Source organism: Sedimentitalea sp., from assembly GCF_039973035.1.
Taxonomy (GTDB): Bacteria; Pseudomonadota; Alphaproteobacteria; order Rhodobacterales; family Rhodobacteraceae; genus Sedimentitalea.
The window spans coordinates 57,672-238,942 of record NZ_JBDWLR010000029.1 but is presented as its reverse complement, the minus strand read 5'-3'; the positions used below and the strand labels follow the sequence as shown (position 1 = coordinate 238,942).

Sequence of the window (181,271 nt, the reverse complement as noted above, 5' to 3'; positions counted from 1 at the left end):
TTGCCGTGCGACTTCGGAAAATAGGGCTTCAAACGCGCCATCTGCGCGTCGCTCAACCAGAAAAGATCAGACATATCACCGCTCAGTTTTCCGGCGGTGAATCATGATGCTCGCCTGAAATCAATGGGTCCAGACCCTAACGCCAAACAATCCAGGTTAACCATCTTTGCGACGTATATCGCAACGGTGACGAGCCGCTGTTTTCAGCCTTGCTTCATGAGATCCTCTTTGAGATGCTCAATAGAAATACCGCGTGTGCGCGCGCTTTGGTCTACAGCGTTTTTGACGGCGTCGCTGCGTTTAAGCAGGCGCAAGAAGCGGTATTCATCAAGAACAAGTAGCGTTGACGGCGCAATGGCGCGCACATCGGCGCGGGTCGGTCGCTTCATCAAAAGGCCCATCTGGCCAAACATGTCGCCCCGCCCCAGCCGCCATGTCTGGCCCGCGACCTCAAGTTCAACAGCGCCCGAAGCGACGAAATAGACGCTCTTATTCGCATTCTCGCGGCGCAAAATCATCTCGCCGACATCAACATATCGCGTCACCAATGACTTGGCCAATCGACCCAAGACCGCATCGTCCATCTCGGCAAACAGCGGGAACTGTCGGACCAGTTCAGTTTTCTGGATCGCAAGATCAAGACGGGCGGTGGCCTCAGCCTCGTCGCGACGACCGCCGACATCCTGAGTGAGGGCGCTGTGAACCTCCTCCCCAATCAAACCGTCCTCAAGCAGCGTGTCATATTCGCGCTCCTCAAGGCGCAGGGCGGTGCGCCGAATAATGCGGCGCTCCATCTCTTCCGCGTAGCCCGGAAATTGCAGGCGCAATCCTTCAAGGGCTTGCTCAACGGCCTCGATCCTGTTGTCGAGCATCGTGTGCAAAAGCTCTGCCACCCGTTTCCCATGGATCCGCCGGATGCGTCCCTTGATGAACGCGTGCAGGTCCCGCAAGATCAGCCGCTGTGACAACAATAATCCAAAACGTGTGGCGGTGATATTTGAGAGCGGCTTTGAGAAGCGCAACCGATTGTGCAACCGGAAGGCTAAACGCAACCAACGGCCTTGTCCCAGACTGCGCCGGGCGGACGACTTATAGCCACTGCGCCCGGCATACCGTGACGCTTCGATCAAGTTATCTGCATCCGCCAAAAGCCGCTCAGACAAGGCGGCCGAAATTGTCCGTTCCTTGAAACGCGCAAGGACTGCATCCCGCTCCGCACTCGCTAGGGCGATCAGGCCGAGTGTGACGCGGTCGCGGTCCAAAACGTCCGTATTATCGTCAGCCAATTTGACTGCCATGTCCAATCGCTCGCCAAACTGCTTGGCCTCGGTCCTGACAGTATCACGGTTCAGGTCATAGTTTTCCGTGACGCGAGCCATGTCTTCGCGGACGGTCTGAAGGGCGACTGCGATCACCTGGTTGTAAAGCGCGGTGTCGAGCGGAGATAAACTGTCGAGACCAAGCCGCTTGATTACCCATCGTAGCGTGGTGCCCTGCACCAGCAAGGTGAACAGCGTAAACCCCGTGGCCAGGATCGCGACCTGTCTTTTGATCTCTACCGGGACGGCGACGCTTTCGGTAACGGACAGCGCCAGCGACAGCGTGACCGCGCCCCGCAGACCGCCCCAAAGGATCGCCACGCGGTAGGGTCGTTCAACCACAGGAGACAGGCCAAGACGCGCCAGAATTGGCAGCAGCAGATACAGGATCAAGGCCCGCGCCACGATGGCCGCGATCACGACTACGATGATCAGCCCCAGATCCTGCCAGTTGATCGTCTCCAGCATCCGCGGGATCAGGAGGGCTGCAAGAATAAAGATCAGCGCGCCCGCCCAATGAGCCAAAAGATTCCAAACCTCGAGGAGGTTTTTCCATGTCAGCGGCGGCAGACGCCGTGGCCCAGTCAACTGCAAGGTCATTGCTGCGACGACGACCGCAATCACACCAGAGGTCCCAACACTTTGTTCGGCGAAGATATAGGCGAGATATGGCAACGCAATTGAGACGGAGATCACTGCCTGCTCATACCTGCCAAATAGCGCCATGATCCAAATCGCAATCCGCGCCGCAACCCAACCAACAGCGGCCCCGCCCAATAATAGCACGGGAAACCGTGCCAGCGCGCTTTGGACGGACGGATCGGGAACTCCTGACATGACGAATTCTAGAAACAACGCTGCCAGCGCGATTGCGGCTGCGTCATTCAGCAGGCTTTCTCCTTCGATGATCCGTGCCAGCCGTCGCGGCGCCGAAATCGAGCGGAAGATGCTGACCACCGCCGACGGGTCGGTCGTAGACACGATGGCGCCCACCAGCAGGGCCGCCGACAGTGTCAGCGTGCTGACCAGCGCCAGCGCATAGCCCACAACGAAGGTGGCAACAAAGACGGCCACTACCGCCAGCACGAGGATTGGCACCCAGTCATCTGCCAAGCGTCGCAGGTTCAGTCCAAGCGTCACTTGAAACACGAGCGTCGGCAAAAACACGTAAAGGAACACATTGGAATTGATCGGAAAAGCCAGAATGGCCTCGGCCACCGGGTTCAGCGCGTCGGTCAGCGGCGTGTAAAGAAAGAAGGTCGCCGCCACCCCGATCAGAATACCAAGACAGGCAATGATCACCGCATAGGGAAGCCGCAAATAGTTGGCCAATGGCTCGGCTGCCCCGATGAGCAAAAAAAGCGATGCGACAATTGTGGTTACGAGAATGATATCCATAAAACTTCAGATACCAGAAATTGGAGAGCAGGCCATACACACATTCCCAACCTGCAATATCGTCGCAGTTAGTTACTCAATCGTCCAGCATGGTATTTCTGGATACAAAGTCGATGGCCTTGGCGATCGGTGCGAAGTTGGCCTGCTCTACCGGCGGCGGGTTCGCCGCCGCCGGTCTTTGCTCAAACTTCTAGCTACACGATCAGATCGACGCCGAGGCTGTCGAGAGGCATGATCTCTGGTGTGAAGTCAGACGGAAGAACGTCTGGCAAGTTGGTTGTGGTTTCAGAGGCGGGGTCGAAACCTTCGCCAGTTTCGACCAAAAGATGAGCGTTGTTCGCAGTGTTAGTCGGCTTTGAATACAAGTCGTTGGCTAATAGATCTCCAATGCCAAAACCCTCAAGCTGTGTCATGACGCCGTCGGAATAGTATCCATCATCAAACATTGAGGTGAACATCGAAGAGAAGTCGGTATTCGCAGTGTCTTGGTTTGGCTGAATCGGCTGCACCGCGGTCACCTCGAGTTCTTCGTCGGGAAGGATCGGCTGCACGGCAGTGACTTCGAGAGCTTCATCAAGAGGAAAGGGCCGTACTTCCACAGCGTCACTGGTATCGTCGGACGCAAAGACTGGGCCGAGTGGCAACGGCTGCACCGCCGTTACATCGACATCTTCATTGGGAAGGATCGGTTGCACGGCGCTCGCATCAAGATCGTCGTTTGGAACGATCGGGTGCACGGCAGACGCATCGACACCTTCGTTCGGGAGAATCGGCTGAACGGAGCTCGCATCAACATCTTCGTTGGGGAGGATCGGCTGCACAGCGGTTACGTCGAGCTCTTCATCAAACGGAAAAGGCCGTACTTCCACAGCGTCACTCGTATCGTCGGACGCAAAGACCGGGCCGAGTGGCAACGGCTGCACCGCCGTTACATCGACATCTTCATTGGGAAGGATCGGCCGCACGGCGGTCACCTCGGCATTTTCCTGGTTTGCTGCGGATTTTTCATGCTGCTCAGTGCGGGGCTGAAATTTATCAAGGTTTGTCATTTTGGTTCTCCTTTCCGGAGTAGAAAATTGAATGAACTTGCAGGCTCGACACCGCGTCGGCTACAGAATTGAAATGGGGATCAATCCCAATTTTATCAAACCAATTCAGTGCTTTGAAATGTGACAAAGTTCGTCGAAAATCGACTTCCAGACATGAAATCGGATAGAGCCATTTCACACAGTTCCGGGAAATGTAGAAAACCGGCGCCGTTAACGACGCCGGTCAAAATCTTTGGTAAAGCACCCCATCAACCCTTCTGACAATACCGCCGCATCAGTTGCGCAAGTAAAGCAGATTCAGAGATACAGTTCGGGCCAAATGCCGCCTGGTCCCCATGGTCGCGATGTGAGTTGATACCGGCGAAAACAGTAAACCGCCGGTACCACTTGATTGCAGATTCGGGATCAAACGATCAGATCAATGCTCAGACTGTCACTGTTGATCGTGTCGATCGTACCATTCGGTCGACACAGATCAATGTCTACCGGCCCGTCAAACCCGTCGCCTTTCTCAAGAATTACTAGGGCTTGATCATCATCACCCGCCGTATTGTATAGCGTCCAGTCATCGTCACCTTCCACCCATTGCAGATGGGCTCTGAAATTCACGCTGGCATCCACGTAGTCCAACTTATGGATTAGGATTGTGTCGTTGCCATCGGTGAAGTCGGTGATGGTCGAGGACCCACCCGTCAGGACAAAAGTGTTGGACCCGCCCGTGCCGGTCCAGGTGTTGGCCCCGCCGGTCGAGATCAAGATATTGTCATTCTCGTCACCAATGACCACATCGTCATGATTGCTGCCAATGACGTTATCGACATTCCAAAGCCAGTCATAGTTATCGGCCTCGCCTCCAAATCCGTTATAGGCTTTGACGCCCAGTCCATAATGCTTGTTGTTTTCGTCAAGAAGCTTGGCACTCATATCAATGTCTATGGCATTGTATGACCATTCGTAGGACACGGTATCTTCACCGTCACCACCTAACACACGGTTCTTGCCGCCGCCTGGTGCATACAAGTTGTCACCGCTAAAGCCATAGAATACGTGGCCGCTAGTGGAATCTGCGGCAACAGTCTGCCCGTACAGATCAAAGCCAAACAACACGTCGTCGTGTTGCGTGCCAGTGATCGGCCCTTCACCGCCAAATACATAGTTTCCGTTCCATGCGCCGGCGAACATGTAACGTCCCGCGCCGAGATCGTCGGAAACGGAAGACAATGCATCCATGTCGTTAGACGAGATGTCGAACGTTTTCTCGGTCTCATCCGTGCTGCTGCCAACCCGAATGCCCGACTCATCCACGATCATGGAATTCGCCATGAGCGCATCCGCGAAAGCCGTCTTTTCTTCTGTTGTGAGTTCCGTATATGAATTCATCGCTTTCTCCGACCCCGGATAGAATATGTTCTCCTGTGAGGTGAAGTTGACATAGGCCAGCACTGTTTCAATGTTATCGCCGTTCACCTCTTTCAGTTCATAGATCGTCAGATCGTAGCCGGAGGTTTTACCGGTATCGAACCGAATGTTGTTCGTGTCCGACGAATTCATCGGCATCAGAAGGCGATCTGTAACCGGGTTGAAATCCATGATCTGGGTAACTTCAGGAGTCGCATATTCCGTGGTTTCTATGATGTCGTCCGGAGTGCCGCCAATCAACGCCGAAAGCACGTCTTTCGTGGCGGAAAACGCCATGCCCCAAACTGGATTGGCTGCTCCCATAAAATCAGTAAAGGCACTGACTGCATCTTTACCGACGTCCAAACCGATATCGGTGCTTAAACTTGCGCCCCAATCGCCCAAAGTCGACGTCGTCGAGGTCTCAGCGGCCGGAATGTTGCCGATAACCACGGTATCGGTGCCAGTTCCCAGAACCACGGTGTTTTTTTGGACAGTATCTTCGGCGTCTTTGATGATTTTAGTCTGATTGAGAACCACCCAATTGTCACCATCGGCCAACACGATTTCATTTACGCCTTCACCCGAAACGATGAAATCGTTTCCGGTGCCTCCAAAAATGATCGAATCGCCGCTGCCGCCGTCGATCCGGTTATCGCCACCAACGCCGTAGATCTTGTTTGAACCACCAACACCAAGGATTGTATCGTCGCTCTGACCTCCGATCAGGATATCGTTGTAGGCGCCACCGGTTATTGAGTTGCCGAAATCACCGCCCTGGAAGACGTTCCTGTATTCCATTGTGGTGCTTGTCTGGCTATACACCCCGCCGGTTTGCGAGTTCGGCATGCCGTAATCATCCCGCTGACCGTGTGAGGCGTCATACCATTTTTCCTTGCTGGCCCCGGTATATGTCACGTAGCCGCTGGCATCGACGCCGGAATAGACCTTGTAGTCGGTGTAGAGGTGTTTCCCAAGATAATGGCTCCAGCTGATACCCTCTGACATCATGTCAAATTCTGTGACATCGGAACCAAGTTTAAGAACCCCCAGCGAAGTGACCTTTGTTTCCGCGGGTCTGGCTAGGCCCGAACTCCATGCTTGGTCCGTTGAAAGCAGTTCGTCGTGCTTGGCAAGAAGATAATCTGCGGCTTCTTTCGCTTCATCCGACCACCCGTTTCCGGCGATCATTGGTCCAGTGTTCGCGTCTTTGGCGACATAGTTTCTGACTCCGAGGTCGCCTAGCAGACCCCATGTGTTCTCTGAGTAGTTGGTGAGCCCATCATCGTACATACCTTGCCAATCGTCATCGGTGAAGGCGTTTTGAATGTCGGCCTGATGCACGGTACTTGACGCAATGGCTGTGGTTAGAGTGAAATCGCTGGCTTCTGCGGAAGCGATGACCGGACCCAACGGCAGCGGTTGCACGGCAACTAGGTCGCCACCATCCTCGGACTCATCGACCGGGCCGCTTGGGAAAGGCCGGACTTCGACAGCGTCGCTGGTATCGCCGGGCTGATCGACCGGACCGAGCGGCAGAGGCTGTATTGTGACAAGGTCGGCGTTGTCATCGATCAGCGGATGAACCGCTTCGAACTCACCTGCCTCATCTGCGAGCAGGTCGAACTTTTCATACTTGGTCATTTTCTTCTCCAAATCCTGACTGGAAATTGCTTCAGTTCACTGCCCCGATCTGTCGTCGGGGATGGCATCGAACTAGGGGCTTGTGCCGGTTTCACCAACCGAAAAAGACATGCTAAACTGTTACAAAGTATGACTTTTTTCGGTGACATCTTACGGCTCCGAAAATGGCGCACGGCATCTGCCGCGTCCCCGAGGTTTCCGGTGCTGCTGTCGTTTTCTTGATCTGTCTGATGCCGGCCCCGAAAGGTTTCGGGACACACCGGATGCGGGCATAACACACCCGTGTCCGGTGCGTCCGGTAGCCGTTTAACTCTCGCGGAACGTGGTGCGCATTTGTTTTGCGAGCGGTTCCGCCAGATACTCGGCCACAGTCCGATCACTGGTGCTGATATAGACTTCGGCCGGCATCCCGGGCAGCAGCGCGAGATCCCTTTCAGCAAGCTCGGTCACTGCGCTATCACCCAAGGCGATACGAACCTCGTAAAGCGCCATGCCGGTTCTCTCGTCGGTTTTTAGGTCAGGTGAAACAAAGCTCACCATTCCGTCCAGACGCGGCACCACTTTCTGGTCGAACGCACCGATCACCAACGCAGCGTCCTGGCCGACGGACACGTGGTTGATATCCTGCGGGGCGACCATGGCTGTCACCACCAGATTGTCGGCATCCGGTACGATCTGCATCAGCATCTCGCCGGACATAACCACCCCCCAACCGTGTGAACGGCGAGTTCGTGCACGATCCCGTCGACCGGTGCCCGCACGTCGATCCGCGCGAGTTGCAGGTCGGCGGCCGAGCGGCGTTCCTTCAACTGTGAAAGTTCGGGCATCAGTGAGGAGATTTCGTTCATCACCTTCTCGCGGAATCCCTTTTCGAGCTGAAGGATCGCAAGCTTGGTTTCGCTGATCTTGCCACGGGCCACCGCCATTTGCGAAGTGTAGGATCCACCCGATCCCAGCAACGCAGACCGTTCGCGCTTGAGTGCCGTAATCCGAACCTCGGGTGTCAGACCCTTATCGAAGAGTATTTCGAGACCGGACAGTTCATGCTCGATCAAGGCTACCTGTTCATAGGTTGCGGTGCGCTGGTCCTGCAGTCCAGTAATCTGTTGCTGCAATTGCGCGACCTGTTCTTCGTAGGCCGCAACCTGACCGGCGCGGGTCAGACGGGCTGCTTCCAGCACCGCAGTTTGGGCCACCAGCGCAGCTCTTACGGCTGGTTCCGCCTCACGGTTTTGCAATTCCTGCGAAAGCACAATCTCGTCACTGCCGTCGCGTTCTGCGCTTAACCGGGCCAGGCGGGCATCAAGAGCAACAAGCTGTTCATCCACAAGCACCCGATTGGCCCGAAGAAGTTTGTCATCCAAAGACAGGACGATATCGCCCGCGCGAACACGATCACCGTTGCGGACACAAATATCGCCAACGATCCCGCCGTCTGGATGCTGGACAGCCTTGAGGGACGTTGCAACCACGACGTTGCCATGGGTGACAACCGCACCGGACAAGCTGGCGGTCACCATCCAGCCACCGACGCCACCGACAAGCGAGGCGCAGGCGAGAATGCCGGTGAGAATTGCACTGCGTGAACGGTCGACAAAACCTTGCGTCTTCTTGGAATCTATATCGGTTGACATGTTGATCTCCTGATAAAATGCATCAATAGCTATTGGTCGCCCGGGCAAGCCGGGATCGGTAACGGCAGTTCAGCCTGCCGCCGCCTGCGGGGCTGTCGGCGCGGCACCACGCATAACCCCGACACCACCGGCTGTTTGGGGTTGAGCTTCGCGGACCGTCGCCTGGTTCTCGGCACGCATGCGTTGCAAGACGTCGTCCCGCGACCCGAATGCGGCAACCTGGCCATTCTCCATCACCAGGATCTTGTCGACCGCGCCAAGCACAGTGGCACGATGGGCAATTACGACAACGATGGCACCACGACCCTTGGCGGCCACGATGGCGGCGTTAAGCGCGGCTTCGCCAGTGCTATCCAAGTTCGAGTTCGGTTCATCCAAGACAATCAGGAATGGGTCACCATAAAGCGCCCGCGCCAACGCGATCCGCTGCCGCTGGCCGCCTGATAGGGCCGCGCCCCGTTCACCGACCATAGCGCCGTACCCGCCCTCAAGGTTGGCTACCAGTTCATGCACACCAGCGGCCATCGCGGCGGCAACTATGTTCTCGTCCAAAGCATCCGGATCAAAACGGGCAATATTTTGCGCTATCGTGCCTTCGAATAATTCGACGTCCTGCGGCAGATAACCGATCTGCCGGCCCAGATCCTCAGGCCGGAACTGATCCATCGGAACGCCATCCAGACGTACTGTGCCGCGCGACGCTGACCAAGCCGATACCAAGGCCCGCGCAAGCGTCGACTTGCCGCCACCGGTGGGTCCGATGACCGCCAGCGCTTCGCCGACCGAGAGCCCAAAACCGACACCCTTCAGCGCAGCCTGTTTGGCGCCGGGTGGCACAACGATCAACCCTTCGACCGTCAGGGATGATTTGGCGTCTGGCAATTCCAGTTGCGCCGTTTCGTTTCCGCCCGCCAGAGTGCATTTCAGTTGCTGCCATGCCCGCCCCGCTCCGACGATGCCGCGCCAGCTGCCGACCAGCGTTTCGATAGGTTGCAACCCGCGGGACATAATGACCGATGCTGCAACGATTGAGCCCGGCGAAAGTTCATTGTGAATCGCGAGATACGCGGCCACCGCAAGGATCGCCGACTGCAGGCCCAAACGAAAGACCTTGGTGGCGCTCGACGACAGCCCAACGGCAAGCGCGGCGCGGGCGCTGACCTGCAGGAAGCGGTCATTCACGTTTTGCCAAGCCGACGCCAGATGTGACTGCATCCCCAAAGCACGGACGGTTTCAGCATTGCGGCGGCTGGCCTCAGTCAGTCTTGCGCGGCGACCCGCCTGTTCGGATTGCGATAGCGTTGCCCGGCGCACGATCCGGTCGGTGACGACCGCGCCGGCAAGCAAAACCACCGCCCCAAGAATGCCAACAATTCCAAGCCAGACGTGCAACGCAAAGACAAGGCCCAGATATATCGGCATCCAAGGCATGTCGAACAGCGCTGCAGCACCCTGCCCCGACAGAAAGCTGCGAATTTGCTCAACATCGCGGATCGCATTTCGGCCTTGGGCGGGCCGGCTTGTTTCGGCTATGGTACTATCGAATGCCACACGGGACAAACGCTGTTCAAACTTGTGCCCCATGGTCACCAGCAAACGGGTCCGGGCCGCATCAATCAACGCCATGAACCCATATAGACCAGCGGCCAGAACAGCCAGCGCGGCCAATGTGCTGACGCTCTGACTAGCAAGAACGCGGTCATAGACCTGTAGCATGAAGAGAGGACCGGTCAGCATCAGCAGATTCACGACGCCGCTGAACAATCCTATGGCAGTAAGGCTGCCCACCATGGCGCGCCGCGCCTCGGAGAGCTGAGGATGCACTTCTGTAGACGACTTCATGTTAATCTCCTGAATTGAATTCACGAAACTTACGTGGCAACAGGCCGCGCCAGTCACAAGTCTAAGCCCTTCAAAAGAAATGCTTTGTCACACTTTGACACAATTTCAGCCGGTGGCTTAAATTGCTGCCAGAGGCCACTGCATATGCTGTCGGAAAGGTTGACGCACGGGTTGCGCAGAGCCGTCCGCGCCGCCTTGGCGGATCAATATGATCGTCAAAATTTGCCTGACAGAAACGGCACCGTTCGAGAAATCCTGAGCCATCGATCAGCTGTGAGAGCGAAGTCCGTAATCGCAGTATTGCAATTCTGACGACGTGCCTGCCCTATCGTGCTTCGTTTTATTTCTGGGAACGCAACGTACCATCAAGCCATAGGCTCAAAGATCACAGCTCATCTAAAAGAAAGATGTTCGTGCTGATCCAGCAGTCTCGCAGTACTGCTCTGACTATTCCGGGTCTGTCGGTGTCGACGCAATTGGTCGACACCGCTCAGAGCTCAGGCGAATGGATCAAAGCCAAGACTTGCCAGCGTCTCAATCATGATACTGTCGCTTTCTAGAATAGGGTTCCATTCATCGGCTTTCAGGTTTGCAAGGGTCAGATCTTCGGCCTGGACGTCGCGCACTGTGATCTTGTTTCCCCCGTTTTTGACGACTTCAAAGATCAGATCGCCATCAACCTCCGCAACCGACAGATTATCACTGCTAAGGGAATTGAAATCAAATTGATCTTGCGATGGATCGAAACCAAGAAGCTCAAACTGGTGAGCCCAGTTCCAAGTCACGTCGACGAGGTCGACGTCGGCCCCCAATTCACGGGTCGTTCCTCCGTCGTCGCCGATCGAGGGGCCATCATCTGATTCATCTTCGGTCTGGGGGTCCGATCCATCCTCAGTTTCAGCGCTGATACCAGTCATATTGCCAGTGCTTGTCTGAAACCCGTCCGTTGTCGCCCCTGCCGGTCCAGCTGGTGTGAGAAGCATGGTACGATCTACAAGTGTCACATCCTCCTGAGCAAAGCCGAACGGAAACTCCAGATTGTCCTCGATCACCTGGTCATGATGAAATTCTATCAGGCCCGGGATGAGATCCGCCTTGCCGACACCAGAAAAGGTGATGCTTTGTCCGGTTGGCAGAGACGAAATGACCAGACCGGTATCACTATCCTCCACGCTCAGCCGTTCGCGGGTCCCGAAATACAGAAAACTGATTTTCATGCTTGTGGGGTCAAAGTCCATCACGGTTTCGCTGACGCCATATTCATGACTGCGCACATAGACCGTGTCCGCATCCCTCGGCCCGATGTTCTGTTCCCATGAAATCACGCCGCCCATGTCCTGACGGAAGTGTTCGTTTCCGACGATTCCGAAATTCGCCAGCGAAACGGCCTGATATGTGACACCCTGGACGATTTGCGCAGCATTGGACCATGGGCTGTCGATGACGATTTCTCCGGCCAGAGATTTCGTCACGATCATGCCATGCACAGAGGTGCCGCCAAAATCCAGCTGGTCGATGGCGGGATTGAAACCTGTGATATCATCGGCATTTGTGTCAGCGCGATATACTATACCAACCCCGTCACTGTCAGGTATTACATCCGTTGGGTCCGACCCGTCATTGTCATAGACAAGCTGATAGCCGCCGCTCTCGGGGGGGGGGGGGCGATGTCGGCTCCAAGCGTGGCGGCGACCTCGTTCCGCACGCCTTGGCTGTCAGCCGAGAAGTTTCCAATCTCAAGATCCCCGAGGCTGACGCCGGTCAGGATGGTCTGCGTTGTCGCGCCGTTGTGGGTGATCTCGATCCGGACGGTTGTGCCCAATGCACCTCCGGTTTCTTGAAACAAGGCAAAGTTCTCGGCTGTGACGTCTGCAGATATTTCAATGACATCGCCCTTCGCAGGCATGAACCCATCAATTGTTTGCGTGGTACTGTCCAACCCGATCATGACATGCATGTGTGTGTGTCCATCATGGCCACTGGTGCCGCCGCTGCTGTCGATGAGGGATGACAATTCTTCTCGGGCCGTCGCATCAAGCGCATTTATGCCATCCGGCCTCTTCGCGCACTTCCAGATGCTCGGCGCCGATCCACGAAACGAAAATGGTGTCCGTTGCAGGATCAAACTCCCGCACAACCGTCTGGCTTCCATAGGCCCAGGTGACAACCACGTCCGCATTGCCTGCTGTAATCGACGGGTTGTCGAGATCTGACACATCAGATGTCGACTCCGATTCCGGAACAGGGTCAGGTTCTGGATCGGGTTGCGGCTCCGGATCCGGGGCGGGTTGAAGTGACGTGCCCGTGGACACGAGATCCAATATCTCCTCGGCGGCGGACGCATCCAAAATTGTGAAGTTCGACGGCGACAGATCAGACAACGAAACACCCTGAAGCGTCAGTCTCTGCGCATTTGAGGGAATTTCGAACACGACGGATCCGTTGATTTCCGATACAGTCAGGCTTTCTGACGAAATCCAGTCCATAAAAATCGTGTCAGTGGCGGGATCAAATCCGGTTTCCAAAATGTCCGATCCGTATGACCAAGTGACGATAACGTCTGCGGTATCCGCGCTCACATCGGCCGTGCCCTGACTGCCGGGAACCGATCTGCCATCGCCCGGCCCATCAAGACCCTCATCACCTGTCAGTCGGTCCTCGAAGTAGTTTATTGCCTGATCAACGGTCGGGCCGTCATAGCCACCGAATTGATCGATATACTGCAAGATGGATGTTCCGTATTCATCCGTGGACACCGACCCGTTCTGAAGCAGGTTCAGTGTTCCATACGCGCCGCGCAAATGTGCCGCTGCCATGATCCCAGTCAGGGTCAGGACAACAGTTTGAGTGGTTCCATCAGGTGCCGAATAGGTCGATGTCGTCCCCAGAAAATCACCCAGGCTCTGCCCGGAAGTGGATAGCCCTTCTTCAATGATCGAGAGGTTAAAGCCGAATGCTTCCTGTATGGCGACGGATTGCGCCGCCTTGGTCTTGAATGCGTCCAGCGAGTTGACCCCGTTCTTGCCAGTCCATGTACCATCCCATGTATTGGAAGACGCACCCGCGCCATAGTAGACCGTATCGTCGTAGTATCCGAGGTCAATCAGCAGCGCCTCGCCGAACTGAAACCCGACAAACCCCAGAGAGTTGGTCGATTGGTAGGCCATTGTCTCCCATTCGGCGTCGTTCAGGTCATTCCAACGGGAATAGGTCGGATAGAAGTCTGTGACCGGGCCTCCGGCCCACTGTGTCAGTTGCCAGTCTTGTATTGTGCCATTTTCGTATCGCTCCCGGTCCCAACCGGATTCGAACGCAAGCAGAGCATCGAGAAAGTCGGAAAATGTTCCTGACGGCATTATACGTCTCCATTGCTTTCAATCTTAGATTGCACTCGACGTGGCCACGTCCGAGCCTTTATCCTGTCGGCGCGAACACAGTATGGGAACCAGCCGGCGAACCGTCGGCGAGACTTTGCGAAAGCGGATATTAACTATTTCAATCAGTGCCTTAGTTGGCAGAGATTAGAGTTGTTTCGGCCGTGCTAGACTTTGATACATTTCGACCCGCGTGACACGATCGACAGGCTTACAACCAAAAGGATAATCGACGTGATCAAGCACACGGCCAAGCAAGGACGCATTCTGGTCGTCGATGACGATGCTGACTTTGTCAGGGATGTCGCCACTGCGCTAGAAAGCCGTGGCTATTCGGTCCGTAGCGCCGGGTCGGTCGCCGAAGCCCGGTCGCGCCTAGCGGAATTCACCGATGAACTCGTTCTGCTTGATCTGCTGTTGCCCGGAACAAACGGGCGGGTGTTGTGCTGCGAAATCGCCGAGACCACGCAGGCCGGAATCATCGTCATAAGCGCCGTCGACGATGACGCCGAACGGATCGCCTTGCTGGATTTCGGCGCAGATGATTACATTGTCAAACCGTTCAACATGTTGGAACTGCAGGCCCGGATCAGGGCCTATTTCAGACGCTCCGGGAAACGACCGAACCGGCATTCACTCCGGTTTGGCCCATGGCGATTGCACGAACAGGAACGGCATTTGCTGCATGACGATGGGCGCTTGGTGACGCTGACATCCAGCGAGGCGCAGGTCATGCGGTTGTTCACCTCCAATCCAGAAATTGTCTTTGACCGCGAAGATCTGCTTGCCGTGTCACGCATCCGCCAGCATGTCGGTCGCAATGATCGCAGCATCGACAACCTTATCAAACGCCTACGCAAAAAGATCGAAACCGACCCAGGTCAGCCGATCCATTTGCAAACCGTTTGGGGACGCGGATACGTATTCAACCTTTAAGACCCGCAACTGCCGTAAAGTGATAGGTGTCGGATTGCGCGCGTGGACCGGCAGAATGGCAATGAGCTGGTGTCCAACTGGTGCAACGGTCAGGAGACCTCAGTTCTGTCGCAGCATGTATAGAAGGCCAGCATGGCCTATGTGAACGCGCTTATGACATAGAATGCTTGGGCGGATCAGAGCTCGCGCAAGAAAATGAACATTCGGGATATGGCGGCACTGAGCGTGCCGCCGCAGTGGCGTCTTTTCGATCTGGAATGCAATCTCATCAATGAACGAACCGACGAAGGCCGGGCATGAGCTAGAAAGGCAGCGTAAAGTTGGACGGAAGTCCATACTTTTGTCACACCAGAAAGATCAGGTCAGACCCTTGAACCTATGGGGTCGTCAAGCCTTTGAGGAGCCATGGCCCATCACGAGGCCGCGAACCGTACCTTTGGCCGGAACCGTCGACCTTTGTTGTTTTAGCGATTAGGTGCTATCCGGAATACAGCGCGGGGATTAAGGGACACGACACATGAAGGCGGAACCCGAAACCGACCAAGGGCATCGAATTCTTATCGTTGAAGACGACGAGGAATTGGCGACTCAGACGCGTAGTTTTCTTGAGGAACGCGGGTATGATGTCGAATGGGCCAACAGCGTCGGTCCTGCGCGCAAGCTGATTTCGCAGAATCCCTATGACCTCTACCTGCTGGACATCATGATGCCGGGCGTCAGCGGGAAGGTCCTGTGTCGGGAAATCGCCGAAACCTCCCGGTCGGGGATCATCATGGCAAGTTCCGTGACAGATGATGTTGAACGGATCGCTCTGCTGGAACTGGGAGCGGACGATTACATCGTTAAACCGTACATCATGCTGGAGCTTCTGGCGCGTATCCGCGCGTTTTTCCGGCGGTCGCAGGTAGGCGACACAGGCAATCAGAGACCAACCCGGTTTGGCCCGTGGCGTTTTGTCGACGATGAGAGACACCTGCAACATGACGATGGCCGACTGATCACCCTAACGTCGAGCGAGGCACAGGTGATCCGCTATTTCCTTACCAATCCCGGTTTGGTTTGTAGCCGCGAAGATTTGTTGGCGATCGCGCGCGTACGCCAGCATGGTGGCACAGGGGATCGCAGCGTGGACACCCTTATACGCCGTCTCAGAACCAAGATCGAACCAGACCCTGCGGATCCGGTTTTCATCGAAACCGTATGGGGTCAGGGCTACGCGTTCAGGTCCGGTTGACTTCGACCGGATCGAGCGGCAATCGCACCGTTGCCCGTAAACCATGTGGATGCAGGTTCGTCAGTTCGATCTCACCGCCGTGATCGACAATGATGGCTTTCACGATGGCCAGTCCAAGGCCGCTCCCCTTGCCTTGTGCGTTCAGACGTTCAAACGGTCGGAACGCGCTTTGCAACTGATCCTGCGCGATCCCTTCACCTTCGTCGTCCACCGTAACAATCGCGAATCCATCGCTGCGATCCAGTGTCGCCCGAGCGAGATTGCCGTACTTTATAGCGTTCTCTATCAGGTTTCTGAAGGTTCGCATCAGGGCGTTATGACGTCCTTTTACGGTTACATTCGCCTTGATATCCAAACTGCAGATATTCCCCAGATCCACTTGCTCATCCACCAGCGCATCAAGCAGAGAAGGCAGATCAACCCTGACCAAACCGCCATCTCGGCGCGTGGCACGCGTGAAACTTGTGACCGACCCGATAATGTCATCGACTGCGTTGATCCGCACGACAAGGTCGTCTTGTACAGCCTCTGGAGACGCCCTTTTTGCAAGCCGTCGCACCCGGTCCAGCGGCCCGCGCAGATCATGTCCGAGACTCTGGATCAGCGATGATTGATAGTCATAGGCTTGTCTGACCCGCTCGCTCATCCGGTTAAAAGCAAGAACGGTTTCGCGGACATCTCTGCTGCCTTGCGGTGTCAGAGCATCTATCTGTTCCCCCCGGCCCAACAGTTCCGCACCTTGCGACAGGGCATTCATCGGACCCAGAATGCGTCGGATCAATGCGATCATGAAAACAGTGAAGATAAGGGCGATGATTGTGTCCAGAGACGCCATGATCAGCAATGGAACCATGCTCATCGGTGCTGTGAGGATGTAGAAATCGTACCAGTTCAGCGCATCGGACAATTTCAAGGACAGGATCGACAGGGTTGCCGGCTCAGGCGGCCTGTCATCCCCAGACAAAGTTGAAAACCTCTGGCCCGCGGTAAGAAAATCTCCAAACACATTGTTGTCCGCGTCGCTCATGACAATACGTCGGTCGGCGACCATCAGAGCTTCGATCTCAAACCCATCCTTGCGAAACCGGTCTTCCAGTGCGATCGCGATTCTCGGATATCGGTGTGTCGCATCCTGAGCCGTTATGCCCGGCTGGTCACCAAGCCGAAGCGTCCGCTCAGAACTGTTGAATTGCTTCGCGACGGCACTGCGCTCCTCAGGGGGTACAGCGACGAGCACCGGCAATACTTCGCGCACGAAGGCTCCTCCCCGATTGCGAATCTCGGACCGGTGGTTTTGTCGGATCTGAACGTAATCAAGCCCGACAGATGCGGTTTCGAACGCCAGGACGACCAGAAGGATCACAAAGGTCACCTGCGCTTGCAGGCTCCAGTTCGGCCATCGAAGTCCAGTCAGGGTCATCGCATCTTTTTGATCGTGCATTATGAAGCCGTTTTATCAGACAGAGAACTCTATCGGCATCTCACCATAGAAGCGAATGCTCTCTTGGGTCGAATGAATATTACACCTGCGGGAAACAGCGCTCTTGGCAAAGCAATTAGCCGGGCAATCGTCCGGCCGCAGACGCAAACCCAATCCGCACCCTAGTCAGACGGGGTTGCCGCGGACGCCTGTTGAGGTCTGGCGGTGAGCTTCCGAATGGACGGTGTGCCCCACGTCAATCCCATAACGATAAGGCCGATAATCGCGGCGCCTGCGGAGATATAGAACGGCGCATGTATTGAGATGCTCATCAGTCCCCCACCGGCTAGCGACATGATACCGCCCGCAAGACAGAATATCGAGGTTGTGACACCCATGATCCAGCCTTGATCAGCGCCCCCTACGCTCCCTGAAAACAGGCCCAGCAGAGTCGGATAGGATATGCCGAACAAGAAATAGAACAGAAAAATCGGAATGAATGTCAAAGCCGCAACTGGAATGAGCGCAAAAGCGATAGCGCAAACCATCATGGTGCCAAGGCTGGCACCCACAATCGTGCGTTTTCCAAACCGCTTCTGAACAGGGTTCACAAGGAACGTACTGCTCGTCGCCAGCGCCGCGCCGATCACCAGCATTGCAACACTACCACCGACGACCCCATAGCCGAATGCGCTGGTCAGGTAGTTGTCGACAAATATGTAAAAGGTTACATTCGCAATCATGAACAGGCTGTAGACAGGCAGCAAGACCAACACGACCGGATACTCGGAGACCCGCCAGAAACTTTCAAAGATCTCACGCGGGCGAAAGACGTACGGAACACGTTCAACGCGAATATCGTGAAAAAAGAACAACACCAGCGCCATCGCAATCAGCACCATAACAAATGCAGCGTAAAACGGCAGCGTAAAGCTTGCGACACTTCCGATGATGTCAGGATCGGACAATAGCCCTCCGATGATCGGCCCCCCGACCAAACCAAAGCTGACCCCGGTGACGATGTAGCCCATATTGCGATCTCGGTCGGCATCGTCGGTGCTGCCGTCAATCATCGCAGCCTGCGCAATCGGTTGGTTGCCAGCAGTAAACCCGGTGATGGCGCGTCCGAGAACCAAGAGCCAAAGACTGTTGACCATGATCGCAGCGATGGTGATTGCATATCCTGCCAATGCCCCAGTAAGGCAAATCAGCAGGGCGTTCTTGCGGCCAATCGAGTCCGAGAGCTTTGAGACGTACACGACACCAAAGAACCATGAGAGAAAGAAGATCCCGACAACAAGGCCGAAATTGAAATGACGCATGCCCAGTCCGGTTGCCTCTGGCAGGAAGCCGGATTTGGGGCTCATGATCAATGAATTGATAATCGGAAACACAAGACCCTGACCGATGAGGTCGACGAAAACCACGAACATCAGGGTGATCCGGATCAGCGGCGTCATCTTGTGTCTCCTAAAAAGCGGATGTTCCCCAAGTGGAGAGCCTTCCCGAGGATGGTGCAGCCGCAATACCCTTGATGCGGGACTGTTGCATTAATTTCGATAGATCGCAAAGATGCTAGAGGATAGCTTGCGGTTGCGGGACGATTTCGAACAATCGCTGCTGTTCTTCTGACTATTAGGACTTATCGCTGCGCTTGATCGGTGTATGGTTTGTCCATGTGGATTTTCGTGACCCTCTTGATGCTTGCTGTGGCCGTAATGGGCTACCGCTACTGGTCAAAAAAACAAACACGCTCCAGGCTTCTTTCGACAGCACTTTCCGATCACCAGCGCACCGTCATCGCGACCCAGGTCCCGCTTATTTTGAGGCTTCCAACAGACTTGCGCGGTCTGCTTGAAGGCAAAGTGAGCCTGTTTTTGGATCAGGTAGAATTCATCGGGTGCGACGGGTTGGAGGTCACCGAAGAAATAGAGCTGTCTATTTCGGCGCAGGCTTGCCTGCTCATTGTAAACAGCGACTTGTGGTACGAGGCTCTTACAACAATCCTGATCTATCCCAACGCCTTCAAATCGCGACAACGCGAATACTCCGGCTATGTCGTGACAGAAAAGGAAATCGTACGCACAGGCGAAAGTTGGGCGCGCGGACCTGTTGTGCTATCCTGGGCACACAGCCTACAAGGTGCGATGAACGACAGAGACGGACACAATGTCGTTCTTCATGAATTCGCCCATCAGATCGATGACCTGTCCGGCCACACCAATGGCGTTCCCATAATGAGCGACGGACAGAGCTTTGCCGAATGGGAGCAAGTGTTCCTGACCGCCTATAACGCCCACGTTCGTTCCGTTGAAAACGGGTTGAAAACCGTGATCGACGCATATGGCGCGGAAGGGCACGAAGAGTTTTTTGCGGTTGCCGTGGAGGTGTTTTTCGAGCGACCACTGGCCCTTAAAAACGAATTGCCAAATGTTTATGATCAGCTGGCAAGACTGTTCCGCCTAGACCCGGTTACATGGCAGTAGTTGATCTTGCGGGGGGTCAGAAATACCGGCGTGTGGACGGTGTAGCGGAAACTGCTCGTTCCAATGCTCGAGAGCGCAGGACTAACGCAATCTTCGGATCTGATTTGGGCCCAACGAGATCAAGGTGGCCGGCAGCCAGTGCTACATATGTCTTTGTGCCGGCAAAAACAGGCTCAACTAGAGAGGGGCCGTCCTTGATACCCTCTGGTGCAGATCAGCATGCGAATGCTGCGTACCCTCCTAGGTCGGCAGTGAGCTCCTCGTCTCAGAATGCTATGGCCATCATCAATGACGGTAATTTGGATTTGCCTGCAGAGAGAGAAACCTCAGATTGCGGTCATTCTACGTCGATGGCAGCAGCTCTTTTCCGTCGAACGGCTTTGATCAAGAGCCAAGCGATAATCAGCGCCGCGGCAACGGCCAAAGTCGCTGATATTGGGCGGGTCAGCAATTCAGTGGCGTCGCCCCGGCTGATCAACAATGCGCGACGCACGCTTTGTTCCGCCATTGGGCCAAGGATCATACCTAGAATAACCGGGGCCAATGGGACGTTCACCTTCTCAAGAAAGTATCCCGCGGCCCCGGCCAGCAACATCACCCACAGGTCGATAGGGCGGCCGTTGATCACGTAGACGCCAACGCACATCAGGATCAGAATGGACGGCACCAGCAGCACCCCGGGAAGCCTTTGGAACCGAGCGAATACACGGGTTGCGACGGCCCCACCGAGCAGCAGGATCAAAAGCGATGTAATCAGCATCTCCATCATGAACCCGCCGACGAGGACGGGGTTCTGGTGGAACAATTGCGGTCCCGGCTGCAGCCCGTGGATCGTCAGCGCGCTGAGAACAAGGGCTGCGACCACATTTCCAGGGATCCCCAGAGCGAGCGCGGAAATCATGGAGGCGGCGTTATCCGCGTTGTTACCGCTCTCTGCGGCGGCAACGCCCTGAATGTTGCCCTTGCCAAAGCTGTCGGGGTCTTTGGAGGCGTTCTTGGCCGCATTGTAGCTGAGAAAGGCAGCGATGTTACCGCCCGCGCCGGGCAGGATACCAACGCCGATGCCAATGCCGGAAGACCGAATCCAAGTCGGGATCAGCGAGCGGGTTTCACCGGGCTTGAACGGCACGTGGTCAGTTTCAACTGGGCCGCTGACAGACCTTTGAGGTCGCACTTCTCCGCCAATTGTAGGACGGGTGGCAAAGCATAGAGCCCAACCAGCACGACAATAAGATCAAGCCCCCCCAGCAACCATGTTTGCCTGAACGTATAGCGCGCCAGGCCAGACAGGCTATCAATGCCGATCGTGCCGATGAGCAAACCCAGAACCGCGGCCATGATACCTTTGATCGGGTCCGATCCAACCATCACACCGACCGACGCCATCCCGAAAATGGCAATCCAGAAGTATTCAGCCGGGCCAAAGTAAAGTGTAACCCGTGCAAGAAGCGGGCCGACTGTCATCAGCGCGATTGCACTTGCAATGCCGACCACCGCCGAAGACCAGCAGGCGATTTTGAGCGCTTTCGCGGCCTCGCCCTTGTCGGCCATGGGAAAGCCATCGAACGTGGTGGCATTCGACGCGGGCGTGCCGGGGATGCGCAGCAGGATCGCGGGAATCGCGCCACCATACATTGAGCCATTATAAATACCCGCGACCATTGCAAGCGCCACGAGCGGGTCCATCGAGTAAGTCAAAGGCAGCAACAAGGCGATTGCCATAACCGGGTTGAGGCCGGGAAGCGCGCCAATGAACACGCCGAGCAAAGTAGCCCCGATCATCGCTAACAACGGCCAGAAGGTCAGAACATTGCCGAGGGCCTGTGTGTAGAACTCCATGTCTTAACCTCCAAACCCGAACAAGGGTGACAAGGCTTCTCGGGGAAGAGGTTTTTCCAGAAGAATCGAGAAGACGAGAAAGACGACAAGCATGCCACCCTCGCAAGATGACTTTCACATCACGAGCAATACGATATTAAAGGCGGTGTTATTGTTCAGGTCAGTTTCCTGGGAATCGATAACTCTGAGTTATGCGCAGCCCTTGCCAGACTGGACCGGACGCGTTTTGCAGGCGTTGCCGTGGTTCCTCTGGATGTCAGCGACGACGCACTTGCTGATCTAGTATGTGCGGGGGCACGGGGCGTTCGATGGAACCTCGTACGCGGCAAAGTCGTCCCGGATCTGAGATCGAAAGCCGTTCGGGCCTTCTTTCGCAAACTGGAGCGATACGGCCTTCACCTTGAAATCCATCTAGAGGGCCCACGAATTGCCCACGTCCTTGCGCCGCTGACAGACCAGGGTGTGCGGATCGTTGTCGATCACTTTGGGCTGCCTTCTGATCCAAATCCCGATCGCGACCCGATGATCCTAGCGACCAACAAACTGACAGATGCCTCTTCGCTCTATTTCAAGTTTTCCGCCCCTTACCGCTCGCCATTTGATGTGACCGCCCACGCGCATGCGCTTCTATCAAAACTGGAGGATCATCATGTCGTCTGGGGCAGCGACTGGCCGCATACACAGCATGAAGATGAGGTCGATTTTGCGGCTACCCGATCCACTTGCAACACTTGGGGGCTTAGGTCGGATACTACTGCGGCACGTGACCTCTATGGGATAGACCTTGATCGCTAGACTATCTGATATGGACAATATTGGTAGTGATTTCAGTTCACAGCGGGCAAAGTAGTCACTGGTTTAAGCACATCGAAAGGCCGTTTGAAATCGAGCTGCCTCCGCACAGGTGAACGGCTGGTCTGGCGGGCGCTATTGCACGGTGGGGCTGGACGATTGCTTTGGACAGTGAGTGATAGCGCATGAGCGCAAACACTGTCAGATGCTGCATCACAGCGACAAAAGAGGATGGCCAACCGCGACTCTGAGCTTTGGTGACAATATCGGCTCTGATGTCATCTGCTTATCCCGGCATTTGGGTTAGTTGCCCGCTTTCAATAAGTTGCTTGAAAGCCCGATGGGTATCCTGGATTCCGTCTTGCAAGCTTATCGATGGGTACTCGAGTGTATGCGCCCTCAAAGGCGCGTCATCAAGATCGGACGGGAAGGGAAACGGGTTGCCCGAGGCGCTGACCTGCGCTCCGGTCTCCAGCTCGCGCAAAATGGCCATACCATTTTCGATGGTGTCGCAGGTGCCGTTCAGGTCAAACACCGGCGCGCCAGTGCCCTCCTGACTAACGGAGGCGATAAAAGCGGCCGCAGCCTCACCCGCATAAAGCCAGCTATAATTGCCAGTATATGGGATATCGAATGGAAGACCCATCGCAGCCGCCTGAATCGCCTGCGTGTTAAGCGAACTCATACCTTGATCGCGGGCGATACCATAGACGACGTTGGGGCGAATGCCGACCGACGGGACCTGCCAGTCGGCCCAGTAAACATAGGCACTGTGTTCGTTGACGAGTTTATACGCGCCGTAAAGTGTTTCCTTATACGGCCCGCCGGGCGGCATGCCGACGGCAGCAACCGACGAGGCGTATGCTGTGCGCTTGATACCGGCCTCGCGAGCACATTGCAGGACATTGATGGTGCCCTCAACGTTGACTCTCGCGCCTAGGGCCGGGTTCGCGGCACAAAAAGGCACTTGCAGACCCGCGAGGTGGATGATCGCCTGATTGTTGTGTCCTTGGACGATGTCGCCAAGGCGGACAGCGTCTGTGACGTCACAAGTCTCCCAGATCAGATCTGCCGCCGCATCCCGCCCCATAATCAGCGCAGGTCGGGTACGGTCGTCCTGCAAATCGGCGGCGACGCAGGAAATGCCTGAGCGACTGAGGATGGCAAGCGCCCACGCCCCGATACATCCACCGGCACCGGTCACCAGCACGGGTCCGTCAAAGCGGTCGGCGGGAATGAGAAACTTGTCGGTTAGAAAATCCATATGGGCGCTCCGGCGTCAGGCCTGGGTCAGAAGGTCACGAGTTTTGTAATGCATCAAGAGCATGTTGCAATGGCGTGGGGCATGCCACCTCTCCCTCGACGGTTCGCACTTCGATGGTTGCGCCTGTTTGTTCATGGTCGAAATGGCCGGGAGATTTCGTCGGGCTGGTGACCAGGACGGGTGAACTGGAAGTTGTGGCGCAGGGCCGTAGCATTGATTTCGACCAACACTTCGCCATTCCGCGGATCCTCTAGGTTCACTCCATTATTCATTATTCCTAGAGCTGCCCGCCTCCAAAGCGACGGGTTTCTTCACTTTACATTCCTGTCCTGAAAGGGCTGCTGTGTGGTTGCGGTAAGACCTGGCAACCATTGGTCTTCGCCTATGTTGTGTACTATCAGGTATGGTGGCCGCACCGTAGGTCGGGGCGGCCACTTTGTGTTAATCACCTTGTTGAACTCAGCTCAGTGTCGAAAGCTTCATAGCGCGGCCTCAACCTCGGCGATGTAGTCGCGCTTTTCACCGGTGTGGACGAGGCCAGTGTTGTGGCCGCCGTGGGCTTCTGTGCCCTTCAAAACTGCCGTCTTGCGCGTAAAGGTGACCTTCATTTCACCACCCATGACCTTTCTGATGGTTTCGTACTGCCACTCGCTGACTTGCTTGCTGGCAGGACGCGCTGACATTCTCTCGAACCATGCTCGGGTCTTGGGGTGCTTTGCCCACACGGTATCGGGAATGATACCGCCAGCCTCATGTGAAACGAACTCATGGAACGCAGCAAGATCGCCATAGGTGATTTCGTTGCCGCAGAGGAATTCGTTGTCTTCGATCCAATAATTCTCAAGCATGTCCATCGACTCGTAGAGCAGATGTTTACCTTTGCGAACTTCGGCTGAAAAATCCTTGTCGGTGCCGTAGATCATTGGGCCGAAGATCGTCCAATGAAATGCACCGCCACCAAGCCGGAGCGTATAAGCATACCACTGCACAAACATGTTCACTCGTGTGCGCTGTTCCAGGGTGCTGCCAAACCAATGGCTGGCGCAGTCGAATTTCTCGTTTAAATATCGGCCAATCGCCACGTTTTCCCAAACTCGGACACCGTTGTCGCACAGAATTGGGACCTGCCCTGTCGGGTTGTATTCATCTCGAAAATCCTGCCGTTCGTTGATGTCTGTGGTGATATCGATGATTTCCTCTTCGTGCGGGATATTGTTCTCGATCATGAACTGAAGAGCGGTGCGGCAAGGTTGCGAAGCGGGATGGTGCAACAGACGTACTTTTTTCGACATTTTTGGGTTCCTCCCGTTGGCGGGCCGAACTCGGATTCTGAAACCATTTCAGCAATACTCGGCGACCCAATCAGCCCGGCGAAGCTTGGGCTCCTCCCCTTGCATCCGGACATTCATCGTTACCAAACGCTAACGCCGCGAAGAATAATGTGTCAAGAAAATATATCAAAATACAGGAATGACTATGTTAGCATAACTATAGGTTGCGGCGCTTGTGAGGGGATTGGGTCGGTTGTATAACGGATTGAACAGTCTTGAATCGGTGTTCAAAACCTCAATCAATATCAAGTGATTGTGGGGAAGAGTCCGGCCAGTTACCCACAGAACTTTCTGTGTGCTCGTGGCAAACTTTGAATTGATGAGGGTGAAACAATGACTTCACGGATCGACACGAATTCCGAACTTCTAAATATCAAGGAAGCCGCTTCGATTCTCAAAGTCAGCGAGGCGTCATTGCGGCGTTGGACGAATTCGGGACGGCTCGCTTGCATGCGCCTTGGGGCCAAGAAAGAGCGTCGTTTTCGGCGCGAGGACTTGATGTCGTTCTTGGAAAATCGTGAGTCGGATGAAGTCGTTGCGCCCACGGCCAATCGCCCGAGCGAGGTTGTGCTGGAAGGCGTTGCGATCGAATACGGCAGCCACATCTGCACACTTTACGAGAGCGATCTCGGACGGCTCAAATGGTCGATTCCTTTCCTGGTGGACGGACTGAGAAACGGTGACGGCTGTTTTCTGATCGCGTCAGAACCGGTTCGTGAGGAAATTCTTGGCCATGTCGGCGAGGCTTGGAGCGGCCTAAGCGATGCGATCGAGAGCGGGCAACTGATTCAGAGCAATGGAATCCCTGATGGAGAAGCCATGTGCCGGTTTGTCGAGCAGGGCATTTTTGCGGCACGGCAGGCGGGACTTCGGTCTTTTCGACTTTTGGGCGATATGACCTGGTGCCTCGACCTTGGTATGACCCATGACGAGCTGTTCGATTACGAACGACGTTTTGATCACGAAATTGGGCACCGCTATCCACTGGTTGCCGTTTGCCAGTATGATACGCGCGACTTTTCCGGCACTGCCGTGCTGAACGCACTGAAATGCCACGAAGACACTTTCCGCTATCCGCTATCCCGATTTCTGGCGTCCTGAGCGCGCAGCTTTCAGAACGTCCACGTCTCGGAGTAAGGCCGCAGTTCGATTTCGTTGCTCCATGCCGAGCGCGGCTGCAGATGCGTATGCCAATAGGACTGTGCGACATCAGACGGTTGCGCCAGTTTCTCAGGGTCATAGTTGTCGCCGTACCTTTCATGCATCACCGGAACATCAAGATCGCAGTCCAGACGCACATGGACAATGTGTACACCATCCTTTGAATAGGCACGGGTAAGTCCCTGTGTCAGCGCGCGCAGACCAAATTTGCCAATTGCATAAATCGGTAACTTCCCGGACCCCCGAAAGGCCGCAGTGGAGCTTGAGAAAAAGATACTTCCCTGATTGCGTTTGCGCATGGGGGGCAACACCGCTTTGGCCGCTGCAAATGCCCCGACAACCTCCAGTCTGAAAGCGTCCTCAAGGGCGTCGTAAGTCATGTCGAGCGGGTCAATGACGGTGAAAGCATCGCGCACGTTATAAATCAGAACATCTATATCGCCGAAGTCTTCCGCAACTTGCGCAAGAGCCTGCTCAATTGAAACGGGGTTGGTGGCATCTGCGCTGTAATACTGGACCTTTGCCGTGGGGCGCCCCTCCAATGCAGCCGCCACAGCGTCCGCGCTTCCGGATTCTGAACGGGATACCAGCGCGATATCCATTCCCTCACTGGAAAATTTGCGCGCCAAGGCTGAGCCGAGCCCCTCACCGGCACCGATGATTGCACAGACAGATGACATGTTTTTCCTCCCTAAATCTTCGTATTGGTCACATTCAAAGCCAGCGCCACAGCTTGCTGAGGTTTCAATAGAGAACGACACATCGGGTTTCGATGCTCCAGCGATCGGGGGCATCGTCAGGCACGGACGGATCGACAAAGGCGCTGTGGAAGCTGAACGTCGACGCGCCGTCGGGCCGTGCACTATCCGGTCTTTTCCCATCTGAACGGGACAATTCACCGTCGGAATCCCATTGCTTGATCAGCAATGCCTCGTCTCTGGTCATTTCCGGATAGAAGAACCACCGATGGTTTTCGGAGTGCTTTGCATAATAGTTTTCACCGATCCGATCAGCATAGTGGATTTCAAAGACCACCAAGTCGTCAGGGCTCACACGGGCAGCATCGCAAAGTGCGAGCGGGTGGGTGAGGACCGGCTCCGAGGCGATGTTCCGCCATAAATTTACGATCGCGAACCGTCCCTTTGTGATCGCCTGCTCCACTTCTGTCGGATCAAGCAAGGTTTCGCCCTCATCGAGTTTTGATCGAAACGTATCATTGCGTGTCGGAGGCTTTGCCAGATCGCGCAACCGTTGCGGGGCGCTCGTCATTGTATAGTCACCGTGAACCATGTGCAGTGGCGGTTGCACCTGCTGTCCGCCCTCGATCTGGCGCTTGCTCCGGTTGCCCACGACGGAGCGCACGTTGTGGTCAAATGCCGCAACCAATCGCGCGCCGCAAGCCTGACGAATGACGTCTTCAACCTGGGGGTAATAACTCAGGACAACGGAATCGTTCTTGAGGAAATCAACGTCTTGATCGGCCAGCGGGCGTCCAAGCAGTTCGAAGCCGTTTGCATCCAGAGTATGACGCTGCGTACCGGAATAGGTTCGGGCGTTCTGGACTTCTATTTGTCTTGTGTCCGCTGTGACGCCCACCCATTCGTCGTCAGAACCGCTTCCGTCCCGTTGTGTGTAAACCTTTCCGTTGCGGCGCAGTGACGTTTGTGTTCCGCGATCAAGATAGGTGAACCTCCCTATCCGACAAACTGGCGCATCCAGTCCCATTTTGTTTCCTCCCGTTAACTGCGGAGGGCAAAAGAGATGCTCGCCGCAACCGGCCTTTTTCGACCGCCGCCTTCGCCAAATTGATCAACTTTTTCTGAGTTTGGTTACGTGACATGTTCGCAGGCTAATAGGTTGCCAAGATATCTGTCAATCAAAGTATAGCAAAATTAATCATAGGATAATTAAGAGTTCCAGTTTAACCTGCGACACTGGTACGTGCATTTACTCACCGATCTTAAAAGGGAACGGCATTTGAAACTTGCTACCGTTCAGGCTGCACCTGTACTGCTGGATCGCTCCGCTACGACCGACAAGGCGATTACCCTACTGCGCGATGCAGCAGCGATGGGGGCCGAAATGGTCGTGTTCCCCGAGGTTTTTCTATCAGGTTATCCCGTCTGGTTGCGCGCTCCTGCCGTTTCTCACAATGACGAGTTGCTGAAGATCGGCCATGTTGCCTATTTGGAATCTGCGGTTTCGACCCAGGGACCAGAACTTGCCGCGATCACAAAAGAGGCGAGCGGTCTGGGCGTTTTCGTCTACATCGGGATTGTCGAGCGCGCAGGTTCCGGGGGGACGGTCTATGCTTCGCTGGTGGCAATCCATCCTGACGACGGCATTGTCAGCGTGCATCGCAAGTTGAAGCCGACGTTCCACGAACGTCTCGCTTGGGCGGATGGCGATGGGCACGGGTTGAAGGTTCACGATTGGAAGGGGCTGAGGGTCGGTGGCCTGAATTGCTACGAAAACTGGTAGCCGCTGGCACGTCAGGCGCTCTATGACCAAGGCGAGCAGTTGCACATCGCGGCATGGCCGGGAGATCTGGATGTCACCCAGGACATCACCCGGTTTATTGCGCTTGAAGGCCGCATTTTTTGCACGTCCGTTTCAGGACTTTTGCGTACACAGGATATTCCTGACAGTTTTCTGCTTCGAAAATATGTTGTCGAGGGCCGCAATGTCATCAACGACGGCGGCTCGATGATCGCAGATCCTTACGGCACGATCATTGCTGGGCCGGTGCTGGGGCAGGAAGCCATCCTATATGCCGACATTTCGGTCGAGAATGTGTTGGGCGCGCACATGAAACTTGATCCCGCCGGTCACTACAGCCGGCGCGACGTTCTGAGTTTGCAGCATAACAAGACAAGGCTGGGCTGATGGTTGCTTATATGCGCCTTTGCATTAGCAACCAGCGCGCTGGACCCTCGGCATTTTTGAGGACCAAAGGTTAATCGTGAACTCCCCTGCCCCAACTAGAAACCCCATTGTTTAAGAGAAAAAATTTCTTGCCACCTAGTGACTAGACGTCACCGGCTTCTACTCTTTAGGCCCATTGATTTGATTGCCGTCGAAGCATCTGGCAGTTTCAAGCCCTGACCTTCAGGAAGCGCTATGAGGGAAAGTTCGCGTCAAGATGCGGAGAACCCGGCAAACTGAAGAGTTACTATGGTGATTCATTGGATATCAGCGGACCTGGCAATCAACTTTATGGTGCCCTCTTACGAGATCGCCCAATGAACCGTACCACGGGGCAGTGTAAAGTCTTGTCCGCCCTGCAGTGTATCAGTCACAAGATGATCAACCTCATCCAACCGGCAGATACTGACACGGCTTTCGGCGCCGATCTTATCTGAGTTGCACAGCATCATACAGGTCTGCGCGCGGCGCATCATGGCGCGAGCTACCTCAGCTTCGTGCAATTCATAATCGGTTGCCCCGCGGTCTTGATGCAACCCTGTGGGCGAGATCACCGCGAAATCCGCCAAGAAGCGATCAATTTCGGACAGAGTCATTTCACCATATGTGGCGGGTACATCGCTATGTGGGCGACCACCTAACAGGAGCACATCGCAATTGTGGCCCAGATTCACTATCTGGGAAATTTCCAGCGAGTTCGTGATCACACGTATGTTTCCTCGCGCAGCCAACGAACGGGCAAAGGTCGATGTGGTTGTACCGGCGTCGATGAAACAGGTGGAATTGTGTGGGATGAGATCGCAAGCCAGTTGACCAATGGCCTGTTTTTGATCGTGAAACTGTTCCTGACGTTGTGCAAAGGTCGCTTCAGGTTCGATGATGGCGTTAATTGGCTTGGCGCCGCCATGAACGCACAGCAATACGCCCTTTTGCTCCATTTCCTTGAGGTCACGGCGCACCGTTTCCCGCGAAACACCCAAGGTGGCCGAAAGTGCCTTGGTAGAGACCTTTTGATTGCTTTCAAGAAGGTCCATTATTCTTTGCTGTCGTTCGTGCGACCACATAGATCTTTCTCGCCTCAATAATTTCGTAAATTCACACATTTCCACATATACCCACAATGCTTCTGGAAATGCAAAGAGTGCAAGCATTTCGTACCGGATTCGTCAGCGAGAATGGTAAGTCTGGCGGTATTTAGATGAAGTTTTTGGGTGAGTACTTTGTTCATAGATCGATAGACACTGGACAAAGTGCTGTAAAAGCGTGCGATTCGAACCTTAAGGACAACGAGGTTTGCAGCCACAGGTTTGGGCTACGAGCTCGGCAGAAAGGAGCAACATTGCCCTGCTGTTTGTGCTTCATCCGCAAGGTTGAGCCGATATCGAGCACAAGTTATGTGCGAATGCTTGGCAATTTGTGGTTATTTTCGATAATTTTGCCAAAAATGTTGACACAAAGCCTCATCTTGGCGCCAGATGGGGGTGCGACAACAGGAAGAGACATAATGGTAGCCAAGACGGCAGAGAGCTTTCTCGAAGAAATTCAGTTCATGGCTGAGGCCGCCGATGTTGCGCGTTCGATCGCCATGGAGTATTTTCGCAGCCCTCTTCGTGTAGAGGCCAAGGCAGACAACTCTCCCGTTACCGTCGCGGATCGTTCAATTGAGCGCTCGTTACGCAACAGCATCACCGACCGGTTTCCAGAGCACGGAATATTTGGCGAAGAAGAGGCGCCAGTCAACCTGAGCAGTCGTCACCTTTGGGTCGTGGACCCGATCGACGGCACCAAATCCTTTGTGACAGGTCACCCATTGTTCGGTGGCTTGATGGCTCTGCTTCAAGAAGGCAGGCCCTGTCTGGGTCAAATAGACATGCCTGCCCTCAACGAGCGCTGGCAGGGGTGTGTCGGGGTCGCATCAACGTTTAACGGTTCTGTCTGCGAGACCAGTGCCTGCACCCGATTGTCCGAAGCCTTTGTGTATACGACCGACCCTTTTGTGTTCTCCGGAGATATGCAGGGTGTTTTTGAAACCATTGCAGCCGAGGCCCACCTCGTTCGCTTTGGCGGAGACTGCTACAGCTACGGACTGCTCGCCTCTGGCCATTGTGATTTGGTCATTGAAACGGGTTTGCAGCCCTATGACTACCTGCCTCTGGTCCAGATCATTGAGGGCGCAGGCGGAACAATCACCGATTGGGCCGGCCAGCCACTACATCTGAGCTCAGAGGGACACGTCGTGGCAGCAGCCACGCCTGAACTTCATGCCGAGGCGCTCGCGCGCCTTGGTGGTCTTGTGGGGCAGTCCATCACTTGAACCTTATTGCATCAAGGCCGCGCAAGATGGCCGTCACAAAAAACCAAGCAAAATAAACGTTAACCTACCAACAAGGAAAGCCACAAATGATTAATCGTCGTCGTCTACTGACCTATTCTGCCGCTGCTGGCGTGCTTGCCGCCGCGCCCCGGCTGAACCCCGATTTTCTTTTTTCTCCTGCGATGGCGCAAACGACCAAGCCTATTGTTTTCCTGTCCGCAGAAAACATCACAGGCAATTGGGATTGCACCGCGCACACCACGCTGTCGCAAAGCACAATCCAGGGCTTTGTAATGGGATATCTGGCGCGTGCGCCTATGACGCCGGAGAATCCCGGCGAACTCGTCATGGAATTGGCCACCGAAATCAACGAACTTTCGGCGACCCAGCTAGAGATCAAGCTGCGCGATGACATCACCTTTCATGATGGCAAACCCTTCACTTCCGAAGACGTGAAAGCGACGTTTGAATATGGTTCCCAACCAGACCGTCCGGCACAGAATTATCCGGGCGCGACAGATACGTTCGAAGTCACCACGCCGGATGATTATACGGTAATCGTTGACACGTCGAAGGGCGGATACGGTGCATCGCTGTTCATTTTCCTTGCGGCCTACCTGCCGATCATGTCGGCGAAAGATATCGCAGAAGGTCCCGGTGGTATCCTGACACAGCGGTTGAATGGCACCGGTCCGTTCAAATTCGTGGAACAACGGGGCAACGATACCGTCATGGAAGCCTACGAAGGCTACTTCAGAGGCGCTCCGACTGTAACTGGCGTTACCTTTTCCTTCGTCGGCGATGCAACAACACGGATGCTGTCATTGATGGGTGGTCAGGCCGATATCATTGAACGGCTAGAGCCCGAGCAGGTGGAAACCCTGCAGGGAGAGGATGGTATCAAGCTGAACACCAGCGTTTCGGTCGAAAACAAATACCTCTGGTTCCGCTGCTCGAAACCTCCGTTCGACAATCCTCTGGTACGGAAAGCTGCCTGTCACGCCATTGACCGTGAGTTGATCATGGAAGTGATGGGTGTTGCGGGTCATGCTTCGAGCAATTTCGTCTCGCCGATCAAATTCGGCTATATTGATCTTGAAAACTACCCTGAATACAATCCAGAGGAATGTCAGCGCCTGCTGGCCGAGGCGGGCTATCCGAATGGCGAGGGCCTGCCGGAACTGGAATACATCACATCCAGCGGCTTTTACCCCAAAACCAAAGAATATGGTGAGGTCATCACCGCGTTGATGCAGGAACAGGGTTTCCCGGTGACTCTGAGCGTGATGGAAGTCGCGGCCTGGAATGAACGGCTTTATGATCGTCCAGGTGGTGGTCCAGGTCACATGGTCGATTGCGGTTGGTCCACGGGCTCACCCGAACCCGATCTGGTGCTGCGTACACATTTCCATTCATCGTCCAAACGGATCTGCGGGATCGACGATCCTGAAATTGACGCGGCACTCGATGCCGAGCGCAACGCAACCTCACTGGAAGCAAGGCAGGAAAGCCTGCAAACCAACCTGATGCCGATGCTGGCAGACAAGGTTCCAGCGTTGTCATTGTTCACATCCGTCATGATCCACGGCATGCGATCAAATCTGGACGGATTGTTCATCTACCCTGATGGCCTGACGGATGCGTCCAAAGCAACGATGGGTTGATCCTGACTAACGGAGCGCGGCTTGCGCCGCGTTCCCGCCTCTCATACGTCCAATCCACCCGCTCGGGGACCGCATGTTCATACTGAAATTTTTGCTACGCCGTCTGTTCCAAGGCGCGATCATTGTGTTCATCGTTTCGGCAGTGATCTTTACGCTGCTGCGCGTTGTTCCCGGGGACCCTGTCCGCCTGATGGCTGGAGGTATGGCACCTGAGGCATTGATCGAACAGATCGCCGAAGAAATGGGTCTGCGCGATCCGATACCTGTTCAATTCACCCGCTATATGGGTGGGGTTGTTCAAGGAGACTTCGGACAGTCCTTTGTGCGCCCGAAGAATGGCGCGTCGGTCGGCGGAACCAGCTTTGATGACACCACCCGTGGTGAGCGGGCGCAGGTGCTCGACCTCATCGCGGAAACCGCGCCGATGACTATTCAGCTGGCGCTGCTGTCCATGGTGTTCGCGCTGATAATCGCGATACCAATCGGCGTCGCGGGCGGGCTTGCGCCAGGCCGCTGGCCGGATCGGGTTGCCCTCTATCTGTCATCGATCTTTGTCAGTCTACCGAACTTCTGGCTCGGCATTGTGTTGGCATTACTGTTATCGGTGAAGCTGCAACTGCTTCCGGCTATCGGGTACCAGGGCTTTGCCTACACGTTGCTTCCCGCCTTCGTGCTGGCTATTGAAATGGCACCCTTCATCATTCGTACGCTGACTGTGTCAGTGGCCGGTGTGATGTCTGAGAATTTCATCGACATAGCGCGTATTCGCGGCCTGTCGCGCAACCGAATTGTCTTTCACCACGGCATGAAAAACGCGGCCGTTCCGCTCCTGAACCTCTTGGGCGTTCAGTTCTCGGTCCTTCTTGGAGGGGTTTTGGTGGTCGAGTTCATCTTCGACTATCCAGGCCTCGGCCTTCTGACGATCAACGCGGTCATGCAGCGCGACTTTCCACTGATACAGGGCATCGCGATCATAACTGCAGCAGCGTTCGTCGTTATCAACATCGTGGTTGATCTTGCAGCCACCACCATTGACCCAAGGTTGGATTACTGATGGCCGATATAGATGTTCGCGCGCTCGATGCGCCCGTTGACGTGACACACACCGTTGCATCGCGAATTTGGCGCATGGCGTTCGCCTCTATCGAGTTTCGCATCGGGCTGACCGTCTTTGTATTGTTGTTTCTCGCTGCGGCCTTCTATCCCGAGGTGAGCGGGATTGATCCGACAAAAATGAACATTCGGTCCAAGCTGATGCCGCCGGTGTTCATGGGAGAAGGCTGGTCTTGGTCACATCCACTTGGCACAGACCAGTTGGGTCGCGACATGTTGGCCCGTACACTTGTCGGGCTTCGTTACTCGCTGCTTATTGGCGTCACGACCACAGTGCTCATGTTGGTCGTAGGTACCATGGTGGGGATGTTTGCAGGTTACTATGGCAAGCGGGTGGATATGGTCTTGATGCGGATCACCGACGCCCAGCTGGCGATCCCGATGATCATTCTGGCCATTACGATACTAGGTGTATCGCGGCCAACTATTCCTGCAATTATTCTGGTGCTGGGTCTGGCCGGTTGGCCCGTCTATGCTCGCGTGATGCGGTCCACCGTTATGAGCGAGCGAAAGAAGGAATACGTTCGCGGCGCGATGGTGCTCGGCGCCTCTGACATGCGGATCATGTTCACCCTACTGCTGCCGATCGTGTTGCCCCCGATGGCATTTGTGGCGGTGCTTGATATTGCGCGGATGATGATATTCGAAAGTGTGCTGGGCTTTCTTGGCCTTGGTGTACAGCCGCCAACACCGACCTTTGGGAACATCATTTCTGACGGACGCAAATACATCATGAACGCCTGGTGGATTGCGACGATGCCAGGGGTTTTCCTGTTCCTCACGCTGACCAGCATCAACCTGATGGGTGCCGCATTGGAGCGGTCCCGAAACGTAATCTACGGAGGCTCGTGATATGGAAACGACCCGCACAGAGCATCCCGTCCTGCAAGTGTCTGGGCTGAACATCGTCGCCCAACTGCCGAACGGGGACAGGCCGATCCTGCACGACATAAGTTTCGAACTGAATTCAGGGGAAATTCTCGCCGTGATCGGCGAAAGTGGCTCCGGAAAAACAGTGCTGGCGCGCGCACTCGCAAGTTGGTTGTCGGCACCTCTGACTGTAACGCAGGGAGAGGTGCGGTTTCGCGGTACGGACTTGCTGAAAGATACTGCGATGGCCAAGCGATTGGCCGGTCGCGAAATTGCATACATCGGTGGCAACCCGGCTGGTGCGTTGGACCCTACCATGACTGTTGGTGCTCAGCTGGTGGAAAAGCTGAGGGCGGTGAGGCCTGATTTCTCGGCCGCCGCCGCTAGGGAAAAGGCGATCGAACTGTTGGAGGCGGTCCGTATCCCTGCCGCGCCACAGCGGTTCAATGAATACCCGTTTCAATATTCGGGCGGCATGATGCAGCGAGCCATGATCGTCGACGCGCTGATCTCGGATCCTGCCCTGTTGATCGCTGACAATATCACCCAGCCGCTGGACGTCACCGTTGCGGCCCAGATCTTGAAGTTGATGCGCGAACTGAACGCTGAGTTCCAGACTGCGGTGCTGTTCATTTGCTCTTCCTTGCCAGTCGCGTGTGATGCATCGGACCGGGTCATGGTTTTGAATGGCGGGCGGGTGGTAGAAATGCAGAAGCCTGCCCAACTCGTTCAGTCCCCGCGCACGGATTATACTCGTAAACTGATCGCCGAGTTGCCACGTCTGTGGGACCAATCCACTCAACCACATTCTGCCGAGCACGAAGCCGCCCGCCCGATCATGTCGGTGAGAGGCGTTGCGAAGGCCTATGAAGTAAGCCAGCGTGGGCAGTTCGGCAAATCGCTGGTGCAAGCGGTACGTAATGTCGAGTTCGACGTTTTCCAAGGCGACAATTTTGGTGTGGTCGGCGAATCCGGCTGCGGAAAATCTTCGCTGATGCGCCTGTTGACGGGCTTGGAGCGACCTGATGCTGGCGAAGTGCTGTTTGAAGGCGAAACAGTCAGCCATGCCAGCGATGCACAATTGCGGATGATGCGACGGCGCTTTCAATTGGTGCTGCAAGACCCCTATGGCTCGCTGCCGCCGCAATCGGCTATCGGTGACATTCTGGAAGAGCCTCTCAAAATTCACCGCATCGGTGATCGTGCGGAAAGACGCGATCGTGCGCGCTCCGTGATGTCTGAGGTCGGCCTCCCGCACGAACTCTACAACTCGCTGACGACAGGCCTCTCCGCCGGGCAGCGCCAACGGCTAAACGTGGCGCGCGCGATGATCCTCGAGCCAAAGCTATTGATCATGGATGAGACCTTGTCAGCTCTGGACCAGACCGAGCAGGGCAAAATGCTGGATCTGTTCGAGCGTTTACAGGCACAGCACGGCTTCACCTACATCTTTATCTCACATGATCTCGCGATGGTCCGCCGCGTCTGTTCGCGGATTTGCGTGATGTATCTGGGCGAGGCGGTTGAAGTGGCGCCAAACGAGCGTCTGTTCTTCGATCCCGGCCACCCCTACTCACGCGCGCTGCTGTCGGCGGCGCCAACGCTGGAAGAGCGCCGTTACCGTCCCGAGGACTGCCTGTTGGAAGGCGAACCTCCGAGCCCTATCGACCTGCCACCAGGCTGTGCATTTGCCAGCCGCTGCCCGAACGTTTTCGACCGTTGTCGCAGCGAGAACCCGACCCTGACTTCGCGAGGCGATCACGCGTTGTCGGCTTGCTTCCTGAATACCCAATCAACGCTTACCGCTGCGGAATAAGAAGAGAGTATCGATGCCTAATCTGACCGGCCTTGCCGCCATAGATTCTGAATACCTGGATTACCTCATGACCAAAGTGTCAGAGTTCGGTGCAACACCTGATGGTGGCGTCGATCGGCCTGCCCTGACAGATGCGCATGCCGCGGCACGGGATTGGTTCAAGGGCGAGTTGACCGATCGCGGCTACACCGTAAAGGTCGATGCCATTGGCAATCTCTACGGCCAGATCGACCTGACGGGGCCAGATGCACCGCTGATCATGCTTGGCTCACACATTGACAGCCAGCCCTTGGGGGGCCGGTTTGATGGCGCCTATGGTGTGATGTGTGCGCTGGCGTCCATCGAAAGCTACCGTGCGCAGTGCAAGGCAGAAGGTATTTCGCCGCAATGTAATTTCGTGGTCGCCGACTGGATGAACGAAGAAGGCGCTCGGTTCCAGCCCTCGCTCCTCGGCTCTTCTGTGTTTTCGGGTGAAAACACGCTGGAGTTTGCGCTGGCCCGCAAAGATCGCGAGGGCCGCACAGTGGCCGAAGAACTTGAACGCGTCGGGTATGCAGGAACCGACATAGCCCCGGAACCGACTGCCTATCTGGAAATCCACGTCGAAGGGGGGCCGGTACTGGAACGCGAGGGGCTGTCCGTCGCCCCGCAGGTTCGCCACTGGGGCGCGCTCAAGGTAAAGATCGAAGTGACCGGACATCAAGCCCACACCGGCCCCACACCAATGGAAGAACGTAAAGATGCCGTTCTGGGCGCAGCCTATGTCATTGCTGAGGTCAAACGTCTGGCCGATATTGCGACGGACACGCTCTATACCTCAGTCGCGCGACTAGATGTTTCACCCAACTCGCCCAACATCGTGCCCGAAAAGGCTATTCTGTTCTGCGAACTACGTTCACCCGAACAGGATATGCTGGATTGGTCCGAAGCCGCTCTCAAAGCCGCGCTGCCTGAACTAATGACAAAAGCTGGCGTGGTTGGGGAAATTGTTTCGATTGATCGACGACCGGCGGGGCGTTTCGATAGTCGATTGATCAGGCTGGTGGAACTTGCGGCCGATGCGCATGGGCACAAGCGTACAGAGCTTGATACAGTTGGCGGCCATGACGCGGTGACTATCAACCGACGTATCCCTGCGATTGTCTTTGTCGTTCCAAGCGTCAACGGCGTGATCCACCGCTACGATGAGTTTACCAAACCCGAAGATTTGGCCAAAGGCGGCGATGTCCTAACAGACATGGTCCGCCGCATAGACGCTGCCGGAGGAGATCTCGACAAGGCTGCGGCTGTCAACGCATGAGCGCGCAGCCAGTCCAGAAAGGGCCAATTAAATGAGCTGGAGAATGACTGCGACCGAGCTTCTGGATGGGTTTTCCAACGGCGCCCTTTCGCCAGTGGATGCGATGCAATCTGTTCTAGATCGTGCAGAGGCAGTCAATCCCAGCCTGAATGCCTTGTTTGATCAACGGTGCGAAGAAGCGTTGGCCACTGCCAAAGATTCCGAGGCTCGGTGGCAGGCAGGACAACCGCTCGGACCACTTGACGGTGTCCCCGTTCTTATCAAGGACAGCGTTGCCGAGGCTGGGCGTCCCTATTGGCGCGGCACCAAAGCCCGGATGGGCAACCCGTTTCCGACCGAGGACTCTCCCCCCGTCGCCCGGTTAAAAGAGGCTGGGGCGATCCTCTTCGCAAAGACTACGATGCCGGATTTCGGTTTGCTTGCGTCCGGAATCAGCTCTGCGCATGGCATCACCCGCAATCCGTGGAACCTTGCCATGAATACTGGAGGGTCCTCCAGTGGCGCCGGTGCAGCAATCGCATCTGGCATCGGACCCTTGGCAATAGGGACGGATCTTGGTGGATCGGTGCGCCTGCCTGCGGCCCAAAACGCGCTATTCGGTATGAAACCTGGGAGCGGTGTCGTGCCGCATCTGCCCCTCAGTGAGGCGCGCGTGGCTGGCCCGCTGACCCGCTCTGTTGCCGACGCGGCGTTAATGCTGTCAGTATTGGCCCAGCCGGATCACCGCACACCTGAACCGGGCGCGCACTTGTCCGCATCTGTAACGCCTCTTCCGTTGAAAGGGCTGAAAATTGGTTATCTGGCATCGATGGGATTTGGCCCGAAGGTGGATCCGGAAGTCCTGAGATTAACAGATGATGCCGCCCGCGCCCTTGAGAGCGAAGGTGCGATCATTGTACCGCTGGCAGAGCCATACGATACAGACATCTATGAAAGTCTCGACACCTATTTTTCAGTCAAAGCTGCCTTTGAGCGTGACGAACTTCCCAAGGGCCAACGTCATGAGACACTCAGCGTGATCACGCAGTACTGTGATCGCGGCGATGCCGTGACCGCCAAGGCCTATTTAAACGCTGTTGCCGCCATCGAGCGTGCGCGGGATCGCTATCTGGCGCTTGTCGACACATGCGATTTCGTTCTGTCGCCGGTGCTACCGATGGTAGGGTTTGCGGCTGATGTCGCTGGCCCCGATCCCGAGCAGACCTCGTCACATGTCTCCTTTACCGCAATGGCAAATCAGACGGGTCTGCCAGCGGTCAGTCTCTTCTGCGGCTTCTCTGAACAGGGCTTGCCGGTGGGCATTCAAATCGTTGCAGGTCGCGGGAAAGATGCAGCACTTCTTGGCCTGTCTGCAACCTACGAAACGATGCGACCCGAACCGGGCTTTCCAACGGCTTTCGAATGAGGATGAATCCATGACTACGACAATGCGCCTTGACGCCGCCCTCTCCAAGCTCTGGCCCGATGGGACCGAAACCTTGGCGGAAATCCCGGGGATCGCCATGCCGATGCACATGTGTCTGGATTCCCATGGAGCGGTGCTGAAGCATGGTAGCGCCACAGTGTTCGCCAAAGCATTTCACAAAGATGCGTTGGCACCATACACGTTTTCCGGAGCCGCCGAAGCCGCGCAGAGGGCTGGCGAAATCGGAATTGGCCCCAAGGTTGTTGCAGCCGATGCGGCCAATCAAGTGCTGGTGTTCGAATATCTGGATGCCGACTGGCGGATGGCGATGGTCTCTGATCTACAAGCCGGCCCGCTCCGTGAGGCCGTAGTAGCTGCCAAGCGCACCTGGCACGCGCAACCTGCCCTCAAGACAACCCTCTCGCCAATTTCCGTTGCTGACAGTTTGGCCGCGCAGCTTGAACCCAGACTTGATCAGGGAACGCTGTTATTCAAGGGCGACTTACCCTTTGCCCAGATGCGGGCGGTGATTGAATCAATAGGCGAGGCGCTTGCAGCAGCAGGCATCGACTTGTGCCCGGTTCATGGTGAAGACACTGTGTCAAACCTCATGATAAAGCCAGACAACAGCGTGAAGCTGGTTGATTTCGATCGCGCGGTTATGGCCGATCCATGGTGGGACATCGGCGCTCTATCGCTCGAGCTTTGTCGGACCGAACAGGAACGGGCAGAGTTGGTAGAAATCTATGCGGGTCACGCCGATCCGGCACTTATGGCGCGAATGAAGCTATATGCATTGATCGACGATTTCATCTGGGCCTGTTGGGCGCTTCTTGCGGATGATGGTTCTGAAACTGCAGGGCCAGAACTCTACAAATATGCGAACAATCGTCTTATCCGCTTTGGTTTTCACCATGACGTCTTCGATATTCCATCACTTCTAGGAGAAATTTGATGCAGGAGCTGATTGGCATCGACGAGGCGATTGCCCGTGTAACCCCGCTTGCGGGCCGAAATGTTCGTCCGGAACGGATCGCTTCCGGAATCACCAACATCAACTGGCGCATTATTGACGAAGATTCCGGTGAAGTCTTTTTCCTGAAGATTCATGGGGCCGGCACCGAAGGGTTTCTAGATCGCCCGGTGGCCTATGACGCGGCTCTCAAGGTTGCGGAGAGTGGGGTTGGCCCGGCGATGCTGTTCTATGACGCGGAAGCCGGCATTGAAATGCATGAATTCCTGCACGGATACCGCAGTTGCGGTGTGCGCGACACGCAGGATCCTGTAATCCGGCAGAACGTGATGACTGCGTATAAAACCGTACATACGCAGCATGTTTTGTCTGGTACGAAAACCGGATTTGACCAACTCTACCAGCATTTGACGCATATCCGTGAAATGAATGCTGCCCTACCCGACGACATGGAGGCCATGCTCGCCGAAGTCACCAAAGTTCAGCGTGCCGTAGAAGCCGCAGGCATGGATATCGTGGCTTGCTACAATGACGGTTACATCTCCAACTACATGGTCAATGACCGTTCGGATGTGAAGATGATCGATTGGGAATATGCCGCAAACAATGACCCCTATTGGGACATAGCCATGTTCTGCTTTGAATCGGCGTTTTTCAAGCCCCAGGAAATCTCAAGCGTTCTGGAAATGTACGAAGGTGTTGCCCGGCCCGAACTGGTCGCCAGAGTTGCTTTATATGTGGGTGTGGCAAGTCTCACTTGGGGATGTTGGGCCACCTACCAAAAGCACATGTCATCGATCCCGTTCGATTTTGGAAAATATGCAGATCTTCTGTTCATGCGGGCACGGCTCGCCATGACGCCGGATCGTTGGAATGCCGCATTGAGTTCGATTTAGAAGGACCGTGGCTACCGTCTCTGTGGCAGCGCATCTGTCTCTCAGCCAACTTATTGTCTCGCACGCTGACGAGATTGGAAGAAATGTCTAGGGAACATCTCGTTCCCCACCAACCAGGAGAAGTTTAATGGCGCGCGTCAGCGATGTGGAAATTGATCAGGTTCCTGAAGACGTAAGGCCGATCTACGAGAGGTACGCCAATGAGTATGGGCCGTTTCTGAATCAGGTCAAAGTGTTCGCGCATCGGCCGGTGGCGCTCAAGCATATGATGGGCATGCTGCTGGAGTTCTATGACGAGGCGCTCCTGCCAAAACGCTATCTCGAGATCGCACTGGTTACAGTTTCAAAGATCAACGAATGCAAATACTGCATCAGTCACCACGCGCCCCGCGCTATCCAACACGGGCTCTCAGAGGCGGCTGTCGAAGGCATACTTGGCGATAGTGTCGACGGGTTTGATGAACTCGATATGCTGGTGCGGGACTATGCTGTGCAGGTCACTAACAACTTTCAGTACATCCGCGAAAAGATGTTTGACGAACTCAAGCAACACTTTAGCGACGAACAGATCGTGGAGCTAACCTTGCGTATCGCCCTATGCGGGTTCTTCAACCGGTTCAACGACGCGCTGCAGATCGAGATTGAACCAGGACTTGTATCAGGCTTGTGATCCTGTAATCGACCCCACATGGGTGTTCCTGTTTGAATTTAACAATTGAGTCTGGATTGTTAGGTGACCTGCCCCCGCCGGTCCCTCGTTCATAATGCTTATCGCCTCGAACTCTTGGGGCAGTCCATGCGAGAATTGTCATCAAAATCGATGACGAAATGCCTCAAACCCGATACCTGAAACACGCTGTATCGGGCAACGCGTCACAGATGGCCGGATGTTTCAGATTACGCAGTCAAAATAGCCAGATTCTGTGAACACGTAGCATTTTGGGGCGCATTTTTACCCCTTGTTACGGTGTGTCCACAGGCAACGCACTTCAGTACTCAACATCGCTTCGGCACTTCCAGTTTGAACCGGCTCGCCCTTCATTTCATACTAGAGGAGCGGACAGAGAGCTGCTGCGCTGTGTTCGAAAGGCTCGCGGGTTATATAAATCTCCTGCCCCATTTGGCCGGTACTTCACTGCAAGCCCAATCGGGCGGCTATTGAGCACCCAACGAGATCGCGAAATTTTGGCGCCTACCGACTACAGACACCTACCGATTTGCATCAAATCCTTTGAAAATTGCTGAGGGTCGGAAGGCATTTCACCGTCGAGGATGCGAGCTTGCTCGAACAATACGCGGCAAAAGGAGGCCTGCACATCTTCTGAAAGGCTCGGTATCTTTCTCACCAGTTCATGACTGGCATTGATTTCCAAGACCTTTTTACTACCCTCAAACTCCGGGTTCTGTGTCTTTAGAATGCGCTCGAGATTGAAATCCAACCCACCTTCGCCGGCCACCAAGCGCACGGGGCTCTCAACAAGGCTTTTTGAGGTACGAACGTCTTCCACAGTATCGCCCAAGCAGCCCTTAACAATCGCGACAACGCCATCGGCTTCGATGTTATTTTCGTCAGCGCTGCTGTCCTTGACCTCATCCGCACCAATTTCTGACAGGTCGTATTTGTCACGCGATATCGACACAAAGGGTTTGTCTTTAAAGGAACCCATCTGAGCAATCCAAAAGGCATCGATTGGATCGGTCATCAGCAAGACATCAAGTCCCTTCGCCTTGAACCCTTCAAGGTGGGGGCTGGTTTTTGCCTGCTTCAACGTATCAGCTGTCAGGCAATATATGCTCTCCTGCCCTTCGACCATGTCATCAAGATAACTTTGCAACGTGATCAGCTTATCCTGTTTGAACGAGTACAGCCGAACGAGCTCGGCAATCTTGTCTCGATTTTCGAAGTCCTCGTAGAGACCCTCTTTCAAAACCTTCCCAAACTGGGCCCAGAAGGCATCATAACTGCTTTCGTCGTTCTTGAGTTTCTTCTTAAGTTCAGAAAGGACACGCTTGGTGAGCGACTTTGAAATCTTCTTGATCACCGGGCTGTTCTGAACCATTTCGCGGCTGACGTTCAGATCAAGGCTCGTCGTATCAAGAACACCTTGGACAAAGCGCAGCCAAGTCGGAATAATCCCATCGACATCCTGACTGATGAATACCCGGTTGATATACAGGCTGATTTTGGTCTTTCGCTCTGGTTCGAACAAATCGAACGGCGCCGTCTTGGGCACGAACAACAGGTTCGTGAACTCGATCGAACCCTCGGCCTTATTATGAATGGTGATATAGGGATCATCAAATGCAGCGAAGGTCTGCTTGTAAAATTCCGCATAGTCTTCCTGCGAAATCTCAGATGCAGGCCTTGTCCAAAGTGCCTGAGCGCTGTTCGCCTGCTCGCTTTCGCCTCCCGCTTCCTTTATGTGGATCGGAACCACGATGTGGTCGGAATATTTCTTGATTAGGCCACGCAACTTGGTGATGTCAGCATAGTCTTTGGCATCTTTACGCAAATGCAGCGTAATTGATGTTCCGACTTCGCCAGGCTGCTCTGCTACGTCGATGGAAAACCCACTCTTGCCGTCGCTCTCCCAAACGAAGGCCTTCTCGGTGCCGGCCTTCCTGGTTACGACCGTAACCTTATCCGCGACCATGAAAGCTGAATAGAAGCCAACGCCAAACTTCCCAATCAGGGTCTTGGCCGCATCCTTGCTATCCTCTAGTTCGCCAATATCTTTGAGAAAGCTCGAAGTCCCTGATCGTGCGATCGTCCCGAGGGTCTGCGAAAGTTCGGCTTCATCAAGGCCGATGCCGGTATCAGTGACGATTATTGTTTTCTTCTTTGCATCCACGATGACCTCAATTCGATCATCGGATGTGTTCAGCAAAGGTTGATTGGTCTGACCCAGCAGCTTTCGTTTGTGTATGGCATCAGACGCATTTGAAAGAAGTTCACGCAGAAATATGTCCCGATCAGAATACAGTGAATTAATGACAATATTCAGGATCTTGCCGGTGTCCGCTTCGAAGTTGTGCGTGTAGTCAGTCATTTGGCCCTCCATACTTGATCGCCAATTATGCGAGACATCGCGCTTTTTCAAGACACCGAGAGTGCGGATTAGGAACGGGCAAGCATAACAAGCTGGCTGAGCCCGCTACCGTCTCAGACTCTGTCGCAGAATTTAGCAAAATACAGACTCATAGCTGTCTCTGAACATAGTTATCCAGCATGTGAGCTTTGTTGCCCAAATCGAGTTCTGAGCGGCGTTGCGGGCCCATGTTTTATCAAGGTTTGATCGCGGTCAGCGGAGAGACCCCGCCTTCCACCAAGTGACACGCCACGCGGTGATTTGCCCCTGCCGAGTCCAGCGGAGGGGCATTATCACGACAGCGAGGCTCAGCGACCGGACAGCGTGAGGCAAAACGACAGCCTTGCGGCAAATCCAATGGATCGGGCGGGTCACCCGGGATCAGAATACGCCTGGATTGCTCTCGCAGGGTCGGATCGACAGATGGGACAGCAGACAACAAGGCCGCCGTGTAGGGATGCAAGGGGTTGTTGAACAGCGACAGACGGTCGGCGTGTTCGACGATCTTGCCCATATACATTACTGCAACGCTGTCACACATATGCTGCACCACGCCCAGATCATGGCTAATGAAAACATAGGTCAGCCCGAATTGCGCCTGAAGACGCCGCAGCAGGTTGAGAATCTGGGCCTGAACCGCGACATCGAGTGCCGAGACGGGTTCGTCGCAGATGATGACCTCGGGTTGGGTAGAAAGCGCGCGAGCAATTCCGATCCGTTGGCGTTGGCCCCCGGAAAACTGATGCGGAAAGAGACGCTTTTGCTCCGGATGCAGACCCACGGCCTCAAAGAGCCCATCGACGATCTCTCGCTTTTCGACGTCAGACTTGTTTGTCAGGCTGTCGAGCGGCTCCCGCACGATATCTTCGGCCCGTTTGCGCGGGTTCAACGAGGAATACGGATCCTGAAATATAACCTGTACCTTCTGGCGCATGGATTTCAGGTCTTCACGGTCCAGAGGCAGGATGTCACGGCCTTCAAGCTCAACCCTTCCGCTGGTCAAGCCGCTGACAAGGCGCGCAATTGCCAATGCGGCAGTGGTTTTCCCGGACCCTGACTCGCCTACGATGGCCAACGTTTCACCCTTGCGGACGGTGAAAGAAATGTCATCCACCGCAGTCAGGTAGGTCGGTTTGGCAAACACACCTCCCTTGCGACGGACGCCAAAGCGGACGGACAGGTTCTGAACATCAAGCAGATCAGTCATCAAAGCTCCTCCGCATGCCAGCAGGCCGAACGACGGGCATCCCCGAACGGCATTTCAGGTGGTCGGGACTGAAGACACTGATCGGTCACGCGAGGGCATCGCGACGAGAACAGGCAGAGGTCCTGCCCAAACTCTGACAGGCCGGGGACAATGCCCGGAACTTCGGTCAGCTCGTGCCGTTCCTCCGTTAGATTTGCCATGATATGCGGCACGCAACTGATCAGCCCGTGGGTATAAGGATGACGGGCGTGGGCGATCACTTGATCCACAGGGCCTTCTTCTGCCTTGCGGCCCGCATACATCACGATCATGCGCTCTGACATCTCGGCAACCGCGCCCATGTCATGCGTGATCATGATGATGGATGTGCCGGTCTGCTTTCGAAGGTCGCGCAACAGGTCAAAGATCTGCGCCTGCACGGTCACATCAAGCGCGGTCGTCGGTTCATCCGCAATCAGGATTTTGGGAGTACAGGCCAGCGCAATGGCGATCATCACCCGCTGACGCTGACCTCCAGACATCTGGAAGGGATAGGCCTCTACCCGACTCTTGGGGTTGGGAATCTGCACGGCGTCCAGCAGTTCAATCGCCTGTTTCCATGCCGCTTTCTTGCTAAGCCCCTCATGCGCGCGAAGCACTTCGGCGATCTGTTCACCAACGGTATAGACCGGGTTCAGCGAGGTCATCGGTTCCTGAAAGATCATGCTGATCTCGTTGCCGCGAATTTCGCGCAGTCGACGGTCCGACGCTGTGGTCAATTCCTCGCCGTCAAACTGGATGCTGCCAGAGGCGACGCGCCCGATGCCTTCTGGTAGCAGCCCCATGATGGCAAGCGCGGTCATGGACTTGCCGCATCCGGATTCCCCGACAAAACTGATGCTTTCACCGTGGCCGAGTTCCAGATTCATGTTGTCGATCACCGGAGCGACCCCGGCACGCGTCGCGAGTTCAATGCGCAGGTTTTCGACCTTGAGTAGAGGAGGCATCAGCGTTTCCTCAGCTTGGGATTCAGCGCATCATTCAGACCGTCACCGACCAGACTGATGGCGAGGACGGTGATGAAAATCGCGAGGCCGGGAATGGTGACGGTAAAGCTGGATTCCAGGATGTACTGCCGATTGGACCCAATGATCTGACCCCAACTGACCACATTCGGATCGGTCAGCCCGAGAAAGCTGAGACCCGCCTCAAAAAGGATCGCAGACCCGACCATGAGCGCCGATTGCACAATGATCGGCGGCAGCGCGTTGGGCAGGATCACCTCAAACATGAGCTTGGCATTGGATGCACCCGAAGCGCGGCTGGCCATGACATATTCGAGTTCGCGTACCCGTTGAAACTCAGACCGGGTGATACGCGCTACGGCGGTCCAACTTACGATCCCGATGGCAAATGTAATCATTGTCAGGCTTGCGCCGAACAGGGCCACGATAACCATCGAGAACAGCAGCGTCGGCAAGACCTGAAAAAACTCGGTAAAGCGCATCAGGACTTCTTCGACGATGCCGCCGTAGAACCCGGCAAGCGCGCCAACCGTAACCCCGATCACAACGGTGACGATTGCCGCCGAAAGACCGATGATCAAGGTGACGCGCGCGCCGTACAGAATCTGCGAAAACAGATCGCGGCCAAGATAGTCGGTGCCAAGCAAGAAGCCTTCTTCGCCCGGTGGGGAAAACGGGGCCCAGACCATATCAAACGGATCGGTTGGGTATAACATCGGGCCAAAAATAGCGCCCAGAACGATCACGACCAAAAGCGCCAGTCCGACCATGGCCGAATGGTTGTGCCGGAACATCTCCCAGGCTTCGGAGAGCGGCGAGCGGGCCTTGGCAACAGGTGGTTCCATGGTTTGATCGGTCATCATGCACGCCCTTTCAGCCTCGGATCGACGAGACGCAGCACAGAGTCAGTCAAGAGATTCCCCACGATCACCATCAACGCAGAGAAGAAGAGAATTCCCAGGATCGTGGGCGTGTCGCGGGCAAGGATCGACTGGAACGCCAATGTCCCAAGACCCGGCCAGGCAAAGACGGTTTCGACCAAAACAGCCCCCGAAATCACGGCGCTGAACTGAAGCCCGGCCAGTGTGATGACCGGCGACAGGGCATTCTTAAGCGCATGCTTGTAGACCACCTCGCGTTCGGTCAGCCCTTTGGCCTTGGCAGTGCGAACATAGTCCGAGCCCAGCGTTTCCATCATCGACGCCCGTGAAAGACGCGAATACAGAGCAAGAAAGATGGAACCCAGCGTTATCGTTGGCAGCACCATGTGGCGCATGATGTCGAGCGCCTGAACCATAAAGCCACCTTCAAGCGTGACGTCCCGCATACCGGCCACTGGAAACCACTGAATCTTTAGCGAAAACCCGATGAGCAGCAGTATTCCAGTCCAGAAGACCGGGGCGGAATAACCGAAAAGCGCAATAAACGTCACGAAATGAGAAAGAATGCCATTTGGACGACGTGCCGATATGACCCCAAGAACCACGCCGATGAACATCGCAAAGATCTGTGCCGTAAAGACCAGCAGCAGCGTCGCAGGCAGTCGCTGCAGGATCAGGGTGGTCACTGGCTGATTGTAATAAAAGGAATACCCCAGATCAAATTGCAGCACACGTCCCAGATAGCTACCGAGCTGTATCAAGAAGGGTTTGTCCAGGCCGTAATCGGCACGGATCTGGGCCATTGTGTCCTCGTCGGCACCGCCCATTGATTGCGCGATGGTGTCCGCCACGTCGCCGGGCGCAAGATGCATCATCGTGAAGTTCAACACCAGGACGGCGAGCAACAACAGGATGGCATAGAAGATCCGAGTTGTAGTGACGCGCATCGCGTTCATTGTGACCACCTTTCAGCCAAGGGCCTGCAAATCGAATGCCCGCGACCGCAAGGGCCGCGGGCAGTTAGATCAGTCTTTCAGATAGATCTTGTCCATCGGCGAACTGGACGCCCAGATGCCTTGGGGTGGGTTACCGACCCTGTCCGAATAGACCGTGTGCTGTGGCACGGCGTTGATAAAGTAGATCGGCACTTCATCGGCCACGATTTCCTGAAACTCGGAATAGAGCGCCTTGCGCTTTTCCGCGTCCAGTTCAGTCGCAGCCGCGTCTAGGATCTCATCCACACGCGCGTTCGAATAGCCTTGGGTATTTGACCAGACACCCTTGCCAATGTTCGAGCTCAGATAGGTCCGGTTCACGCCAATCACCGGATCCCCCCAGTTATAGACGCTGTCCATTGCCAGATCGAAATCCATGTTGCCCATCACCTGAGCCCAGGTCGGAAAATCTGGATGTGCCCGAACCACAACATCGATGCCAACCTTAGAGAGCGCTGCCTTGATGTATTCTGTCTGGGGTTTGTAACCGGGGAAACCGGGCAGTTCGATTTTCAACTCGAACCTCTTGCCGTCCTCAAGCGGATAGCCCGCCTCGTCCAGCAAGGCGTTTGCCTTGTCCAGATCCAGTTCATAGGCCTCGACGTCCGGGTTATAGAGCGGGCTATCGGGGTGGATACCGGTCTTCGCCTCAATCGCAGTCCCCCGCATCAGGGCCTTGAGGATAAAGTTCTTGTCAATTGCATAGGCAATGGCCTGACGGACCTTCACATCCTGTAGCGGCCCGTGCGTGGTGTTCATCGCAAGCCAGTCGATCGCACCGATGCCGCCGTAACCCTCTTGGGTCACAGTCAGATTGTCCGCTGATTTAAGGCGGTTCACGATCGTGGGTTCGGCTTCGAAGGTGGACATCTGAATTTCACCGTTCTGCAACGCGATGGCGCGGGCGGAACTGTCATTGATGATGCGAGCGACGATCCGGTCGAGATAGGGCAGACCTTCTTCCCAATAACCGTCATAGCGTTCGAGGATAACGTGTTCGCCCGGCTTGAACTCGACAAGTTTGAAAGGACCCGAACCCACAACATCCTGATTGTTGCGCGGGTGGTTCTTGGGGTCTTGCCCATCGCCATAGATATGCTTGGGAATGATCGCCATAAGCTGGCCTGACATTGCCAGCATCAGCGCCGGATGCGGATGAGCCAGATTCAGAACGGCGGTGTGTTCATCCGGTGTATCGACACTCTCGACCGGGGCGAACATCGACTTGAACGGATGGTATTCCTTGATCACGTCCACGGAAAAGGCGACATCCTCGGATGTGATCGGCTCACCATCATGGAACGTTGCGTTCTCTTGCAGGTGCAGCGTGACCTGAAGCCCGTCATCGCTGACCTCCCAGCTTTTGGCGAGATAGGGCTGGGGCGTCCAATCATCGTCATATCTGAGCGGCGAGGCAAAAAGTTGGGTGCCGGGCATGCCGGTTGCTGTCCCTGACTGAACGGCGGGGTTCAAGACCCGCGGCGTCCCGCCAGGCAAGGAAACCACCAGCGTCCCGCCAGCCTTGGGTGTGTCCTGTGCCCAGCCCGCACCTGCGGCAGTACATGCCGCAATCAGAGTGGCTGCCAACAGCTTTTTGGTACTGTGTTTCATGTCTCGGTCTCCCTGTTGATGACCATTTTCAAGTGCCGCTGTTTTGTTGCGGTCGTGCGATTTCCGTAAACCTAGCCCAAGCCTTTTCCATCAAAAAACTGAAAAAATGGGCTGCTATCCACCATAAAACCAATGAAGCCACCAACTACTCAACTATCAGATGCGCGAATGCCCCTTTATTACTTAATTCCAGACAGTTATCGATGAACGCCTTGATCGTCCTTGGTACGCCCTCGGTGTCGGCGATAGCGATCCCGAACGGGGCTGATTCTATCTCATCTGAGATCGGTACGATGCGATAACCCGATTCTGTCTCGCGATAGTCCAATGGTCGGATGTTAAGCAGTGCGACGCCAAAGCCGCCCGCGACGAGCGCCCGCAAAATCTCCGATGACCGCGTCGAGTGTGCAACGACCGGGTCAAGCCCCGCCGCATGAAACATATCCATAAAATATTTGCTGGCACCTGGCAGGTCGAGCATCACGAGCGGTTTCTCAGACAACTCCGCCAGTGTGGTCCGCCCCGCGCGAGCGATGGAATCGTCACTTGGCACGATGGCGTAAGGTGGTGCCGAAAACAAAGGATAGAAGCGGTGTTTTGAGTCCCTGAATAGATCGTATGTAAAAGCAAGATCCGCTTCACCTTCATTCACGTAATCGATAATAACGCTGAGAGAACCTTCCAGTACTGTGATCGACAATTCGGGAAAGCGTTCTGTCACGCTGCGCAATATTATTGGCAAGAATGCCGGCGCAGCCGTCGCATAGCACGCTATCCTCAGCGTTCCGCGCGCAGTACCAGCGACTGACTGGATTTCAGACTGAAAGTTCCGGGCCTGCTGCAGGAAGCGTCGCACCAGGACAAGCGACTCCGCCCCTTGCGGTGTGGGCCGAATACCCTTTGACGGTGTCCGGATGAACAAGTCATAGCCCAAACCGGTCTCAAGGACTTCGATAGCGGCGGTAATCGAACTCTGGGAAATCGACAATTCGGTCGCGGCACTCGCGATCGAACCGAGCCGTCCGGCCGCCTCTACATAGCGCAATTGTTTGAGCGTGAAGTTCTGCACCGCCCTCGTTCCACTATCCAGTTGTGGTTATCCCTTGATTATATCCATTTTTCCGACGAATGAAATCTTTCTAGGCTCTCCTCAGGCGCTTGCACGATGACAGGATGAAAAAATGAAGACCACAATCTATTCAGCCCAAAAAATCATCACGATGAATCCGAACCAACCCGAAGTCAGCCATGTCGCTGTACACGGGGGTCGGATTCTGGGCGCAGGTACACTTGAGGAACTTGCCGGTTGGGGGCCTTACGAGCTGAACGAGCGCTTTGCCGACAAGGTGCTTTTGCCGGGTTTGATAGAAGGCCATGCACACAGCATGGAGGGTGCATTGTGGAGTTTCACCTATGTCGGCTGGTTTGATCGTATGGATCCGAATGGCAAGGTTTGGGGCGGGCTAAAAACCGTTGATGATGCGGTGGCAAGGCTCAAGGAAGCTGAATCGGCCTTGGAGGATGCAGACCAACCCTTGTTGGGCTGGGGATTTGATCCAATCTACATGGACAACGTGCGCATGACCCGGGCCGATCTTGACCGGGTCTCGGATACGCGGCCCGTGGGGGTGATGCACGCATCCGGGCACATTCTGAACGTCAACACCAAGGGCTTGGAACTGGCGGGCCTCATGAAGCAGGGCAACACCCACCCAGGCATTCCGCTTGGCGATGACGGTTTCCCGACCGGCGAGCTGAAGAGCCCCGAGATCATGATGCCTGCAGGAAAGCATGTCGGCATGGATCGTGCCTTTCTGTCCGCTGATCAAGAGGGCCTGCGCAACTATGCAAGGCTCTGCGTCAGGTCTGGTGTGACGACCTCTTCAGATCTGGGCCAGCAGCTTGACGACGACCTTGTCGAGATGTTTTCCGATGTGACCGGCGCCGATGATTATCCCGTTTGCATGGTCGCGTTTCGTATCAATATGGGCCTGTCACCAAAGGATCTGGTCGATTACACCGCTTCGCTGCGAGAACGCAGCACCGACCGGCTGGAACTTGGTCGCATCAAGGTGATTGCGGACGGCTCCATTCAGGGCTTTTCAGCCCGTATGCGCTGGCCCGGCTATTACAACGGCGCAGAAAACGGCTTGTGGTACATTGCGCCTGATCAGTTGGCCGAAATCTTCGAACGCGCACTCGCCGCCGGGGTGCAGGTCCATACCCACACGAACGGAGATGAGGCAACGCAGTTGGCCATTGAAACCATGGAGGCATCTCTACGCAAGCACCCGGATCTTGACCATCGGTTTACCCTGCAACACTGCCAGCTCGCTTCGCCAGCCCAGTTCCGCAAGATGGCAAGACTTGGAATGTGCGTGAACCTGTTCGCCAACCACCATTTCTATTGGGGCGACGAACACTATTCCCTGACTGTAGGCCCCGAACGCGCCGAACGGATGAACGCCTGCCGCACGGCATTGGCCGAAGGGATCCCGATGACCATTCACTCTGATGCGCCGGTAACACCGCTTGGTCCGCTCTTCACAGCTTGGGCCGCCGTCAACAGATGCACCGCCTCGGGGCGTGTTCTGGGCAAAAACGAACGGATCTCAGTAGCAGAGGCGCTTTACGCCATCACGCTGGGGGCCGCAGTCACAATGAAAATGGACGATCTGGTCGGCTCGATCGAAGTCGGAAAGCGGGCCGATTTTGCTGTGCTCGAAGACGACCCGACCAAAGTTGCCCCAGAGGCGCTGAAAGATATCGGCGTCTGGGGGACAGTTCAGGGTGGCCGTATTTTCGAGGCCGCGACGATATGATGGATCTGCCAGTTTCAGTGATAGGTGGCTATCTCGGTGCGGGAAAAACCACGCTGATCAACCACCTGTTGCGGCATAACGAAGGCCAGCGTCTTGCGGTGCTGGTCAACGAGTTCGGCGAACTTCCAATTGATGCCGATTTGATCGAAGCCACCGGGGATGGGCTCATCTCTATCTCTGGTGGATGTGTGTGCTGCGCGTTTGGAAGCGATCTGATCGGTGCCTTGAGCGATATTCAGAACATGTCACCCCGTCCCGACCATATCTTGATCGAAGCAACCGGCGTTGCCCTGCCGGCGTCCATCGCTACAACCGTCGGAATGATCGATGGCCTGAGGGCGGACGCCACGCTGGTATTGGCGGACGCCGAACAGATCCGCAGAAACGCAAACAATACTTATTTGGCCGATACAATCGAACGCCAATTGAAACAGGCCGATATTCTTCTTCTGACCAAGGCCGACCTCGTATCCCCGCATCAACTAGAGGCCGTCCGAGATTGGTTGAACCTGAACTACCCCGGAAAACGCATTCTGCCGGTGACGTCAGGACAGATACCGATTTCTGCTGCCTTGGGCGCCCTGCCCTTTCCGGCCCGCCGATCCGCTGTCGCCGATACCGTGCATGGTCGCTTCCACAGCCAGGTTTATCGACCAGCGAGCCACATTGACGCCAAAGACCTTGGCGCGGCCTTGGCCGATGATCACGGAGTGGACAGAGCCAAGGGGTTCATACGCACGGCCACCGGCATGGCGCTGATCCATGTCGTCGGAAACCGTTACACCATCGAAACTGTCGACGATGATCACGAAACCGGCGTGGTTTTCATCGGCCTGAAAGACCAGCTTGATCTGGAGAATATTCAGCGCATCCTCGAGGGGCTTGAGGCGGGCAATCAGGAACAAGCACACGTGTGATCGTCCTTGATTGATCAGCGACCCACACGCCAACGGCGTGCGCCGCAAACTCGAACAATCTCAGCGATCCGTTTCCCTTCTTGACCCGGTTCAAACCCCGCCGGTCGCTGCCTTCTTGCGAACGCCGTTCAACACATCCTCAGCGGATGGCGTTGGCCAGTCGAAATAATCCAAGGTTCCGGCATAGCCGTTGCCTCCCATTCGACCAATGGCATCCAACCGCTCATGGTCCGAATAACAGGTCGCAGGATCGATGATATCGTTGCGCACATGGGCCATGACAATTCGGCCAAGGATGATTTCGCGGGCCGAACTGACCTCGATTCCCAGATATCGCTCACATTCAAAGGCAACGGGTGCCTCGGCGATGCGCGGGCAGGCAACCTTTTCCCCAGGCGCTGACGTAAGCCCCGCCATTTCGAGTTCATCCACCTCCCGGTCAAATCCGGCAGCCGTGACCGACATCGCTTCGACATTCGCACGATCAACGATGTTCACGGTAAAACACTCGGTCATGCGAATGTTGTAGGCGGTATCCTTGAAACTCCGGTCCGGTTTGTTTTCCACGCCAAGCGCCAGAATCGGTGGATCAGCCGACAGGCAGTTGAAAAAGGAATATGGTGCTGCATTGACCACCCCGTCGGGCGACACCGTGGTAACCCAGGCGATCGGGCGCGGTACGATAGTGCCGATCATAACCTTATAGGCCTCGCGCGGGGTGAGGTCAGAAAAGTTCAAGGCGTGATGGGTTGCGGAAAGCGTCATTGCGCCAACTCCTTGCCATAATGGGACAGGATGGACTGGATGTTATCCGGCTTGGGCGTCAGCTCCGCTCGCCCGGCAACCGCACCAAGGTGGTGGTTCATGATCTCGCTGGCGCGCGCCGCGTCTCCGGCGCGGATGGCCTCGATGATCTGGGAATGCTCGCCTACTGCGCAGTCAGAGGAATGGCTTCTTGCATACATCGACATGATGAGTGAGCAACGAAGCACAACCTCGGATACATATCGGGCCAGCACATCATTGCCGGTCAGCGCGGCAAGATGAACGTGAAATTCACCAGCGAGCCGAATTGAAACCGGGCCATCTTTGCCCTTTACGCTTTCTTCGTTGCGCACATGAGCCTCAAGCTGATCGTATCCACTTTCTGGCATGCGCTCGCATAGAATTCGGATGACCTCTTTTTCGAGGCATTGCCGAACCTCGAACACGTGCTGCGCCTCTTCCTTGGACGGTTCGGCGACAAACGCACCACGATTGCGGCGCGTGATGACAAGCCCTTCGTTCTCCAGACGCACCAAAGCATGTCGAACGATGGTCCGACTCACCCCGAACTGTTCGCCGACAGTATCCTCGGGAAGCCGCATCCCTGGCTTCAATGCTTGTTCGATTATGGCCCTGCGAAGCAGATCATGCACCGCGTTGGTCAGGGTATTTTTACTGTCACTCATCTGCGCCTGCGCCCACTATTTCCACATCCGCCATATCGTATTCGATTTATTTGGTCAATTGGATACAATTTACTTGCCATCCCGCACTTGCTGGGTCAAGACATGGAAATCGTATCCAATCTTGACGATTCTGAAATACAATCTTCACGAACAGGGACCAAATTTATGCAACTCAGACATTTTCTGCTCGCAACTGCAGCAGCCGCGGGCCTCGCAGGCGCCGCCCAGGCCGAGAACGTGCTGAAATGGGGCGCGAACCGGGATATCGGATCGCTGGACCCCTATTCCTACGGTGACAGCTTCACCATCAACGTATTGAACCATGTTTACGAAGGGCTGGTGCGCTACAACAAGGACCTCAAGATTGAACCGGCACTCGCCACCAGCTGGGAAATCCTTGATGATCAGATCACCTGGCGCTTCAAGCTGCGCGATGATGTGACCTTTCACAACGGAAACCCCTTCACCGCTGCTGATGTTGTCGCCTCTCTGACACGGGTCAGCGATGAAACCTCGCCTCTCAAGGGCAATCTGCCAGCATATGTCAGCTCTGTCGCTGTGGATGACCATACTGTCGACATCACACTGAACGGCACCTATCCGTTGTTGCTCAATGACCTGACCAACATCCACATCTTTGACGAAGAATGGATGACCGAAAACGACTCGTTGCTGCCCACCGATATCGGCGGTGGTGTCGAAGGGTTCGCGACCTATAACGCTAACGGCACCGGCCCGTTCATCGTGGAAAGCCGGCAGCCAGACGCCAAAACCATCTTTGTCGTCAATGACGCTTGGTGGGATACACCGCAACACAACATCGATCGGATTGAACTGACGCCGGTGAACTCTGCTGCGACCCGCGTGGCCGCGCTTTTGTCCGGCGAGATCAACTTCACCAACGATGCGCCGGTACAAGACCTTCCCCGACTGGCCGCCGCACCGAATGTCGAAGTTCTTGAGGGTGTCGATCTGCGCACCGTCATGATCGGCTTTCCGTTCCGGGAGAAACTGACGACAGGTGAAGACAACCCGTTCACCGATAACAGGGTGCGCGAAGCGCTGTATAAGGCGATCGACCTCGATCTCATCCACCAGAAGGTCATGCGCGGCAAATCCCGGATCGCCGGGGCCACCGTTGCCCCACCGATCCCCGGCTATACGCCTGAACTGGATGAACTGCCGGGCTTTGACCCAGAAGCAGCCAAAAGTTTGCTGAAAGAGGCCGGCCTGCCCGACGATCTGGCCTTTGAATTCAGCTGTATTTCGGATGGGTTGGTAAACGAAGAACAGTTCTGTCAGGCCATCGCATCCATGTGGGCAAGGATCGGCCTTGCACCCAAGCTGGATGTTGCGCCCCGTGCCGTGCAGTCGCCCAAGCGGACCAATGGAAAGACGGATATCTACGTCCTTGGCTGGGCAACCCTGCCCATGCTGGATGCCTATTCGCCCCTGCTCCAAATCTTCCACACCAAGGAAGGCAACTCGGGCGTGTTCAACTGGGGCGACTGGTCGTTCCCGGAACTGGACAAGCTGATCGACGCGGCCGGCAGCGAACTTGACCTCGACAAACGGCTGGCGCTGGAAACCGAAGCGCTCAAGATCGTCAAGGACGAGAACATCATGATCCCGCTGCACCAGCAGCCGATGGCCTGGGCCGTGACTGACGATGTCGCCGAGATGCCGCTCTTCCCGGACAACAAGCCCCGGCTCTGGTTCGCCCAAGTCGCTGAGTAAGCCGACCGTCCGGGCCCCCAGCAGGCCCGGACAACGCCCTTCAAAATCTGACCGCACCCAACCGGAACGGAGACAGAAATGATCGCCTTTCTCATCAAACGCACCGCCAACGCGGTCTTTGTGATGCTCGCTGTCGCGCTTCTGGCTTTTGTCATCTTCCGCTTCTTTGGTGATCCGGTCGAAATGATGGTGAATGAACAGGCGACACAATCCGACCGTGCCGAACTGCGCGAACGTCTTGGCCTGAATGACGGGCTGTTCACGCAATACACCCGCTTTGTCACCAATGCGGTGCAGGGTGATTTCGGTATTTCCTATCGCAACCAACAGGATGTGATGGTGCTGATCAAGGATCGCTTTCCTGCAACATTCGAGTTGGTGTTGGTGGCAACGATCATCTCTCTCGTGGTTGGCATCCCCCTTGGAGTGATCACAGCCGTGTATCGCGAGTCCCGATTGGCGAATATGCTGCAGTTAGGGTCGATTGTTGGCGTCTCGTTGCCCAGTTTTGTCGTGGGCATCCTGCTAATCTTGGCGTTTTCCGTGTCGCTCGGTTGGTTGCCCGCCTTCGGGAGGGGTGAGACCGTTAATATTGGTTGGTGGTCGACCGGGCTGCTGACCCCATCCGGGCGCGCGGCGCTGGTATTGCCATCAATCTCGCTCTCAACCTTTCAAATCACGCTGGTCATGCGGCTGGTCCGGGCTGAGATGCTCGAAACGCTGCGTGCCGACTACATCAAATTTGCCCGCGCCCGAGGTGTGCCGACCCGACGGGTGCAATGGCGCCATGCCCTACGCAACTGTTTAATGCCGGTCATCACGCTGACGGGAATGCAAATCGGCAACCTGATCGCATTCGCGCTGGTCACAGAGACGGTGTTTCAATGGCCGGGTATGGGCATGCTCTTCATCCAGGCCGTAACCTTTGTCGATATCCCGGTAATGGCGGCCTATCTGATGATCGTGGCGTTCATTTTCGTCGCACTCAATACGGTTGTCGACATCACCTATGCCTGGGTTGATCCACGGCTTCGCGATGATACCGCCCAAACAGGTGGCGCAAATGGCTGAACCGGAGAGCATCATGAACAACAATATGACCCCGACGGCCACCGACGTGACATTGGTGCCAATCACGCCATCCCGATTGACGCGGCTGCGGCAAAGCGATCTGTGGTATTCCTTCAGCTCGCACCCCTCGGCCATCATCGCCGCGACGCTGCTGGCCCTTGTCGCCCTGACGGCCTTCCTTGCCCCGGTGATCACACCGCAGAACCCCTACGATCTGTCTGCACTTGAATTGTGGAACGCCGAAATCCCACCGATCTGGAACTCCGAAGGTCAGATGCCCTATCTGCTTGGCACTGATACACAGGGCCGCGATATCCTGTCGGCCATTCTGTACGGCTCGCGGATCTCGCTCATCATCGGGTTTGCATCTGTCGTGCTGGCGCTCAGCGTCGGATTGTCGCTCGGATTGATCGCAGGTTACTTCGGCGGCTGGATCGACAATGTCATCATGCGCGTCGGTGACGTCTTGTTGTCGATGCCGTTCATCCTGATCGCAATCCTGATCACTGCCATTGCCAGTGCCTCGCTCCCGACTGCGCTCAAGGACGTACTGGCTGCGCCGATCCTGATTGTCGCTATCGCCGTACCATCCTGGGTGCAATACGCCCGGACAGTGCGTGCTTCGGCGATGGTCGAAGCCAAGAAGGAATACGTTCAGGCAGCCAGATTGATCCGGGTTAAGTCCTGGCGGATCATGCTGCACCACATCCTGCCGAACTGCATGACTCCGATCATGGTGGCGGCAACGCTGAACTTTGGTCTGGCGATCCTTTCGGAGGCGACCCTGTCATTTCTCGGCGTCGGCATGCCATCGGATCAACCATCGCTGGGCACCTTGATCCGCATTGGCAACCAGTATCTGTTTTCAGGCCTGTGGTGGATCGTCGTGTTCCCCTCGATCCAGCTCTGCCTGATTGTGCTGTCCGTCAACATGATCGGTGACTGGCTGCGTGACGCTCTCAACCCCAAACTCCGGTGAATTCAATGACTGCAACAACCCTGAAAAACGTCCGCCCGATGGCAAGCGCAGCCACCGACCTTCACATCGTCGACGGCCAGTTCGTCGCCGATGCCCCCGAAACGGCAGAAACCATCGACTGCGGCGGTTGCATCTTGATCCCCGGATTGGTCGAGGCACATACCCATCTGGACAAATCGCTATTGGGGCTGCCTTGGTACCGCAACGAAGTTGGCCCCCGCCTGATCGACAAGATTAACAACGAGCGAGAGGTCAAGGTCTCTCTCGGCCTTGACCCACAGGTGCAGAGCGAACGCCACGCCATCCTCGCCATGTCGCATGGCTGCACGCATATCCGCAGCCATGTTGATGTCGACACCCATCACGGGTTGGCCGGTGTCGAAGGGGTTATGGCCACCCGCGAAAAGCTGGCCGGGATGATCGACATTGAAATCGTCGCCTTTCCACAATCGGGCATGATGATCCGACCCGGCACATCGGAGTTGATGGACGAGGCACTCGCGCTCGGCGCGGATCTTGTTGGCGGGATCGACCCCTGCGGAATGGAGCACGACCCCAAGGGCCACCTCGACACGGTGTTTGCTCTGGCCGAGAAACACGGCAAACTGATCGATATCCATTTGCACGAACGCGGCGCGCTTGGCTGGTTCTCGATGGAAGAGATTATCGATCGCACCGTAGCCTTGGGAATGCAGGGCAAAGTCTCGATCAGCCATGCGTTCTGCCTTGGCGCGGTGGATCGGGGCTATGTGACCGGCCTGCATGAAAAGCTGGCGGAAAACCGCATCCATATCCTCACCACTGCACCCGCGTCTGCACCGGTGCCAGCGGTGAAAGAGCTCAAGGAGTTCGGTATCCTGACCGGAGCAGGCTGTGACGGCATCCGCGACACTTGGGGCCCATACGGCAACTCCGACATCCTGGAAAAGGCCATGCAAGTCGGCATGCGCAACAATCTGCGCCGCGACGACGAAATGGAACTGGCGCTGGATATCTGTACCTTTGGCGGTGCTGCGATCCTTGGCGTCGATGACTATGGGCTCGACATCGGCTGCAGGGCCGATTGCGTGCTTGTCGATGGCGAAACACTGGCCGAAGCCATCGTCACCCATGCCCCACGCAAACTGGCGCTCAAGGGTGGCAAGGTTATTGCACGTGACGGCGAATGCGTGCTCGAGGCTCCGTGATGCCGGAACGTACACTCCTCACCGCTCGTTGGGTCGTCGGCCATCGCGATGGCAAGCATGTGGTTTACGAAAACGGTGTGGTGGTGATTGAGGGTGATGCGATCCTGCATGTCGGGTCCCGGTTTGAGGGCGAGGTTGCGGAGCGGATAGACTACGGGCAGGCCTTGATCTCACCCGGTTTCATCGATCTCGACGCGCTTTCGGATTTGGATACGACCATACTTGGATACGACAACGGCCCGGCGTGGAAAAAGGGGCGGGTCTGGCCCGAAAGCTATGTCGCGCGCGGTCCTTACGAGATGTATTCGGACGAGGAACTCGCGTTTCAGAAACGGCATGCCTTTGCTCAATTGATCCGCAACGGGATCACAACAGCGCTGCCAATCGCCTCGCTATTCTACCGCGAATGGGGTGAAACTGTCGCAGAGTTCGAAGCGGCGGCGACCGCTGCCAATGAACTTGGTTTGCGGGCCTACCTCGGGCCGGCCTTTCGCACCGGCGGTCAGGTGACGGATGACAAGGGCAATATTCGTGCAACCTATGACGAGGCACGCGGTCTGGCGGGGCTTGAGGACGCCGCTGCCTTTGCCGCGCGTATCGATGGCAGCGCCGGGGGGCGCATCAAGGCGATGTTTGCCCCCGACCGGATCGAAACCTGCACTGACGCATTGCTCAGACGCACCGCCGCCGTCGCAGCAGAGATGAACGCGCCGGTGCGTCAGCATTGCTGTCAGTCTCCGGTCGAACTGCGGCTGGTTCGAGAGCAGCATGGCTGCACCCCGATCGAATGGCTGAAGCGGATCGGTGCACTTGGCGCCAACTGGCTGTTGCCGCATGGCACTCAGGCGAGCGAGGCCGAGTTCGGGATCATTGCCGAGGCCGGTGCCACGCTGGTGCATTGTCCGCTGGTGTCGGCCAGGCATGGCAGCATGCTCGACAGCTTTCCGAAATGTCGCGCAAAAGGGATCAATATCGGATTGGGCACCGATACGGCACCTGCCGACATGATCCTGAACATGCAGATTGGCATGATGACCGCGCGACTGGCCGATGGCATGAACGCGATCCGATCCGAGGCCATGTTTGACGCCGCCACCCTCGGCGGCGCGCGGGCGTTGAATCGCCCCGATCTTGGCCGCCTGGCGCCAAAAACCAAGGCCGATATCACGGTGATCGACTTCTCGCACCTCCTGCAAACGCCTGACCCGATACAAACGCTGATGACCACCGGTTCGGGCCGCGATGTTCGCGATGTCTGGATTGACGGGCAGCGTGTGATGACGAACGGGACCATACTCGGCGTTGACGCGGCAGCGGATTGCGCCCGCGCACAGATGCAGTTTGATGGTCTGATTGCCAAATACCCCGACCGCACGGCGAAACATCCGCCGGTCGCGCAGATCTTTACCCCCAGCTATCAGAGGGCCAGGCCATGAATGACATCGTTCTGGACGTGCGCAATCTGCGCGTCGAATTTCCCACCCGCAAAGGTATCTTGACGGCGGTTGACGACATCTCGCTGCAGATCAGGCGGGGCGAAATTCTCGGGATGGTCGGGGAATCCGGCGCGGGCAAGTCAATGACCGGCATGGCGATCCTCGGGCTGCTTGAACCACCGGGGCGGATCGCCTCGGGCACCATTCACCTGTCAGGCGATCGCATAGACAGCCTTGACGACCACGCGATGCAGACGATCCGGGGCCGCCGCATCGGTGCGATATTTCAAGACCCCCTGACGTCGCTGAACCCGCTCTTCAAGGTCGGCGACCAACTGGTTGAAACGATCCGACTGCACAGCAGTCTGGACAAGTCGCAAGCGCGAGAGCGTGCGAAGGACCTGATGCGCGAAGTCGGCATTCCTGCGGTAGAAGAGCGGATCGACAACTATCCGCACCAATTCTCTGGCGGTATGCGGCAGCGGATTGTGATCGCACTTGCGCTCTGCGCCGAACCGGAATTGATCGTGGCGGATGAACCGACCACGGCTCTGGATGTCTCGATCCAGGCCCAGATCACCGCGCTGTTGAAACGACTTTGCCGGGAACGGGGCACGGCAGTCATGCTGGTCACACATGATATGGGCGTGATCGCTGAAACCGCCGATCGGGTCGCGGTCATGTATGCAGGGCGCCTGGCCGAAGTCGGAGCAGTCGAAGATGTCGTACGCCGCGCAAGACACCCCTACACGACCGGGCTCATGGGTTCGATTCCGTCTCTGCGAAAAGATGTAGAAGAACTTCAGATGATTCCGGGTTCCATGCCCCGGTTGGGTTCCATCCCGCCCGGTTGCGCATTTAATCCACGCTGCGCTCATGCCGGGCCGAAATGCCGCCGGGACGTGCCCCGCATCGGCGAAGATACCGCGAACGGAGCGGCCTGCTGGCTCGCCACGGAAGGAGTTGTCGCATGAAAATTCGCCCCAACGCCATACTGGAAGTTGATGCGCTGGAGCGGCGCTTTGATGTCTCGGCCCCTTGGTTGAACCGCGTGATCGAGCGCAAACCGCGGCGCACGCTGCGCGCCGTGGATGGAGTGGATTTCGTTATCCAACGCGGGCAGACACTTGCCCTGGTCGGTGAATCCGGGTGCGGCAAGAGCACGATTGCCAAACTGGTCACCGGATTGCATCCCCCTTCGGGCGGAAAAATCAGCTTTCATGGTGATCGGGACCGGATGCAGATGATCTTTCAGGATCCCTTCGCCAGCCTGAACCCACGCTGGCGCGTGGGCCGCATCATTGCCGAACCCCTTCGGACCCTGCGCCCGGAAATGCCAGAGGTGCAGGTCTCGGCCCGTGTTGATGAACTGCTGCGCACGGTTGGGCTCTCACCCTCTGATGGGCTCAACTTCCCTCATGAATTTTCCGGCGGGCAACGACAACGCATCTCGATCGCCCGCGCCCTTGCGGGCGAACCTGAATTCCTGGTCTGCGACGAACCGACTTCGGCGCTGGATGTGTCGGTGCAGGCGCAGGTTTTGAACCTGATGAAGAAGCTACAAAAAGAGATGGGGCTGACCTATCTCTTTATCAGTCACGACCTGAGCGTGGTTCGCCACATGGCCGATGTGATCGCGGTGATGTATCTGGGGCGGATCGTCGAAATACAGCCGACCGCCGATCTCTTTGGCAATCCATTGCACCCCTATACACGCCTGTTGCTTGAAACCATCCCCGATCTGGAAGCGCCCAAACGCGACCGCAGCCCGATGGGCGGCGAGGTGCCCTCGCCCGTTTCCCCGCCATCCGGATGCAGCTTTCATCCGCGCTGCCCTCTGGTTTTCGATCGCTGCAAGGAAGAGCGCCCACAGCGTCGGGCTGAGGTCCACAACCGCAGCGTCGCCTGTTTTGCCGCCGAAACCGATGCAGGAGCCCAGCAGGATGTATGACGAAAGCCACCTTCGCCGTGCGATCGAGATTTCCGCACAGGCGCTTGAAACACCCGGAACTGAACCCTTTGGCGCGGTCGTCGTCAAAAACGGAGAGATCGTTGGTGAGGGGATCAATCGTTCGGTGATGAACCACGATCCGACCTCGCATGGCGAAACAGAAGCAATCCGCGATGCCTGTCGCACCCTCGGGACTATCGATCTGCGGGGATGCGAGCTCTATTCCAGCTGCGAGCCATGTGCACTTTGCGTGGCAGCGATGAACATCGCCCGGATCACCACGCTGTATTATGCCGCGGATATGGCACAAGCGGGCGCCGCCATCGGTGATCTGCCCGAAGCTGCGCGCTTTCCGGTGGACGTGGATCGCCTGACACATGAATGCGGCCACTCCGTTGGCGACCGCCTTATGCCTGCAGAACAACATCTGGATGGGCAAGCCTTTGCCGTGCTGTCCGACTGGGCACGGCGTGCCCGCGCGCGGGTCTGAAATTGCGGCTTCTTTTTATCAACCCCAATTCCACCGAAGCGATGACCGACAGTGTCGTGTCGGTTGCACGCCAGGCCGTGCCGCAGGCCGAGGTTCTGGGCTGGACCAATCACGATGGACCAGCCGCAATTCAGGGTGCGGAAGACGGGGAAATGGCGGTCGACGGGCTCTTGTCGCTGCTGCCCAAAGCCAAATCGGCACGGACCGATGCCATCGTCATCGCCTGTTTTGATGACACGGGCCTCGATCTGATCCGGGCTGCGGCGCATTGCCCGGTGATTGGCATTGGGCAGGCTGCCATGACCGTTGCCGCCCTGCACCAAGGGCCGTTCGGGATTGTCACGACCCTTGATGTTTCTGTCCCGGTTATCACGGCGAATGTCGCATCCTATGGCTATCAGGCTGTGTGTACCGGGGTGTTGGCCTCCGGAGTGCCGGTTCTTGAAGTTGAAGCCGGTGGTGCGTCGGTCGAGACGCAGCTGGTCGCAACGATTTTACGGTCCCGAGACGCCGGTGCGCACGCGATCATCCTGGGATGCGCTGGCATGTGTCGGATGAGTGCGGCCCTGACCGCGCGGACAGGGGCCGTGCTGGTTGACGGAGTGCAGACCTCGGCACATCTGGCCAGCGCATTGGCCTGATTGCAAACAGCAAGGAACTGATGCTGTAACAGCAAATGAAGCGGGTTATGATCCGATCTAGGATCGGCTTCGGGTTGGGCCGTGCGATCCTTTCAATCAATTTTCGGTGCGCGAAGTGCGGTAGCTGGCTTGTGATGGCTTGCGCCTCTTATATTTCAGACTGGCTTTGCAAAACCTTGCGGAAGCAGTGCTTCTACGCAATGCGTTTGTAGAGCGTCAGCCAGCCCCCCTTTGGGTCGCGTATCGGTGATAAGAGTTCCAATCTCTCCCACCTCTGCGACCATTGCCAGATGCCGCTTGCCGAACTTGCTTCCATCTATGAGAAAATTCGGGGCGCGGCAGCGCTCTATCATGGTGCGTTTCACCTCGGCAAAACCCGCAACGGATTCGCTGACCCCAGACTGATCCAATGCCGAAGCGCCGACAAAACAGGCGTCAACATGATATCGGCGCAGGAAAGCGCAGGTCTCGGTTCCGGTCAACGCGGCCTCTTCGTTAAGATAGTCGCCCGGCGTCATGAGCACCCGAATGACCGCAGAGGTGCCGAGGATCATCGCAACTTGCAAGCTGTTGGTGATGACCGTCGACGTTTTGCCAGATATCGCTAACGCGCGGGCGAATTCCATCGTGGTGGCACCCGCGTCCACCATCAGGCTTTGCCCATCATCTACAAGCCCTACCGCCAATTGTGCCAGCTTCTGGCGCTCATCAACACGTTCGCGCTGGCGCTCGTTCAGCACCCTGTGGGTCCCCGGAGCACGAGGCGATGCGCCTCCATGTGATTTTTGCAAATGCCCTTGAGCGCTGAGCTCGGCGATATCCCGTCGCACGGTTTCGGTCGTGACGCCAAAGGTCTTTGCGAGGTCGGAAATTCTGACGTGTGGGGCAAGTCGAAGCTCCAACAGGATCTGCGCGTGTCGTTCGGGCTTTTTCAGGTTCTGCCTGTCAGATCCGGTGTTCATAACTGCTCCACAGCGCCGCAATTTGGCAGATGCCAGATATTTTGTCGGAAAATGTTGCAAATCGAAAGGTACAATGTTCGTATCGCCAAATATTCGTCCTGCACATTCCACGTGGGACTTCTCAGGGAGGAGAAGCAAATGAACAAGGATACCATTTTTGCCACCGGTCTCTTGGCGGCCATCGCGTTGACAGGAAGTGCCGCAATTGCGCAGGAAGACTGCGCAGAACGCGGCGCGCTTGACGTGATGTTCTGTGATGCGAACGGCGACCTTGTCGCGGATGCGCCAACAGACGCCAGCAAATTGCAAGACCCCTCGACGCTGGTGTTTGCCTATACGCCCGTCGAAGACCCGGCAATCTACGAAGATATCTGGACGCCGTTCATTGACCACCTCGAAAACGTCACTGGCAAGGATGTGCAATTCTTCGCAGTGCAATCGAACTCTGCCGAGGTGGAGGCGATGCGCTCGGGCCGGTTGCACATCGCTGGTTTTTCCACGGGGCCGACGCCTTTTGCGGTGAACCTCGCCGGTGTGGAACCCTTTGCGATCATGGGCGCAGATGATGGGCAGTTCGGCTACAAGCTGCAGGTCTATACGCAAGCCGACAGCGACATCAAGGAAATGGCCGACCTCAAAGGCAAGCGCGTTGCGCATACCTCGCCCACGTCGAACTCGGGCAATCAGGCACCGCGGGCATTGTTCCCCGATTTGGGCGTGGTCCCGGACCAGGACTATGAAGTGACCTATTCCGGCAGCCATGATCAGTCGATGCTGGGCGTCGTAGCGGGTGACTATGATGCGGCCCCGGTCGCCTCCGAAGTCGTCGATCGCATGGCAGAGCGTGGCCTGTATGAGCCCGCAGATGTGCGTATCGTCTGGGAAAGCGATCCTTTCCCGACAACGTCCTACGGCGTGGCCCACGACCTTACACCGGAACTAAAGGACAAGATCAAGGAGGCCTTTTTCAGCTTCGACTTTGAAGGCACGGCACTGGGCGATGAATTTGCTGGTGTCAGCAAGTTCGTTCCCATCACCTACAAGGATCAATGGGCCGTCATACGCCAGATCCAGTCGGCCAATGGTGTCGAATACACGCCTCAGGGTCTTGCCGCCGAATGATCATTTCCGTCGGGGCCGATCCTTTGGGTTGGCCCCGCGCATAAGGTATCTGACATGCTGAAAATTACTGATCTCGTCAAACGCTATGGCGCAGGCGATCCGGTCCTCAAGAACCTTGATCTGACGATCGAAGGGGAAAGCGTGGTCTCGATCATTGGATCGTCAGGTGCCGGCAAGAGCACGCTGTTGCGTTGTATCAATCAGCTGGTCGAGCCGACATCCGGGTCGATCAAGCTGAACGGGGTTGAATTGTCGGGTCTGCGTGGCAAGAACCTGCGCGCGGCGCGGCGCAAGATCGGTATGGTGTTTCAGGGCTTTAATCTTGTCGACCGCTTGACGGTGATGGAGAATGTCCAGTCAGGTCGGCTTGGCTATATCTCGACGTGGGCTGCGGTCATGCGGCGCTATCCGAAAGAAGACATCCGGCGTGCGTTCGAGTTGATGGAACGCGTCGGCATCGCCCAATACGCCAACACACGCGCTGACCAGCTGTCTGGCGGCGAGCGGCAGCGCGTCGGCGTCGTACGCGCCCTGATGCAAGACCCCGAGATCCTTTTGGCGGATGAACCGACGGCCTCGCTTGACCCCAAGACATCGGAACAGATCATGGGCCTGCTGCGCGATCTGGCCGGAGAGTTGAAGTTGCCTGTGTTGATCAACATTCACAACGTGACCGAGGCCAAGGAATACACCGATCGTATCGTCGGGATGCGATATGGTCGCATCATTTTTGACGACAAACCCGGAATGCTGGATCAGGCCGCGATGGACGAGATCTATGCAGGCAGCCCACATGCGGACCGCAGCAATGACGCGGCGGCGACGTCATGAGCACAACACGCGACACCTGGTCAAAACCACCCTTCATTGCCAACACCGCTCTGCGGTGGGCGGTCTATCTGGGGGCCATCACCTATTTCGGCTGGGTCGGTCTGACCATGCCCATCGACTGGGGCCGGGTTGCAGAAGGCATCGGGCGCGCGGGCAAGATCTTTGGCGGGGCTTTCCCGCCTAGTTTTGAACGCAGTGGTTTGCTGATTGATGGCTTTCTCGAAAGCCTCAAGATCGCGATACTTGCGACGGCAGGCGGGGTTCTTTTATCGATCCCAATTGCGTTCATGTCGGCAAGCAACGTCGCTCCGAAACCAATCTATTATCTCGGGCGCGCCATCATCATCATCGCCCGCAGCTTTCACCCGGTGATCGTCGCAATCCTGTTCGTAAAGGCTGTTGGGTTTGGCCCTTTTGCCGGGGTCCTGACGCTGATTGTCTATTCGATAGGTTTCGTCGCCAAGATGCTGGCCGAACGGATCGAGGAAATTGACTTCGGACAGGTCGAGGCCTTGCGTGCCGCCGGTGCGCCATATTTTTCGACACTGATCTATGCCATCTTTCCGCAAATTATGCCGCGCCAAATCGGTCTGACGATTTATCAGCTGGATTCCAATCTGCGCGCTTCTGCCGTGGTCGGCATTGTCGGCGCTGGCGGGATCGGAGCAACGCTGGCCAATGCTTTCGGGCGCTATGACTATGACTTTGCTTTGGCCATTACCATCGTCATCGTCGGCGCTATCCTTGTGTCGGAGGCGGTAAGTGGCATTATCCGGAAGCGTATCCAATGACCTCCATTTCTGAGCAGTTTGGCCGCGACGAGTGGGCACGCTTCACCCTAAAACAACGGATGACGCGCTACGCCATCTTCTTGGCTTGCGGTCTGGCCATCGCCTGGGCCCTCACTTCGATCGAGGTGATCTGGGCGTGGGTCTGGGGCGCGCCAGAGCAGATCGGAGATCTCTTTCGGCGCATGTATCCGCCTGATCCCAGCAACCTCGGCACGATCCTCCGGGTGCTTTGGGATACGGTGAATATCGCGACCTTTGCGACCGCCTTTGCTGTCCTGCTGTCACTCCCAGTGGCCTATATCGCCGCGCAAAATACAACGCCAAACAGGGTGACCTTGTGGATCGGGCGACTGATCCTGGTGACATCAAGGTCGGTCAATACGATCATCTGGGCACTGCTGTTTGTCGCCATCTTCGGCCCCGGCGTTGTGGCCGGGATCGTTGCGATCATGTTCCGATCCATCGGGTTTATCGGCAAATTGTTGGGCGAGGCGATCGAAGAAATCGACAAGCGCCCGGTCGAGGCATTGGAGGCCACGGGCGCATCCCGTTTCAAGGTCATCGTCTACGCCATCGTCCCACAAGTCATGCCGACATTCTGGGCCGTCGCAATTCTGCGGTGGGATATCAACCTGCGTGAATCCACGGTGCTAGGCCTTGTCGGAGCGGGCGGTATCGGGATCATCCTGCAAGGGGCCATCGACACATTCAACTGGCCCGAGGTCGCCACGATCCTTCTAGCGATCATCGCATTGGTGGTCATTGGCGAGGTTATTTCGGCTTACCTGCGACGTCTTATCCTGTGACTGAAGTTCAGAACGTCACTCCGGCGGAGGCGTTTGCCGCCTATCTGAAAGTACGCAACCGCCTGCCAGCTGCCGCAGGACGTGGACGGGCCGTGCCCGGAGAGTTTCTCGACATTGCAGACGATTTCGATCTGATCCTGTTTGACGCTTATGGCGTACTTAACGTTGGTGAAACCGCGATTCCAGGTGCGGCTGAAACCATGGCCGCCCTGAGGGGTGCGGGCAAGACGGTGGCGGTGGTGTCCAATTCTGCCGCTTACTCCAAGGCCCACATGATGGGGCGTTATGCCCGGCTCGGCTTTAATTTTGACCCGTCCGAAGTTGTGACAAGCCGAGAGGCATTGTTTGAGCGCATCAAGTCTGAGCCGCCAAGGCGGTGGGGCGTCATGCTGAACCCGATCTCAGGATTAGCCGAACTCGAAACGCTAGATGCGCACGTCCTGACTGATACCCGAGAGGTATATGACGAGGTCGACGGATTCCTCCTCATCGGATCTGACGGTTGGACCGAGCACAGACAAGGCCTTTTGGAAGCAACCCTCGCCCGCACATCGCGGCCTGTATTTATTGGCAATCCGGATCTGGTGGCCCCTCGCGAAGCCGGACTATCGCTCGAGCCGGGGTGGTTCGCACACCGGCTCGCAGACCGGACCGGCATCGCGCCTGTATTCCTCGGCAAACCTTTTCCGGAGATATTCGAGCTGGCGCTGGCGCGCTTTGGCGGGTCTGTTCCGCCTGAACGCGTCCTGATGGTAGGCGACACGCTACATACTGACATCCTCGGCGGCGCCCAAGCGGGCTTTGCCACCGCATTGGTCACCGCACATGGTTCGCTGGCAGGACTTAGTGTGGTCGAGTCAATCACAGCATCAAAGATCGCCCCGGATTTCGTCGTGGAAACAATCTGAGCGCATCGCTAGGTCATGAGCGTTTTCGTTGATGCCGACAGACTCTGTGGGGGGCTTTGCACAGATTAGACTTAAGACGAGGCACGCGCCTACGTCACTTGGAAACTCACTTCGGATTGATTCCGTGTTCCTAGTCCAGCCCGACCATGGTTTGTTCTGCAAACCACTGCGGGATAACAGTATGTGGCGCGCCTCTGAAGAACCGTCCCATTTGGCTTCCTTCTATTCCTCAGAAAAGATCGCACCATCAAACCGTGGGATCAGACACATCCTGAACGCTCTATTGAGCCGCAGTCTTCACTTCATACTTCAGACCTTTGGCCGAACCTTTGCTAAAACCCTTCCAGTAGCTGTGGTCTTCCTTCAGGCTGCCATCGTCGTTGGCGGACCATACCCCGGCATTGCTGTCTTCAACCAGATCAAGGTGCGCCGCTTTTTCGGCATCACCCTTCAATTGAGTGTCCATCCATGCAGTTATAAAATGCTGAGCGATGTTGTTCATGCGCACTGTGTGCCAAACCGGATCTGAATAATGTTCCGAGATGTTGAAACCTTTGTCTTCGCTGAAGTAATAGCTCTCTTTCGGCGCGGGGATTGGGGCGGCAGTGTTGTGACCACCGTTTATGTAGGTCAGCAATGCGTGCGGCAGGTCCGATGCGTTTTCCCAGATGGCACGTACACCCTCTTTGTAAAGCGAGGTTTCATCTTCTGAACCCGCGATGAACAACATCGGGATTTGAATGCCCGCGAGGCCTTCGGCGTTCCAGAACCCGGTATTCATGCCCCATGGGCCGATCGCCACTGCTGTTTTGATCCGCGCATCGGGCAGCGCGTTATGCGTATCGGACCCCGCCAAATGGATACCCAACGTACCATGCGGGGCGCCCCAAGGGTAGCCGACAGAGGCTTCTGTAACGCCACCACCCACGGTGATAATCGCGCCGTAACCGCCCATCGAATAGCCGATAAGCCCGGCATTGTCCGCATCAAAAAGCCCGGCAAAGTCGCCATCGCCACCGGCCATCTGCGACAACTCTTCCAGAACGAACAGCTGGTCAAGCGAGCGGTTCACCAAGGTGGAGCCGAAGGCAGCCTGTGTCCGGTAGGTGCTGTCGGTGTGGTCGATCGAAGCTACAACATACCCTTTGGATGCCAGATTCTCGGCCAGATGCGACATCAAGAACCGGTTGCCGGGGTATCCGTGGCTGATCAGGATCAGAGGATAGCCCTCACCCGCCGGTGCCGCATCCCGTACCGCGCGCCCGGTCAGTGTCACCTCTGTCGTGCCGTCGCGCAGGAAGGCCTTCATCGACGTTTCGCCCGTCGCGCCGCTCTCTGCGGGATACCACAACTCGACCGTCAGAGGGCGATCATAGGTCGGCAGTGTTTCAGGTTTATCCACGTCAGGATCAATCGACAGGATGTCGATCTGACCAGGGTTCACCATCTCGATCTGGCGCACGCCGACGGTAAGATCTCCGTAGGCAGCCAACTCCGGTGCATTCGGCAATTGCGTGTCGATCGAATTGTCGGCCATCAATGCGCCCCCTGTTACTAGCGTCAAAAGTGCAATGGATGTGGTTGCAACGGTACGTGGCGTCATGGTTATTCCTCCCAGGATACGTCACAATCTAACGGGTGAATCCAGTCGTGCAAGGCAGTGTTGCATGGGTCGTGGCACCGAGTTGCCAACTTGACTTTCCCTAACGCGAGCATGTCCGATGCTCCAAAAATTCAATGGGGAGTATCGCAAAGTATCGTGTTTCAGTTGCCCTTCCGGGGTGACAGTCCAAGTCGCGGTCGTTCCTTGGCAATCATCAGGCAAAACGCAAACGCGAACGCCGAAATGGCCAATCTGGCGAATGGATGGGACTTAACTGAAGGTCGACTTAGCTCGAGCGAGGGATAGGAAGGATTGGCAATACCCTTGATGTCATCCTACCCGAACGACGTGATGAAACGGCAGCGACCGCATTCTTCGCCGAACTGTTAAACAGGAACGGTCTGCCGGTGTTGCATAACTGGTGTTGGTAGAGCGAGGTCCTGCAGGTGAAATGTCTCAATAACATCGTCGATTAGGGTCACCGTTTCATGAGACAGATCACTCGCACCATGCAGACCTTCAAATCATTCGATCCAGCCAAAGCCTTCGCGCTCGTCTTTTGTGACCGCAAGCGACTAGTTCATCAGCGCGCCGCGGATCTGAATATTTTGCGGCCGCAGTATTGCCATTTGTGGGGCGTACCTTGGCTAGCCCAGTTCGTTCAGGACCTGACGGACACGTAAGATATCCGGCTTCCGGGACAAGGTTGGCGCGTGTCCACAATCTCGCAACATCGTTGTCTCCGGTCTGGGACCAGACCTCCTCATTCTGTCGACCGTATCGGTGCTCACCAGATCTGATAAAGCACCATGGAACAGGTGGCAGCGCGTGGTGATCCGTGCCCAGCGATCCCATGACATGACCCTGCGATCACTTGCTAATTGGCGGATGATCGCGGGGTCATAGTGGAGCGTCAGTTGCCCATCGGCCAAGCGGCGCAACGAACAGCGCGCCATACGGTGCCAGAATGCATCCGAGGCGGGCCCAAAGGGTGCATAGGTATCGCGCAGCCAGGTTTCAGCGCTGGCAAAGCTGTCAAATTTCGGAGGATTGCCAACGTAGGACTGGATTCTGTCGATGGCTGTATCCGGCACTTCGGGACCGATATCGTTTAGCAGGAGACAGGTCAGACGATCGGCATGTGCCCCTGACGCCATCCTCATGCCGATCTGTCCACCCAGTGATGTGCCAAACCATGCAACACGGTCCAGACGATAGTGATCCATCAGGTCGGATGCGATGCCAGCATAATATTCGACCGAATATTCCACGTCGGGATTTGCCGACCAGCTGGACAGACCGCGCCCTATCATGTCCGGGCAAATGACGTGATAAGTATCCGACAGGCTAGCCGCGATTTCGTCAAAATCCCGTCCGGTGCGGGCCAACCCGTGCATCATCAAGAGAGCCGGTGTCCCGGGTGTGCCCCATTCGGTCACGTGGATTTCATGATCCATCACCGGGACGAACGCAAATCGAGGTTCGGTCATCCACGCGCGCCTTTTGTCATCAGCGTGCCGACAATGCCCTTGGGAAAGAAATACACTAGCAGAATGAAGATGATGCCAAGCCAGAACAACCAGCGATCAGGTGCCAGCAGTTCGGGCAGCAGAGGAATGCCCGACATTGCCTCGGATGCGATACCCATCAGGTCGCGCAGATAATATTGCGCCATAACCATCAGTACCGCGCCAATCACCCCACCCCACATCGTCCCCATGCCACCGATTACGACCATCAGCAGGATGTCGATCATAATCGTGAAGGATAACGTGGTTTCCGGCCCGGTATATTTCAGCCAGATCGCGTAAACGGACCCCACTAGCGATGCGACAACCGCCGACAGGCAGAAAACGAAGGTGCGATAGGCGACAACCCGGTAGCCAATGGCCTCTGCACGCGCTTCGTTCTCGCGGATCGCCTTCAGAACTGTCCCGAGCGGTGAAACGGTGACACGCAGCAGCAGGAAAAACAGGGCCGCCGACGTCAGGAACACGAAATAATAGGCAGCCAATTTTCCATTCAGCTTGACGCCGAACCAGCGCACGACCTTGCCATCTTCGTCAACCAGCAGTTTCGTGGCGGTCTTGAATATATCTGGCGCGCGGTAGGTGATGCCATCTTCGCCCCCGGTGATCTGCGAAAGCTGCGAGGCCAGCACCAGAACGACCGAGGCAGTGGCAAGGGTAATCATAGCGAAGAAGATGGCTTTGACGCGCAGGCTGATCAAACCGATGCCCGCAGCCACCACCAATGAGACGAGAACACCCGCGACTGTGCCGAGCGCCACCGCATCCCAACCCGGCCCCATCTGTTTCAGTGCGATGGCTGCTCCGTAGGCACCAAATCCAAAGAACATGGTGTGGGCAAAGCTGACAATGCCAGTGTAGCCGATCAACAGATCATAGCTGGCGACAAGCACGATAAAGATGCAGATGCGGGCTGCGACTTCCAGTGCGCGCACGTCCTGAAACAGGAACGGCGCGAACAGCAGGAGTGCTGCGATGACCAGCATGGTGATCTTGATAACGAGAGCGCTAAGTGTATCGTTCATCGGTCCCATCATTTCACCGCAGGCCGCAGGCCACTGGGGCGCCACATCAGAATTGCCATCATCAGGATCATGTTCGAGGCGAGCGCGAGTTTAGGGGCAAGATAACCGATGTAGTTGGCCGTAAGCCCGACGATGATCGCCCCAAGCAGTGTGCCTTCGATCGACCCCAAGCCACCGATGATGACAACGATGAAGACCACGATCATCATTTCCCCACCAAGCGCCGGGGTGATCAGGGTTTCGTAACCCGCCCACATTGCGCCCCCCAAGGCGGCCAATGCGGACCCCAACATGAACACACCGATGAACAGCCGGTTAATCTTGAACCCCAGGGCCTCGACCATCTCGCGGTTTTCGACGCCGGCGCGGATCAGCAATCCGATGCGGGTGCGGTTCAGCAAGACCATCAGTCCGACAAAGACTGCCAGCCCAAGGCCGAAGGCAAAGACCCGATAGATTTCGATGCTGACGTCGCCAATGATCCAGGCACCATTGAGGAATTCCGGTCGCGGGACGGTCACGGGCGTCCCCCCCCAAATGGCGAGGATAAACTGTTCTGAAACAATCAGCGCGCCCATGGTGATCAGGATCTGCCGCAAGTGGTCGCGATAAACCGGGCGGATGATGACGGTTTCAAAAAACAGGCCCGCTGCAAGGCCAAAGGCAATCGCCGCCAGCAGCGCGAGGCCAAGCGCGAGGGATGCAAGTAAGACACTGTCGCCGCCCAGCCACCCCCCCAACGCTGCCAGAACCGACGCGGCCACAAAGGCGCCGAAACTGATAAAGGCGGAGTGGCCAAAGTTCAGCACGTCCATCAGCCCGAACACCAAGCTGAGACCCGACGCCATCAGGAACACCATCATGCCCATCGAAAGCCCGGCAATCGTCAGGGTGACCCAGGAAGATGGCGCACCGATCAACACAAAGGCAATGGCGGCCAATGCGACAGGCAGCAGGTTGACACCTCCAAAGCGCGCCAATGTATCAGAGAGTTTATCCATGAATTCCCTCATGCGGACAGGCCGAGCAAACGGCCCTGTAGTTCGATGTCAGCGGCGAAATCTGCCATCGTGCCCTGATGAACGACACGGCCATCGTCGATCACCGCCATGTCGCGGCCCAGGCCGCGGGCAAAGTTGAAATTCTGTTCGACCAGCAGGATCGTCGTGCTTTCTGCGATCTCGCGAAACGTTTCGCTCATTGCGGCGATGATCGACGGTGCAAGCCCCTTTGTCGGTTCGTCGATCAAGATCAGCGCTCGGGGTTCGACAATCGCGCGGGCAATAGCGAGCATCTGTTTCTGCCCGCCAGACAGGCTCCACGCCTGTTTGGTCCAGAACTTTTCAAGCGCCGGAAACAGCTCATAAATTCGTGACAGGCGGGATTGGTCGAACTTGCCCTTTGCAGTGGCAAGGATCAAGTTTTCCTCAATCGTCAGTCCACCAAAGATACCCATGTTCTCAGGGACGTAGGCGATGTTCTTGCGTGCGATGTCGGCCGTGGCCATGCCAGAGATTTCTTTACCCTGAAACGTCACCGAGCCGGGCGACGGGTGCCATAGCCCCATGATCGAACGCAACGTTGTGGTCTTGCCAGCGCCATTACGGCCCAACAAAACAAAGACGCCACCTTCATTTACGTCAAAGCTGACACCATGCAGCACGGCGTATTGGCCGATGTCGGTTTTCATATTGCGAACAGCCAGCAGGGTCATGCGGTATCCTCTGTCGCGGTGCCAAGATAGACGTCACGCACAATCTGGCTGCTCATAACGTCTTCGGGGGCACCATCGGCCAGAAGTTCTCCGTTATGCAGAACGATGATGCGATCAGCCAAGGCGCGAACCACATCCATCTTGTGTTCGACCAACAACACAGTCTTGGTCGGATCAGACTTGATCGCTGCGATCAGGTCGAGAACATCCGGCGCATGATCCAACGACATGCCAGCGGTTGGTTCATCGAACATGTAAACGTCAGGCTCCATCGCCATCAGCAAGGCCACCTCCAGCTTGCGCTGATCACCATGCGGCAGTGCGGCAGCAGGCATATGGGCTTTGGAGCCAAGCTGCGCTGCCTCAAGAAATGTTTCTGCCTTGTCCACGAGTTCGGTTAGCGCCGCAGCCGGGCGAAACAGGCCCCAGCCGGCGCCGGCGCGGGCCTGTACGGCAAGCCGAATGTTCTCCAGGACGGACAATTGCGGAAAGAGGTTGGTCAGTTGAAAGGCTCGACCAAGCCCTAGACGCGCCCGCGCGGACGGAGAGAGCCGCGTGATGTCGGTGTCGCCCTTATGTACCGTGCCAGCGCTGGCAGCAAGCTGCCCGGAGATCAGGTTGAAAAAGGTCGTCTTGCCCGCGCCATTGGGGCCGACGATCACCGTCGTCTCGCCCGGATGAAAGGCGCAGGTGACGTGATCAACCGCTACATGACCGCCAAACCGGATGGTCAGATCGTTGGTAACGAGAGAAGGCTGGGACATGTGACTATCTTGCAGATCGGTGAGTTGTCCGACCTGCAATGGCAGGCCGGATCAATATCTCAATCGTTGTTGCGACCAATTGGGATGTCCATTTCATCGGCTTCGATGATCCGCACCCGATCGGGGATTGCCCATTCGACATCGTCTTCAACACGGATCTTGAAATGAACCATGGACTGAAGCGCCTGATGATCTTCAGGACGGAATGTCATCGTTCCCTTGGGCGTTTCCCAAGACATGCCTTCCATCGTGGCAATCAGGTCCTCGGTTTCATAGCTTTCGGCAGTTTCCAGGGCCTGAACAACCGCGAGCGCAGCAGACATGCCACCGGCAGTGAAGAAATCCGGGGGGCTGCCGAAACGCTTCTCGTGTTCCTCAACCAGCCATTGGTTCACTGGATTGTCATAGGCTTCGTAATAGTAATAGACGGCACCTTCCATACCGGGAAAGCGCTTGTAGGTTGGCAGCACTGGCAGAATGTGCCCGCCCATCGAGATTTCGATACCATAGCGGCCGGGGTCCAGGGCGTGGATCTTGCCCGGCGCATCGCCACCACCCGCAACATAGACCAGAATGACCTTACGGCCTTCTTTGTCTTTCAGGGCGTTGAACATGCGTTCCGTGGCAGCGGTGAAATCAGCAGTGCCTTGCGGAACATACTCTTCGGCGACAACAGTCGCGCCGCTGCCGTCAAGTGCTGCCTTGAATGCGGTGATCCCGTCACGACCGAATGCGTAGTCTTCGGCCAGCGTTGCTACAAAGAGGTTCTCGTCCGGCTTGAGCGCGAGCGCCTGTGCCTGCATGTCCATCGATGAATTGCGCGATGTCTTGAACACATATCGGTTGCTGTCTGGTCCAGTGAGGCTGTCCGCAACGGCAGGTTCAACGATCAGGATTTTTTCGTACTCTTCTGCAATCGGCAGCATGCCCTTGGTAACGCCCGACGAGGTCGCACCCACGGCCAGCAAGACTTCATCGTCGCCATAGGCTTCGGCCAAAACGGCACGCGCGACGTCAGGCTTGAACTGGGTGTCTTTGATGATCACCTCGATTGGGCGGCCTTTGATTTCGTTGGTGCCATCAGTTGCGAATTCCAAGCCCATTTCGAACCCGGTCTGGGCCTGTTTTGAGAAGGCCTCAAAACTGGAGCCGGACAGCCCATGCACGAGTGCGATTTTGATCGGGTCTTCTGCCCAGGCGGCACCAGCCAAGGCGACGGACGTGGCAAATGTGGCGGCGAACCGCGTCAATATTTTCATTGTTTCCTCCCTCTGGGCCAAGGGCGGCAGTTGCGCCGACTTGGTCCGTCCATTACGTGTGCAACAGCATCCGGGACTTTGAGGGCTGGGACAAGATCGTGGAAATACGTATCGACGATTGCTATGAAGACGGCCGCTTTGCCGAGCTTGCGTTTACCTATGCGCCGGTCGGACTTGTGGTTACCGAGATGCGCGTGATCCGAGATTGCAACATCGCGTTCGCCGAAATGTTTGGCTATGATCGTAAAGCGCTGCGCGATCAATTGTTCTCAATTCTGTACCCGTCAGAAGAGGAATTCGTGAACATTCGCGACCGGGGTGTAAAGCAATTGCGCGAAACCAATCAGTACTGGGACGAACGGATCATGGCGCGCAAGGATGGCACGCTGTTCTGGTGCAGGGTGCGTGGGCATTCCTTTACCTCTGCCAATCCGCTGGCCCGTGCAGTCTGGAGCTTTGCCGACTTGAGTGCTGTGCGCCCGTATTCGCCGCTCACCCGCCGCGAACGCGAGATCCTTAGCTATTTATCGGATGGGTTGACCAGCAAGGAAATCGCTTTGAGGCTGGATATCTCTCACCGCACCGTCGAGGTTTATCGTGCCAAGCTGTTGCGTAAATTCGGGGTGAATAACACCAGCGGCTTGTTCCATTCCCTAGGCGGGATCGATGGCGATCATGTCGTATCTTCATCGGGCAAAGACCCGGGCACCTGACGATTCACGGGATACCATCAAGCGTTGGCGTCCGCATGCAGGGCCTGACGCCGGTGTCACTTGGTGTTGCGCAGTTGCAGCATTCTGGCCTTCACTGGCTCGACCGTACATTGCCCGTTAGCTCCATAATAGTTTGATCGCGTTCCGCACCGCGCCGATGTCGCGGCGGAGCACGAACGCAAAGCGTATGATCGGGACCAACCCCGTCTCAACTGCGAGGCCTATCCATGGCTCCAGCGGTTCAGCGTGGGTGCCGCGTGGGATACCACCCTGCTTCATGTCCAGAGCTTCTTGACCCGCATAGCTAAACAACAGACTGGAAACAGTCGAGGCGTGGCAACGCTCGGAGAATTTCGCATGCCTCCACCTCATGTGAAAATCTGCGGACGGCCCAATTTAAGGTGACAACACCTTCTGCAGTGCTGTGTCGATCCATTTCAGTCGAGCGGATGGCACCAATCCGAGGTTGTAGAAGTTTACCCCATCAGCGTGCGACGCCGCTTGGGCAACTCGATTTACCAGATCGCTCTGATCTCGGACTGTAGGATGAAACAACTGAAACCCAGCGATCAACGTCTTGTCCGGGCCAAGCAAAGCGCGTGTTTGCGCCAAGAGCGGCGAGATCCTGGACGGCTCCGTTTCATAGACACAGTGCAGGACCCCATCCAGATGAGGGACGAGATTGGGCAGGTCGATGCCACCGGTCCATGTTCCCTCGGCATCGATCAGCAGAACTTTGGTGTCGGGATGGGTCGCCTCCCGAATTTCTGCGATCAACGATGTGACTGGTTCGCTGCGCCATGCCAGATAGGCCGAGAGAGCCGAGTGCACCGCAAAGCTCTTAAGTCCGTTCGTGGGAAAGTCGGGAAACTGTGATTCCGGCAACTCTCTGGTAAAGGTATTGTCCAGAATTGATGTGACTTGCGCCTGCGCGATGTCGGCGGGAATACCCGCAGCGGTGGCCCTAGAACGGCAATGATCACAAAAGCAGACACCTAACAGGAATGACTCGTCCGGTAACAAAGACAGCCCGTCTTTTTCATGATGGAACCCATGCGGAAACCCCATGAAATCAGGGCTTTCCAGTTCAATTCTATCAGGCCGGTAGGACTCACTGATCTCCGACACCAGACCGGTGACATAGGCGCGCGCCGCGGGGCTGGATGGGCAGAGCGCATAGGACAGCGGATCACCATATGCGGTGCGCATCACATGACCGGGGTGTTTCATGCCCAGACGGGTGTTGTGCAGGCAAACGGTCCAGCAGGACACGGCCGGGCCGCCCGCTTCGCGCTTTCGCACCAAAGCGTCCAGCATATCGCCCTCGTCATCGACGATCGCGGCTTGCTTTGGGGTGATCTCGTGATCCGACCATCTGGTCGGGTCACTTCGGAAATAGACCGTGCCATCTTCGGGGAAATAGATCCGGCGACGCGGGTTGCCGGGCTGCAAGAACAGGCCTGCGTGATACGATGTCGCCAGGCTGATTGCGTTCAGTCTGGCCTGCGATATCCGGTCAAACGCCGCGTCCAACCCAATATCATGCAGATCCCACGGATACGTCCAGATCGAATTCGTGAATGACATTATGAGGCGGCCTCGTACCAGTTGCCACCTATGACTAGTCCGCGTGCGACCAAGCGCTCAGGGTAAGAAACGATATTGTCTTGCACGTCTTCAAGTTCAATTGGCGTCGGCTCGAGCGAAAGAATACTGGCATCCCCTGCTGCACCCGGTTTTAGGGTCCCAATGTCGGGGCGTTGAATGGCATTTGCGGCATTCACAGTGGTTTTGGCAATCACGTCTGACAACGGCATGCCAAGGGCGAGAAACTTGGTCATCGTCCGCAACAGATCCCAGGCAGGGCCTTCAATGCACATGGCATGTACATCAGACGAGATGGTATCGGGCGCGAAATCTGCCGCCATCATCGCATTGGCGGTTTTCCAGGAAAACGACCCCATTCCATGCCCGACATCGAACAACACACCGCGTTCCCGCGCCCGAAGGACGGATTGGCGAACCGTGCCGTCCGCCAGCACCGGGGCGTTCGGAAACGGGCGGAAACAGTGGGTCAGCACATCGCCGGGCCGCAACATATCCACGACATCTGCGTACGTCGGCGGGGGCTCGTCGATGTGGCACATCAATGGCAGCCCCGCCTGATCCGCCGTATCCAATGCAACCCGCAACGGTGCATCACCCGAGTCGCCGCTGGCGTGGCGCCCGACGCGCACCTTGATCCCAACGATACTCTCGCGGTGAGCCTCGGCCATGACCACCGCCTCGCGAGCGGCCATCAGGCGCATATCGTGGCTTTCACCAACCATGATCGTTGGTGAAAAGGCATAGATTCCTGCAAAGGACACATGCAAATAGGCCAGAATGCGCGATTGTGCCGGGTCGATCATATGCGCTTTGAAGCCCGGAAAATTACCGGGACCGGCACTACCAGCATCGACAGTCGTCGTGACTGTGCTTTGATAGGCATATGAATCCGGATCAACACCCAGAGACGTTCCGCCCCAATAGACATGGGTATGCAGATCGATCAACCCGGGCGTGACGATCTGACCTGAGACGTCGCGCCGGTTCTGCGCCGTTAGCCCATCACCAATCTCAGAAACTTTGCCATCACAAAAGGCTACATCCGTGACCCGGTCGATGCCTTGCGACGGGTCGATCACCCGCCCGCCGGTCAGGACCAGATCATTTCCCATCAGTGTCTCCGAAACTGCTGGTGGGGGGATGTCGGTCCTTCCAAGGCATCACCTGTTCCAGAACGCTGGCCAGTGCAAGCAAACCCGCATCATCGCCGGGGCGTCCGATCAATTGGATACCAAGAGGAAGCCCGTCCGAGAACTGGCAGAGCGGCAATGACATCGCGGGTTGGCCTGAGGCGTTGAACGGAAATCCGAAAACGCTGTCGGCCCACAGTGCGTTGTATGCGTCGAGGTCAGTCATGCCCATATCGTAAAAACCCACTGGTCGCGGACGTTGCGTCAGTGTGGGCGTAATATAGACGTCAAAGGGCCACAGATCCTGAACAATGGCACGGGCGGCTTGGCGTATGGATTCCACGCGTCCGGCATGGGCCGTCGCTGGCGTCGCACGGCCGCGCTCGATAATCGCCCAGGTGACCGGTTCAACATCGTCGGGTGATACTTTCCTGTTTTCCTGGGTTTCCATGAAATCAAACATCCCGGCAGTTTCGACACAGGTCATGTCGGTATAGGTCTGCCACAGGTTTTCTGCGTCCAGCGCCATGTCCTTTTCCTCGACCTCATGGCCGAGCGCGCCAAGCTGTTTCGCGACGGCCAGTACTGCGGCCTTCACTTCGGGATCGACGGGCGCGCCGTTGGGTGCAGTAACGGTAAAGCCGATGCGCAAACCATTCGGTGGTCGACTTGCAAGCTCGCCAAAGGTGTCAGAGATAGCGGCGACCGGGTATGGATCGCCCGGCAATGCGCCCGACACCGCATCAAGATAAGCGGCTGTATCCCGCACGGTACGCGTGTTGCACAGGAAATAGGCCCCGCCGGCCCAATAGTCCGCGAAAGGCGCAAGGCTGACGCGACCGCGCGACGGCTTTAACCCGACGACACCACAGCATGATGCAGGCACACGGATTGATCCGGCCCCATCGCTGGCTTCGGCAATCGGCACCATTCCCGTTGCAACGGCTACCGCGCTGCCGCCACTTGATCCGCCCGGTGTGACTTTGGGGTTCCAAGGGTTGAGCGTTGATCCATACAGAGCCGGTTCTGTGGCAATGCTCCAGCCGTTCTCGGGGGCGTTGGTTTTGCCAAGCAGGGTCAAACCTGCGGCCTTGATTCTTTGCGTAAGATGGCTGTCTTGCGCTGCAACATTGTTCTTCAAGAACTTCGAAGAATTGGTCGCCTGCACCCCGGCCCAATTGCTGGCCAGTTCCTTAAGCAGAAACGGAATGCCTGCCAGCGGGGCCGACGTATCGGTCTTGGCCGCCGCTTCCCGCCCCAAATCATATAGCTTGCAAATAACCGAGTTCAGCTGGGGATTCAGCGCCTCGATGGTTTCGATCGCAGCCTCGGCCACTTCGAGAGAGCTGACATCCCCTGCCCGGACATGGTCAGCCAAACCCATGGCATCTGATTGCCGATAGAGGGTCTTTGCGTCAGACATGGAGACCTCCTGCAGTATCAATCAAGCCGGATTGCCCGTTCTTCGCGTATGCTTTGTTCGGCAGCGAGCACGATACGCAGCGAGTTTACTGCTGCCTCCATCGACTCCGTCAGATCGAGGTCTTCGTTGATCGCCTTCAGAAAAAACGCCTGTTCGCGGTCGCACAATTCCTGATGACCGGGTTCGTCGTCCATCGACAGAATGTCGTCCTTGCGAGTAAAGTTCTTGTCTTCGTCGACGTCCGCATAATGCACGCGGATCGCATCGGTCTTGGTGTGCTTGTCGATATCCGCGCTGTCTGACAGCTCGTCGGCATCCGTGCGCGCCTCGTCATTGGGCACCAGACTGACCGAGCCATTTGGTCCAACCACGTCTTTCACAAAAAACGCGGTTTCCGACATCATTGGTCCCCAACCCGCTTCGTACCAACCGACGGATCCATCATCGAAGGTCACGTGCAAATGGCCATAGTTCTGCTTTTCGGCATCCCCCCAAAGGGCCGCGCCAATGCCATGGACCCGCACCGGTTTCGCGCCTGTCAGTTGGCACATCACGTCAACATAATGCACTCCGCAATCGACAATCGGGATCAGACTGTCGATCAGGTTCTTGTGCCACATCCAGGCATCGCCCGAAGATTGTTGATTAAGATTGAGGCGCATCGCCAAGGGCTTGCCCATTGTCTGGCCAATCTCGATGAACTTGACCCACGATGGATGCACCCGCAGGATATATCCCAACACCAGCTTCTTGTTCAGCCGTTTCGCGGCGGCGACCACACGTTCGGCGTCTTCGTTGTTGGTTGCGATGGGTTTTTCCATGAAGACATGGGCCCCGGCCTCCATCGCCTGTATGGCGTAATCGGCGTGGGTGTTGGGCCATGTGTTGACCGAAACCGCGTCTGGCTTCAATTCAGCCAACGCCGCCGAATAGTCTTCGAACAAAGGGTATCCCTGCAATTCATCGGGGATGGTCTTGGATTTGATTGTGCGTGAACACAAGCCCACAATCTCAAATCCGGGATTGCGGTGATAGGCCGAAGCATGGGAAGCGCCCATGTTGCCAAGCCCCACCACCAGAATACGGACAGGTTGCGTCATCGAGAATACTCCACCCTCGTTGTAAGAAAAACAGGCGGAGGCGTTCCCACCTCCGCCCCTGGATCAGATGGCCTGATCGAACATTGTGGCTCGGATGGCCTCGATATCGACGGCGGCCATCTCAGGGGACAACGTTGCCGCTGCGGCGTCGGCCTTGACCTTCTCAACATCAAAATCGTTGGCACCGGGGATCAGAGCGTTGGTGCAAACCTTGCTGGCCTGAATAGGCTCCGCATCGCCGGAGATCTGGGCGATCAGATCGAAGAACAACTGCCAAGACGCCATGTCATGCCAACCCCAGCCTTCGCGCTTGTCGAAATCTCCGCGGAACACGTTCATCTGTTGCAGAATCGATGCCGTACCCAGCTCCGGGGACAGGTTTGACCCCAGCGTCGGGAATTGATCAAACACCGCTTCGACGGCTGCGCGAGGATTATGCTCGGCAAATTCGAGGCCCATCGACCAACCACGCAGGAATTTCACCAAGAACGCCTTTTTGTCCTCGTCTTCGAGGTCGGCGGCTCGGACGGCAAAGGTGTTGGCAGGCAGCGGCGAATGTTGCACGCCAAGCCAATATTCAAACTCCAGCCCGCTGGAAATCCATTCCGCACGCAACCCTTCCCAGGACAATGCCGCGTCGCCCTGCCCCGCAGCCAATGCGGTGCCCCAAGTAGGCCAACCGGCTTCGACATAGGTGATCGTCGAAACATCGACGCCTTGCGCCGCCAGCAACGGATCGACGATTGGTTGCCACGCGGCCGATCCAAGCAGAATGGTTTTGCCTTCGATATCCTTAATGTCCTTGACACCTTCGCCTTTGCGAAAGGCAAGGCTGAAGGTATCGCGTGCGCCCATGTGGTAAACGGATTCCAGCTTCATGCCGTTTTCAAGCGCAAAGGCAAAGACGCCGGGCGAGGGAAAGCCCATGTCCGCCTGTCCCACATCAACAAATTTCGCCGTTGCGGTGCCATCTGACGGCCCGGGCTGCATGTCGATGTCGAGCCCGTCGAAATACCCCATCTTCTTGCCGATCCAGAAGGGATAGTCGTCCAACACTTCAAGTGTGCCACGCGGGCTGATCCAGGTGAATGCTCCGTCATACCCTTCTGCCTGTGCAAATCGCGGGAACCCCATCGCACCAAAACTTACGGCACCGGCTGCCGACACCTGAAGCAAGCGGCGGCGGGTTAACTTATTGTTTGTTATGGTCATCCTAGTATTCCCCTGTGTGATGGTTTAGTTTTTTTGGTGGTTTGGATTCAGGTTTCCCAGCTTGCCCATTTCTTGCCGACCAAGAAAAAGAACACGTAGATCAGGATGCCCAGCATCGACAGGATCACGATCACTGCGAAAAATTCTGGCATGTTGATCATTGAGGAATAGGTGGTCAAACGGTTGCCAAGGCCAAAACCACCCCCAACCATTTCGGCGCCTACTGCCGTCAACAACCCAAAGATTGCACCGATCATCAGGCCGACCAGAATCATCGGCAGGGCCATCGGCGCACGGATCTTCCAGAATATCTGCAACGTCGTCGCGCCATAGGACCGGGCCAACGCGATCTTGTCGTTGTCGACCCGCCGAAAACCTGTCGCGGCGTTGATCATCACCATCGGTCCCGACGCCAACGCCACCGCGATAATCCGGGGCTCGAACCCGAACCCAAATCGCAGGATCAGCAATGGCACCAGCGCCAACATCGGCGTGGTCACAAGAATGAGGATGTAGGGCGCGATGATCTTCTCGGCGAAGGGAAACTGGGTAATCACCGCGGCCAGGATCAAGCCAATGCTGCCGCCTATAGCAAAACCACAAGAGAGTTCGATCAGCGTATACCCCAGATGGGGTGCAATCAGTGGAAATTCCTTGATCAGAGCCGTCCAGACAGCGGAGGGCGTCGGCAAGACATATTGCGGCACCTCAAACCAACGGAGGCTGAATTCCAGCCCGCCTATCACAAAAACCGCCGTCAGAATGATCGCGACGATTTCAGCCCAGGTTCGTGCGCCGGTGCCGCTGGCAAAGGCCGAGGCGTTTGACAATCCGACTTGGTTCATGCCGCTCTGTCCTGACTTTGATGTTCCTACGCTCATCCGTCACTCCGCTGCTTTGGCAATGGATTGCTGGCCATAGATATCGGCCTTGATCCGGTTGGTCAGGTCAAAGACCGCACGACTGCTCATGGTTTCCAGCGTTCGAGGGCGCGGCAGATCAACCGCATAATCGGACAGAACCCGGCCCGGTCCCTCCGTCAAAACAACGACGCGATCTGACAGGAATATGGCCTCTTCGATCGAGTGGGTAATGAAGACGATGGTGGTTTTGGTTTCGAGCCAGATCTCTTCCACCAACTTATTCATTTCTTCGCGGGTGAACGCATCCAGAGCGCCGAAAGGTTCATCCATCAAAAGAACTTGCGGCCGCAACGACAGCGCCCGAACAATCGAAGCGCGCTGCTGCATGCCACCAGACAATTCGCGTGGGAAACGAGCCTCAAAACCCTTCAGACCGACACGATCCAGCAGGTGATCGATCCACTCCCTGTCCGGTTCGGTATGCTTGATTTCGAAAGGAAACAGGATGTTGTCCATCAAATTGCGCCAGGGCAGCAAATTGGCATCCTGAAAAACGAGGCCAATGTCCGGGTGCGGACCAGTGATTGCGGTGCCGTCCAGCAGGATCTGGCCGTGAGTCAAGCCATGCAAGCCCGACATCGACCACAACAGCGTGGTCTTACCGCATCCCGAAGGCCCGACGATCGACACGATTGTATTTTCCGCTACATCGAAACTGCAATTCAGCAGAGCGTCAAAATCGCCATACCGCTTGCCCGCCTCTGAGATAGCCAGTTTGACCGTCACCTGTGGATGCTCCGTGCTGGGGCTGGTTGCCGATCAACCAATGCCGGACGTCAGTATTCGGGCAATCCCCGGACTGCTGCAAACAGGTTGAAACAAACTTTCTTACCTGTCAATGTTTTTGAACGCTCAGTAAATAACCTTGTAAAATAACTGGAAAAATTGAATTCAGGGCTGTAACTTTCTTACAGATACGAGATTCGGCGCGGAATAGAGTCGCGCAAACATCAAAGGATTGAGGTTGCATCATGGGGAAGTCTGACCGCCAATGACCAAGCCCCAGAACACTTCGCCTGCAGAGGAACAGCCGCATCTTGCGCGTGATATCATTGCCCAAATCAAGGACAAATATTCAGGTCTAAGTCAGGCAGAACGGCAGGTCGCTGACGCCGTGTTGTCCGATGTCAACGCAGCTGTTGCTGCATCGAATGCAGAAATCGCAAAAAGGGCTGGGGTTAGTGAACCCAGTGTCACCCGGTTCTGTCGATCTGTGGGATGTACTGGTGTGCGCGATTTCAAGTTGCGTCTGGCCCGAAGTTTAGTGGTGGGTGAATTATTTTTGACCGTGGACCAGACCCCGGTCATCGCCGACAGTGACTCTGTGCCACCTTTCTGGGGATCCGTTTTCAACGAGGCCCGCAAGGCACTGCGTGAAGTCGAAGTGCAATTGAACCCAGCCCTATTGAACGCGGCTGGGGCTGCGATCTCCAAAGCCCGGCGCGTCATCGTTTTGGGGCTTGGCGGCAGTTCATCGACCTTGGCCGAAGAAGTTCAGGTCAGGCTGTTTCGCTATGGCGTATCGGTGATTGCGTGCAAAGACCCCTATCTGGCACGCATGTCGATTTCGACCCTGCGATCCGATGACGTCTTTATTTCGATATCGGCGACCGGACGGGCGCGCGAAATTCTGGATTGCGTTGATCTTGCACATCATTATGGCGTCGCCAGCATTGGCATCACAGCACCTGACAGCGCGCTCGCGAACGCCGCTGAAATTGCCCTGACAACGCGGATTTCGGAGTATCCGGATGCCTTGACACCGTCGGCCTCGCGCTTTGCTTTCTTGATGATCATCGACCTGCTGGCAGCAGCAACCGGGTATGCCATGGGGCCGGAAGCGCGCGAAAACTTGCGACGGATCAAATTCAACCTTGTCAGTGAACGGACTGGCGTCGGGCTTGAGCCATTGGGAGAGTAGCATGACCAGAAGAGGCTTTGCATGAAAGACACAACTCAGCTTTGCGATTGGCTCGAGGTATTCGATCAGGCGCTTTCAAAACAGGACGTATCCGCCGTTCAGTCCTTGTTCGCCGACGATTGTTATTGGCGCGACTTGCTGGCCTTTACGTGGAACATAAAGACGATGGAGGGGCGCCCCGAGATCGTTGCGATGCTGAGCGAGACTTTGGCACACACCACCCCACGAGGCTGGCACGCCACCGGGCAAGCCGAGATCGCAGGCAACAACGCCTCCTCGTGGATTGCGTTTGAAACGGCGACGGGCAGGTGCAAAGGCCGGATCACCCTTGTCGATGGCAAATGCCATACCCTGATGACCGCGCTTGAGGACCTGCACGGACACGAAGAACCACGCGGGCAAACCCGCAGCAAAGGGCTGACCCATCGCGCCGACCGCCAACGGCGCACCTGGTCGGAATTGCGCAGCGAAGAAACCCGTCGCATCGGATACGAAGACCAGCCATATGTGTTGATTGTTGGCGGCGGACAAGGCGGGATCGCATTGAGCGCGCGCTTACGGCAACTGGGCGTACCGGCGCTAATCGTAGAGAAAAACGCCCGAGCGGGAGACAGCTGGCGCAATCGGTACCGCAGCCTCGTTCTGCATGATCCGGTCTGGTATGATCATCTGCCGTACCTCGAGTTTCCGCAGAACTGGCCAGTCTTCACCCCAAAGGACAAGCTGGGCGATTGGCTAGAGGCCTATGCGAAAATCTTTGAGCTGGAAATCTGGCAATCCACGAGTTGTGACAAGGCCAGCTTTGATGACCAAACTGGAACCTGGACGGTCGAAGTGACGCGCGAAGGCGAGCCTGTGACGCTGCACCCCAAGCAATTGGTATTTGCGACTGGCGCCTATGGCCCGCCACGCGAAATCGACCTTCCGGGTGTGCAGGACTTTGCCGGGACGTTGATCCATTCCAGCGCCTACCAATCCGGAGAGGCCTTTGCCGGGAAAACCTGCGCGGTCATTGGCGCCGCCAGCTCTGCACATGACGTTTGCGTTGACCTGTGGGAGGCCGGCGCGAATGTGACCATGCTACAGCGCAGCCCCAGTGTGGTCGTGAGGTCAGAGACACTGATGGAACTGGGCTTTGAAATCTATTCCGAAGACGCGGTCGCGCAAGGCATCACAGTCGATGTCGCAGATATGCTGTCGGCTTCGGTCCCCTATGCCCTGTTCCCTGATCAGCAGCGGGCGCTTTATCAGGAAATACGCGAGCGCGACGCGGCGTTTTACGACCGGTTGGGCGCTGCGGGGTTCGCTTTTGATTTTGGCGAGGATGACAGCGGGCTGATGATGAAGGCGCTGCGCACTGCATCAGGATATTACATCGATGTGGGCGCCTCTGAACTGATTGCAAACGGCGAGATCAAGGTCGTTTCAGGGGCGGACGTGGTGGCTTTGACACCAGATGGATTGCAACTCGGCGATGGGCAGACGGTACCAGCTGATGTGGTCATTGCCTGCACCGGGTATCAATCGATGAATGAGATTGTCGCTGGCATCGTGTCGCCCGAAGTTGCAACCGCGATCGGCCCGTGTTGGGGATTGGGATCCGGCGTCAAGGGCGACCCGGGTCCGTGGCAGGGTGAGTTGCGCAATATGTGGAAACCCACGGTCGCCGAAAATCTCTGGTTTCATGGTGGCAATTTGGCGCTGTCTCGCTTCTACTCTAGGTTCCTTGCCTTACAACTCAAGGCGCGGATGGAAGGCATCGAGACGCCGGTTTATGGGCGTCCCGACCCTGTTCAGAGCGGTTTATAAGCGATGACTTCGATTTCCACCGCGATATCGATCATCAGCCGGGATTCTGCGGTTGAACGCGCCGGAGGATTTGCAGGGAAATATGTGCCGTATGCTTCATTGAACGCAGCAAAGTCGTCGCGATCCCGCAGCCATACGGTGGTTTTAACCACATCTGACATGTCACAACCTGCCATTTCCAGAACCGCGCCTATGTTATCAAGAACGGCACGGGTTTCTGCGGCGACACCACCCTCGACTTTCTTGCCGTCAACCATCGGGACCTGCCCGGAAACATACACGAAATCCCCTGCCCGAACGGCGGGCGATAGTGGGACCTGGGCTGATCCGAAAAATTCCTTGATCATGCAAATTGCTCCTCTGTTGCTTTCGCAAGGACCATCGCCAATCCCGCCGAAATTTCAAGAAGGCAATTACGATGATCCGATTTGACGAGGCCCGTGTTGTCATCACCGGCGCAAGCGGCGGTGTTGGAAGCGCTCTGACCAAGGGGTTCGCCGCCGCTGGTGCGCAGGTCATCGCATGCGATATGGCTGGGACCGACCTCTCTGCTCCGCATATCGCGGAACGTCATTTCTTTGACCTGCGCGACAAGGCGACGATGACCGAGAACGCGATGGAGATATTGACCAACGGTGCCCCACATGTGGTTGTGTCAAACGCAGGCTGGACCCGTCAGGAAACCCTTGCGATGACGACCGCTGCGGGAATCGACGATGAGATGGACTGCAATTTCAACGGCGTGGCGTTACTTACACACGCTCTGCTACCGGCGATGCGTACTGCGACTGGCAATCGTGCATTCGTTTTCATCTCTTCCTGTAATGCAACAAGTCATTTTGGCAATCCGGTCTATTCGGCAGCCAAAGCTGCGACGATGGCCTGGATGCGCGCCCTCGCCGTTGAAGAGGCCCCAAACGGCATTCGATCCAACGCCGTCGCGCCCGCCTCTATTCGCACCGGAGCGTGGGAACATCGGCTCGCGGCGAACCCCACGGTTCTGGACAAGCTGCAATCTATTTATCCGTTGGGCCGTATCGTAACCCCCGAGGAAGTGACAAATGCGGTTCTGTTTCTGGCCTCGGAATTGGCGTCGGGTATCACCGGGACCACACTTGCCGTCGATGCCGGCCTGTCGGCAGGAAACTTGCCCTTTCTGGACGCAATTCGATAAAGGTCTGACATGGATATCAATGACATAGATACCCCATCCGTATTGATCGATTTGGACAAGGTTGATGCCAACCTGAGGGCGGCGCAAGACTATGGCGACGCGCATGGCTTGACCTTGCGACCACACGTCAAGACGCACAAATTGCCACGCTTTGCCCGCCTTCAGCAAGAACTTGGCGCCGTGGGGATCACCGCTCAGAAACTGGGTGAGGCCGAGGCGATGGCAGATGGGGGGATAGAAGATATTTTCCTGCCCTACAACATCCTTGGACATGCCAAGCTGGAGCGGCTTTACGCACTGCACAAACGCACGGCCTTGTCGGTGACAGCGGATAACGCACCAACCATTGCGGGCTATGCGGCGCGCTTTACAGACCCGTCGCGGCCCTTGTCTGTGTTGGTTGAATGTGACACCGGGGCGGGGCGCTGCGGGGTGCAAACTGCGTCAGAAGCCGTCGAACTGGCAAAGTCCATAGACGCCGCACCCGGTCTGACCTTTGCAGGCTTGATGAGCTATCCACCTCAGGGCAAGACACAACACGTCCAGAAGTGGCTCGTGGAAGCAATGACCGCCCTGACGGCGGCAGACCTTCGGCCAGAACGGATTTCGATCGGCGGAACACCTGACCTGATGCGCGCTGCCGAAATCCCCGCCGCAAATGAATACCGACCGGGCACCTATATTTACGGCGATCGGATGCAAGTGGCTTGGGGACATGGCGCGTTGGATCGGTGTGCGCTGACCGTTCTTGCAACAGTTGTCAGCCGCCCGACGCCGGATCGTGCAATTCTGGACAGTGGCTCCAAGGCGCTGGCCGCTGATCTTTGTGGCGCGGCAGGCCACGGACACATCGTTGCTTACCCGGAGGCCGTTGTCACCGCATTGTCCGAAGAGCACGCCATTGTTGACCTGTCAGCTTGCCCAGAGCGCCCTGAAATTGGCGAGCGATTGCAAATCATTCCCAATCATTGCTGCGTCGTCACGAACCTTTTTGATCATGTATACCTGATGCGCAAATCTGAGGTTGAAGAGAAAGCCCGAATAACATCGCGAGGCGATATCCGCTAAGAAACGAAAGAAAAACGAGGGTAGTTCCGCATAGTATAGGATTTCGGCGGCGTTGCCGGGCGTGCAGAACCAGCTCTCATTGGAACTGGCCATTTGCGGAAAACGATGGGCTTTTGGCAGGCCTGAGGGGAATGCACAAATCAACAATACAGGCCGCGCAAATGCCGGACGGACATCAACAGGTTTACGAGCCGGTCTTAGGTGCCTTGAACCTCAGGAAGTAGATGAAGAGTGCGGTCATGAGGTAAAGACCTATGCTGATCGGACTGGTGAAGAAGGTCATCACGTCGCCGTTTGATGTGATCAGAGCGCGGCGCATATAGAGTTCGAGGTAGGGACCGAGGATAATTCCCATCAACATCGGCACCAATGGATAAGCCATCAGTCGGAGGGACCAAGCGAAAATTCCGATCGCCAGCGCCATCCACATCTGGAACACAGAATAGGTCGAGGCATAGGTGCCGACCATCGCCACCATGGCGATGAAGGCATAGAGTACGCCGCGATTCATTCGCGCCAGCCAGATGTAATATGGCCCGAAAACCAGTACCGAAAGAAAGACAAATACCGCTGCGACCATCAGTGCTGCGAACATCGGCGCAATGGTGGCCATCTCGTTGGTCAGCAGGCCGGGCCCGGGGACGAGACCGTGTATGAGCAGCACGCCAAAAATGATCGCCGTGACTGAATCGCCCGGGATACCCAGTGTCAGCAAGGGCACAACGGCCCCACCACACATGGCGTTGTTGGCGGATTCTGCCGCCGCTAGCCCTTCGTGGGAGCCGCTCCCGTATTCCTCGGGTTTCTTGCTCACGCGTTTGGCCTCGGCATAGGCCACAAATGAGGCCATCGAGGCGCCGCCTCCGGGCAGCATCCCGATCAGCACGCCAATGACCGAACTTTTGAAATAGGTGAAAAACCCGATTTCTCGTATGTCATCCCAGTCGGGCCAGAAGTCCCTGTGCCGCACTTTGAATGCGGGCGTATCGGCAGCCGCGCGGATCTTTGAACCGCCCTGCAGCAACAATTCGCAGATCGCAAAGAGGCCGATCACGGCAGGCAGCAACTGCACACCCTCGATCAGGTTGGCGCTGCCAAAGTCAAAGCGACCCTGCGCCACCATGTTGTCAAACCCAACGGTTGAAATCATCAGGCCCAGCGAGACGGCCACCATGCTCTTGAAGATCGATTCCTTGGCAACAATCACCACCGTAACGACGGCCATGAAGACGAGCGCAAATTTGTCCGGTGTGCGGAACATCAGGGCGAACTCGCTCATCGGGACGGCCACAAACATCAGGACCGCCGCGCCCAGCACACCTCCGATCGAGGACGCCAGCGCGTCAAGACTCAGTGCCTTGGCGCCGTGACCGCGCTTCATGAGCGCATGACCTTCCATCGTCGTGATCGCACCCGATGCCGCACCGGGAATGTTTACCGTAATCCCGGTGACGGACCCGGCATAGATGCCCGACATGAAGATCGCCATGACCATCACCAATGCATTGGTCAGTTCCATCGCAAAGGTGAACGGCAAAAGCAGTGCAATGGCCAGAGTTGCGGTCAGTCCCGGTATCGCGCCAAAGACGAGACCCATGAGGAAGCCGCCTACGAGATACAGAAAGGTCTCGGGATTGGCGAGGGCAGCAAAGCCGCCCATCAAATCGGCGAACATCAGAAATACCCCTGGGGCAGAAAGAGATCGAAAAGAGTGACAAAGAAGAGCCAACCGACCCCAGTGATCCCTACCGAGATCAATGCCGAGGTTAGCAGGGCCTTTGCTGCCCCAAGCCGCTCCTGCTCAAAAAGCCAGGCCACACCAAAGGCGTAAGCCAGCGTCGCGTACCAGTATCCCAACGGTTCAAATGCCCAGACAAAGCCACATGTCAGCAAGATCAGCGCAATGGTGCGCAGGCTGAAATTGGCATCTTCGTCATCCTCATGCCGCGCCGTACCGCGCAGTTCCTGCACCAATACGCCAAGCGCGCCGATCCCAAGTGTGAGGACAAGAACCATCGGCATCAGCGCGGGGCCGGGTTCTCCGCTGGCGAACGGCAACGGAAGTTCAAGCGCCTGCTGAAGATAGGCCACGTCGATTGCGAGAAGGAAAAGCGCAAAAAGCGCCTGGCGGGTCATCGTCAATGGAAGAGCCTTTTTCGAAGGGTTCACCTGTCAGACGACCCGGCCGTGTCGCACGGTCGGGTCGCTGTGTTTTAAGAGCCGTCGAAAATCGGCTTATTCCAGTACGCCCTCGGACTTCAACTTGTCCAGCAGCTTCAGCGCACGTGTCTGTGTACGCTCGACATAGGCTTCGGTCTCTGCCCCATCCATCCAATAAGCATTCATCCCGGTGTCAGCCGACTTTTGCTGAAACTCGGGATTGTCATAGGCGGCCTTGAATGCGGTGGTCAGGGTTTGTTTGATCTCGTCAGGCGTCTCTGCCGGAACCGCCAGCACGCGCATGCCGCCCCAGATCACATCATACCCCAGTTCCGTAAATGTGGGCACGTCAGGCAGGCTCGGATCACGTTCCGCACCCATGACCGCCAGCACCTTTACCTGACCTGCATCAGCAGCAGACGAGACTGTGGCATAGCTCAGGCTTGCTGCATCGTTCTCACCCGAAATCAGCGCCTCACGCTGTTCTGCCGAGCCATTCGGGAAAGGAACGTGGTTCAATTCAACACCCAGTTGCTCTGCCATGTCGAGCGCGTGCAGGTGCCAGATACCACCAATGCCCGAGTCGGAAACTGTTACCTCGCCCGGTGCTGCATTTGCAGCGGCGATAAAGTCGTCCAGTGTTTCCCATCCGGTATCGGCGTTTACAGCAAGCACCGTGGGATAGAGCGTCACATTGGCAAGATAGCTCAGCGACGCAGTGTCATACCCTGGCACGAGATTCTTGTAGGGCACGGTGATCATGCTGTCCCAGGTCAGCGAACCGATGGTATAACCATCCGGGCGCGACTTCATAAGACGCAGGGTGCCAACGCCAGACTGTGCGCCAGTGACGTTCTGTGTACGGATGCCCACGCCAAGCGGCTCTTCCGCATATTGCAAGAAGGTGCGCATTACGGTGTCGGTGCCACCACCCGCGCTCCACGGCATGATGTGAGTGATGTCCTTCTTGGGGAAATCCTGTGCATCGGCGGCCAGCGTGCCGGCGACAAGAATCGCAGCGCCAGACAGAGCTGTGCGGAGACCTTTTGTGAAAGTCATGTATGAACCTCTTAGTTGTGTTGGTGCGGAGGTCCGGCGCTCCGGGTCCGCAGAGTCATGGCTTTCCCGCCAGAGCGAGACACCATTTGTATACAACACAATATACAGCTAAGAGTGCATTGCAACGGTTTTTCCAGAGACCTAATAATACAGGCTTCTATTGTCAGGAAATCGCCCATGAAAACAGCTAATCTTCCCCACGCAAACGAGGTGTCTCTCGACCATTCCGGGCATTTCGTAGCGGATCCTGACGCAGCGCGGGCTGCGCTTGAAGAGCTCGGCTTCACGGTCACTCCGTTTTCCGCACAGGTCCAGCCTGACCCGCAAACCGGCGAGTCGCGGCTTACCGGAACTGGCAATATCTGCGTCATGCTGCCTGAGGGGTATATAGAGGTCCTCGTTCATACCACCGACACGCCCATCGGACGCGAATTCCTCGCAGCGCTCGATCACCGTGCAGGTCTGCATCTGGCGGCCTTTGGCGTGGCGGATGCTGCGGCACGGCATACGGAGCTTTCGGCGGCGGGTCACAACATGCGCCCGCTGGTGCATTTCTCACGCGACGTTGAGACGGAAACCGGTGTCGAAAACGCCGCCTTTTCCGTTGCGCGGCTTGCCGCCGGTGTCATGCCCGAAGGCCGCGTGCAGATATTGACTCACCACAACGAGGCCGCCATGTGGCAGCCACGCTGGACGACACATGCAAATGGCGCACAATCACTGCAAGCGATTGTGCTTTCATCCCCAGACTCAGCCGAGACGGCCGCCCGGTTTTCCCGTTTCCTTGACCGGCCTGCAGAACCGCATGGTGCGGGCTTGCGGATACCGCTCGATCGTGGTGCGCTCGAGATCCTGCCACAGGATGACGCCTCCACCCTTGTAGGCCAGCCGGTCGATCACGGTTGCTCCTGTTTCGTCGGCTTGCGGATCGGGCTTGCGGATGTGTCTGTTCTCGAGAATCGGCCCGGAGCGTGTTGGGTGGACGGCTCTCTCGCTCTGCCTTTTGATCCCGCGCTCGGCTCCGGCGTTTGGCTTTTTGATCCAACCTGACCTTAACCGCCGGGCGCAAAACGGCGTGGTCGCAATCCCGCGTGAAACCAGGTGACCATGGAATAGATATCATACACCGGCAGCCCGGTCGCCGCTTGCACCGCCGCGCTGTAGGGCGACATATTCGTGCATTCCAAAACGATAGCTCCAACATCCGGGTTTTCGGCCACCAACCGATTTGCCGCCGCCACCACATCAGCACAGGCCAGCGCCAGATCTAGATCATCCTTCTCGGCCTTGATGATGGTGCGGTAAAACTCCAGTCCGGCTTCGGTCCCGGTAACGGGCGTGTCGAGTGGCACGCCGATCCCCTCCAGATGCGCAGGAGTCAAACCGGCGCCATTGATCGTCACGATCCCGCACCGTTTGCCCGGTGGCAGGGTCGCCTGCACCCAGGGCACCTGCATCATCGAAGACGTCGCCACCGGCACGCCCACCGTAGCCGCCAGTTCACGCTGATAGATCGACAGAAAGCCGCAATTTGTCGTGATCGCCTCGGCACCCAGGTCCACGAGATCGCGTGCGGCATCGATGAAATCATCGAGCAGCCCTCGCGCGACGTCACAAACAACCCGATTGGGGCTGGCGCCACGCACAATGCGATAGACCACCGGGAACGGCCATGTTCCGGCATGACCCATTTCTCCATAGGTACGGGCAAATCGCGCCTCAAGCATCAGGATGCCAAGCGGTGCGCCGTAAAGTGCCTTGCCGCCACGCGCAATATTCTCACCCGGGGCACCATAGGGTCGGATGGGGTCACTCATGCTCAGAACCTCGTGGCAGCAAAGGGGGTAAGATCAATCTCGGGCGGCTCGTCCGTAACCAGTTGCGCCGCCAGTTTGCCACTGCGAGCGGAGGAAACAAGGCCGACGTGACCATGACCAAAGCAATGAACGACACCTTTGATGCCGCGCGCCCGTGATATTACTGGCTTGCCGTCGGGCATACTGGGCCTTAGACCAAGCCAGACCCGCGCCTCGCTGACATCCAATTCCGGGAATACCGCCCCAAGGTGCGTGCGCATGATCTCGGCCCGACGCCAATCGGGCTCGGCATCCGGACTGGCAATCTCCACCTGCCCGGCGCAACGGATACCCGTGGCCAGCCGCGTTATCACCACCTTGCGGTCGCTGACCATGACCGAAGTGGTCGGCCCCGGCAGGTTCGCCCCGCCCTCGACCGTGACGTGATACCCGCGTTCACTCTCCAGCGGCACCCGGTCGCCTGCCTGTTTCGCAAGCGCGGCTGACCGCGCACCGCTGGCAATCACCGCAGCATCGCAGGCAATCTCGCCCTGCGTGGTCTCAACCGCCAACAACTTACCGCCTTCAGAACGAAACCCTGTCGCACGGGCCGCGATCCGGCGGGCACCCATCGTCTGTGCATAGGATACCAGCGCCGCGCAATATGCACCGGGATTCAGGCATTGCCCCGCCTCGGGAACATTGACGCCAAAGCGGTATTCCTTGGCCAGTTCCGGCTGACGCTGTGCCAGTTCTTCGGCCTCGACCTCGTCGCAGGTGATCCCCAGATCGCGCCGGATGCGCCACCCCAAGCCATCGGCCTCATACCCTGCCCGATCGCGATAGACATGCATCAGTCCACTGCAGACGTCGATCAATTCCGGCACACCGGCACGTGACGCCACCTCTTCGTGCAACCGTGGCGCGTCCTTCAGCAAAGTCCGCAATTCGCCCGCGACCTGACGCAGCTTTGCCTCGGTCGACCCGGCGGCGAGATAGCGCAGCAACCACGGCAACACCTTGGGCAGATAGCCAGGCCGCACACTCAGCGGCCCGAGCGGATCCCGCAACCATTTGGGCACCTGTTTCCAGACGCCGGGCGACGAGGGCGGCGTCACTGAATGCGATGACAACCACGCCGCATTGCCAAAGCTCGCCGCCTGCTCCCCACCCGGCGGGCCGGGATCGACGATGACGACGCTCAGCCCACGCTCTGCCAGTTGCACCGCCGTCTGGGCGCCGATGATCCCCGCCCCAATTACGGTCACGTCTGCCTTCATGTTCGCTCTCCTGCCGGCCAGAACCCGGTCTCATCTCCGATTTGGCCGCGCCCTGCACGACGCAATAACCCACTTAGCTTCGAATGATCTGCCCACTTTCGCCATCGACCGTTACCACGTCGCCATCACGCAGTTCGGACCAGAAATCTCCGTCAGGCGCCACAAGTACCGGCACCTTGGCCAGCATCGCACCTTGCATCACCGACGGGTCCGGCATCTCTCGCAGGATCAATGCGGCGGGATGGGTTTCATGGACTTTGAGTTGATAGAGGAACCGCCACGCACCCGCCGATCCGCGACTGGCTGGTAGCACCAACACACGCCCGGCAACGCAAGCTCCCAGCAGATCGCTGGAACGCCCGACCACTTGGCCTGAACGGATATCTAAGTCACCCAGAAACGAAAGCGCTGTCTGAGAGATTAGCGCCTCGCCCTCTGCCTGCCCTTTCACCACGCCGCGCGCCTGCCAGATCGCCTCAGCCATTGCGCCGCCTCCGAGGGATAAAGCGCCCGGTCACGGCCGATTCCACAGCCAATTCGCTGGAGGTAAACAGCGTCGGGCACTGAATCATATCTCGAACGTAATGGGCCTGTTTGGCGCTATCGACCAAGATCGTTCGCAGAGTCGGCGGTGTCACTCCGAGCGCGGGATCGGGCGAACAGGTGCAGGCGAAATGGCAGGAAATCGGACAGGTATCCGTCACCACCCGCGCGCCCGCCGCCAACATCGGTGCCAGCAGACCCGCATCGCGAGCCATCTGATGCACCGCCCGGCTGGTCGTGACCCAAAGCTCCACCCCCGGCGCAATACGGCGCCCCATGAGCAAAGCCGCATAATGCTTCATCTCCTCAAACGAGGCATGGGGACAGCCCAGATGCACAAAATCAAAGCCGGTCTCTTCGCCGGTGCAGAAATCATCGAAAACCTGCGCTAGGTTGGTTTCGGCCACCTCGACCTCCGGTAGACCCGTCACATCTGCCTCTTCGCCAAAGGGCGGCGTCACGCCGGGCACGATGAACATCGCCACCCCGCCCGAGGTCGCCATGCCCACCCCCATAGCGTCAAGCTCATCCAGTGAGGGCCGCGTCTGCAGGCCCCGGATCAACGGCACGCCGCTGCCCACCGCCGTTCCGATGGCATAGCCGAGGGCAGTGAAATCCGCCGTACCGCAGGGATGCGCCGTGACGGTGACACGATGTGTCGGCTGGCGATTGCGGTCCAGATGCAGGCCGAACCGCGGATAGCGCCCGGTCATTCCTGCATAGACCGCAAAGAACCCATCCCGGTTCGACCGCGCTCCAAGAACGGAATTGGCAAACACCGTCACCCCGCTCTCAATTGAGGCGATATGCATGTTCCAGGTCGGCCAGTGCCCGGCCCAATAGGGCGTGCAGGTGAAAGAGGTCGCGCTGCCCATGGCGCGATGCGCGGCCTCGGCCCGTTTCTGCAAAAGGCCCAACGAGTCTGGCGCACCAGTGCCTTGCCAGTCACCCATGTCGGCATTGGCGATGTTGGTGGAGACCGGCACCACCATCCGTGCGCCCTGCTGCGCTGTGGCCTCGATCAACTCCACATCGCCTTTGTACAGCGCCATGCCCGCGTGGACATGGGCATAGCCGATCTCGACTATATCCGCTGCATCATAGGCCTCGCCGAGTTGCACCAGCGCTTCCATTGCCTGTTGCGCCGCCTCGCCTTCGTCACCGTCGAGCAGGGCAAGGTCGCGATCGGACAGCTTCATGGTTCAGCTACCGATCCGCAGCGAGGTATTCTCGCGGCGCAACGCGGCGAGGATGCTGAGCGCCACAACCATGCTGGTACGGTTGTTCTGCGGCGAGGGATAGTTCTGCGATGTCATGTCGAGCGAGACCGAGCTGGCCTCGACATTCAGCGTATGCCGGGCACCCGGCAGCGTGCCGTCAGCGTAGATCCGCACCCGGGTTCGATCCAGCCCAATCCCGACGAGGCCCAGTGTCACAGCAACGTTAAAGTGGCGCGGAAAATGCCCCGCTGCTTCCCGCGCGCTGCCCTCGAATATTGGTACGGGACCGGTTTCGGCAGGAGCTAGGTCAATGCCGTTGTCATGGATGTAAGGCTCATGCGCGAAAGAGGCCGGTTTGATATGCGACGTAAGGGTGACAGATGTGATTTCATCCTCGGACGCCGCGCGGATGATGTCGAGCCCGGGCAAGGTGCCGCCCGCAATCTGCAACTTGGCGTCGGACTGCTCCGCGATGTCGATGAGGTCGAGGTTCACGGCGAGCGCTCCCACGCTAACCGCGATCACATGGCCGCCCGCCCGCAGGGTCGGCTCCACGACATCGCGAAACCCGTCATAGGTGGCACATTCCACGAGAATCGCATTGTATTGCGGCGCTTCGGCGGCCGAAATGATCGGGACGTCCAATCCAAAACTCGCTGCTTTTTCTGCGGCCTTTTGCTTGTCTCGCGCCGCGATGGCGACGATCTGCAACGCGCCCGTCGGGTCGACGGTCAGTTTGGCCGCGATCTGCTGTCCGACATTGCCAAAGCCGCCCAATACGATCCGCGTCACGCCTGCCATGCCCTGTCTTCCCCATGAATGTCTTGACTGATTTTTGTACTCTGTCATGTATACAGGTAAATATGCAATCTGAATTTCTCCCGTTTGCCTCCGAAGGATCCGCCATGAGCGACCGCGCCCCTGTCACCCGCACACTTGCTGCCTTTATTTCAAACTTCACTCCGGCTGACCTTCCACAAGAGGTAATGGCCTATACCCGCAAGCTGGTCTGCGACGGAATCGGAGTGCTCTGCGCAGCGACGCACCAGAGCGTGACGGCCGCACAGGGCATAGGCGATTTTGCCGAAGAGATTGCTGGCCCCGGTCCCTGCACTCTGATCGGACGCAACCGCAAGGTCGACCCGGTCAGTGCCGCCCTCGCCAACGGCACATTGGGCTATGCTGCCGACTTTGAACCGCACCACCCCGAGGCGATCCTGCATCCGATCGCAGTGATGATTCCCACCGCACTCGCCCTTTCCGAAGCACAGAACCGCACCGGAGCCGAGGCGTTGGCCGCCGTGGCGCTTGGCTGCGAAGTGACCTATCGCGTTTCGATGGCGATGAACCCGCGTGAATTGTATGATCGCGGCTTTCACCCCTCGGCCATCGCAGGAAGCTTTGGCGCCGCCGCCGCCTCCGCGTTTTTGCTTGGGCTGGACGAAGATCAGACCGTACGCGCGCTCGGATTGGCGGGGCTACAGACCTCGGGGCTGCTGGCGTGGCAGGATGATCCGCGCGAGGATGCCCGTCCTTTTCAAATGGGGCTGGCCGCACGCAATGGCGTGATGTCAGCGATGCTGGCGAAGCGAGACTTTGGCGCTCCGGACCGGATTTTTGACGGGGGTCACATGGTGCTCGACGCCTATAGCGGCGTCGCCGATCCTACGCCGCTGACCTCGGACCTTGGCCCCAAATGGGACGGGGTGATGGAACTTGCGATCAAACCCTACGCCTCGGTGTCCTTCCTTCATCCGGCACTGGACGCACTTGTCGGCCTGCTTGAGGATCACGCGCTGACCCCCGCCCAGATCGACAAGATCAGCCTGCGCTTTGCCGATGCCGGCGCCCATTGCGTTGATGACAATCCGCTCAAGGGCCATTCCGCGCAATACATCCTGCCGGTGCGCGCGGCGATGGGGCGGTTGTCGTTTCTCGACCTCTTCATCGACCGGCGCGAGACCGAACCGGAGGTCGCACGCCTTGCGGAAAGTGCTGAAGTGATCCGTGACACGGGCGCCTTCAACGACGCGTTTCCTGATTTCTACATGGGAGAAATCATTCTGAACCTGACCGATGGCCGCACGCTCTCGGCGACCTCAAAGGTGGCACGCGGTTACCCGGAACAGCCTCTTTTGCAAGCAGATCTCGACCGTAAGTTCGAAGACGTCACCGCTACCGTTTGTTCGCTGCCCCGTCGCATAGCGCTGGCAGAGGCGTGCGAAACGCTCGACAGCGCGCCTGATGTCAGCACCCTTACGGCCTTGCTGGCTGCTGCCCCGGATGCCTGAGACGGGCGGCACGTTGACGTTCAATGGCGACAGTGCATACAGTTTGGAATACATAACAATATCCGAGGCCCCGGGCGATGAGCAAAGAAAAGAATACCACGGCGAGTGTCCCCCATATGTCCTCATCCCACCGCGCCCATGCACAGCTGCGCGAACAGCTTTTGCGGTCAAAGTTTCTGCCGGGGCAAAAAATCAACGAAGTCTCGCTGGCCAGTGAATTGGCCATCAGCCGCACGCCTCTTCGCGAGGCATTGAATCGACTGGTGGCAGAGGGGTTGCTGGTGGACAGAGAGCGCGGGTTTTCGGTACCGGGGCTCGAAGCAGACGTGGTCATAGATCTCTTCGAAGCGCGGGTCGAAATCGAATGTGCAACGGTGCGGCTCGCCTGCGAACGGGCGGAGAAGGCGGAGCTCGAGGCATTGTCCGATTTCCTCACCGAAAGCATGGCGGAATCTCCAGATGCGTCGGTCGATCGGCTGATGGAACTGGATATACGCTTTCACGACACCATTGCCGAGATGGCCCGTAACAAGGTGCTGCGGCAGATGCTGTCCAATCTCAACGACCGTATTCACCTTATCCGCTGGATCGCAATGGAAGGTCGTCGCAACTACACCCAAAATGAACACCGCGAGATTCTCGACCACATCTGTGCGGGCGACACCGAAGCTGCGATCGGCGTCATGCGCGAGCATATCCTGCACCGCAACGAAGACATTCTTGTCGCGATCAAGGCCGCCTATGGGCATGTCTATACTCGTCCCACCTCCTGAGCCTATCTGCGGGCGCGGGACTTCAAAAAGGTAATCTCATGACCCGATACATCATCATTGGCGCCGGCTCCGGTATCGGCGCGGCGCTTGCCCGTCATCTGGCCGCGCCCGGCACCGACTTGTTGCTGCATACCGGCTCAAACGCCGAACGTTTGGGCCGTGTCGCCGCCTTCTGCGAGAATGAAGGTGCGAGCGTATCAACCTGCCTTGGCCTGACCGAAGACCCGGCACTGATCGACAATATCACCGCATGGCTGGATCCGCTGCCAGAAGGCGGGTTGAGTGGATTTGCCTTTGCTGCGGGATACGCCAAGCTGGGCACAGTTGACTCGACCGACCCGGCGACACTGCGTTCTGCGCTCGACGCCATGCCGATGGCGTTCCAACGCCTCTGCACATGCGTCACGCCAAAACTGGCGGACCGCCGTGGCCGCATCCTGTGTGTGAGCGCCTTTGGCGCGCACCGCTCCAAGACCCACAGCTATGCCCCCACCGCCCCAGCCAAAGCCGCGCTTGAGGCGCAGGTCCGTGTGTTTGCCGCCAATCTTGCTCCACGCGGTATCACGGTGAACGCGGTGGTGCCTGGCTTCATCACGAAAGAGCCCGGCACGCCCTCCTCTCTGACACCAGAGCAATGGGCGGAGGTCACGGCAAACATCCCCATGGCGCGACTTGGACAAGCTGCTGAAGTCGCGGCGACTGCGGCGTTTCTGTTGTCCGAACCCGCAGGCTATGTGACCGGCCAATCATTGCATGTAAATGGCGGCCTGACACTCTGATCGGCGTCATTTGGCGCATCGAACCTTGGCCATATTGCCGTCGGCAGAGGAAAGCGCATCTCAGGCATTGCGTATCGTCGACGCATCTGTATACAAATATATATACAATATTTTGACCCGACGTTGCGGCCCCGCGCGCGGACTAAGGAGAGACAGTCATGGAAAACACGCTCAACGGCGCCGAAGCCATGGTGCGGATGCTCGAAGCCCAGGGTGTGGATCACATCTTTGGCCTCTGCGGCGACACCACCCTGCCCTTCTATGACGCGATGCACCTGCTGGATCACAAGATCAATCATGTGCTGACCCGCGACGAGCGCAGTGCTGGCTACATGGCTGACGGGTATTCCCGGGTCACTGGAAAGCCGGGCATCTGCGAGGGTCCTTCGGGGGGCGGAGCGACCTATATTCTGCCCGGTCTGATCGAATCGTCGGAAAGCTCTTATGCCATGCTGGCGATCACCACCGACATCTCTGTGTCGACCTATGGCAAATATCCCCTGACCGAAGTCGACCAGGAAGCGCTGATGCGCCCGCTGACCAAGTGGAACACGGTGATCAAGCAATCCGCCCATATTCCCCGCATGGTCCGCGCCGCCTTTCGCGCGATGACCACCGGGCGGCCCGGCTCTGCCCATCTCGGCCTGCCCTATGATATCCAGTATGATAGCGTCGACCCGACCGATATCTGGGCCGATCCCAAGACGGCCACCTATCCCGCCTATGCCACCGGACCCGATACCGGCTCGATTGAGGCCGCGGTCGATGCGATCCTGTCGGCCAAGAGTCCGCTGATCGTGTGCGGAGGCGGTGTGGTCGTTGCGGGCGCAATGGACGAGCTAAACCGAATTGCAACGCGGCTCGATATTGCCGTGGCGACATCGATTTCCGGACAGGGTTCGCTGGCCGATACGCATCCGAATGCGCTCGGCGTCGTCGGCTCCAACGGCGGCACGGACGAGACGTGGGAAATGATGCAAGCCGCAGATCTCGTCGTGTTCATGGGATGCCGTGCCGGATCGACCACCACCGCCAGATGGGAGGCCCCCAGTGTCGGCACGCGGATCGTGCATTTCGACGTGGACCCGATGGTGATGGGTGCAAACCTGCCCACCGAGGTAGGCGTGGTGGGTGACCTGCGCATGTCGCTGCAAATGCTAAACGCAGAACTCGATCGCCGCGATCAAGGCCTTTCGACCTTTGGGGGCGCCGCCGCCGTGGCCGATATCAAGCGCCGCAAGTTCGAGATTTTCGACCGCATTGCAGCTGAGGAAAACCGTCCGGTCCGTCCCGAGCGCGTGATTTCAGACCTGATGAAAGTGCTTCCACCAGATGCGACCGTCGTCTCGGACCCCGGCACCTCTTGCCCTTATTTCTCCGCCTACTACCAGCAGCAGCTTGCCGGGCGCTATTTCATCACCAACCGCGCGCACGGGGCGCTCGGCTATTCGCTGGCCGCCTCTCTGGGTGCTTGGCATGGTCGGCCCTCCAGCAAGACTGTCGCATTGATGGGGGATGGTTCCTTCGGCTTCACTGTGGGCGAATTGGAAACCGTCTGCCGAGCCGGCGCGCCGATCACCTTCGTGGTGTTCTCCAACTCCAACTTCGGTTGGATCAAGGCTAGCCAGATGGCCGATAAAGGTTCGCGCTATTACAACGTCGACTTTGGCCGGGTCGATCAAGCTGCCGTTGCAGCCGCCTATGGTGTAAAGTCCTGGCGCGTCGAAGACCCCGCCGATCTTGAGCGGGTCCTGCGCGAGGCCGTGGAGCATGACGGACCCACGCTTGTCGATGTCGTCACCCAACCACTCGAAGAGGCCAACGCGCCCGTTCGTCGCTGGATGGGCTGAGGGCGCCCTACCCTTACTAGAGGCCAAGCGACCGAACTAAACTCGGGACGTCCGAGTTCGGTCATCTTGTAGAGAATGTGGGCGCTGGTTCTTTCCTGGTTCTTTCTGGTTGGAAACGCTGGATCGTGACGCAAAGTTTCCGGCAGCCCGAGAACACTTAGATGCTGAAGACCGTTATTCAGTTATCACTGCGAAGGCAGACTGCTCTGACTGGATGGAAGTGTCCGCTGGTAGAGCGGCCTGCGACGCGCCGGAACCTTTGCGACCCTGCCATTGCCACCAGAGATTTCTGTTGTGTCCGCTTGACAGCAGGTGCGAACCAATTGTTAATTGGTTCGCACACAGTGAAGCCCGGATGGCATGACGCAAACGCACAGCCCCTTGCTCGAGATCAGTAATTTCAGCCTGCAATTTCGCGGGCATTCGGCGCCTGTCGTGACCGGCGTCGATCTGCAAGTTCAGTCAGGGCAGACGTTGTGCATCGTCGGCGAGTCCGGATGTGGAAAGAGTGTCACGTCGATGGCGATCATGGGATTGCTGCCGAAAGGCGCTGCCCGTGTGCTGTCTGGACAGATGCATTTTGACGGGCATGACTACGAACTGACCAAGGAAGTCTTGCCTCCGGCCGTGCGTGGTGACCGCATGGCGATGATCTTTCAAGAGCCGATGACATCACTCAATCCTGCCTTTCGCATTGGCGAGCAGATTGCCGAAGCGGTGCTGTGCCACCAAGCCACGAGCAAGACCGAAGCAATGAACCGCGCCGAAGACATGCTCAAGCGCGTCGGCATCCCGGCCCCGGACCGACGACTGAAAGAGTATCCGCACCAGTTGTCCGGCGGAATGCGTCAGCGGGTAATGATCGCAATGGCATTGGTCAACAATCCCGCGCTCTTGATCGCGGACGAACCGACCACCGCTCTGGACGTGACAATCCAGGCGCAGATTCTCGATCTGATCCGTGATTTGCAGCAGCAGATGAAGATGGGCACCATCATGATCACCCATGATCTTGGCGTGGTTGCGGAAATCGCCACATCGGTCGCGGTTATGTATGGCGGGCAGATCGTAGAACGCGGCCCGGTAGAACAAATATTCGACGATCCTCAGCATCCCTACACGATCGGTCTCATGGCCTCGATGCCGTCGCTCACAGGCGCGCGCGGGCGTCTCGCCACCGTGGCCGGGACAGTTCCATCTATTGATGCGATGCCATCGGGCTGCCGGTTCCGGACCCGTTGCCCGTTTGCGGCCGAGATTTGCGCTCAGACGCCACCGCTGGGTGACATAGGCAGCGGCCATGGCGTGGCCTGTCATTTCGCGCCGCTTGAACAATCGCAGGCGGTCAGCGCATGACCGACAGCATTCTCAAGGCAACCCATCTGATCAAGCATTTTACCGTCAACGCCGGTATCTTGGCAAAGGGAGACACGGTCCATGCGGTAGATGGCGTGTCACTTGATATCAAACGCGGCGAGACCTTTGCCATCGTTGGTGAATCGGGCTGTGGCAAGTCCACCCTCGCCCGATTGCTGATGCGCCTACTCACTCCCACTGCGGGCAAGGTCGAATTTGATGGCGAACCGATCGCCTCGCTATCCGGAATCGCCTTGACCAAACTGCGCGGCGATTTGCAATTTATCTTTCAGGACCCATACTCGTCTTTGAACCCGCGGCTGACGGTTGGCAAGCTGATCGCAGAGCCGTTGGAGCTACACGCGCCTGATCTGTCCGCACAGGCCCGGCGCGACCGCGTGGGGACGTTGCTGTCGCAGGTCGGATTGATGCCGGAACATGCTGATCGATACCCGCATGAGTTTTCGGGTGGCCAACGCCAGCGTATCGGTATTGCCCGTGCCCTCGCCTCGGGCCCGAAACTGATCATCGGGGACGAACCTGTATCCGCGCTCGACGTTTCTGTTCAGGCGCAGGTGATCAACCTGCTTGCGGATCTCGGTCGAGATCTGGACCTGACACTGGTCATCATAGCGCACGATCTTGCCGTGATCCGCCACATGAGCGACAGGGTGGCGGTGATGTACCTGGGCCAGATCGTCGAATGCGGCCCCACTGACGCCGTGTTCGAAAATGCACGCCATCCCTATACGCAGCTCTTGCTAGCCTCGATACCGGTGGCTGAACATGCCGCCCGAACGCCCATCGCCCACGCACTTGGGGAAACACCCAGCCCGCTGAACCCTCCAGCCGGGTGTCGGTTCCATCCGCGCTGCCCGCATGCCCAGAACAGGTGCAAAACCGAGGTTCCGATACTGGAAGAGGCCAATCATGGCGCCGCCTGTCACTATTGGCGCGAGATAGGCGCGATGACACCCCGACCCGGCGCAAAAGCACGATCGCCTGCAGCGCAGGCCCGTTTCGATCTCTACCGTGCCGCCAGCGAGCGGCGCGAGACCACCAAAGAAACCAACAAGGAGAACCAGACATGACCCTTTCCAAATCGACCCTGCTGGCCGCACTGCTGGGCGCTACCGCGCTTGGGTTGGGCGCAAATGCGGCGTCTGCTGCCGATCTGCGCATTGCCTTGCAGTCGGATGCCGATGTGCTGGATCCGGACCAGTCGCGTACCTTTGTCGGGCGCATTGTTTACACTGCGCTCTGCGACAAGCTGGTGGATATCACACCGGATCTGGAATTCATTCCTCAGCTTGCAACTGAATGGGAATACTCCGAAGACGGCACGGCCCTGACGATGAAGCTGCGCGAAGGCGTTGTTTTCCATGACGGGACACCCTTCAACGCCGAGGCCGTCGCCGCCAATATCGAACGCAGCAAAACGATGGAGGAATCCCGCCGCAAATCGGAACTGAAATCGGTAGAGAGCACCGAAGTGCTTGGCGAGTATGAAATCAAATTCAACCTGACCGGGCCCGACGCCACCCTGCTGGCGCAGTTTGCGGATCGTTCGGGCATGATGGTATCGCCGACGGCCGCCGCCGAGGCAGGCGCTGATTTCGGGCTGAACCCGGTCTGCTCCGGTCCTTTCAGCTTTGGCGAGCGTGTGGCGCAGGATCGCATAGTGCTTAACAGGTTTGCGGACTATTGGAACGCCGGTGAGATCAATTTTGACAGCGTGACTTACCTGCCGATCCCTGACACCACCGTGCGTCTGGCCAACCTTCAATCCGGCGATGTCGACATGATCGAACGTCTCGCCGCGACTGATCTGGGCCAAGCAAAAGGGGATGACGGCATTCAGGTCGAAAGCGCTGTATCGTTGGGCTACCAGGGCATCACCTTCAACGTCGCCAATGGCGAAAAAGGTGATAATCCCTGGGGCAATGACAAACGTCTGCGTCAGGCATTGAACTATGCGATTGACCGTGAAGCCATCAATCAAGTGGTGTTTGACGGCGCCTTTGCCGCTGGCAACCAGCCGGTGCCGCCGAATTCGCCTTGGTACAACGCCAACCACACGGTGCCTGCTCGCGATGTCGAAAAAGCCAAGGCGCTCCTTGCCGAGGCAGGGTTCCCTGACGGAATTGACCTTGAGGTACAGGTGCCCAATACCACCGTGCCGCTGCAACTGATGCAGGTCGTGCAGGCCATGGCGGCCGAGGCCGGGATCAACATTACGATCACGTCCAAGGAATTTGCCACGCTGTTGTCAGATCAATCAGCAGGCGATTACCAGGCAAGCCAGATCGGTTGGTCCGGCCGGGTCGATCCGGACGGAAACAACCACCAGTTCGTGACCACTGGCGGTGGCATCAACGACAGCAAGTATTCCAACCCGGATGTGGATCGGCTGATGAACGAAGCCCGCGCCTCGACGGATCCTGCGGTACGCAAGGTCGCATATGACGCGGCCCGCGATATCCTGGCCGAAGACCTGCCCCGCATGGTCATCTATCACCAGACCTGGATCTGGGCGCTGGATAGCGGGATCAGTGGTTTTGTTCCCTATCCCGATGGAATGATCCGTCTGGAAGGCATGAAAAAAGACGGCTGATCCGTCCGCGGCCTGCGCCTTGTAGTGCGCGGGCCGCCTCACTTCGAAAGCCCAGTCCATGCTGTCCTTCATCCTTCGCCGCGTTGTCATCGCGATCCCGACGATCATCCTGATCTCGATGTTCGTCTTTGCCTTGCAGAAATTGCTGCCCGGTGATCCGGTGCTGGCAATGGCGGGCGAAGAGCGCGACCCCGAGGTTCTGGAATTCCTGCGCGAAAAATACCGCCTGAATGATCCGATCCCGGTGCAATATGTCACCTGGGTTGGCAACGCGCTGACCGGCGATCTAGGGATATCCCTGCGTACCAACCAGCCGGTTCTGGAATTGATCGGGCAAAAACTGCCCGTGACAATCCAACTGGCGCTGATGGCAATGGCCTTTGCGCTTCTGATTGGTATTCCGGCGGGCATTCTGTCTGCGGTCAAGAAAGGCACGATCACCGATTACATCGCCAATGTTGTGGCGCTGTCGGGCTTGTCGATCCCGAATTTCTGGCTTGGCATCATGTTGATCCTGCTGGTCTCGGTGAAGTGGCAGCTTTTGCCCGCCTCAGGCTATATGCCGTTTTCCGAAGACCCGGTGAAATCCATCACCGTAATGATCATGCCAGCCTTCGTTCTTGGAACAGCGCTGGCTGCAACGTTGATGCGGCACACCCGTTCGGCCATGCTGGAGGTGCTGCAACAAGACTATATCCGTACGGCCCGCGCCAAGGGCGTTCTGGAAAAGCGGGTGGTGTTGAAACATGCCTTCCGCAATGCGCTGACACCAATCGTTACGCTGACGGCGCTGTTGTTTGGCGAGTTGATTGCGGGTGCGGTCCTGACCGAACAGATCTTTACCATCCCCGGTTTTGGCAAGCTGGTGGTTGATGCGGTATTCAACCGCGATTACGCCGTGGTGCAGGGCATCGTTCTGGTGACGGCCATTGGTTTCATTCTAATGAATCTCTTGGCAGACGTGCTGTACGTTCTGTTGAACCCACGTCTGAGGGGGCAATAATATGGTCGCCCAAACCGATCCCATTCTTGCGATAAAATCGCAAAACCGCGTCTGGAAGAAATTCCGCAGTCATCGCAGCGCCATGTTGGGCGGTATCCTCGTTGCGTTCTTTATCCTGATCGCCATTCTGGCCCCGGTGCTGCCAATCCCCGATCCGGCTGCGACCGATTGGGGCGCTGTGCGCAAAGCTCCGACCGCGGCACACCCCTTCGGTACAGATGAAATCGGACGCGATGTGCTGTCCCGCATGATCTGGGGTGCGCAGGCGTCGTTGCTGGCCGGTGTCGTGTCCGTCGGTATCGCGGTTCTATTGGGCGTGCCTTTGGGCATAGTCGCCGGATATTTTGGCGGCTGGACGGACGCAATCATTTCACGCTGCACCGAGGCGCTGCTGGCGGCGCCATTCCTGATCCTGGCCATCGCACTTGCCGCATTTCTCGGGCCATCCCTGACCAATGCCATGATTGCCATCGGCATTTCTGCCATGCCGATCTTTGTGCGCCTGACACGCGGACAGGTCTTGACGATCAAGACGGCTGATTATGTGGAATCCGCCCGCGCCATCGGCCTGCCTGACCGGCGTATCCTGACCCGCTATATCTTTCCCAATGTGCTGCCGCCAATCCTGGTGCAGGCAACATTGACCATTGCCACCGCGATCATCGCCGAGGCGTCGCTGTCGTTTCTCGGGTTGGGTCAGCAACCGCCAGCCCCCAGTTGGGGCTCGATGCTGAACACTGCCAAGAATTTTCTCAACCAAGCCCCCTGGATGGCCATGTGGCCGGGCATCGCGATTTTCCTCGTGGTGCTGGGGTTCAATCTTTTGGGCGACGGGCTGCGCGATGCGCTGGACCCGCGCGAACACTGACCATCGGAGACCACATGTCAGACTTTACCACCCGCCCCGAAATTCGCGGCACATTCGGCGTCGTAACCTCGACACATTGGCTGGCCTCGTCGGTCGGTTTTGGCGTCCTTGAAAAGGGCGGCAATGCGTTCGATGCCGCCGTGGCGACCGCATTCGTGCTGCAAATTGTCGAACCGCACCTGAATGGTCCGGCCGGTGACATGCCAGCAATCATTCACTCTGCCGAAACTGGCGATACCAAAGTCCTCTGCGCGCAGGCCGTGGCACCCGCTGCCGCCACGATTGACCACTTTACCGACTTGGGCCTGAAACTGATCCCCGGTTCGGGACTTTTGGCCACGGTCGTGCCGGGTGCATTTGATGGCTGGCTGATGATGCTGCGCGACCATGGAACAATGAGCCTGCGCGAGGTACTACAGCCGGCGATTGATTATGCGCGGGATGGTCATCCGATGCTGCCCCGTGTCGCTGATACCATCGCTGGATTGCAGGACTTCTTTGAAGCCGAATGGCCCTCATCTGCGGCCGTTTGGGCTCCAGACGGCAATGCGCCCGCCGCAAACGCCCTTTTCAAAAACCCCGATCTTGCTGACACGTACGACCGGTTGGCAACGGTTGCCGATGAGGCAGCCGGGGATCGCGCCGCGGCCATTGACGCCGCCCGCGCAGAATGGCGAGAGGGGTTCGTAGCCACCGCGATCTTCGACTATCTTAAGGACGCCAAAGTAATGGATGTGTCCGAGGAAAAGCACAGCGCGGTGCTGGCCCCGTCCGACATGGCCGATTGGCGCGCCAGCTACGAAGAGACCCTGACTCTCGAATATCACGGCTGGACGGTGCACAAGACCCAAGCTTGGAGTCAGGGGCCGGTGTTGCTCCAGACCCTGTCGATCCTGAAAAACTTCGATCTTGGTGCGATGGACCCGAACGGGGCCGAGTTCGTGCATGTGATCGTAGAGGCGATGAAACTCGCCTATGCCGACCGCGAAGCCTATTACGGCGATCCGGATTTCAGCGAAATCCCGATGGATTACCTTCTGTCGGACGAATACGGTGCCGAGCGGGCAAAGCTGATCGACGATACAGCATCTCTGGAACAGCGACCGGGTCGGGTACCGGGGTTTGAGCATCTGGCCGACGCCTATCTCGACCGCGCGACCCGCGGTTTTGGTGTTGAAGGCGTTGCCGCGCAGGAACCCACGATGGCGCATCTGACGGAAAAGCGCGGCGACACCGTGCATCTGGATGTGATCGACCGCTGGGGCAACATGGTGGCGGCGACGCCATCGGGCGGATGGCTGCAAAGCAGCCCGGTTATTCCGGGCCTCGGCTTTCCTCTCAACTCGCGGGCGCAAATGTTCTGGTTGATCGACGGGGTGCCGACCTCTCTTGGCCCAAAACGCCGCCCCCGCACGACTCTGACACCATCCTTTGCCGAAAAAGATGGGGCGCGGCTGGTCTTTGGCACCCCCGGTGGCGACCAACAAGACCAATGGCAACTGATCTGGTTCCTGCGCCTTGTGCATCATGGGCTGGGTCTACAAGAAGGTATGGACGCGCCTCTGTTTCACACCATGCATTTCCAAGGCAGCTTCTTCCCGCGCGAGGTCAAGGCGGGCGAAATGATGCTGGAGCCTGCCTTTGGCGATGCGGTGATCGACGAATTGCGCAAACGCGGCCATCTCGTCACCGTATCCGACCCTTGGGCGGTCGGGCGACTTACGGCTGCCATGCGCGAGGCAGATGGTATGTTGCGGGCCGCTGCCACGCCGCGCCTGATGCAAGCCTACGCGGTGGGACGATGACCTTTTCCATTGTCGCCCGCGACGCGGAAACTGGCGATCTCGGTATAGCCGTTGCCAGCCGGTTCTTCGCCTGCGGTGCGGTGGTCCCCTATATTGGCCGCCGCTCTGCGATCGCCAGCCAGGCTTTTTGCAACCCGATCTGGGGCACCGAGGGGCGTATCCGTCTTGACGCGGGCGAACCGGCAGAATCGGTGCTGTCAGATTTGGTCGAGCGTGATGCCGCCGAAAGCCTGCGCCAATGCCATATGGTTGACGAGAATGGCAATTTTGCTACCCATACCGGTGCCGAATGTACCGATTGGGCCGGGCACATGACTGGTGAGGGGTTTTCAGTTGCAGGCAACATGCTGGTCGGCCCCGAGGTGATCGACGCTATGGCGCAAACTTTCCGAACCCAAGTGGACCTGCCCTTTGCCGAGCGGTTGTTGGCTGCGATGCAGGCGGGTGAAGCCGCCGGTGGAGACAAACGCGGGCGGCAGGCGGCGGCGCTCGTCATACACCGTGGCGAGGCGCATCCCTGGCTTGACCTGAGAGTCGATGATCACGAGGAACCTCTGGACGAGCTGGAACGGCTCTTTGCAGTTGCACAGGAACGCTACCTCGCCTTTGCCGACGCGATGGCAACCTCCGATGATTTTTCGGGCCTGACCGACCGCAAGATGCTGGACGACCAGATCGAAAAACAGCAAGAGCGTCTGCGAAATGAGGGCCAGCCAAGCCGCTCGCGCGCAACAGACCGCTGAAGACAGGAGACCTTGGCTCGGATGCAGACCGACACCGCCAAACAGGCCCGTGACCGAATTCTCGGCCTGCTGGACACCGGAGAATTGGGAGAGACTGGCCGCCTTCCCAGCGAGCGTGCCCTGTCCGAACAATTCCGCATCGGGCGACGACAGGTCCGGCGGGCTCTGGCTCAGCTGGAAACCGAAGGCCTGATTTGGCGCAAACGCGGAGCCGGGACCTTTGCCGGGCAGGCCACAGATCCAACCGCCGAACTGGCAGCGCGTATCGCAGGGGAAACCAACGCGATCCAGATGATGGAAGCGCGGCTGTGCATCGAACCGGAACTGGCCGCGCTGTGCGCGAGCCGGATCAGACCCGAAGAGATTGCGCAGTTGCGTGCCATCGCCGAAAGGCTGATGGTCGATTTAGGGGATGCCGACAACGAAATTTGGGACAGTGCCCTGCACCGCGTTATTGCGCAAGCGGCACGAAACAAACCGCTGTTGGTCTCATACACGATGTTGGATGAAATCCGACTGGATGCAGATTGGCTGACAATTCGCGCCCGGGCACGCAGTTCTGAAACGATCGACCGAAGCAGGCGTCAACACGCCACGATAATCGATACCATCTCCGCCGCAGACCCAGACGCGGCTCGCGCAGCGATGAAGGACCACCTGAATTCGCATTTCACTGCCTTAAGAGAGGCCGGAACGGCATCGTAGGGTTGGTGCAGGGTCTGCATTGACGTGGGGCGGAGCCGGATGAGATGTGTCGGGCTGTTGTCTATGCAACCATGTCGGTGACGCAATCGTTACAGTGATCGAAGGCGGCTGTTCCTGTCTAGCGATATGTTAAAGCGGTCAGCTTGTGGCGACAGGGACGGAGTAAGCTTGAAGTCTCGTCCTGAGTGGAGAGAATTTTCTGCACTTGACGAGCAGATTTGAACCGACCCTGTATCTTTTCTCGTTCCGGGCAGGTCTGTGTGATTCTTCGAGACGATGTTTCAATTCTCTGGAGTGTCATCACGTGGACAAGCAACTTGCCTGCAAGTTCAGTCGCGGTAACGTCTTCTTCCGATCGGCTGCGGCCAAGCCTTTGACCCAGAATTCAAGATGGTCACGGAGAACGTGTAATCGAAAAACATTTCGATGGAACTCTTCGGCTGGCGCATTGTTGTGTCATTGATGTTCACACGAACCGAAAGGATTTAGAAATGACGATGCAATCCCTTGAAGATGTGTACCATGATCAACTGCAGGACCTGTGGAGCGCCAACAAACAATCGCTCGAAATCGTCACTGAACTGGGACGCGCAGCGCAGAACGAGAGTCTGTCTAAGGCTTTGATTGCCGGAGCCAACGGTATTCAGGACGGGATGGATAAGATTGCTGAAATCTGCCAACAGCACGCTATCGATCCTAACGGCGAGCACTGTAAGGGCATGGAGGGTTTGGTGAAGGAAGCCAAGGCTCATGCACTGAATGAAACATTCGGCGACGATGATACCCGCGATGCGATGATCATCACGCAATATCAGCGCATGGTGCACTACGGCTTGGCCGGTTACGGCTGCCTTGTGGCGTTTGCCAACCGGTTGGGTCACGATGGCGATGGCGCCATTCTGCAAGAGTGTCTCGACGGCACCTACGATGGCGACCGCTCGATGACGGATATCGCGGCCGATGGTATCAACGCAGCCGCAGCATAAACTCGATTTACACAATTCGTCGAGCCGCCGCTTAGACAGCGGCGGCTCCTACACTAAGGCCCGCCCGCCCGTTCCCAATGTGTAGATAAGCGGAAACCGGGATTAAGCAGACCGCTGAGCGATCACAAGCGGATTGAAGCGATGGGGGCGATTGAGCGGTGAGACTTTCGGTCTGGTCATGCTGCCCCATCTCAAATTACCGCAGCACTTAAACTAGTTCCAGCGCCACTACCCGGTCGGTCGGCGACTCCGTCAGGCGTTTCGGCTTTGCACTTTTGTATTGATGTAGTTTCAAAAGTAACATACTTCGTTTGAGCAATGCTTCGCGGAGGACGAGAACATGCCAACGAACGTGGCCTTGACAGGACTTGCCAATGACTTGGCCAAACGAGAGGCGGATGGCCGCCCGGTACGAATTGGCCTGCTCGGAGCAGGAGAAATGGGAACCGACATCGTCACCCGCGTCGCGCACATGCGTGGGGTAGAGGTGGGCGCAATCTGCGAGCTCAACCTTCCCGCTGCGAAAACAGCCGTCGACATCGCCCACCGTGAAACCGGTCATAGCAGGATGGTCGCCAGCGCAGACGCGCTCGGCAAGGCTATGGACGATGGCAAGACAGCGATCACCGATGATGTCTCGTTCTTGCTGGAGTCCGGTCAGATTGACGTCGTCGTCGATGCGACGGGCATTCCCGCGGTGGGGGCCGAAATTGGCCTTTCGGCGATGGAACATGGCAAGCATCTCGTGATGATGAACGTCGAGGCCGATGTTACGATTGGTGCCTATCTGCGTGCCGAGGCCGAGCGTCTTGGCGTAGTCTACTCGCTAGGGGCGGGTGACGAACCTTCTTCCTGCATGGAGCTGATCGAGTTTGTCAGCGCTATGGGCCACCGCATCGTTTCGGCCGGCAAAGGCAAGAACAACCCCCTGAACATCGACGCAACGCCCGCCGAGTATGAAGCGGAGGCCGTACGGCGACACATGAACCCACGTATGCTCGTTGAGTTCGTCGATGGGTCCAAGACCATGGTCGAAATGGCCGCCATTGCAAATGCCACCGGATTAATCCCCGACAAGCCCGGCATGCATGGTCCCGCCTGCTCGCGCGAAGACCTGTCCAAGGTGCTTGTGCCAGAAAAAGATGGCGGCGTTCTCAGTTCTGGCGACGGGCGTGTGGACTTTACCGTCGGCAAGGGCGTCGCCCCCGGTGTCTTTGTCGTGGCAGAGATGGATCATCCCCGCATCCGTGAGCGGATGGAAGACTTGAAAATGGGCGAAGGCCCCTATTTTACGTTCTTCCGTCCGTTCCACCTAACGTCTTTGGAAGTGCCGCTCACCTGCGCGCGCGCAGTGCTCTATGGTAAGGCAGACATGGTGCCGATGCCAAGACCGGTCGCCGAGGTCTGTGCCGTGGCCAAAAAGGACATGCAGCCGGGGGAGCTTCTCGATCAGATCGGCGAATATAGCTATCGTGCCTGGATCATGACCACAGGCGAAGCCGATCAGTGCCGTGCCATCCCATGCGGAATGCTCGAAGGCAGTAAGGTTACTGCGCCAATTCGCAAAGGTGATCTGATTACCTACAACAACGCCGCCCTGCCCGAGGGCAGCCGGATCGCCGCATTGCGTGCCCGTCAGGACGCAATGCTGGCCAAGGCCTGAGGTTCCCCATGACAGACGCCGACAACAGGCCCTTCGCTTTACGCAAGTATGACGCAGAAGAGCTCAAGACCGCCCTCTACAAGATGCACCTCATTCGGCTGTTTGAGGAAGGTGCAGAGGTTAGCTATACCCGCGGCCTAATTCACGGCACGATGCACCTTTCGATCGGGCAAGAAGCCTCTGCCGTCGCAACGTGTATGCCCTTGAACGACAGCGATTACATCACCTCCACCCATCGGGGTCATGGCCACTGCATCGGCAAGGGCGCCGATGTAAAGCGGATGTTTGCAGAGTTCTTTGGCAAGGAAGATGGCTATTGCCACGGGCGTGGAGGCTCGATGCATATCGCCGACGTTTCCAAGGGCAACCTTGGGGCTAACGGAATCGTCGGTGGCGGCCTGCCAATTGCCACCGGAGCGGCCCTGACGGCCAAACGACTTAAGACCGGAGCTGTTGCCGTCTGCTTCTTTGGCGATGGTGCAAACAATGAGGGCGCGTTTCACGAGTCTCTCAATATGGCGTCGATCTGGAAACTCCCCGTTGTCTACGTCTGCGAAAACAACCGCTACGGCATGTCCACATCGACCGAGCGGTCGACCTCTGTGCCGAACGTCTCAGACCGTGCCGCCGCCTATTCGATGCCGGGTATCACTGTTGACGGAAACGATTTTTCTGCAGTGGCCGAGGCCATTGACACCGCTGTCCAACGTGCGCGTACCGGTGATGGGCCGAGCCTTGTTGAGAACCTCACCTACCGCTGGCGCGGTCACTCCAAGTCAGACCGAAATCGTTATCGGACCAAGGACGAGATCCAAAGCTGGATTGAAAAGGACCCGATCAAGCGCTTCCGTTCGCTGCTAACGGAACATGGGGTTATTACCGACAGCGAAGCCGACGCCATCGCAGAGGCGGCCCATCAAGAAGTTCAGGATGGGATTGCTTTTGCGCAAGCAAGCCCGGCGCCCTCCACCAGTGAGGTGACGCGGTATGTTTATGGGGAGGCAAAGGCATGAACGCGCAGACACCGGAACAAACCACCCGAGAGATGAGCTATGCCGAAGCGCTGCGAGATGCGATGGGAATTGCACTGGAACGCGACGAGCGGGTGATCCTCATGGGCGAGGATATTGGCGTTTACGGTGGTGCCTTTCAGGTGACAGGCGATCTCGTACACCGCTTTGGGGAAGATCGGGTGATGGACACGCCAATCTCGGAACTTGGCGGGGCCGGCGTTGTGGTCGGCGCTGCGTTGACCGGTTTGCGCCCGATTTTCGAGTTTCAATTCTCGGACTTCGCCATGCTGGCAATGGAACAGATCGCCAATCAGGCGGCCAAACTGCGTTACATGCTGGGCGGCGAAGCCTCAGTTCCTTTGGTTATCCGCATGCCTGCGGGTTCCGGTACCGGCGCGGCCGCCCAGCACAGCCAGAGCCTTGAGGCCTGGTTTGGGCATGTTCCTGGTCTAAAGGTCGTTCAACCAACGACGCCCGCGGATGCGAAGGGCATGTTGCTGGCTGCTGTCGAAGACCCAGACCCGGTGATCATCTTTGAACACAAGCTGCTCTACAAGATGAAGGCGCAGGTGCCCGAGGGCTACTATACGGTGCCGCTCGACAAGGCTGCTGTGCGCCGGACGGGTAAAGACGTGACCATCGTGGCCTCTGGCGGCATGGTCCATCGTTCGTTGGAAGCGGCTGAGGCGGCCGCTGCGCAAGGGTATTCTGCCGAGGTCATCGATCTTCGTTCAATCCGCCCGATCGACCGCGAGACTATCTTGTCCAGCGTGCGCAAGACCGGGCGGCTGATCTGCGTCTACGAAGGCGTGCGAACAATGGGCGTCGGCGCCGAGATTTCGGCAATGGTGGCCGAGTCCGATGCTTTTGATTTCCTTGATGCACCGATCCTCCGGCTCGGAGGAGCAGAAGCGCCGATCCCCTACAACCCAGATCTAGAGCGTGCTGCGGTTCCCCAGGCCGCCGATGTCGAGCTTGCGATCGGGCGCCTGATTCGACGCGAGGTTTAAACCGTGGCAACAGAAGTCATTATGCCAAAGGTCGACATGGATATGGAGACCGGCAAGATCTCTGCTTGGCATGTGGCCGAAGGAGAGGCAGTCGCGAAAGGCGCTGCGTTGTTTGATATCGAAACAGACAAGGCCGCGATGGAGGTGGAAGCCCCGGCGACAGGTACGTTGCGCCATGTCATTGCCAAGATTGATGATGTTATCGCAGTCGGCCGCCCCTTGGGATGGATTTACGCAGAGGGCGAAGAGGTTCCGGAAGAGCCGCCCGTCACTGTGCAAGCCAAGGCTCCTACCGCGTCCCCGCCGCAAAACCCGACCGCGCCCGCAGGCAATCCCGCGCCCCTTTCGGAGACGGTAGCGGATATCAAGACAACAGACACAATCCGCGCCACGCCAGCGGCCCGTAAACTGGCGCGCGAGCAACGTCTGGATCTCTCCACAGTTACGGGAACCGGCCCTCGTAGCCGTATCCAACGGGACGACATCGAGGGACATAATGCCACGTTAACGCAGCAACCCTCTGCAGGATGGCAGCCAGAGGCAGGTCCGCTTGCCGTGAGCCGTACAGGAACTGGAACGGATGCGCCGGTTGTACTGATCCACGGCTTTTCGGGGGACGCAATGGGATGGCGTCCGCTTGAGCAGGCGCTGCTTGGTGCCGGGCGGGAATTCATTCGCATTGAATTGCCAAGCCACGGAAAATCCCCCCGGCGGCACGTCAGCGATTTTGCGAAGCTCGCTCGCATGGTGGTTCAGGCATTCGACGACCTTGGCCATGAAAGCGCCCATGTCGTAGGTCACTCACTTGGCGGCGCGGTGGCGAGTGCGCTGACCGACATTCGCTCACGCCGGGTCGCCACGCTTGGACTTATCGCCCCGGCAGGGTTGGGCGCCGAAATCGAGGGCGATGTTCTCCTCGGGCTCGCGCGCGCCACGCGTACTGCGAGCCTTGCCCCATGGCTCAAGCGCCTTGCGGCCACTGACGACGCGATCAGCGAAGACTTTGCACGGGCCGCGATGAATGCGCGCTCAGATCCCGAACTCCGCGCCGCTCAACTCGATCTGGCGAATATACTCTTTCCAGATGGAACCCAATCTTTCGATATCCGCCCCGCCCTTTCACGGATCGAAGTACCGGTGTCTGTAATATGGGGTCGGGCAGACCGCATCTTACCCTGGCGCCAGGCGCTTCAACTGCCAGGTCACGCCGCGTTGCATCTTCTGCCGGATGTCGGGCATATTCCGCATATCGAACAACCAGAGACGGTTGCAAAACTGCTGATCCGGCTGTTCAAGCAGGCGGAGAACTGAAGGAGGCAGACGACCCCATGAGCGCTTCTCCCCGCAACGGAGCTTCTTCTCCTTCTGTCGCAGCGCCGGCCGCCGGGCGCAGTGCAAACAGCGAACGGCTGCGCGCTCGTGCTGTGTGGCTCTACTATGCTGAAGGGATGAAGCAGAATGAAATCGCCGAAGCCCTCGGGACCACGCGCGTTACGATCGTCCGACTGCTGGCAGATGCAAGGCGGCGCAACGAGGTCCGCATAACGATCTCATCCTCGATGGCCGAGCTGGCCGGGCTAGAGGTTGAGATCTCAAGACGCTACGGAATCGAAGACGTCATCATCTGTCCCTCAAGCGACGTCGTATCCGACCCGACGCAGTCCATCGCCGCATCCGCAGGTGCCTACTTGGGTGGCTTGATGCAACCCGGAATGTCTGTTGGTGTTGGTTGGGGAAAAACGCTTCACTCGATGTTGCAGTTCATTGAGAGCCAGACGCTCAGTGATCTGAGTGTAGTATCACTGCTCGGCGGGTTCTCTCATGTTCGGCATTTCAATCCAGCCGATTTTGCATGGCGGTTCGCCGAATTGTTTCAGGGCGAGGGTTATCTGGTCCCTGCCCCGGCCCTCGTCGACAGCCCCGAGACCAAACGCGCACTGATCGAGAGCTGTGGGATTGGTGAAGTTTTTGACAAAGCTCGCAATCTCGACATGGTTCTGCTGTCGGTGGGCGGGATTGCTAAGGGCTCGACCTCTTTTCAAACGGGCTATTTGTCGGATGCCGAGCGGAAGGACCTTAAAGCTGCGGGAGCCGTTGGAGACCTACTGTACAATTTTATCGACGCAGAAGGGCGATTGGTTGATCATTCGGTGAACGAACGAACCATCTCGGTCAGCCTCGAACAGCTCGCAAATGCGAAGGCACGGATCCTCGTTTCTGGCGGTCCCGAAAAGGTAGATGTTCTCCATGGTGCAATCGCTGCAATTCGTCCGTCCGCGCTCGTGACCGATGACGCGAGCGCCAAAGCCCTTCTAGCGATGTAAAGTCATCGCACCGCGCCCGTCAAAGGCGATACAAAGCTTGACCGACACTTCGATTGGGAACATTAGTATATCAGCTAAACGATTGTTCAGCGGCTTCTAGAACAGCAAGCAAGAGAGAGTTCGATGACGTCGGGAATTTTGCCTATCAAGGACCTTCTGCGTGGGCTGCGCACTGGCATGACGGCCGGGCGCGTTGCGATTGAACCTCTGAGCCGAGATTTCCCCAGTCCTTTGCGTGACGTGGTGGACGGCCTTGATGTGATTGCAACAAGGCTCGAGGCGACGACATCCCGCCTGGCACACAGCATTCTTGATGACGGGGCAACGTCGCAGAAGGGACATGGCTGGACCCTCCAGACTTTGGCAAATCATCCGCACGGGGCGACGGTTTTTGCCCAATTGGCCTATGGTGCCCTCGGTGCTGCCTACATGCGATTTGCGGACCAACCTGCGCTTGTAAGCGAAACCCTTGCAGCGCAGGCCTTTAAGTCGGCAATGGACGCAACGTCCATGGATCGAAGTGAATTGCCTGCCGAACTTCTTCTCCAACTCAAGAGCGCCGAAGTTATTCGTTCCGCGCCCTTCACGCTGCCCTCCGCCCAAAAAGACCATTCCGCCATATTGGCCTACACAGCATTTGTAATCTTGCTGTGCGCGGAACGCGATTCCGAGAGCGAAGACACTGATCTTTTGGATCTATGTTGTGACACCGCACCGCTGATCGCGCGAAAATTCTGTTTTCAACCCGACGAACGTTCTGCCTTGCGCACCGCTATCGCGGATTGCGCCCGGTTGATCTGAGAGGTTTCTGTCATGACGCTTCCTGCCCCTACACTCCTACTCACGCCAGATACGCAGGTACGACGCGCAGTCCGTCGTTTGCGCTGGTTCCGCCGCGCCTTCCTCGAACAGGTGGCTGTTGTGTCCGAGGACTGCGGCATTCCATTTGATGTGGATACCATTCGCCTCGCGGATGCCTTCCTTCAATGGAGCGCCGCATTTGAACGCAAAAAACCGACGTCGCGACATGACAAACGTCGCTATGTCGAGCATGTTTCGGGACTGATGTTGGACCAGTTGCTACGTAAGGCTCCGCTTTCAGCACGGCCTAACCACAACGCTCGACCTAGCAAAAGCCCCAGCCATTTCTGGCCTGAAGGATACGCCTGCGTCGTCTTCTGCCTGAACGTACGCGCAGCCGTTCTCGCTCAAGATTTTGGTGAGACGGTCGAAGATGCGCCTCAGATGGAAAACCTTCGCGACTGGATGAGCTTTCGCGAGAACGTGGTCGAAAAGCCAGAAAGCGCAATTAGCTTTCTTCAGCACTTTGCAGGGCTCAAGCCAGACTGGCAATTCCCCGACCTGTTTCACCCTTCACCCCGCCAATCTCCGCCACAGCTTACCTTGGTGCGCTCACCGGACCGGACGGCTCGGCAAGAGCTACCCTCTGATCTCTCGCTGATCGTTTTCGATTTAGACTCAATTACCAACAGTCGGGCACTCGTGGCTCAGGCCCTGACCCAGGTCCTCGGCCGCTACGGCTATGCGCTGTCAGACGAGTTGATCGACCAGCCGCTTGCCGCCGCAATGACCCATGTGGCTCTCCGGAGTGGAAAGCTTTGCCCAAGCGGATTCACCGAACACTTCCGCAGCACGCTCTCGGAGATTTTCGCGGCCCGGCTTCAGCTCTCACCGCCAGTTCGCGGAATCTTTGACGAGCTTTCCGCCAAAAAGATAAAGGTCAGAATTGCACTTAATGATGCCAAGACATCCGTGCCTGACCTTCTGAACGTGCTCAATCTCGAAGACCTCGCTGAGTTGTATGAGGCGGCCGACCTTGCGCAGGTTGCCACGCCCAGCGAAACATCAGTCTGGGTGAGTGCAGATGGCTCTCGGCTGCAGGCAGCGCATCGCTGTGGTTTCCAAACTCTGGGGATTGCGGACCGCACGGGGTGCGAACCTAGGCATTCAGGTCAAAACATTACATCCATGACAGAATTTCCCTCCCTGCGCGATTGATCCTCGACGCTTACCGTTTTCTTCCAGCCAGCGCATCCCGATGTTTGAACGTGCTAATCCTAGCAATTGGGCACGTTAAAATTCGCGTTGAAACACGTCATTCCGTGAGTGTTCATTTGTAATTTCTGTATTACTTATGTATATATTCGTTGAATTTACTCGGATGGCACAACGCCCTTCTTAGTTTGATGATTGACGATCCAAGCACCCGCCAAAAGCGGCGGAAAGGCGACGTATGACAAGTTCAGTATTCTTTCTGCATATGGCTGGCGCCATTGCCATGCTCTTATGGGCAACACGGCTGGTGAGAACCGGCGTCGAGCGCGCCTACGGGCGCCAGATGCGAAGCAGCTTGCGCAGGCGCGTCGGCCATCCGTTCGCCGCCATGCTGTTCGGAATTGTCATGGCGATTGGACTACAAAGCTCGACCGCTGTGACCCTTTTGATCAGTTCATTCACAGGCATGGGCCTGGTGTCAGGCACGGCCGGTGTTATCATTGTGCGTGGCGGTGAACTGGGCTCTGCAATCGTTGCGAAGATCCTGAACTATGACCTGACATTGCTGATTCCGGTATTGATATTGATCGGAACCGGGATGTACCTGAGAACTGACAGGCGCCCTTGGCATGAGTTGGGGCGCAGCCTGATCGGTATCGCGATGATCCTGATCTCCCTCGAAATGCTGAGCACCGCCGCAGGGCCTCTGCGCGAGAGCCAGTCATTGCCAGCCATACTGAATTTTCTCAGCGATGATCTCATCTCCTCTTTCTTGATTGCGGCGGTCGTCACCTACCTGCTGCACTCCAGTGTGGCGGCGATATTGCTTCTGGCCGCGCTCGCCTCTCAAGGATTGTTGCCAGGAGAGTTGGGTGCGGTCATGGTCCTTGGTGTGAACCTTGGGTCTTCACTTATCGCGCCGATACTCACTCGCAGCGCAGGCCCAGCATATCGTGCGGTCCCGCTGGCCAACCTGCTCATGAGAGGGCTCGGCTCGGTGCTCTTGCTCGCAGCGATTGGATTAATCCGGCCAGATGTCGAGTTTCTGGGAGCTTCACCAGATCAACAAATTATCAACGGACATATCGCTTTTAATTTGCTCATCTTGCTCGTTGGCCTCCCGTTCTCGGGGCTAACGTGGCGCATCTCGCGCCGTTTGGCAGACCTCAGTCCAGGACAACCACCAGCCAGCATCCCGCAAGAAATCAGTGCGCTCGATCCAGAAGCTTTGGACCGGCCTGAACAGGCGCTTGCAAATGCCACGCGCGAAGCGGTGCGTATGTGCGAAACCATCGACAGCATGCTCAGCCGCATCATGGATATCTATGAAGACCCAACGAACGAGGCCATTGACGAGCTTACTCAACAAGATGATCGCGTCGACAAACGCCAGAACGCAATTAAACTCTACCTCGCTCAGATCACCGAAAAGGCAATGACCGTAGAACAAGCACATCAATGCCAGAACCTATTGGAAGTGTGCATCAAGCTCGAACAGGCAGGCGATGTGATCGTGCGAAATCTCATTCCGCACGTGCAAAAGAAATTGGAACGACAGGTCGAGTTTACGGAAGAAGGCTGGAGCGAACTGCTCGACTTCCACAATGCCGTCATGCGCAACGCACGACTTTCTTTCAATCTTTTGATCAATGGGGACGCAGAAACCGCGCACCGTGTGATCGCAGCCAAGGATCGTCTGCGCGAACTTGAGCGGGAGACGCGCCAGCGCCATTTCAATCGTCTGCGCCAACAAACCGAAGAAAGTATCGAAACCAGTTCAATCCACCTTGATACCGTGCGTGATCTCAAACAGATCAACGGTCTGCTCGCGGCCATCGCCTATCCGGTGTTGGAAGAGGAAGGGTTGTTGCGGGGAAGCCGACTGATCAAGCCCGCCAAGAAACCAAAATCAGCCTGATATAGAAAAAGGGCTGGTCATACAGACCAGCCCACAACCAGCGTGTATATTCGCTCGCTGACGTCAGGCCAGCGCGTCAAGAAACTCTATTGGTAACGGCGACTCTCCTGCCCATTTGAGACGGTTGATCGCTGCAAACCCCTCCGCCATCAAAGCGTTCTCATCACCCGGTGTCGAAGTGTCTCGCCGACCGCGTGGCACCATAATTTCTGTCACGTCTCCGTCTTCCTTGAGCACCTCGCAGCAGACACCGACTTTGTCGCGGCCAATACGCGCTGCTCGTAGTGGTGCAGGCAATTTGGATGGCAGATTGATCGACAGCCACGTACCCTCGGCAACCCAATCGGCACGCCGCGTCCAAAGCTCTTGGATAAGCTTGGCCAGATGCTCCGCATCACTTTCGGCAACTTCCGCTTTTTTCACTCGGGAGAATCCAATGGCAGGGATGCCCCAGAAGGTCGCCTCGCGCGCTACGCCGAGGGTCCCGGAATAGGCGATATCCTCGCCCACGTTGCGCCCATCATTGACGCCCGACAGTACCAGTTCCGGGCATTTGTCATCCTTAAACAACCAGGTCATTGCCGTGAGCACACAATCGGCGGGCGTGCCCGAGCAGGAATATCGCCGCTCTGCCGTACGAACCATGGTGAGAGGGCGTGCAATGGTCAGCGAATTGCCAGCCGCGGTGCGTTTGGCTGAAGGCGCCACCACCCAGACATCATCACTCAGGCTGAGCGCCGCCTTCTCAAGAAGCGCCAGTCCGGGGGCATCGATACCGTCGTCATTTGCAATCAAGATTCTCATGGGGTGTCCTGTCAAATTTCTGTACTGTCGCCGGTCGCGGCAATTGTAACCATGGCGGGTAGAGCGTGTTGTATCTCTTCAAGTGCCTTGGCTTCACAGGAATGTCCCATCAATCGCGGTCGGCCCGCGTTTTCCCAGAGCACTCTGTTCTGCGGCAAGGTCGGATGGGTCGGCAGACGGAACCAATCAGCATTGCCCAGTTCGCGCATCCTGTGGCCCGGCGAACCTTCGGGGAGATGTCCGGAAAGAAGCACGGGATGTCCGCTCTGCTCAGCCATTTCGAGGGCCAATGCCGCAGGGCCAGCCGAACCCATCCCGTCATGAACAAGGAGAGGACAATTTGGCAATGGGTCGCCTGGTTTCCAACGGTGCGTGGTTTCGAGCCGCTCCGCGAGCCGTTCCGCGACGCCTGGCTTGAGCAGTTTGGGAACTGAAATTTGCTCTCTTAGCGGTTCGTACATCAAATCAGCGATGGCCAACGGGCCCGACAGGATCGCCAATAGTTCCAACGAGCGCCCTGAAAGAGGCGTGGGTAATACGCTACCCTTTGGCCGTTCTGCGACCCATGCGACAATCCGCTCGGCCCTCACAGAAGCAGGAGTGCGATCATCTCCATAAGAGCAATCAAGCAGCATCATGTCGCCTTCGGGCATCGGGGTCATTGGAAAGACAGCGCTTTCCGGAACCACGTCTCCGCAGTACAATGTCCGCTTGCCTCCGCTTTGCACGGCGAACCAAACGCCACCAGCAACGTGACCGGTATGGCCGGTCATGATCCTTTGACTGGCGAATGAGATCTCATCGCCGGGCTCGAACACCTCGATCGCTGCCTTTGAGACCGGGTATGTAGCTAGGTCGAAAACATGGGCATATTGATCAAGCGTCGCTGACATCTCGGACTGTGTTGTAGGCGTCATGAAAACCGGACCGGCAAACCCCTGCCCGATCAGCCAACACAGCGCACCGATGTGGTCCTCATGGGCATGGGTAATAAAGAGCGCGTCGATCTCGCTGGCCGGGTGTGCGAGCAGAGGATGATAATCCTCTGGCGGTGCGCCAACCTTGATCCCAGCATCCAACATCACGCGACTTTCGCCGTCATCGATAAGGACGCTCGTTCGGCCCTTCTCTCCAAAGCCTCCTTGTAAGTGTAGTCTTTGCATCAGACGGCACTTTGCGCAGGGATCAACCAACCACCGGTGATTTGAATTCGGGCACGGTCTCCGGTTGTGAACGGCTGAGGATCAGGTTGATCGAATTGGATAGAGGTTTCGGCCTCTGCATCCGGCACGAATTCAATCCGGGCGGCGCCGCCCTGATAGACGACCCGCTTGATGCAGCCGTCGATACCGGCGCTGTCAGGCTCGGCAATCCGGACATGCTCTGCACGACAACAAACCTTGGCCCCGTCACGCGGTCCATCCCCAGCCGAACAGCTCAACCGGATCGGCTGGCCAAGCAGCGTCGCGTCGCAGTGTCCGTCAACCTCTGCACTTGTCACGGTGACTCCCATTACCATGCCTTGGGAAATGAAGGAGGCGACCATTTCAGTTGCTGGACGATGGTAGATCGTTTCCGGCGTATCCAATTGCATCAGCTTGCCGTGATCCATAACGGCGATACGGTCAGCAAGCGCCATGGCTTCGGCCTGATCGTGCGTGATGTAGACAATCGTGGTGCCCGTGCGTTCATGGAAGGCAGCAAATTCGTCCTCCATGGAGGCACGCAAATGCACATCGAGGTTCGCGAGCGGTTCATCGAACAGAACGAGCTTAGGTTCGGCCACCAGACAGCGCGCGAGTGCAACACGCTGACGTTGCCCACCTGACAGATTGGCCGGGGCACGGTCGCCCATGCCATCCAGATTGACCAATGCCAGCGCTTCATCAACTCTGCGCTTGGCTTCTGTTGCCTCGACCTTCGCAACCCGAAGCGAATATCCGATATTCTCCGCTACGGTCATATGGGGCCAGAGCGCGTAGTTCTGGAACACGATCCCGATGCGCCGTTCATTCGGCGGAACTTCTTTACCGGACTGGGACACGATTTGACCAGCGATGTCGATTTCGCCGCCGCTTACGTGTTCAAACCCGGCAATCATCCGCAGGAGCGTGGTCTTGCCACACCCGGAGGGGCCCAGCACAGCCAGGAACTCTCCAGAGTTTACTGTAATTGACACATCTTTCAGTGCCTCGAATTGGCCAAAGGTCTTTGACAGATTTCGAATGGTTAGTCCCGCCATGGCAGCACTCCGTCTGGAAGTTTATGTGCGAAGGTGTTCACACCCAGCATGATGAGGAAGGTCACGGCAACGATCACCGCGGAGAGAGCGGAGGCATATTTTGAATCGCCGCCTTGCTCGAACGAGAAGATCACGACACCGATGGTTTCAGAGCCCGAGGACCACAGCAGCGCAGAGACGGTCAGTTCGCTCAGTGCCGTCATGAAGATCAACAACCCGCCGGCCATCGCCGCCGGTGCCACCAATGGGAAGATGATGGTGCGCAACCGCATGAAAAGGCTTGCCCCGGCGATTTCCGCCGCTTCTTCCAAGGTGCGATCGAGTTGGGCGTATCCATTCACGGTAGGGCGAATTGCCAACACAAGGAATCGCGCCAGATAGGCAAACAGGATGATCCAAACCGTGTTGTAGATTTGGATTCCCAGAACCGGGATTGGTTTCAGGAAGAGCAAGAGCGAAGCAATCGCCAACACCACGCCCGGCAAGGCATAGGGTAACTCAATTGCAAAGTTCAGCCACCTTATCCACTTTTGCTTGCCCCATGCGATCAGGTAGCCAACCGGCACGGCCACAAAGACCGCAAAAACAGCTGCTGTGACTGACAGCATGAGGCTGTTGACGAACGCCCTTCTTGCGGCGGTGTGCTCAAACAAGATGAAATGGTAGTTCTCGAGCGTCACGGTATCCGCGCTCAGGACGACACCGTAGCCGCGCACCAGTGAAGTAAGGATCAGTCCGCACATCGGCAGAACCAAGATCACGGCAATCAGCATCCACATCGCCGCTTCCATCGGAAGCCGCCAAATGCCTAGATTGTAGCGCTCGATCGGAAGCGATGTGGTGGTGATGCGGAAGTCGCGGCGACGGCTGATATAGTCCTGAAGCACGATGCCTGCCATGGCCAGCACACCAATGAGCGCCGAAAGATAGGCCACCTCTGACAGCACAGCCGGACCCCCGCCTGCGAGACGCTGGAAGATCAGTGTCGGTAGGACCAAGTAGTTGGCCGGGATACCGAGAAAAGCGGGGATACCAAAATTGCCGACACAGGACACGAACGTCAGCGCAGCCGCACCAACGATTGACGGGGTCATCAGCGGCAAAACAACAGTGCCGATGACGCGAAAGGGCCCTGCTCCGCCCGCTTGCGCAGCCTCGACCAACTCCCGCGGGAGCTTTCGCAGACCTGCGCGCAGAATGAGGAAAACCAGCGGCGCATATTGTATCCCAAGAAGCGCGATGATGCCTCCGGGGGAATACAGCGGATTGGGGGTCCCCAGTGGCGGGGCCAGCCCGAAAGCGTTGAGAAAGGCGCTGGACGGTCCGAAAAGTTGCAGCCAAGCAAGCGCGGTAACCTGCGGCGCAATCATCAATGGTGTGACGAAGAACAGGATCAACGTCTGGGTCATCCGAATATTGGTTGCCGTGACGATGATCGATACGACGCTACCCAACAAGACAGCGACAACCGTGCCGCCAATCCCGACCACAATCGTATTCCACGTCGCACGCCAGACAACCGGGTCGCCAAGACCTGAGCGGATGGCTTCAGTAGAAAACGTTCCGCCAGGCAGAATGACTTCCTGTAAGAGACGGATCATGGGTAGAAGGGAAAATAGCGCGATGATGGCAAAGATCATCGTTGTCAGGGCCATTGACTGGCCCTGACCGCCCCGTGCAGACAGCTGCATTGTTTTGCCTTATCCGCCGAACAGCGTGGAGAAACGCTTTTTGTTATCGTCGATCTTGGTGACGATTTCGCCAACATTGGCATCCATCACCTTGACCTCGACGCCTTCGGGCAACCAATCGGGGCTTCCGACGCTGGCCTTTGCAGGCAGGTAGCCCTGGCTGAGCGCGAGCATCTGGCCTTCATCGGACAGAATAAAATCCACGAACTTCTTGGCACCCTCGACATTGGACGCGGTCGACATGATGGCCACCGGTTCGGTCACGGCTGTCACGCCCTCTTCCGGAAAGACGAACTTGATCGGGGAGCCGTCCTTGATCGCGTTCATCGCGAGAAAGTCGACGAGGATGCCATAGGCGTTCTCACCAGTCGCCACTGATTTCAGTACGGAGCCATTGCCGCGAACCGCCGAGAGGCCATTAGCCTGCATGTCCTCGAAATACTCCCAGCCGAGGTCTTCGCGTTCAGCGAAGGTCGAAAGCAGGAAGGCCGCAGCACCAGAATAGAGCGGGCTCGGCATGACGACGAGGTTCTTGTAGGCTTCGCCAGTTAGATCCGACCAATGCTCGGGTTGTTCGCTTGCGCCGGTATTATAGGCAATCCCGGTAGTGATCAGCTTGCTGCCAAAATAGAACTTCTCGGGGTCAATCGCGTTGGTGTCAAAGCCTTCGGTGTTAGCTTCTGGATAAGCCATCAGGCGATCATCGACCTTGAGGCCCTCCATGCTGACCGCATCAGCAATCAAAAGCACATCAGGTTGCGGGCTGCCAGCAGCAAACTCGGCGGCCAACTTGCTGAGCAAATCGCTGGTGCCTGAGCGGAACACCTCGACTTCGGCGTCGGGGTTCTGCGCCTCGAATGCCGCCACGGTCGCTGCGGCATCGGCATCGGGTTGCGACGTATAGAGAACAAGTTTCTCAGCCAAAGCCGCACTCGAAAAGGCCATCGCGGCAATAACTGTGCTCGCAAGAAGTAGTCGCTTCGTTTTGAAGTCCTCGGTCATTCGGTATTCCTCCCACTGTCGTCGGTAGCACATTGCCACCCCTTTTTGTCCCGTTACTCGGAATGAGACAACCAACTTGAAGCACGAACATTTGATACTAGTCAATTACAAATGATCGATCTGTCCGAAAAATGGCCAAGTTCGCGATGAAGCCTGTAGACTCAGAGCCGCGTACACTAAGACCATGGGGAGGCGTGACAAAGGGGCCAATGACGATGGTATCAAAAATCAAGGACGCGCAAGGCCCTCTGACATCATCTGACATGGATGTAAAAGTTGCGTGGCTGTATCATGTCGAAGGCATGACACAAGAAGCGATCGCAAAAGAGCTGCAAGTCAGCCGTATCAAAATCGTAAGGTCGTTGGCGAGGAGCATAGAGCGGAATGTCGTCGTCACCACAATCAACGCCGCCTCATCAGAACAGATCGCCCTTGAACGACAATTGGAAGACCGCTGGGGGCTCGAAAGTGCCATCGTCGTGCCCACCCCACATGATCCCCGTCATACCGAACGCTATATCGGCCATGCCGTCGCGAATTTTCTGAATACGAATATGAACGACGGGATGACACTCGCTGTTGGTGGTGGAGCGACACTTCACTCAAGTCTCAGCTTCATGCACCGGCGCGAACTGAAAGATGCGACTGTCGTCGGGCTCGTTGGCTCTCTGCCTCATTCGCAATGGATCAACCCCTCGATTGTTGCCTCCAGCATGGCAACGCGGCTTGGTGTCAACAGCTATCAGATCACCGCACCGGTTCTGGTCGACAGCGCTGATCTTTGCCAGAGACTTTGGGATCAACCGTTACTGCATGAAGTGCGGGTACGTGCAAAAGAGGCTGATCTCGCCTTACTGACGGTTGGTGAGATTGCCGAGACCGCCACCGTGTTCAACTATGGAATCGTTCCTGCGGAAACCGCAGAAGAGCTCCGCGCGCAGCAAGCTGTCGCCAACATATTGTGCTACTTTATTGATGCCAAAGGGAAGCTCGTCGATCATGAAATCAATTCCCGGATCATGGCGCTCACCCCCACTGAAGTCGCGGCGATTCCGCGCGTCGTTCTTGCCGCCGGAGGGCGCCACAAGGTTGAAGCAATATATGCGGCGCTCCGGGCCGTAAAAACCGAAGTTCTTGTGACCGACTCCCAAACTGCAGGTGAGCTGTTACAATAGTACAGATCGAATTGGGCAGTGGCGTAAACCTTCGCATCCCTGTTGCGTCTGGTTTCAGCCTGGCCCAAAGGCGCCCCCCCCGGAAGGCAGTATCAGGACTGAACGTTGATCAGTCTTAAAGGCTTGCATTAGGTGTTTCATCCCAAGGTGTGATCCATTCCCATGAATGGAAGGAAGCCATATGGGACAAGTACGTCATAGGAGCGCTACGTGCTGTTACCCGGCAGTGGTTTGCACAGCAAACTATGGGAGGGCACGCACACTGTCAGAGCTACAATACAACGATCGCAGACCAGTGGCTCTCATGCTACCCTGCGCCATCCAAAACCATCCGCGTCGTTCGTTCGCGCACTTCGAGTGAATATTTGTGAGTTGTTTTGTTCATGATGCTCCATCCTACCCAGCAGGTGGAGTCTTCGGAAAAACCGGCGCAGTTCAGAACCACCATATTAGAAGAGATGAACGCACCGGCAAGCGTAGCAACTGACCAGCCGAATAACTTTCTGACGTCATAGCGGCGATACACCAGAGCGGTGCCTGACCCTGACGATCTGATGGAGAGCTTTGTGACACGGCCTTAACGCTGCGTAACGTGCGATTCAAAGTCAGAAACGCATTGTTGGACACCGACAAAATTGCCTAACGTGACTCACCTAAGCTTTGGGAGGAGCGCGGTGGATTTTCTACAACTCATAATCAGTGGGCTCGCGAACGGGTGTGTCTATGGTTTGATCGCTTTGGGGTTCGTGCTGATCTACAAAGCCACCGAAGCTGTGAACTTCGCCCAAGGTGATTTCATGATGCTTGGCGCATTCGTATGCATCGGCTTTACCAATCACGAATACATGGGGCTGGATTTTTGGCTGGCGGTTCCGTTGTCGATCCTTGTGATGGGAGCCTTTGGCTATCTGTTCAATTGGGGTATCCTGCGCCATATGTTTGGCCAGTCCCAGACGTCGATTGTGATCCTGACGATCGCAGTCGGGTTCATCATCCGCTTCATTGCAGGGTCTTTCTGGAGCCACGAACCAACGTCGCTTGAGACCCCGTTTGCAGGTCGAGAAATCCGTGCAGGCGGCGTGGTGCTAGGCATTGACGAGGTCATGATCGTTGCTGTGACCGCGATTTTGACGCTGCTGTTTTATCTTTTCTTTTCGCGCAGTCGGATTGGTCTGGCGATGCAGGCCGCATCGCAAAACCAGCTTGCGGCCTATTACATGGGTATCCCGGTCAAACGTATCCACAGTCTTGTCTGGGGGTTGTCTGGCATGGTTGCGGCGGTTGCGGGTATTTTGTTTGCGTCCAAGGGGGCCATTGATCCATCTACCGGGCTTTTGGGTATCAAGGCCTTTGCCGCGGCTGCTATTGGCGGCTTCGGGTCGCTTCCCGGGGCGCTTCTCGGCGGTCTGATCATCGGCCTCGTAGAGCCGCTGGCCTCACGCTATGGCCCGCCAGGGGTCAGCCAAATTGCGCCCTATGCGATCTTGTTGCTGATCCTGATCTTCCGGCCCGGTGGAATCTTCTCTCAGACGCAGCGGAAGAAGGTGTAAGATGCGCTTTGTTTTCAAGACTTCGTATGATGCAGATATTCGCCTGTTCAAACACCGCGCGCAGGCGGTCTGGTATGGACTGTTGTTGCTGCTTCTGGTTCTGGCCACGCCGCTCTATTTCGTCGCCATCGGTGATGCATACCTTCTGGGTGAGATCACCGGCGTTCTGATCCTTGCCATCGCGGGCATGGGGCTGATGCTGCTGACCGGTCACACAGGCCTGCCCAGCCTCGGCCACGCGACCTTTATGGCGCTTGGGTGTTACCTGAATATCAACTTGTTGGGTGCTGGCGTGCCTTGGGTGGTTGCCTTTCCGTTATCGGGGCTGATTGCCGGTGCCTTGGGCACGCTGATTGCATTGCCCGTCTTACGGCTGCACGGTGTTTACCTGGCGCTCGCAACGCTTGCCATGTCGATGCTGACCAGCGACTTTGTCGTGATGGCAGAGCCTTGGACAGGCGGGATTGCCGGGTCAGCGGTGCCGGATATCAATATCTTCGGGATAGAGATAAACCGCTATGCCACACCCTTCAAATTCTACTATCTGGTTTTGTTTGTCGCCATCCTTTTGGTCTGGTTCTATCGCAACCTGTTGCGTACCCCTACGGGTCGAAGCTTCACGGCTATCCGCGACAGCGAAATCTCGGCGCGTGCGATGGGCATCAACCTGACCCGTACCAAGGCAACGTCGTTCTTTCTGTCTGCCACCGCAGCAGGGCTGGCAGGCGCACTGTTTGGACATTCGGCAGGCTATGTCACGAATGAGACCTTTGATCTGGTGATGTCGATCACGCTGTTGCTGATGATCGTGATCGGCGGTTTGGGGTTCATCCACGGGGCTTTCTTTGGCGCTATCATCGTCGGGATCATCCCCGTTGCCATCGCCAACGGCCGCTCTTTCCTTGCGACAACATTTGATGTGAACATCAACGTACCCGGTCTGGAAAGCGCGCTTTTCGCATTTATCCTGATCTGTTTCATCATGTTTGAACCGATGGGCCTCTATGGTCGCTGGCTGAAGATCCGCACATATTTCGAACTGTTTCCGTTCTACCGAAAAGACATGTTCAAACGGCAGAAGTCATACCTCAAGACGGATCGTGTCCAATGAGCTTGCTTGAACTAGATAATGTCACCTTGCGCTTTGGTGGATTGACGGCGGTTGACAGCGTATCGCTTAAGGTCAACGAGGGCGAAGTTTTCGCGCTGGTTGGGCCTAATGGAGCCGGCAAGTCGACGATCTTCAACATGATCTCGCGGTTTTACACCCCGGCCGAGGGGAGCATTAAGTTTGATGGCACAGATCTGCTGACCCACACCGCCGATCAGGTGCCCAGCTTTGGGATCGCGCGGACGTTTCAGAACATCGAATTGTTCGAACAGGCGACGGTTTTGCAGAACCTGCTGGTCGGACGCCACAGGCACCGTCGAACCGGGGTGCTGTCGAATATTGTATTCTCGCCCAAAGCCCACCGCGAGGAATTGCGTCACCGCGAGGCGGTTGAGCAGGTGATCGAGTTTCTGAACCTGCAACACTACCGTGACAAGATGATCGGAGGCTTGCCCTACGGCGTGCGCAAGGTTGTCGAACTGGGTCGGGCGCTTGCGTCCGAACCCAAGCTGTTGTTGCTGGATGAACCCGCTTCTGGTCTGTCGGTAGAAGAGACACAGGACATGGCGTTCTGGATCGAAGACATCCAGACGCAAATGGGCATCTCCGTGATGATGGTAGAGCACGATATGGGGCTGGTGTCCGCCGTGTCCGGCCGCGTCATGGCGCTGTCCGATGGTAAAGAACTCGCCACTGGAACAGCCGCAGAGGTGCAATCCCATCCTGCCGTGATCGAGGCCTATCTGGGCACCGGCGAGATTTCCAAGACAGGGACATCACGCGCATGAGCACAGATGCTACAGGAAACGTTGTTCTACAGATCGACAACCTCGAGAGTTACTACGGACCGATCATGGCCATCAGAGGCGTGAGCCTGACGGTTTACGAAGGCCAAATCGTCACAGTTTTGGGGGCCAATGGCGCAGGCAAAACCACATTGCTCAAGACCATCTCTGGGGTGATGGACCCCGAGAAAGGCAATGTGAAAATGGCGGGGGCTGACATCCAATCCATGGAACCGGATGCCATCGTGCGCCGCGGCATCGTGCATGTGCCCGAAGGACGCGAGATTTTCCCGTTGATGACGGTCGCCGAGAACATCGCGATGGGTGCCTATACGCGCAAAGACCGCAGCACGATCGCCGCTGATGAGGAAATGGTCTATTCTTACTTTCCAATTCTCAAAGATCGCAGCGCGCAGCGTGCGGGTACCCTTTCGGGTGGTCAGCAACAGATGCTCGCCATTGGGCGCGGTCTGATGTCCCATCCCAAACTGATGCTGTTGGATGAGCCAAGTCTTGGTCTTTCCCCGCTTCTCACGCAGGAAATTTTCGAGATCATCGTGCGGCTCAACAAAGAGCAGAAGGTCACGATGATGCTGGTCGAGCAAAACGCCAAAGTGGCGCTGGATGCTGCAGACTATGGCTATGTGATGGAACTGGGCCGCATCGTGATGCACGACACAGCGGACGTTCTGGCGGGGTCAAAGGACATTCAGGAATTCTATCTTGGCGTCAGTCAGGATGAAAACCAACGCGGGCAACGGCGTTGGAAACAACGCAAGACTTGGCGATAGGGATTGATCATGTCAGATAAACTCCCCCCCCAGGAAAAAATGCACGGCCTTATGGTCAATGCCGATCTGTCACAGGGTCCGTTCTACATTGATGGCATGGACTCGACACCAAAACTGTTCCGCCTGCGGGCACAGACGTTGGGTTCGCGCACGGCCCATCGTGAAAAGACATTCGGCATCTGGCGATCACATTCGTGGAGCGATTATTTCACCCGTGCCCGAAACCTTGGGCTCGGGCTCGTCTCGATGGGTTTGCAGCGCGGAGAGGTCGTCTCGATCCTGTCTGAGGACAGCAAGGAGTGGATGTATACCGACATGGGCGTCCAATGTGTGGGCGCCATTTGTTCGGGCGTCTATACGACCGACTCTGCAGGGCAATTGGAATATCTTGTCAACGACTCGGACAGCCGTTTTCTGTTCGTGGAAAATGACGAACAATTGGACAAGTTCCTGCAAGTTCGTGACAGCCTGCCCGGCCTGACCAAGGTCATCGTGATAGACCGCGAAGGGCTGCACGGCTTTTCCGACCCTGACATCATCTTTCTGGATGAGTTGTATGAAATGGGTGCGGCGTATCACGCAGCCCACCCGCAGGCCTTTGATGCGGCGATTGATGCAATCAAACCCGAAGACACTGCAATTCTGGTCTATACGTCAGGCACCACGGGCAAACCCAAGGGCGCCATGATTAGCCATGGCAACCTGATGTATTCCGTATCGGCCGGGCTGCAGGATGGGCCAGTGTTCGACACGGACGATCAGCTTTGCTTTTTGCCTCTCTGCCATATTCTGGAACGGGTATTTTCAGTCAATGCGCCGATTGCTGCGGCCTCGACCATCAACTTTGCCGAAAGTCCGGAGACGATTTTCGACAACCTGCAAGAAGTCAGCCCGCAGACATTTGTCGCCGTGCCGCGCCTGTGGGAAAAAATCTATTCACAGGTCGCCATTCGCATCGGTGACGCCACGCGCATGCAGAAATGGGCTTATGCGCAGGCTGTGAAAGCTGGAGAGGCGCGGGTTAAGTACGTAGCGGGAGGCTCAGACGTGCCGTTTGGCACCAACCTCGCCTATCGCTTTTGGGATATGGCCGTGCTGCAAAATCTGCGGCGAATGATCGGTATGGATCGCTTGCGCCGTGGCGGCTCGGGGGCCGCGCCCATCTCACCGGATCTGCTAAAATGGTATCACGCGATTGGCGTGCCCGTCCTCGAAGGGTATGGCATGACCGAAAGCTCCGGCGTTATTTCCATCAACAGTGATGGCGACAACAAGATCGGCACTGTCGGTCGCGCTTTGCCCGGCGCCCAAATCCGCGTCACTCCGGAAGGCGAGGTTCAGTACAAGGCGGGCAACGTTTTCCAAGGCTATTGGAAAAACCCTGAAAAGACCGCCGAAACCTTCACCGAGGATGGGTGGCTGCGCACGGGCGATGTCGGGATGATCGACGACGATGGCTTTTTGAAAATCACCGGGCGCCTCAAGGACATCATCATCACCGCAGGCGGCAAGAACATCACGCCTGCCGAGATCGAAAACAAACTGAAATTCTCGCCCTATATTTCTGACGTGGTGGTGATCGGGGACAAACGCAAATTCCTGACCTGCCTGGTGATGATCGATCAGGAAAACGTCGAGAAATTTGCGCAGGATGAACGTGTGCCTTTCTCGAACTATGCCTCGCTTTGCGCCGCAAAAGAGGTGCAGGATTTGATCCGCGAGACCATCGAGGAGGTCAACAAGGAGTTCGCGCGCGTCGAACAGATCAAGGATTTCCGCCTGATCGACATACTGCTGAGTGCCGACGACGATGAACTGACGCCGACCATGAAACTCAAACGTAGCTTTGTGGAGACAAAACACGGAAAGCTGATCAGCCAGATGTACTGACGTCATCGGCGCAGCTTTTCACACGAAAACAAAAGGGAGAAGAGTAATGAAAACACTGACAACCAGGCTGGCAGCGGTCGCCATTGCCACCGCGATGGCCGCCGCACCCGTTTATGCCGAGCAAGGCGTCACGGATACAGAAATCCTGATCGGGTCCAATAACGATCTGTCTGGTCCTTTTGCGGCCTTTGGCGCACCTGCAACCAAAGCAGCACAGCTGGTTTTTGACGAGGTGAACGAAGGAGGCGGCATCCACGGTCGCAAGATCCGGTTCATCGTCGAGGACCACGGTTACCAGATGCCCAAGGCCATTCAGGGTATGAACAAGCTGATCAACGGCGACAAAGTATTCGCCATGTTACTATCGCTTGGCACCCCGATGAACATCGCGGCATTCAAGTTGCAAGACGCCAAAAAGGTGCCGAATGTCAATCCGTTGACGGCAGCGCGTCAAATGGCCGAGCCGTTCCACCCGCTGCACTATGCAGGCACCGCGACCTACTACGACCAAATCCGTGACGGCGTTGCCTATTTGGCCGAGATGAAGGGCGGGACCAACGTCTGTGCGATGTATCTGCCAACCGACTTTGGCAAGGACATCAAGGAAGGTGCAGAATCCATTTCCGCCGAGACTGATGGGCTCAATTTTGTCTCGGAAACGACGCACAAGCCGGATGATTCCGATTTCGTCGGTGCGCTGCAAAAACTGAATGCAGATGGCTGTGATATCGTGGCAATGGCTCTGGGCGTGCGTCAGGCGATCACCGTATCCGGCACAGCCAAGAAACTGGGTCTGACGGACATGTCCTTCATCAACTCTTCGGCTGGCTTCCACACCGTTATGGCCAAAGTACCCGGTGGCGTGACCGAAGGTATGTATGCGGCTTCTGGTTGGGCCGATCTGCTGTCGCGCATGGACAAGCCTGAAGTTCAGAAATTCTTCAAGCGCTATACCGAAGCGACAGGCGAAGAGCTTCCCGGTTCCGGCGCATTGCTGGGGCATTCTTCGGCAGAAACACTGGTGCGCGCATTGGAAGCGGCTGGTCCGGACCTGAATGCCGAAACGTTCCAGATGGGTATGGAAAGTCTCAACTACGAAGATGTGGTTTCCGGCAACACCGTGACCTACTCGGCAACCGACCACCAAGGTGCGGACGAGGTGGTTATCTCGGTCATCAAGGATGGCAACTGGATGGAAATCGCCCGCCAGTAACGCCTCGGCGTTAGTATAAAAGACACCGACAAGTCGGGGCCGATCTGAGGACAAGTTGGCCCCGACCAAAATGACCGCAAGCTCGCTGTCAGACTTGCCAGCCGCCGCCACGGCGTTCCAATACTGAGCCTAGGCAAAGTGACCCCCGAGACAGCAAAGCACTGAGGGACAATCGATGGCCAACCTAGGCAACTCACCTTTGCGGACCAAAGCCGATCTTGAGCGTTTTGAGACGGAAATGTCCCTTGCGGAGCGTTTGCCGGAACAGAGCATTCTCGATGTGTTCATCGCCAGCGCCGCCCGAGACCCGGACGCTACGGCGATGACGATGCTGATGACCGGTGCACCGGACGAACACCCGCGCCGCGTGAGCTATGGCGACACGCTTGGAATGGTGCGCCGGGCCGCCAATCTGTTCCACGATCTGGGCGGCCCTGCGCCGGGCGTGGCGTTTATGCTGCCCACTCTTATCGAGACACATGTGACCCTGTGGGGCGCAGAAACGGCAGGCTATGCCGTGCCGATCAACTTTCTATTGCAGACCGAGAGCATTGCGGAACTGCTTAAGGCGTCAGGTGCGAAAATTCTGGTCGCGTTGGGGCCGCATCCGGGAAGCGACATTTGGGAAAAGGCCTTGGACCTCCGCGCAATGATGCCAGAGCTGACCTTGGTGCGTGTCGCGCCTCCCGGCACGGCAGAGCAGCCCGATGTCGTTGATTTCGGATCGGCGCTGATGACGCAGCCAGCAGATCACCTGACCTTTGGCGCCCCGCGCGGCGGTGACGATATTGCGGCGTACTTTCACACCGGCGGAACCACCGGGGTGCCCAAACTCGTCGCCCATACACACCGCAGCCAATTGGTCGCGACATTTGGGGGCGCGGCCATGTGTGGCTATACCCCAAGTGACGTGCTGACAGCGACCTTTCCACTGTTTCATGTCGCTGGCACCATCGTAGCCGGGCTGAGTGGGTTCATGGCAGGTATCGAACTGGTCATCATGTCGCCAACCGGGCTGCGCAATCCGGCAATCACCGAAGCGTTCTGGCGGATAGTCGCAGACCACAAAGTCACTCTGGTTGCCGGTGTTCCAACAGCACTTGGCGCTGTGTTGCAAACCCCGGTGGGCGAGCACGACATCTGCGCCGTGCGCGCAGGGCTAACAGGTGCAGCTCTGTTACCGCCCGCTGTGAGCCAGCGGTTTACCGAAGTGACAGGCGCTACGCTGTTTGAAATCCTCGGCATGACCGAAGCGTCGGGACTGATCAGTATTGATCCACCGGGCGGTGAAGGGGCGTCTGGGTCGGTTGGATGGCCCCTGCCCTATACCCACGTCGATGTCCGGCGTCAGATTGCGGATGGTGAACTTGGCGCGGTTTGCGATGTCGGAGAGATTGGCGTGATCGCGATCCGCGGTGATCACCTATCGCCGGGATACCGCGATCCCAGCCACAATAGCGGTGTCTTCATCGATTGCACTCTGAACTCCGGTGATCTGGGGTACAAAGATGAGCAGGGGCGACTTTACATTGCGGGGCGGTCCAAGGATCTGATCATCCGCAGCGGCCACAACATCGACCCTACAATGATTGAAAACGCTCTGGCGAGCCATTCCGCCGTGGCACTGGCCGCAGCCGTGGGGATGCCTGACGCCTATGCCGGTGAATTACCAATGTGTATTGTGCAACTGCACGAGGGACAGCAGATTAACGAAACAGACCTGCAGGCGCACGCGGAACGCATGATCGACGAACGCCCCGCATGGCCGAAGAAGATCGAAATCATTGATGAAATCCCGCTGACGACCGTCGGCAAGATCTATAAACCCGGCTTACGGTGCATTGCCGCCAAGCTTACGATGATGCGGGTCATTCACGGAGATCTTGGCCTGCCAGAAGCTGAAATCGAGGTTGCTGATGGCGGAGTACGCGGATTACGCGTCACCGTGACGCTTGCCGCAGATCAAGAGACGGCAGCTTCCAAGGTTCGGGCGGCCCTTGCTGCCTACCTGTTCGAGACGAAGGTAGAGGTGGTCTAGAGACTCAGGTTTGAGCGCTCGCTAGACATGTTGTGCGCCATTCACCTCTATTTCAGCGCCGGAGACATACGAACTGGCGTCTGAGCAAAGAAAGTAGATTGCATTGGCAACTTCGTCAGGCTGGCCAAGGCGACGCATAGGCACGGAAGACGCGATAATTTCATCCGTCCCTTCGCTCAGGATATCTGTCTCGACTTCACCCGGGGCTACCGCGTTAACCCGAACGCCCAGAGGGCCAAAGTCATGTGCCATTTCACGGGTGAGCGCAGCCAGTGCGGCCTTGGAGGTGGCATAAGCCGCACCCGCGAACGGATGCACACGCGAGCCGGCGATGGAGGTGACATTCACCACTGCTCCCTGCCCTTCTGATAACTCCTGTTGCAACCCACGTGCCAGCACAACCGAGGCAAAAAAGTTGACATGGAATACCTCGCCCCAGGCGCGAAGGTCTGTATCAAGCGTGCTCAGGCGCTCTCCATCCGGACCCTTCGGAGAAACGCCGGCGTTGTTGACGAGCGCATGCAGCGGCTTGCCATTCAAGAGCACCTTGACCTTCCTGACGGCCTCCATCGTGTTCTCAGGATTACTCAGATCAACTTGGACGTGGTCGCTTTCGCCACCAGACCAAGGGCAATCAGGTGAGAATGCCTGTCGCGAGCAACCGATTACACGCCAACCCTCTTGCGCGAATTTTCGGGCCGTCGCATGGCCAATGCCACGGCTTACACCGGTCAACAGAAGGGTCTTCTGGGGCTGATCTTGTCCGGTCAATTCAACATTCCAATTCTGACATGATTAAACCGCCTCGGTCAGCGCGCGTTCATAGTCCTGTCCCGGAATGGCATCAAGCAGGCTGCGGGTATAGGCTGTGTCGGGGTCATGCAGAACCTTGCTTGTTGGGCCGACCTCAACGATCTGACCCTTTTGCATGACAATGATCCGGTCACAGATGCGCGCGGCGACACGCAAATCATGGGTAATGAACAGCATCGACAGGTTGAGCCGCGTCTTGAGCTCGGCCAGAAGGTCAAGAACCTGCGCTTGAATGGAGACATCCAGAGCAGACACCGCTTCGTCCGCGATGATGATCGACGGGTCCAATGCCAGCGCGCGTGCGATACCAATTCTCTGACGTTGTCCGCCGGAAAATTCGTGCGGAAACCGCGCCATTGCCGAGGCATCAAGGCCAACCATCTCCAACAACGCGCGCGCCTTGGCCATTGCGTCGAGCTTTGAAGCGCCGTGCGCAATCAACCCTTCCGTCAGAATGCGCGATACCCGCGCACGAGGATTAAGAGAAGAGAACGGGTCTTGAAAAATCATCTGAACCTTGCGCCGTTGTTCGCGCAGCCCTGAGCCGGACATATGCGCGATGTCCGCTCCTTCGACCATCACTCGACCCTCGTCGGGATCAATGAGCCGCACAAGACAGCGCCCCACTGTGGATTTTCCCGAACCGCTCTCACCAACGATCCCGATGGTCTCGCCCGCGAACAATTCAAAACTGACATTTTGAACTGCCTTGACCACACGCCGCTTGCCAAACAATGTGCCAGAGCCAGTTGTAAACGTTTTGCACAAATCCTCGACCGACATGACGGGTTCGCGCTCTGGCGAAGGGGTCTCTTCGTATTGTGTCAACCGCGGGATCGCATCGATCAGCGAGCGGGTATAGGGGTGCTGTGGTTTCAGCAATACGTCATCCGCCGATCCCGATTCTACGATTTCTCCAGTCTGCATGACGATCACACGGTCCGCGATATCCGCGACCACACCAAAATCATGTGTGATGAAAATCACCGCCATGCCGCGAGACTGCCGCAGGTTCTCGATCAGCTTTAGAATCTGCGCTTGCGTGGTCACATCGAGCGCGGTTGTCGGCTCGTCTGCGATCAGGATATCCGGCTCCATCGCCAGCGCCATCGCAATCATCACTCGCTGGCGTTGCCCGCCGGACAATTGGAACGGATAGGCCCGGATGGCGGCTTCTGGATCGGGAATCCCAACCTCATCCAACAATTTAAGCGCCCGTGCCTGGCGTTCAGGGCCGGTCAGCGCACCGTGCGCCTCAAAAACCTCGGCAATTTGCGCCCCCACTCTCAGCAACGGATTGAGGGCGCTTAGGGGTTCCTGAAAGATCATCGAAATCCGACGCCCACGAAGGGCCATCATTTGATCTTCGTTAAGACCGATTATTTCCTGCCCGTCAAAGGTGATGGTACCGTCGGCCACTTTGACACCCTGTGGCAGCAACCCCATCACTGCGTTGGCAGACATCGATTTTCCCGATCCACTCTCACCTACGATGCACAGGATTTCGCCCGGCTCGAGGTCAAAGTTGATGTCTTTGGCAGCCAATTCTCTGTCGGCCCCTTCTGGCAGGGCGATGGCAAGGTCACGGATGCTCAGGAGGCTCATTCGGATTTCCTCGTCAGGCGCGGGTTCAGTGCGTCATTCAGACCTTCGCCGATCAGATTCAGCGCCAGCACCGTCAGCAGGATTGCCATGCCCGGAATGAAGGACAACCACCATGCTGTGCGGATAACGGTGCGCGCGGCTCCGATCATATAGCCCCAAGACATGATATTTGGATCGCCAAGCCCCAGAAAGGACAGTGAGCTTTCCAAAAGAATAGCCTGCGCCACCATCAACGAGGCCAGCACGATGATCGGAGGCAATGCATTGGGCAGGACATGGCGCAGGATAATCTGTGTATTTCCCAGCCCCGAAAGTGTCGCGGCCTCGACGAATTCGCGGGTGCGCAGGCTTAGCACCTCGCCGCGGACAAGTCGCGCAACCGGCGGCCAAGACACGATCGCGATGGCGATGATCACAAAGGTCAGACTGGGCTGAAAGATCGCCAGCAGAACGATTGCCAAAGCGAAACTGGGGATCGTCTGAAAGAATTCGGTAAAACGCATCAGCGCGTCATCCGTCCGTCCAACGAAATATCCGGCCAACGCCCCCACCGGCACACCGATAGCAAGCGCCACGACCGTCGATACCAGCCCGACCAGCAGGCTGACGTAGGCCCCGTGCGCAAGCCCAGACAGCACGTTACGCCCCAATGCGTCTGTGCCCAATGGCAAACCATCTTGCGTGAACGGCGGCAAAAAGGGGCGCTGAACCATCTTCCAGGGGCTTTGCGGGAATAGAAATGGCGCGGCTATTGCTGTCGCGATCACGACGGCCAGAATGACCAGTCCAATCACCGCACCTCGGTTATAGCGGAAACGTTTCCAAAAATCCCTCATGTTGTCAGCCTTATGCGCGGATCGACGATGACGTAGACGACATCGGTAACAAGATTGAAAAGCAGCACCATCGCGCCGGATATGTAGAACACCCCAAGGATCACCGCGTAATCACGTTGGTTGATCGCCTCGAACATCAATCGTCCGATGCCGGGCCAGGCGAACACAGTTTCCGTCAGGATTGCCCCGCCAAAAATCTGACCTGCTTGAAGCCCGGCCAGCGTGATGACGGGCAACAGGGCGTTGCGCAGGATATGACGGCGCTGGATCACGCTGCGTTTAAGCCCTTTGGCCCGAGCGGTCTTTACGAAATCAAGGCGGCTGACCTCGAGCATGGAAGCGCGGGTCATGCGCATATAGATCGCCATAAAGAACAGACCCAGAGTTGTTGCCGGCAACACCAGATGTTTGGCCACATCCAGCACATGCGCAAAGCCGGTATAGTTCGCACCGATTGTCTGATAGCCAAACCCCGGCAACCAACCTAGCCATACCGAAAACACCAAAGAGGCCATCAAGGCCACCCAAAACAATGGCGTTGCATAAAACAACAGAGCCAGAGTCGAGATCACGGTATCACCCCATGATCCCTGGCGCGCCGAAGCCGCGACGCCTGCCATCACCCCAAGAACCAATGACAACACAAAGGCCACGCCAGTCAGCAAAAGGGTCGCTGGCAAACGGCTGGCGATAAGTTCGGCCACCGGCATTTGCTGGCGATATGAAAACCCGAGATCAAATTGGACGGCCCCTTTGAGATACGTCCAAAGTTGAATGTAAAGCGGCTGATCCAGCCCAAACCGCATCCGCAGGTCCGCGAGGAATTTCTCGTCCGCGGCGCCTGCCTCGCCGGCCATGACGGCTGCGGGGTCGCCGGGCGCCGCATGGATCAGCAGAAAGTTGAAGACAAGGATAGCCAGCAGGATAAACACCGCCTTGACCAACCTGCCCAGAATGAAACGTATCACGCGGCGCGCCCCGTAGTTGAGTGTTGGTTGATCCGGGCCATCACAGCAGCCCGGATCATTGAACGACTGTCTTAGTTTTGGTCGATCCAGACGTCGCGGAAGCCATCATTGACACCAAACGCGGTGTTGACCGGATTCTTGATGTTGCAACGGAAAATCGTTGGGAAGCCAAGCTCAAGCAACCAAAGGTTCGGGACGTCACCGACGATCTCGTCCTGGATCTCCTTATAGGCAGCCCTGCGATCTTCCGGGCTGGCCATCAGCGCGGCCTCTTCGAACATTTTGTCGGTCTCGGCGTTCTGGTAATTGGCGACATTGTTCCAAGGCGAACCCGGCGCAGCATTGTTACCCATATAGGTTCGCGACACACCCAAAGCCGGGTCGCCGTACTGATAGAGGTAGGTAAACGCCAGATCAAAGTCGCGGTCGCTGACCTTCTGGTTCCATCCCGCAACGTCCGAAGGGATGATTTCGACGTTCATGCCGATCTCGGTGAGGTTCTGTTTGACCGCTTCGGCCCAACGTTGCCATGTTTCACCGTAAGGCAGCCCAAGCAGACGGATGGTTTCGCCATCATAGCTAGACTCTTCGAGCAGCGCTTTCGCCTTCTCCGGGTCATAACCGATGTCTGGTGTGTCGCTGGCATGGAAGCGGGTCGACGACGACAGCGGGCCGGTCGCAACATTGCCCAATCCGTTCCACAACGCGTCTTTGGCAAACTCGCGATCGAGCGCATGCATCATCGCGTGACGCACCTTGAGATCATCCATCGGCTTGTTGTCCAGGTTGACCCAGAGCCATGACAATGGTCCGAAAAACTCCCAGCCTTTGTCCGTGATACAAGTGTTCTCCATGTCACGGATACGCGGCACGTCGAAGTTTTCGATCGAACCACCCGGCAACACGTCGATTTTGCCTGTCTCATAGGCCACTGCGCGCGAGGCGGCGTCGGGGATCACGTGATAGTAGATGTCGTCGACATGGGGCTTGCCGTCGATGTAATAATCGTCGTTCTTGACCAGGTGGATATAGCTGCCCTTCACCCACTCATCAAACTTGAACGGACCTGTGCCAATCGGGGTGTTGTTCGCAGGGTTATTGGCGAAATCCGAACCCTCATAAATATGCTTGGGGATCATCGGTGCCGTGCCGGGCTCAAAGATCCCGATGAACGGCCCGAATGGCTGCTTGAGGTTGAAGACCACGGTCAGCGGGTCTGGTGTATCGATGCTTTCGACATGCTCCATATAGGTCCGCGTCCGCGAATGAGATTCACGCAGGAACACATCCATCGAAAACTTCACATCAGCCGAGGTAAATGGCTTGCCGTCATGGAAGGTAACACCGTCCCGAAGCTTGAACGTATACGTCTTGCCATCTTCCGAGATTTCCCAGGACTCTGCCAGCTGACCTTCGGGCTGAAGATCAAAGTCATATCGCAGCAGGCTCTCGTAGATATCTCCCGCGACCATCTGGGTCGGCCCGTTCTGGATCAGGCCGATCATCAAACCCGGTGGTTCTGGCTGGATTACAACGTTGAGCGTGCCGCCCTGTTGCGGGTCTCCGTCTTGCGCGGCGAGAGGCCCCGCCAGAACGAAGGCCGCTGCAGCGGCAACAAATTTGAGATGTGTTAGCATATCGCTTTCCCTGTTGTTGATCTTGGTTCGAACGACTTCTCAGAGGCAATGCCGTCGGTGGATTCGACGACATGTCACCTCGAAGTTCTTGGTATGAAATGCACCTGTTCGCTAATCTGCGCTGAACGAGGTGATATAGGCGGCTATCCCCTTTCTTGCTCCTTCGATGTCAGCACGCATGGCCGTGCGCGCGGATGCGGCGTCACGTCGTTCGCAAGCCGAGACTATGACGTGGTGTTGCTGCACCAAATCCTCTTTTGCACCCTCGTAGTAACCGGCGATCAGCGGCCCCGTCCGCAACCACAGACGATGCAGAACATCCAACATAAGCGGCATGTCGGCCATCCCCGCCAGTGCAAAGTGAAACTTTTGGTTCAACTCCGTCGCCTTTGACCAACGTGCGGCGGCAATTGCCTCTTCATTGCGCATGATGATGTGCTTGAGGCGCGCCACATCCCTGTCTTCGGCAACTTCCGCTGCCTTTGCCGCGGCCAAACCCTCAAGCTCAGCCCGCATATAGGAGATTTCCATATATTGCCGAGCGGTCAGCACAGGCACCCGCACATCACGTACCGAGCGTTGTTCAAGCGCATTGTCCTGCAGCAGACGCTGAACTGCGTCGCGCACGGGCGTGGAGCTTGTTCCAAGCGATTCAGCAAGACCGCGAATCGTGATTTTCTGATTTGGACGCAGCTTGCCACGGACCAGATCCCGACAGATCCGTCCATATATAGTGCGGCCAAGGGAGTCTTTGTTGACTTCTTTCATCGCCCCCACCTCGTGCTGAATCATCGCGTTCTAATTGATATTTTTGATGCATGATGCATCAAAAATATTGAACCAGCAAACATAAACTGCAATGTTGCGCCAGACTCGTTCGGGCAACACCGCCTGCCGCGAGCAGAAGCAACATCTGCGAAAGGTTCGGACTTGAAAGCTTTCTTCGACACGCGCCAGTTGGGGCATGCGCCCACTTTCTATTTTCGACGCGGCGCCGCAATGCCGCATCAGGAACAGCCGCAGCGTGCGGAAATCCTTCGCGACATGCTGATCGGGGAAGGTTTCGAAATCACATCTCCCGGCGACCATGGGCTCGCCCCGATCAAGGCCGTGCACAATTCCGATTACGTCGACTTTCTGCCCGATGCATTTGCGCGTTTCGTAGAGAGCGCCGGGACCGAGGCATTGGCCATCCCCACGATGCACCCCGGCTTGCGGCGCGGCAAAGAACCCCGCGATATCCATGGTCAACTTGGCTGGTGGATGACCGATACATCAACACCACTTACACCCGGCAGCTGGGACGCCGCTTATTGGTCGGCCCAGACCGCAGTACAGACTGCCGAAGACATCATGTCAGGCGCGCGTGCCGCCTATGCGCTGTGCCGCCCGCCGGGACACCACGCAATGCGCGACTGTGCCAACGGGTTCTGTTTCTTCAACAACGCCTGCATCGCAGCGCATCATTTGACCTCGACCTTCAAGAAGGTCGCGCTGATTGATATCGATGTCCATACCGGCAATGGATCACTCGACATCCTGTACGAGCGTGGTGATATCTTCTTTTGCTCATTGCATCCCGACCCAGCGACTTACCCCACCTTCTACCTTGGTCACGCCGACGAGACTGGCGAAGGCGAAGGCGCGGGCAAGTCGCTCAATGTTCTACTTGAGCAGGGTGCAAGTCAGAATGATGTATTGGCAGCGCTCGACACCGGGATCGCCGCAATTCAGGATTTTGGCGCCGACGCGTTGGTGGTGTCTCTGGGTTTTGACATGGCCGCAGATGATCCTCTGGCTGCTGTCGCCGTGTATCCCGATGGCTTCGCTGAAATGGCGCACAGATTGGCCGCAATGAACCTTCCGACAGCGTTGGTGCAAGAAGGCGGATACCTCGGCCCATCCTTGGCCGATAACGCCAAAGCATTCCTTACCACCTTTCGCGAGGCAACACGTTGACCGATCACCCCGAGAAAATGAACGGCGCCGAGAGCGTCGTCCGCAGCCTGAACTCCGCAGGTGTTGACGTGTGTTTTGCCAATCCCGGCACCTCGGAAATGCAGTTTGTCGACGCGCTGGACCGCACCAAGCTGATGCGTTGCGTGCTCGGCCTGTCCGAAGGCGTCGTAACCGGTGCCGCTGACGGCTATGCGCGTATGGCAGAGAAACCTGCGGTGACGCTTCTGCATCTCGCGCCCGGCTTTGCCAACGCAGCGGCAAACTTGCACAACGCGCGCAAGGCCCGTGTGCCGATGGTGAATCTCGTTGGCGATCACGCATTGCGCCACCAGAAATACGACGCACCACTGTCAGCAGATGTCGCAGGCGCCTGTGCGCCCTTCTCCGACTGGGTGCATTCGGGGCGCGACGCGGGTAGTTTTGCCGCCGATGCAATGGAAGCGCTGCGTGTCGCAAAAGGCGCGCCGGGGCAGATCGCAACGTTGATCGCCCCTGCGGATATCGGATGGGATGAGGGCGGCAAGATCGCTGCTGAAACCCCGCCAGATGGTCCGGTTCCACTGGATGAGAATGCGTTGAACAACGCGCTCCGAGCACTGGAGAGTGGCGATAAAACCGTCATTATCGTCGCGAATTCCGTGCTTGAGGATGTCGCCGCTTTGGACCTCTTGCAAGGTATCGCGGATAAAACCGGCGCAGATATCCTCGCGCCGACTTCCAACCGCCGGATGGAGCGCGGTCTGGGGCGTGTCGCAATCTCAAAAATCCCTTACCCGATCGATGCAGCGCTGGACTGCCTCGCGCCCTATGGCCGCGCAATATTGGTCGAATCCGTACCGCCTGTTGCCTTCTTTGCCTATCCGGGCAAGCCTAGCCTGCTTCTGCCCGCGGACTGTGATATCGTCACGCTCGCCGGTCTGGATGGCGACGGGCCAAACGCCCTGGCGGCACTTGCTGATCGTATCGGAGCAAAACCGAGCACGGCCCGCGACACCGCCCTGCCAGAGCGACCGCAAGCTGGCCCGATCACCCTGAAGAATATCGCGGCGGCGCTCTCAAATGTCTTTCCCGAGGACGCCATCGTCGTCGATGAAGCTATTTCGTCCGGCGGCGATGCCTTTGCCGCCGGAGATTCCGCCAAGCCGAACAGCTGGCTGGCGCTCACCGGCGGATCAATCGGCATCGGTATCCCTCTGTCCACGGGTGCAGCTATCGCCTGCCCCGATCGCCCGGTGATCACCTTACAAGCAGACGGGTCTGCCATGTACACGATCCAGGGGCTGTGGACACAAGCACGCGAAGGATCAAACGTGACCACCATCATTCTTGCCAACCAGTCTTATGAGATCCTGAAAGGCGAGCTACATAATGTCGGCGCACAGCCCGGAGCTGACGCGCTGAGCATGCTGAATCTTGACCGCCCCGAACTGGACTTTGTCGCCTTGGCGCGGGGCATGGGGGTGCCGGGGCGACGGGTTGATGATGTGCGGGACCTGATGCGCGCGATCGAAGAAGCCGCCGCCGAACCGGGGCCGTTTCTAATCGAAGCAATGATTTGATTTATCATCAAAGGAAAATTCCATGAGGCTAGATCCTGAGTTGCGCGACCGCATCCTGAAATCCGTAACTGACGGGTTTCAGGATCAAATCGCATTCACCCAAAAGCTGGTCCGGATGCCGTCACTGCGCGGACGAGAACATGCTATTCAGGATTTCGTGTTCAATGAACTGCGGTCCCGTGATTACGCGATGGATCGGTTCATGATGGACCGCGCCGCGATCGAGGCGCATCCCGGTGGTTCAAAATTCTCGGAAGATCACTCCAACGCCCCAATCGTCGTCGGCATACACCGCCCCCGCGATGAAGCGGGCCGCTCGCTGATCCTCCAATCACATCTGGATGTCGTGCCGGAAGGCTTGCATGAAATGTGGAATGATCCCCCCTTCTCCGGCGAAATAGACGGCGATTGGATGTATGGACGTGGAGCGGCCGATATGAAGGCAGGGGCCGCTGCGAATATCTTTGCACTTGATGCTCTGCGTCGAATTGGCCTGCAACCTGCCGCCACCGTTTACGTGCAATCAGTGGTCGAAGAGGAATCCACCGGCAATGGCGCATTGCAGACTTTTCTGGAGGGTTATACCGCCGATGCAGTGCTGATCCCGGAACCTGAGGATGAGATGCTGGTGCGCGCCAATACCGGTGTGCTCTGGTTTCAGGTGCAGGTTCGCGGTGTCCCCGTGCATGTCCGCGAAATGGGCGAAGGTGCCAACGCCATCGATGGTGCAACGCGCATCATCGCAGCCCTGCGGCAGCTGGAAGAGGATTGGAACGCCGAAAAAGGCGCACATCCCCATTTCGAGGACGAAGCGCATCCCATCAACCTCAACATTGGCAAGATCGAGGGCGGCGATTGGGCCTCTTCCGTGCCGAGCTGGTGCAATATCGATTGCCGCGTGTCCATCTATCCCGGCCAAACCGCCAAAGACGCAGCGCGCGAAATCACGGATCGCATTGCCGCCTTTGCGCAGACGGACAGGTTTCTATCCAACAATCCGCCAAGCGTTGTCTTCAATGGGTTCTTCGCTGAAGGCTATGTACTGCCACCGGGAACGGAGGCCGAAGCGGTCTTGGGTCGGGCGCACGAAACGGTGCTGGAGCAACCGCTGAAATCCTTCATGACCGCAGGGTATCTCGATACACGGGTCTATGCGCTATACAACCAAATCCCCGCCCTGTGTTATGGCCCCATATCGCGCAATATCCACGGTATCGACGAGGCCGTCAGCCTGCCATCGGTGCACCGTATCACCCAGGCCATGGCCCTGTTCATTGCCGAGTGGTGTGGTGTCGAAGAGGTGCAACCCTGATGCCCCAACCCTGCCGCATGCCTTCGGGTAGGCTGCCCTCAGTGATCAGTAGCGCCGGACCCACCGATAGCGTTTCAACGATCGACCTTCTAAGCCACGATGCGCCGGCAATCACAATCGAACGTGCCGCCGAACTTGCCTGGGAGATCTACGGGATTCGCGGTAAGATTCGTCCGCTAACCGCCGAAAAGGACGCCAATTTCCACATAGTTCTGCCTTCAGGCGAAGAGGCGCTCCTGAAAATTACCAACGCCGCCGAGGATCGTGACGTAACGCACATGCAAACCGCTGCGCTGATCCACCTGAACAACGTCGATCCCTCGCTGCCGGTGCCGCATGTATGCCGGGCTCTGTCTGGTGAGGCATCGGATATCATCACCGAACCAACAGGTCAGTCCCATGTCGTGCGCCTGTTGACCTATCTCAGCGGGACCGTCCTGAGCGAGGTTGACGGCTATTCCAACCTGCAACCGGATATCGGTTCGCTTTTGGCCCGGTTGACGCGCGCCTTGCGTGGCTTTTTTCATCCGGCCGCCGGGCATCTCTTGCAGTGGGATATCAAACAAGCACATAGCCTACGGGCAATGCTGACAGCCGTTGATGATACGGACCTGCGGCGACAATTGGCTCATCTTCTGGATCGCTTTGACGCCGGAATCGCACCGCGTCTGCCACTCCTGCGTGCGCAGTGCGTTCACAATGACTTCAACCCCCACAACTTGCTGGTCGATTCCAATGCGCCCAAGCACATCACCGGTATCATCGACTTCGGTGATATGGTGCATACACCAATAGCCTGTGATCTGGCGGTTGCCTGCTCGTACCAGATCGCCGAAGGGCCGCATCCTCTCGACAATATCGCCAAATTGATTGGCGGCTATCATTCGGTACTGCCACTCGAAGAGGCTGAGATCGAATTGCTGCCGGACCTGATCCGCCTGCGCCATGCAACTACGCTGACCATTGGTGCCTGGCGAGCGCGCCGCTATCCACACAATGCAGCTTACATTCTTCGCAATTGCACGGCGTCGCGACGGGGATTGAATGCGCTAGACCAGTTCAGCATCTCCGACGTGATCTCTGTCTTGCATAACGCCATACGCGCCTCATAAGGAGCGATCGCCATGACGATGGTCAATGCCTACGAACCCAACCAGACAGCGCATCTTGATAGCGAAGAAGCGACGCTGATTGCCCGGCGCAGCAAGGCGCTCGGCCCAGCTTACCGTCTTTTCTACGAACAGCCTTTGCACTTGGTGCGAGGTGAAGGCGTTTGGTTATGGGACAAGAATGGAAAGGCCTATCTGGATTGCTACAACAATGTCGCCTCGGTCGGGCATTGCCATCCCAAGGTGGTCGAGGCCATCAGCGGTCAGTTGGGTATCCTGAACACCCATACCCGTTATCTGCACGACGGTGTGGTCACCTACGCCGAGCGTCTGATGGCGACGATGCCGGACGGATTGGGCCATGTCATGTTCACCTGCACTGGTTCAGAAGCCAACGATCTGGCCCTGCGCATTGCCCGGTCCCACACCCGGCGGCAGGGCGTTATTGTGACCAGCAACGCTTATCATGGGCTAACGGAAGCCGTGGCCGAACTGTCGCCATCACTTGGCGATTTTGTAGATCGCGGGCCGCGCGTACAACTGATCCCTGCCCCAGATCCTCACAATGTTTCACCCCAGGGACAAGGCCAACGACTTGCGGCGGATCTGGCGCAGGCCATCGCCGCCCTGCGCAAAAACGGGGTTGAGCCTGCGGCATTCCTTGTGGATACAGTGTTCTCCAGCGACGGGCTCTATCCGGACCCCGCAGGCTTTCTCAAACCCGCAGTCGATCTGATCCGCACCGAAGGCGGCATCTTCATCGCTGATGAAGTGCAAGCGGGGTTCGCGCGAACCGGCGACCGTTTCTGGGGCTTCCAACGCCATGATCTGACTCCCGATATGGTCACCATGGGCAAACCCATGGGCAACGGTTTTCCAGTTGCCGGAGTCGCGATGCGCCCTGAACTGGTGGAGGAGTTCGGAACAAAGGCGCGCTATTTCAATACCTTTGGCGGAAATCCCGTTGCAGCTGCCGCAGGAATGGCAGTCATGGATGTCATTGAGGACGAAGCACTTCAAGCCAATTCCCTGGAGATTGGCAGCTTCCTCATAAGTGGTCTGAACGAGATAGTCGCAGGTGAAGGTATCGATGCAGAAGTGCGAGGAGCAGGACTCTTCTTGGCGGTTGACTTCAATGAGGAGCACGAAATGAGCACTCCGGCCGGAACATTGGCTAGCTTCATTGTGAACCACCTGCGCCAGAATGGGGTGCTTATCAGTGCCACTGGTCCGCGCGGGAATATTCTCAAGATCCGGCCGCCAATCGTCATGCAAAAATCCGAGGCACAGCTTTTGCTGAACGCCATGGAAGGCGCCTTTGCAGCATCACGGCAATCAGGGCAAGCTAGGCCTACCTGAATCTAAAGACGGCCTCCATGATCTGCGCAGTCATGGTGCACAGATCGACCGCAATTGGGAAAGCGCGTTCTTCGAGAAGAAATACGGACGATGCATTTATAACCTGGACGACGAGGCCCGTTCATCCGGATATGAACGTGGATGCCAATATTGTGTTCTGATTTCCCAAAAACAAGATCCCAGGTGCCCCTAGTTTCCTAGACGGCAGAATCGCCCTGATTTTACCGGAAACCTTTAGCTTCATTTCACGCGACCATATCGAGCGCGTGGCGCTGTGCATCAAAGTTGTCTTCAGCCTCGGCTGGTGGGATGTTTCCGATGAACTCGAGCAGACGTCTGTTGTTAAACCAATCGACCCATCCGAGGGTAGCCATTTCCAGCTCCCGCATGATGCGCCACGTACCCTTGTGATGAGCCAGTTCGGTTTATTAGAGGCCGCCTATCATGCAGGGCCCGTTCAAGAGCATCGAGAACAAAGTCAGTCTTGGCGGACCGCGAGACCTCCCAGCCCACGATCCGGTCGGCAAATGTGTCGATGACGAAGGCGACATACACAAAGCCCTGTCATGTCGAGACATAGCTAAAGTCGCTGACCCCAAGCAGGTTCGGTGCAGATGCCCGGAACCAACGGTTCACCTTGTCGCGCGGACCTAAAGGCAAAGGGCGAAGGCGAGTGGCATGCCCGCGAGCATGGCGGTGCGAAAGGAAGGTTGTCGCGCAAGATCCACCCTGGCGTCGACGAAAGAACGCTAGAAATCCGTGCGATCGAGGTTGCTGGCGGCCGTAGATGCCGCCCCAGTTGCTGGACTAGGTTCCCGCCGACGTGGAGATCGGATCGATCCCCGCGGACGGTGCCTACGACACGCGGAAGTGCCAAGAGGCTATCGCCGACCGAGGCGCACACGCTCTCATTCCACCCCCAAGAACGCCAAGCCGTGGAAGCCATCAACTTCTGGTGCGATCGCCCGGAACGAAGCGACCCGCGCGTCGAAAAAACTTGGTCGCGCCATCTGGCGAAAGTGAAACTAATACTACCGCCGAAACCGCGCTGAGACGAAAATGCATCGCGTCAAGCTGCTCGGACAGAGCGTCATGGCACATTACTTGGGCCGTCAGGTGGCAGAACTCCAGGTCCGCGCTGCCGTCTTTAATGGCTACACAGCCCTCGGCATCCCAATCACAGAGCCCTTGGGATAACTCCGTCCAGGGAAAAAGGGGAGTCCGGCCTTCACCTCTTTTGCACAACAAAGCTCCTCCCATACAAACATGTGCCAAGTTTGCCAGCCACCTATTGACAGAATTGTACCCGCCAGAAACTTTAAGAGAACTGCTTTCGCAGTGGTCTAAGGGAGGAAATGCAGGTGCTTGACCGCGTCGGACCGAAGCGGGTTCATCCTTTACCGGTCAGCGAGACCGGCTATCTCAACACGGGAAGCGAAACCGGCACGCTGCTTGGGCAGAAGTACGAGGACGGAGCAAGCAAACTGCTCGCCTCCTCGGTCGGTTTGGGCTGGGGGGATATGGTCACGGCGGAGCTACGGCGCCATCGCGCTTTGCGTGGCGCGGGCTTTGTGCAGCCGGTGAACGAAATCGCTATCGCGGTGTCGGGACAGGCCCAAATTAGGCGACGGTCGGGCTTAGTGGAACAATATTTCATGTCAGATCCGGGGGTCGCCTGCGTGTGCCCGCGGGGCGTGTCGGTACGCTATCTCAACATCACCGGCGACTACCTCGATATGCTTCACCTCTATTATCCTAAAGACATGATTGGGGCGATGGGCGGGCAGAACGACAGCACCGAAGATGCCGGCCTTGTCTATACCGGCGGCATCCGTGACCCGCTGGTGCAAACGATCGGCATGACCATCGCGGAAGAGCTGCGCGCCGGGGAGCAGTGCAACCGGATGCTGGTTGAATCCCTTGGCGTGGCGCTGTCGGCGCGGATACTGCAGGGATACACCCGCCGTAACGACTGGACCCGCTCCGAGGCCTATAACGACGCCATTAAATCCACCGGGCTGGACCCACAACGTCTGCAACGGGTATCCGATTTTATCGCTGATAATATCGCCGAAGACATCTCACTCAATGATCTTTCGAATGTCTCGTGCCTCAGTCCGTTTCACTTTTCACGCGCGTTCAAGGCCTCGACTGGGGCCTCGCCGATCCAGTTCCTCAGCCAGCTTCGTATGATCCGCACAAAGGAATTGCTGGCATCCACCCGGCATTCGGTCGATGCAATTGCTCTTCAAGTCGGCTACGCCTCGGGCGCCAGCCTTTCGCGGGCGTTCAAGAAACTGACCGGCACGTCACCGGCACGCTATCGCAACCAACGCCGGAGCTGGCAACACCCCGCGCCCAACTCCAGCGAACCAGATGAATAGAGCAAGCCCTGCATGGTCTTGAGCAATTCGTGACACAGACGCGGGACAGTTTATCGCTAGCCTCTTCAGACGGAAAACGGAAATACGCTCAACATGGCTGCCGTTCGCGGCCATTTGGCGCTTTCTTTGGAGGAGGAACAAGATGCAAGACGTAAAAACGGTAGAGGTGCCCCATCTGTGCAGCTCGAAAATCGGCTATCGCTTCGGCGCGAACTATGACGCCAGCAAACCAACGCTGATCATGGTCAACTCTTTCGCTACATCCAGCCAGCTTTACCGCCCACAATACGCGGACAAAGACCTTATGGACACGGCCAACCTCTTGGCCTTCGAACTTTTTGGCCACGGTGAAACCCGCTCGAACAGCCCCCAATTTACTTATTGGGATTCGGCCATCGCCAACCTTCAGGCCATGGACAAGCTCGGCATCGACAAGGCGTTCGTTCTGGGTACATCGCAGGGTGGCTGGGTAGCGGCCCGCATGGCGCTTCTGGCGCCTGACAGGATTTTGGGCATCATCCCGCTTGGCACCTCGATGGATTACGAAAGCGCACAAAGCCAGGAACTTGGCTGCTGGGACGGGGCGGCATTCAACTCGCCGCTTGTCGACGCGCTTGCCCAGACCGTGTCCAGCGATTGGGACCCCGGCCCCGATTTTTGCGAGGCGCTGCTTGCAGCCGGGTTCGGGCCAGATGTCTCGGACGAAGAACGCGCCTTCTGGCACAAAACGCTCCGGGCTAACTACAAAGGCGATGAGGGCCGTCGCCGTTTGCGTATGTGCGCCATCAACTTACGCGACCGGGACGGCCTTTATGGTCGGTTGGATTACATTATCTGCCCGGTTCTGTGGATTCACGGCACGGCAGATCAGGTCTATTCGGTCAAGAATGCTGAAACCGGCATTGCGAAATTCGTCAATTCGAAAGACTCTAGCCTCTCGGTTGTCGAAGACGGCCAACACTTCCTCAGCGCCTCTCACCCCCAGGAGGTGAACGCACAAACCCGCGCCTTTATCAAGACGCATGGATGAGGCCATGCGCTGCCTCTGACAGCCCTTGGCGTCGCGTCTCTCTATTGCGCGGCACCAAGGCAGCTTATTTCTCTGAACGAAGAGGCATGGAGGCTCTCGCCATGATGGTCCGGGGACAGCGCTGAAATGCGCAGCCTCGCGATCTGTGCGAAACTCAAAGACCTCATCCACCGCCGTCGATGGCCGCCTTGGGGACTGTAAAGTTATTGGGTGTTGCAACATAAATTCAACGTTGGTTGCTGGTGTGTCGGCATCAGCGTAGTTGCTAAGCATTATCCGGCGTTCGATCAGATACAAACGCCATCGCTTCCCGACCGAGATCATCGCTCACGCTGTACTTCCGTTTCAATCTGAGCCTGCGTGAAATCGAGGAAATGCTGCTGGAACGCGGCATCGACGCTTCTTACGAAACAGTCCGACGCTGGACCCGCAAGTTCGGGTCACTAATCGCGCGCAACTTGCGCATCAGCGGGCCGTCCTAGCGAAGTCTGGCATCTGGACGAAGTCGTCGTGGAGATCGCTGGCCGGTCTTTCTGGTTATGACGGGCAGTCGACCAACAGGGCGTTGTTCTTGAAGAAATCCTTCAGCCTAGGCGAGACGTGCTTGCGGCAAAGCGGCTTTTGGTCAAGCTGAGGAAACGTTGGGGCTTCATGTCCAAAAGGTTCATTACGGACAAACAGCGCTCTTACGGCGCTGCGAAACGCAAGGTCGCGCCGGGACTAGATCACTGGTCGCACAAAAGTCCCAATAATCGAGCAGAAAACAGCCACCTAAAGTTTCGAAAGCGTGAGAGAACGATGCAGGGCTTCCGGTCGCCGGGTAGATTACAGCGCTTCGTCTTCATATCCCCTGAAACCCGCAATACCTTCGCCGTCTTAGCCCGCCGCCGCACCGCCCTCGCCATCCGTTACAACCAACTGGAAGCATTCAATGCATGGCAAACTGCGGCAAAAGCCGTTTAACAAAACTCCGAGCAGAAATTCGTGCTCCCAACGAATTAGCGTCACAACACCGTACCGACACATCCTAGGCAAAGTGGACTTGTATGGTCCACAGGGCGCCAAGACGGTACTCGACATCGATCACGCAAAGTATCCACAGGGAAATGCGAACCTCGGCGAACTGAGCACCGCGGCATGGGAGAAGTTCGTCATGGGAGCGCCACGACCACGCACGCCGTCAGAGCAGCAATACAGCGATCGCAAGCTACGAACGCGACAGCAAGGGCCGCCCGCTAAACCTGTTTGTGACCGCTGGACACCCCTCTCGGCGATGCAAACATCGCCTGCCGCGCAGTGGTGCAGCGATTACATCGGCGCACGAGCTCTTCTTGGCAGCTTGCCCGACGTTGATTGGCTGATGGGGGATCGCGGATATGATGCGGTTTGTTTAGAGAAGCATTGAAAGATAAAAGGATACGTGCCTGCATCCCCGACCGGAAACAGCGGAAGAAACCGGTGAAGTACGACAATTTCCGCTACAGACGCCGCAACCGCCCCTCTTGATGGGGTGGACGCCCCCTCACGGCATCTCTGTGCCAAGGTAGCGGTGTCGAAGCTTGCTACGAGGAGGAATCCCCCACGGAAAATGTTAGCATTGTGGGGCTGATCGCCCCGCAATACGTCAAACCCCATGTGTATCGGTAAAAGAACGATGCGAAAGACGCTGCGGCTATCGCTGAAGCAGCGTCCCGGCCAACCATGCGTTTTGTGGCGACCAAGACCACCGCCGATGGTACTCAAGACCCGCGACCTGTTGACCGGGTAGCGCACCCAGGCGATCAATGAGTTGCGAGGGCATCTAGCGGAACATGGGATTGTCGCTTCGCAGGGCCCTCAAAATCTGCCTCGGTTGGAAAGGGCTGTGGCTGAGAATGCAGAGCGCTTGCCGACCGATGTGACGAGCCTCTGCCAAATGTTCTTCGATTTGATTGATGGGCTGAGCGAACGCATTGATGAACTGACCCATCGGCTCCGCCAAATCGCGCGTCAGAACGATGTGGCGCGCAGGTTGATGACCATGCCAGGGATCGGCTCGGTGACGGCGGTATCAAATGCCGTGCTGACTGCACCGCCGGAGATGTTTTCCAAGGGGCGTGACCTTGCGGCCTGGGTTGGGCTGGCACCACGGCAGCATTCGACCGGAGGCAGGATGAGGCTCGGCAAAATATCGAAGATGGGGCAACGAGACCTGCAACGCTTGCTGATCAATGGTGCAAAGTCGGTCATCCAGGCAGCGCAGCGGCGTGGAGCCGCACCAGAAGGGTCGTGGCTTGCCCGCATGCTGGTGCGCAAACCCAAGATGCCGGTTGCTGTCGCATTGGCAAACAAGATGGCGCGGATGGCATGGGCGATCATGACACATGGCAGCGTCTACAATACACCTGCCAACGCCTGAGCGCGAAGGCAAACTGGGGTGCGGCGGTTCTAAACGGAGGTCATGGCAAAGCGTCGAAGAGATCAGGAATGGGAAAACCAGTAATGTCCCGAGTAGGTTGTACTACGGCCTCTCGTTTTGAACCTGTTCCTCGAACTTTCCATGAGGGCCCGCGACGTTGAAGGTCGTAACCAGAGGCCGGATACACAAAGGAACTCGACCGCAGTGCTGTTGCCAAAGCAGAACAAACCACTTGCAACCCCGGAGGCGTCCATACACGTGACATTGGCTTTGCCAATGTACTGCCGGGCAGTGGTCGAGATCAATTTTTTTGCAGGCTTAAGGATTGGCGGTGTGTGGCGGCCCGATATGATCGATGCTCCAAGCTCTTCCTCGCGGCAATCGCTCTCGCCGCAATCGTCATTTATTGGCTATGATTCCTGAGCCTTCTGTATCTCTATTTTTCTAACTTAACTTCTGTCGGCCGCCTTGGCCGAGGTTGCTGACAGTGCGGTGTATGGCGTCTGAGCCTTGTGGCGTGACCACGTTTTTGGCGAGCCAGCACTGTCTCTCTTCATCGTCTCGAACAGTTGAATGCGGCTACTTAGGACCGGGGAGCAGAAGGAAGAGAGTATGAACATGGTATCACGGGCACGGATCATCGGCATAGATGTCAGCCGCGACTGGCTCGACATTCATTGCCTGCCGGATGGCAGGCGGCTGCGGATCCCAAACACGGAGAAGGGGCATGAGTAGCTCATTTGTCTGGCTCGACCGGTCGACACGGTGGTGTGCTCCGAAGCGAACAGTGGTCAGGAATAGCGACTGTGGGCAGCCCTTGACGCTGCCGTGGTCGCGACGCGGTAATTGCCTCCCGCTCAAATCAAGGCATTTGCCGCCAGTCGAGGCACACGTGCCAAGACAGACTGGATTGTTACTGAACTCATCGCGCGTTTCATGGCTTTCCACCCGGGGGCCGGGCGAAGCCTGCCACATGAAAAGTTATGACTTCTCAGAGCATTAACCTCAAATCGTAGGCAACTTGTGGAGACGCGCAAGCGCCTCCTTGCGCAGATCAAGGCACATGATAAACTTCGTTCAACGGACGAGTTCGCGTCGATGGACGACGATCTGAAAGGTCTTTTGAACCGTCAGATTGCGGAACTGGGAGCACGGATCGAGCAATCCATCGTCTCGGTTAATGAACTGGCTTCTACCGCCGAAATCCTGCGTTCGGTTCCCGGGATCGGCCCCGTTGCCAGCACGATGCTGATCGCTGGGATGCCCGAACTGGGCTACCTCTCGGGCGAACAGGCCGCAGCGCTTACAGGACTTGCCCCTATCGTGCATGATAGTGGTGCCCTTCGAGGGAAACGGCCATTGGCGCCGGACGCAGGCTATTGCGCCACGTTCTGTTCCAGGTCACCCTTGTCGCAAGCCACCACAATCCGGCCCTCAAACACTTCGCGGATCGCCTCCGAGCAGCTGTTAAACCACACAAGGTCGTCATCACCGCAGTCGCAAGAGAGCTCGTCACAATCGCGAATGCGCTGTGCAAAGCACGTCAAAAGTGGACCCATCTGCCCGCCTCATACATACAGTTTCTAAGCAGTTTCCCAAACGCGGAATGGTTGCTCGCAGATCGGGGATATGATGCCGATTGGTTCCGTGAAGCCGCGTTAGAAAGGGGCACAAGGCCCTGCATCCCCAATCGCAAGGCACCCAAGAAGGTCGTTAGATAGGAAAAGCGCCGTTAAAATCGTCGCAATCCGCTATGATAGATGCCCCTAAGTATTCCTGTCAGGAATCGCACTCGCTGCAACTGTCATATTCTGGCTATGAGCCCTGAGCTTAGAGACCAATTGCCCTTTCAGGTGAAGCAAATACCCTTAAAAGATCAGGGGAATTATCAAGAATACGCGCTCCATCAGGCAATAGTGTTGGTTGGAAAACGCCGCCTTTCCAGAGTGGTATTCTGTCCGCCTCAATCGTCGCGTCAATGACGTTCCAACTGATTTCACCGGGCGGGACACTGCCACAGGTGTGAAAATGCAAGATCCTTGGATTGCCAAATGCAGAGCCACTCCAAGCCTCAAAAGATCGCTCAATGTTACCAGTAAAATTGCATCCTGGATGGATACCCGCATGCCAAGAATGAATTGAATCTCGGTCCAGACCATAACGTCCGGCCACAAAATCATAGTGCGCGTCGGCACGTCGCACGCCCTCGTCTGGGCCGGAAAATTTTATCAGACGCCCATGCGTGAAATGCACAAATACACCCGCCGGAAGCGCTACTGTAAATGGATCGTAATATCGTGCGCCAGTGCCGGTCAGAAAACGCGGCAATGCCACCTTGCCGGAGAACCCCCGGGCAAGAATTGGTGAAAACACCGACAGCGGAAAACGTGCGCAGGTGGTATCGGCAGGTGGTGTATTGGGCGGTGCGCGCCCTGATACGTCGGTACCATTAGCGCAGGTGATCCGAATCTCTGTTGCCATGGAAAGCGCCCGATCCGTTGCTTTGCGCAGGCCGACGAGAGCCTCGTGCTTTACCGTCCCAAAGGGACCGGCAAGAGTGGCCGCATCAAGCGCATAGCATTGAACGCTGCGCATGCCGCCCGGCAATGCGTCGAACCGGAGTTGATCTCCGAAACGAGACAGGGACACCATCACATCAGCGTTTTTGGCCCGGTCGAGGATGATTTGGGGGATTGCACGCGCCTCGGGATCAAAACCGGTCTGAACAATATCGACATTGCAGCCTAGATGGCGCGCCGCTGCGACAACACATGGCGCCAAGTCTGCGTTGTAGTATCCAAAATCGGCCGATTCGACGGCCACCAGCACCGTCTCGCCGGGCGTGACACGCGCACAATTGGTCAGAAGGTTGAGCGCGCCGGGATTAACCCCTGCCCCGATCACCGCTCAGGTCCCCTTGGTTTGAATAGCGCTGAACTGGTCAAAAGCATCCAACGCTTTGGCGCCGAACGCGACGGACGGACCCCCGCCCATATACGCCGCCATTTCCAGCAGTTCGATGATCTCTTCCCGGCTCGCCCCCAGACGCACCAGGGACCTCGCGTGAAACCCGATACAGCTTTCGCAGCGCGTTGAAATCGCAATGCCAAGCGCCACAAATTCCTTGGTCTTTTCGCTCAAGGCACCGTCGCGTTTCGCGGCTCGGCTCATAGTGCCGAAACCCTTCATCGTATCAGGAGCTTTGGTTTGAAACTGACCTATCTGGCCTTCTGTTTCACTCAGGAATTTTGGCCAATCCATTTGGGTTACTCCGCTTTGTAATAGCCGACGACATCGCCATCAGTACTGACGCCCAAGCCATTGAGAAGCCTGTTCACATAATTGAAATATCCAATGATTTGATTGGCTTCCAATATTTCACCATCATTCACGCCCGCAGCCCGCAGGACATCCACATCGGATTCTTCCATTTCGCCGGGCCGCAACGTCAGCTTCTCGGCATAAACCATCAGGGCCAATTCGCGACCCTCAAAGACAGTCTCGGGTTGGCGCGCCTCTAACGCGGCAAGGATAGCATCGGTCCGAGCGGGATCGCCGATCAAATGGGCCGCATTCGCCCAGTGGTTCGCAAACGAATAAGGACACCTGTTCAGCGTTGATACCCAAGAGCTTATCACCTCCTGCAACCACATCGGCAGGGTGTTCGCCTCATCATGCAGGGCGGCGCGATAGAGTATGACATGCCCGCGCATTGTGTTTGGACGCAGGGAATGCACACGCATCACATTGTCTACGGTACCATGCGGCGTGCAGGCCAGTTGCAGTACTTCGCGCAACTCTGGCCCGGCGTCTTCGTCCGAGATCATTTCGATCCATGCGCCCATATTTCTCGCTCCCATTTTGAAAGCTGCGCTGCTTTTCTGTGCGATATCGGGGCCGCTTACGGCCACAGGCAGCCTCATTATCTCTAACTCGTGTTAGGGGGCTTGCGCCGCGCCGGACCAGCGTAAAAGCATAATCATAGCCATTAGGGTTTCTAATATGATTCGTAATTTGCCCTTCACGACCCTGCGCAGTTTTGAAAGCGCAGCCCGCCTCGGCAGTATCAGCCGCGCCGCGGAAGAGTTGAACGTGACCCAGAGCGCGATCAGCCAACAAGTAAAAGCGTTGGAGGAATGGACCAGATGCAATCTGCTGCAACGCACCCGCACAGGCAGTAAACCCACCGCAGACGGCGCAGCCCTTGCGTTAACCATTGCGAGCGGGCTTGGCCAGATTTCGGACCTTTGCAGCGAGATGCAGAGTCGCAAACAGCGCAAGCGACCGATTGTCGTGTCGACCCTACCCGGCTTTGCGGTAAATTGGCTGTTCCCGCGACTGATCGGATTTGACCAGAAAAATCCTGATATGCCGGTGTCCATTCATACCAATACGTCGGGGGGCGATCTGGTTGCGGGCGACTGTGATTTGTCGATCCGGTATGGCCTCGGCAACTATCGCGGAATGCATGTTGAAAAACTCCTGCCGGAAACACTGACCCCGGTTTGCTCGCCGTCGCTTTTGGCGAGAGGACCGGGGATCGAGACGGTTGCGGATCTGGCGCAGCATACGTTGCTGGTCGACGATCTTTCGGACTATGGCGGCGAGCTTCCTACATGGTCGTTCTGGGCGGAAACTGCGGGCTTGTTAATGCCCAAACCGCGTGACACGCGGCGTTTCGGACAATCGAACATGGTCGTTCAGGCCGCCGTCGAAGGCTATGGTGTCGCGCTTGGTCGTTCCCCGTTGGTTCAGGACGCGTTGCAGGCTGGAAATCTGGTGGCCCCGCTCGATTACAAAGTGACGTCCCAATATTCATACTGGCTTGTCTGCGCCAAAAACGCATTGCAAGCAGACCGAACCCGACAGTTTTGGGATTGGTTGCTGCAAGAGGCTGCAGTGCTCGAAGATGTGTCCTAGAGTAACTTCTGCTAATGGCTCACATTATGCCTAGGCGATTGCGCAACCGCACCGCTGCCCCGCAAGTTGACGCTGTAAGTGAGCGGAGCAGAGCGCATGTTTCTTAGAAATTGCTGGTATGTCGCGGGCTGGAGCGCGGAATTCGCCCGCAACCTCAGCGCCCGAACCATCCTCGGCGACAACATCGTGATCTACCGCAAGGTTGACGGAAAAGCCGTGGCGCTGGAGGATGCTTGCCCGCACCGCAAACTGCCGTTGTCGGATGGCAATCTGCGAGGTGATACAGTCGAATGCGGCTATCACGGGCTGACATTTGATTGCAGCGGCAGTTGCGTCGCGGCCCCGACCCAACCAGACAGCATCCCTAAACGCGCCAAAGTGCAACACTATCCGTTGGTGGACCGCTATCGGCTGTTGTGGATCTGGATGGGCGACCCGGAAAAGGCCGATCCGGACCTGATCCTGAACATCGCGAATTTCGATAACCCCGATTGGGGGACCACCGATGGCGGGGCGATGGATATCGCCTGCAATTATCTGTGGGTTTGCGACAATCTTCTTGACCCAAGCCATGTGGCCTGGGTGCATGTCTCGTCCTTTGCCGGCGCGGGTACCGAGGACGAGCCGCTCAAAGTGGCGCGGCATGACACCGGGGTTCTGGTGCATCGCTGGATCATGAACACGGAACCAAGCCCCTATTATGCGCCGCTGGTGAAATTCGACGGCCCCTGCGATCGGTTGCAGCATTACGAAATGGTCTACCCTGGGATCGGGATCAACAAATCCATCTATACTCCTGCCGGTACAGGCGGCGACTGTGCCGCGCCAGTAGAAGGCACGTATATCAACATATCCTACAACTTCATGACGCCGGTCGATGAAAACCACACCAACTATTTCTGGTTTCAGCACCGCAACACCGATGGCGACAATCAAGAGATATCAGAGCGGATGAACGCTGGCGCCAAGATGGCGTTTGAAGAGGATCGCGCTGTCCTGGTCAAAGTGCATGAGGGCATGAAGGCAATGGAGACCCCCTCGCTTGATCTGGGTCTGGATGCTGGCGCAAAGCTCTTTCGGCGCGGGATGGACAAACTGATCGAGGCGGAAGGCAAAAATGTTGCTGCGTCCTAGTATGTTCCAGCGCTCAATGCGGTTTGTGAACGGCGGCGACGCAACTGCGCTGTATATACACCAATCTTGCGTGCATCACGGCCAACTCTGGCGGCACGAACACAAGAAAACAAGCCAGAGAAACAACAAGGAGAACACCAGATGACACAGAACAGACGGACGGTCCTTCTGAGTGCCGCAATCGGCATTCTGGGCTTTGCCACAACTCTTTCCGGCACGCCTGCCATTGCTCAGGATGCGGGGACTTCACTCCTCAACGAAATCCAAGAACGGGGCGTTCTTCGGGTCGGCACGACGGGTGATTATTACCCGATGACCTTCCGCGAAGTCGGCAAAGACGAATTTGTCGGACACCAGATCGACGCCGCCCGCGAGATGGCCAAAGACCTTGGCGTTGAAGTCGAATTTGTCACCACGGAATGGAAAACCATGATCACCGGCATTCAGGCCGGACGGTACGACATCGCGATGAGCGGCACATCTATGAGCCTGTCGCGCGCCAAGGTCGTTGGGATGAGCAACCCGTGGGGCATCAACGGTTTCGTACCGATTGTGCTGAAGCAAAACGCCGAGCGCTTCGCAACCTGGGATGATCTCAACAGCGCGGATGTCATTGCCGGTGTGACTCTTGGTACTACGATGGAAGATTATATCCGCGCTGAATTGCCCAACGCGCAGGTTCGCAGCGTAGAAAGCCCCGGAAACGGCTGGCAAGAGGTTCTTGCGGGTCGGTCCGATTACACCGTCACCACGCTGGTCGAAGCATCGGGCCTGCAAGAACGCTATGACCAGATCCAGATGATCTTTCCGGATCAGGCGCGCAGCACATTGCCGATGGCATTCCTCACCCCAATCGAGGATCAGATGTGGCTCAACTACGTCAACAGCTGGATTTTCCTCAAACAGTCCACTGGATATTTCGATCAGCTGAATGAGACATGGGGCGTCGTTCTTAAAGAGTGAAGGCCGACCAGCGTGAGGTCAGGAAAGATAAGACATGAATACCAAGATAAAAACCTACTCATCGAACCGCCCTTGGGAAATTGAGCATCGCCATTCGCGCGGTGTCAGTTACGGCGGAATTTTCGAAACTTGCCTGACCTCTCCGTCCGATCCGGATGGGACCATCATCGGTAAGGATGATCTCTATGCGCAAACGGTGCGCTGTTACGAGATCATCCTCGCCACCATGGCAGATGCCGGATACAGTGCCGATGATCTCGTGCGCTGCGATGTCTGGCTGCTGGACACACGCACATTTGAAACCGCAGCAAAGGCACACCGCGACATGGTCCCCGAAACCGTGCACCCGGTGTTGTCGTTCATCGGATGTTCGAATTTCTGGCACCCCGATATCCTCGTCGAAGTCTCGGTGAGGGCCTACAAGTGAATGCCGTAAACCCTGATCCGCAAACCAGGGACGTCATGGTAAGCCTGAAATCTGTTACCAAAAATTACGACGATTACGTCGCGCTGAGAGACATCAATCTGGATGTGCATAGCGGCGAAAAGGTGATCATCTGCGGGCCGTCTGGTTCTGGAAAATCCACGCTCATCCGTTGCACCAACCGGCTCGAAACCCACAATGGCGGGCAGATCATTGTTGACGGCGTTGAACTGAGCGATGACACCAAGAACCTCGCCACGATCCGCAGTGAGGTCGGAATGGTGTTTCAACAATTCAACCTCTTTCCGCATATGAGCATTCTGGACAATCTCGCCTTGGCACCCATGCGCGTACGCGGCATGTCCCGCACCGATGCCGAGGCCGAAGCCATGGCGCTGCTGGAGCGTGTTCGCATTCCCGAACAGGCGCACAAATACCCGGGGCAGCTTTCCGGTGGACAGCAGCAACGCGTCGCCATCGCCCGCGCGCTCTGCATGAAGCCGCGCATCCTGCTTTTCGATGAACCCACCTCCGCGCTGGATCCCGAGATGATCAGCGAGGTCCTTGATGTCATGGCCGAGTTGGCTGCTGAGGGGATGACAATGATCTGCGTCACCCACGAGATGGGGTTTGCACGCAAAGTGGCCGACACCATGGTGTTCATGGATCAAGGGCAAATCGTAGAGAAAGCTCCAGCCGAGCAGTTCTTCAAGAACCCTGAAAACGAGCGCACCAAGCTGTTCCTCGACCAAATTCTGTCCCACTGAAAAGGCATCAGATGTTCAATCGCCTACGCATCCTTCTGATCATCCCCGTTTGCCTGTTGCTAAGCGGGTGCGCACAAAGCAATTACACATGGGGCTGGCATGTCGTGTCGCCATTTGATGATCGCGGCCTGACCAATTTGAAGTTTCTGATCAACGGCGTTTTCTCAACCATCTCTGTCGCGTTGGTGTCGATTACGTTCTCGGTTATTTTGGGATTGATCTTTGCCTTGCCCGCGCTGTCGTCCAACAGGGCGCTCGCACTTCTGAGCCGCATCTATGTCGAGTTTTTCCGCGCGGTTCCGATGCTGGTCTTGATCCTATGGGTTTACTATGGGGTGCCAGTACTGACCGGCTTGCAGCTCAGCGTGTTCTTCGCTGGAGTGATTGCCCTCGCTCTCTGCGACAGCGCCTTTGAGGCAGAAATCTTCCGCGCCGGGCTGCAATCGGTCGAGGCCGGGCAGCGCGAAGCCGCCGATGCCTTAGGCCTTAGCTATGTCGACAAGCTCCGCTTTATTATCCTGCCGCAGGCCATCCGCCGCGTGCTTCCCCCATTGGGAAACCAGTTTGTTTACATGTTGAAGGCCTCTTCGCTGCTGTCCGTCATCGGCTATAGCGAGCTAACGCGACGCGCGAACGAACTTGTGGTGGTCGAGTATCGCCCGCTGGAAATCTATAGCCTTCTGGTAATGGAGTACCTGGTGCTGATCCTGATCGCATCTTGGGGCGTTAGAAAACTTGAACAGCGCCTTGCCCGGAGCGACAGAAGCGCAGCGAAGATCTGACAAGACGCCTTAGTCTGATCAAACCTTTCCTGTCTTGGTTGGCTGCAAAAGCAAAGCCCCTACCGAAGAGCAATCCGACGGAGGCGAACCAGTCGCTGCGGATCCGCCGACGTGTTCGCCTACGGTCTTTCAGGATTGCCGCGACTAGTCATTCCGCTCATGATCAAACCTTGGTGCTGAGCTATCGGCGAGGTTTGCAAAACGCTCAAACCTTGGGCATGCTTCAAAGAGCATGGAATTCCTAAATGTCACCCACAACAGCTTTCTGATCGCAATGTCTTGCGTCGTTGCCCTCGTTGCTGGGTTTACGGGGTTGTCGTTGACCCGTGATCTTTCAAAGAAACCGGTTTTTCAGAGAAAGGCATCCATCGCGCTGGCTGCGGTCGCTTTGGGGGGCGGGATCTGGGCAATGCACTTCGTGGCCATGCTTGGACTGAAGTTGCCGATCCCGTTTTATTACGACGCGGCGATCACACTCATTTCGGCGTTGTCCGCGATATTGCTGGTTGGCGCTGCGCTGCTCCTGTTGCATTTCGCCGACCGCACACCGCTTGTCATTTCGCTCGCGGGCGTGATCGTGGGCGTAGGCATATTGGTCATGCATTACATCGGGATGGCCGGGCTTGAGCTTTGCCAGGCAGTATATACAGCAACGGGCGTTGCGTTCTCATCCGTTGTCGCCATCGGTTTGTGCGTGTTGGCATTCTGGATCGCTTACGGGCGTCGCTCGAACCGCAACATCCTGATCGGGACGGTCTGCTTTGCGATTGCGGTGTGCTCGGTGCATTTTCTGGCGATCTCCGAAACCAATTTCGTGGCAGGACCCACGCGCGCCGAGTTCGGGCCCTCCATGAGCAACCAAACACTTGCGCTTGGCGTGGTCTTCTTCAGTTTCGTGATTTTCGGGGCCTGCCTGTGGGTGAGTGTGACCTATCTGGTCGCGCCAAGCGACAAGGGCACTGGCACACCGCCAGCGCCGGCGCCGGCGCCGGAGGTCAAGCCCGACTTGCACGTTCCGTGCGAGAGTGACGGCAGGAAGATCTTTGTTCCGTCGCGAGACGTCTTGTTCGTCCGCGCCGATGGGCACTACACGCAGGTCTACACCGAAAACGAGCGACTGTTCTGCGCCTGGCCAATTACTGCGGCCTCAAAGCGCCTCTTGCCCGTCGGGTTCTTGCAGACTCATCGCAGCTACCTCGTCAATCCCGGACGCGTTTCCCGGTTCGAACGGGACAAGGACAAGGGGCGCTGCCTGTTTGAAGGGATCGATTTGCCACCCGCCCCAGTGAGCCGATCCAAGCTAAAATTGATTCAGGCCGCCCTCGCATCGCAGGCCGGCGCAACTCGTGCGTGATAGCGCGCATTTCGTGCAAAATGCCTGTGTTTCATTGATTTCTTAGTGCTGCGGCAGGCCGTAGCTCGCACCTTTCTCGCCAGCCAGAACATTCGCTTTGAAGGAGGAGAAAGCCGATGATTCCAGCGGCATTTGATTACTACCGACCCAAGGATATGGATGGCGTCCTGTCCTTGCTCGAGGAGCACGGCGACGACGCCCGCGTCATGTCAGGCGGTCACAGCCTGATCCCGATGATGAAGCTTCGCATGGCCTACGTGCTTCACCTCATCGACCTGCAGGATGTCGGCGGCATGTCCGAGATAGAGATCGGCAGTGACAGCATCCGGATCGGTGCGCTGGTCACGCAGTCTGATCTGATCGACCATGCGGACCTGGCTGAGGCGGCCCCCATACTGCGCGAAGCTGCCTTGCAGATCGCTGACCCGCAAGTGCGCTATATGGGAACGGTGGGCGGCAATGTCGCCAATGGCGATCCGGGCAACGACATGCCGGGGCTGATGCAATGCTTAGATGCAAGCTTCACGGTCGTCGGACCCGAAGGTGCTCGGGAGATCCCAGCCCGTGAGTTCTATGAGGCGGCCTACATGACCGCGCGCGAAGATGACGAGGTGTTGACCTGCGTCACCATCCCACGTTCCTCCGGCGGCTACGCTTATGAGAAGCAGAAGCGCAAGATCGGCGACTATGCGACCGCTGCCGCCGCCGTGCAGATCGTCAAAGACGGTGGCACCTGCACAAGCGCCTCCATCGCGATGACCAACCTGAGCGATACCCCGGTCTATTCAGACGCAGCCAGTGCTGCGCTGGTCGGGACAGCCGTGGATGAAGCAGCTTTGAAAGCCGCCGTTTCCGCCATGCTGGGCGATATCGACCCCACCGAAGACAATCGCGGGCCCGTGGCCTTTAAGAACCACGTCGCCGGCGTGATCCTGCGCCGCACCATCGAGCGCGCATGGTCGCGGGCATAAGGAATAAGAATTCATGTCGAAGAAAATGCACATCACGCTGAACGTGAACGGCAAGGCGGAGGAGTTCCTCGCCGAACCGCGCGAGCTGCTGATTTACACGCTGCGCGAGCGACTCAATATTACCGGGCCGCATATCGGGTGTGACACCTCGCATTGCGGCGCCTGCACTGTCATCATCAACGGCAAATCGGTCAAAGCCTGCACCATGTTCGTGGCCCAAGCCGATGGCGCCGAGATCACGACGATCGAAGGCATCGGTGGCCCCGATGACCTGCACCCGCTGCAAACGGCGTTCAAGGAACATCACGGGCTTCAGTGCGGTTTTTGCACGCCGGGGATGATCACCCGCGCCACCAAGTTGCTTGAAGAAAACCCCAACCCGACCGAAGAAGAAATCCGCTTTGGCATGGCGGGCAACATCTGTCGCTGCACCGGGTACCAGAACATCGTGAAATCCATTCAGGCGGCTGCGGCCGAGATGAATGCATCCAAGGAGGCCGCAGAATGAAAGACGACGTCACTCGCGAAGAACGTGTCGACAATCTCAAGGGCCTCGGTTGCTCGCGCAAACGGGTCGAGGATGCCCGCTTTACCCAGGGCAAGGGCAATTATGTCGACGACATCAAGCTGGATGGAATGCTGTTCGGCGATTTCGTCCGCTCGCCCTATGCCCATGCGCGGATCAAAAGCATCGACGCCTCTGCCGCGCTGGAAGTGCCGGGTGTTCTGGCCGTTCTGACGGCGGACGACCTCCGCCCCCTTGGCCTGCACTGGATGCCAACCCTCGCGGGCGACAAGCAGATGGTGCTGGCCGACGGCAAGGTGCTGTTTCAAGGGCAGGAAGTGGCCTTTGTGGTGGCCGAAGACCGCTATGCGGCGGCGGACGGGATTGAACTGGTCGAAGTGGACTACGAAGAACTCCCCGTGATCGTCGATCCGTTCGAATCTTTGAAGTCGGATGTCGTTCTGCGCGAGGATCTGGTAGCCGAGGATGGCTCCATTCCTGCTGGCGCTCATGGGGCGCGCAAGCATGCCAACCATATCTTTACCTGGGAAGCGGGCGACAAGGACCCAACCGCAGAGGTCATCGCCAACGCCGATGTCGTGGCGACCGAGTCCATGTATTATCACCGCACCCACCCGTGCCCGCTTGAAACCTGCGGTTGCGTGGCGTCGATGGACAAGGTCAACGGCAAGCTTACACTCTGGGGCACCTTTCAAGCTCCGCATGCGATCCGGACTGTGGTGTCGTTGATCTCCGGCATCGAAGAGCACAACATCCGCGTGATCTCCCCCGATATCGGCGGCGGGTTCGGCAACAAGGTCGGCGCTTATCCGGGTTACGTCTGCTCGGTCGTGGCCTCTATCGTCACGGGCAAGCCGGTCAAGTGGATCGAAGACCGGATGGACAACCTCATGACCACCGCCTTCGCGCGGGACTATCACATGACGGGCAAGATCTCGGCCACGAAAGAGGGCAAGATTACCGGCTTGCAGTGCCACGTGACGGCAGATCACGGCGGTTTTGACGCCTGTGCCGACCCGACCAAGTTTCCGGCCGGGTTCATGAATATCTGCACCGGGTCTTATGACATCCCGACCGCCTATCTCGAGGTCGACGGCGTTTATACCAACAAGGCCCCCGGCGGGGTCAGCTATCGCTGTTCCTTCCGCGTGACCGAGGCCGTCTATTTCATTGAGCGCATGATCGAGGTGCTCGCGATCGAGTTGAACATGGACGCCGCCGAACTGCGCAGCATCAATTTCATCAAGAAAGAACAATTCCCTTACACTGCCGCCCTTGGCTGGGAATACGACAGCGGGGATTACCACACCGCGTGGGACAAGGCATTGAAAGCCGTGGACTACGAAGGTCTGCGCGCGGAACAAGCGCAGAGGGTCGAAGACTTCAAGGCGGGCAAGACACGCTCGCTGATGGGCATCGGACTGTCCTTCTTTACCGAGATCGTAGGAGCTGGCCCTGTCAAGAATTGCGACATCCTCGGACTCGGTATGTTCGACAGTTGCGAAATTCGCATTCACCCCACAGGGTCCGCCATTGCCCGGCTCGGAACGATCTCTCAGGGCCAGGGGCATGCGACGACCTTTGCGCAGATTCTGGCAAGTGAAATCGGCCTGCCTGCGGACAGCATCACCATCGAGGAAGGCGACACCGACACGGCACCCTACGGGCTTGGCACCTACGGCTCACGATCAACTCCGGTGGCAGGCGCGGCCACAGCGATGGCGGGGCGCAAGATCCGCGCCAAGGCGCAGATGATCGCGGCCTACTTGCTCGAGGTCCACGACAACGATGTGGAATTCGACGTGGATCGCTTTGTGGTCAAAGGCGCGCCCGAGAAGTTCAAGACCATGAAAGAGATCGCATTCGCCGCCTATAACCAGGCCATTCCGGGGCTGGAGCCGGGTCTGGAAGCGGTCAGTTACTATGATCCGCCCAACATGACCTATCCCTTTGGGGCCTATGTCTGCGTCATGGATATCGACGTGGACACCGGCGTGCCGGATATCCGCCGCTTTTATGCGTTGGACGATTGCGGGACACGTATCAACCCGATGATCATCGAAGGTCAGGTACACGGCGGTCTGACCGAAGCGCTCGCCGTTGCCCTAGGGCAAGAGATTGCCTACGACGACTTGGGCAACGTCAAGACCGGCACGTTGATGGACTTCTTCCTGCCCACGGCGTGGGAAGTGCCCAACTACGAGACGGACTACACCGTAACGCCCAGCCCGCATCATCCCATCGGGGCCAAGGGCGTCGGCGAAAGCCCCCATGTGGGCGGTGTGCCCTGCTTCTCGAATGCGGTGCAGGATGCGTTCCGACCCTTCGGCAATCGCCACACCAACATGCCGCATGACCATTGGCGGATCTGGCAGACGGCCAACAAGCTCGGCCTGCACGGCTAAGGCAACGGTGGGGCGGGCTTCACCCCGCTCCTACGGGGATACGCATGATCTGGACTGATTTAAAAACCGCGCTGGCCGGTCACGGCTATGTCGCCTCGGATGATCTGGCGGTTGCGCTTCAACTGGCCCTGTCGCTTGGTCGCCCTCTATTGCTTGAAGGCGCCGCAGGCGTTGGGAAGACAGAGATCGCCCGTACCTTGTCGGCTGCGCAGGACACGCGGTTGATCCGATTGCAGTGCTACGAAGGTCTGGACGCCGCTCAGGCGATCTACGAATGGAATTACCAGCGGCAGCTTTTGACCATCCGCGCCGCCTCTGAGGCCGGAGAAACTGGCAAAGCCGTCGAGGAACGCATCTTTTCCCGCGATTTCCTGCTGGAACGGCCTTTGCTTGCCGCGATCACCCAAGACAAGGCTCCCGTGCTGTTGATCGACGAAATCGACCGCGCCGATGAAGAATTTGAGGCCTACCTGCTGGAAATTCTATCGGATTTTCAGGTCTCCATCCCTGAACTTGGCACCATCAAGGCCGTCACCCGGCCCATCGTAATACTGACATCGAACGGCACCCGCGATCTGTCGGATGCTCTGCGACGCCGGTGTCTTTATACTTACGTCGAATATCCAGACCGGACGACCGAATTGGCCATCCTGAAGGCGCGCTGCCCCGAGGTCGAGGCGCGGCTTGCGGAGCAGATCGTGGGCTTCGTTCAGAAACTGCGAACGGAGGAACTAGAGAAAACCCCCGGCGTCGCCGAGATGCTGGATTTTGCAGCCGCCCTGATGGGCCTTGGCATCGCCGATCTGACCGAAAACCCCGCAGTGCTGCAATCGACCCTGACGACCCTGCTCAAGACCCAAAGCGATCAGGCGCAGATCACTCCGGAAGTCGCCGGACGAATAGCCGGCAAAGCCGCATGAGCCGCGTGACGAAATTCGCAAGCCGCGATCCGGGTCCCGCCGCACGGATCGCCGGTTTCATCGCCCACCTGCGCGACAACGGGCTACGCCTTGGCGTGGCCGAGGCGGATGTGGCCATGGCTGCTTTATGCGAGGTGAATGCCATCCGCCCGGAAGACAGCCGCCGCGCATTACGCGCCGTCTGCACCGGTTGCAAGGAAGAGGCAGAGCGGTTTGACGATCTCTTTGACAGCTACTGGATGGATATGGGGCGGGTGAAACAGAAGGTGATCCCGACGCCCTCAAGCCCCACCAGCGACGATGTGCATTCTTCGCGTGATGCCAAGGGCGACCATGCGACGGCGTCAGGGTCCGCCATATCGCCCGACACGGAGGGCGGCGAAGCCGAGAGCGACGGCACAGGAAAGCTGATCGCTACGAAACAACACAATCTGGCCCGGAAGGATCTGCGCGATCTGGTGCGTCCGGACGAGATTGCCGAGGCCGAGGAGGTCGCCCGCCGCATCGGCGCAGCCTTGCGCGACACACGGTCCCGCCGCAGGATGGCTGCGCGCAAGGGCGATCGGCTGCATTTCCGCAAGACCATTCGTCAAAGCCTCGCCACAGGCGGAGAACCCCTGCGCCTTCTGCGCAAGAAGCGCCCGGACCGGATGCGCAAGATCGTCGCGCTCTGCGATGTCTCCGGCTCAATGTCGGTCTATGCTCGGGTCTTCCTGGCGTTTTTGGCTGGTCTCATGCGGGCCGATCCGGCCGCCGACGCCTATCTCTTTCATACCCGTCTCGTGCGCATCACCGAAGCTCTACGCGACAAGGACGCGATGCGCGCCGTTGGGCGCATGTCGTTGATGGCCGACGGGTTCGGGGGCGGTTCGAAAATCGGCCCGTCCCTGATGCGCTTTGCGGATACCTATGCCAAGCGGTTCGTCGATGGGCGCAGCGTCGTGCTGATCCTGTCAGACGGCTATGACACGGCACCGCCGGACCTTATCGCAGACGCGTTGGCCAAACTGTGCAAGCGCGGCTGCAAGGTGATCTGGCTCAACCCGCTGAAAGGCTGGTCGGATTACGCACCCGTGGCCGAAGGCATGGCGACGGCCTTGCCTTATCTCGATGCCTTCAAGCCCGCCAACACCCTTGCCGATCTTGCCGCGCTGGAAAAGGAGTTGGCAGCGCTATGACTCCGGCCGAAATCCTCTCAGGCGATCTGGCCGAAGCCGCGCAGGCCTTGCGCGACAAGGATGAACCCTTTGCCTTTGCCACCATCGTGCGCACTGCCGGATCGACGGCGGCCAAACCGGGTGCAAAGGCACTGCTCAGCACGGATGGGACAATCTTGCAGGGCTGGCTGGGTGGCGGCTGCACCCGTGGGGCGGTTAAACGGGCCGCACTGCAGGCCTTGCGCGATGGCACCCCACAGCTTGTCTCTGTCTCCCCCGAGGACCTTCTGGCGGAAAAAGGCATCGTCGCCGGGGACGAAGTGGATGGCATCAAATTCGCCCGCAACGGCTGCCCATCGCGCGGGACGGTCGATATCTTCATCGAGCCCTGTCTGCCCTTGCCACAGCTTGTGGTAATGGGCGCGTCGCCCGTCGCACAAGCCCTCAGCGCGCTTGCACCACAGTTTCACTGGTCTGTCACGGGAACACCGCACCAGACCAAAGAGCACCAACAGTGTTTCATCGTTGTTGCGACGCAGGGGCAAGGTGACCTTGATGCCCTGAAAGCTGCACTGGCAGCCGACGCACGCTGTGTGGCGTTCGTTGGAAGTCGAAGGAAATATGCGGCACTCGCCACACAGCTTGCTGACGCCGGGCTGGATCAATCGTCAATCGACAGCGTCAAAGCACCCGCAGGTCTGAATCTGGGGGCCGTAACACCAGAGGAAATCGCCCTTTCGATCCTTGCGCTCATGGTGCAGATTCGACGCGCCGCATTGAAACAATCCGATGCGTGACATCACCGCGATCATATTGGCAGCCGGCCTGTCGCGCCGCATGGGAGACTGCAACAAGTTGCTTCTTCCTGTTGGCGGCGTGCCGATGATCCGGCACATGGTAGATGTCTACAGCGCGGCAACGACGCGGCCGGTTCTGGTGGTCACCGGTCACGACGCTGATGATGTCGCTAAGGCCCTTACAGACAGCGGGGCAAGGACAGTTTTCAACGCGGATTACGCCCAGGGGCAGCCGACCTCGGTTGCATGTGGACTGCGAGCCGTGAACGACGCCGGTGCGGTTCTCATTGGCCTCGGCGACCAACCGCTTCTGACGGCGGGTGACATCCGAGACCTTCTTGCCGCGCACACGTCGGCGGATCCGCAGCGCATATCCATCCCCGCATTGGACCAGCATCGCGGAAATCCGATCATGGTTCCAGATGCCTTGCGCAGCAGACTTCTGAAGGACCCCCGGTCACCAGGGTGCAAGACATTCACGCGTGCTTATCCGGAACATGTCCAGTTTCACGCGCTGAGCGCGCGCGGATTTTATGCGGATATCGACACGCCCGAGGCCTACGAGACGTTGATCGCGGGCAAGTTAGAGGAAACCATATGAAAATCCTTCAACGGCTCGTCGCTCGCTTGCGCCGCAGGCTGGCGCTGACTCCGGAACAGGCCGAGCACTTGGCCACCATCAAATTCCCCTGTTGCTGAAAAGGATATCCCATGGAACTGGCAGATGAGATCATCATCAACGCACCCAAAGACCAAGTCTATGCCGCGCTGAATGACCCGGAGGTTCTCAAGCAGTGCATTCCCGGTTGCGAAGAACTCAAAAAACACTCCGATACTGAACTGGAGGCAAAGGTGGTCCTGAAGGTTGGGCCGGTGAAAGCCAGATTCAATGGCGACGTGCAACTGGACACCGCCGGAGCGCCGGATGCGTTTTCATTGACGGGACAGGGCAATGGTGGGGCTGCCGGGCATGCCAAGGGTGGAGCGGATGTCACGCTGACCGCCGATGGGCCCGACAAGACGATCCTGCGCTACGAGGCAAAGGCCTCGATCGGCGGCAAGCTGGCACAACTGGGCAGCCGCCTTATTCAAAGCACCGCGAAAAAGCTGGCGGCGAAATTCTTCAAATCCTTCGCTGCGGTGGTGAGTGAGGACGAAACCGTCTGACGGTCTGATCGGTGCAGAACACGTACCGGATAGGGACTGAGGCTGTAACCGCCTTCGGTGACCTCTTTTCGTCAGGGTGGGTCATCAATGCTCCATAGAGCAGGAAGGTCATGCCGGTGGTTTTTACAGTAGAGTTCGATGTGGCAAAGAACGGGTGTTGTCACGTTGATTTTCGGGCCTTCCAAGGATGACCTGTTTCTCTTCGATCAGGCAATGTTGGCCGCGCGTGTCCATGCGGCGCGGCTTCTTGTATCTGGTAGCGATCATGAAATGGCACACGGACAACGTACTCGTCTGGCGTACCTCGAACACGCTTGGGGCTTAATTTGCGCCAAAGCCTTTCTGAGATAAGGGGCACAGCTTATTCTATTCCTACCTTTCCAAAAACCTTGAAGCGTTCGCGAATTGTGGCCACCGATGTCGAAACGGACCCGTAGTCTCGTCATCCCGCGCAGAAGGTTGCGTCGATGACATTGCGAACACGCGAATGGACAAACGGCGGCGCATACGATGGTTTCGGCATGGAGCGCATCGCGTCCCCGTCACAAGTACCGCAGTGCTTGATGGTAGGTCAAACGTTTCTGAGATGGCCCTTTGACCTCCAAGTTTTTGCTCACTCCCCTCGCCTCATATGCTATGCCTGCGTCGTCAGAAGCAGATTCAAGTGGAGTCTATTATGGCCAAACTCAAGGAAGTGATGGACTTTGTAACCACACCCTCTTCACTTCTCTTTCTTCTGGCTTGCCTAGCGCTCCTCGCGCTGCTGGTGCAGTGGCAACGTTGCGCCATCACCTGCATGGCACTAAGTGTGGTTGGCTTTTTTGCGCTCGGCTTTACCAGCCTGAGCGAATTATTGATCGCTCCGTTAGTGACCCGGTTTCCCCCAATCGATTTGGAAACAGCAGCTCCGCCTTTCGGTCTGATCGTGCTCGGCGGTGGGTTGGATGAGGCTATGGCCAACCACAACGGAACCCTGATCGAACTTGCAGACGGCGGCGAGGCGATCCCCACAGTTGCCCTTTTGGCGCAACGCTATCCAGGAGCCCGGATTATCCTGAGCGGCGGCAGCGGGACCGATTATCCGCCGCCACCCTTGCGTACAACCGACGGAATGCTCCGGATTTTACTTGAGTTTAACGTTTCGAAAGACCGCATCGTGATCGACCCTAATTCGCCGACGACCGTGACACGTGCGCGCAATACACTGGCACTGGTGGGAGATGAACGTGATCAGATCTGGTGGGTGATCACACCTGCCCACCGAATGCCGCGATTGATTGGGACTTACCGCAAAATGGGTTTTAACCCGACACCGTACCCAATAGATTTCAAATGGATTCCTCCCTTTGACCCCTTCTTCTTCTATAATTTCAGCGATGGGCTAAGCCTGACCGATGCGGGTGCCCATGAATGGCGGGGGCTGGTATTTTACTATCTCACCGGCAAGATCGACAGCCTTTTCCCCCGACCATGAGACAGTCGCCGCAGTTTTGCGACAGAGCTTATTTCTGCCCCTGATTTCATCCACCCCAAGGTGCACTCACCGGCTTGAGACCTGACAAAAGAACCAACTCGGCCGAGCTCGCATCGGAGCTTAGGTCAGCCGATCCATCAAGCGCTGCAATTCTTCAACATCCACCGCGAATCCGCCCTCGGTCTGTGTCCCCACAACAAACCCAAAGCGCAT

Annotated in this window: 158 protein-coding genes and 8 pseudogenes (1 of these 166 only partly in view); 99 read left to right on the top strand and 67 right to left on the bottom strand. The window is 57.1% G+C overall.

What is annotated here, in order from left to right; translation table 11 throughout:
- Positions 1-203 precede the first annotated feature (203 nt).
- The 9 genes from ABJO75_RS07355 to ABJO75_RS07315 all read right to left on the bottom strand — a co-directional run bounded on the left by ABJO75_RS07355 (position 204) and on the right by ABJO75_RS07315 (position 13,640).
- Entirely contained in the window at positions 204-2,717 is a 2,514-nt protein-coding gene (locus ABJO75_RS07355) for a cation:proton antiporter (RefSeq protein WP_348128911.1), read from the bottom strand.
- 194 nt (positions 2,718-2,911) lie between these two features.
- Positions 2,912-3,766, bottom strand: a complete 855-nt coding sequence (locus ABJO75_RS07350) for a hypothetical protein (RefSeq protein WP_348128908.1) — start codon at positions 3,764-3,766, stop codon at positions 2,912-2,914.
- Between the two features lie 405 nt (positions 3,767-4,171).
- On the bottom strand, positions 4,172-6,808 hold the full coding sequence (locus ABJO75_RS07345; protein ID WP_348128906.1) for a hypothetical protein: 2,637 nt from the start codon (positions 6,806-6,808) through the stop codon (positions 4,172-4,174).
- A 306-nt stretch (positions 6,809-7,114) separates the two neighbouring features.
- Positions 7,115-7,507 (bottom strand): HlyD family efflux transporter periplasmic adaptor subunit, encoded by a 393-nt coding sequence (locus tag ABJO75_RS07340; protein WP_348128903.1) that lies wholly within the window; start codon positions 7,505-7,507, stop codon positions 7,115-7,117.
- Complete coding sequence (locus ABJO75_RS07335; protein ID WP_348128901.1) at positions 7,489-8,442, bottom strand: hypothetical protein; 954 nt, start codon at positions 8,440-8,442, stop codon at positions 7,489-7,491. Before ABJO75_RS07335 ends, ABJO75_RS07340 begins: the two co-directional genes overlap by 19 nt.
- Positions 8,443-8,511: 69 nt before the next feature.
- Entirely contained in the window at positions 8,512-10,284 is a 1,773-nt protein-coding gene (locus ABJO75_RS07330; RefSeq protein ID WP_348128898.1) for a type I secretion system permease/ATPase, read from the bottom strand.
- A gap of 497 nt (positions 10,285-10,781) precedes the next feature.
- Complete coding sequence (locus tag ABJO75_RS07325; RefSeq protein WP_348432401.1) at positions 10,782-11,756, bottom strand: hypothetical protein; 975 nt, start codon at positions 11,754-11,756, stop codon at positions 10,782-10,784.
- Positions 11,757-11,878: 122 nt separating this feature from the next.
- On the bottom strand, positions 11,879-12,241 hold the full coding sequence (locus tag ABJO75_RS07320; RefSeq protein WP_348128893.1) for a hypothetical protein: 363 nt from the start codon (positions 12,239-12,241) through the stop codon (positions 11,879-11,881).
- Between the two features lie 76 nt (positions 12,242-12,317).
- Entirely contained in the window at positions 12,318-13,640 is a 1,323-nt protein-coding gene (locus tag ABJO75_RS07315; protein ID WP_348128890.1) for a hypothetical protein, read from the bottom strand.
- Between the two features lie 252 nt (positions 13,641-13,892).
- Between ABJO75_RS07315 and ABJO75_RS07310 the strand changes: the two genes are divergently transcribed.
- Together ABJO75_RS07310 and ABJO75_RS07305 are read left to right on the top strand one after the other, a co-directional pair.
- Positions 13,893-14,594, top strand: a complete 702-nt coding sequence (locus ABJO75_RS07310; protein ID WP_348128887.1) for a response regulator transcription factor — start codon at positions 13,893-13,895, stop codon at positions 14,592-14,594.
- 517 nt (positions 14,595-15,111) lie between these two features.
- Positions 15,112-15,828 (top strand): response regulator transcription factor, encoded by a 717-nt coding sequence (locus ABJO75_RS07305; protein ID WP_348128884.1) that lies wholly within the window; start codon positions 15,112-15,114, stop codon positions 15,826-15,828.
- On the opposite strand, the gene ABJO75_RS07300 is transcribed toward ABJO75_RS07305, so the two are convergent.
- Both ABJO75_RS07300 and ABJO75_RS07295 read right to left on the bottom strand, forming a co-directional pair.
- Positions 15,815-17,269, bottom strand: a complete 1,455-nt coding sequence (locus tag ABJO75_RS07300; RefSeq protein ID WP_348128881.1) for an ATP-binding protein — start codon at positions 17,267-17,269, stop codon at positions 15,815-15,817. The genes ABJO75_RS07305 and ABJO75_RS07300 overlap by 14 nt on opposite strands.
- Before the next feature lie 161 nt (positions 17,270-17,430).
- On the bottom strand, positions 17,431-18,708 hold the full coding sequence (locus ABJO75_RS07295; RefSeq protein WP_348128879.1) for an MFS transporter: 1,278 nt from the start codon (positions 18,706-18,708) through the stop codon (positions 17,431-17,433).
- Positions 18,709-18,924: 216 nt separating this feature from the next.
- Between ABJO75_RS07295 and ABJO75_RS07290 the strand changes: the two genes are divergently transcribed.
- The gene (locus tag ABJO75_RS07290; RefSeq protein ID WP_348128876.1) at positions 18,925-19,734 is read left to right on the top strand and encodes a M90 family metallopeptidase; all 810 of its coding nucleotides are present in this window, start codon (positions 18,925-18,927) and stop codon (positions 19,732-19,734) included.
- A 337-nt stretch (positions 19,735-20,071) separates the two neighbouring features.
- Here the strand turns inward: ABJO75_RS07290 and ABJO75_RS07285 are convergent, their stop codons facing one another.
- Positions 20,072-20,863, bottom strand: a complete 792-nt coding sequence (locus ABJO75_RS07285) for a tripartite tricarboxylate transporter permease (protein WP_348128873.1) — start codon at positions 20,861-20,863, stop codon at positions 20,072-20,074.
- Positions 20,830-21,573, bottom strand: coding sequence for a tripartite tricarboxylate transporter permease (locus ABJO75_RS07280; RefSeq protein ID WP_348128870.1), 744 nt, complete (start codon positions 21,571-21,573; stop codon positions 20,830-20,832). The genes ABJO75_RS07285 and ABJO75_RS07280 overlap by 34 nt, the downstream gene beginning before the upstream one ends.
- A gap of 132 nt (positions 21,574-21,705) precedes the next feature.
- On the opposite strand from ABJO75_RS07280, the pseudogene ABJO75_RS07275 reads away from it, so the two are divergent.
- Positions 21,706-22,368: pseudogene (locus tag ABJO75_RS07275) on the top strand (amidohydrolase family protein); the annotation flags it as partial.
- A 283-nt stretch (positions 22,369-22,651) separates the two neighbouring features.
- Here the strand turns inward: ABJO75_RS07275 and ABJO75_RS07270 are convergent.
- Positions 22,652-23,629 (bottom strand): SDR family oxidoreductase, encoded by a 978-nt coding sequence (locus ABJO75_RS07270; protein WP_348128868.1) that lies wholly within the window; start codon positions 23,627-23,629, stop codon positions 22,652-22,654.
- A gap of 479 nt (positions 23,630-24,108) precedes the next feature.
- Entirely contained in the window at positions 24,109-24,921 is an 813-nt protein-coding gene (locus tag ABJO75_RS07265; RefSeq protein WP_348128865.1) for a glutathione binding-like protein, read from the bottom strand.
- Positions 24,922-25,293: 372 nt separating this feature from the next.
- Here ABJO75_RS07265 and ABJO75_RS07260 point away from each other — a divergent pair, with 372 nt between their 5' ends.
- Entirely contained in the window at positions 25,294-26,061 is a 768-nt protein-coding gene (locus tag ABJO75_RS07260; protein WP_348128862.1) for an MEDS domain-containing protein, read from the top strand.
- Positions 26,062-26,072: 11 nt separating this feature from the next.
- On the opposite strand, the gene ABJO75_RS07255 is transcribed toward ABJO75_RS07260, so the two are convergent.
- Both ABJO75_RS07255 and ABJO75_RS07250 read right to left on the bottom strand, forming a co-directional pair.
- Positions 26,073-26,801 (bottom strand): SDR family NAD(P)-dependent oxidoreductase, encoded by a 729-nt coding sequence (locus tag ABJO75_RS07255; protein ID WP_348128859.1) that lies wholly within the window; start codon positions 26,799-26,801, stop codon positions 26,073-26,075.
- 64 nt (positions 26,802-26,865) lie between these two features.
- Complete coding sequence (locus ABJO75_RS07250) at positions 26,866-27,846, bottom strand: CmcJ/NvfI family oxidoreductase (RefSeq protein WP_348128857.1); 981 nt, start codon at positions 27,844-27,846, stop codon at positions 26,866-26,868.
- 216 nt (positions 27,847-28,062) lie between these two features.
- Here ABJO75_RS07250 and ABJO75_RS07245 point away from each other — a divergent pair.
- A pseudogene (locus ABJO75_RS07245) lies at positions 28,063-29,007 on the top strand (carbon-nitrogen hydrolase family protein).
- Positions 29,008-29,348: 341 nt separating this feature from the next.
- On the opposite strand, the gene ABJO75_RS07240 reads toward ABJO75_RS07245, so the two are convergent.
- Positions 29,349-30,197, bottom strand: a complete 849-nt coding sequence (locus ABJO75_RS07240; protein WP_348128854.1) for a DeoR/GlpR family DNA-binding transcription regulator — start codon at positions 30,195-30,197, stop codon at positions 29,349-29,351.
- 353 nt (positions 30,198-30,550) lie between these two features.
- Between ABJO75_RS07240 and ABJO75_RS07235 the strand changes: the two genes are divergently transcribed.
- From ABJO75_RS07235 to ABJO75_RS07190, 10 genes are all read left to right on the top strand, one after another.
- Entirely contained in the window at positions 30,551-31,360 is an 810-nt protein-coding gene (locus ABJO75_RS07235) for an inositol monophosphatase family protein (RefSeq protein ID WP_348128851.1), read from the top strand.
- Between the two features lie 86 nt (positions 31,361-31,446).
- Entirely contained in the window at positions 31,447-33,024 is a 1,578-nt protein-coding gene (locus ABJO75_RS07230) for an ABC transporter substrate-binding protein (protein ID WP_348128849.1), read from the top strand.
- 73 nt (positions 33,025-33,097) lie between these two features.
- Positions 33,098-34,078: an ABC transporter permease gene (locus ABJO75_RS07225; protein WP_348128846.1), complete on the top strand. Its 981-nt coding sequence runs from the start codon at positions 33,098-33,100 to the stop codon at positions 34,076-34,078.
- Positions 34,078-34,989 carry an ABC transporter permease gene (locus ABJO75_RS07220; protein ID WP_348128843.1) on the top strand — a complete coding sequence of 304 codons (912 nt, stop codon included), beginning with the start codon at positions 34,078-34,080 and terminating at the stop codon, positions 34,987-34,989. The genes ABJO75_RS07225 and ABJO75_RS07220 overlap by 1 nt, the downstream gene beginning before the upstream one ends.
- Position 34,990: 1 nt before the next feature.
- On the top strand, positions 34,991-36,823 hold the full coding sequence (locus ABJO75_RS07215; RefSeq protein ID WP_348128839.1) for an ABC transporter ATP-binding protein: 1,833 nt from the start codon (positions 34,991-34,993) through the stop codon (positions 36,821-36,823).
- Between the two features lie 13 nt (positions 36,824-36,836).
- On the top strand, positions 36,837-38,123 hold the full coding sequence (locus ABJO75_RS07210; RefSeq protein WP_348128836.1) for a Zn-dependent hydrolase: 1,287 nt from the start codon (positions 36,837-36,839) through the stop codon (positions 38,121-38,123).
- A 43-nt stretch (positions 38,124-38,166) separates the two neighbouring features.
- On the top strand, positions 38,167-39,528 hold the full coding sequence (locus tag ABJO75_RS07205; protein WP_348128833.1) for an amidase: 1,362 nt from the start codon (positions 38,167-38,169) through the stop codon (positions 39,526-39,528).
- Positions 39,529-39,538: 10 nt separating this feature from the next.
- Positions 39,539-40,483: a phosphotransferase gene (locus ABJO75_RS07200; protein ID WP_348128830.1), complete on the top strand. Its 945-nt coding sequence runs from the start codon at positions 39,539-39,541 to the stop codon at positions 40,481-40,483.
- Positions 40,483-41,397, top strand: a complete 915-nt coding sequence (locus ABJO75_RS07195; protein WP_348128827.1) for a choline/ethanolamine kinase family protein — start codon at positions 40,483-40,485, stop codon at positions 41,395-41,397. Before ABJO75_RS07200 ends, ABJO75_RS07195 begins: the two co-directional genes overlap by 1 nt.
- A gap of 127 nt (positions 41,398-41,524) precedes the next feature.
- Entirely contained in the window at positions 41,525-42,067 is a 543-nt protein-coding gene (locus ABJO75_RS07190; RefSeq protein ID WP_348128824.1) for a carboxymuconolactone decarboxylase family protein, read from the top strand.
- Positions 42,068-42,596: 529 nt separating this feature from the next.
- Here ABJO75_RS07190 and htpG read toward each other — a convergent pair.
- The 7 genes from htpG to ABJO75_RS07155 all read right to left on the bottom strand — a co-directional run bounded on the left by htpG (position 42,597) and on the right by ABJO75_RS07155 (position 51,253).
- On the bottom strand, positions 42,597-44,447 hold the full coding sequence (gene htpG / locus ABJO75_RS07185; protein ID WP_348128822.1) for a molecular chaperone HtpG: 1,851 nt from the start codon (positions 44,445-44,447) through the stop codon (positions 42,597-42,599).
- A 235-nt stretch (positions 44,448-44,682) separates the two neighbouring features.
- Positions 44,683-45,693 carry an ABC transporter ATP-binding protein gene (locus ABJO75_RS07180; RefSeq protein ID WP_348128819.1) on the bottom strand — a complete coding sequence of 337 codons (1,011 nt, stop codon included), beginning with the start codon at positions 45,691-45,693 and terminating at the stop codon, positions 44,683-44,685.
- A complete protein-coding gene (locus tag ABJO75_RS07175; RefSeq protein ID WP_348128817.1) occupies positions 45,693-46,679 on the bottom strand; it encodes an ABC transporter ATP-binding protein in 987 nt (328 codons plus the stop codon). Before ABJO75_RS07175 ends, ABJO75_RS07180 begins: the two co-directional genes overlap by 1 nt.
- Positions 46,679-47,557 carry an ABC transporter permease gene (locus ABJO75_RS07170; protein WP_348128814.1) on the bottom strand — a complete coding sequence of 293 codons (879 nt, stop codon included), beginning with the start codon at positions 47,555-47,557 and terminating at the stop codon, positions 46,679-46,681. The genes ABJO75_RS07175 and ABJO75_RS07170 overlap by 1 nt, the downstream gene beginning before the upstream one ends.
- The gene (locus ABJO75_RS07165) at positions 47,557-48,534 is read right to left on the bottom strand and encodes an ABC transporter permease (RefSeq protein WP_348128811.1); all 978 of its coding nucleotides are present in this window, start codon (positions 48,532-48,534) and stop codon (positions 47,557-47,559) included. The genes ABJO75_RS07170 and ABJO75_RS07165 overlap by 1 nt, the downstream gene beginning before the upstream one ends.
- 69 nt (positions 48,535-48,603) lie before the next feature.
- Positions 48,604-50,184, bottom strand: a complete 1,581-nt coding sequence (locus ABJO75_RS07160) for an ABC transporter substrate-binding protein (RefSeq protein WP_348128809.1) — start codon at positions 50,182-50,184, stop codon at positions 48,604-48,606.
- Positions 50,185-50,329: 145 nt separating this feature from the next.
- Positions 50,330-51,253: a LysR family transcriptional regulator gene (locus tag ABJO75_RS07155; RefSeq protein WP_348128806.1), complete on the bottom strand. Its 924-nt coding sequence runs from the start codon at positions 51,251-51,253 to the stop codon at positions 50,330-50,332.
- Positions 51,254-51,365: 112 nt separating this feature from the next.
- Here ABJO75_RS07155 and ABJO75_RS07150 point away from each other — a divergent pair, with 112 nt between their 5' ends.
- Both ABJO75_RS07150 and ABJO75_RS07145 read left to right on the top strand, forming a co-directional pair.
- Positions 51,366-53,006: an amidohydrolase gene (locus ABJO75_RS07150; RefSeq protein ID WP_348128805.1), complete on the top strand. Its 1,641-nt coding sequence runs from the start codon at positions 51,366-51,368 to the stop codon at positions 53,004-53,006.
- Entirely contained in the window at positions 53,003-53,923 is a 921-nt protein-coding gene (locus tag ABJO75_RS07145; RefSeq protein ID WP_348128802.1) for a GTP-binding protein, read from the top strand. The genes ABJO75_RS07150 and ABJO75_RS07145 overlap by 4 nt, the downstream gene beginning before the upstream one ends.
- A gap of 90 nt (positions 53,924-54,013) precedes the next feature.
- On the opposite strand, the gene ABJO75_RS07140 is transcribed toward ABJO75_RS07145, so the two are convergent.
- On the bottom strand, positions 54,014-54,688 hold the full coding sequence (locus ABJO75_RS07140) for a flavin reductase family protein (protein ID WP_348128799.1): 675 nt from the start codon (positions 54,686-54,688) through the stop codon (positions 54,014-54,016).
- Complete coding sequence (locus ABJO75_RS07135; protein WP_348128797.1) at positions 54,685-55,374, bottom strand: GntR family transcriptional regulator; 690 nt, start codon at positions 55,372-55,374, stop codon at positions 54,685-54,687. The genes ABJO75_RS07140 and ABJO75_RS07135 overlap by 4 nt, the downstream gene beginning before the upstream one ends.
- A 165-nt stretch (positions 55,375-55,539) precedes the next feature.
- On the opposite strand from ABJO75_RS07135, the gene ABJO75_RS07130 reads away from it, so the two are divergent.
- From ABJO75_RS07130 to ABJO75_RS07090, 9 genes are all read left to right on the top strand, one after another.
- Positions 55,540-57,111: an ABC transporter substrate-binding protein gene (locus tag ABJO75_RS07130; protein WP_348128794.1), complete on the top strand. Its 1,572-nt coding sequence runs from the start codon at positions 55,540-55,542 to the stop codon at positions 57,109-57,111.
- A 78-nt stretch (positions 57,112-57,189) separates the two neighbouring features.
- The gene (locus ABJO75_RS07125; protein WP_348128791.1) at positions 57,190-58,182 is read left to right on the top strand and encodes an ABC transporter permease; all 993 of its coding nucleotides are present in this window, start codon (positions 57,190-57,192) and stop codon (positions 58,180-58,182) included.
- A gap of 13 nt (positions 58,183-58,195) precedes the next feature.
- Entirely contained in the window at positions 58,196-59,161 is a 966-nt protein-coding gene (locus tag ABJO75_RS07120; protein WP_348128788.1) for an ABC transporter permease, read from the top strand.
- A gap of 5 nt (positions 59,162-59,166) precedes the next feature.
- Positions 59,167-60,348: an amidohydrolase family protein gene (locus ABJO75_RS07115; RefSeq protein WP_348128785.1), complete on the top strand. Its 1,182-nt coding sequence runs from the start codon at positions 59,167-59,169 to the stop codon at positions 60,346-60,348.
- On the top strand, positions 60,348-61,784 hold the full coding sequence (locus ABJO75_RS07110; RefSeq protein ID WP_348128783.1) for a chlorohydrolase family protein: 1,437 nt from the start codon (positions 60,348-60,350) through the stop codon (positions 61,782-61,784). Before ABJO75_RS07115 ends, ABJO75_RS07110 begins: the two co-directional genes overlap by 1 nt.
- A complete protein-coding gene (locus tag ABJO75_RS07105) occupies positions 61,781-62,758 on the top strand; it encodes an ABC transporter ATP-binding protein (protein ID WP_348128780.1) in 978 nt (325 codons plus the stop codon). The genes ABJO75_RS07110 and ABJO75_RS07105 overlap by 4 nt, the downstream gene beginning before the upstream one ends.
- The gene (locus tag ABJO75_RS07100) at positions 62,755-63,735 is read left to right on the top strand and encodes an oligopeptide/dipeptide ABC transporter ATP-binding protein (RefSeq protein WP_348128777.1); all 981 of its coding nucleotides are present in this window, start codon (positions 62,755-62,757) and stop codon (positions 63,733-63,735) included. Before ABJO75_RS07105 ends, ABJO75_RS07100 begins: the two co-directional genes overlap by 4 nt.
- The gene (locus ABJO75_RS07095) at positions 63,728-64,225 is read left to right on the top strand and encodes a nucleoside deaminase (protein ID WP_348128775.1); all 498 of its coding nucleotides are present in this window, start codon (positions 63,728-63,730) and stop codon (positions 64,223-64,225) included. Before ABJO75_RS07100 ends, ABJO75_RS07095 begins: the two co-directional genes overlap by 8 nt.
- 2 nt (positions 64,226-64,227) lie before the next feature.
- Complete coding sequence (locus ABJO75_RS07090) at positions 64,228-64,866, top strand: aspartate/glutamate racemase family protein (RefSeq protein ID WP_348128772.1); 639 nt, start codon at positions 64,228-64,230, stop codon at positions 64,864-64,866.
- A 155-nt stretch (positions 64,867-65,021) separates the two neighbouring features.
- On the opposite strand, the gene ABJO75_RS07085 is transcribed toward ABJO75_RS07090, so the two are convergent.
- The gene (locus tag ABJO75_RS07085; RefSeq protein ID WP_348128769.1) at positions 65,022-65,828 is read right to left on the bottom strand and encodes a DeoR/GlpR family DNA-binding transcription regulator; all 807 of its coding nucleotides are present in this window, start codon (positions 65,826-65,828) and stop codon (positions 65,022-65,024) included.
- A 138-nt stretch (positions 65,829-65,966) separates the two neighbouring features.
- On the opposite strand from ABJO75_RS07085, the gene phnD reads away from it, so the two are divergent.
- The 5 genes from phnD to ABJO75_RS07060 are packed head-to-tail and all read left to right on the top strand — an operon-like array spanning position 65,967 to position 70,286.
- On the top strand, positions 65,967-66,950 hold the full coding sequence (gene phnD / locus ABJO75_RS07080) for a phosphate/phosphite/phosphonate ABC transporter substrate-binding protein (protein ID WP_348128766.1): 984 nt from the start codon (positions 65,967-65,969) through the stop codon (positions 66,948-66,950).
- 54 nt (positions 66,951-67,004) lie between these two features.
- Positions 67,005-67,781: a phosphonate ABC transporter ATP-binding protein gene (gene phnC, locus ABJO75_RS07075; protein WP_348128763.1), complete on the top strand. Its 777-nt coding sequence runs from the start codon at positions 67,005-67,007 to the stop codon at positions 67,779-67,781.
- Positions 67,778-68,572 (top strand): phosphonate ABC transporter, permease protein PhnE, encoded by a 795-nt coding sequence (gene phnE / locus ABJO75_RS07070; RefSeq protein ID WP_348128760.1) that lies wholly within the window; start codon positions 67,778-67,780, stop codon positions 68,570-68,572. Before phnC ends, phnE (ABJO75_RS07070) begins: the two co-directional genes overlap by 4 nt.
- Positions 68,569-69,378 (top strand): phosphonate ABC transporter, permease protein PhnE, encoded by an 810-nt coding sequence (phnE, locus tag ABJO75_RS07065; protein ID WP_348128757.1) that lies wholly within the window; start codon positions 68,569-68,571, stop codon positions 69,376-69,378. The genes phnE (ABJO75_RS07070) and phnE (ABJO75_RS07065) overlap by 4 nt, the downstream gene beginning before the upstream one ends.
- Positions 69,375-70,286: a TIGR01459 family HAD-type hydrolase gene (locus tag ABJO75_RS07060; protein ID WP_348128754.1), complete on the top strand. Its 912-nt coding sequence runs from the start codon at positions 69,375-69,377 to the stop codon at positions 70,284-70,286. Before phnE (ABJO75_RS07065) ends, ABJO75_RS07060 begins: the two co-directional genes overlap by 4 nt.
- Positions 70,287-70,566: 280 nt before the next feature.
- On the opposite strand, the gene ABJO75_RS07055 is transcribed toward ABJO75_RS07060, so the two are convergent.
- The 7 genes from ABJO75_RS07055 to ABJO75_RS07025 form a co-directional block, all read right to left on the bottom strand.
- A complete protein-coding gene (locus ABJO75_RS07055) occupies positions 70,567-71,889 on the bottom strand; it encodes a dienelactone hydrolase (RefSeq protein WP_348128752.1) in 1,323 nt (440 codons plus the stop codon).
- Between the two features lie 647 nt (positions 71,890-72,536).
- Positions 72,537-73,379, bottom strand: a complete 843-nt coding sequence (locus tag ABJO75_RS07050; protein WP_348128749.1) for an alpha/beta hydrolase — start codon at positions 73,377-73,379, stop codon at positions 72,537-72,539.
- On the bottom strand, positions 73,376-74,443 hold the full coding sequence (locus ABJO75_RS07045; RefSeq protein WP_348128746.1) for a branched-chain amino acid ABC transporter permease: 1,068 nt from the start codon (positions 74,441-74,443) through the stop codon (positions 73,376-73,378). The genes ABJO75_RS07050 and ABJO75_RS07045 overlap by 4 nt, the downstream gene beginning before the upstream one ends.
- 8 nt (positions 74,444-74,451) lie before the next feature.
- A complete protein-coding gene (locus ABJO75_RS07040) occupies positions 74,452-75,444 on the bottom strand; it encodes a branched-chain amino acid ABC transporter permease (protein ID WP_348128743.1) in 993 nt (330 codons plus the stop codon).
- Positions 75,445-75,452: 8 nt separating this feature from the next.
- A complete protein-coding gene (locus ABJO75_RS07035) occupies positions 75,453-76,157 on the bottom strand; it encodes an ABC transporter ATP-binding protein (protein ID WP_348128740.1) in 705 nt (234 codons plus the stop codon).
- A complete protein-coding gene (locus ABJO75_RS07030; RefSeq protein ID WP_348128738.1) occupies positions 76,154-76,921 on the bottom strand; it encodes an ABC transporter ATP-binding protein in 768 nt (255 codons plus the stop codon). Before ABJO75_RS07030 ends, ABJO75_RS07035 begins: the two co-directional genes overlap by 4 nt.
- Before the next feature lie 59 nt (positions 76,922-76,980).
- Complete coding sequence (locus tag ABJO75_RS07025; RefSeq protein ID WP_348128735.1) at positions 76,981-78,180, bottom strand: substrate-binding domain-containing protein; 1,200 nt, start codon at positions 78,178-78,180, stop codon at positions 76,981-76,983.
- A gap of 98 nt (positions 78,181-78,278) precedes the next feature.
- Here ABJO75_RS07025 and ABJO75_RS07020 point away from each other — a divergent pair, with 98 nt between their 5' ends.
- Complete coding sequence (locus ABJO75_RS07020; protein ID WP_348128733.1) at positions 78,279-78,893, top strand: PAS and helix-turn-helix domain-containing protein; 615 nt, start codon at positions 78,279-78,281, stop codon at positions 78,891-78,893.
- Between the two features lie 396 nt (positions 78,894-79,289).
- Here ABJO75_RS07020 and ABJO75_RS07015 read toward each other — a convergent pair whose 3' ends face one another.
- From ABJO75_RS07015 to ABJO75_RS06985, 7 genes are all read right to left on the bottom strand, one after another.
- A complete protein-coding gene (locus ABJO75_RS07015) occupies positions 79,290-80,480 on the bottom strand; it encodes a hypothetical protein (RefSeq protein WP_348128730.1) in 1,191 nt (396 codons plus the stop codon).
- A complete protein-coding gene (locus ABJO75_RS07010; protein ID WP_348128729.1) occupies positions 80,480-81,613 on the bottom strand; it encodes an amidohydrolase/deacetylase family metallohydrolase in 1,134 nt (377 codons plus the stop codon). The genes ABJO75_RS07015 and ABJO75_RS07010 overlap by 1 nt, the downstream gene beginning before the upstream one ends.
- Positions 81,603-83,054: an amidase gene (locus tag ABJO75_RS07005; RefSeq protein WP_348128727.1), complete on the bottom strand. Its 1,452-nt coding sequence runs from the start codon at positions 83,052-83,054 to the stop codon at positions 81,603-81,605. Before ABJO75_RS07005 ends, ABJO75_RS07010 begins: the two co-directional genes overlap by 11 nt.
- A gap of 17 nt (positions 83,055-83,071) precedes the next feature.
- Positions 83,072-84,154: a Gfo/Idh/MocA family oxidoreductase gene (locus ABJO75_RS07000; protein WP_348128725.1), complete on the bottom strand. Its 1,083-nt coding sequence runs from the start codon at positions 84,152-84,154 to the stop codon at positions 83,072-83,074.
- A gap of 63 nt (positions 84,155-84,217) precedes the next feature.
- Positions 84,218-85,366, bottom strand: coding sequence for an ABC transporter substrate-binding protein (locus tag ABJO75_RS06995; protein ID WP_348128722.1), 1,149 nt, complete (start codon positions 85,364-85,366; stop codon positions 84,218-84,220).
- A 47-nt stretch (positions 85,367-85,413) separates the two neighbouring features.
- The gene (locus ABJO75_RS06990; RefSeq protein ID WP_348128720.1) at positions 85,414-86,247 is read right to left on the bottom strand and encodes an ABC transporter permease; all 834 of its coding nucleotides are present in this window, start codon (positions 86,245-86,247) and stop codon (positions 85,414-85,416) included.
- 3 nt (positions 86,248-86,250) lie between these two features.
- Positions 86,251-87,015, bottom strand: a complete 765-nt coding sequence (locus ABJO75_RS06985; RefSeq protein ID WP_348128717.1) for an ABC transporter ATP-binding protein — start codon at positions 87,013-87,015, stop codon at positions 86,251-86,253.
- 265 nt (positions 87,016-87,280) lie between these two features.
- Between ABJO75_RS06985 and ABJO75_RS06980 the strand changes: the two genes are divergently transcribed.
- Both ABJO75_RS06980 and ABJO75_RS06975 read left to right on the top strand, forming a co-directional pair.
- A complete protein-coding gene (locus ABJO75_RS06980) occupies positions 87,281-88,210 on the top strand; it encodes a MurR/RpiR family transcriptional regulator (protein WP_348432400.1) in 930 nt (309 codons plus the stop codon).
- Positions 88,211-88,231: 21 nt separating this feature from the next.
- Complete coding sequence (locus ABJO75_RS06975; RefSeq protein WP_348128712.1) at positions 88,232-90,019, top strand: NAD(P)/FAD-dependent oxidoreductase; 1,788 nt, start codon at positions 88,232-88,234, stop codon at positions 90,017-90,019.
- On the opposite strand, the gene ABJO75_RS06970 is transcribed toward ABJO75_RS06975, so the two are convergent.
- Positions 90,004-90,366 (bottom strand): RidA family protein, encoded by a 363-nt coding sequence (locus ABJO75_RS06970; protein ID WP_348128709.1) that lies wholly within the window; start codon positions 90,364-90,366, stop codon positions 90,004-90,006. The two genes, ABJO75_RS06975 and ABJO75_RS06970, sit on opposite strands and share 16 nt — an antisense overlap.
- Positions 90,367-90,437: 71 nt before the next feature.
- Between ABJO75_RS06970 and ABJO75_RS06965 the strand changes: the two genes are divergently transcribed.
- A complete protein-coding gene (locus tag ABJO75_RS06965) occupies positions 90,438-91,193 on the top strand; it encodes an SDR family oxidoreductase (protein ID WP_348128706.1) in 756 nt (251 codons plus the stop codon).
- 9 nt (positions 91,194-91,202) lie between these two features.
- Positions 91,203-92,261, top strand: a complete 1,059-nt coding sequence (locus tag ABJO75_RS06960; protein WP_348128704.1) for a D-TA family PLP-dependent enzyme — start codon at positions 91,203-91,205, stop codon at positions 92,259-92,261.
- Positions 92,262-92,445: 184 nt separating this feature from the next.
- On the opposite strand, the gene ABJO75_RS06955 is transcribed toward ABJO75_RS06960, so the two are convergent.
- The 3 genes from ABJO75_RS06955 to ABJO75_RS06945 all read right to left on the bottom strand — a co-directional run bounded on the left by ABJO75_RS06955 (position 92,446) and on the right by ABJO75_RS06945 (position 95,480).
- Complete coding sequence (locus ABJO75_RS06955) at positions 92,446-93,936, bottom strand: tripartite tricarboxylate transporter permease (protein ID WP_348128703.1); 1,491 nt, start codon at positions 93,934-93,936, stop codon at positions 92,446-92,448.
- Entirely contained in the window at positions 93,936-94,397 is a 462-nt protein-coding gene (locus ABJO75_RS06950) for a tripartite tricarboxylate transporter TctB family protein (protein ID WP_348128914.1), read from the bottom strand. Before ABJO75_RS06950 ends, ABJO75_RS06955 begins: the two co-directional genes overlap by 1 nt.
- 99 nt (positions 94,398-94,496) lie before the next feature.
- On the bottom strand, positions 94,497-95,480 hold the full coding sequence (locus ABJO75_RS06945; protein WP_348128701.1) for a tripartite tricarboxylate transporter substrate binding protein: 984 nt from the start codon (positions 95,478-95,480) through the stop codon (positions 94,497-94,499).
- 177 nt (positions 95,481-95,657) lie between these two features.
- Between ABJO75_RS06945 and ABJO75_RS06940 the strand changes: the two genes are divergently transcribed.
- On the top strand, positions 95,658-96,530 hold the full coding sequence (locus ABJO75_RS06940) for a VOC family protein (RefSeq protein ID WP_348128699.1): 873 nt from the start codon (positions 95,658-95,660) through the stop codon (positions 96,528-96,530).
- A 2-nt stretch (positions 96,531-96,532) separates the two neighbouring features.
- On the opposite strand, the gene ABJO75_RS06935 is transcribed toward ABJO75_RS06940, so the two are convergent.
- From ABJO75_RS06935 to ABJO75_RS06915, 5 genes are all read right to left on the bottom strand, one after another.
- Positions 96,533-97,297, bottom strand: coding sequence for an aspartate/glutamate racemase family protein (locus ABJO75_RS06935; protein WP_348128697.1), 765 nt, complete (start codon positions 97,295-97,297; stop codon positions 96,533-96,535).
- A 2-nt stretch (positions 97,298-97,299) separates the two neighbouring features.
- Positions 97,300-98,556, bottom strand: coding sequence for an FAD-binding oxidoreductase (locus ABJO75_RS06930; protein ID WP_348128695.1), 1,257 nt, complete (start codon positions 98,554-98,556; stop codon positions 97,300-97,302).
- Positions 98,557-98,629: 73 nt separating this feature from the next.
- The gene (locus ABJO75_RS06925; protein ID WP_348128692.1) at positions 98,630-99,040 is read right to left on the bottom strand and encodes a DUF126 domain-containing protein; all 411 of its coding nucleotides are present in this window, start codon (positions 99,038-99,040) and stop codon (positions 98,630-98,632) included.
- Positions 99,033-100,298 (bottom strand): aconitase X catalytic domain-containing protein, encoded by a 1,266-nt coding sequence (locus ABJO75_RS06920; protein WP_348128690.1) that lies wholly within the window; start codon positions 100,296-100,298, stop codon positions 99,033-99,035. Before ABJO75_RS06920 ends, ABJO75_RS06925 begins: the two co-directional genes overlap by 8 nt.
- 3 nt (positions 100,299-100,301) lie before the next feature.
- Positions 100,302-101,120 (bottom strand): aspartate dehydrogenase domain-containing protein, encoded by an 819-nt coding sequence (locus tag ABJO75_RS06915; RefSeq protein ID WP_348128688.1) that lies wholly within the window; start codon positions 101,118-101,120, stop codon positions 100,302-100,304.
- Between the two features lie 104 nt (positions 101,121-101,224).
- Here ABJO75_RS06915 and ABJO75_RS06910 point away from each other — a divergent pair, with 104 nt between their 5' ends.
- The 21 genes from ABJO75_RS06910 to ABJO75_RS06810 all read left to right on the top strand — a co-directional run bounded on the left by ABJO75_RS06910 (position 101,225) and on the right by ABJO75_RS06810 (position 126,036).
- The gene (locus ABJO75_RS06910) at positions 101,225-102,610 is read left to right on the top strand and encodes an MmgE/PrpD family protein (protein WP_348128685.1); all 1,386 of its coding nucleotides are present in this window, start codon (positions 101,225-101,227) and stop codon (positions 102,608-102,610) included.
- A 77-nt stretch (positions 102,611-102,687) separates the two neighbouring features.
- Positions 102,688-103,383: a GntR family transcriptional regulator gene (locus ABJO75_RS06905; protein ID WP_348128683.1), complete on the top strand. Its 696-nt coding sequence runs from the start codon at positions 102,688-102,690 to the stop codon at positions 103,381-103,383.
- Positions 103,384-103,421: 38 nt separating this feature from the next.
- Entirely contained in the window at positions 103,422-104,162 is a 741-nt protein-coding gene (locus ABJO75_RS06900; protein ID WP_348128680.1) for an SDR family oxidoreductase, read from the top strand.
- Positions 104,163-104,320: 158 nt separating this feature from the next.
- Positions 104,321-106,012 carry a thiamine pyrophosphate-binding protein gene (locus ABJO75_RS06895; RefSeq protein ID WP_348128677.1) on the top strand — a complete coding sequence of 564 codons (1,692 nt, stop codon included), beginning with the start codon at positions 104,321-104,323 and terminating at the stop codon, positions 106,010-106,012.
- Positions 106,013-106,372: 360 nt separating this feature from the next.
- Positions 106,373-107,368 (top strand): ABC transporter ATP-binding protein, encoded by a 996-nt coding sequence (locus tag ABJO75_RS06890; RefSeq protein WP_348128674.1) that lies wholly within the window; start codon positions 106,373-106,375, stop codon positions 107,366-107,368.
- Positions 107,365-108,459, top strand: coding sequence for an oligopeptide/dipeptide ABC transporter ATP-binding protein (locus ABJO75_RS06885; RefSeq protein WP_348128671.1), 1,095 nt, complete (start codon positions 107,365-107,367; stop codon positions 108,457-108,459). The genes ABJO75_RS06890 and ABJO75_RS06885 overlap by 4 nt, the downstream gene beginning before the upstream one ends.
- Positions 108,456-109,982 carry an ABC transporter substrate-binding protein gene (locus tag ABJO75_RS06880; RefSeq protein ID WP_348128669.1) on the top strand — a complete coding sequence of 509 codons (1,527 nt, stop codon included), beginning with the start codon at positions 108,456-108,458 and terminating at the stop codon, positions 109,980-109,982. Before ABJO75_RS06885 ends, ABJO75_RS06880 begins: the two co-directional genes overlap by 4 nt.
- 58 nt (positions 109,983-110,040) lie before the next feature.
- Positions 110,041-110,985, top strand: coding sequence for an ABC transporter permease (locus ABJO75_RS06875; RefSeq protein WP_348128666.1), 945 nt, complete (start codon positions 110,041-110,043; stop codon positions 110,983-110,985).
- 1 nt (position 110,986) lies between these two features.
- Positions 110,987-111,853 carry an ABC transporter permease gene (locus ABJO75_RS06870; protein WP_348128663.1) on the top strand — a complete coding sequence of 289 codons (867 nt, stop codon included), beginning with the start codon at positions 110,987-110,989 and terminating at the stop codon, positions 111,851-111,853.
- 14 nt (positions 111,854-111,867) lie between these two features.
- The gene (locus tag ABJO75_RS06865) at positions 111,868-113,658 is read left to right on the top strand and encodes a gamma-glutamyltransferase family protein (protein WP_348128660.1); all 1,791 of its coding nucleotides are present in this window, start codon (positions 111,868-111,870) and stop codon (positions 113,656-113,658) included.
- Complete coding sequence (locus ABJO75_RS06860) at positions 113,655-114,401, top strand: DUF1028 domain-containing protein (protein ID WP_348128657.1); 747 nt, start codon at positions 113,655-113,657, stop codon at positions 114,399-114,401. Before ABJO75_RS06865 ends, ABJO75_RS06860 begins: the two co-directional genes overlap by 4 nt.
- Before the next feature lie 21 nt (positions 114,402-114,422).
- The gene (locus ABJO75_RS06855; protein ID WP_348128654.1) at positions 114,423-115,106 is read left to right on the top strand and encodes an FCD domain-containing protein; all 684 of its coding nucleotides are present in this window, start codon (positions 114,423-114,425) and stop codon (positions 115,104-115,106) included.
- A gap of 491 nt (positions 115,107-115,597) precedes the next feature.
- Positions 115,598-116,092, top strand: a complete 495-nt coding sequence (locus ABJO75_RS06850) for a ferritin-like domain-containing protein (RefSeq protein ID WP_348128652.1) — start codon at positions 115,598-115,600, stop codon at positions 116,090-116,092.
- A 340-nt stretch (positions 116,093-116,432) separates the two neighbouring features.
- On the top strand, positions 116,433-117,755 hold the full coding sequence (locus ABJO75_RS06845; protein ID WP_348128649.1) for an NAD(P)H-dependent oxidoreductase: 1,323 nt from the start codon (positions 116,433-116,435) through the stop codon (positions 117,753-117,755).
- 8 nt (positions 117,756-117,763) lie between these two features.
- A complete protein-coding gene (locus tag ABJO75_RS06840) occupies positions 117,764-118,768 on the top strand; it encodes a thiamine pyrophosphate-dependent dehydrogenase E1 component subunit alpha (RefSeq protein WP_348128646.1) in 1,005 nt (334 codons plus the stop codon).
- Complete coding sequence (locus ABJO75_RS06835) at positions 118,765-119,778, top strand: alpha-ketoacid dehydrogenase subunit beta (protein WP_348128643.1); 1,014 nt, start codon at positions 118,765-118,767, stop codon at positions 119,776-119,778. The genes ABJO75_RS06840 and ABJO75_RS06835 overlap by 4 nt, the downstream gene beginning before the upstream one ends.
- 3 nt (positions 119,779-119,781) lie before the next feature.
- A complete protein-coding gene (locus tag ABJO75_RS06830) occupies positions 119,782-121,089 on the top strand; it encodes an acetoin dehydrogenase dihydrolipoyllysine-residue acetyltransferase subunit (RefSeq protein ID WP_348128640.1) in 1,308 nt (435 codons plus the stop codon).
- Between the two features lie 17 nt (positions 121,090-121,106).
- The gene (locus tag ABJO75_RS06825; RefSeq protein ID WP_348128637.1) at positions 121,107-122,102 is read left to right on the top strand and encodes a sugar-binding transcriptional regulator; all 996 of its coding nucleotides are present in this window, start codon (positions 121,107-121,109) and stop codon (positions 122,100-122,102) included.
- 123 nt (positions 122,103-122,225) lie between these two features.
- Complete coding sequence (locus tag ABJO75_RS06820) at positions 122,226-122,903, top strand: hypothetical protein (RefSeq protein ID WP_348128634.1); 678 nt, start codon at positions 122,226-122,228, stop codon at positions 122,901-122,903.
- 12 nt (positions 122,904-122,915) lie between these two features.
- Positions 122,916-124,121, top strand: coding sequence for a hypothetical protein (locus tag ABJO75_RS06815; protein WP_348128632.1), 1,206 nt, complete (start codon positions 122,916-122,918; stop codon positions 124,119-124,121).
- A gap of 235 nt (positions 124,122-124,356) precedes the next feature.
- Positions 124,357-126,036 (top strand): Na/Pi cotransporter family protein, encoded by a 1,680-nt coding sequence (locus ABJO75_RS06810; protein ID WP_348128629.1) that lies wholly within the window; start codon positions 124,357-124,359, stop codon positions 126,034-126,036.
- A 63-nt stretch (positions 126,037-126,099) separates the two neighbouring features.
- Here the strand turns inward: ABJO75_RS06810 and ABJO75_RS06805 are convergent, their stop codons facing one another.
- From ABJO75_RS06805 to ABJO75_RS06785, 5 genes are read right to left on the bottom strand one after another with little or no spacing between them, the layout of a single operon-like run.
- Positions 126,100-126,840 (bottom strand): 5'/3'-nucleotidase SurE, encoded by a 741-nt coding sequence (locus ABJO75_RS06805; protein ID WP_348128626.1) that lies wholly within the window; start codon positions 126,838-126,840, stop codon positions 126,100-126,102.
- Positions 126,841-126,851: 11 nt separating this feature from the next.
- Entirely contained in the window at positions 126,852-128,003 is a 1,152-nt protein-coding gene (locus ABJO75_RS06800; RefSeq protein WP_348128623.1) for an MBL fold metallo-hydrolase, read from the bottom strand.
- Positions 128,003-129,082 carry an ABC transporter ATP-binding protein gene (locus tag ABJO75_RS06795; RefSeq protein WP_348128620.1) on the bottom strand — a complete coding sequence of 360 codons (1,080 nt, stop codon included), beginning with the start codon at positions 129,080-129,082 and terminating at the stop codon, positions 128,003-128,005. Before ABJO75_RS06795 ends, ABJO75_RS06800 begins: the two co-directional genes overlap by 1 nt.
- Positions 129,070-130,773, bottom strand: coding sequence for an iron ABC transporter permease (locus ABJO75_RS06790; protein WP_348128617.1), 1,704 nt, complete (start codon positions 130,771-130,773; stop codon positions 129,070-129,072). Before ABJO75_RS06790 ends, ABJO75_RS06795 begins: the two co-directional genes overlap by 13 nt.
- 9 nt (positions 130,774-130,782) lie before the next feature.
- A complete protein-coding gene (locus ABJO75_RS06785) occupies positions 130,783-131,775 on the bottom strand; it encodes an ABC transporter substrate-binding protein (protein WP_348128615.1) in 993 nt (330 codons plus the stop codon).
- A 131-nt stretch (positions 131,776-131,906) separates the two neighbouring features.
- Between ABJO75_RS06785 and ABJO75_RS06780 the strand changes: the two genes are divergently transcribed.
- From ABJO75_RS06780 to ABJO75_RS06745, 8 genes are all read left to right on the top strand, one after another.
- On the top strand, positions 131,907-132,950 hold the full coding sequence (locus ABJO75_RS06780; protein ID WP_348128612.1) for a sugar-binding domain-containing protein: 1,044 nt from the start codon (positions 131,907-131,909) through the stop codon (positions 132,948-132,950).
- Positions 132,951-133,624: 674 nt separating this feature from the next.
- The gene (locus ABJO75_RS06775) at positions 133,625-134,500 is read left to right on the top strand and encodes a branched-chain amino acid ABC transporter permease (RefSeq protein WP_348128609.1); all 876 of its coding nucleotides are present in this window, start codon (positions 133,625-133,627) and stop codon (positions 134,498-134,500) included.
- Position 134,501: 1 nt separating this feature from the next.
- Complete coding sequence (locus ABJO75_RS06770; RefSeq protein ID WP_348128608.1) at positions 134,502-135,611, top strand: branched-chain amino acid ABC transporter permease; 1,110 nt, start codon at positions 134,502-134,504, stop codon at positions 135,609-135,611.
- Positions 135,608-136,399 (top strand): ABC transporter ATP-binding protein, encoded by a 792-nt coding sequence (locus ABJO75_RS06765; protein WP_348128605.1) that lies wholly within the window; start codon positions 135,608-135,610, stop codon positions 136,397-136,399. The genes ABJO75_RS06770 and ABJO75_RS06765 overlap by 4 nt, the downstream gene beginning before the upstream one ends.
- Positions 136,396-137,187: an ABC transporter ATP-binding protein gene (locus ABJO75_RS06760; protein ID WP_348128603.1), complete on the top strand. Its 792-nt coding sequence runs from the start codon at positions 136,396-136,398 to the stop codon at positions 137,185-137,187. The genes ABJO75_RS06765 and ABJO75_RS06760 overlap by 4 nt, the downstream gene beginning before the upstream one ends.
- A 9-nt stretch (positions 137,188-137,196) precedes the next feature.
- Positions 137,197-139,077 carry an AMP-binding protein gene (locus tag ABJO75_RS06755; RefSeq protein WP_348128600.1) on the top strand — a complete coding sequence of 627 codons (1,881 nt, stop codon included), beginning with the start codon at positions 137,197-137,199 and terminating at the stop codon, positions 139,075-139,077.
- Between the two features lie 46 nt (positions 139,078-139,123).
- On the top strand, positions 139,124-140,290 hold the full coding sequence (locus tag ABJO75_RS06750; protein WP_348128597.1) for an ABC transporter substrate-binding protein: 1,167 nt from the start codon (positions 139,124-139,126) through the stop codon (positions 140,288-140,290).
- 175 nt (positions 140,291-140,465) lie between these two features.
- On the top strand, positions 140,466-142,328 hold the full coding sequence (locus ABJO75_RS06745) for an AMP-binding protein (RefSeq protein WP_348128594.1): 1,863 nt from the start codon (positions 140,466-140,468) through the stop codon (positions 142,326-142,328).
- Positions 142,329-142,349: 21 nt separating this feature from the next.
- Here the strand turns inward: ABJO75_RS06745 and ABJO75_RS06740 are convergent, their stop codons facing one another.
- From ABJO75_RS06740 to ABJO75_RS06715, 6 genes are all read right to left on the bottom strand, one after another.
- Entirely contained in the window at positions 142,350-143,099 is a 750-nt protein-coding gene (locus ABJO75_RS06740) for an SDR family oxidoreductase (RefSeq protein ID WP_348128592.1), read from the bottom strand.
- Between the two features lie 24 nt (positions 143,100-143,123).
- Positions 143,124-144,746 carry an ABC transporter ATP-binding protein gene (locus tag ABJO75_RS06735; protein ID WP_348128591.1) on the bottom strand — a complete coding sequence of 541 codons (1,623 nt, stop codon included), beginning with the start codon at positions 144,744-144,746 and terminating at the stop codon, positions 143,124-143,126.
- Positions 144,743-145,582: an ABC transporter permease gene (locus ABJO75_RS06730; RefSeq protein ID WP_348128588.1), complete on the bottom strand. Its 840-nt coding sequence runs from the start codon at positions 145,580-145,582 to the stop codon at positions 144,743-144,745. Before ABJO75_RS06730 ends, ABJO75_RS06735 begins: the two co-directional genes overlap by 4 nt.
- Complete coding sequence (locus ABJO75_RS06725; protein ID WP_348128585.1) at positions 145,579-146,550, bottom strand: ABC transporter permease; 972 nt, start codon at positions 146,548-146,550, stop codon at positions 145,579-145,581. The genes ABJO75_RS06730 and ABJO75_RS06725 overlap by 4 nt, the downstream gene beginning before the upstream one ends.
- Before the next feature lie 71 nt (positions 146,551-146,621).
- The gene (locus ABJO75_RS06720) at positions 146,622-148,187 is read right to left on the bottom strand and encodes an ABC transporter substrate-binding protein (RefSeq protein WP_348128582.1); all 1,566 of its coding nucleotides are present in this window, start codon (positions 148,185-148,187) and stop codon (positions 146,622-146,624) included.
- A gap of 111 nt (positions 148,188-148,298) precedes the next feature.
- A complete protein-coding gene (locus ABJO75_RS06715) occupies positions 148,299-148,955 on the bottom strand; it encodes a GntR family transcriptional regulator (RefSeq protein ID WP_348128579.1) in 657 nt (218 codons plus the stop codon).
- Between the two features lie 162 nt (positions 148,956-149,117).
- On the opposite strand from ABJO75_RS06715, the gene ABJO75_RS06710 reads away from it, so the two are divergent.
- Genes ABJO75_RS06710 through ABJO75_RS06690 form a run of 5 tightly spaced genes read left to right on the top strand, consistent with a single transcriptional unit; the run spans position 149,118 to position 155,485 of the window.
- Positions 149,118-150,146, top strand: coding sequence for a histone deacetylase family protein (locus ABJO75_RS06710; protein WP_348128576.1), 1,029 nt, complete (start codon positions 149,118-149,120; stop codon positions 150,144-150,146).
- Positions 150,143-151,705, top strand: a complete 1,563-nt coding sequence (locus tag ABJO75_RS06705) for an acetolactate synthase large subunit (protein WP_348128573.1) — start codon at positions 150,143-150,145, stop codon at positions 151,703-151,705. Before ABJO75_RS06710 ends, ABJO75_RS06705 begins: the two co-directional genes overlap by 4 nt.
- A 22-nt stretch (positions 151,706-151,727) precedes the next feature.
- On the top strand, positions 151,728-153,017 hold the full coding sequence (locus tag ABJO75_RS06700) for an ArgE/DapE family deacylase (RefSeq protein ID WP_348128570.1): 1,290 nt from the start codon (positions 151,728-151,730) through the stop codon (positions 153,015-153,017).
- Between the two features lie 41 nt (positions 153,018-153,058).
- The gene (locus tag ABJO75_RS06695; protein ID WP_348128567.1) at positions 153,059-154,129 is read left to right on the top strand and encodes a phosphotransferase; all 1,071 of its coding nucleotides are present in this window, start codon (positions 153,059-153,061) and stop codon (positions 154,127-154,129) included.
- 12 nt (positions 154,130-154,141) lie between these two features.
- Positions 154,142-155,485: an aspartate aminotransferase family protein gene (locus ABJO75_RS06690; RefSeq protein ID WP_348128564.1), complete on the top strand. Its 1,344-nt coding sequence runs from the start codon at positions 154,142-154,144 to the stop codon at positions 155,483-155,485.
- A gap of 245 nt (positions 155,486-155,730) precedes the next feature.
- Here ABJO75_RS06690 and ABJO75_RS06685 read toward each other — a convergent pair.
- Positions 155,731-156,133: pseudogene (locus ABJO75_RS06685) on the bottom strand (DDE-type integrase/transposase/recombinase); the annotation flags it as partial.
- 2 nt (positions 156,134-156,135) lie between these two features.
- On the opposite strand from ABJO75_RS06685, the pseudogene ABJO75_RS06680 reads away from it, so the two are divergent.
- The 10 genes and pseudogenes from ABJO75_RS06680 to ABJO75_RS06635 form a co-directional block, all read left to right on the top strand.
- Positions 156,136-156,682, top strand: a pseudogene (locus ABJO75_RS06680) (IS5 family transposase); the annotation flags it as partial.
- Between the two features lie 164 nt (positions 156,683-156,846).
- Positions 156,847-157,869, top strand: coding sequence for an AraC family transcriptional regulator (locus ABJO75_RS06675; RefSeq protein WP_348128561.1), 1,023 nt, complete (start codon positions 156,847-156,849; stop codon positions 157,867-157,869).
- A gap of 142 nt (positions 157,870-158,011) precedes the next feature.
- Positions 158,012-158,899, top strand: a complete 888-nt coding sequence (locus ABJO75_RS06670) for an alpha/beta hydrolase (RefSeq protein WP_348128559.1) — start codon at positions 158,012-158,014, stop codon at positions 158,897-158,899.
- 600 nt (positions 158,900-159,499) lie between these two features.
- Positions 159,500-159,862, top strand: coding sequence for a DDE-type integrase/transposase/recombinase (locus ABJO75_RS06665; protein ID WP_348128557.1), 363 nt, complete (start codon positions 159,500-159,502; stop codon positions 159,860-159,862).
- Between the two features lie 254 nt (positions 159,863-160,116).
- Positions 160,117-160,396, top strand: a pseudogene (locus tag ABJO75_RS06660) (hypothetical protein); the annotation flags it as partial.
- A 292-nt stretch (positions 160,397-160,688) separates the two neighbouring features.
- A complete protein-coding gene (locus tag ABJO75_RS06655) occupies positions 160,689-161,297 on the top strand; it encodes an IS110 family transposase (protein WP_348128554.1) in 609 nt (202 codons plus the stop codon).
- A gap of 308 nt (positions 161,298-161,605) precedes the next feature.
- A pseudogene (locus ABJO75_RS06650) lies at positions 161,606-161,713 on the top strand (IS5/IS1182 family transposase); the annotation flags it as partial.
- 196 nt (positions 161,714-161,909) lie between these two features.
- A complete protein-coding gene (locus tag ABJO75_RS06645; protein ID WP_348128552.1) occupies positions 161,910-162,032 on the top strand; it encodes a hypothetical protein in 123 nt (40 codons plus the stop codon).
- 363 nt (positions 162,033-162,395) lie between these two features.
- Positions 162,396-162,884 carry a transposase gene (locus ABJO75_RS06640; protein ID WP_348128550.1) on the top strand — a complete coding sequence of 163 codons (489 nt, stop codon included), beginning with the start codon at positions 162,396-162,398 and terminating at the stop codon, positions 162,882-162,884.
- A pseudogene (locus ABJO75_RS06635) lies at positions 162,881-163,067 on the top strand (IS5/IS1182 family transposase); the annotation flags it as partial. The gene ABJO75_RS06640 and the pseudogene ABJO75_RS06635, both read left to right, overlap by 4 nt.
- A 60-nt stretch (positions 163,068-163,127) precedes the next feature.
- Here ABJO75_RS06635 and ABJO75_RS06630 read toward each other — a convergent pair.
- The 3 genes from ABJO75_RS06630 to ABJO75_RS06620 all read right to left on the bottom strand — a co-directional run bounded on the left by ABJO75_RS06630 (position 163,128) and on the right by ABJO75_RS06620 (position 165,142).
- Positions 163,128-163,949, bottom strand: a complete 822-nt coding sequence (locus tag ABJO75_RS06630; protein WP_348432399.1) for a hypothetical protein — start codon at positions 163,947-163,949, stop codon at positions 163,128-163,130.
- Positions 163,950-164,204: 255 nt separating this feature from the next.
- On the bottom strand, positions 164,205-164,558 hold the full coding sequence (locus ABJO75_RS06625; protein WP_348128547.1) for a carboxymuconolactone decarboxylase family protein: 354 nt from the start codon (positions 164,556-164,558) through the stop codon (positions 164,205-164,207).
- Between the two features lie 5 nt (positions 164,559-164,563).
- Positions 164,564-165,142, bottom strand: a complete 579-nt coding sequence (locus tag ABJO75_RS06620) for a peroxidase-related enzyme (RefSeq protein WP_348128544.1) — start codon at positions 165,140-165,142, stop codon at positions 164,564-164,566.
- A 157-nt stretch (positions 165,143-165,299) separates the two neighbouring features.
- On the opposite strand from ABJO75_RS06620, the gene ABJO75_RS06615 reads away from it, so the two are divergent.
- From ABJO75_RS06615 to ABJO75_RS06535, 17 genes and pseudogenes are all read left to right on the top strand, one after another.
- Positions 165,300-166,217 (top strand): LysR substrate-binding domain-containing protein, encoded by a 918-nt coding sequence (locus ABJO75_RS06615; RefSeq protein ID WP_348128542.1) that lies wholly within the window; start codon positions 165,300-165,302, stop codon positions 166,215-166,217.
- A gap of 96 nt (positions 166,218-166,313) precedes the next feature.
- Positions 166,314-167,351: an aromatic ring-hydroxylating dioxygenase subunit alpha gene (locus ABJO75_RS06610; RefSeq protein WP_348128539.1), complete on the top strand. Its 1,038-nt coding sequence runs from the start codon at positions 166,314-166,316 to the stop codon at positions 167,349-167,351.
- 141 nt (positions 167,352-167,492) lie between these two features.
- A complete protein-coding gene (locus ABJO75_RS06605; protein ID WP_348128536.1) occupies positions 167,493-168,314 on the top strand; it encodes a transporter substrate-binding domain-containing protein in 822 nt (273 codons plus the stop codon).
- 34 nt (positions 168,315-168,348) lie between these two features.
- The gene (locus tag ABJO75_RS06600) at positions 168,349-168,741 is read left to right on the top strand and encodes a Rid family hydrolase (RefSeq protein ID WP_348128533.1); all 393 of its coding nucleotides are present in this window, start codon (positions 168,349-168,351) and stop codon (positions 168,739-168,741) included.
- 35 nt (positions 168,742-168,776) lie between these two features.
- Positions 168,777-169,505 (top strand): amino acid ABC transporter ATP-binding protein, encoded by a 729-nt coding sequence (locus tag ABJO75_RS06595; protein ID WP_348128530.1) that lies wholly within the window; start codon positions 168,777-168,779, stop codon positions 169,503-169,505.
- Positions 169,506-169,516: 11 nt separating this feature from the next.
- Positions 169,517-170,287, top strand: coding sequence for an amino acid ABC transporter permease (locus ABJO75_RS06590; RefSeq protein ID WP_348128527.1), 771 nt, complete (start codon positions 169,517-169,519; stop codon positions 170,285-170,287).
- 232 nt (positions 170,288-170,519) lie between these two features.
- Positions 170,520-171,641, top strand: coding sequence for an MHYT domain-containing protein (locus ABJO75_RS06585; RefSeq protein WP_348128524.1), 1,122 nt, complete (start codon positions 170,520-170,522; stop codon positions 171,639-171,641).
- A gap of 116 nt (positions 171,642-171,757) precedes the next feature.
- Positions 171,758-172,612 carry a xanthine dehydrogenase family protein subunit M gene (locus ABJO75_RS06580; protein ID WP_348128521.1) on the top strand — a complete coding sequence of 285 codons (855 nt, stop codon included), beginning with the start codon at positions 171,758-171,760 and terminating at the stop codon, positions 172,610-172,612.
- 13 nt (positions 172,613-172,625) lie between these two features.
- On the top strand, positions 172,626-173,120 hold the full coding sequence (locus ABJO75_RS06575) for a (2Fe-2S)-binding protein (RefSeq protein WP_348128518.1): 495 nt from the start codon (positions 172,626-172,628) through the stop codon (positions 173,118-173,120).
- The gene (locus tag ABJO75_RS06570) at positions 173,117-175,543 is read left to right on the top strand and encodes an aerobic carbon-monoxide dehydrogenase large subunit (RefSeq protein WP_348128515.1); all 2,427 of its coding nucleotides are present in this window, start codon (positions 173,117-173,119) and stop codon (positions 175,541-175,543) included. Before ABJO75_RS06575 ends, ABJO75_RS06570 begins: the two co-directional genes overlap by 4 nt.
- Before the next feature lie 44 nt (positions 175,544-175,587).
- On the top strand, positions 175,588-176,463 hold the full coding sequence (locus ABJO75_RS06565) for a MoxR family ATPase (RefSeq protein WP_348128513.1): 876 nt from the start codon (positions 175,588-175,590) through the stop codon (positions 176,461-176,463).
- On the top strand, positions 176,460-177,641 hold the full coding sequence (locus ABJO75_RS06560; RefSeq protein WP_348128510.1) for a VWA domain-containing protein: 1,182 nt from the start codon (positions 176,460-176,462) through the stop codon (positions 177,639-177,641). Before ABJO75_RS06565 ends, ABJO75_RS06560 begins: the two co-directional genes overlap by 4 nt.
- Positions 177,638-178,417, top strand: coding sequence for an XdhC family protein (locus ABJO75_RS06555; RefSeq protein WP_348128507.1), 780 nt, complete (start codon positions 177,638-177,640; stop codon positions 178,415-178,417). Before ABJO75_RS06560 ends, ABJO75_RS06555 begins: the two co-directional genes overlap by 4 nt.
- Entirely contained in the window at positions 178,410-179,018 is a 609-nt protein-coding gene (locus ABJO75_RS06550; RefSeq protein WP_348128504.1) for a nucleotidyltransferase family protein, read from the top strand. The genes ABJO75_RS06555 and ABJO75_RS06550 overlap by 8 nt, the downstream gene beginning before the upstream one ends.
- Before the next feature lie 110 nt (positions 179,019-179,128).
- A complete protein-coding gene (locus ABJO75_RS06545; RefSeq protein ID WP_348128501.1) occupies positions 179,129-179,584 on the top strand; it encodes a carbon monoxide dehydrogenase subunit G in 456 nt (151 codons plus the stop codon).
- A 361-nt stretch (positions 179,585-179,945) separates the two neighbouring features.
- Positions 179,946-180,182 (top strand): annotated as a pseudogene (locus ABJO75_RS06540) (ISKra4 family transposase); the annotation flags it as partial.
- A gap of 78 nt (positions 180,183-180,260) precedes the next feature.
- Positions 180,261-181,058 (top strand): YdcF family protein, encoded by a 798-nt coding sequence (locus ABJO75_RS06535; RefSeq protein ID WP_348128498.1) that lies wholly within the window; start codon positions 180,261-180,263, stop codon positions 181,056-181,058.
- A 120-nt stretch (positions 181,059-181,178) separates the two neighbouring features.
- Here ABJO75_RS06535 and ABJO75_RS06530 read toward each other — a convergent pair whose 3' ends face one another.
- Positions 181,179-181,271 carry the end of a glycosyltransferase family 61 protein gene (locus tag ABJO75_RS06530; RefSeq protein WP_348128495.1) on the bottom strand. It continues 891 nt past the right edge of the window, so 93 of the gene's 984 nt are visible here — the last part of the coding sequence; the start codon falls outside the window, past its right edge — the gene reads right to left on this strand; its stop codon occupies positions 181,179-181,181.

What these genes read in the sequence shown, in the direction of transcription:
- ABJO75_RS07355 (WP_348128911.1), bottom strand. Translation starts at nt 2,717, where the DNA reads ATGGATATCATTCTCGTAACCACAATTGTCGCATCGCTTTTTTTGCTC.
- ABJO75_RS07350 (WP_348128908.1), bottom strand. Translation starts at nt 3,766, where the DNA reads ATGACAAACCTTGATAAATTTCAGCCCCGCACTGAGCAGCATGAAAAA.
- ABJO75_RS07345 (WP_348128906.1), bottom strand. Translation starts at nt 6,808, where the DNA reads ATGACCAAGTATGAAAAGTTCGACCTGCTCGCAGATGAGGCAGGTGAG.
- ABJO75_RS07340 (WP_348128903.1), bottom strand. Translation starts at nt 7,507, where the DNA reads ATGTCCGGCGAGATGCTGATGCAGATCGTACCGGATGCCGACAATCTG.
- ABJO75_RS07335 (WP_348128901.1), bottom strand. Translation starts at nt 8,442, where the DNA reads ATGTCAACCGATATAGATTCCAAGAAGACGCAAGGTTTTGTCGACCGT.
- ABJO75_RS07330 (WP_348128898.1), bottom strand. Translation starts at nt 10,284, where the DNA reads ATGAAGTCGTCTACAGAAGTGCATCCTCAGCTCTCCGAGGCGCGGCGC.
- ABJO75_RS07320 (WP_348128893.1), bottom strand. Translation starts at nt 12,241, where the DNA reads ATGCATGTCATGATCGGGTTGGACAGTACCACGCAAACAATTGATGGG.
- ABJO75_RS07315 (WP_348128890.1), bottom strand. Translation starts at nt 13,640, where the DNA reads ATGCCGTCAGGAACATTTTCCGACTTTCTCGATGCTCTGCTTGCGTTC.
- ABJO75_RS07305 (WP_348128884.1), top strand. Translation starts at nt 15,112, where the DNA reads ATGAAGGCGGAACCCGAAACCGACCAAGGGCATCGAATTCTTATCGTT.
- ABJO75_RS07300 (WP_348128881.1), bottom strand. Translation starts at nt 17,269, where the DNA reads ATGCACGATCAAAAAGATGCGATGACCCTGACTGGACTTCGATGGCCG.
- ABJO75_RS07295 (WP_348128879.1), bottom strand. Translation starts at nt 18,708, where the DNA reads ATGACGCCGCTGATCCGGATCACCCTGATGTTCGTGGTTTTCGTCGAC.
- ABJO75_RS07290 (WP_348128876.1), top strand. Translation starts at nt 18,925, where the DNA reads ATGTGGATTTTCGTGACCCTCTTGATGCTTGCTGTGGCCGTAATGGGC.
- ABJO75_RS07280 (WP_348128870.1), bottom strand. Translation starts at nt 21,573, where the DNA reads ATGGAGTTCTACACACAGGCCCTCGGCAATGTTCTGACCTTCTGGCCG.
- ABJO75_RS07270 (WP_348128868.1), bottom strand. Translation starts at nt 23,629, where the DNA reads ATGGATTTTCTAACCGACAAGTTTCTCATTCCCGCCGACCGCTTTGAC.
- ABJO75_RS07265 (WP_348128865.1), bottom strand. Translation starts at nt 24,921, where the DNA reads ATGTCGAAAAAAGTACGTCTGTTGCACCATCCCGCTTCGCAACCTTGC.
- ABJO75_RS07260 (WP_348128862.1), top strand. Translation starts at nt 25,294, where the DNA reads ATGACTTCACGGATCGACACGAATTCCGAACTTCTAAATATCAAGGAA.
- ABJO75_RS07255 (WP_348128859.1), bottom strand. Translation starts at nt 26,801, where the DNA reads ATGTCATCTGTCTGTGCAATCATCGGTGCCGGTGAGGGGCTCGGCTCA.
- ABJO75_RS07250 (WP_348128857.1), bottom strand. Translation starts at nt 27,846, where the DNA reads ATGGGACTGGATGCGCCAGTTTGTCGGATAGGGAGGTTCACCTATCTT.
- ABJO75_RS07240 (WP_348128854.1), bottom strand. Translation starts at nt 30,197, where the DNA reads ATGCTTGCACTCTTTGCATTTCCAGAAGCATTGTGGGTATATGTGGAA.
- ABJO75_RS07235 (WP_348128851.1), top strand. Translation starts at nt 30,551, where the DNA reads ATGGTAGCCAAGACGGCAGAGAGCTTTCTCGAAGAAATTCAGTTCATG.
- ABJO75_RS07230 (WP_348128849.1), top strand. Translation starts at nt 31,447, where the DNA reads ATGATTAATCGTCGTCGTCTACTGACCTATTCTGCCGCTGCTGGCGTG.
- ABJO75_RS07225 (WP_348128846.1), top strand. Translation starts at nt 33,098, where the DNA reads ATGTTCATACTGAAATTTTTGCTACGCCGTCTGTTCCAAGGCGCGATC.
- ABJO75_RS07220 (WP_348128843.1), top strand. Translation starts at nt 34,078, where the DNA reads ATGGCCGATATAGATGTTCGCGCGCTCGATGCGCCCGTTGACGTGACA.
- ABJO75_RS07215 (WP_348128839.1), top strand. Translation starts at nt 34,991, where the DNA reads ATGGAAACGACCCGCACAGAGCATCCCGTCCTGCAAGTGTCTGGGCTG.
- ABJO75_RS07210 (WP_348128836.1), top strand. Translation starts at nt 36,837, where the DNA reads ATGCCTAATCTGACCGGCCTTGCCGCCATAGATTCTGAATACCTGGAT.
- ABJO75_RS07205 (WP_348128833.1), top strand. Translation starts at nt 38,167, where the DNA reads ATGACTGCGACCGAGCTTCTGGATGGGTTTTCCAACGGCGCCCTTTCG.
- ABJO75_RS07200 (WP_348128830.1), top strand. Translation starts at nt 39,539, where the DNA reads ATGACTACGACAATGCGCCTTGACGCCGCCCTCTCCAAGCTCTGGCCC.
- ABJO75_RS07195 (WP_348128827.1), top strand. Translation starts at nt 40,483, where the DNA reads ATGCAGGAGCTGATTGGCATCGACGAGGCGATTGCCCGTGTAACCCCG.
- ABJO75_RS07190 (WP_348128824.1), top strand. Translation starts at nt 41,525, where the DNA reads ATGGCGCGCGTCAGCGATGTGGAAATTGATCAGGTTCCTGAAGACGTA.
- htpG (WP_348128822.1), bottom strand. Translation starts at nt 44,447, where the DNA reads ATGACTGACTACACGCACAACTTCGAAGCGGACACCGGCAAGATCCTG.
- ABJO75_RS07180 (WP_348128819.1), bottom strand. Translation starts at nt 45,693, where the DNA reads ATGACTGATCTGCTTGATGTTCAGAACCTGTCCGTCCGCTTTGGCGTC.
- ABJO75_RS07175 (WP_348128817.1), bottom strand. Translation starts at nt 46,679, where the DNA reads ATGCCTCCTCTACTCAAGGTCGAAAACCTGCGCATTGAACTCGCGACG.
- ABJO75_RS07170 (WP_348128814.1), bottom strand. Translation starts at nt 47,557, where the DNA reads ATGACCGATCAAACCATGGAACCACCTGTTGCCAAGGCCCGCTCGCCG.
- ABJO75_RS07165 (WP_348128811.1), bottom strand. Translation starts at nt 48,534, where the DNA reads ATGAACGCGATGCGCGTCACTACAACTCGGATCTTCTATGCCATCCTG.
- ABJO75_RS07160 (WP_348128809.1), bottom strand. Translation starts at nt 50,184, where the DNA reads ATGAAACACAGTACCAAAAAGCTGTTGGCAGCCACTCTGATTGCGGCA.
- ABJO75_RS07150 (WP_348128805.1), top strand. Translation starts at nt 51,366, where the DNA reads ATGAAGACCACAATCTATTCAGCCCAAAAAATCATCACGATGAATCCG.
- ABJO75_RS07145 (WP_348128802.1), top strand. Translation starts at nt 53,003, where the DNA reads ATGATGGATCTGCCAGTTTCAGTGATAGGTGGCTATCTCGGTGCGGGA.
- ABJO75_RS07140 (WP_348128799.1), bottom strand. Translation starts at nt 54,688, where the DNA reads ATGACGCTTTCCGCAACCCATCACGCCTTGAACTTTTCTGACCTCACC.
- ABJO75_RS07135 (WP_348128797.1), bottom strand. Translation starts at nt 55,374, where the DNA reads ATGAGTGACAGTAAAAATACCCTGACCAACGCGGTGCATGATCTGCTT.
- ABJO75_RS07130 (WP_348128794.1), top strand. Translation starts at nt 55,540, where the DNA reads ATGCAACTCAGACATTTTCTGCTCGCAACTGCAGCAGCCGCGGGCCTC.
- ABJO75_RS07125 (WP_348128791.1), top strand. Translation starts at nt 57,190, where the DNA reads ATGATCGCCTTTCTCATCAAACGCACCGCCAACGCGGTCTTTGTGATG.
- ABJO75_RS07120 (WP_348128788.1), top strand. Translation starts at nt 58,196, where the DNA reads ATGAACAACAATATGACCCCGACGGCCACCGACGTGACATTGGTGCCA.
- ABJO75_RS07115 (WP_348128785.1), top strand. Translation starts at nt 59,167, where the DNA reads ATGACTGCAACAACCCTGAAAAACGTCCGCCCGATGGCAAGCGCAGCC.
- ABJO75_RS07110 (WP_348128783.1), top strand. Translation starts at nt 60,348, where the DNA reads ATGCCGGAACGTACACTCCTCACCGCTCGTTGGGTCGTCGGCCATCGC.
- ABJO75_RS07105 (WP_348128780.1), top strand. Translation starts at nt 61,781, where the DNA reads ATGAATGACATCGTTCTGGACGTGCGCAATCTGCGCGTCGAATTTCCC.
- ABJO75_RS07100 (WP_348128777.1), top strand. Translation starts at nt 62,755, where the DNA reads ATGAAAATTCGCCCCAACGCCATACTGGAAGTTGATGCGCTGGAGCGG.
- ABJO75_RS07095 (WP_348128775.1), top strand. Translation starts at nt 63,728, where the DNA reads ATGTATGACGAAAGCCACCTTCGCCGTGCGATCGAGATTTCCGCACAG.
- ABJO75_RS07085 (WP_348128769.1), bottom strand. Translation starts at nt 65,828, where the DNA reads ATGAACACCGGATCTGACAGGCAGAACCTGAAAAAGCCCGAACGACAC.
- phnD (WP_348128766.1), top strand. Translation starts at nt 65,967, where the DNA reads ATGAACAAGGATACCATTTTTGCCACCGGTCTCTTGGCGGCCATCGCG.
- phnC (WP_348128763.1), top strand. Translation starts at nt 67,005, where the DNA reads ATGCTGAAAATTACTGATCTCGTCAAACGCTATGGCGCAGGCGATCCG.
- phnE (WP_348128760.1), top strand. Translation starts at nt 67,778, where the DNA reads ATGAGCACAACACGCGACACCTGGTCAAAACCACCCTTCATTGCCAAC.
- phnE (WP_348128757.1), top strand. Translation starts at nt 68,569, where the DNA reads ATGACCTCCATTTCTGAGCAGTTTGGCCGCGACGAGTGGGCACGCTTC.
- ABJO75_RS07055 (WP_348128752.1), bottom strand. Translation starts at nt 71,889, where the DNA reads ATGACGCCACGTACCGTTGCAACCACATCCATTGCACTTTTGACGCTA.
- ABJO75_RS07050 (WP_348128749.1), bottom strand. Translation starts at nt 73,379, where the DNA reads ATGACCGAACCTCGATTTGCGTTCGTCCCGGTGATGGATCATGAAATC.
- ABJO75_RS07045 (WP_348128746.1), bottom strand. Translation starts at nt 74,443, where the DNA reads ATGAACGATACACTTAGCGCTCTCGTTATCAAGATCACCATGCTGGTC.
- ABJO75_RS07040 (WP_348128743.1), bottom strand. Translation starts at nt 75,444, where the DNA reads ATGGATAAACTCTCTGATACATTGGCGCGCTTTGGAGGTGTCAACCTG.
- ABJO75_RS07035 (WP_348128740.1), bottom strand. Translation starts at nt 76,157, where the DNA reads ATGACCCTGCTGGCTGTTCGCAATATGAAAACCGACATCGGCCAATAC.
- ABJO75_RS07030 (WP_348128738.1), bottom strand. Translation starts at nt 76,921, where the DNA reads ATGTCCCAGCCTTCTCTCGTTACCAACGATCTGACCATCCGGTTTGGC.
- ABJO75_RS07025 (WP_348128735.1), bottom strand. Translation starts at nt 78,180, where the DNA reads ATGAAAATATTGACGCGGTTCGCCGCCACATTTGCCACGTCCGTCGCC.
- ABJO75_RS07015 (WP_348128730.1), bottom strand. Translation starts at nt 80,480, where the DNA reads ATGTCATTCACGAATTCGATCTGGACGTATCCGTGGGATCTGCATGAT.
- ABJO75_RS07010 (WP_348128729.1), bottom strand. Translation starts at nt 81,613, where the DNA reads ATGGGAAATGATCTGGTCCTGACCGGCGGGCGGGTGATCGACCCGTCG.
- ABJO75_RS07005 (WP_348128727.1), bottom strand. Translation starts at nt 83,054, where the DNA reads ATGTCTGACGCAAAGACCCTCTATCGGCAATCAGATGCCATGGGTTTG.
- ABJO75_RS07000 (WP_348128725.1), bottom strand. Translation starts at nt 84,154, where the DNA reads ATGACGCAACCTGTCCGTATTCTGGTGGTGGGGCTTGGCAACATGGGC.
- ABJO75_RS06995 (WP_348128722.1), bottom strand. Translation starts at nt 85,366, where the DNA reads ATGACCATAACAAACAATAAGTTAACCCGCCGCCGCTTGCTTCAGGTG.
- ABJO75_RS06990 (WP_348128720.1), bottom strand. Translation starts at nt 86,247, where the DNA reads ATGAGCGTAGGAACATCAAAGTCAGGACAGAGCGGCATGAACCAAGTC.
- ABJO75_RS06980 (WP_348432400.1), top strand. Translation starts at nt 87,281, where the DNA reads ATGACCAAGCCCCAGAACACTTCGCCTGCAGAGGAACAGCCGCATCTT.
- ABJO75_RS06975 (WP_348128712.1), top strand. Translation starts at nt 88,232, where the DNA reads ATGAAAGACACAACTCAGCTTTGCGATTGGCTCGAGGTATTCGATCAG.
- ABJO75_RS06970 (WP_348128709.1), bottom strand. Translation starts at nt 90,366, where the DNA reads ATGATCAAGGAATTTTTCGGATCAGCCCAGGTCCCACTATCGCCCGCC.
- ABJO75_RS06965 (WP_348128706.1), top strand. Translation starts at nt 90,438, where the DNA reads ATGATCCGATTTGACGAGGCCCGTGTTGTCATCACCGGCGCAAGCGGC.
- ABJO75_RS06960 (WP_348128704.1), top strand. Translation starts at nt 91,203, where the DNA reads ATGGATATCAATGACATAGATACCCCATCCGTATTGATCGATTTGGAC.
- ABJO75_RS06955 (WP_348128703.1), bottom strand. Translation starts at nt 93,936, where the DNA reads ATGTTCGCCGATTTGATGGGCGGCTTTGCTGCCCTCGCCAATCCCGAG.
- ABJO75_RS06950 (WP_348128914.1), bottom strand. Translation starts at nt 94,397, where the DNA reads ATGACCCGCCAGGCGCTTTTTGCGCTTTTCCTTCTCGCAATCGACGTG.
- ABJO75_RS06945 (WP_348128701.1), bottom strand. Translation starts at nt 95,480, where the DNA reads ATGACTTTCACAAAAGGTCTCCGCACAGCTCTGTCTGGCGCTGCGATT.
- ABJO75_RS06940 (WP_348128699.1), top strand. Translation starts at nt 95,658, where the DNA reads ATGAAAACAGCTAATCTTCCCCACGCAAACGAGGTGTCTCTCGACCAT.
- ABJO75_RS06935 (WP_348128697.1), bottom strand. Translation starts at nt 97,297, where the DNA reads ATGAGTGACCCCATCCGACCCTATGGTGCCCCGGGTGAGAATATTGCG.
- ABJO75_RS06930 (WP_348128695.1), bottom strand. Translation starts at nt 98,556, where the DNA reads ATGAAGGCAGACGTGACCGTAATTGGGGCGGGGATCATCGGCGCCCAG.
- ABJO75_RS06925 (WP_348128692.1), bottom strand. Translation starts at nt 99,040, where the DNA reads ATGGCTGAGGCGATCTGGCAGGCGCGCGGCGTGGTGAAAGGGCAGGCA.
- ABJO75_RS06920 (WP_348128690.1), bottom strand. Translation starts at nt 100,298, where the DNA reads ATGAAGCTGTCCGATCGCGACCTTGCCCTGCTCGACGGTGACGAAGGC.
- ABJO75_RS06915 (WP_348128688.1), bottom strand. Translation starts at nt 101,120, where the DNA reads ATGGCAGGCGTGACGCGGATCGTATTGGGCGGCTTTGGCAATGTCGGA.
- ABJO75_RS06910 (WP_348128685.1), top strand. Translation starts at nt 101,225, where the DNA reads ATGAGCGACCGCGCCCCTGTCACCCGCACACTTGCTGCCTTTATTTCA.
- ABJO75_RS06905 (WP_348128683.1), top strand. Translation starts at nt 102,688, where the DNA reads ATGAGCAAAGAAAAGAATACCACGGCGAGTGTCCCCCATATGTCCTCA.
- ABJO75_RS06900 (WP_348128680.1), top strand. Translation starts at nt 103,422, where the DNA reads ATGACCCGATACATCATCATTGGCGCCGGCTCCGGTATCGGCGCGGCG.
- ABJO75_RS06895 (WP_348128677.1), top strand. Translation starts at nt 104,321, where the DNA reads ATGGAAAACACGCTCAACGGCGCCGAAGCCATGGTGCGGATGCTCGAA.
- ABJO75_RS06890 (WP_348128674.1), top strand. Translation starts at nt 106,373, where the DNA reads ATGACGCAAACGCACAGCCCCTTGCTCGAGATCAGTAATTTCAGCCTG.
- ABJO75_RS06885 (WP_348128671.1), top strand. Translation starts at nt 107,365, where the DNA reads ATGACCGACAGCATTCTCAAGGCAACCCATCTGATCAAGCATTTTACC.
- ABJO75_RS06880 (WP_348128669.1), top strand. Translation starts at nt 108,456, where the DNA reads ATGACCCTTTCCAAATCGACCCTGCTGGCCGCACTGCTGGGCGCTACC.
- ABJO75_RS06875 (WP_348128666.1), top strand. Translation starts at nt 110,041, where the DNA reads ATGCTGTCCTTCATCCTTCGCCGCGTTGTCATCGCGATCCCGACGATC.
- ABJO75_RS06870 (WP_348128663.1), top strand. Translation starts at nt 110,987, where the DNA reads ATGGTCGCCCAAACCGATCCCATTCTTGCGATAAAATCGCAAAACCGC.
- ABJO75_RS06865 (WP_348128660.1), top strand. Translation starts at nt 111,868, where the DNA reads ATGTCAGACTTTACCACCCGCCCCGAAATTCGCGGCACATTCGGCGTC.
- ABJO75_RS06860 (WP_348128657.1), top strand. Translation starts at nt 113,655, where the DNA reads ATGACCTTTTCCATTGTCGCCCGCGACGCGGAAACTGGCGATCTCGGT.
- ABJO75_RS06855 (WP_348128654.1), top strand. Translation starts at nt 114,423, where the DNA reads ATGCAGACCGACACCGCCAAACAGGCCCGTGACCGAATTCTCGGCCTG.
- ABJO75_RS06850 (WP_348128652.1), top strand. Translation starts at nt 115,598, where the DNA reads ATGACGATGCAATCCCTTGAAGATGTGTACCATGATCAACTGCAGGAC.
- ABJO75_RS06845 (WP_348128649.1), top strand. Translation starts at nt 116,433, where the DNA reads ATGCCAACGAACGTGGCCTTGACAGGACTTGCCAATGACTTGGCCAAA.
- ABJO75_RS06840 (WP_348128646.1), top strand. Translation starts at nt 117,764, where the DNA reads ATGACAGACGCCGACAACAGGCCCTTCGCTTTACGCAAGTATGACGCA.
- ABJO75_RS06835 (WP_348128643.1), top strand. Translation starts at nt 118,765, where the DNA reads ATGAACGCGCAGACACCGGAACAAACCACCCGAGAGATGAGCTATGCC.
- ABJO75_RS06825 (WP_348128637.1), top strand. Translation starts at nt 121,107, where the DNA reads ATGAGCGCTTCTCCCCGCAACGGAGCTTCTTCTCCTTCTGTCGCAGCG.
- ABJO75_RS06820 (WP_348128634.1), top strand. Translation starts at nt 122,226, where the DNA reads ATGACGTCGGGAATTTTGCCTATCAAGGACCTTCTGCGTGGGCTGCGC.
- ABJO75_RS06815 (WP_348128632.1), top strand. Translation starts at nt 122,916, where the DNA reads ATGACGCTTCCTGCCCCTACACTCCTACTCACGCCAGATACGCAGGTA.
- ABJO75_RS06810 (WP_348128629.1), top strand. Translation starts at nt 124,357, where the DNA reads ATGACAAGTTCAGTATTCTTTCTGCATATGGCTGGCGCCATTGCCATG.
- ABJO75_RS06805 (WP_348128626.1), bottom strand. Translation starts at nt 126,840, where the DNA reads ATGAGAATCTTGATTGCAAATGACGACGGTATCGATGCCCCCGGACTG.
- ABJO75_RS06800 (WP_348128623.1), bottom strand. Translation starts at nt 128,003, where the DNA reads ATGCAAAGACTACACTTACAAGGAGGCTTTGGAGAGAAGGGCCGAACG.
- ABJO75_RS06795 (WP_348128620.1), bottom strand. Translation starts at nt 129,082, where the DNA reads ATGGCGGGACTAACCATTCGAAATCTGTCAAAGACCTTTGGCCAATTC.
- ABJO75_RS06790 (WP_348128617.1), bottom strand. Translation starts at nt 130,773, where the DNA reads ATGCAGCTGTCTGCACGGGGCGGTCAGGGCCAGTCAATGGCCCTGACA.
- ABJO75_RS06785 (WP_348128615.1), bottom strand. Translation starts at nt 131,775, where the DNA reads ATGACCGAGGACTTCAAAACGAAGCGACTACTTCTTGCGAGCACAGTT.
- ABJO75_RS06780 (WP_348128612.1), top strand. Translation starts at nt 131,907, where the DNA reads ATGGCCAAGTTCGCGATGAAGCCTGTAGACTCAGAGCCGCGTACACTA.
- ABJO75_RS06770 (WP_348128608.1), top strand. Translation starts at nt 134,502, where the DNA reads ATGCGCTTTGTTTTCAAGACTTCGTATGATGCAGATATTCGCCTGTTC.
- ABJO75_RS06765 (WP_348128605.1), top strand. Translation starts at nt 135,608, where the DNA reads ATGAGCTTGCTTGAACTAGATAATGTCACCTTGCGCTTTGGTGGATTG.
- ABJO75_RS06760 (WP_348128603.1), top strand. Translation starts at nt 136,396, where the DNA reads ATGAGCACAGATGCTACAGGAAACGTTGTTCTACAGATCGACAACCTC.
- ABJO75_RS06755 (WP_348128600.1), top strand. Translation starts at nt 137,197, where the DNA reads ATGTCAGATAAACTCCCCCCCCAGGAAAAAATGCACGGCCTTATGGTC.
- ABJO75_RS06750 (WP_348128597.1), top strand. Translation starts at nt 139,124, where the DNA reads ATGAAAACACTGACAACCAGGCTGGCAGCGGTCGCCATTGCCACCGCG.
- ABJO75_RS06745 (WP_348128594.1), top strand. Translation starts at nt 140,466, where the DNA reads ATGGCCAACCTAGGCAACTCACCTTTGCGGACCAAAGCCGATCTTGAG.
- ABJO75_RS06735 (WP_348128591.1), bottom strand. Translation starts at nt 144,746, where the DNA reads ATGAGCCTCCTGAGCATCCGTGACCTTGCCATCGCCCTGCCAGAAGGG.
- ABJO75_RS06730 (WP_348128588.1), bottom strand. Translation starts at nt 145,582, where the DNA reads ATGAGGGATTTTTGGAAACGTTTCCGCTATAACCGAGGTGCGGTGATT.
- ABJO75_RS06720 (WP_348128582.1), bottom strand. Translation starts at nt 148,187, where the DNA reads ATGCTAACACATCTCAAATTTGTTGCCGCTGCAGCGGCCTTCGTTCTG.
- ABJO75_RS06715 (WP_348128579.1), bottom strand. Translation starts at nt 148,955, where the DNA reads ATGAAAGAAGTCAACAAAGACTCCCTTGGCCGCACTATATATGGACGG.
- ABJO75_RS06700 (WP_348128570.1), top strand. Translation starts at nt 151,728, where the DNA reads ATGAGGCTAGATCCTGAGTTGCGCGACCGCATCCTGAAATCCGTAACT.
- ABJO75_RS06690 (WP_348128564.1), top strand. Translation starts at nt 154,142, where the DNA reads ATGACGATGGTCAATGCCTACGAACCCAACCAGACAGCGCATCTTGAT.
- ABJO75_RS06670 (WP_348128559.1), top strand. Translation starts at nt 158,012, where the DNA reads ATGCAAGACGTAAAAACGGTAGAGGTGCCCCATCTGTGCAGCTCGAAA.
- ABJO75_RS06645 (WP_348128552.1), top strand. Translation starts at nt 161,910, where the DNA reads ATGAACATGGTATCACGGGCACGGATCATCGGCATAGATGTCAGCCGC.
- ABJO75_RS06640 (WP_348128550.1), top strand. Translation starts at nt 162,396, where the DNA reads ATGGACGACGATCTGAAAGGTCTTTTGAACCGTCAGATTGCGGAACTG.
- ABJO75_RS06630 (WP_348432399.1), bottom strand. Translation starts at nt 163,949, where the DNA reads ATGGTGTCCCTGTCTCGTTTCGGAGATCAACTCCGGTTCGACGCATTG.
- ABJO75_RS06625 (WP_348128547.1), bottom strand. Translation starts at nt 164,558, where the DNA reads ATGGATTGGCCAAAATTCCTGAGTGAAACAGAAGGCCAGATAGGTCAG.
- ABJO75_RS06620 (WP_348128544.1), bottom strand. Translation starts at nt 165,142, where the DNA reads ATGGGCGCATGGATCGAAATGATCTCGGACGAAGACGCCGGGCCAGAG.
- ABJO75_RS06615 (WP_348128542.1), top strand. Translation starts at nt 165,300, where the DNA reads ATGATTCGTAATTTGCCCTTCACGACCCTGCGCAGTTTTGAAAGCGCA.
- ABJO75_RS06610 (WP_348128539.1), top strand. Translation starts at nt 166,314, where the DNA reads ATGTTTCTTAGAAATTGCTGGTATGTCGCGGGCTGGAGCGCGGAATTC.
- ABJO75_RS06605 (WP_348128536.1), top strand. Translation starts at nt 167,493, where the DNA reads ATGACACAGAACAGACGGACGGTCCTTCTGAGTGCCGCAATCGGCATT.
- ABJO75_RS06600 (WP_348128533.1), top strand. Translation starts at nt 168,349, where the DNA reads ATGAATACCAAGATAAAAACCTACTCATCGAACCGCCCTTGGGAAATT.
- ABJO75_RS06595 (WP_348128530.1), top strand. Translation starts at nt 168,777, where the DNA reads ATGGTAAGCCTGAAATCTGTTACCAAAAATTACGACGATTACGTCGCG.
- ABJO75_RS06590 (WP_348128527.1), top strand. Translation starts at nt 169,517, where the DNA reads ATGTTCAATCGCCTACGCATCCTTCTGATCATCCCCGTTTGCCTGTTG.
- ABJO75_RS06585 (WP_348128524.1), top strand. Translation starts at nt 170,520, where the DNA reads ATGGAATTCCTAAATGTCACCCACAACAGCTTTCTGATCGCAATGTCT.
- ABJO75_RS06580 (WP_348128521.1), top strand. Translation starts at nt 171,758, where the DNA reads ATGATTCCAGCGGCATTTGATTACTACCGACCCAAGGATATGGATGGC.
- ABJO75_RS06575 (WP_348128518.1), top strand. Translation starts at nt 172,626, where the DNA reads ATGTCGAAGAAAATGCACATCACGCTGAACGTGAACGGCAAGGCGGAG.
- ABJO75_RS06570 (WP_348128515.1), top strand. Translation starts at nt 173,117, where the DNA reads ATGAAAGACGACGTCACTCGCGAAGAACGTGTCGACAATCTCAAGGGC.
- ABJO75_RS06565 (WP_348128513.1), top strand. Translation starts at nt 175,588, where the DNA reads ATGATCTGGACTGATTTAAAAACCGCGCTGGCCGGTCACGGCTATGTC.
- ABJO75_RS06560 (WP_348128510.1), top strand. Translation starts at nt 176,460, where the DNA reads ATGAGCCGCGTGACGAAATTCGCAAGCCGCGATCCGGGTCCCGCCGCA.
- ABJO75_RS06555 (WP_348128507.1), top strand. Translation starts at nt 177,638, where the DNA reads ATGACTCCGGCCGAAATCCTCTCAGGCGATCTGGCCGAAGCCGCGCAG.
- ABJO75_RS06550 (WP_348128504.1), top strand. Translation starts at nt 178,410, where the DNA reads ATGCGTGACATCACCGCGATCATATTGGCAGCCGGCCTGTCGCGCCGC.
- ABJO75_RS06545 (WP_348128501.1), top strand. Translation starts at nt 179,129, where the DNA reads ATGGAACTGGCAGATGAGATCATCATCAACGCACCCAAAGACCAAGTC.
- ABJO75_RS06535 (WP_348128498.1), top strand. Translation starts at nt 180,261, where the DNA reads ATGGCCAAACTCAAGGAAGTGATGGACTTTGTAACCACACCCTCTTCA.